Below are 230,686 nucleotides of genomic sequence, written 5' to 3' on the forward strand. Positions count from 1 at the left end.
TTGCTAGAGGTTTTATGCCTGCATTTGTAAAAAACATTTTTCAAAAAAGAATGGATAAATATGAATACAAAAATCACGATTATAATAAAATCATATATGATATTCCTTATTTATCCGGTTGTTTTATGTTTCTAAGAACAGAAACTTTTAAAAAAGTTGGACTTTTTGATGATAGAATTTTTATGTATTTAGAAGATGCTGATTTGACAAGGCGTTTCTTGAAAGTTTCGAGGACTGTTTATTTTCCTGATGCTCATGTATTTCATCACTTTGCAAAGTTGACACATAAAAAGATTAAATTTAAATGGATAACAGTGCAAAGTGCTTTTATTTATTTTAACAAGTGGGGTTGGTTAAAAAGTATTTACTAAATTATGAAGATATTACTGACCGGTTCAAATGGTTTTTTTGGGCAAATAATTATTAAAGCCTTACAAAGAGAAAATATTTTTTTTACTTTATCAACTAACTCTGGAGATTATCCAATTTTTTTAGATAAAAATATCCCAAGTTTTCGTGAAGAATATGATTTGATAATTCATGCAGCTGGAAAAGCACATTCTGAGCCAAAAACAGAAGCTGAAAAAAAACATTTCTTTGATGTTAATAATAAAGGAACACTTAATCTTCTTCAAGGATTAAAGAAATCAGGAATCCCAAAAAAATTTGTTTTTATTAGCTCAGTTGCCGTTTATGGTCAAGATTTTGGTTCAATTATTTCAGAAGAGCATATCTTAAAAGCGAAAGATCCTTATGGGGTGAGTAAAATTAAGGCAGAAGAAAATATTATTGAGTGGTGTAAGGAAAACAATGTAATTTGTACAATTTTACGTCTGCCATTATTGATAGGAGAAAATCCGCTGGGTAATTTACGAGCAATGATAAAAGCAATTGAAAAAGGATATTATTTTAATATTGCAGGAGGAGGAGCTCGTAAGAGTATGGTGTTAGCAAAAGATGTGGCAGATTTTATTCCTAAAGTGTCTGAAATTGGCGGGATATACAATCTTACAGATGGAACGCATCCAAGCTTCTATGAGTTGAGTAAGGTTATCTCTAAGCAAAAAGGAAAAAAAATGCCATTTAATTTACCAATGAGCTTAGCAAGAACTATTGGTAAAATAGGTGATTTATTAGGAAATAAGTTTCCAATTAATACATCAAGGTTAAAAAAAATAACATCGGATTTAACTTTTGATGATTCTAAAGCAAGAAAAAAAATAGGGTGGAATCCAATGAATGTTCTTAAATATTTGGAGAATAATAATTTATGATTCTCGATTATAATAAAAAATTAAATAAAAATAAAAACAAACATGAAAGTTGCACTTATAACAGGAATTACAGGACAAGACGGATCATATTTAGCAGAATTATTATTAGATAAAGGCTACAAGGTTCATGGTGTAAAAAGAAGAGCATCTTCTTTTAATACTCAACGTATCGATCACATTTATCAGGACCAACATGAAGCACATGTCAATTTCAAATTGCATTATGGTGATTTAACAGATTCAACAAACGTTATTAGAATTATTCAAGAAGTCCAACCTGACGAAATATATAACTTAGGTGCAATGAGTCACGTAAAAGTGTCTTTCGATTCTCCAGAATACGTTGCAAATGTTGATGGTATCGGTACTTTAAGAATTTTAGAAGCAGTTCGTATTTTGGGCTTAGAAAAGAAAACTCGTATTTATCAAGCATCAACTTCTGAATTATATGGCGGTTTAGCTGAGAACAAAAATGAAAAAGGGTTTTACGATGAAAATTCACCTTTTTACCCTCGTTCACCGTATGGAGTAGCAAAAATTTATGGTTTTTGGATCACTAAAAATTATCGTGAAGCATATAATATGTATGCATGCAACGGAATCTTGTTTAACCATGAATCACCGCGACGAGGAGAAACTTTTGTAACTCGTAAAATAACGATGGCCACAGCTGCTATAGCTTTAGGAGAACAGGATTGTTTATATTTAGGAAATTTAGATGCTCAACGTGACTGGGGACATGCAAAAGATTATGTAGAAGCAATGTGGAGAATTCTTCAACAAGATGTTGCTGAAGATTATGTTATTGCAATGGGAGAAACTACTTATGTACGTGATTTTGTTAAAATGTCATTTGCAGAAGTAGGAATAGATGTCGAATTTAGAGGAGAAGGGGTTAATGAAAAAGGATATGTTGCTTCTTGTAATAATCCTGCTTATCAAATCGAAATAGGTAAACAGGTAATTTCTGTTGATCCACAATATTTTCGCCCAACTGAAGTAGATTTATTAATAGGAGATCCTACAAAATCTAAAACAAAATTAGGATGGGTGCCTCAATATGATTTAGCTGGATTAGTAAAAGAAATGATGGCTTCAGATCTTGAATATGTTCTTAGAGAGAAAATGTTAAAAGAAGTTAGATCAAGCATTAGATATTAATATATAGATTAATCAAGATCATTTTTTGTCTCTTGATTTAAAAAATCATTTATGAATTTACAAGATAAAATATACATAGCTGGTCATCGTGGAATGGTAGGTTCAGCTATTTTACGTCAATTAAAAGCCAAAGGATATACAAATTTTGTATTAAAAACTTCCTGGGAGCTTGATTTGCGAAATCAACAAGCTGTAACTGAATTTTTTGAAAAAGAAAAACCAGATTATGTTTTTTTAGCCGCAGCAAAAGTTGGTGGTATTATTGCTAATAATACTTATAAAGGAGATTTTATTTATGAAAATCTAATGATACAAAATAATATCATTCATCAATCTTATTTGAACAATGTGAAGAAATTGATGTTTTTAGGATCTTCTTGCATTTATCCTAAAATGGCTCCTCAGCCATTAAAGGAAGAATACATGCTTACAGGAGAATTGGAACCAACAAATGAACCTTATGCAATTGCAAAAATTGCTGGAATTAAAATGTGTGATGCTTATAGAGATCAGTTTGGTTGTAATTTTATTTCTGTTATGCCAACAAATCTATATGGACCTAATGATAATTATGATTTAAAAAATTCTCACGTTCTTCCAGCAATGTTAAGAAAATTTATTACCGCAAAACGTAATAACGACGATTGTGTAACTATATGGGGAACAGGTAGTCCTAAAAGAGAATTTTTACATGCAGATGATCTTGCAGAAGCTTGTTTATATTTAATGGAAAACTATAATGAACAAGGATTAGTAAATATTGGGGTAGGAGAAGACATCTCGATTTTAGATTTGGCTATTTTAGTAAAAAAAATAGTTGGTTTTGAAGGAGAAATTTTAACTGATACTTCTAAGCCTGATGGAACTCCTCGTAAACTTATGGACGTTTCAAAATTAAATAGTTTTGGTTGGAAAGCTAAAACCACTCTTGAAGAAGGTATTCAAAAAGTTTACGATGAAATAAAAGATACTAACTGGAAATAATTTCATAAAAATGGAATATACAATTCTAGGAATTATTTTAATGATTATTATGTTACTTTATTTTAAAGTGGCTGATCATTTCAATATAATTGACAAACCTAATCAAAGAAGTTCTCATACAGAAGTAACTTTACGTGGTGGCGGAATTATCTTTTGGTTTTCGGCTTTACTTTATTTTGTGCAGCATATACAAAATAATTATTTCTTCTTTACAGGTATAACATTAGTTAGTCTTATAAGTTTTTGGGATGATATACAAAGTTTATCAAATAAAATCCGAATTTCGATTCATTTTCTATCAATTACTTTGATTTTTTTTGATTTGAATTTATTTCAATTGATGCCAGTTTGGGGAGTTGTAATTGCGTATATTTTAGCTATTGGGCTTATAAATGCTTATAATTTTATGGATGGCATTAATGGCATTACAGGGCTTTATACATTAGCTGTAATGGGATCATTATTGTATGTTAATACAAAAATCCAGCTTTTTACTGACGGTGTGTTTATAAAATATGCAATGATTGCCAGTTTAGTTTTTTTATTTTTTAATTATAGAAAAAAAGCAAAATGTTTTGCAGGCGATGTAGGAAGTATAGCAATAGCTTTTTGGATAATTTATTTGATTGTAAAACTAATTCTAGTTACAGAATCAGTTATTTGGTTATTATTTTTAGCAGTTTATGGGGTAGATGCGGTTTGTACAATTTTACACAGACTCTATCTTAAACAAAATATTTTTGAAGCACATAGATTACATTTATATCAAGTATTAAGCAATGAATATAAAATTCAGCATAGATTAGTATCCTTTTTTTATGCTTTATTACAAACAGGAATCTCTTTAGTAGTAATTTTTCTTTATCAAAAAGTTCAAGATGCAATTGTGTTTTTAATTGTCATCATACCTTTGCTGTTTATTTATTCATCAAAATTTTATTTATTAAATAGACATAATTTACAATTGAAGCATGAAGCCTAAAATAATTCAGGGTGGAAGTTTTTCAGATCATCGAGGCAATATATCGTATGTAAATGATTTTAGTTTCACAGATATTGAAAGGTTTTATATTATAAGTAATTCTAAGGAAAATCCAATTCGAGCTTGGCAGGGGCATAAATTAGATACTAAAAATTTTTATTGTATTTCGGGGTCTTTCAATATTCATTTTGTAAAAATTGATAATTGGGAAAATCCTTCAAAGGATTTGACTATTGAATCTGTATTTGTGTCTGAATCTGACAGTAAAATTATTCATATACCTGCAGGTTATGCTAATGCAGTAGAATCTCTTGAAGAAAATTCAAGATTAATCTCATTTTCTACATTGCCTTTAGGAAATGTAAAAGAAGATGATGTTCGTTATCCTTTAGATTATTGGCTTTTTGGGGATGGAAAATAAAAGAATTTATTTATCATTATCACAAGAAAGTGGTTACGAACAAGAATATATCGATCGGGCTTTAAAATCAAATTGGATTACTTCCGGAGGGCCAAATGTTGATGAGTTTGAAAATGAACTTCAGAATTATTTTGGGAATGAAAATTTTGTAGCAGCATTAAATTCAGGAACTGCAGCGATACATTTAGCATTAATTTTATTGGGAGTAAAAGCTGACGATGAAGTAATTTGCCAGAGTATGACTTTTTCAGCTTCAGCAAATCCAATTTTATATCAAAATGCTCATCCAGTATTTGTAGATAGTGAAATTGAAACTTGGAATATTTGTCCAAAAAATCTTGGAATCGCTATAAAAGATCGAATAAGTAAAGGGAAAAAGCCAAAAGCAATTATAGCAGTTCATTTGTATGGAATGCCTTATCAGGTAGATCAAGTACACACAATTGCTGATAAGTATGGAATACCAATTATTGAAGATAGTGCAGAAGCTTTAGGAAGTAACTTTAAAGGGAAACAATGTGGTAGTTTCGGTGCTTATGGTGTTTTATCTTTTAATGGAAATAAAATTATTACAACTTCAAGTGGAGGAGCATTAATTTCAAAATCAAAAGAAACAAAAGATAAAGCTGTTTTTTTTGCAACTCAATCAAAAGATAAAGCTGCACATTATCAGCACAGTGAAATTGGGTACAATTATAGAATGAGTAATATTTGTGCAGGGATCGGTCTTGGGCAGATGAAAGTGCTAAATGACAATATTTATTCAAGAAGAAACAATCATTTGTTTTATAAAGATATTTTTAAAGAAATTAAAAATGTAGAATTTTTTGATAATCAAAATAAAGATTTCGTTTCTAATTATTGGTTAAATACTATATTATTAAAAACAAAAAACCAAAGGGAAAGCTTAAGACTTGCTTTTGAGGAAGCTAATATAGAGAGCCGGCCATTATGGAAACCAATGCATTTACAGCCAGTTTTTGAAAAATATCCCTATTATGGAAACAAAGTTGCCGAAGAGTTATTTGAAAAAGGATTGTGCTTACCTTCAGGATCCAATTTAACTGCTGATGATAAAAGTAGAATAAAAGAAGTTATTGTTAATTTCTTTAAAAGAATATAAAATTAAAATATGAAAATCGAAGAAACGTTTATAAAAGACTTAGTAATTGTAGAACCAACAGTATTTGGAGACGAAAGAGGGTATTTTTTTGAATCTTATAGTAAAACTAAATTCGAAGATTTAGGAATTAATATCGATTTTGTTCAGGACAATCAATCATTTTCAAAAAAAGGAACTTTAAGAGGGTTGCATTATCAAAATCCTCCTTTTGCGCAAACTAAATTAGTACGTGTTTTAGAAGGCGAAATTATTGATGTTGCAGTAGATTTAAGAAAAGATTCTCCTACATATGGAAAATCATTCAGTGTTTTATTGTCAGCAGAAAATAAAAAACAATTATTAGTGCCACAGGGATTTGCACACGGATTTTCCGTTATCAGTGAAACTGCATCCGTAATGTATAAATGTGACCAGTTTTACAATAAGACTTCTGAAGGAGGAATCAAATATGATGATCCTTCGTTAGGAATTGATTGGGGAATGGATTTAAAAGATGCTATTGTTTCTGAAAAAGATCAAATTCTTCCTTTTATTAACGAATGCAACAGTTTATTTTAATGAAAAAAATTCTTGTTACGGGTGCTAATGGTCAGTTAGGATCTGAATTAAAAGTTTTGTCAACAAATTATCTGGAATATGAATGGGTATTTGCTGATAGAACACAAATAACATTAGATAATTTAGAACAGCTTCAATCTCAATTAAAAGCAATCAATCCTGCCATTATATTCAATTGCGGAGCTTATACAGCAGTAGATAAAGCTGAATCAGAAAAAGAGCTCGCTTTTAAAGTGAATCACTTGGCAGTAGAATTTATTGCAAAGTATTCAGCAGAAAATGATGTAAAATTAATTCATGTTTCAACAGATTATGTGTTTGATGGATCTTCGTCAATTGCTTTAAATGAAGATGCAAAAACAAGTCCTATCAATGTTTATGGAGAAAGTAAATTGGCAGGAGAAGTTTCATGTTTAAAAGAAAACCCTGAAGCAATTATTATTAGAACATCTTGGGTTTATAGTAAGTTTGGAAATAATTTTGTAAAAACAATGCAGCGTTTAATGTCTGAGAGGGATACTATTAGTGTTGTTAATGATCAGATTGGGTCACCAACTTATGCTGCTGATTTAGCACAAGCAATGATCGATATTTTGCAATCGTCAAATTGGACTTCTGGAGTATATAATTACTCAAACGAAGGAGAAATAAGCTGGTACGATTTTGCCTTAGCAATTCAGGAATTTGGGGGTTATAAATGTGATGTGAATGGCATACCATCATCATCTTATCCTACTCCAGCTAAACGACCAGAATTTTCATTGCTTGACAAAACAAAGATCAAGAAAACATATAAGGTAAATGTGCCAGATTATAAAGAGAGTTTAAAAAAAATATTTGCATAATATATTTAGAGTTTTGAATTTTTATGCAAATCATTAAAATAAACTCTAAAATTCAATATCGAAAATATGAAAGGAATTATTCTTGCTGGAGGTTCTGGCACAAGACTTCATCCATTAACATTAGCTGTTAGCAAACAATTAATGCCGGTTTACGATAAACCAATGATTTATTACCCATTGTCAACTTTAATGATGGCAGGAATAAATGAAATTTTGATAATTTCAACTCCTCATGATCTTCCACATTTTAAAAAACTTTTAGGAGACGGAAGTACAATTGGATGTAAATTCAGTTATGCAGAACAGCCAAATCCAAATGGCTTGGCACAAGCTTTTGTTATTGGAGAAGAGTTTATAGGAAATGATAAAGTAGCTTTAGTTTTAGGAGATAATATTTTCTTTGGTACTAATATGCAACAATTATTAAAAGACAATGCAGATCCAGAGGGAGGTGTAGTTTTTGCTTATCATGTTTCTGATCCTGAAAGATATGGTGTTGTTGAATTTGACGAAAATAAAAAAGCTATTTCTATTGAAGAAAAACCACTCGAGCCAAAATCGAATTATGCAGTTCCAGGATTATATTTTTATGATAATTCTGTTGTTGAAATTGCAAAAAATATCAAACCAAGTGCGCGTGGCGAATATGAAATTACTGATGTAAATAAAGTTTACCTTGAAAAGGGAAAATTAAAAGTAGGTATATTAAGCAGAGGTACTGCCTGGCTGGATACAGGAACTTTTAATAGCTTGATGCAGGCCGGCCAGTTTGTACAAGTTTTAGAAGAACGACAAGGGTTAAAAGTGGGTTGTATTGAAGAAATAGCTTGGAGACAAGGTTTTATTAATGACGCCGCACTTGAAGAATTGGCTCAACCATTGCTTAAATCAGGATATGGTACTTATTTATTAGATTTTTTAAAACAAAAGAAAAAAGGAGTTAAAGTTTAATTTCATTAAGAAATAAATTTCTAAACCTTTAATTTGTATTTTTGTAAGACATACAGAGTTTACAAAACTAAATTGAACCAAATTGGATACAGATAATCAGACCAAAATATCATCTTTGTTATATAATTCCTTGTCACCAAGGAATTTGAGAGCAAACATTAATAACCTTAGTTATTTGCCTAGATGGATTATCGTGGCTATTGACGTTATGGTTTTAATTTTCTCGTTTACTTTTACTTATATGCTTTTCGAAGGAACAGCATTGGGATATATAATTACGTCTCACCAATTTGCATTTGTGGGAGGATTAATTTTTATAAATATATTTTTCTTTTGGTTATTTAGGACTTATTCAGGAATTATTAGACATTCATCTTACATAGATGCTATAAAACTGTTGTTTTCACAAATGTCAGTTTTGGTGTTCTTTTTATTCTTCAATCTTGTTTTTGAACTATATACAGGACATAAAGCTTTTTTAAATACAGCACTTTTCATCAACTTAGTTTTGTCTTTTTGTGGTTTGTTTTTATATAGAGTAATTGTAAAGCAGACTTTTGAGATGTATTTTTCAGAAAAGACAAACTCAAAACTTATTAGAACTGTAATTTATGGAACTGATGCTAATGCTATTTCTGTTGCAAATGCATTAAAATTTGAAACGCCATCCCGATTTAAAATTGTTGGTTTTGTAGATAAAAATAATCAAAATGCATCTAAGCGTATGCTGGATTTGCCAATTTTGATTTTACGTAAAAAATTACCTGCCTTAATGCGTTCAGTTGCTGCTGAAGGAGTAATTATAGCTGATAAAAGTTTAACAAAAGATGAACAATTGATTATTGTTGATCAATGTCTTGAATTTAATTACAGAGTTTATACTGTTCCTTTAATTTCAGATTGGGAAAATCAAAAAGAGATTTCTCAAAAAGTTAAAAATATTCAGATTGAAGATTTACTTGAAAGAAAACCAATTGTTCTTGATAGTAAATCTATTTCAAAACAGTTAAAAGATAAGACAATTTTAATTACTGGAGCAGCAGGATCTATTGGTAGTGAAATAGTAAGACAAGTACTCACTTTTAACCCTAAAACTGTTATTTTTTTAGATCATGCAGAAACGCCTTTACATAATTTATGTTTAGAAACATTGAGTTTAAATCCTACAGCAAAAATAGTTGCTGTAATTGCCGATGTAAAAAGTAAAAAAGCTTTGGAGAAAGTTTTTAAAAACTATAATCCGCACGTTGTTTTTCATGCTGCGGCTTATAAGCACGTTCCTTTGATGGAAGAAAATCCATCTCAAGCTATTTTAACTAATATTAAAGGAACAAAAAATCTGGCTGATTTATCTTGTAAATATCATGTCAAAAAATTTGTAATGGTATCAACAGATAAAGCTGTAAATCCTAGTAATGTTATGGGGGCCAGCAAGCGTATTGCCGAAAAATACGTTCAGTCTTTATCTTTAAAAAATCAGAAAGAAAATATAGCTGGTGTTACCAAATTTATTACAACACGTTTTGGAAACGTTTTAGGTTCAAATGGATCTGTCGTTCCTCTTTTTACAAAACAAATAGCCGAAGGTGGACCAGTTACTATAACTCACCAAGATATTATTAGATACTTCATGACTATTCCAGAGGCATGTCAATTAGTGCTAGAAGCAGGCGCTATGGGTAATGGAGGAGAAATTTATATTTTTGATATGGGTAAGCCAGTTAAAATAATTGATCTGGCTAAAAAAATGATCAAACTAGCTGGTTTTATACCTGATAAAGAAATAAAAATTAAGATAGTTGGATTACGACCTGGTGAAAAGTTATATGAAGAATTACTAAATGATACTTCTAAGACCCTCCCGACATATCATAATAAAATTATGATTGCTCAGGAAATTCAAGATGAATATGAAGATTTGCATGCTGACATCGATGAATTAATAGGGATAGCGGATTTTTATGAAAATGATGATATTGTGTCAAAAATGAAAAAAATTGTTCCAGAATTTAAAAGTATGAATTCTACTTTTGAAGTCTTAGATAAATAATCTACATTTGGCTCAAAATTATAGAGACTATGAGAATGAAAAAGGTGTTTTATTAAAACACCTTTTTCCTTTTTTAGATTTTTTTAAAACGGCAAAAAATCTTGTTAATTTCTTGTAGCTAATCGTTTTTAACTAGAAATATTTATACAATATTATTATCATATAATTAATTAAAAAGTAATGAACCATAATCAGGATACTAATGATTGGTTATTTGAAATAACACCTAAAAACAAGTTCTTCTCTTTAAATCTGAAAGAAATATGGCAATATAAGGACTTGTTGTTTCTTTTTGTTAAGCGAGATTTAATTACAGTTTATAAGCAAACTGTCTTAGGACCTTTATGGTACCTCATCCAACCATTATTTACCTCAATAACATTTACTATTATATTTAATAACGTTGCAGGAATTAATACTGGAAAGGTCCCTCCCTTTCTGTTCAATTTGGCAGGTATAACGGTTTGGAATTATTTTACGGCCTGTCTGAACGGTACTTCAGATACTTTTAAAGCCAATGCTGCAATATTTGGAAAAGTTTATTTTCCAAGAATTATTACTCCTCTCTCTGTTGTTATTTCTAACTTATTAAAGTTCGGAATACAGTTTATGATCTTTATTGTATTCTATATTTTCTTTTATTTTAAGGGAGCAGATTTAAGTTTAAATGTTTCTATATTACTATTTCCTTTTTTAATTGTTGTTATGGGAATTTTAGGATTAGGATTAGGAATGTTAATTTCATCTATGGTTACTAAATATCGTGATTTTAGTAATTTAGTTAGTTTTGGTATACAACTGTTAATGTATTTGTCAGCAGTGATGTATCCAATGGAATTAATTAAAGAGAAATTGCCAAAGTTTGGATGGCTTGTAGCGTATAACCCGCTTGCTTATACAATAGAAAGTTCCAGATATATGCTTTTGAATATAGGAGAAATTTCATTATTAGGATTAGGTTATACAATAATTGTTACAATTACAGTATTTTTTAGTGGACTTTTAATTTTTAATAAAACTGAAAAAAGTTTTATTGATACAGTTTAATATAGCTTAAGAATAAATTTATCGTTCACAATTATAATTTCCAATTGAAAAAAGATATAATATTAAAGGCAGAAAATATTTCTAAACAATATCGTTTAGGACAAGTGGGAACAGGTACTCTTAGTCATGATTTAAATCGATGGTGGCATTCAATAAGAGGAAAGGAAGATCCTTACTTAAAAATTGGAGAGACTAATGATAGATCAAGAGTTGGTACTTCAGATTATGTCTGGGCATTACAGAATATTAATTTTGAAGTAGAACGTGGAGAGGTTTTGGGTATCATTGGAAAAAATGGAGCAGGAAAATCTACACTGTTAAAAATATTATCTAAGGTAACCGCACCAACGACAGGAACTATTAAATCTCGAGGTCGTATTGCTTCTTTACTGGAAGTTGGTACCGGTTTTAACGGAGAAATGACAGGAAGAGAAAATATATTTCTTAATGGTGCTATTCTTGGAATGACTAAAAAAGAAATTACATCTAAACTTTCAGAAATTATTGAATTTTCTGGGTGCGAACGTTATATAGATACTCCAGTTAAAAGATATAGTTCTGGAATGACGGTCCGCTTGGCTTTTGCCGTAGCTGCTTTTTTAGAACCTGAAATTTTGGTAATAGATGAGGTATTAGCAGTAGGGGATGCTGAGTTTCAGAAGAAAGCAATCGGAAAAATGCAGGATATTTCAAGAGGTGAAGGAAGAACGGTCTTGTTTGTAAGTCATAATATGGCGGCTGTAAAAAGTTTATGTACTAAAGGAATATTAATGGAACATGGAAAGCTGTCTTTTGCAGGAACTATTGATGAGACACTAAATAGATATCTTTCAGATAATCAAGAAGAGGATGTAAATCCTAAAATTTTTGATCAGAATTCTACAGTTTTTGGTAATTCATTTGTGAGATTAAATTCAGTAGAAGTAATTTCTGCATTTAAAGAAAGTTTTTATACTATAAAAGAGGAATTGAAAATCGTATTAAATTTTAATGTTTTTAAAGATATTAATAATTTTAATCTTGCAATAAATTTCAAATCCCTTACAGATGATGTTGTTATTTTTAGTCAAATGACACCAGTCCGATTTTCAAAAGAAGGTAAATATATTTCAGAATTAATTCTGCCAGCTAATTTTTTAAATAGTAAAATGTATTTTATAGATCTTCACTTTGTAAGTAATAATACTTCTCTTTTGACAATTAATAATATTATAAATTTGGAATTGGTTGATTTTAGAGAAGGAATAAATTACTATGATGAATGGGCTGGATATGTGCGTCCTTCTTTAGCATTTGACTTTAAAATAGAATAGTTTAATTTAACTTATTTGCAGATGAAAAATATTCTGAAAAAAGCGTACATAAAATTAGGCATTATGCTTGGTTTTATTGAATCTAGATCTAAATCAGATGAAAAAAAAGTTAAATATAAAATTGGTAATGTAAATATGCATAATTCACTTGTAGATGATCTTATACCACAAGCTGTTACAATTGGAGAAAATTTTATATCTTCTGCAAACTCAATGATTATTGCACATGATGCGTCATTGTATAATCACATAAAAAAACACCGAGTTGAAAAAATAGTTATTGGCGATAATGTTTTCTTAGGAGCAGGTGCAATCATACTTCCTGGTGTTAATGTTGGAGATGGAGCTATAATAGGAGCAGGATCTATCGTAACAAAAAATATTGAGGCAAATACTGTTGTTGCAGGAAATCCCGCAAAATATATATGCACTGTTGATGAGTATATAAAGAAATGTGAAAAAAGAGATGTTTTATTTGATACACCTGATTCTTTTCAAAAGTATTATTTAAACACATTGTCACAAGCTGAAGTTGATGAATTTCAAGAAAAATATTTAGCACAAATAAAAAATAGCTTGTAATTTCAGATGTTAAGATATTTAGCCAATGAAGCTTGTTTTTTTTTATACACTTTCTTTAAAAAAAACAAAGAATTTAAGTTTTATAAAGGATTTAAAAAAGTCGATTTATTAATTTATGATGATGTTTTTCCTCATCCTGTTTCAGGCTTTCGTTTAGAGGAAATATCAATGTTATTGTCAGAATTTAAGCAAGTTAAATTAGTAGTAAGTTTCGAGTCATATCAATATTTAAAAACACCTGTTTCAGAAGGCAGCAAGCATCTTTTGGCTTTTAACAACGAAAATAAAAGTTTTAAGAGTAGAATTTTATTACGTAAAGGTTTTATTAATATAAATGCAAAATTATTTTATTGTATTTTCCTTAATAACATTGCTGATAATTTAAAATGGTTGGAGAAATTTAAAATTCCCTTTGTTTTTACATTGTATCCAGGTGGTGGCTTTGAATTTTATAATCAATTAAGTGATCAAAAATTGAAAAATGTTCTAAGTTCTAAAATGCTTAGATCTGTTATAGTTACACAGAAAATTACTCAAGAATATTTGGTTACAAAAGAACTCTGCGCAAAAGATAAAATCAAATTAATCTTTGGATGCGTAGTGCCTCAATTATCATTAAAAAAAGAGGTATTAAATAAAAAGACATATTTGTTAAATAAAAAAACATTTGACATTTGTTTTTGTGCAGCAAAATATATGCCCAAAGGAGAAGATAAAGGATATGATGTTTTTATTGCCTTAGCGCATAATATTGCATTAAAATTTGATTTCGTTCGTTTTCATGTTATTGGAGGATTTACCAAAGATGATATCGATATAGCTGAAATAGAATCAAAAATCAAATTTTATGGGTATCAAAATTTCGAAAATTTGGAAGCAATTTTTAAAAATAATGATATCATAATTTCTCCCAATAAACCTTTTTTATTAAATAAAGGATCATTTGACGGTTTTCCATTAGGAACTGTTGTTGAAGCAATGCTTAATGAAAATGTTGCATTAGTTACAGATCAATTAAAACAGAATTATGTATTTAATTCGAAAGAAGAATTAATTATAATTGAGGAATCTGTAGGATGTATAGAAAAAGAAGTAATATATTTAATCGAAAACCCAAAAATATTGTATAGTATAGCTGAAAAAGGCAGAAAAAAAGTTGTTGAAATTTACTCAAATGAGTATCAAATGAGACCAAGAATTGAAATTCTAAAAAATGTTCTAGAAAATGATTAATGTAACCCAAACATTCTTACCATCTATAGAGGATTATACAAAACATCTTCAAAAAGCCTGGAATAATAAATGGCTGACTAATAGAGGTGAATTAGTTTTAGAACTAGAAGATAAATTAAAAAAATATTTGTGTGTTCCAAACTTAATTATAACTAATAATGGAACTATTCCTCTACAAATTGCTTTAAAATTGCTAGGAAAAAAAGGAGATATAATTACTACTCCGTTTAGTTATGTAGCAACAACCGCATCTATAATTTGGGAAAATTGTAAACCTGTGTTTGTAGATATACATCCGGAATATTTAACAATTGATGAATCAAAAATTGAAGCTTCAATTACAAGTAAAACTACAGCAATATTAGCAACTCATGTTTTTGGAAATCCTTGTAATATTGAGGTAATAGAGCTAATTGCTAAAAAAAATAATTTAGCAGTAATATACGATGCAGCACACTGTTTTGGAGTAAAATATAAAAACAAATCTATTTTTAACTATGGAGATGTAAGTACTTGTAGTTTTCATGCTACAAAATTATTTCATACTGGTGAAGGCGGTGCAATGTTTACAAACGATCCAGAATTACATCATAAACTATATTATAGTCATAATTTTGGGCATAATGGACCATTAGATTTTTACGGTCTTGGAATAAATGGGAAAATATCTGAATTACAGGCTGCTATGGGATTATCTGTGTTTCCATATATAGATGATATTGTTCGTGAAAGAAAAGCAATAATTAATTTTTATAATGAAACTTTAGATTTTAGAAATCTAAGAAGTATAAAAATTAGAGATAATACAGAATGGAATTATAGTTATTATCCTGTTATTTTTGAAAGCGAGGAAAAATTATTAATTGTTCAAAATGCATTAATAGAGAATCAGATTGTTCCTCGACGTTATTTTTATCCATCATTAAATCAAATCGAATATGTTTTTGGTGTATCAATGCCTATTTCTGAAAGTATTTCATCCAGAGTATTATGCCTTCCAATATATGTAGGATTATTAAAAAATGAATTAAAAGAAATTGTACATATAATAAATCAGAATATATGTTAATCGTTGGAGCAAAAGGTTTTGCCAAGGAAGTTTTAGAGATACTTCATAAACTAGAGCAGATTGATAATCTTGTTTTCTTTGATGATGTTAATATTGATGGACCTGATAAACTCTATGATAAATTTAAGATTTTAAAATCAATTGAAGAAGTTTTAAAATATTTTCAAAATGTAGATAACAAATTTTGCGTGGGTATAGGAAATCCATTTCTTAGAAAAAAAATGGCAGATAAGTTCCTCAGCCTTGGGGGTATATTTACTTCAACAATTAGCCCATCAGCTGTAATAGGTTCTTATGATATACAAATTGGTGATGGTTGTAATATTCTTTCTGAAGCTATTCTTTCAAATAGTGTAAAAATTGGAAAAGGTTGTATTGTTTATTATAATTCGATAATTACACATGATTGCACTATTGGAGATTTTGTAGAAATATCACCAAATGTAACCATATTAGGAAGATCTTCTGTCGGAGCATTTTCTCAAATAGGGGCTAACGCAACAATACTGCCAAATATTACAATCGGAAAAAGTGTAATTCTGGGAGCAGGAGCAGTTGTAACAAAAGATTTGCCAGATAATTGTATGGCAGTTGGTGTTCCGGCTAGAATTGTTAAGGACATCAAACCACTAGTATTTTAAGATGGACCAATTTCCAAAAGTAAGCATCTGCATGATTACATATAATCATGAAAATTTTATAGAAGAAGCAATTAATAGTGTTCTGATGCAAGAATGCAATTTTGAAATTGAATTAATTATTGTAAACGATTGTTCTCCAGATAAAACCGATGATGTCATTAAAATAATTTTGGAAAATAATACAAAAGCTTCTAAAATTAAGTACTTCAAACAGCAAAAAAATGTAGGCGTAATGTCAAATTTTGCTTTTGCGTTAAAAAAATGCAGCGGGAAATATATCGCTATATGTGAAGGGGATGACTATTGGACAGATCCCTTAAAATTGACAAAACAATTTAATTTTCTGGAGAATAATCCAAAATATATTATACACAGTAGTAATGCTATTCAGTTATCTGATAATTTTGATTTGAATTATAAACCTGTGCTAAAAGATATTACAGATAAAACATTTATTTTAGATGATTTTTTAATTGCAAATAATATAATTACATGTACCGTAATGTTTAGAAACGATAAAATCGAATTTCCTTCAGATTTTTATAAAGTAACTTTTGGAGATTGGATGTTATATGTTATTTTATTGTTTACTTCAAATAAAAAAGCTTACAGAACAACAGAATGTCTTTCTGTTTACAGAATTCATAACGGTGGAGTCATGAGCAATTTGAATGATTTAAAATATTTTAAAAGCCATATAAACCAAATTTTAATAATAAAAAAATACTTGAATATAAAACGGTTTAGCAATAGTGCAATTGAAATTTTAAACCAATATAGTCTAGAAAGTTTTAGAATTGAAATAAACAAAAGAATGTACAAAGAAGCCCTTAGAACATTATTTGGAAATTTATATTGCAGTAAATTTAAAATACCTTTTAAGAAATATGCACAATCAGTAAAGAACTATTATTTATAATTTAATGTTAACAATAATATATCCATATAGAAATAGAGAATTAGAAAGAATAAAAAACTCTTTAAATTCTTTATTGTCTCAATCAAATATGGATTTTGAAGTAATTTTTGTAGATTATGGATCTCAATTGGAAATTTCCAAAGAAGTAAAAGAGTTACTTTCAGAATATAAGTTTGTTGAATATGTTTATTCATATAATATATACCAGCCATGGTCTCGTTCTAAAGCCATAAATATTGGATTACAATTTACCAAAACTGAATATGTTTTTATAGCTGATATAGATATTTTTTTTCATCCCAATTTTATCGATAAACTTTATAGTTTAAAACAAGAGAATACTAATTACTATTTTCAAGTAGGTTATTTAAATAAGCAGGAAAGTCTGTTAAAAAAGGAATTTAACGATTATAAAATCGAATCAAAAAGTATCGCAGAAGGTAAAGGGTTGTCTTTTTTTAAATTAAACTCTCTTTTATCAATAAATGGATTTGATGAGTTTTTTCATTTTTGGGGAGCAGAAGATCAAGACATACATCAAAGATTGCAAAACAATGGTAATAAAGAAATTTTTTATAATAAAGAAATTTTATTATTACACCAGTGGCACCCAACTTTTGAATCCTTACAAAAGAATAAGTTAACAGTAGAACCGCTAATAGAAGATGCATTTAATTTAAATAAGCAAAAGTTAAGATTTAATCGAGAAAATAATTTGATTATAGCAAATATAGATTGCTGGGGACTTTTATTTACAAGAGAAGCATTTGATATGTTGGAATCTGAAGATGGCTTTGTAGAAATTATTAATAAAAAAAACAATGTAGATTATTTTTTAAATGTAGTTTTGTCGAATTTTACAGATAAAATTAAAGTACGTTTTATTACAGATGCATACCAAAAATCATTAAAGTATAAAATAAAAAAAAGGCTGAAAATAGAGAAGAATGAATATTATTCTTTAAAATATATTAACGATACTATTTTATTAAATATCATCTTGCATCATAAGAGTCTGCCTTATATTTTTAAAGTTAATTCAGATTTTGAAAGCCTTGATTTTATAATGTCAAAATAAATTATAAATGAATCCCTTAATTTCTATAATTATACCTACTTATAATCGTGCGTATATAATTGAAGAAACGTTAAGTAGTATTGGTAGGCAAACATATACTAATTGGGAATGTATAATTGTAGATGATGGATCTACAGATAATACAGAAGAATTATTATTAAATCACATTCAAAAAGATAATCGTTTCAAGTATTTCAAGCGTTCGGAAAATTATATTAAAGGACCAAATAGTTGTAGAAATTTAGGTTATAAATTCTCTCAAGGAGAATATATAAAATGGTTTGACAGTGATGATATAATGTCAGATTTCTGTTTACAGCAAGAACTTAATCATTTTAAAAATGATACTCAAGTAGTGATTTCACCTTTATTGCTTTATGATTTTACAAATAATAAAGTGATAAAAGAAAGTAATGTTTTCTCAGAAAATCTAATTTACGATTATTTTATTGGTAAGATTTCTTTGTATGTTTCTGGTCCAATATGGAAAAATAGTTTTTTGAAAAATCAGCAATATCTTTTTGATGAAAAAGTTTCAAATGTTGACGACTGGGATTTTAACATGAGAATGTTATATGAAAAACCAGTAATAGTTTTTAATGAGAAGCCTGGTGTTTTGTATAGAGTACATGAAAATTCATTATCACAAGAAATAGTTAAAGGTAATCTTCAGGAGATTCTATCTATTTTTAATGCTTTACAAAAACATTTAAGCCTAATTAAATCTAATAAAATAACAACATATAAACCATTACTTAATTATACTTTAAATTACTACAAAGAGAGAATTTATTTTTCTTTAGTTCAAAAACAAAAATATTCATTTTTGTTATACAAAAAAGCAGTTAAACTGCACTTTTTTGAATTGTATGATTTTACGGGATTTCTAAAACTGACTTTAGGATATTTAATGTATACGTTTTTTTCTAAAGGATATAAATTCTTTAGAACAAAAAATATCTAAGAAAAATATTCTATAGTTGTAAAAAGTTAAGTTTATAATCATAAAATAAAAATCATTTATGCTTACATTCAATAGTTTAGGGCGAAAAGGGAATTTAGGAAATCAGTTGTTTCAAATTTCCTCTACGATTGGACTAGCAAAAAAACATAATAAAGAGGTTACTTTCCCTAAATGGCAATACAAAGATTACTTCGAAGGTGAATTTGAAGTATTAGACTCAAATATTAAGTTAATTCAAATAGTTGAAAAAAGCTACGAATATCATGAATGGATTATTGGGAATGAAAACTATGATATTAATGGAGCGCTACAGTCGGAAAAATATTTTAATATAGAAGAAACTAAAAAAGCATTTACTTTTAAAACATCATTTTTAAAACCTATTATTTCGAAATATAACTATTTATTTTCCAAACCACATGTTATAATAAGTGTAAGAAGAGGTGATTTTGTACATCATCCTGATTATTATCAATTACCATATCAATATTATATTTTAGCATTAAGAGAATATTTTCCTGATTGGAAAGATCGAAATTTAATATTTATGAGTGATAATATAGAGTATTGTAAAAATCATTTTGGATTTCTTAAAAATGCTTTTTTTTTAGAGAATCTTTCTGCAATAGAACAGTTAGCAATTGGTTCTCTGGGACAAGATTTTATTATCAGCAATTCCACATTTTCTTGGTGGGCAGCATGGTTGGCTGAAAAACAAAATAGTAAAATTATCCGGCCATTAAAAAATTTTAGAGGCTCATTTGCAAAAGAAAATAATGATAAAGATTATTTTCCTGATAGATGGATAAAATTTGATTATAAAAAGAAAAATCTCCGAATACAAGATACAACACTAATATTAAAAGGTGAAGTAGGAAAATTTTACGATCTTCTACAATATGGTAAGGCCTATCTTAATTTAAATTTTAAAAAAGCATTAAAAAAAGTATTTAAGTAAAACTTATGAAAATTCTTTTTGTTTCAATGTCCTCTATTCATGTACTTCGTTGGATTGAAAATCTCAAAAATACAGATCATGAATTGTATTGGTTTGATGTTCTAGGCCGTGGGTCTTTAGATACAGAAATTGATGTAAAACAATTTATTTCATGGAAAAAAAGAAAATTGCCACAAATAAAAGGGGAGTTTTTTTTATACAAAAAAATGCCGAAGGTGTATAATTTTTTATTGCCATATATAGAAAAGACAGCAAACGAAGTACTAGAAGAAATAGTAAAAGAAATAAAACCTGATATAATTCATAGTTTTGAAATGCAGTCATGCACATATCCTATTATAAAAGCAATGAATAAATACTCCAAAATTCCTTGGATTTATTCATGCTGGGGTAATGATTTATTTTATTATCAAAAATATTCTTCTCATGTAAATCAAATAAAAAAAGCATTAAGGCGAATCGATTTTATACATACAGATTGTCAAAGAGATTATTTCCTGGCTAAAACTCTTGGCTTTAATGGGAAAAATTTAGGGGTAATTCCAGGTGGTACAGGTTATAATATAAAGGAATTAAAAGACTTTAGAATACCGATCGAAAAAAGAAAAATTATATTAGTAAAAGGGTATCAAAATATTTTTGGAAGAGGATTAAATGTTGTAAAAGCACTAGAAAAAATCCAAGAACAATTAAAAGATTTCGAAGTAGTTGTTTTTGGGTCACATAAACCTGTAATAGATTACATTGCAGAAAAAAAACTCCCTTTCAAGATTTATCATAGGCATGATTTAAAGCATGATGAATTATTGCATTTAATGGGTAAATCATTAATTTATATAGGTAATAATATTTCTGATGGAATGGCAAATACGCTTTTAGAAGCAATTGTAATGGGGGCTTTTCCAATCCAATCTGATCCCGGAGGTGTAAGCGCAGAAATAATTGAGCATAACAAAAATGGTTTTTTAATTGAAAACCCAGAAGACATAGAATTAATTAAAAATGTAGCTCTTAATGCGGTAAATAATTTCAAATTATTAAAAACAGCGCAAGAATTGAATTTTAAAATCGCTTCTTCAAGGCTTGATTATGATTTTAATAAAAAGAAAGTTCTTCAGCTATACAAGGAAATTTTTCAATAAAAATGAGAGTAGGCTTTAATCCACAAAAAGATCAAAAACAAATAAACTCTGAATATTTTCATCAGATAATAATTCCTGTTTATATCCCTAATCAAGAAGGATATTTTAAGGATGCTTTTATCATTTTAAAATATTCTTTGGAGTCACTTTTCAAGACTTGTCATAATAAAACATATATAACAATTGTTAATAATGGAAGCTGCGCAGAGGTTGCATGTTATTTGCAAGAGCTTTTCGTTGGAAATAAAATCCATGAACTTATACATTCTACGAATATAGGATATATTAACGCAATGCTGAAGGGAGTATGCGGTCAAAACTTTCCATTGATAACTACAGCAGATGCCGATGTTTTATTTTTAGAGGGATGGCAAAAAAATACTTATAATGTATTTGAAGCCTTTCCTAAAGCAGGTGCAGTATGTCCAACTCCGTCTTCCCGTTCGTATAAAACTCATACATCCAATATATTTTGGGATATGATATTTTCAAAAAAAATGCAATTTTCCACTGTAAAAAACCCAGCCGCTTTAAAAGCTTTTGGACATAGTGTAGGCAATCCAAATTTTTATAATAAGTACCAGCTTTCAAAATATTTGACTTTAACTAATAATGACCTTAAAGCAGTCGTAGGTGCTGGTCATTTTGTAGTTACTTACAGAGCGATAATCTTTAATGAATTGTCTAAACATACACCTTATGTTTTAGGTGGCGGGAGTGATGATATGTTTGATTTGCCTGTTATAAAAAAAGACTTTTGGCGATTATCTACAGAAGATAATTATACTTATCATATGGGAAATGTTTATGAAGATTGGATTGATAAAATATTTCAAGAAATAAAAAAAAATAATCCAGAAAAAATACACATACCTACGTTTACATTTTATGGTAATAAAAAATGGCTTTATATATTAAAAAGTAAAATATTTACTAAGTTTATTTTTCAAAAGTTCATCTTAAAACTATTTTTAAAGTCCAGAGGATTAAGTAAAGAAGCAATAACACAGTACTAACATCATGCATAAGGAATGAATTAAATGATTACAATAATTTTTCCATACAGAGACAGGGAACCTTGGCGTGTAAAAAAGTCATTAGATTCTTTAGTAACTCAGAGTAATAAAGATTTTAAAGTATTGTTTGTCGATTATGGATCGAGTATACAAACGTATACGATCATACAAAAACTAATTTCAGAATATTCTTTTGTATCATATTTCTACAATTTTTCACAACTGCAACCATGGTCTAGAGCAAAGGCAATAAATATAGGTTTAAAAAATGTAACCAGCGAGTACGTTTTTACAGCTGATATTGACATGATTTTCAGAACAGATTTCATAGAAAAATTAAATGAAATAAAAAGTCCTTCTAAAATATATTATTTTAAGGTGGGATTTTTAACAAAATCTGAAACACAAAAAGATATAAAGTTTGAAGATTATATAATTAATTCCAGTAGTAAAGAAGGCGCACAAGGATTATCTTTGTTTGCACTTAAAGAAGTAGAAGCAATAAATGGGTACGATGAGTTTTTACACTTTTGGGGATCAGAAGATATAGATATTCACAATAGACTGGAAAGAAATCAACTAAAAAGTATATTTTATAATAAAGAAATTCTTTTGCTTCATCAATGGCATAAAAGCTATAGGAAAGAAGAAAGAAAAAAACTTACAACAGATTTACAGCTTTCAAATGTTGTAAAACTAAATCAACAGCATTTGATACAAAATGATCGAAATGCAATAAAAAAAACGAATCATAAAAGTTGGGGTAAAAGTATTTCTTTTGCGGAGTTTGAAGAATTAAAAAACTACAATGTCGAAACTGTATTAATTAATAAACAGGAGATAATAACTCATTTTTTATTTTGTGAATTACCAAATGTTATAGATCAGATAATCGTGGTGAAAATTATAGAAGATTCTTTTCAAGACAGTTTAAAATATAAGGTAAAGAAATTAGTAGGTAAAAAAGTACCTAAATATTATTCTCTTAAAGAAGTTAATGATATGTTTTTATTACATATTATAACTTTTTATCATACTGAGCCTTATTGTTATTCAGTAAGTCAGGATTTAAAAAGTATTACATTTAGAATTAAAAAATAATTCGGTTATTATTTTACAGAAACAATAGCAAAATGACAAAAGTAATTTTGATTTCCCAACTCTCATTACCATATCCAAAAATAGGAAGCTGGACCACATTATATCATAATTATTTAAACAGCAGTCATGCTGTAAATTATATTATTTGTCCCCAACCTGAAACATTATATCCTAATGTTGAATATAAAACTATTTCTAATAGTCTATATTTTAAAATCCAGAGGAGATATTTTAAGAAGAGATATTTAAATTATTTTCAATCACTGGAAAAGATTATCAATACTGATGAAAAATTTATTATCCAAATCGTCGATAATTTTGGGATTGTAAAACCATTATTAGAGTTTTTAGAAAAGAAAGGAAAAAGAAACAAATGTTATGTTCAGTTTTTTTATCACGGATTTCCACCTTTTCACGAGAATTTTCATGGAAGATGGTTCTACGAATCAATAGATGAAATGATTTTATTAACAAATGATTCGTATTTAGCTCATAAAAACTACTATACTGTTTTACCAACACGCTTTTCAGTTCTGCATAACGGAATTGATACCAACAAATTTTATGCAATTTCTAATATTGAAAAAGAATCTTTAAAAGCCGAAAAAAAACTTTTAAACAAAAAAATCTTTATTTGGTGTTCTCAAGACCGTCCCAAAAAAGGACTTAATATTTTACTAAATGCGTGGAAAAGAGTTTATGAAACTCATCAAGATATAGTATTGTGGGTTATTGGTTGTGAACCAAAAAACGAGATAAAAGGTGTAGAATATTTAGGTATAATACCAAACGATGAACTGCCCAAATATTATCAAATGTCAGATTGTTATTTATTTACTACTTTATGTCATGAAGGATTTGGCTTAAGTTTAATTGAAGCTTTACATTGCGGTAATCATTGTATTGCATCTTCAATAGGTGGTGTTTCTGAAGTTTTACAATATGGGAAATTAGGGAAATTAATAGATAAACCACATTTTGAAGAGGAATGGACAAATGCAATGTTAGAGTTTTTAGATAATAGTTATACTTTTGCTAATGTACCAAGCGATTTATACAGCTCTCAAAGTTGGAATTACGGAATGAATAAAATTATATCTGACGCAAAAAGACGATTATAGTAATGAAAACTATTGCCATAATTCCAGCTAGAGGAGGTTCAAAAAGACTGCCTAAAAAAAACATAAAACTACTTAACGGAATACCATTAATCGCACATTCTATATTATATGCGAAGGCTAATTCTTCTATAATAGATGAAGTATATGTTTCTACAGATGATCAAGAGATAAAAGATACAGCTTTAAAATATGGAGCAAAAGTTATAAATAGACCAGCCAGAATTTCAGGAGATTTAGAACCTACAGTTTCGGCATTAAGAAATGTTCTAGAACAAATAAACAATGAGATCGAAAATGTAATTTTATTACAGCCTACAAACCCTTTACGACCGGTTGATTTATTAAAAGAAGCTTTTGAAATTTATACAACTAAAAATCTTGATAGTTTGTTTACTGTATCAAAAAATCATTCTAAGCTGGGTAAAATAGAAAATAATAAATTTATTCCTTCAAATTATAAAATTGGTCAGAGAAGTCAAGATTTAGAACCATTATATTATGAAAATGGGCTTCTTTATATAAGTAAAACAAAATTAATTTTTGAAGATAAAATTTTATCTGAAAATGCTTTTCCTCTAAAAATGAATCATATTTTTGCCACAGTTGATATAGATGATCAAAATGATTTTGATTACGCTGATTATCTTTTTTCTAAAAAACAAAATACATTTTAAGATATCATAATATGAATCCATATATCGAGATTGCCGGTCGAAAAATTGGTCAAGATTTTCCCCCTTTAGTCATTGCAGAAATCGGAATCAATCATGAAGGTTCTTTATTAGTTGCTAAAGAAATGGTAGATGCTGCCCATCGTGCGGGAGTTGAGGTTGTAAAACATCAAACTCATATTGTTGAAGATGAAATGAGCGGTGCAGCAAAAAAAGTAATTCCTGGTAATGCAGATGTTTCTATTTATGAAATCATGCAACGCTGTTCTTTAAACGAAGCCGATGAACTAGAGCTTAAAGAATATGTCGAAAGTAAAGGCATGATTTTTATATCGACCCCATTTTCACGTGCAGCAGCTAATAGATTAAAGAAGTTTGATATTCCTGCTTACAAAATTGGGTCTGGGGAATGTAATAATTATCCTCTTTTAGAACATATTGCTTCTTTTAGAAAGCCTGTAATTCTCAGTACAGGAATGAATACTATAGAAAGTGTTAAAAAAGCTGTTGATGTTTTTGACAAATATAATATACCTGTTGCCCTTTTGCATACCACAAACTTATACCCAACACCTATTCATTTGGTACGTTATGGAGCAATGCTGGAATTGAATGAGGCTTTTCCAGATAAAGTTTTTGGTTTAAGTGATCATACTTTAAATAATAATGCCTGTTTAGGAGCTGTTGCTTTGGGAGGCAGTATTTTAGAAAGACATTTTACAGATCACATGCAGCGTACCGGTCCAGATATCGTTTGCAGTATGGATGAAAAAGCTTGTCAGGAATTAATTATCTCTTCTTTAGAAATTGCACAAATGCGCGGCGGAACAAAAAAGCCAGCTCAAGAAGAACAGGTTACAATAGATTTTGCTTTTGCTACTGTATGTTCAATTAAGAATATAAAAAAAGGAGAAATACTTACAAAAGAAAATATATGGGTAAAACGACCTGGAACAGGAAAAATCCTTGCCGAAAATTTTAATAATATTTTAGGAAAAACAGCATTGAGAAATATTGATAATGACGAACAATTAGATTTTTCAGATTTTGGATAAATCGAAAAAAAAGATTCTCTTTTTAACAGGAACCCGAGCAGATTTTGGAAAAATAAAATCTTTAATTCAAACTCTTGAAGCACAAAATGATTTTGAAGCTTTTGTTTTTGTTACAGGAATGCATTTGCAGGAATTGTACGGTTATACTCTAATAGAAATTCAACGTTGTAAATTTAGGAACGTTTTTACTTTTGAGAACCATACTCACGAAACGACCATGGATCTTACACTTGCTAAAACAATTGAAGGATTGTCTAATTATTGTAAAGTTATTAATCCTGATATGATTGTTGTGCATGGTGATCGTGTAGAAACACTTGCAGGTGCAATTGTAGGTTCTTTAAATAATATATTGGTTGCTCATATTGAAGGAGGAGAAATTTCGGGAACTGTAGATGAATTAATCCGTCATAGTGTTAGTAAATTAAGTCATATTCATTTTGTTTCTAATCATGAAGCAAAAGGAAGACTTATACAAATGGGGGAAATTGAAGAGTCAATTTTTACAATAGGTTCTCCAGATATTGATATTATGTTTTCGGATCGATTGCCAGATTTAATAAAAGTTAAAGAATATTACAAAATAGATTTTCAAGAGTTTGCAATTGTAATGTTTCATCCGGTAACTACAGAAATAAAAGAAATGAACCAATATGCATTAAATTTTGTAAATGCTTTGTTGGAAGATCACAATAATTATATCGTTATTTTTCCCAATAACGATTTGGGTAGTCAGTTTATAATTGATGCTTATGAAAAACTAAAATCGAATTCGAGATTTAGAATTTTTCCATCGCTTCGGTTTGAATATTTTTTGACCTTATTAAAAAACAGCAAATTTATTATTGGTAACAGCAGTGCTGGTATTCGAGAAGCTCCTTATTATGGAATTCCAATTGTAAATATTGGTACAAGGCAAAAAAATAGAGCAATACATGCCGATATTATAAATTCTGATTATTCTGAAAAAGAAATAAAAAAGGCACTTGAACTAGTATTATCTCATAAAGTAACAATGTCTAAAGAAGATTTTGGACAAGGAAATAGTAACACCTTATTTTTCGAATGCCTTCAGAAACAAGATGTATGGGAGCTGAATCATCAAAAACAGTTTAAAGATATTTAATATGATAGTAAAAATAGAACGTTATTTTAATTATCCAGATATTAAAAGGCAAACTCCAAATTTTACTTTCCAATGGGGAGATTTTATATTTACAGAAGAAGATGTAGATGAATGTGATTACCTTATAATTTTAGATCATCCTAAAAAAGATTTTTGTATAAAAGTCAATAAAAATAATATTATTCATATTTGTCTTGAACCACCAAATGAAGTTTCTAAATATAGACAATATGCTAATAAAAATGTAAAATTGATTTTTAATCAGTTAGATATTAACAAGAACAATATACTGTCTCATGGTGCATTACCGTGGCATATTGGTAAGGATTATGATTTTCTTAATCAATTAAAACCTGAAAATCTTCAAAAGGAAAATAATATTGTATGGATAACTAGTGACCAGAGATCTTCTAAAGGACATGAAAAAAGAATGAATTTCTTAAACAATATTAAAGAAATGCCTTTTATCAATTTGTATGGAAGAGGAATTAATCCAATTGATGATAAATGGGATGTACTAAGTAGATCTAAGTATGCAATTGCTTACGAAAATTTTCAGAGTGATTATTATTGGACTGAAAAAATTACAGATTGTTTTTTAAGCTACACAATGCCTTTGTATTTTGGTTGTGACAGAATCGATAATTTTTTTCCAAAAAAATCTTTCATTCAAATTGACCCCAGTGATAAACACATAAAATTATTTCTAAAAGAAATTACAGAGTCAAATAAATGGGAAGAAAATCTTGAAGAAATATCAAAAGCGAGAGAACTGATTCTAAATAAATATCAACTTTTTCCATTTATTAGTAATTATGTTAAGGCAATTGAATCAGTAAATGGTCTATCAGATTTTCAATCAAAGGAATTAATTAGTTTTAAAGGCGGGAATGCTTATTTTGATAACTTTCCATTTAAAATAAAAGTAGAAAAACTTACAAGAAAAATAACACATAAGTTAATTGCAAAGAAAATAATAAGTGGAAAATAATAAGAAAGCTTTTATTTTACTGCCGGATGGAGTTGGTTTGCGCAATTTTGCATTTACTAATTTTCATAAAATTGGTATTGAAAATAATTTTGATATTACATTTTGGAATAATACTCCTTTTCAACTGAGTGAATTAGGTTTTAAAGAAATCAAAATTAAAAGAGCAAAAACTCATATTTTGGCTGATGTTTATAAAAATACTAGAAAACATATTGAACTTGATTTAAACATTATAAAAAGTAAAGATCAGGTTTACAATACATATAGATTTCCATTTAGTTATGAAGGTTTAAAAAATAAATTAAAAAGTTATTCTACTCAGATTTTAATTTCTTTTTACAAGTCAGAAAAAGGTTTAAAGCGTATTCGTAAAAAAATTAGAAGCAATGAAAGGAAAACACTTTATTTCAAAGAATGCTTAGAAACACTTCAAAAAGAGAAACCTGAAATTGTATTTTGTACAAACCAGCGGCCAATTCTTGCAGTTGCTCCTATTGAAGCAGCTAAGGAATTAAAAATTCCTACTGCGACATTTATTTTCTCATGGGATAATCTTCCAAAAGCAACAATGGTTATCGAGACTGATTATTATTTTGTGTGGAGCAATCACATGAAGCAAGAATTACTTAATTATTATTCATATATTCAAGAATATCAAATACTTGTTTGTGGTACACCTCAGTTTGAAGGGCATTTTAATACACAAAGCTTAGTTTCTCGTGAATCATTTTTTAGAAAATATGAGTTAGATATAAACAAAAAATATATATGTTACTCAGGTGATGATACAGTTACTTGCCCGGATGATCAGGAGTATTTAAGTGATGTTGCTAAGGCAGTAAAACTACTTAATAATGATGGTTATAATCTAGGGATTTTGTTTAGACGTTGTCCAGTTGATTTTTCGAATCGATATGATAAAGTTTTGGAAGACTATAAAGAAATAATTACTCCAATTGAACCTATATGGAAAAATGTAAATAGAGATTGGGGATCAATACTACCTACTAAGGAAGATATAATTTTGCATGCAAATACTATACAACATACTGAACTGGTAATTAATCTTGGTTCTTCAATGGTTTTTGATTATGCTTGTTTTAAAAAACCATGTGCCTTTATTAATTATGATGTCTTTAATAAAATAAACAAAAAGTGGTCAGTTAAAAAAATCTATAATTATGTTCATTTTAGATCAATGTCAAATAAAGAATCAGTTGTCTGGCTAAACTCTTCTGAAGAAATAAGTCAAAAAATTAGAATCATTTTGTCTAACTCTAAAATCAATGTAGAGAATGCTCAAAAATGGTTTGAAAAAATAAATCAGCATCCGCCTGAATTAGCCTCTCAAAGAATATGGAATGGCATTAAAAAAATAGCAGGATGAAAAAAATTTTACGAAAGATAGCTTGGAAAATATTAGGAAAGCATCATGAGCGATTTCTGTTGGGACAGCGAAAAATTTATCTCGATGATGCAAAAAATGTTTCTATTGGATGTAAAACTTATCATAATGGTGCATTTGTTTGGCAGTGGCACAGTAATTCAGAACTAGAGATCGGTAAATATTGTTCAATTGCAAATGATGTAAATTTTATTCTAGATTCAGGACATCATATGGTTAGCGAAGTGACGACTTTTCCTCTTTTTAATCATTTGGTAAATAAGGATTTTCTAATCAATAATAAGACACAATCCGATTTTAAAAAATCGATTAAAACAGAACCAAGTAAAACGCAAATTGGAAATGATGTTTGGATTGGTATGAATGTGACTATTCTGCCAAATGTAAAAATTGGTGATGGCGTGACGATTTTAGCAGGTGCGGTAATAACAAAAGACGTTCCAGATTATGCAATAGTTGGCGGTGTACCAGGGACAATAATTAAAATGAAATATGATCCAGAAACTATTACTAAGATGAAAAAAATTGCATGGTGGAACTGGAGTGGAGATAAAGTAGAAGAAAATGTTTCAGATTTTTATCTTCCAATAGAAAATTTTATTGCAAAATGGCAGTAATAGCCGTAGTATTCTAATTAATTGCATTTGTAAATTCATATTTCAATTTATGTTTTTTAACTCTTTGGCTTTTGCCATTTTTCTGCCAATCGTTTTCTTTCTTTATTGGTTTGTTTTTAATAAAACAAAAAGCTCTCAAAATGCTTTATTAATAGCTGCGAGTTATTATTTCTATTCTTGTTGGGATTGGCGTTTCCTTTTTTTACTGGTGTTTTCAACTTTTTTAGATTACTATACCGGAATACAGATTGAGAAAGGAAAGTCTGAAAAAAGTAAAAATTTTTGGTTTTGGTTAAGTATTTTAGTCAATTTAGGTTTCTTGGGAATTTTTAAATATTATAACTTTTTTGCAGCTTCTTTTTCAGATTTATTAAATACAGCAGGAATAAAAGCAAGTCCAATTTTGCTTAATGTAATTCTTCCTGTTGGAATTTCATTTTATACTTTTCACGGATTGTCATATGTAATTGATATTTATTATAAAAGAATCAAGGCAGAATACAATTTTATAGACTATTCACTATTTGTAAGTTATTTTCCGTTGCTTGTAGCGGGACCAATTGAGAGAGCTACACATTTACTGCCACAGGTAAAAGTAAAACGAGAGTTTGATTTTCAAAAGGCTAAAGAAGGCGTGTTCCAGATTATTTGGGGATTGGTAAAAAAAGTAGTAATTGCAGATACTTGTGCAACATATGCCAATGCAATTTTTGATCATTACACTACGATGAATTCTCTATCACTTATTTTGGGGGCTGTATATTTTGCATTTCAAATCTATGGTGATTTTTCTGGTTATTCAGATATTGCATTAGGTGTTTCCAAACTATTTGGCTTAGATCTTTTACGGAATTTTAATTACCCATATTTTTCTAGAGATATCGCTGAGTTTTGGAGACGCTGGCATATTTCGCTTTCTTCGTGGTTTCGTGATTATTTATATATTCCGTTAGGAGGAAGCAAGGGAGGAATCTGGATGAAAATTAGAAATACATTTATAATTTTCATTGTCAGTGGATTTTGGCATGGAGCAAACTGGACATATATTGTATGGGGTTTTATTAATGCAGTTTATTTTCTGCCATTACTTTTATCCAACAGTAATCGTAATAATATGGATACAATTCAATTACAGTTTAATTTCAACTCTGTAAAAGTACTTTCGAGTATTTTTTCTACATTTTTACTAACATGCATGGCCTGGGTATTTTTTAGGGCAAAAACCATTACAGATGCAATTTTATATTTAAAACGCATAATTACCAGTAAAGATTTTGGATTTCAATACTTAGACAATGAGCGTTATAGTTATGAACTGTTATTAATGATTGCAGTATTTGTTTTAGTAGAATGGAATAATCGAGATAAAATTGAACCCATTTCAGGAAAAAAAAGCATGTTGAAATTAGCTTTAGCAATTGCAGCAATATTAGCTTTTGGTACTTATTCTGATTATAAAGAATTTATATACTTTCAGTTTTAATGAAAAAGTTTTTACTATACATAACAAAGATATTTATCATTGTAGTCTTAACAGCAGTACTTTTAGACGGACTTTTTACTTTCTCTTTTTTGCATTCTAGAAATAGAGGTAAAATTGAAAATGTTTTTAACTCTGATTCTCAAAAATTTGACGTGGTTATTTTGGGGTCCTCTCGTGCAAATAATCATTTTGTGACACAAATGTTTGAAGATAAAGGTATAAAAGCATTTAACTATGGTATGAGTGGTGGTCATTTGTTTGAAGCAGCTCTTATGTTAAAATTAATGATAGAAAGAAAATATGAAATAAAAAATGTAATTCTTGAAGCCGATTTAAATTTATCTAGTGAAACAGATTCTCACAGTGTTTCTGCCTTGTTTTTACCTTATATACATAACTCAGATATTATAAAAGAACAATTTAAAGAAAAAGAAGGGTTTTCTGAACTTTATTACATACCGTTTTATAGATTTATAAAATACGATAGTAAAATAGGATTTCGAGAAACATTTTTGACAGCAGTAGGAAAAAAAACAAATGCATTAGATAATTTAGGTTATTATCCGTTAGAAAAACACAAAAACGGAAATATGAAAAATAACATTGTTAATTTAAATCCGCTGCCACACAACAAATATTATGAAGAGATAAAAACCCTCTGTAAAGAGAATAATATAAAATTTATTGCAGTAATGACTCCAATGTGTGAAAATGTTATTGGGATGAATTATTTTGATAAAGTAAAAAAAGCATACCCTGAAATTTATAATTATGAAAATGTAGTAGTTGAGAATAAATATTTCTCTTCTTGTGGACACATGACAAATTCTGGAGCAAAGTTGTTTACTGCAAGAATTATACAAGATTTTTTTACTGAAAATAGCAGATCACTAAATAAGTATAAAAAATAATTTTAAATAGACGATCATTTAATGAACAAATTTCTATTACATACTATAAAAATTTTAATCGTATTAGTTGTAGTAATGTTTCTTCTTGATGCCTTGTATACGAGCATGTACATGCAATGTAAAAACAGAGGTAAAATAGATCAGATATATAATGTTAGAGAAAGAAAATACGACGTTGTTATTTTAGGTTCATCAAGAGCGAATAATCATTTTGTAGCTCAAATGTTTATTGATAAGGGATTAATGACATTTAACTACGGAATGAGCGGTTCTAGTTTATTTGAAACATCTCTAGTTTTAAAGCTTATGATTGAAAGAAAATGTATTATAAAAAATGTAATTCTTGATGCTGATTTAAATTTGGCAGGCGACAATCAATCAGAAGGAATTTCCTCTAGATTTTTACCTTATATACATAATTCAAAAATTACTAAAGAGCATTTTATTTCGACAAACAATTTCAATAACCTTTATTATATCCCGTTTTACAGATACATAAAATATGAGAACAGAATAGGATTTAGAGAAATGTTTTTTAATGCGATACACAAGAAAACAATTCATATAAGTAATCATGGGTATATGGCACTAGAACATGTTGGAGATCAAAAGATGACGTTTAATATGTCCAAAATTAGCCCTTTGCCACACAATAAATATTACGAAGAAATAAGAAAGCTTTGTAAAGAGAATAATATTAATTTTATTCCGGTTATGTCACCAATGTGTAAGTATGCTGTGGGAATGGATTATTTTAAAAAAGTAAAAAAAATGTATCCGGAAATTTATAATTATGAAAATGTTGTTGCAGAAGATAAATATTTTGCTACTTGCGGCCACATGAATGATAACGGGGCAAAAAAGTTTACAAGCATAATTTTAAAAAACTTTTTTCACAAATGATAACCTATAGTAAATTAGGTAAAAAAGGCAATTTGGGAAATCAGCTTTTTCAAATTGCGTCTACTATTGGTATTGGGCGGGCTAATAATCAAGAATTTTCGTTTATAAAATGGAAATATCAGGATTATTTTAAAAATAAATTACCACTGTTTTCATCAGATTTAGAAGGGTTTGTAAATATCGCAGAAAAAGAATACAACTATCATGAATGGAATTTAACAAATGAAAATTATGATCTTTCCGGCTGGCTTCAAACAGAAAAGTATTTTGATGTAGAGCTTACTAAAAATTATTTTGAATTTTCAGATTCTTTGATAGACTCTGTAAAGAAAATATATGCCAAAGCTTTTGAAAAACGTACTATTTTAATATCCATAAGAAGAGGAGATTTTGTAAATCATCCAGACTATCTCCAACTGCCAATACATTATTATCTCAATAGTCTTGCACATTTTTTTCCAGAGTGGGATTCTTGCAGTTTAATTATTTTAAGTGATGATATAAAATATTGTAAATATCATTTTTCATTTTTAGAAAATGCGTTTTTTGGAGATGGACTTAATGAAATACAACAGCTTTGCTTAGGAACTTTGTGTGATGATTTTATAATAAGTAATTCCACTTTTTCATGGTGGACAGCATGGCTGGGTGAAAAAAAAGATTCTAAAATAATAAGGCCTTTTAAAAATTTCGATGGAATAAAAAGCCTCGAACTTAATGATAAAGACTATTATCCTCAAAGATGGATTCAGTATAATCATACAGAAGAAAAAATAACATTAGAAAATTTGAGTTTTTGTATCAAATCAAATAGCTGCAGAGAAGAAATTAAAATTTATTTATCTGATTATTTTGATTTAGAATTTATTTCAGACGAAGAAGAAGTTCAAAATAACAATGATATTTATTTTCTGAAAAGAGATTATTTTTTACCGCCTCTTTTAATTTATTATTCCTTCTTAAAGTTAAAAAAAGAAAACATTAATTTAGTTGCTAATAATGTAATCAGGGTTTTTAAAGTCTCAAAACCTTTAAATTATAAAGAATATTTGCTACAAAAAGATTTTGGACTTTTTTCTAATATTTTTTCATTTTCAAGTAATAAGAAAACAAGAAAAAATAATTCTGAGGTATATTTAAAAAGAAAGATATGTAATCAATCGAATTTAGAACAAAAAATAGAAACATCTGTTTATTTTTCTGCAGGAAAATTTTCTAAAATAGGAGGTTATAGTTACAGTTTTAAAGGTTTTATAAAAAGAAAAAAAACACAAATAAAGAAGAATATTAAACAATTGCTTTTAAAGAAATAATTATGATACCAAATCTTCATTTGGGCTATCTAGTCTCACATTATCCCCATAAAGCATTTGGACATGATGGAGGTATTGGTACAAGTGTTTATACGTTAGTAGAAAAACTTAGACAATCTAATATCACAGTTTCTGTTTTCGTTTATGGACAAAAACAAGATTTTTTAATTGAAGAAAAAAATCTAACCATATACAGTATACAAGATAGTAACGTTAAATTTTTTAAATTCTATTTTAACAGAAAAAAAATTGAAAAATTTGTCACTTCAATTATTTTACAAAAAAAAATTCAATGTTTAGAAGTGCCAGACTGGACAGGAATAACCGCTTTTATGAATTTTAAAATTCCGGTAATTATTCGTTTGCACGGCAGTGATGCTTACTTTTGTTATTTAGAAAACAGAAAACAAAAGTTTAAAAATTTCTGGTTCGAAAAACTGGCACTTAAAAATGCAAAAGCTTATATCGCTCCAACCAATTTTGCAGGAGAAGTTTCAAAAAAGATTTTTAAGATACGCGAAAAAAAAATTACAACAATTTATTCTGGATTAGATTTACAGAATTTTAAAAATGATTCACCTCTGATTTTCGAAAAAGGTTTGATTTTATATGTTGGTACTTTAATTAGAAAAAAGGGAGTTTTAGAACTGCCTATAATTTTTAATAAAGTTAGAAAAGAATATCCAGACGCAAAGTTAGTATTGATTGGCAGTGATGCACATGATATAAAAACAAATTCCGTTTCTACCTGGAAATTAATGCAGGATAAGTTTATTGATAATGATTTAAAGCAGGTATCATATTTAGGTAAACTTCCCTATGTAGAAGTACAGGAATATATTAAGAAAGCAAATGTTTGTGTTTTTCCAACTTTTGCAGAAACTTTAGGAATGGTAACAATTGAATCTATGGCAATGCAAAAAGCGGTTGTTAATAGTAATATTGGCTGGTCGCAAGAACTTATTATAGATGGGAAAAGTGGTTTTTTAGTACATCCTGAAAATCATGACTTATATGCAGAAAGAATAATTCAATTATTAAGAGATAATTTACTTTGCTCAAAAATTGGAGAACAAGCATTATTAAGAACAAAAGAAAAATTTGATATTAATAAATTAGTAAATGATAATATTGCGTTATATAAACATATTATAAGTCAAGAGCAAAAATGATAGTTGTATATCATAAAAATAATAAAGTTGTTCATATAGAATGTCAAGGAAATAATATTTCTTTTGAAAATACATCTATTTCAAAAATATTATTTCAATTAGCTGAAAAACATCAGGAGAAATGGATTATTTGGTGCCATGTAAATGAAAAGGAGAATTTGAATTTTGATAGGTTTGACATTATTTTTTATCATCAAAAAATAATGACATCTTATAATGTTTTACAAAATACATTTTTACCAGAAGCCATAGGTTATGTTGAAGAAACACCATTTATAAAAATTAATAAAGAAGTAAAATATCCTACATGGCAGATGAGCAGTATCGCTGGAGGTATTCATGCCTCTGTTTTATTTGCCTTAAAGGATGAAGTTTTTCCAGATAATAATTTTGATTATTTCTTAAATTCATTCGCAAAATTAGCAATGCCTAAAGGATTGTTTTGTTATTCAGATCCAGAACTTTTAAAAAAAAATTCTCAAACTGAACAAAAGATTAAAAAAAACGATTACACCTTATTTCGTTTTGTTAAACAGCATTATAAATCAAGCTGGGTATTTTTACTTTTTTTGGATTTGTTTCTTTATGAAAAAAAGGTACTTGTACTTCCTATGCTGTTTAGTTTGTTTTTTTCTAAAAGAGAACTAAAAAATGACTCTTTAGTTAAAATTCAGGCTCAATCAGTTAAAAAAGTCATTCATACAAAAACGATCGATGTATTAATTCCAACTATTGGCAGGAAACAATTTTTATACGATACATTAAAAGATTTATCAAAACAGACTTTAATTCCTGAAAATGTTATTATAGTAGAACAGAATCCTGAAATTGCAAGTGTTTCAGAGTTAAATTATATTCAAAATGAATACTGGCCTTTTAAAATAAAACACATTTTTACACACCAGCCGGGTGCTTGTAATGCTCGAAATTTAGCATTGGCAGAAGTAAAAAGTGAATGGATATTTATGGCAGATGATGATATTAGACTAGATGCAGACTTTTTAGAACGAAGCTTTTCTTTTATTGAAAAGCAAGGCGCAGAACAGGTTACCTTTGGATGTTATGCGCCTGACTATGCTGAAAAAAGTAAAATTAAAGAAATATTGCAATGGTCTGGTTTTGGTTCAGGTTGCAGTATTGTAAAATCAGTAAATGTGAAATCTATTATATATAACACTGGCTTTGAATTTGGATATGGTGAAGACAGTGATTTTGGCATGCAGTTAAGAAACTCAGGTTTTGATATTCTTTTTAGTCCAGTTCCTGAAATTATACATCTTAAAGCTCCGATGGGAGGGTTTAGAACAAAACCGGTTTTAGCGTGGCATAAAGACATTATACAGCCAAAACCATCACCAACAATAATGTTATATAAAATGCTAAACCTAAGCAAAGAACAGGTCAATGGTTATAAAACTGTTTTATTTTTTAAATACTATAAATTTCAAGGTATCAAAAATCCAATAAATTATTATAAGAATTTTAGAAAACAATGGGGGAAAAGTGTTTTTTGGGCTAATCAATTAAACAAAAAATAATGAATTTTTCCTTGATTATTTGCACATACATGCGCCCCCAGCCACTGCTTGAATTGATGCTTTCAGTGCAAAAACAAACGTTATACCCTAATGAGATTTTAATTATCGATGGATCTGATAATAAAGAAACGGAATCACTTTTATTAAACAATAAATTTGATAATTTAAGTTATTATCTGGTTTCACAAGAACTCAGAGGGCTTACAAAACAAAGAAATTTTGGAATTTCGCAATTAAATTCAAATTGTGAAATTGTTTGTTATCTTGATGATGATACTGTTTTAGAATCCAATTATTTTCAGGAAATTATAAAATCATTTCAAGAAAATGCAAATGTTGCGGGTGTTGGTGGAGTTGCTATTAATGATTTTAGATGGAAGAAACAAAAGGAAAATGTATCGTATGATCCTAAAAAATATTATTTGTTCGAAGGCTATTATTATAAAGAAGGAATAAGAAATGTTGTGCGAAATTATCTAGGACTTGCTTCTCATTTAGGTTCTGGTAAGATGCCCGATTATTCACATGGAAGAACTTCAGGATTTCCTTTAACAGGAAAAACATATGAAGTAGATTTGCTCATTGGAATGTCGATGGCATTTAGAAAAACAGTTCTTGATACAATAAAATTTTCTAGATTTTTTGAAGGTTACGGATTATATGAAGATGCCGATTTTAGTTTAAGAGCATTAAAATTTGGTAAAATGGTTATTAATACAAATGCAAGATTATCTCATTTTCATGCAGAATCTGGACGCCCAAATCAGTATAAATATGGTAAAATGGTAGTTCGTAATGGCTGGTATGTATGGCGTATAAAAAATCCAAGTCCTACATTAAAGGATCAATTTAAATGGAATGCGATAACACTTCTGTTAACTGTAATTAGATTTACCAATGTGTTAACCGAGAAAAATAAAAAAGCAGCTTTTACTGAGGCAGTTGGAAGAACTATAGGCTGGTGGAGTTTATTATTATTAAAAAAACCACATTTAAATGAACAATATTAAAAAGGTTTACATTTTTGGTTTATTTAATGCTTTTTATGATTCATTTTATATAAAAGGAATTCAGGATTTATTTGGTAAGAATAAAATAGAATATAATGTATCTCTATTTCCTCGTTTTAAACAAAATACATTTGCTGTAATTTTTAAATATAATGATAATACAGAGTATAAAGTTATCATAGATTCGAGAGATGCTGCAGATATTTGGAAAGATGAATTGTTGTGGTGTGATGTTTATGGAAAAATTAATTACAATATAGCTGAAATTCCTGCTGATTTGGGTTCTAAAATAATACCTATAGGACCGAGTTTTGGAATAAAGTTTTTTAATCTGTACGAATCATTGTTTTTAGGACTAAAGAATACCCTTAGTTTTAGAAGTGTGTTATTAAATCCTAAAGATTATTTAGCCAATTACTGGAGACAATACAAAAGATTGCCATTAGAAGATTATTATATCAAAGAAAAAGTTTTAGAAAAGTATGTTTTTTTTATTAGCTCAATTTGGAAAAAAGAATTTCAGACTAATACGAATAGAGCAAACTTTATAAAAGCTTGTAAAGATAGCTCATCTGTATTATTTGAGGGAGGCCTTGCTCCTAGGAAAGATGGTGATAATTTGGGTTTTGATGCGCTTTTAACTACTGGCAGATTTAGCTTACAATCGTATTTTTCTAAAACCAAAAAATCGGAATTTGTTTTTAATACACCAGCTGTATTATCATGTCATGGCTGGAAATTAGGAGAATTTCTTGCAATGGGAAAAGCAATTATTTCAACATATCATACAAATGTTCTGCCTTCTCCATTAGAAAATGGAATTCATATTTTATATGTTGATAAAAATCTACTTCAGGATTATTCAGAAAAAATAGCACATTTAATTAATAACACACAAAAAAGACAAGAATTGGAGGATAATGCTTTTGCTTATTTTAAAAAGCATTTAGAACCTAAAGTAGTGATTAATAAACTTGTAAACTTTCAAGATTGAAATTTTTAATAATTACACATGTAGATCATTTCGTGTCCAATAATCAATATTTTGGATATGCACCATATGTTCGTGAAATGAATATTTGGCTTAAATATGTTGATGAGGTAACAATCGTTGCTCCGCTTGTAAAAGGGAATGAAACTAAGATTGATTTAGCGTATGAGCATTCAAATATTAAATTTAAAAAAGTACCCGGTTTTAGTTTTACCAGTTTTACAAATAATTTAATTTCATTGTTTAAATTACCAATAATTTTTTGGGAGGTATTTTGGGCAATAAAAAATACAAATCACATACATTTACGCTGTCCTGGTAATATTGGTTTAGTTGGCTGCGTTGTTCAAATTTTTTTTCCATCTAAGATTAAAACGGCTAAATATGCAGGAAATTGGGATCCTGCCAGTAAACAGCCTTGGACATATCGATTGCAAAAATATATATTAAATAATTCTTTTTTAACTAAGAACATGCAGGTTCTGGTTTATGGAGAGTGGCCCCAATATTCAAAAAATATCAAGTCTTTTTTTACAGCAACTTATTCTAATTCAGAAAAAGAGATTATTAATAAAGCATATTTAGAACCTTTGCATTTTATTTTCACAGGGAGCCTTGTAAAAGGAAAAAATCCTATGTATGCCGTTGAATTGCTTGAAAAAATAATAATGAAAGGTAATAATGTGATCTTTAATATATATGGTGAGGGAAATGAAAGAAAAAATCTAGAAGATTATATTCAAGCAAATAATTTACAAAACAACATTTTTTTGCATGGAAATCAAGATAAAGAAAGTCTTAAAGCTTCATATCGAAAAAGCCATTTTGTAATATTGCCGTCAAAAAGTGAAGGCTGGCCAAAAACATTGGCGGAAGGTATGTTTTGGGGTTGTGTGCCTATTGCGACAAAAGTTTCTTGTGTGCCTTTTATGTTAGATCAAGGAAATAGAGGTATTTTATTAGAGATGGATTTAGAAAAAGATTTAAAACAAATTCAGGAAATTATTGAAAATAGAAAAACTTTTCTAAACAAGAGTAAATTAGCTGAAACCTGGTCGCAGAAATTCACAACTGATAGTTTTGAAAAGGAAATTAAAAAGTTAATATTGAAATAAATGAGAGTTGTTCAAATCATTGATTCTTTAGAAACAGGAGGAGCCGAAAGAATGGCAGTAAATTATGCAAATGCTTTATCAAATCGAATTACGTTCTCAGGGCTTATTGCCACCAGAAGTGAAGGAATGCTTTTGTATAATGTTCATGAAAAGGTTTCATATCAATTTTTAAATAAAAAGAAAAGGATTGATATTAAAGCTATTTTTCGATTACGAAGGTATTTAAAAGAGAATAAAATAGATTTTATACATGCACACAGTTCTTCTTTTTTTATTTCTGTATTAGTAAAAATGACTCTGCCAAAAATTAAAATTATTTGGCATGATCACTATGGTATTTCTCAAGACTTAACTTTAAGAAAAGATATAAGCTTAAAACTTGGTTCTCTTTTTTTTAACGGAATTATTTCTGTAAATACAGCTTTAAAGAAATGGGCTGAATCTTATTTGTTTTGCCCTTATGTTGTCTATCTTCCAAATTTTATTGACCAATCTTTAAATTCGAATAAAAAACTATCATTATTTGGATCACAAGGAAAAAGAATTGTTTGTGTTGCCAATTTACGTCCTCAAAAAAATCATGAGTTATTGCTTAGAGCAGCAGGTTTAATTAAAAATAAATATCCTGATTGGACATTTCATTTATTTGGTAAAGATTTTAATGATTCGCATTCTGAAAAACTGAAAAAAATACTTGAGACTTCAAAACTTCAAAGTAATGTTTTTTTTTATGGAGCGGTAAATAATGTAGTTTCTGCATTAGAGCAATCAGATATCGCTGTTTTAACTTCACTTTCAGAAGGGCTTCCCCTTGCAGTTCTAGAATATGGATTGCAAAAATTACCAGTTGTTGCAACTAATGTAGGAGATATATCAAAAGTAATAACAAATGAAAAAGAAGGAATAATTATTGAGCCGAACAATATTGAAGAATTGGTAAAATCAATTTCTGGTTTGATTGATAATGAAAACAGAAGAAAAGAAATGGGAGAAGAATTATATAAAGCGATAATGTCTAATTATGGTGAAGAAGTAATTATAAGAGAATATATTTCGCAGTTAAAATCTTTAATTAATTTTGCTGCTCTAAGAGAGATCTAAAAATTGATGAAAAACAGCAAACGATTATATATTTATTTTCTTATTATTCATGCTTTAATAGCATTAGCCGTTTTTATTTTGCCATTTTTGTCAAAAATTTATGCTGTTTTAATCCCTATAGCTGGATTATATTTAATTTCGAAAAATAAAAACAAAAATAATGAAGTTCTTTTAGTATCAGCCTATTTAGTTGGAGTTGAAGTTTTTCTTAGAATGACAGGAGGTAATCTTAATAATGAATATGTAAAATATAACATTATTTTTTTTATGCTTTGCGGCATAGTTTACAGCAGTTTTTCTATAAATGCTATAATTTATTTGTTTTTTATTATATTACTAATACCATCCGTTTTAATAACATTTAATGAAGCTGGTGCTAATTTAGATATACGTAAAATATTGCTTTTTAATCTTTCTGGGCCGATATGTTTAGGCATTAGTGCTTTATATACTTTTAAACGAAAAATTTTACTTAATGATTTACAGAACATTTTGATTACAATGGGGTTGCCCATTTTAACAACAACTGTATACTTGTTTTTGTATACGCCAAGTATAAAAGATGTAGTTACAGGAACCCAGTCTAATTTTGAAACATCAGGTGGATTTGGCCCTAATCAGGTCTCTACAATTTTAGGATTAGGAATGTTTATATTTTTTACTAAAATAATTTTATTCTCAAAATCAAAAATTGAAATAATTATTAATTGCGCCTTGCTGGCTTTTATTAGCTATCGCGGAATTGTAACTTTCTCTCGTGGAGGTATTATGACAGCAATCGCGATGATTGTACTTCTTTTAGGGATATTATTTTATCATTCCAATGCAGCAGGTAAGAAGAAATTTACTGTTGTTTTTGTTTTAACTGCTTTATTAGGTGTAGGTGTATGGACATATAGCTCACTGCAGACAAGTGGATTGATAGAAAAGCGTTATGCTAATCAAGATGCGAGAGGAAGGGTTAAAAAAGATCGTTTAGGAGGACGTGAAGAAATTATGAATACAGAAATTAGTTTCTTTTTGGATAATCCTGTTTTGGGAATAGGTGCAGGAATGGGTAAATCAAAAAGAAACGAAGAATTTAATATTCAGGCAGCTTCACATAATGAAATAACCAGAATGTTTAGCGAACATGGTTTGTTTGGAATTCTTGGATTATTAATCCTAGCGATTACTCCGTTTATACTATATATTAATAATCGCCAGCATTTGTACTTTTTATCCTTCTTTATATTCTGGCTTCTCACAATAAACCATGCTGCAATGCGAATTGCAGCACCAGCATTTGTTTATGCATTATGCCTGCTTTCTGTTCAGGTAAAAATTCCTGAAAAAACAGAATCGACTATTAGGTAAATTGTTTTTTTATAATACATTTGCCTCGAATTAAAGCCCTTAAATCTACATAAATATATGCGTTCAAATAGGAAAATGCATTTCGAAATTTCAGAACGAAAAGTTTTGCTTTTTGCATTTGATGCCTTGTTTGTTATTGGAATTCTTTATCTTTTAAACTTATTTTTTGAGTTTCATTATTTCGCATTCGAAAGCAGTACTATTTATAGACCCTTTATATTTGTTGGCTATTTGTTAGTTTTTGGGACTATCTTTGAAATGTACAATCTCCAGATTGCCAGCAATCAGTTTCAAATAGTAAAAAGTGTTGTGCTTGCAGTTTCTGCTGCAGTTTTGGTATATCTTCTTACTCCGGTTTTATCTCCAGAGCTTCCAAAACAGCGTTTAGTCATTGTTATTTTTTATTTTGCAATACTTCTTGTAATTCTCATGTGGCGTTTTTTCTATGCTATTTTTCTTGCATCACATAGATTTTCTCAAAATGTTATTTTAATATGCGGCAAAGATCAGGTTGAAGAATTGGTTTCCGGACTTGAAAATGTTGATCCGCATTACAGAATAATTGGTTTTGTAAATTCAGATTCAAATTCAGAAAAAAATGCCAATTTTCATTATTTAAAAGAAATCAAGAAAAGTTATCTGGAACGGTTTGTTGTTAAGCATAATGTTTCGGAAATAGTAATTGCGTCTCAAAAAACAGATGGTATTACTGCTGATTTGTATCAACAGTTACTTCATCTTCTTGAGTCAGGAAATGTTATTAGAGAATATACTCAGGTTTACGAAAGTAAAACACAACGTATTCCTGTGCATTATATAGAAAGAGATTTTTACCGCTTTTTCCCTTTTAGCCGAAGTAATAATAATAAGTTATACTTGTTTTTAATTCGATTCTTAGAATTGGTTTTTTCTTTTACAGGCTTGTTAATCTGCTTTGTTTTTATTCCTTTTATTTTTATTGGAAATCTTTTAGCCAATGAAGGAAGTCTTTTTTACACTCAGGAAAGAGTTGGTAAAAACGGTGCTGTTTTTAAAATTTATAAATTCAGAACCATGATTGAAGCTTCGGAAACAAATGGTGCTGTTTTTGCCGTTTTAAATGATAAACGTATAACTCCGTTTGGTAAATTCATGCGTAAATCCAGAATCGACGAATTACCGCAGTTTTTTAATGTTTTAAGAGGCGATATGGCAGTAATTGGGCCAAGACCCGAAAGACCATTTTTTGTAGACGAAATAGCTAAAATAATGCCTTTTTACGAAACACGTCATGTAATTAAACCGGGACTCACCGGCTGGGCACAGGTAAACTATTCGTATGGAGAATCTATAGACGAAAGTTTAATAAAACTGCAATACGACTTATATTACATCAAACACAGAAGCATATTTCTCGATTTGAGTATTACTTTTAAAACAATAACAACCGTATTGTTTTACAGAGGACAGTAATTAAATAATTATTGGAATAGGTTTTTTATTTCTAATACCAATTCTTACCAAAGCAAACCCGCTTGTAATTATCATGGGCAGTACAATTAAAAAATGAGCTTTGTTTATCATAAATATGCTGTAAACGATTAGAAAAAGAAAATGTAAAACAGCAAATCTATAAGTCCATTTTTTATTTTTAATAATTGAAAATAAAAGTAAAATCAATAACAGCGGACTAAATAACAATACGTTGTAATTCATTGCCAGTTCTTGGTGTAAAGAATAAAATCCCATCGTTACAAAAAATACTCCCATTAAACCCAAAATCAAAAGATAGATTTTGTCTACAATCTTGTTGTGAACCACAACGACAAATCCCAAAATAAATAAATAAGTGTAAATGTTATTCCACCATGAAGCTGGAGTTTCTTTTTCAAAACTTAAAAGAGTTTTACTTTTTCCTGCTAAAAGACGACTTTGAAAAGTAGTTTCGTCTAAACTGTTTTTTAAATCAAAAGGAAGAAAAATTCTGGTCGCCAACTGATCTACTTTGGTTCCAAAAATAATACTCGTTCCTAGTTGATCGTAAAAATGACCCTTGAAATAAGGAAACAAAACAGATCGATAGGTTTTATCAGTATCTTCTTTTTTTACAATCACATTGCCTCCTAAAGTCGAATTAATGACTTCTACAACCATCGAAGTACAGTTTCTGTCAATAAATTTATAGGTGTAATAACGCTCATCTGACAATAAAACTGAGTTTAATTTGTCAAAAAGTTTTTGTTTTAAATCCTGAGAAATCAATAATTCCTGCTCAAAAACACTTCTTTTTTCATAAGTGTAATCATTTATGAAATCAGCAAAAGAATGTGCAACTACAAAATACTGCAGATCGCCTTTTGCAAACTTGGCAACAAAATTTGGAGTTCTAAAGTCAAAAGCGCCATAGTTGTAAACGAGATCAAGATTGTTTACAGGATCTGCAACACGAATGGCAGTATGTCCAAAATAAGAATAGGTTTCATTTCCTAATCCGCAAGTAATGACGCTTACTTTGGCATAGTTTGATAAAGGTACATTTTGGCCAAAGCCAATCGTAAAACTTAATAATAATAGTAAACTAAAAAGTGTTTTTTGTAAAATGACTTTTTTCATGATTTAAAATTTTAAAAAGTTTTGAAATTATAATTATCTAAAAATACCAAGATCTACTTTTATCGAAAATATGTTCGAATAAAGTGCTGCACTCTGGTTTCCTAAATCAGTTAAAGCATAGTCAACCTGAATGCCTTTGTATTTAAAACCAAGACCAATATTAGGCTGAAAACTTAATTTCTCAGTATTATCTAACTGCATTACATTTTGAAAATTTCCTGCTCCGGCTCTTAAAAAAACAAGATCAGTATAGCCAAATTCAAAACCAACGGCAGGATCTATACTTACAGCTTTAGTAGAAATTATATCCTTAGTTTGTTCAAAACGCATATTTAAATTTACAGCGGTCAAAAGACTGTAATCGTTGTGAAACTCAAATTTTCTCGAAACTCCCAGTTGTGCTTTTGGCAGCGTAATTTCTGTACTTTCTGGTAATTCGTTATTTTCTCCCGGAATAGCGTCGGCAATTTTTTTGTATTCTTCCTCGTCAATATTCCAAATATTATAGGTTGTGGTAATATCGCGCAGCATTAGACCAAATTTCCAGTCGTTGTGTGCAAACTGAAGTCCCACATCAAAACCAAAACCCCATGAATTAGCAAATTTTCCAATAACTCTTCTTATAACTTTAGCATTTACACCATACTGAAAACCTTCAACAGGAAGTTTTCTGGCATAAGAAAAAGTAAAACCGTAATCAGCCGTAGAAAATAATTTAATTCTGTTGTAATCAATATTTCCTTGGCTGTCAATTAGCTGAGTTGTATCCATGATGTCATCAACTCCAAAACGAATCATCGAAATTCCCCAGGCGCTTCGATCGTCGATTGGACTTGCATAACCAATAAAGTCATATTGAGCAATATTAGCAAAATAACTGGCATGCATTAAAGAAAGCTGATGATCTTCAAGATTTGTTAAACCAGCGGGATTCCAGTAAACTGCATTTACATCATTTGTAGAAGCCGTAACTGCGCTGGACATTCCTAATGCTGCAGCATCGACACCAATATTCATAAACTCATTCGAATATTTTCGAACGGTTTGTGCATATTGCGAAGTAAAACTCCAAAATAATAAAAACGCAAAAAGTTTTTTCAAAAGTTAGTTTTTTGCAGACTGAGGCCTGTTTTTAAATTTTCATCAAAAATAGAATATTTTACGTTTCTAATTTGTTCCTTTTGAGAAATATTGCGAAAGAATCGTTTTGCCAGATAATTGGTGATATTCTATTTAGACTTTAGTAACATTTTTTATTACTAATGGTAATATTCTTGTTTTTTATGCGAAATTTGCTGTTCAATATTTATCAAAATCAAAAACATGAATATCAAAAAACACATCCCGAATTTAATCACTTTAATAAATCTTTTTTGTGGCTGCGTTGCAATAGTTTTTATTTCCAAAGCTAATTATGAAATGGCTTTTTACATGGTTTGTCTTGGTATCTTTTTTGATTTTTTTGATGGATTTTTTGCCAGATTATTTAAAGTTTCCAGTCCGCTTGGGCTTCAGCTGGATTCATTGGCAGATATGGTAACCAGTGGTGTTGCTCCGGGTTATGTAATGTACACTTTATTCTTAAAAAGCGCTCATCCTCATGATGTAATTGCATCATCATTTATACCATTTATAGGATTTATAGTAACATTAGGTTCTTGCTATAGATTAGCAAATTTTAATATCGACACACGTCAGACAGATTCATTTATTGGGTTGCCAACACCGGCAAATTCACTTTTTATTATGAGTCTTCCTTTGGTTATTCAATTTTCAGACTCATTAATGATTTTTGAAATGCTGACGAATCATTGGGTTCTGTTAGGAATTACTTTATGTAGTGCTTATATCTTAAATGCCGAAATTCCGTTGTTTTCATTAAAAGTTAAGAAATTCAATATTAAAGATAATGCGCTTCAGATTGTCTTTTTGGTAATTTCTTTAATTTTAGCCTTATTGCTTCATTTTACAGCGGTGCCGTTAATTATTATTTTCTACGTATTGCTTTCAATTGTAAATAATATCTTTTTGAAAAAGTAGTTTTATTCGAATGGCAAGAAGAACGATCAGAAAAAAACAAGGAAGATCTTTTTTCAGCAAAGTAATTCGCTTTATCGTATTTTCTTTGCTGATGGTGCTTTTCATCGGAACAATTTATCATTATCGTGCCGGACTGGCTTACTATCTCGGTTTTAAAACGAATAAGGTTTTAGAAGAAGATGAGGTTGATAAGCATCTTTCGGATGTGCGTAATATTCGTGTTCTTGAAAACCACAAAGGAAAAGTGGTTGGAATTGACGTGTCTGAATTTCAGGGAAAAGTAGATTGGAAAGAAGTTGAAATTCTGGACGAAAAATATCCTGTACAATTTGTCTTTATTCGTGCTACAGCCGGAAATGATCGTGTAGACCGACAATTTAAAAGAAATTGGGAAGGGGCAAAGGAAAATAAAATTATTCGCGGAGCTTACCATTATTATCGTCCAAACGAAAACTCAATAGAACAAGCAGATCTTTTTATTAAAACTGTCAAATTACGAACGGGAGATCTTCCGCCGGTTTTAGATATTGAAAAATTGCCTAAAAATCAGCCTTTAGACAGTTTGAAGAAAGGTTTAAAGCGCTGGCTGGCTAAAGTAGAAAAACATTATCAGGTTAGACCGATAATTTATTCTGGGGAAAGATATTATTCTGATTTCTTAAAAGAAGAATTTGGAGAATATTTATTCTGGATTGCCAATTATAATTTTTACAGAGAAAAAATTGAAGATGACTGGCTGTTTTGGCAGTTTACAGAAAAAGCTTCTCTGCCGGGAATTAAACATCGTGTTGATGTAAATATTTATAATGGAGATATTGAACAGCTGCAGTTTATTACTGTTGAGTAGAAGTATTCAGTGTTCAGTTTTTTAGTGTTCAGTTTATCACTGATTACTAAAAAAACTGAACACTGAACACTAAAAAATTAAAACTCCAATTTCTTCTTACGAAGCTCGAAGTTTTGTCCAAGATAAACACGGCGAACCATTTCATCTTCTACTAATTCTTCCGGAACTCCTGCTTTTAGAATTCCACCTTCGAACATTAAATATGTTTTGTCAGTAATCGCTAATGTTTCCTGAACGTTGTGGTCAGTAATTAAGATTCCGATATTTTTGTTTTTTAACTGCGCCACAATTCGTTGAATATCCTCAACCGCAACTGGGTCAACTCCGGCGAAAGGTTCATCTAAAAGGATAAACTTTGGGTCAGTTGCCAATGCACGTGCAATCTCTGTACGACGACGCTCACCTCCCGAAAGCAAATCACCTCGGTTGGTGCGAATATGTTCTAAACTGAATTCTTCAATTAAACTTTCCATTTTGGCAATCTGCTCTTCTTTAGAAAGTTTGGTTAATTGCAGTACACTTAGAATGTTATCTTCAATACTTAGTTTTCTAAATACAGAAGCTTCCTGTGCCAGATATCCAATTCCCTGTTGTGCACGTTTGTACATAGGATAATCGGTAATGTTTAAATTATCAAGGTAAATATTTCCCTGATTTGGTTTTACCAATCCCACAATCATGTAAAAAGAAGTTGTTTTTCCGGCACCGTTTGGGCCTAAAAGTCCAACAATTTCTCCTTGGTTTACTTCAACAGAAATTCCTTTTACAACACTTCGTCCTTTATAGGTTTTTATTAAATTATCGGCTCTTAGCTTCATTTGTTCAATTAGATAATTAGGTAATTTTATAATGAGATAATTGTATCTCGATTGGGCAAAATAAGGTAAAATAAATTAATTCATTAAATCAATTAACATAACGTGTAGAATTATCTAATTGATTAATTGTCAAATTATCTCATTATTTTCCGGCTTCTTCAAGAGCTTCCCAGAATTCGTATGCTCTTCTTAAATGCGGAATTACGATTGTTCCTCCAACAAGAGTTGCGATTCCCATTGCTTCCATCATTTCTTCTTTAGAAATTCCTTCTTTGTAGCTTGTTTCTAAATGGTATTTTACACAGTCATCACATCGTAAAACTGCAGAAGCCACTAAGCCTAAAAGTTCTTTTGTTTTTACATCAAGAGCTCCCGGTGCATAAGCATTGGTATCAAGATTAAAAATTCGCTTTACAATTTTGTTATTGTCAGCTAATAATTTTTCGTTCATTTTAGAACGATAGTCGTTAAATTCTTGAACTAAATCAGACATTTTCTTTTAATTTATTTTTATAAACAACCTTCGAAATCCAAATACTGAGTTCGTAGATAATTAACATTGGAATGGCAACAATCGTCTGGCTCACAACATCTGGCGGTGTTACAATTGCTGCAATAATCAGGATGATCACGACAGCGTATTTCCAATATTTTCTTAAGAATTGAGGGGTTACTAATCCTAATTTGGTTAAGAAATAAATAGCAATTGGAAGTTCAAAAAAGATGGCGCTTCCTAAAATACTTGTTTTTACCATTCCCATATAAGATTCAAGTGTAAACTGGTTTTTTACCACATCACTCACAGAGAAAGTGGCAACGAAGTTTACAGACATTGGGATTACTACAAAATACCCAAACAATACTCCTAAGAAGAAAAGGAGAGAAGAAACAAAGATGAATGTTTTTGCATTTTTTCTTTCTTTCTCATAAAGAGCAGGGCTGATAAATTTCCAGATTTCCCATAAAATATATGGAAAACTCAGGATGAAACCTGCCAGAAGACACATCCACACAAAAATGTTAACCTGACCTTCCATTTCGGTATTCTGAATAATAAAATTCAGTTCGGTAATACAAATACTGTCTGCAAAACCTAATGAATGTGATAAGTCGCAAAACCAGACATACGTAAAGAATGTTGGTCTGATTGGACCTAAAATAATCTGATCAAATAAATAATCACTAATAAAATAAGTAACAAATGCCATGATGCATGTTGCAAGTGTACTTCTAACCAATAACCATCTTAATTCTTCAAGATGATCTAAAAATGACATCTCGCCAAGGTTTTTCTTTGCCATTATACGATTCCTTCTTTTAAAATGTCATGTAAATGTAATACTCCTTTGTACTCGCCGTTGTCAGCTACGATAAGCTGTGTAATAGAAAAATCTTCTAAAATATTTAAAGCCTCAACTGCCATAGTCTCTGATGAAACTATTTTAGGATTTTTAGACATAATATCTCTTGCAGTTAAGTCCGCAATAGTATCTACGTCGTTTAGCATTCTTCGGATGTCTCCATCTGTAATGATTCCAATAATTTTGTTGTCTTCAATTACCGCAGTAACACCCAGTCTTTTTTCAGAAATTTCAAAAATTGCCTTTTTGATAGAAGTTTCCGGCGTTACCATTGGTTTTAATGAATGCTCTATCATGTCTTTTACACGAAGCAATAATTTTTTTCCTAACGCACCTCCAGGATGATAAACTGCAAAATCTTCGGGTTTAAAATCACGCATTTCCATTAAACATACAGCCAGCGCATCGCCCATTACAAGTTGTGCTGTTGTGCTGTTAGTTGGTGCTAAATTAATTGGGCAGGCTTCAGTATCTACTGTAGTGTTTAAAACAAAATCAGAACCTTTTGCTAAAAAAGAAGTAGTATTTCCTGTTATTGCGATTAATGTATTTCCAAAGCGTTTTAATAACGGAACCAAAACTTTAATTTCAGGACTGTTCCCGCTTTTTGAAATGCAGATAATAATATCGTCATTCTGAATCATTCCTAAATCGCCATGAATAGCTTCGGCAGCATGAAGAAACATTGATGGTGTTCCGGTAGAGTTAAAAGTAGCCACCATTTTTTGTGCAATTATGGCGCTTTTTCCTATTCCCGTAACGATTAAACGGCCTTTGGTTTCATAAATACGCTGCACCGCTTCGAAGAAATTTTCGTCAAGAAAATCAATCAGCTTTGTAATTGCTTCGCTTTCAGAAAGTATGGTTTTTTTGGCGATTGCCAGTATATTTTCTTTTGTAATCAAAACAGAATATTTAAAATTTGTAGGTATAAAAGAAAGTTGTATCTTTATGTGTTGCAAATTTATACAAAAATATCCATTTAAATAAAGAATGAATTCAAACGAAATTGAAATACACAAGGAATTAAAGAAGTATTTCGGCTTTAGCCAATTTAAAGGCTTGCAAGAGCAAGTCATTACGAGTATTTTAGGTAAAACGAATACTTTCGTAATTATGCCTACGGGCGGCGGTAAGTCTCTTTGTTATCAATTGCCCGCTTTAATTCAGGACGGAACAGCCATTGTTGTTTCTCCTTTGATTGCTTTGATGAAAAACCAGGTCGACGCAATTCGAAGCCTTTCCTCAGAAAACGGAATTGCGCATGTGTTGAATTCCTCTCTTACCAAAACAGAAATTGCACAAGTAAAAAAGGATATTTCCTCAGGTTTAACTAAATTATTATATGTAGCTCCGGAATCTTTAACAAAAGAAGAATATGTAGCGTTTTTACAAAGCGTGCCCATTTCTTTTGTTGCAATCGACGAAGCGCACTGTATTTCAGAATGGGGACATGATTTTAGGCCGGAATACAGAAATCTTAGAAGTATTATTAAACAATTAGGAAAGGTACCTATTATAGGTCTTACCGCAACTGCAACTCCAAAAGTGCAGGAAGATATTCTTAAAAATCTGGATATGTCTGATGCTAATACTTTTAAAGCATCATTTAACAGACCTAATTTATATTACGAAGTACGTACAAAAACAAAAAGTATCGAATCTGATATTATTCGGTTTATAAAACAACATAAAGGCAAATCAGGAATTATTTACTGTTTAAGTCGTAAAAAAGTAGAATCTATTGCCGAAGTTTTACAGGTAAACGGAATCAGCGCCGTTCCGTATCACGCAGGTTTAGACGCTAAAACCCGCGCCAAACATCAGGATATGTTTTTGATGGAAGATGTAGATGTTGTAGTTGCAACAATTGCATTCGGGATGGGAATCGACAAACCAGACGTTCGTTTTGTAATTCACCACGATATTCCAAAATCACTAGAAAGTTATTATCAGGAAACCGGACGCGCCGGACGTGATGGAGGAGAAGGACACTGTCTTGCTTATTACTCTTATAAAGATGTAGAAAAGCTGGAAAAATTCATGTCAGGGAAACCAGTTGCCGAACAGGAAATTGGTTTTGCACTTTTACAGGAAGTTGTGGCTTACGCCGAAACTTCAATGTCGCGTAGAAAGTTTCTTCTGCATTATTTCGGAGAAGAATTTGACAGCGAAACCGGAGAAGGTGCTGACATGGACGATAACGTTCGTAACCCAAAAAATAAAATCGAGGCAAAAGATCAAGTTGTTAAACTTCTTGAAATTGTGCGCGACACCAAACATATTTACAAATCAAAAGAAATTGTGTTTACTTTAATAGGTCGTATTAACGCCGTTATTAAAGCACACAAAACAGATACTCAGCCGTATTTTGGTTCTGGATCAGACCACGACGAAAAATACTGGATGGCATTGCTGCGACAAGTTTTAGTAACAGGATTATTGTCTAAAGACATCGAAACATACGGAGTAATAAAAATTACTCAGGAAGGTTTGGATTTTATCAAAAAACCAGCTTCGTTTATGATGTCTGAAGATCATGAATACACAGAAGCCGATGACGAAACTGTAGTAACCGGAGGAAAATCTTCTGGTACATCAGATGAAGTTTTAACCGGAATGCTTCGTGAACTTCGTAAAAAAGTAGCCAAAAAACTGGGAGTGCCGCCGTTTGTAGTTTTTCAGGATCCTTCACTGGAAGATATGGCATTAAAATATCCTATCACGTTACAGGAATTATACAATATTCATGGCGTTGGTGAAGGAAAAGCTAAAAAGTACGGAAGCGAATTCGTGGCTTTAATCAGCCGTTATGTTGAAGATAATGATATTATTCGCCCAGACGATTTAGTTGTAAAATCTACCGGAGTTAATTCTGCCAACAAACTATACATTATTCAAAATATCGATAGAAAACTTCCGTTAAGCGATATTGCTTCGGCAAAAGGCTTAACAATGGATGCTTTAATTAAGGAGATGGAACAAATCGTTTATTCCGGAACCAAATTAAATATCAAATACTGGCTTGATGATATTTTAGATGATGACCAGCAGGAAGAAATCCACGATTATTTCATGGAATCAGAATCTGATAAAATAGAAGATGCCTTAAAAGAATTCGACGGCGACTATGATATCGATGAATTGCGTTTGATGCGTATTAAATTTATAAGCGAAGTAGCGAACTAAAAGTTAAATTCCAACCCTTTAGGAATTCCAAATAAAAAATTCCAAATTCCAAACTTTCGAAGTAATTGGAATTTGGAATTTTATTTTTAAGTATTTCAATTTTGGAATTTGGAATTTAAAAATTGGAATTTAACCTTCATATAATTCCCCTCGATGCGGTTTCAAAGCATCTCTTACCTGAATCATATTTTCATCGGTTACAACCATAAATGCTGTGGCATGCATATCGTTTACGATTTTGAATCCTGTAATATTTAAAGGCAGTTTTTCAATCGTAATATATTCTTTTAGGTGAATTTCGTGATGTTCGGCTGTTTTTGCAGAAGCCGGTCCGCGAAAATCCCAAATCAATTTTATTTTTCTAGACATTTTTTAAAGGTGCAAAGGTTCAGAGTGACAAAGGTACAAAGTCTTTTTTAAAGGTTCTAAAGTTCTGAGATGCTAAGTTTCTGAGTTTTTTCTGTAGAGACGCACAGCTGTGCGTCTACGCAACGAATATCCACAATATGTTAGACGCACTGCAGTGCGTCTCTACGATATGACTTGTCTCGAAAATTCTAAAATCCGTTTGGTTCTATGGTGATCTGCATGCAAATTTTATAGGAAATATAAAATCTCATTTCAAAATAGTACTTTTGCATCTTCTTTTCATAGAAAGAAAAGCTAATAGAATAAACATAAAAAAATGCCTAAAGAACTTTTACTTCAAGTATCACCGGAAATTGCTGCAAACGAATCATTGCTAAAAGATCATTTGTCTAAGCAGATTAAAGTTTCTCCAAAAGAAATTCAGCATGTTTCGATTTTAAAACGCTCTATTGACGCACGTCAAAAAGCGATTAAAATCAATTTGAAAGTACTTATTTATTTAAAAGGCGAACCTTTTCAGGAAAACAAATTAGAACTTCCTAAATATAAAGATGTTTCTTCTGCACAAGAAGTTATTGTGGTTGGAGCAGGTCCAGCCGGACTTTTTGCCGCTTTGCAGTTAATCGAATTAGGTTTAAAACCAATTGTACTTGAACGAGGAAAAGACGTTCGCGGACGCCGACGTGATCTTAAAGCTATTAACCGTGAACATATTGTAAACGAAGATTCGAATTATTGTTTTGGAGAAGGTGGAGCAGGAACTTATTCTGACGGAAAATTATATACACGTTCTAAAAAACGCGGTGATGTAACCCGAATTTTAGAACTTCTGGTTGCTTTTGGTGCTTCTGAAGATATTTTGGTTGAAGCGCATCCGCACATCGGAACCAATAAACTGCCAAAAATAATTGAAGATATCCGAAATAAAATTATCGAATTTGGAGGTCAGGTTTTATTTGATACCCGTGTAACCGATATTTTGGTGAAAAATAATGAAGTCGAAGGAATCGTAACACAAAACGGAGATAAAATTCACGCCAATAAATTAATCTTAGCGACAGGACATTCTGCTCGTGATATTTTTGAATTATTAGATAAAAAGAAAATTTTAATAGAAGCAAAACCTTTTGCGCTTGGAGTTCGTGCAGAACATCCGCAGGAATTAATCGATAGCATTCAATACAGCTGTGATTTCCGCGGAGAACATTTACCACCGGCACCATACTCAATTGTAAAACAAGTGAATGGACGTGGTATGTATTCGTTTTGTATGTGTCCGGGAGGTGTAATTGCGCCATGCGCTACAAGTCCGGGAGAAGTAGTTACAAACGGTTGGTCGCCATCTAAACGAGATCAGTCAACAGCAAATTCAGGAATTGTAGTAGAATTAAAACTGGAAGATTTTAAACCTTTTGCAAAATTCGGCGCTTTGGCCGGAATGGAATTTCAAAAAAGTATCGAACAAAAAGCATGGCATTTAGCTGGACAGACTCAAAAAGTTCCGGCACAGCGAATGATCGATTTTACTCAAAATAAAGTTTCGGCAGATATTCCAAAAACATCGTATGTTCCCGGAACCACTTCGGTTGAACTGGGACAGGTTTTTCCAGGATTTTTGTCACAGATTATGCGTCAGGGATTTCAGGAATTTGGAAAATCAATGCGTGGTTATTTAACTAACGAAGCAATTTTGCACGCGCCGGAAAGCCGAACTTCGTCTCCCGTTAGAATTCCTCGAGATCCTATGACTTTAGAACATTTGCAGATAAAAGGATTGTATCCTTGCGGAGAAGGTGCGGGTTATGCCGGTGGTATTATTTCGGCTGCAATCGACGGCGAAAAATGTGCCTTAATGATTGCTGAATCTTTGAAATAATTGCTGGCGGGTTGTTTTTTGTAGTAAAAATAACATTATATTTGAAGTTTTACTTTTATTACTTCAAGAATTTTTAGAGATGACACTGCAAGACATCGAAATAAAACACAATTTTGAATTCCCTCTTTTATATAAACAATTAGATAATGACGGAATGCTCAATATTGGCGAATATGGACCAAATTGGTATGCTGAAGTTTATCCTTTACTTAAGCAAAACCCTTCTTTACTTCTACATTCTTATGATTTTGAACTGTTAAATTCGAAATCAGTAAATGAGGCAATTGAAGAGTTGCAAGATCCGGAAGATTATCGTCAAGTTAAAAAAGAATTTAAATTTATTCCTTTTGCACAAAGCGGGGCAGGAGATCATTATTGTTTTTTTGTTAACGAAGAAAAAGATGGTAATATTCCCATTGTGTACCTTTGGCATGACTCAAACGAAATAAATTATCTGGCAAAAAACCTTCAGGATTTTATTTTTAAAATGATTTTGACAGATATGGCTAATCAGGATCTTTATAATAAAGTTAGCGATGAAGAGTTTAGAAATAATATTGAATCAGTATTTAGGACTCATAAAAAATACTTAAGTACTGAGCAGAATAATGTTTTAGCAGATATATTAAATCGTGAAATTATTGATTACGAAATCCAGCTTCCAAGAATGAAAGAGCCAGCCAGAGGATTGCTTACAGATTTAGAATTAAAAACTCTTTTGGATCAAATTATTCCTTTTGAAAAAATGGATCAAAGTTTTGAATATTCAAACGAATAATTATCAGCATTAATAAATATATTTTCTATGAAAAGCTTTTTCACTAATTTATTTAATAGAAACAACGATCCAAAGTCAATTATTTCTTTTGATGTTATTGATCCCATTTATTCGCATTTATATAATGTGCAATCAAACCTTGAATTTAAGGTAAAAGGAATTAAAGATAATGTCTCTGTCAATTTATATTATTTCCCCGGATCGTTAGATCATGAAGAAGGCCGGGCAGAAATTAAAAAAGCGGGTTTCAATAATCCATACGAAGTTTTAAACGAACTTTATAAAAAGATGAACATCAGCGTTCTTTCTCAGGAAACTATCGAGGAAGGATTGGAATACGATTTTATACATATTCAGTTTTATTCTGAACCGACTTCAGAAGAAAAAAAGTTCTTTAAACAATCCATAAAAAATTTCACATTCTTTTTTTGTTGTACCAACAGCTTAGAAATAAACGATTTTAAAATTCTGTATTCCGGACAGCATTTCTTTGATTATGCAAAAGGACTTTTAGACAGTGAATTATTAGATTTTGAAAATCCAAAGAATGAAAGTCAGGCAAAAGGAATAAATGATCTAAAGTTGGTTTTGCAGGGAATCTGCCAGTATTTAAATATTGAAATTCCGGAAACGGTTGAACTTCCTTCGTCTGAAAATTTAGTTGAAGTTTCAAAAGTTGATCTGGAAACTTTTGAAGAGTTTATTACGCTGATTTCGAGAGGAAATATTGAAGAAGGAGAACGTAAAGAGCAAGCAGAAGAACTTTTTATAAACTACAAAAGACCTGATGACGATTATTACGAAATAATGGAAGGTCATTTTGCCCTTTTCGAAAATATAGATGCCTGGAACAGCGACTGGAAATTTGATCCGGAAGATGCAGAGTATTTTATATCTGAAATGATTGGCGAGGATTTAAATTTTGAATATCCCGAAGAAACCTACAGTCACGATTTGTTTCCGTATATACAAACGGCTCTAGAAAAACGAGGGCTTGAATTAATGAGTTATGATACAAAAGGAGATAATTATTTGTTTTTCTTAGCAAATAAAGAAGATGTCGGCAGAATTTTAGAATTGTCTGAATTGACAAAAATTGAAATTGATAAATTATAATGAAAACCGCTTTTAAGCGGTTTTTTATTTTAGTATGAAAAAAGAACTTTAACAATCATATAATTTTTTGTAATTAAAATATTACATAATTTTGCTTCCTGAAAAAAATATAGACAAAAATATGGGATATTATTCTATAATTTCACTTTCTATTTTGCAGTTGGTTTATGATAAACTGGCAGACGAAAAATCTGCAATCGAAATTACCGAAGAAAATGCGCCTGATGGAATTTCTCTAAATTTATACAAATTTTCGGATTCGTTTTTAGATTCTCAAAATGACAGCAGCCAAAAGGCAGATAATATTCGAAATGAAATTTATAAAAAACTGAATATTGATGAAAAGACAGATCGACTTGAATATCCTTTTATTCATATTCAATATTATCAAAAACCTGATGGATATCTAAAAGAATATTATTCAAAAATGAATAGTAATAAATCCAGCGTCTACAATTTTTTCATATTCTTTTGCAAAGCCAAGAATAATATTGAAATCAATGATTTTAGAATATTACAGGATTTTAGATATGATTTTGTTTATATGCAAGATCTTCTGGATTCAACATATTTAGATTTAAATGAGCCTGAAAACTCAAAATTAGAAATCCTGTCATTTGTTTTAGAAAAGATATGCAGCTTTTTGCAAATTACAATTCCAGAAAATATACAGCGCCCAACTGATCTTTTTCAACAAAAAAGTGAAGATGAATTGTTGCAGAATTTTGAAGAATTATTAAAATTAACTACCAGAGGAAATATTGAGATTAACGAACTAAAAAGACAATCTAAAATACTTTTTGATTATAAAACTGAACAATCATTGTATGTGTACGATGATAATTTCGATTTTTTGCTTGAGAATGAAAATTATTGGCACAGTGACTGGAAATTTGATCCCGAAGATGCAGAGTATTTTATATCTGAAATGATTGGTGAGGATTTAAATTTTGAATATCCCGAAGAAACCTACAGCCAAGATTTGTTTCCGTATATACAAACGGCTTTAGAAAAACGCGGTTTAGAATTAATGAGTTATGTTACAAAAGGAGATGATTATTTGTTTTTTCTGGCCAATAAAGAAGATGTTGGCAGAATTTTAGAATTATCAAAATTGACAAAAATTGAAATTGATAAATTGTAGTTTATATTATAAATCGCTGCGAATTCACGAATTTAATTAAAGACTTTACATATAGATTTTAAAAATAAAACCTGAGAATTCGCATCGAAAAACATTTACGGAATCAAAATAATTTTTCCGGTGCTTTTCCTGCTTTCCAAGAAATCATGCGCTAGTTTTCCTTCTGATAATTTGAATGATGTTGGTTCAGAAAGCTTGATTTTTCCTTCTGTAATCCAGCTGAATAATTGAGTTGCTCTTTTAATTCTTTCTTCTTTAGAATTTAAATAACTCCATAAATCGCCTCCAGTTAAGGTTTTAGAACCGTCCATTAACATTCTTGGATCTACAGGTTCAGGATCTCCGCCAGCCATTCCGAAGAAAACAACTTGGCCGCATTCTTTAGTTACTTCAAAACTTTCTTTTAAAGTGCTTCCAATACTGTCGTAAACGGCGTCAACGCCATTTGAAACGACTTCAAAAACTTGCGATTTCCAATCGTCATTATAAAGAAAAACATGATCTGCACCCTGTTCAAATCCAATTTTTGCTTTTTCAGGCGATGAGGTTAAACCAATAACTTTCGCGCCCAAAAGTTTACTGATTTGAATTAATATCTGCCCAACTCCGCCAGCAACAGCGTGTACTAAAACAGTTTCTCCTTTGGCTGTTTTATGGCTGTCTGTTGCAAGGTAATGGGCTGTTAAACCTTGTAGCAAAACAGAAGCTGCAGTTTCAAAAGAAATACTTTCAGATAATGGAATAATGTGGTTTACATTTACGGCAACCAGTTCTGCATTGGCAAACGGTGCATCGGCAAAAGCCACACGATCACCAATTTTATATTCAGAATGATTATTGGCATCTACAACAATTCCTGCACCTTCGTAACCGGCAATAAATGGCGGATTTCCTTTTAAGTGATAATTTCCTTTTCTTCTGTAAACATCGGCAAAATTCAATCCAATGGCTTTCATTTCGACTAAAATCTCGTCGTTTTTTAATTCTGGATTAGGGATATCTATATATTCTAAAACATCGGAATTTCCAAAAGTGGAAAATGTAAGTGCTTTCATTTTTAATTTGTATTAAGAATACAAAGTACGTGAAATTAGAATTAATCAAGTTGTCTCTATTATGAGTTTAATTGTAAAAATTGGTTTGAGTTCTGCACTTCGTAAATTTTGTTGATTTAAAATCTTACTAATTTTGTGTTTTTATATTTTCTAAAGCAATTTCTGCCATTTTACAAATTGGGAATTGAGTTTTACAAGATAGGCTGCTTTCAAGCCAGTCTGTTATTGGACCTCTTGCTGGCTGTGAGTTATCATTTAGCAATTGCTCTAAGTATGGAATAGATTTTATGTTTTTTATATTGCCTAAAAGTCTGGCTGCCTCATAACGGAAGAAAGCATCAGGATGTTCTATGTTTTTATGTAAAAAATCTAATGCTGAGTTTTCGTCTATTTTGTAAAGATGTTCTGCAAATTGAATAAAGATATTTTCTTGTTCTGCTGTATGTAATTGAAATGAGTTTTCTAATAAATATTTTGTATTGAATTCATAATCAGTTTTGTCTTTAACTGACATAAGCCATACATTATTCTGATCCCAATATTTTTCTGATTCAAATTGATAATAATTGTCAGTTGAATAGAGTATTTTTTCAGAACTCAATACACCATTTTCGTACCATTCTTTAAATGTTTTGTTACTTTTAGTGTATTCAAACAAAAGTATTTCGTCTCTATTTTTAACTGTTGCTGATTCAATTTCGCCTTTACTAAATGTCTTGGTAACTTTTTTAGATAAACGCTCTATCCAGCTAAAATGTGTTCCGGAAGGTTTTCCATTTTCATAAAAGCTTTCCCTAAGGATTTTATTTTCGATTTTACTAAAATAGAAGGCTCTTCCGTGACGTATTCCTTCTAAAAAAGTTTCTTCATCATAGAAAAGTTCCTCATCTTCAAAAACTATTCCCGTAAATTTTTTTCCTTGATACAAGCATCCTGAGAAACTATATTCATCTTCCCAATCTATGTCGTCAATATTTACTTTACTATCTTCCATAGTAAGATTATGTAGTTTGATTATTTAAAAAGTAGTAAAATTACTATATTTTTTTAAATTGAACGATTCGTTAGATGTTAATTCATCTAAAAGAATATCCAAATAAAAGAAACAAAAAACCTCGTCAAATTTCTTAGACGAGGTTTTGAAAGTTTTTTTGACTGGTATAAATCCTTCTGTTTATTATTGAGAAAAAAAAATTATATTTTAGGGAATTTCATCTCATTAAAAGTGCTTTTTTGCTTCGCTAAAGCTTCAATATCCTGCCATTTTCTGGGAGAATCTATAGATAAGTTTTCGTATGAATCTTTAAGCATTAAAATATCATCTTCGATACGAACGCCAATATTCCACCATTTTTTGTCGCATTTGCTGTTTGGCGGAATATAAATTCCAGGTTCAACCGTAAGAATCATGTTTTCTTTTATAAGAGTCTGAGGTCCGTTAAAAATTCCTTTGTCGTGAACATCTAAACCAAGAAAGTGTGAACATCCGTGGGGATAGTACAATTTTACATCTTTAGGATCTGTAATAATACCTAATTTAATTAAGCCTTTTGCGATGACATCTTTAGCGGTTTCGTTTAGCGCAACAAGAGGAGTTCCTTCTTTACATATTTTAAAAACAGCTTCCTGCGCATCATAAACGATTTGGTAAATTGCTTTTTGTTCCTCGCTAAATTTTCCGTTTGCCGGAATTGTTCTGGTTACGTCTGCAGAATAACCGTGATACTCTGAGCCAACATCCATTAACAATAATTGATTGTCAATTTTTGTAGCATTGTTTTCCCAATAATGCAGAATACATCCGTTTGCTCCTGCACCCACAATTGGAGCGTAGCCTTCGCCTTCCGCGCCATAATGTTTGTGAATGTAGGCATGAATTCCGTCAGCCTCGTTTTCGCTCATGTCTGGCCCCACTGCTTTCATAACTTCATTGTGTGCAATGCAGGAAAGTTTTACTGTTTTGCGCATCAAAACAAGTTCTTCGGGAGTTTTTATTTCGCGAAGAGAACTAGTAATTTTGTCAAATAAACCAGTCGAAGTTTCATCGGCTTGAGTAATTCCGGCTTTAGATTTAAATGATTTAAACAATGAATATAAGTTGTCAGGACTGTTGTTTTCTGCAACGTCTGTTGGGATTCTGTCATAAATAACTTTATCAAATTTTGAAAAATCAATGGCAAATGCATTAAAATCTTTGCCGTTGTAAACGTTTGAAAAACCAAGTTTCGATTTTGCGCCTTCAATTCCTAAACGTCTTCCTGTCCACATTTCACGAGTTGCATTTTTTTCTCTAACAAAAAGAACCTCATTGTATTTTTCGGGTCCTTGTGCTTCTTTAAAAATTAATAATACAGCATCTGGTTCTTTGTATCCAGATAAGTAATACATGTCCGGATTTGCATGATAGGTATAATCTATGTCTCTGGAAAAAACTCTTTCCGGATAAGAAAAAACAACCGCTACGGAGTTGGCAGGCATTAAAGCTCTAAAAGCTTCACGGCGTCCTTGGTGAAATTCTTTTGTGAGGTAATCTGTTGGAAGGTTTTCCTGCGAATGAATTTGGAAAATACTTGCTAAAAAGGCAAATACTAATAAAAGCTGCTTCATTTTTTTTGGTTTTTTTGTTGATGATTTTGATTTTTGATTTGATGCAAATTACGAAAAAAACAGAATCATTTTTTTAAATTTAATCTTTTGGTTAATAATGTTTTAGATTAAATAGCGTAAATTAGTTATCAAAAAAGCGCAGTATTTCTTTATGAAAACTTACAACTGGGCATGAATATTGAGAAAAGGATTTTTAAAACAAATTATATTAATCTTTAAAAAGTACGATTTATGAAAAAATATACAATAGCAGTCGTTTCAGTTTTGGTCTTATTAATTACTTCTTGTAAAACAGCAAAGGATACAAGCAGTGCTGGAAATTTATTTGATACAACTTGGGAACTAGAATATATTTCGGGACCTAGAATTGCTTTTGAAGGATTATACCCGAATAAAAAACCGCAGATTACTTTTGATCAAAAGGAAAAGAAAGTGTACGGCAACAACGGATGCAACGGTTACAGCGCACCTTATACTTTAAACGGAAAAACGTTAACATTTGGTGAGCCGGGACCATCAACAATGATGTTTTGTGAAGGCGGGGGAGAACAGCAGTTTTTAAAACAAATGGAAAAAATTACAAGCTATTCTATTGATAAAGACGGAAAACTTAATTTGATTCAGGGCGATGTGCCAATGATGAGATTTAAAAAAATCGCTAAATAATAGTTTTTAAAATAAGATAATAAAAAGGCAGTTGATTATTTCATCTGCCTTTTTTTATTGAAGTTGTTTGATATTTCTATTGATTATATTTTTGTCTGAAACTGTCTTGGCCAGATTTAGTGCAGTTTCAAAATGCTGTAACGCTTTTTTAGCATCAATTTTAGAATACAGATTTCCCAGTAAAGAATAATAAAAATGGTTATCAGTAAGATTTAATTTTTCGGCTTCGCGAATCGCTTCATGACTGCCTTTTACTTTCGATAAGGCATATGTTCTGTTTAAAGCCACAATTGGCGAATATTCCAGAATAATAAGATTGTTATATAATTCGAGAATGTTTTGCCATTTTTCTGACGTGTCATTTTTGTAGGTGTGCCAGTAAGCAATTCCAGCTTCAAGATGGTATTTTGAAAGTGTATTTCCGGTTGATGATTTGCTTAAAAAATAAGTTCCTTTGTCTATTAATTCCTGATTCCAAAGTGCTTCGTTTTGGTCTTCGTACAAAATGATTTCTCCGTTTGATCCTGTTCGTGCTTCAAAACGTGAAGAGTGAAAACACATTAATGCCATTAAAGCATTTGTTTCGGGCAGGTTTGTGTTTTTGTTTTGAATTAATAAATAGGTAAGCCTCATAGCTTCGGTACAAAGGTCTTTTCGTAAAGTCGTGTTTTGCGAAATAGAGTAGTAGCCTTCGGAATAAAGCAGATAAATGGTTTTTAGAACAGTTTGGATTCTCTCTTTTATTTCAGAAGAATTTGGGTTCTGAATTTTTATGTTTTCTTCCTTAAGCTTTTCTTTGGCTCGGTTAATTCTTTTATAGATGACTTCTTTGTTAGATAAAAAAGCATCTGCAATTTCATTTATTCCAAAACCGCACAATAAATTCAGCGCGAGTGCAATTTGAGCTTCTTCAGAATTACTTGGATTGCAAACCGTAAAAATCATCGCCAGCTGACTGTCGGCAATATTTTGATCCGATAAATCAATGTCGATTTCCGGATTATTTAATGGTGTGTTGTGTTTAATTTCGCCTGCTATTTTGGTTTCAAAAACGGTATTTCTTTTCAGGTAGTTTTTAGTTTTATTTTTGGCAACTGCGTAGAGCCAGGCGGTTGGATTTTCGGGAGTTCCTTTTATTGCCCAGGTTTCAGATGCCGATAGAAAAGTATCACTTACAATATCCTCGGCAATTTCGATATACTGAATGCCAAATAAGCGGCAGAGTACCGAAACTATTTTTTGGTATTCTGTTCTGAATAAATTGGGTAAAAGTTCTTTGTGCTCCATATTTAAGAGAAAAATGCCTTAGTAAAGATACGAAGGCATTTTTGTATAAGTTAGTTTGAAATCTAAACAGCCATTCTAATTTCGACATTGCCGCCAAAATTTAAAACCGGACATCCCTGCGCGATTTCGGCAGCTTCGTCATAATCTTTGGCTTTAATAATGATTAAACCGCCGATAGATTCTTTAATCTCAACAAAAGGTCCGTTTGTGACTCCTTTAGAGTTCACCAGTTTTCCCTGACCGTCCCAGCGTTGTAAAGGTCTTGCCAGCTTATCCTGCGCAGCAAGACTTCCAAACCAGTTTTGCCATTGCTGCAAGTGCTGCTGCAATTCTTCTGGAGAAGGCTGTTCTTCTTTTGTTATAAAATCTCTTCTGAAAATCAATAAAAACTCATTCATCTTTTTATGTTTTTATAATTGAATAATTTGCTTTGAGTTGTATAAAGTTAATTGTTTTTATAAAATAAAATCAATTACGATTTATCCAAATTGTCCCACTCTGTAAGTTCCCGGCGTATTGGCAAAAGCAATATTAAGACGATTCCATGCATTGATTGCGGCAACAGCAAGTGTAAGATCTATTAATTCCTGCTCTGTAAATTCAGCTTTTGCAATTTCATAAATTTCGTCTGGAACATCGCATGCATTTACTGCTTCTGTATAAGCAAGAGCAACTCTTTCTCTTTGCGTAAAATATGGAGTTTCTCTCCATGCGCTTAATCCAAATAAACGCTGTGTGGTTTCGCCGTTGGCAATTGCTTCTTTAGAATGCATGTCTAAACAATAGGCGCAGTTGTTAATTTGTGAGATTCTAAAATCTACCAATTCCATTAAAGATTTTTCGATTGTTGCTTTTTTCAAATAACCGCTGATTCCAAATAATGTGCTGACTGCTTTTTGACCTTGTTCGAATAAATTAATTCTAGCTTCCATGATGTATAATTTTAAATGTTTATACCCTAATAACAATCGAACTTTTAGAATTGGACAAAAAATGGAAAAAAAAGTGAATTATTTTTTCAATAAAAGTAAAAACCCTGTGTTTATAAAGGTTTGTAGAATAAAAAAACCGTCCATTTTTGATGGACGGTTTAAAATTATGCTTTATAATCTTTATTTCTTTTTTAGTTTGTCTTTAAAAACCTTCTCGAATTTTTCAAGTTTCGGCTGAATTACCATTTTACAATACGGCTGATTTTTATTGTTGGCGTAATAATTTTGATGATAATCTTCGGCCTTATAAAAAACTTTAAACGGTTCTACCTTTGTCACAATTGGGTTATTGTAAACTTTAGCTTTATTTAGTTCGGCAATAATGTTTTGAGCCGCTTTTTTCTGTTCTTCATTTTTATAAAAAATTACAGAACGATATTGTGTTCCAACATCTGCACCTTGTCGGTTTAAAGTTGTTGGATCGTGAACGGTAAAAAAGACTTTGAAAATCTCGTTAATATCAGTTACAGTTTTGTCGTAGGTGATTTGAACGACTTCAGCATGACCGGTAGTTCCTGTGCAAACTTCTTCATAAGTAGGATTAGCAACATTTCCTCCGGAAAATCCCGAAACTACAGATTTTACTCCGTCCAGATTTTCGTACACGGCTTCAACGCACCAATAACAGCCTCCGCCAAGTGTAATGGTTTCAAGATTTGCTTTTTTATTTTGAGAAATGCCATTTAGCGAAAGCGCAAAAAGACATATTAAAAGTATATTTTTCATAATGAGTTTTTTGTTTTAAACACATAGAAACATAGTTTTTCTAATCTTATATAATGGCATTTCACTTAAATAAATTCACATAGTTTACTATGTGTGAGAAACTAGTTTCTTTTCCTAATTTCTTTTGTGAAGCGTAAAAATCTATGTTTCTATGTGTTTTTAAATATTTTACTTAGAATCAGGAATAAAATCAAGAGCAATCGAGTTCATACAGTAACGTTTTCCGGTTGGTTCAGGACCATCGTCAAATATGTGGCCTAAATGTCCGCCGCAACGACCGCAAAGGGTTTCTATACGTTCCATTCCAATCGAATTATCTTCCTTAAAAACAATACTTTTTTTGTTTTCCTGTTCAAAGAAACTCGGCCATCCGCAGCTGCTCGAAAATTTAGCTGTAGATCTAAAAAGCAAATTACCACAAGAAGCACAGTAATACGTTCCTTTTTCATCAGTGTTCCAGTATTTTCCGGTAAAAGGTCTTTCAGTGTCGGCTTCACGCATTACTGCGTAAACATCTGCGGGTAAAACCTTTTTCCATTCGGCATTACTTACATTTAATTTTGTGGTATCGGTATTAGAATAATAAGGATTTCCGGGTTTTGTTATTTTATTTTCCATAGTTATCGTTTTTGAAGGCTGCTTTTTTGTGTTTTGTCCGCATGCCTGCAGAATAAAAAGCGGAATTATAAAACAAAGGCTGAAAATTAGATTTTTAGATTTCATAAATTCTTGGGTGCTATAAGTCTGGATTTCAAAGATACGTCGAGATTTAGCTTCAAATTACAGACGATGTTATTATTGAGATTTTTTTAAGTGTGTTTTAACTTTTTATTAGTTACGTAAAATAGGGCTATATAGTTTTTATGTCTTAATTTTAACAGCTTTTAATTTTTAGTGTAAATTATAGCTTTGTAAATCAGTAAAATAGAAATTTAGTTTTGAGCTTAGTTTTTGACAAACTTAATTAGCATTTTTAAGCCATTTCTTTTTTCGTATTTTTGTTTCCTTATGACAGAAGAAAACGTAATACTAGTTAATCAAAACGATGAACAAATTGGCTTAATGCCAAAATTAGAAGCACATGAAAAAGCGCTTTTGCACCGTGCCTTTTCGGTTTTTATTTTAAATAGTAAAAACGAAATTATGTTGCAGCAGCGTGCTCATCATAAATACCATTCTCCTTTGCTTTGGACAAACACTTGCTGCAGTCATCAGCGTGAAGGCGAAAGTAACATCGAGGCAGGAAGCCGCCGATTGTTTGAGGAAATGGGGTTTAAAGCCGAATTGAAAGAGTTGTTTCATTTTATTTATAAAGCACCTTTTGATAATGGTTTAACAGAACATGAACTGGACCATGTTATGATTGGTTATTATAATGAAGAACCAAACATAAATCCAGACGAAGTAGAAGACTGGAAATGGATGAGTATTGAAGATGTAAAAGCAGATATTGAAAAACAGCCCGAAATTTATACCGTATGGTTTAAGATAATTTTTGATGAATTTGATCATTATCTCGAAGACCATAAATTATAACCAAACCAGCCAAGACCTAAATGAGAGTAACCATATCTAGAAAAGCACACTTTAATGCTGCGCATCGACTGCATAGGAAAGATTGGTCATTAGAAAAAAACAATGCCGTTTTTGGAAAATGCAACAATCCCAATTTTCATGGTCATAATTATGGTTTAACAGTAAGTGTTACAGGAAAAATTGACCCGGAAACTGGTTTTGTTTTAGATGTGAAAGTATTAGCGGATATTATACTCGAAGAAGTAGAAATTCCGTTTGATCACAAAAACCTGAATCTGGATGTTCCGGAATTTCAGGATTTGAATCCAACTGCAGAAAATATTGCCGTTGTGATATGGAATAAAATTAGAAAAAGAATTGAGCCCGATTTTGATTTAGAAGTCGTGCTTTATGAAACAGACCGCAATTTTGTAACTTATAAAGGAGAATAATAAATGTCATTGAAAATAGGAGATATAGTTCCGAATTTTACTGCCAAAGATAGTCACGGAGAAGTTTTTGAAAGCCAAAGCGTTTTAGGACGAAAGCCTTTAGTGATTTATTTTTACCCTAAAGATAATACGCCCGGCTGTACTACAGAAGCCTGCAGTTTTAGGGATCAATATGAAGATTTTAAAGATTTAGGAGCTGAGGTTATTGGTATAAGTGCCGATAGTGTAAAATCGCACCATAAATTTGCCAATAAACACCAGCTGCCTTTTATTTTACTTTCTGATGAAGACAAACGATTAAGACACCTGTTTGGTGTAAAAAATAATTTGTTTGGCCTTATACCGGGAAGAGTAACTTTTATTATTGACAGAAACGGAGTGGTTATTTATATTTTTGACAGCATGAATGCTGCAAAGCACATTCCGAAGGCTCTCGATATAATAAAAGAATTAGTATTGTAGATTTAAAAAATAGTATTAGATCGTTGTTTAATTAATATAGATATTAGCCCTTAAAATTAGAACATGAAACCAAATTTGTACCCTTTGCAATTTGAACCAATCCTGAAAGAAAGAATCTGGGGAGGTGAGAAATTAAAAACATTATTAAACAAGCCGATCACTTCAAAGATTACCGGTGAAAGCTGGGAATTGTCTACAGTGCCAGGTGATATAAGCACTGTTGTCAATGGAGATTTAAAAGGAAAATCATTAATGGATCTTATTAATGATATCCCAAATGAAATTCTTGGAACCAGAGTTTACGAGCGTTTTGGAAAACAATTTCCGTTGCTTTTTAAGTATTTAGACGCACGTGAAGATCTTTCTATCCAAGTACATCCAAACGATAAACTGGCAAAAGAACGTCATAACTCATTTGGAAAGACCGAAATGTGGTACGTTATGCAGGCCGATACAGATTCTAGAATTATTGTTGGTTTTAAAGAAGATTCAAGCAAAGAAGAATACTTAAAACATTTAAATGATAATACTTTAGTTTCTATTTTAGATGATGTAAAAGCTAAAGCAGGAGATGTTTTCTTTTTAGAAACCGGAACAGTTCACGCGATTGGAGCAGGATTAGTGGTTGCCGAAATTCAGCAGACTTCTGATATTACTTATCGTTTGTACGATTTTGATCGTGTAGATGCGCAGGGAAATAAAAGAGAATTACACGTAGATTTAGCATTGGATGCTATTAACTACAATAAAGTTGATACGCAGAAAAAATATACATCAGAAGTTAATACATCTAATACTGTTGTAGATTGTCCTTATTTTACAACCAATTTTGTGCCGCTAGACGGAAAAGCTTCAATCTCTAAATCTGGAGAAACTTTTACAGTGTATATGTGTATTGAAGGAAGTTTTGAAATCGAATATGACGGATTTAAGCACACTTACATAAAAGGTGATACTGTTTTAGTTCCGGCTGCTATAAATGCATTTAATTTGAACGGAAAAGCTTCAATTTTAGAAATTTACATTTCTTAACACTTATTCGAAAGATAATACGTATTTTTGCACACGCAAATTAAAATTATAATAAAAATGGCAAACGTTAAAAATTTAAAGAAAGACATCAATTTCGTATTAGGAGATATTATTGAGGCAGTTTACTTGTTTGAGATGTCTACAACAGGAAATCCTACTCCAGAAACGAATGCTTTAATCGATGAAGCTATCGCTGCATTTGATTCTTTGATTACAAAAGTGAACGCTAAGAACGTTGAAAATAAAAAAGCACATTTTAAACAAATCAATGTAGAATTAGAACAAACTGCTAATCAATTGATTGAAAAAATCAACGCACTATAATCAAAAAAAAGTGTAAAAAAGTGCAAATTTATTTTGGAGAATTCAAAATCCGCTTTATATTTGCACCCGTAATGAGGCCGATGTAGCTCAGCTGGCTAGAGCAGCTGATTTGTAATCAGCAGGTCGTGGGTTCGAGTCCCTCTATCGGCTCAACAAAAACCACTCACATCTGTGAGTGGTTTTTCACTTAAAAATGAAGACAGGTTTGTTTTGAAAATGAAAAAAAACATCACAAATCTCAAAAGAAAATATAACGCCGATGTAGCTCAGCTGGCTAGAGCAGCTGATTTGTAATCAGCAGGTCGTGGGTTCGAGTCCCTCTATCGGCTCAAAAAACCATCACATTTTGTGGTGGTTTTTTTATGCCCAAAAATCACGAATTTTTAAAATTCTAAATCTCTGCATTTCGTATTGTTTGTCATTTCGACTGAAAGGAGAAATCACACTAGTTTGTCGACACAGATTGGCGATATTCTTTGTAGAATTCTTGGTGTGATTTCTCCTTTCAGTCGAAATGACAAAAATATGTCAACTGTCAAGTTATCGGCTTGCGTATTTAATTGGCTAAATAACGCGTTTGTAAAGCCAAAACTAACTTTGTGCACTTGGTGTTTTTTATAACGTTATCTGTGTTTAAAACGGCTTTAAATATTTTTGTAAAGACATAAAAAAAAACGCCCTGAACTTTCAGGGCGTTTTTGTTTTATTCTGCAGCTGCGGGAGCTTTTTGTTCTTCTTTTTTAATATCGGCTACATATTTTGTAAGCTTCTTTCCGTAAAGTGATTGTGCAACTTTTGGAGTCATTGATTTTTGAATAGTATCAAGAAACTTAAGGTTAATGTCGTAGATCTCTGCTAAAGCAATATAAGGCGCTACTTCGTGATCTTTATTGTTTATAGCAAAGTTTGTAGCGTATAAATATTTTCTTTTAATATTTGACTGCTGTTTTGCATCAAGGCTGTCAAGTGCTTTTTGATCTTGTCTTTTTAAAGCTTTAAATTTTAACTCAACCATAGAAAGGTTTTCATCTCTAAAACGGTTGTTGATTTTTTGATATTCTTCATATAATTCCTGATTTTTAGATCCGGTGATTTTTGCTCCGGCAATAAAATTATCAAGGTTAGTTTCGATAGTCATATTTCCAGGCTCTGCAAAGAATAAAATATTATTGTCTAAAGAGTTTGTTACACCTCGGTCTAAGAATAAATAAAGCATTTCCGGAGATTCTACTTTAATATCTCTTTCAACAGCTGCATTTCCATCGATTTTAACGCTGTCAACAGCGACAAGTGATGTGTCTTTAATTCTTTGAATGTATAAAGTTCCGGTTTTTAAACCTTTTACATTTATTGTAAGGTGTAAATTATCTGGAGATTCATTTTTGTTGCTGCAAGATGCAAGTAATGCTAGAGTAACAAAGGCAATAATTGATTTTTTCATTAGTTTATTGGATTTTGGTGCAAAATAAAGAAAATAGTTTGAATGTAAATATGCTGCTGTTTAATTTTTGTAAAAAATAAAAATCCCAATCTATTTCTAAATTGGGATTTGTATATTTTTTTTAAAATGAATGAGTTACAGTTGTGAATTGTAAATTGCACCACTTTCGTGAGTATAAGTGTATTTGTTGTCACAATCGTTGTTTCCGTAATCGACAACGCCATTTAAAGCTCCGCCTTCAATTTTTAATTTTCCTTTTGAAATGTATTCGCAAGAATATTTTTTTATCAATGTTTCCTGTACCGTAATTGTTAATGATCCTCCTTTTTCTGAAGTAACTGTATGATTTCCTTCCGGCGTTTCATAAATGTTGTCTTCTAATACATAAGGAGTATCTACTCCGGCAGTTTGTCTAACAGTAATTGTGCCTGAATTTGAAAAGACACGGTTCAATACGTCTGTTAGCTTTCCATTTGTTACTTTTCTTGTCCATTGCGGTACGGTTGCTACTGTTGTTGTGTTTGTGTATTCTATAGTTCCTTCCAGTTTATGTGTATTTAAATAATAGTCTATTCTTTCAATTGTCATTTTGCTTCCGGTTGCGATAATGGAGCCTGTAAGAGTAATTTTAAGCTTTCCTTTTCTTGTAATTTTATTTACAGTACAGCCAGTTCCGTAATCAACAGTATATACTTTTGGATAATCGGTTCCGTTTGGAGTTGTAACAGTAATAGAAGCGCAGTTTTCAACAGGAGTTTCAGATGTTTTTCCTGTAGGGTTACTGTTTGTTATTGTTAATGCATTTTTGACATCCGTTTCATTGAGTGCATCAATTACTACAGAGGCGCTGATGTTAGTAGTGTCAACTTTATTTACCACATCATCATTGTTTGAGCATGAAGTGTACAGAAGTGCAGAAGCACAAAGTGCTGAAATTAAAATAAAGGTTTTTTTCATGTTGGTTTTTGTTTAAGATTAGATTAAAGGCATTCAAATGTAATGAAAAACTAATCTGGAAACAAGAATTTCGCAATTTTGAATTTAAGATTGCAGGTCTTAAATATTTAATAATCAATGCGAAATATTAGGTGGTTTTTATAAGTTTATTCGAAATATGGAGAATTCCTTCTTCAAAAAACAAGACAAAAAAAATCCTGCAAAAACTAATTTGCAGGATTTAAGAAATTATTCTATTTGAAAAAATTACTTAATCATTTCAAAACTTCTTTTTACAAAAGCAGTCAAAGCTTCACCTTTTAATAGGTTTTGAGACAATTTAGCTAAATCTAAAGCTTGTTTTACCAAGTGCTCTTGGTGAGTTTTGTCTTCTGTATTTAAAATGCTCGATGCTAAATCAGAGTTTGTGTTTACAACCAAGTTGTACATTTCCGGCATATTACCCATTCCGAACATTCCGCCTCCGCCAGTCTGGCTCATTTCTTTCATTCTACGCATAAATTCTGGCTGCGTAATAATAAATGGAGCTGCCTGAGAATCCATAGCTTCTAGCTGAACGCTGTAAGCTTTTGGAATGTAAGCTTCTAATGAAGTTTTAAGAGTTGCTTTTTCTTCATCAGATAATTTAGAAATAGTATTTTCTTCTTTTTTGATTAAATTATCAATGTGATCAGAATCTACACGAACAAAAGTTACATCTTTATTATCGTTTTCAATTTTTTGAATTAAGTGCGAAATAATCGGAGAATCTAAAAGTAATACTTCGTAGCCTTTTGCTTTTGCAGTTTCAATATAAGAATGCTGTTCTTCTTTGTTTCCTGCATAAAGAACCACAAGTTTACCGTCTTTGTCAGTTTGGTTTTCTTTTAGTTTCTCTTTTAGTTCTTCTAAAGTAAAATAAGTATTGTCTACAGTTGGATATAAAACAAACGCACCAGCTTTTTCGTAGAATTTATCTTCAGAAAGCATTCCGTACTCTAAAACGATTTTAATATCGTTCCATTTCGCTTCAAAATCAGCACGGTTTTCGTTAAATAAAGCTTTTAATTTATCAGCTACTTTACGAGTAATGTAGTTTGAAATTTTCTTAACAGCTCCGTCTGCCTGTAAACCAGAACGAGAAACGTTTAACGGAATATCCGGAGAATCAATTACACCTTTTAACATTGTCAAAAATTCAGGTACAATTCCTTCTACGTTATCTGTAACGTAAACCTGGTTTTGGTACAATTGAATTTTATCTTTCTGGATCTGCATATCTGTACCTAATTTAGGGAAATACAAAATACCAGTTAAGTTAAACGGATAATCTACATTTAGGTGAATGTTGAATAAAGGCTCTTCAAACTGCATTGGATACAATTCTCTGTAGAAGTTTTTGTAATCTTCATCAGAAAGCTCAGAAGGCTGTTTTGTCCAGGCCGGATTTGGATTATTGATAATGTTGTCAACTTCGATAGTTTCGTTGATGTAATCTTCCGGAGCATCTTCTGGTTTAGGAAGTGTTTCAGTTCTGGTTCCAAATTTAATTGGAATAGGCATGAACTTATTATACTTGTTTAATAAACCGCTGATTTTAGAATCTTCTAAAAATTCTAAAGAATCTTCGGCAACATGCAGAATGATTTCTGTACCACGTGAAGTTTTGTCAGCCGGCTCTATAGTAAATTCAGGGCTTCCGTCGCAAGTCCAGTGTGCAGCTGGCTCATCTTTGTATGATTTTGTAATGATTTCTACTTTTTCTGCAACCATAAATGCAGAATAAAAACCAAGACCAAAATGTCCGATAATTCCAGAATCTTTAGCAGAATCTTTGTATTTATCTAAGAATTCTTCTGCTCCTGAAAAAGCTACCTGATTAATGTATTTTTCTACTTCATCAGCTGTCATACCTAAACCTTGGTCGATAATGTGGATTTTTTTACCTTCTTTATCAACTTTAATCTCAATAATAGGATTTCCGTATTCAACTTTAGCTTCGCCAATGCTGATAAGGTGTTTTAGCTTTAAAGTAGCGTCCGTTCCGTTTGAAACCAGCTCACGCAAAAAGATTTCGTGGTCGCTGTATAAGAACTTTTTGATTAAGGGAAAGATGTTTTCTACCGAAACATTAATTTTACCTGTTGTCATATTTTTTATTTTTTGATTTAACTTGATGATTTTCATTTAGTCAAATAAAATACCAATTTTATTGAGGTGACAAATTGTCGCAAATGTTAATTTTGAAAGAAAATAAATAGATTCTAAAACGCAAAATCTCTCAATGAATCGTATATTTGTGGTACAATAATTGTTAAAAAGGCAAAATAATAATCTAAAAAAATTGTATAAAATGAAGAAGAGTATTTTAATCTGCATGATTGCCGCAATGTTCTTTGCGTGTAAATCTGCTTCGTCAACAGCTTCAACAGACACAACGCTTTCTAAAAAATTAGACAGACCTACTCAGGTGGCGTTAAAAGGAAATTGGGTACTTACAAACGTAACTTATCCTGGTTCTGACTATATCAAAGTAAATTCTTTTGATTTAGCTGATTCTAAATGTTTTATTGGAAGTACATGGAGTTTTATTTCTAATAACAATAAAGGAACAATGGCTTTAACATCGCCAAGTTGTACAGGATTTTCTTCGCCAATTGTATGGAGTATCAATAATCAGGGTATGTTTATCTTGAAAATTCTTGATGCCGGAGAAAAAGCTAAAAAAGTAAGAGATGGTTATTTGCTTAAAGTTGCTGGTGTAACAGAAAGTTCATTCCAGTTAATTGATAACATTAATGTTGGCGGACAAGTAAAAGACGTTGTTTACCAATTTCAAAGAGCTAATTAATATTATAAAATAAAAGAAAGATGAAAAAGATAACAGTTTTAGGTTTAAGCAGTTTACTAGTATTAGTTAGTTTTTTTGCGAGCTGTGATTCAGTAAAAAATGCAAATAACACACAAAAAGGTGCCGGAATTGGTGCGGTTGCTGGTGGTGTTATTGGTGCCGTTTTAGGAAATAATTTAGGAAAAGGCGGAAACGCTGCTTTAGGAGCTGCAATTGGTGCTGCAGTTGGTGGTGGAACTGGTGCACTTATTGGAAACAAAATGGATAAACAAGCCCGTGAAATCGATCAGGCTTTACCAGGTGCTTCTGTAGAAAGAGTAGGTGAGGGAATTCACTTAACGTTAAATGAAAACGCTGTTCGTTTTGATACTAATAAATCAACTCTTACTCCTCAGGCAAAAGCAAACTTAGATAAATTAGTTCCTGTATTTAATGAATACGGAGATACTGATATTCAGATATTTGGTTACACAGATAATACAGGTAAACCAGAATACAATTTAACTCTTTCTGGACAAAGAGCAGCTTCTGTACAATCTTATTTGGTTTCTAAAGGATTAAAATCAAGCCGTTTTAAAACTTCTGGTTTAGGTATTGTTGATCCAATTGCAACAAATGATACTCCGGAAGGAAGAGCTCAAAACCGTCGTGTAGAATTTTCTATTACAGCAAATGACAAGATGGTTAATGATGCAAAAGCTGAAGCAGGAAAATAATTTCTGAATAAAATATAATATTAAAAAAGCTGTTTCATAATTGAAGCAGCTTTTTTTTGACTTTCGAAATTAAACATCGTAAATTTGACCTCTCTAATTACAAGACATGCTTGATATTCAAAATATATCTTTTTCGTATACTGATAAACCAGTTATAAATAATGTTTCTTTTACGATCAATAAAGGCGAAAATATTGCCATTATTGGGGAAAGCGGCTGTGGAAAAAGTACGCTTTTAAAGCTTATGTACGGTTTGTTCGATTTAGATGAAGGAAAAATATTTTATAACGAAAAACCTATTCTGGGGCCAAAATACAATTTGATTCCCGGAATGCCTTATATGAAATATCTGGCACAGGATTTCGATTTGTCTCCATATGAGACTGTTGCTGAAAATGTTGGAAAGTTTCTTTCGAACGGTTTTGCCAATATGAAAAAACTTCGTGTTCAGGAATTACTGGAAATGGTCGAAATGGATCAGTTCTCGAATGTTAAAGCTAAATTTTTGAGCGGCGGACAGCAGCAGAGAGTTGCATTAGTAAGAGTTTTAGCTCTGGAGCCGGAAGTAATTTTGCTTGATGAACCTTTCAGCCAGATCGATGCTTTTCGTAAAAATGCATTGCGCAGGAATTTATTCAAATACTTAAAGCAAAAAGGGATTACGTGTATCATTGCGACACACGACAGTACTGATGCTTTGTCTTTTGCAGATGAAACGATTGTAATGCGTCATGGTGAAATTGTTGTAAAAGGAGATCCTTCTAAAATTTACGAAGATCCGCAAACTAAATATGTAGCCTCTTTGTTTGGAGAAGTCAACGAAGTAGCAACACATTTACTGCTTCCTTATGAAGACGAAACACATAAAACGTTAGTATATCCGCATCAGTTTAAAATGGTAACAGAATCTAATCTTCCGGTAAAAATTAGAAGAACCTATTTTAGAGGAAGTCATTATTTAATTGAAACGGTTTATAAAAGACAGTTAATATTTTTTGAAAGTGAAATTGATTTACCGCTGGAACAGGAAATATTTTTAGGTTTAACTTATTTGTAGATAAATCTTAGAATTTTTGGTCAGCTAAAAAATATATTTAGTATTAAAATTCAAACCCGACAAGTTTTAAAACCTGTCGGGTTTATTTTTGCTTAGTTTCTTGTTTTTCATTTTTTTTCAGAGATTTACATCGAAAATTGTTTTTTCGGAAAGTAAATGTTTTTAAACACTCTGATAATTAAAGTATATTAAATTGCTAATAACGAAAAAAATAGTAATTTGTACTCTAATGTTTTAAACTATACTTAAATTTGCATTCTAAATTTTTAACAAATAACAATACGATATGTATCATTCAAAAATAGCAGGCTTAGGATATTATGTTCCTTCAAATGTTGTAACAAACGATGATTTGTCTAAGATAATGGATACCAATGACGAATGGATTCAGGAAAGAACCGGAATTCAGGAAAGAAGACACATCATTCGCGGAGAAGACACTACGACTTCAATGGGAGTAAAAGCTGCTAAAATTGCAATAGAGCGTTCTGGCGTTGCCAAAGAAGATATTGATTTTGTAGTTTTTGCTACATTAAGCCCAGATTATTATTTTCCAGGACCTGGCGTTTTAGTACAGCGTGATTTAGGTTTAAAAACAGTTGGAGCATTAGATGTTAGAAACCAATGTTCTGGTTTTGTTTATGCTATTTCTGTTGCCGATCAATATATTAAAACCGGAATGTATAAAAACATTTTGGTAATTGGTTCTGAGGTTCATTCAACTGGTTTGGATATGACGACTCGTGGACGCGGTGTTTCGGTAATTTTTGGAGATGGAGCGGGAGCGGCAGTTTTAAGCCGTGAAGAAGATTTAACAAAAGGAATTCTTTCTACACATTTACATTCTGAAGGGCAACATGCAGAAGAGTTAGCTTTGCAGGCACCGGGAATGGGAGCACGCTGGGTAACTGATATTATTGCAGATAATGATCCTAACGACGAAAGTTATTATCCTTACATGAACGGGCAGTTTGTATTTAAAAATGCTGTAGTTCGTTTTGCAGAAGTAATTAATGAAGGTTTAGAAGCAAACGGACTTCAGGTTTCTGATATCGATATGTTGATTCCGCATCAGGCAAACTTGAGAATTTCTCAGTTCATTCAAAATAAATTTAAATTGACAGACGATCAGGTTCACAATAATATCCAGAAATACGGAAACACAACGGCAGCTTCTATTCCAATTGCTTTAACAGAAGCTTGGGAAGAAGGTAAAATCAAATCTGGAGATACAGTTGTTTTAGCTGCTTTTGGAAGTGGATTCACTTGGGCAAGCGCAATCATTAAATGGTAAATTAATTCATCTTGCATTATATATAAACCTGCTTCGTTTTGGAGCAGGTTTTTTTATACTTTTGCTTGTATTATTGCGGGTCACGAAGTAATCGCAATTTGAATAAATGCAATATGCAATGAAAAAAAATCAATTAGAAATAGCCTGTTTTAATTATGAATCAGCTCTGATCGCTCAGGAAAATGGTGCAGACAGAATTGAATTATGCGAAAATATGAAGCTGGGAGGAACTACGCCCAATTCTATTTTGGTGGTAAAAGTCCGCGAAAGTATCAATATTAAAATGCATGTAATCATTAGGCCTCGAGGTGGTGATTTTGTTTATTCTGATGAAGAGCTTACCGAAATGAAACAAGATATTAAGCAATACAAAAAACTGGGTGTTGACGGTTTTGTTTTTGGTGTTTTAAAAGAAAACGGAAAGGTAAATAAAAAGCAAAATAAAGAATTAGTGCATTTGGCACATCCGCTTTCCTGTACTTTTCATCGTGCTTTTGATGTTGTAAAAGATGTAGAAAAATCACTTGAAGATGTAATTGAATGCGGTTTTAAAACAATCTTAACTTCCGGGCAGGGAATAAACGTAGAAGAAGGAATTACGGTTTTGGAGAAAATTCAGAAATTGGCAGGTGATAGAATTGAAATAATGCCCGGCGGTGGATTACGTTCTTCCAATATAAAATTATTGCAGGAAAAATTAGACTTGACTTTTTATCATTCGTCAGCCATTACAAACGGATCAGAAATTGCAAATCCCGAAGAAATAAAAGAACTGCGAAATTTTCTTTAGAAAATGATATAAAAAATAGAAAGCCTGGAGTTGGCATACTCCAGGCTTTTTTTCTACAAGAAACTTATTCAAAAATATTAAAATAGATCTAATAAAAGCGGTGATTAGAACATACCGCCTCCGCCTTTATTAGTGTTATCATCTCTTTGTTTACGCTGTAAATTTTTGATTTTTGCACCTCCAAAGTTGTACGTTAATCCTAAATAAACAGTCTGGCTTTCCCATTTAAATTGTCCTGCCTGCGGATAAGGGTATAAACTGTCAAAAGCATATTTCATAGTGTTGAAAACGTCATTAAAACGCACACTGATATTCATTTTGTTGTCTAACAAAGTATATCTTGAACCAATATCCATTTTGTACATTTCGTGGCTGTTATTCTGAAGTCCGTCAACTGCACCTCTGTAAAATCCGAAAGCTAAAAAGCTTAAACGTTTGTTTACTTTAAAGTTAGAATTCATACGTCCGTTAAATGCTGCAACCGTAATTTTTCTTTGTAAAGGATCACTTGTTTTAGTATCTGGATTGTATACAAATACAATTCCTTCCTGATTTATGCTCGAGAAATCAATAGATGGCGAAATGTCCCACCATTTTGTAATTTTATAATTAAAAGAAGCTTCAAAACCATAAGCCGTGTTATGATCGTAGTTTGTAAAAGACATAATTTGTTTTTTACCAGTTGGATCTGCATCATCCGGATATAAAATTCGGCTGATTTGATCGTTAATGCTTCTTACGAAAACACCTGCAGTAAAACTTCCTTTTTCAAGAGTTTTAGTGTAATTTACTTCAACAGAATTTGTAAACTGAGGTCTTAACTCAGGATTTCCTAATGAAGTTACTAACGGCGTAGCAAATTCACGAATAGGTTTTGTCTGCTCTAAACTTGGTCGGTCAACACGACGGCTATAGCTTAACTGCAACGTGTTTTTCTCATTTAAGTTATATGTTAAATAAGCAGATGGATATAAAGTAATATAGTCATCATCAAATTTAGTTTGACCATGATTTAAGTTTGCTGCCACTTTGTAACTTTCAAAACGAGCACCTAACTGATAACTGAATTTTTTAAACTTTTGTCCGAAAGTTACATAAGCAGAATAAATATCAGTATCGTAAGTATAATTAGAAGAACGATCTTCAATAGGTAATAATGTGTTTCCTGTAGTATAATCGTTATTTGTTCTTGTAATTCTTGCTTCAGCTCCGGCTTCAAGCGTTGTTTTTTCGTTTAGAGGATTAACATAATCTACGTTTACGGTACTTAATTTTCTAGTACCTTTTATGTAATCTTCATAAACAGAATCCGAAAATGTGTTATCAAGATTTGTCGTTTTAGTATCGAAGGCCGCATTTTGAATTTCTTTGTTATCGCTGTAATTAGCTTCAAAGTCTAAAGTGTGTCCTTCTTTTTTAAAGATATGTTTGTAGGCTAAATTATAAGTCCCAACCTGATCTGGTCCCCAATATCTTGATTTCTGAAATATGTTCGAAATATCAGAATCTGTTACATTATTATAATCAATATCAGTATCTACAAAACCTTTTCCGGTAGACTTATTCTGATTGGTATAAAAAGATAACGTATTATGATCGTTGATTAAATAATCCATTCCAATTTTATAGATGTATGAATCATTATCATTTAATACATCAATATTTTGAACGATATCTTCATCAAATCTTTGGATAAAACCATCATTTTGGTACTTTCCAAAGTTTTGCCCCACATTTCCAAAGAAATTTACTTTTCCGGTTTTGTAGTTTAAATCTAAAGACTGGTTGTATTTAGCCGTTTTTCCAAAAGTAATTCCGCCGCTGTAACTTCCGTTAAAGCCAGTATTGGCATTTTTATGCAAAATAATGTTGATAATTCCAGACATTCCCTCTGGATTGTATTTTGCACTTGGATTGGTAATAAGCTCGATCTTTTTGATAGAAGTCGATGGAATTTGTTTCAATAACTGAGCAGGGTCAATGTTCGATGGACGCCCGTCAATTAATACACGAACATTATCGTTTCCGCGAAGCGAAAGTTTTCCGTCCTGGTCAACATTCACAGAAGGAATATTGTTCATGATATCTGATGCCGAAGCTCCCGCGGTTGTTAAGTCTTTTCCAACGTTAACCACTTTTCGGTCAATTTTTTGTTCAATTGTCGAACGTTCTGCAACAATGTTCACACCTTTTAACTGCGTTGCTTCTTCTTCTAGAGAAACATTTATTATTGCTGATTTTTTGTTTTCACCTAAAACTACAGATCCAACATATTTTCTAAATCCAATATATTGAACTTCGATGGTATAACTTTTTAAGGCAATATTTTTAAATGAAAAATCGCCATTGTCGTCTGTATTTACTCCGGCAACCACTTTTCCGTTTTCTTTAAGAGAAACTGTGGCATACGAAATAGGCATGCTGTTAGATTTTTCAATAATTTTTCCAGTGACTGATCCTGAATTCTGACTCTGGACTGTTGCGATTATCCCCAATAATGCAAACAGGAAGAACTTTAATTTCATAGCTTGTTATTTTGATTTTTTGATTGATTGATGATGAGGTTGTTTTTATTTTTTTTCTTTTTTGATTTTGGCTCCAAATAAAATTTGAAGTCCCTATTAAGACTCCTATGTTATAGTTATGTTACAATAAAAAGTAAAAAAAGTTTTCGTTTTTTTGTGATGCCTTGTTTTATAAGGAATTACCATTTTGATTTTTTAATAATTTTAACAATTGAAATAATGTCTTTTTTAAGAAATTATAATCGTTTTGTATGATTTTATATGTTTTTCATTTTCTGTAATTGATGAATAAGCAGTATCTTTGCTCACTTTAAAATAAGTTTACATGTCATTATCACAAATTCTTACACCTTCTATACAAAAAGCAATACAGGCATTATTTGACGTTTCTGTCGATAAAATTGAGTTTCAGACTACCAGAAAGGAGTTTGAAGGCGATATTACAATGGTTATTTTTCCTTTACTGAAAGTGATTAAAAGCAATCCGGCAGAACTGGGAAATAAAATTGGAAATTATCTGGTAGAGAATGTTTCTGAGGTTGCCCGCTTTAATGTGGTTTCTGGTTTCTTGAATATTGTTATTTCAGACAGTTATTATGTGAATTTCTTTAACGGAATAAAAGATCAAAAACAATTTGGATTTGTTTCTGCAAATCCAGATGAAAAAGCGGTAATGGTAGAATATTCTTCTCCAAACACCAACAAACCTTTGCACTTAGGCCATGTTCGTAACAACTTGTTAGGATATTCTGTTGCCGAAATTCTTAAAGCATCAGGTAAAAAAGTGTATAAAACCCAAATCATCAACGATCGTGGAATTCATATCTGTAAATCGATGCTGGCATGGGAAAAATTTGGAAACGGAGAAACTCCGGAAAGTTCAAATTTAAAAGGAGATAAATTAGTTGGTAAATATTATGTTGAGTTTGATAAAGCTTACAAAACAGAAATTAATCAATTAATTGAAACTGGTAAAACCGAAGAAGAAGCTAAAAAACAAGCTCCAATTATTATTGAAGCGCAGGAAATGCTTAAAAAATGGGAAGCTGGAGATGAAGCTGTAATTGCACTTTGGAAAAAAATGAACCAATGGGTTTATGATGGTTTTGCCACAACTTATACCAATCTTGGAGTTAACTTTGATAAATATTATTACGAAAGCAACACCTATTTATTAGGTAAAGATGTTGTTCAGGTTGGTCTTGATAGAGGTGTTTTTGAAAAAGATCCTGATGGTTCAGTTTGGATTGATTTAACCGATGAAGGTTTAGATCGTAAAATTGTTCTTCGTTCAGACGGTACTGCGGTTTATATGACTCAGGATATTGGAACTGCAATTCAGCGTGTAAAAGATATGCCGGATGTTGGAGGAATGGTTTATACAGTAGGTAACGAACAAGATTATCACTTTAAAGTTTTATTCTTAATCTTAAAAAAACTTGGTTTTGACTGGGCTTCAAGTTTGTATCATTTATCATACGGAATGGTCGATCTTCCTTCTGGAAAAATGAAAAGCCGTGAAGGAACTGTTGTAGATGCCGATGATTTAATGCAGGACATGACAGACACAGCAAAACAAATTTCTGAAGATTTAGGAAAATTAGACAGCTATTCTGCAGATGAAAAAGCAAAATTGTATAAAACAATAGGGCTTGGGGCTTTAAAATACTATATATTAAAAGTAGATCCTAAAAAACGTATCTTGTTTAATCCGGAAGAATCTGTAGATTTTGCAGGAAATACAGGGCCGTTTATTCAGTATACTTACGCCAGAATTCAATCAATTATTAGAAAAGCAGATTTTGATTTTTCTGCAAAAGTTCAAATAGAAGAATTACACGAGAAAGAAAAAGAATTGGTAAAACAAATCGAACTTTTTCCTGAAGTAATTCAAAATGCTGCACAAAATCATAGTCCGGCATTAATTTCAAATTACACCTATGATTTGGTTAAAGAATATAATTCATTCTATCAGTCTGTTCATATTTTAGGTGAAGTTGATTTAACAAAAAAAATATTCAGAGTACAGCTTTCACAGAAAGTTGCAGAAGTTATAAAATCAGCATTTAGTCTATTAGGAATTGAAGTTCCTGAAAGAATGTAAGAATCTTTATAATAATGAAAAATTAAAAGCCGATAGTTTTTTAAAACTATCGGCTTTTTTTGTTTGAATTTTTTATTGATGATTCAGCCTCAATTAGTTTATGAAAAACTTCAGAAGTTAATTTTTAAGTTAAAAAGTATTTTTTTGTAGGAATAAACTATTAATTGTATTAATTTTCGCACTTTATTTAAGCATGACATTATTTTAGTTTTTTTTAAATGATTTTCGACATTTTGTGAAATGCATTTACAGAAAACACTTTTTAGTTAAATTGCTGTTACTGAGAAAAAGATATATGTAATTGAGTTAGTAAATGGCTGAATTTAAAGATACCTCCTTATATTCATTTTTAACTATTTTGAATTAGTACACCTTTTAGTAAAAATAATAAGGAACAAACCGTCTAAGATTTAGACGGTTTTTTTGTAAATAAAAAAGGCCGATAATTTTAAAATTATCGGCCTTTTATAACTAACACAAATATTTTATTTTACGAACTTGTTGATGATAGCATCAGATTCTGCTTTTGTTGCGTTTGGTTTTAAATCAAACAATAAAGAGTAAAGTGCTTTTCTTTCAACTTTAGCCTCTAAATTCAAATCCTGATGTCTGTCAAAAAGAGTCTGCCATTTGTCACGAACGTTTTTCCAAAGAGCATTGTTTTCTTTCCACCATTTTTGAGCAGCGATACATTTAACATCAGGAACTTTCGTGTAAACATCAAATCCTTTTTCCTGAGCTAAAAGAACATCTTTTCCGGCATCATCACGAACAAGTTTGTCGTTATCCTGCTCATGATTCCATCCTGTGGCTGTGATTTCGTGAATGTTTCTTCTTTTTAATACATTATAATCATTACGTTTAGTCTGCTCTCTTCTAGGAAGCGGAGCATCGGCAACGTTTGCCCAGTAATCCTGTCCGTCAACATGTACCCAAGTCGAAGAACCTTCATATCTTGGACTATCGTCTACCTGGAATACTTTCTGAGTCCATTGCCCTTTAACAGCTTTTTTATCTAATTTTTTGTATTTCCAGGAATTTCCTTTATCAAAAGTATATAAGTCTGTGTTTTCATATAACCAGTCTTGTCTCCAGTGTTTGATAATCATATCGTCACTTACTATTAATAAGTGCTGCATAACAATTTTGTTTGGATTATCTTCTAAAAGCTCTACCCATTCTAATGCCGATTCATGTTTTGTTTGAGAAGGTTTATAAGTTGCCGAATCTTTAGCATACTGAAAAGTTTCTGCAAAATTAAATTTCACTTCATAACAGCCGCACATTGATTTGATTGACTTAATATCTTGTTGTTTTTTTGCGTCCTGACTGAAACCTAGGCTGCATGTTAAAGCCATAATGGCTGAAAAATAGAGGCTTTTTGTAATCATAACTTATTGATTTATTTTAATTTTTTGCAAATATATAAATTTAATTTAGAACAATTAAAAATAGTTATATATTTGCATCGATTATTAAGACTGAATAAAAATAATGAAAATAAAACTAACTTTTTTTGCTGTAATACTTTTATGTCAAATTTCTTTTTCGCAGCAAAAAGATACCATTACATCGCGAGAAAAACTTTCTGAAGTTGTTGTTACAGGGCAGTTTGAACCGCAATCAATCAAAAAATCTGTATTTAATGTTCGGGTGATTTCTAGTAAGGATATTCAAAACCTTGCCGCTACAAATCTTGCAGATGTTTTGAATCAATATCTCAACATTACAGTAAGGCCTAGCAGCACAAGTGGCAGATCGACAGTTTCTTTATTTGGATTAGATGCGCAATATTTTAAAATTTTGGTTGACAATGTTCCTTTAGTAAATGAAGCTGGTCTGGGCAATAATACAGACTTATCTCAAATCAATCTTAATGATGTTGAGCGAATTGAAATTGTTGAAGGATCAATGGGGGTTGTTTATGGTGCTAATGCTGTTAGTGGAGTTTTAAACATAATCACAAAAAAATCTTCAAACTACAAATGGGGAATCAATGCCTATGTTCAGGAAGAAACAGTAAGTGATGAATATTCTCTATTTAAAGAAGGACGTCATATTCAATCGTTAAAGGTTTCTCATTCATTTAACAAAAATTGGTTTGCATCACTTGGGGCAAACCGTAATGATTTTCAAGGTTATTTGAATGATAAAGAAGGGATGGATTACTTTGAAAATGACCAAAAGCGCGGTTATAGATGGCTGCCAAAAGATCAATTAAACACTACGGCACTAATAGCATACAACAAAGATAATTTTCGTTTTTTCTATCGATTTGAGTTTTTTGATGAAAATGTAGACTACTATAATAGTACGGTACAATCTGGCTTTAATCCTGTTACAGGTTCTTATCGTTATTCTGATGACAAAAGATATTTTACAAACAGATATTACCATAATTTAAATGCTGTAGGGAAATTGTTTTCTCAGCTAAATTACAATGTGTCTCTTTCACATCAAAAACAACAAAGAGATGTGGAAGATTTTAGATATCTTTTTGCTGCTAAGACTGAAGATAATAATGTAAAAGTAAAAGATCAGTCTATGGAAGTTCTTTATTCAACAGGAACATTAAATAATTTTTTTGCAGATAAAAAAGTCGATTTGCAAATAGGATATGAATTTGTAAATAATCAAGGATTCTCATTAGTGCAAGAAGCTAATGCAATCTTTGTACCGGTTAGAAAGACTATTGAGAATTATGATTTTTTTGTTTCTTCAGAGATTATGGCAACTGAAAGACTTTCAATCAGACCAGGATTAAGATTTTCGGCTCAGTCAAAGTTTGATAATCAATATGCTTCTTCAATTGGACTAAGGTATTTATTTGATAAAGGGGTTGAAGTACGTGCTTCTTATGGTGATAGTTTTAGAACACCAACTTTCGAAGAATTATATTCTAAACTTATTTTTGATGGACATTTCTTCATTGGTAATGAAAATCTGGTTCCTGAAACAAGTACCTCATATGAAACCAGTCTCAAAAAGATGACGACATTTTCTTCAGGATTACAAATGTCAAATACTTTCGCGGGCAGCTATTTAGATGTAAATGATAGAATTGATATGGCATTAGTTGGATTTAATTCTGATACAGGTAATCCAGAATATCAGTATATCAATATTAGTAAGTACAAAGTTTGGAACTTTTCTGCTGTTAACCAATTTAGGAAAGATAATTTGACTTTTAATTTTGGAGCTGCTATAATTGGAATCTCACAGAAAATAGAAAACAAAGTTTTTACTTCGGATGATAAGTTTTTGTACTCTTTTAACCTAAATGCGAGTTTTTCTTATCTAGTTCCAAAATGGAAAACTACATTTTCAGGATATTATAAATATAATGGAAAAACACAACGATTTATAGAAGGTTCTACCTCATTTATATTATCTGATATTGATCCAAGTAACTGGCTGGATGTTTCTATTAGAAAAAACTTTTTTAAGGATCAATTTGAAGTTACACTTGGAGCAAGAAATGTTTTTAATATCACAAATGTAAATCAAAGCAATACAAATCAAACTGCAGGACATGCAGCGCCAGGAGAAGTAATGCTTGCTTATGGACGCTCATATTTTTTAAAATTAGCATATAATCTTAATCTTTAATATAAATCAATAAATCAATGAAAAAACTTTTATTTTTATCAATTGCCTTATTGTCTCTTGTTTCTTGTTCAAGCGATGACAATAATCCGGTAGAAGCTAATGCAGTCTCGTTTGCTCAGGCTTCATTAAACTTAACTCAGGCAGCAACTCCTATAGAGTTAAAATTTGCGACTGCTACAACTGAGGCAGGGACACTTACGATTTCTTTTACAGAAACGGGTGTAGTTAGCGGTACAGATTTTACTACTTTACCAGCTGCAACAGCAAAAACAGTTGTTGTTCCTTTTGAAAAAGGGGTTTCTTCTGTAAGTTTCACTTTTAATAAACTAAAAGATGCTATTGAGGGAGAAGTGAAAAATGTTGTTTTCACGATTACAACTTCTTCTATTAATATTGTAACTGGATTGAATAAATCAGTTCAGGTTAATTTTAATCAAACAGCTTCATTAGGAAGTGTTTTAGCTGCTACTGTAGGTGGGCCAAATCAGCCAAATCAGCTTTATCTTGATTTAAGCTCAGGTACATCTAAATCAGTAAACAGAGCTGCTTGGGATTTTGGGTTTTATTCAGGAAGTGATTTTAGAGTTATTATAAACGGCTCAGTAAAAATGGCTGTGAAAAAACTAGAAACTTCTGATATTACTTTGCCGCAGGAAATTGATGCAAATGTAACTGTTGGTGCAGGATCAACTTTAGCATCTAACGGATTTGTTGATAACCCAACTGGAGTTTTAGCTGGGGCAGGAGCGGGAATTGGAACTGCTATTGCTGAAGTTTCAGCTACAGATGCAGATAATAAAGTTTACTTAGTTAATATGGGAGCTTTAGTAGGAACAGCTGTGCCGGAAAAAGGAAATGTTATTGTTGATGGAGAGTCTAGAGGATGGAAAAAGGTTAGGATTTTAAGAAACGGTAATGGATATAAAATTCAATACGCAGATTTAGCTTCTACTACTTTTACAGAAAAAACAATTTCTAAAGATGCAGCTTTCAACTTTAACTATTTTAGTATAGCTTCAGGAAATACTGTTTCAGTAGAGCCTGAAAAAGATAAATGGGATCTGAACTTTACAGTATTTACAAATTATTTAAATATGGGTACTGGTGAAGTTACTTATGGCTATTCTGATTTTATTACAACAAATTCTAAAGGAGGAGCAAAAGTTTATCAAGTCTTAGTTTCTACCGGAGGATCATATGCTGACTTTACAAAAGCAAAAGTTGTTGAAGACAGTTTTAAAGTTTCTGAGACCGATCAAAGAATAATTGGAGCAAACTGGAGAAATGGTGGAAGTCAAACTACTTTGCCAAGTATCAGAACAGATCGTTTTTACGTAGTTAAAGATGCAGCTGGTAACTATTATAAAGTAAAATTCTTAACTATGCTGAATGAGGCAAGCGAAAGAGGTAATGTTACTTTAGAATACGCTATCTTGAAATAATATAAAAATGAAAATCTAAAAAAATATAAAGATTATTCATTCTAAAAATATAATGCACAGCATTCAAAATTTAGTTAATCTTTAGCTTTGTTTTTTTTATTTTTTTTTGATTTAAGAGGTTAGAATTTTCTAGCCTCTTTTTTTTATTTTCTTTCTTGTTAAAATGAATTAAAACTGAATGATTTAATTCTATCTTTGCGCAGCAATTTTTTAAAACAGAATTAACCGTAATAATGATAATTATTTACCGTTTTTATTCTTCAAAATATAATTAGTTAAGTGAATACAAAATCATATTTCTTTCAGTCTTTTGCAATCGTTGCATTAGCCGTTATTGCTTTCGCGGGTTTTAAACAAATTCTGCCGGATAAAATTTTTTCGGATGCTAAATTAGATTCAAAAAATGTTCTTATCGATAGTCTGCTTCTTGAATCTGTCGCTAAAGATTCTCTTTTAGTCGATAGTACGGCTGATAAATCGGGTAAGGAAAAAATAGTTTATGATGCTTCTGAGGGAATTGAATTTCCTTCTGAAACTTTCGATAAGTATAAAGGATTTCAATATCTGATTTCTTTTTATGAAAAATTATATCAGTTAGAGCAAAATCCAAGCGGACATGTTCGAATTGCGTATTATGGAGATTCTATGACCGATGGTGACTTGATCGTACAGGACGTTCGTATGAATTATCAGGAACATTTTGGAGGAAATGGAGTTGGTTTTGTTTCCATAATTTCAGAATCATCGGCTTCAAGAGGTTCTGTAAAAACACTGTATTCTAAAAACTGGAAAATACAATCCTATTTAAATGTAAAAAAACCAATCAGCCCGTTTGGTGTAAACGGACATGTGTTTTTTGCAAATGATAAAAACAATACAACCTGGGTTCAGTATGAAGCCGGATTGAATAAATATTCAACTTCTTTAGATAATCCAACATTATTTTATGGAAGATCTTCTAAAAAAGGAAATGTAAACTTTATTATTGGAAAAGATACATTAAGAAAAAGTCTTTCGCCAAACAATTTAGTAAACAGCTTAAAAGTAACTTCGGGAAGTGTAAAATCTTTCAAAGCTAACTTTATCCATGCTGATTCAATTCCAATTTTCGGTTTTAATTTTGATAACGGAACTGGTGTTCACGTTGATAACTTCTCGCAAAGAGGAAATTCAGGACTGCCGATTTCTATGTTTGACGCCAATGTAATGCAGGCATTTAATAACAGTCTGAAATATGATTTGATTATTCTTCATTACGGAACGAACGTATTGAACTACGGAACCAAAAATTATTCTTGGTACGAAAAAGGAATGACTAAAACAGTAAATAAAATTAAAGAATCATTCCCGGGCGTTTCTATTTTGATTGTTTCTACTGCCGATAAATCGACTAAATACAATTTAGAAATGAAAACAGACTCTGCAGTTGTGCCATTAATGAATGCCCAAAAGAAATATGCTTTGGATACTGAATCAGGTTTCGTAAATTTATATACTTTAATGGGCGGAGACGGATCTATGGTAAAATGGGTTGATGAATCTCCAGCCAGAGCAAATAAAGATTATACCCACTTTAACCAAAGGGGAGCAAAAGCCATTGGGAATTTATTGTACAGTCAGTTAAATGAAGGTTACGAAGAATATAAAAAGTTGCGTGAAAAACGTGATGGAGGCGTTAAGCGAGCGATTAAGAAACCAAAAGCAGATTCCGTATCTGTCAAAAAAGATAGCGTAAATGAATAAACTACTTATTTTCTTTTGTTGTCTTTTTTTCTCAACAAACGATAAAACAGAAACATCAGTCCCACTTCCAACAACTAAAAATATGGTTAACAAAATCGATTCAACATCGGTAGAAACTTATACAGGAAATCACATCTATAATGCAAAAGCATTAGAAAGTGTTTTTCAGAAATTGAAAGAGAATGAGAGTGCTGGCAATCAAAAGATAAATATAGTTCATATTGGTGATTCGCACATTCAGGGCGATTTAATGACCAATAAAATAAGAAAGCTGTTGCAGCAAAAATTTGGAAATGCCGGACGAGGTTTAGTATTTCCGTATCAGCTGGCAAAAACTAATGGTTCTTATAATGAGCGTTTTCGATGCAACAGAATTTGGGAAAGTTATCGAAATATTTATCCGGTTAGGGATTATCCGGTTGGGTTAAGCGGTATTGGACTTTGGAGAGACACAGGCGGGTTTGTGGTTGAAATGAGTATAAAAGATCCGGTTTATAAGTTTAATACGATTCAGATTATAACGCCGAAAAATGAAAATATGTTTGAATTGGCATCAGGATCTCAAACCAAATTTGTTGAAACAACTGAGCGAAAAGTAATAACGCATAAAATTAAAAAAGGAGAAGCGATCTCTGTAATTGCAGATAAATACAATGTTTCTGTTACGGAGATTAAAAAGGCCAATCAGCTGAAGTCAAATAATATTCGTGCGGGAAGGATTTTAAAAATTCCAACTAATCAAACACAGCCAAAGAATATTAAAACATCAGAGTTTGTGCCTTTAAACCTGGAATCAGATGCGTTTTGTCATTATTACAAATCAGAAAAAGCATTAGACAGAATTTTTCTAATTCCGAATAAAGAAGCAAAAGAATATGAGCTTAACGGATTGGTTTTAGAAAAAAATGCTCCCGGAATAACGTACAGCGGCATTGGTGTAAACGGAGCGAAGTTTTCAGACTACAATAAATATCCTTTGTTTTTTGAACAATTAAAAGCTTTACATCCTGATCTTTTAATTTTCTCTTTAGGAACCAATGAAAGTTTTGATAAACTCGAAGCTTCAGAATATATAAGAAGACTGCGACAGTTTATTAAAAACATAAAAGATCAAAATATCGACGTTCCTATTATAGTCATGACGCCTCCGCCTTCTTTATTTAGAGGAAGAAAACCAAATCATTTTGTTGGAGAATATGCACAGCGAATAAATGATATTGCCGAAAAAGACGGATTTGCCGTTTGGGATTTATATGATGAATTAGGAGGTTTAAACGGAATAGGACAGTTGAATGCTCAAGGATTAATAGGGAAAGACTGGGTGCATTATTCTAAAAAAGGATACGAAAAACAAGGAAGTTTGTTTTCAGAGGCATTTTTAAAAGCATACGATAATTTTAAATCTAAAAAGTAAGTTGACAACAATAGAAAGCATTAATAATTGGTTCATTCAAAATTTTGGTGCAATTACAATAGAACAAGTTGAAAGCTGGTTTACTTATAACCCAGACGAAAAACTATTATTTAATACCGGTTTATTCTTAGGATTATTTCTGGTGTTTTATTTTGTGTATGGATTTTTACGCAAAACATTTTATTTAAGATTAACGTATGTTATTCTCTTTTCGCTTTTCTTTTATTACAAGTCAAGCGGTATTTACTTTTTACTTTTATTGCTTTCGTCTATTGTAGATTATGGTTTAAGCCAGATTATTTACAAAGAAACTAAAGACAGCACCAAGAAATTATATTTGGTTATAAGTGTAATATTAAATTTAGGATTACTTGGCTATTTCAAGTATATGAATTTCATGATTGGTACTTATAACGATATGTTCAATGGTAATTTAAAATTTCATGATATCTTTCTTCCGGTTGGAATTTCATTCTATACTTTCCAGTCAATGAGTTATATTATCGAAATTTACCGTGAAGAAATTAAGCCGACAAAAAACTATATCGAATATTTATTTTTCGTTTCGTTTTTCCCGCAGTTAGTTGCCGGGCCAATTGTGCGTGCAAAAGATTTTCTTCCGCAGATTTATCAAAAATTAAACTTAACGAGACAAGACGTAAACAACGGTTTGTTTCTGATTATTGGAGGTTTAATTAAGAAAACGGTTATTTCAAATTATATCTCGGTAAACTTTGTCGATCGTGTTTTTGATACGCCGATGAACTATACCGCATTTGAAAATTTAATGGCATCTTACGGTTATGCCATTCAGATTTATTGTGATTTCTCAGGATATTCAGATATGGCAATTGGAATCGCATTGCTTTTAGGATTTAAGTTACCGGCCAACTTTAGAACGCCTTATAAATCAACTTCGATTACAGATTTTTGGAGAAGATGGCATATTTCGCTTTCAACATGGTTAAAAGACTTTTTATATATTTCCATAGGTGGAAACAGATCAGGTTCTTTTGCCGGATATTTATTCCCAAGTTTATTTTTCTTCGGATTATTGCTTTGGGGAATGGCAAATTACACAACAAGTATAATTCCATTAATTGTTGCGCTTAGCAGTATTTTAATTTTCTGTTTGTCATTTTTGCTTTCAAGTAAAAGGAAGCAGACATTGGTAACCAATTTCAATTTGTTTACCACAATGCTTTTAGGAGGATTATGGCATGGAGCAGGAGCACAGTTTATTGTTTGGGGAGCTTTACACGGATTAGCATTAGCGATTCATAAAATATTTATGGAATTTTTTCCATCTAGAAAAGACGGGAAAAGCAACTTTCTTTGGACATTCTTTTCAATTCTGATTACGTTTCATTTCGTGGTGTTCTGCTGGATCTTTTTCCGCGCCAGAGATTTCGAAACGGCTTTACAGGTAATTAACAATATTGGTCAGTTAACTTTTGAACCAGACCATTGGCAGGCTATAATTTTAGGTTATAAAAATGTATTTTTATTAATGCTGTTTGGTTACGTTTGGCATTTCCTGCCAGAAGTTTTCACAACAAAAATGAAGCTTGTTTTCGACAAAACACCATTATTAATAAAAGCCATAATCTTAGGATTTGTTTATTGGATTGTATATGCAACAGCTGTTGCCGGTTCGCAGCCATTTATTTACTTCCAATTTTAATTTTAAAGTTTTAAAGTGACATAGTTACAAAGGCGCAGAGGTTTTTCTTCTTGCGCCTTTTTTTTGGATTTCTGCGAAGGCGCTAAGACATAAAGTTTTTTTCTCTTGCAGATTTAGCAGATTTGTTTTTGAGTTTTTGTTTCACGCAAGATTCGGCAGATTTTAGCAGATTTAAATTTTTGATTATTTAAAAAATAGAAATCAGCATGATCTGCTTTATCTCAATAAATCTGCGTGAAATAACTTTGCGACTTTGCGTCTTCGTGGCTAGTAAATCTTTGCAAAAAAACTTTGTGTCTTATCGTCTTGGCGGCGAAACAAAAAAACTTTGAGACTCTGTTCCTTTGCAGCTTTGAACCTTAAAAAATAAATTGCCTGAAATATCTAATTAGATTATCTTTGCACTTCAAATAAAGAAAAAGATATGTTTGATAATTTAAGTGATAAGTTAGATAAAGCGTTCCATATATTAAAAGGACACGGTAAAATTACAGAAGTAAACGTTGCCGATACTTTAAAAGAAGTTCGTCGTGCTTTACTTGATGCCGATGTTAACTTTAAAATTGCTAAAGATTTTACAACCAAAGTAAAAGAAAAAGCAATTGGTCAAGATGTATTAACAACATTACAGCCAGGACAATTATTGGTTAAGTTAGTAAAAGACGAGCTTACCGAATTAATGGGAGGCGATGTTGCCGGAGTTAACCTTTCTGGAAATCCAACTGTGATCTTGATGTCAGGTTTGCAAGGTTCTGGTAAAACGACTTTCTCTGGGAAATTAGCAAACTTCTTAAAAACAAAGAAAAACAAGAAACCACTTCTTGTAGCGTGTGATATCTACCGTCCGGCGGCGATCAATCAGCTGCATGTTGTGGGAGATCAAATAGGTGTTGAGGTTTACTCAGAACCAGAAAATAAAAATCCTGTTGAAATTGCTCAAAACGCAATTAAACACGCTAAAGCAAACGGATTAAATGTTGTTATCGTCGATACGGCAGGACGTTTAGCAGTAGATCAGGAAATGATGGATGAAATTGCACGTGTACACAAAGCAATTCAGCCGCAAGAAACATTGTTCGTTGTAGACTCCATGACAGGACAAGATGCTGTAAACACAGCGAAAGCTTTCAACGATATCTTAAACTTTGACGGGGTTATCTTAACCAAATTAGATGGTGATACTCGTGGTGGAGCAGCAATCTCAATTAAATCGGTTGTAAACAAACCAATCAAATTTGTAGGTACAGGAGAGAAAATGGAAGCAATTGACATTTTCTACCCGGATCGTATGGCTGAGCGTATTTTAGGAATGGGAGACGTTGTGTCTCTTGTTGAAAGAGCTCAGGAACAATTTGACGAAGAAGAAGCAAGAAAACTTCAAAAGAAAATCGCTAAAAACGAATTTGGTTTTGACGATTTCTTAACGCAGATTCAGCAGGTTAAAAAAATGGGTAACATGAAAGACTTGGTAGGAATGATACCAGGTGCTTCAAAAGCCATGAAAGATGTTGAAATCGAAGACGACGCTTTCAAACACATCGAAGCCATTATTCATTCGATGACTCCGGGAGAAAGAAGCAAACCAGCCATTATCGATGTAAAAAGAAAAGCCAGAATCGCAAAAGGTTCCGGAACAAAAGTCGAGCAGGTAAATCAGTTAATGAAGCAGTTTGACCAAATGAGCAAGATGATGAAAATGATGCAGGGTCCAGGCGGAAAAAATCTGATGAAAATGATGGGTGGCATGAAAGGAATGCCAGGAGGAATGCCGAGATAAAAAATAATAAAAGTTTCAAGTTTAAGGTTTCAAGTTAAGAGACCAAAACTTGAAACTTTTTTAATTACTTAAATATTTGAGTTTCGCAAGTAACGTGAAACATGAAACTTTAAACCTGAAATAAAACAACACAATGCAGCTACTAGACGGTAAAAAAACATCTAACGACATTAAAAACGAAATCGCAGCCGAAGTTCAATCTATAAAAGCAGCCGGAGGAAAAGTACCTCATTTAGCAGCCGTTTTAGTGGGAAATAACGGAGCAAGTTTAACTTACGTAGGAAGTAAAGTAAAATCATGCCAGGAAATCGGATTTGATTCAACTTTAGTTTCTTTACCAGAAACCATTACAGAAGACGAGCTTTTAGCAAAAATTAAAGAATTAAACGAAGATGATAATCTTGACGGATACATCGTTCAATTGCCTTTGCCAAAACATATCGAGGAACAAAAAATTTTATTAGCAATTGATCCTGACAAAGATGTTGATGGTTTTCACCCAACTAACTTTGGAAGAATGGCACTTGAATTGGAAAGTTTTATTCCTGCAACACCATTTGGAATTATGGAATTGCTAGAGCGTTACAAAGTAGAAACTGCGGGAAAACATACAGTAGTAATTGGGAGAAGCCACATTGTAGGCCGTCCAATGAGTATTTTAATGAGCCGTAAAGGAAATCCTGGAGACTCAACAGTTACATTAACACACAGCCGAACTAAAGATTTAGCAGAATTTACTAAAAATGCCGATATCATTATTACAGCTTTAGGAGTTCCGGAATTCTTAAAAGCTGATATGGTAAAAGACGGAGTAACTGTTATTGACGTGGGAATTACACGTGTAGAAGATGCATCAAACCCAAAAGGATATGTTATAAAAGGAGATGTTGATTTTGACGGAGTAAGCAAAAAAGCATCATTTATTACACCAGTTCCGGGTGGAGTAGGGCCAATGACAATTGCAATGCTTTTAAAGAATACTCTTTTAGCACGAAAAATGAGAAGCGCAAAAAACAAATAATAATTTGTATCAAAATATAATCTTGTAAAGTCTTATTAACCGCAAGGATCGCAAAGATTTTTACACTTAAGTTTTATAAAATATAAAGTTCGCAAAGCCAATTCAATATAAAGCTTTGCGAACTTCTTGTTTTATAAAGAATCCCTAAAAAAATCTTTACGCACTTTGCGTTTAAATTATCTGTATTTTCAAGACTGAATACTAAAAACTGAATACTTTCTAAGTGTTTAAAACTCAAAGTGCCGTTTTTAATATATAATTAATAGTTTAAACTTTTGGTTCTTAAAAATAAAGGATACTTTTGCAGCACTTAAAAAAAACACACTTCTCCAAATGGACGATTATTATTATTCGTTAGTATTTAATTAAAGCAGCTTTTGAATTTCAAAATGCTGCAATAAAACCCTGTATTTTGAAATGAAAGCCTTTTACACAAACAACAACGGATTGGTAGAAATCCAAAAATGGACTTCAAATTGCTGGATTCACATCGAATCTCCAACAGAAACAGAAAAAAAATATTTATTAAACGAACTTCAGGTTCCTGAAGCTTTTTACAATGATATCGAAGATATCGACGAAAGACCTCGTATCGAAATTGAAGATGGCTGGACGCTGATTATCATGCGTATTCCCATAAAAAGCGGCGATGTCAAAATACCTTTTCATACCGTTCCTCTCGGAATTATTTTTAAAGAAGATATCTGCGTAACCATCAGTTTTTACAAAACAGAAATCATCGCCGATTTTGTATCATATTCACAACGCAAAAACATCGAAATCGAAGACAATTTCAATTTAGTATTAAGACTGCTTTTATCATCAAGCGTCTGGTATTTGAAATATCTAAAACAAATCAATCAAAAAATAAAACTGGCCGAAGATAATTTAGAGAAGTCTATCAAAAATGAAGAACTGCAGGCGTTACTTCAAATCGAAAAATGCTTTGTATTCTTTATAACATCTTTAAAAGCAAATGATGTTTTGTTTCAAAGAATTAAAAATCTAAAAGCCCACAAAGCCAGTTATGATCCTGAATTATTAGAAGATGTAGAAATCGAATTAAATCAGGCGCAGGATACCGCGAATATTTATAACAACATCTTAACCGGAATGATGGACGCATACGCATCTGTAATCTCAAATAATATGAACAATATTATGAAACAGATGACCTCAATTTCCATCATTTTAATGATTCCGACATTAATTGCCAGCTTGTACGGAATGAATGTCCCAAACGGCTTAGAAGAAAGTAAATACGGAATCTGGATTTTACTTTTAATATCTATAATATTATCAACCTTTGGAGTCTTTCTCTTCAAAAGAAGAAGATGGTTTTAAATATAAAACAGCCTGTTCATTTTTGAATGGGCTTTTTTATGCATTGGGCGTGACCTCATTAAGATAAGCGGGCAAACCTGCTTTGCGAGTATTCGCCCGCTTATCTTAATGAGGTCGGGCTATCCGCACTGCTTCGGCAGTCAGCTCCTATCCCTCACGCGAATTACAGTCATTAATAAAAATGATTATTATAATCAACCAAAAATTAACGGATTGTTTGAATTTAATTTCTAATTCTTAACAATTAGTTCTGGTTTATTTCAATTTATAAAGTAAGTTTGCTCCTATAAAAATGAAATAATTAAAAGCCTTTAAAACAAGTACATCCGTTATTTATGATTAAAACTTTACAATTCACTGCATTCTTTTTTCATGATTTAGTTCTTTCAAATACATTTTTTACAAAACCAAATAAGATAAAAACACTTATTTTTCTTGTTTTTCTCTTACATACTATTTCTTCTTTTGCACAGAAAAATGTCACTCTCAGCGGTAAGATTGTTGCCGAAAATAATTTACCTGTCGAAGCATCAACAATTTACCTTATTCATCCTAAAGATTCTTCTTTAACAGCTTATACACTTTCAGATAAAAACGGCCTTTTTAAATTAGAAACCAAATCAGGATCTCAAAACAACATTTTAAAAATCTCGGCAGAAGGTTACCAGGAGTTTTCTGAAACGATAGAAAAACTTCATCAGAGTGTAGATTTAGGCGTTGTAAGGCTGATAAAATATGATATTGAACTGAATGAAGTTATTATAAAAAACGAAGCTCCTATCCGAATAAAAAAAGATACCATAGAATTTAATGCCTCTTCATTTAAATTACGTCCAGATGCCAACGTAGAAGCTTTGTTGAAAGAATTGCCCGGCGTAACTATTGATGCTGATAAAAAAATAACAGTCAATGGAAAAAAGGTGAGTCAAATATTAGTTAACGGAAAACCCTTTTTTGATACAGATGGAAAAATAGCACTTCAAAATCTTCCGGCTGAGCTCATAAAAAAAGTACAGGTTTCAGATACCAAAACGAAAGAACAAGAATTTACCAAACAAGCTTCGACATCAGAAAATGTATCAATCAATCTAACAATAGACAAAAAGAAAAATAAAGGCTTTTTTGGTAAATTGTTGGGCGGTTACGGAAGCTCTGAAAGATATGAAAGAAGTGCTTTACTTAGTTATTTTAAAGATAAAAGGCGTATTAGTTTTTTGGCTTCTTCAAATAATATTAATGCATCTGGTTTTTCAATGAACGAGGTTTTTGATAATATGGGAGGCGGAAGAAACGATGGTTCTGGAGGTGCTTCTGGCGGCAGGGGAGGAATAACAAAATCGAATATGATTGGATTAAGTTATTCTGATGAATGGTTTAAAGAACAAAGTTCTGATTTGAATTATTATTTTAATAATTCTAACACAGACAATACAAATAGAACATCAGAGCTTACTTTACTTCCAACAGGTTCTTTATTGTCAAAATCTGCTTCAAAAAACGATCAGGATTCTAACAGGTATAGTGTAAATTTGAATTTTGAGTATAAAGTTTCTCCTTCAATAAAAGTTTTTTTTGGACCGGTCATTGAAACAGGAAAAACTACATCGGTAAATACTTTTGAAAGAAAAACATGGAATGAGAATAATGAGTTAATAAATTCCAGTAATTCTTTTAATACAAGCGAAAATAATAATACCAATTTTAGAAATAATCTTAGATTTTTTTCAAATTCTAAGAAAGAAGGACGATACTTTACAGCCTCTTTTGAAAACGAAAATTCACGAAATGATTTAGATACAAGAGTAAATTCATTGACCGTTTTTGCACAAGGAACAAGTCCTGACGATTTGCGTAATCAAAATGTTATTCAGAAAAATAACAGAGATAAATATACAGGCACCCTTCAGTATTTTGAACCAGTAACAGATTCGCTAAGGCTGAATTTTTCAGTAATCACTGATTATGAAAAAACAAGCGATGATAAAAAAACATTCGACCGTAATGGTCAGGATATGGAATATGATGTTTTTAATCAAGTACTTAGTAATTATAACTCTTTTAATAGTTTTAGAGTAAACCCTAATGTGGGATTTAGTGCGAGTATAAATAAATTTGATTTATCAGCATCTACAGGAACTTCTGTTATCAAGACTCAAAATCATGCATTTTATTTAAAGGAAACAACAGACTTGAATAAGAACTATTTTATCCCAAACGGAACGATTAGTGCAAATTACAGAATATCACAATCTCAGAGTATATTGATGATGTATGAGCGCAAATTTACAATTCCAAAAGGAAATCAGGTTTTGGCAGTTGCTAATTTAGATAATCCCTTAGTTGTTGTAACAGGAAATTCTAATTTAAAACCTTCAACCTTTCATTTTCTGCAAACAGGTTTTTCAAGTTTTAATTTTCAATCAGGTTCAGGTTATTTTGTCCATTTTAGTACTACCTATTTTGACAGTCAGGTTGTGGGAGCTTCAGCATATAACAGTTCAGGGAAACAGATTTCAACTTTTGATAATGTAGAAGGCACATACGATATGTTATTAGCAGGAGAATGGAACAAAAGCATAAAGAAAGATGTGAATACTTTTGGACTGCGGTTTTCTATGTATGCTAATTATAGTTTAAATAAAGGTTTTACAAATAATCAGCTGTATGAAGCAAAAACATTAAGGCTAAATCCCGGCTTTGGATTTGCGTATGACTATGGCGAATTATTAAACATCCATCCATATTATAATTTTACATACAACGACATTCGATATAATAATACTTCTTTAAGTTCAACTTCAAATACAACTCATAATTTTAATATCGAAATGACAAGCTTTTGGCCTAAGAATTGGGTTTTTGGCAACGACTTTGGCTACAACTATAATTCGAACATTTCCGGACCTTATAAAAGAGATTTTTATTTGTGGAATACCAGCTTATCCTACAAATTTGCGAAACAATTTACATTTAAAGCGAAAGTTTACGATTTGCTGAATCAAAATCAGAGTGCTTTCAGGAATATCTTGCCAACGGCTGTTATTGATTCAGAAACCAATGTTTTAAAGCGCTACGTAATGTTTTCGTTACTGTATAAATTTAAAAATTTTGAAACAAATCAGAGCTAATCTTAAGTACAAATTGATGATAAGGCCGCTTTAAAAAAAAGCGGCCTTTTTTTATTGTCATTTCAAAATAAATAATAACTTTGTACTGCAAAGTACTTTAATTATGAATCAAAAGCATCAAGAAGATTTAGCACATATTCGTTCCATGATGGAGCGCTCTTCCAGATTTATATCTTTAAGCGGACTTTCAGGAGTTTTCGCGGGACTTTCTGCTTTAATTGGCGGTATCTTTGTATACCAGTTGTTTAAAGCAAATGGTGTGGATTATCTAAACGATGAGCATAGATTATATTCTGCTAATCTGGTTTCAGAATTATTCTGGATAGGAATTACAATTTTAGTATTTGCATTTGTATTCGGAATCTTTTTTACCATTAGAAAAAGCCGAAAATACAACCTGCCAATCTGGACTTCGGCAACCAAAAAAATGCTGTTTAATTTGGCAGTACCGCTTTTAACAGGAGGAATATTCTGTCTGGCATTAATGCATCATGGTTATTTTGGTCTGGTAGCACCGTCAACTTTAATATTTTACGGATTAGCCGTTATAAACGCTGAAAAATATACATTTTCTGATATAAAATATCTAGGTTTTTCGGAACTGATTTTAGGATGTATTGCACTTTTTAATATAGGATATGGATTGATTTTCTGGATTTTAGGATTTGGAATCCTGCATATCGTATACGGATTAGTGATGTTCAAAAAATACAAATAACCCAATGGGAATTATTGATAAACTAAATAAAGATTTTGAAAGCCGTGTCAGACTGGGTATTATGTCCGTTCTGATGGTTAACGACTGGGTAGATTTTACCGAGATGAAAACGCTTTTAAATATCACCGATGGTAATTTAGCGAGTCATTCCTCAGCATTAGAAAAGTCAGAATATATTGAGATTAAAAAGGAATTTGTGGGTAAAAAACCAAAAACATCTTATCAGGTAACACCGCTTGGCCGCGCGGCGTTTAAAGAGCACCTTTCTTATCTCGAAAAATTAATGAAATCCTAATTACTCTATTTTTTTGTCTAATAACTTTGAAATGCAAAGTACTTTTAAATTAAAAATCATGAAAAAACATCAAATTATTTTAGCCTGTACAGTGGTATTTACCCTGCTTTTTTACAATCAGTCTCCGGGAGTTAATCTTTCTATTTTTGGCGTAATACTAACGCTTTTTATTAGTTATTTTTTTCAGGAGAAGTTTGTTGACAGATCCCATTTAGTTTTGGTTGTAACCTCTATTTTATCTTGTTTTGCTTTTGCCTGGTACGGAGACGCTGCTTCATTTTTTGCTTTAGCATTATCAATTTTGTTTCTACAGTTTAAAACACAGGATGGAGAACTTAAAATCATTCAGATTTTCCCGCTCATTTTTCTAAATGGCTTTACCTCTTTTGGTCGTATTTTTATGTTTAATCAATGGCTGCCTGAACGAAAAATACACAATGACTTGGCTAAAAAAATCGTAGCATTTGTTGTTATTCCGGTTATCTTTTTAGGATTGTTCTTTATTGTTTACTCTTTTGGAAGCAATCATTTTTCTTCATTGTTTACGGATTACACTTTAGATATTGATCTTTTTGAGCTTATCTTAATCAGCGCGATTGGATTTTATGTTTCGTTCAGTTTTTGGAATTACTGGGTTCCGGACGCCTGTTATGATTTTAATCCAAAACTTAAAAATGAATTCACCAATATTTTTGAAATAAAAAACCAAAGTACATTTTCATTTCTTGATCTGGATTTTGAAAGAAAGAGCGGCGAAATCACATTGTTTTTGCTAAACATTATGCTTTTGGTTTTTATAGGAACATATAATTACGAACAGTTTTTTGAAGTGGTTGAAAAAACAAACTTAAGCGCCGACACGCACGAACGTGTAAATGCTGTGATTTTTTCAATTCTAATGGCAGTTGGTGTAATCTTATTTTACTTTAAAGGAGGATTTAATTTTGATGAAAAAGCAACAACATTGAAAAAACTGGCAAAAGTGTGGATTACATTAAATGTAGTTTTGATTGTAAGCGCTATGATAAAAAACTCAGAATATGTTTCATTTTATGGTTTGACTTACAAACGTTTAGGCGTTTATGCGTTTTTGACTTTGGCAATTATTGGTTTAGTATATTCTTTTTTAAAAATTGTAAAACAAAAAACAAATGCATATTTGGTTAATCAAATGGTTTGGTATTTCTATGCGACCATTTTAGTATGCAGTTTTTTTAATTGGGGGAGTTTAATTACCAATTACAATATTTCAGTAAACAAAGGTGTTGAGCCCAAATTTTTGAGCAGTTTAAACTTTAATGACGAAGTTAGAAGAGAATATTTTGCAAAGAATAATTTAGACGGACAGTATCCAGAAATCACCAGAGAAGAAATGATAAGAAATTACCAACAAAATGGATTTTTATCGAAAGCATTATATTATGATTTCGTGGAAGTTAAACCGTAAATATGTTAAAAAATCTTTTTGAAAATTTAATTTAATTTTAGAAAGATTTTTTTTACTTCCAGCCTTGCTAATTAATTTCTATTATAAGATATTTGCTGTCAAATTGTTAAAAATAATATAAAATCTTAACCTGCAGAAAACTATGAAAAAAATTACGCTGGTTCTCTTTTTAACATTCGCCTGCTTAACTGGTTTTGCCCAAAGAAAAGCTGACGAAGTCTTAAAAATGAATTCAAAAATTGAAGATTTAATGCAAAATCCTATTACAGGAATTATTGTTATTAAAGAAGGAAATGTTGTAAAGGGTATTAATCCGGAAACAAAAGCTGAGGCTTGGAGTTTTGATGCTGATAAAACAGTTGGAGAAAGTACTACGCTTGAAACATTAAGCAAATTAGACACAGACAACTTATTTGCAAGCAAAAGAATCTTAAAGAACATCGATGGTACTCCATACGTTGAAGCTTTAGTGAACTACAAAACAGTTCTAATCAATACACTTGATGGAAAAGTGGTTTACAACTCAGCTAATTATAAATACACTGTTTTTAACAGCCAGTTTTTATATGGAGAAAATCAGTATTTAGTAAAAGGTGCAGAAAACGGAAAAGTAATCGCATCTTTAATCGATCTTAATACTGGAGATGTATTATGGAAAACAGAACAGGGAGATGCAAAAAGCGCATTTGCTTCAATGTTTACTTTTAAAGCAAATGCTTCTAACGAAGCAGAAGTAAGCGATACTACGATTTACTCACTTTATTTAGGTAAATTATCTGCAATTGATAGAAATACCGGAGCTTTAAAATGGACTGGAGAATTAGAATATACTAAAGTATTTCCAACTCAAAACAGTAAAAACCTTGTTGTAATTAATAGTAAAGGATTGCTTTCGTCTAAACAATATTTAAATGTATTAGACGCTGAAACAGGAAAACCAATCTGGGAAGATGCTATTAAAACAAAATACATTGTTTACTTAGAAGACTGGGGAGATAAAATTTTAGTAGCTCACAACAGCGGATTTAACTTTTATAACTTAAAAGACGGTTCTAAAATTTGGAAAAAAGACGCTCGCGGCGACGGATTGAAAAAAGTAATTTCTCTTGATGGCGACTACTTATATGTTGCTGAAAATGAAATGATGCTGATTGACAAAGACGGTCAGAAAAAATGGAAAAGCTTCATCGAAATTTCTGATGATAAAGAAGATGCAATTAACTACTTAGGTAAAGTTGATGATAAAGTTTTATACCTAACAGCTACTTATGGTAACATGGTAGATTATAAAACAGGTAAAAAATTATGGAGAGGAAACTTAAAATTCAACGCAAAACGTCCTTTATTAAACGTTTTTGACGAAGAAAACAATCAATTCTTAGTTTACAATGATGAAGAACTTTTCAAATTCAATACTACTGTAAAAGATAAACCAGACCCATTTGCAAAAGTAAACATCAAGAAAGAAAAAGAATTAAACTCTATCGAATTATTTCCATGGGGTGTAGCTCTTTCTGGACCTACAGAAGTTATGGGAGTAAGCAAAGAAGGTAAAGTTTTATACCACAAAATCTATACTCAGCCTGGTGACGGAGGAAGAGCTTGGGGGCAAGCTTTAGCAACTGCAGGATCTATTGGTTTAGGAGTTTCTGCAGGATATAATGCTGCTATGGGATCTGAGTGGAGAATGGTTTACATTGATCCGGCTACAGGAAAAGAAACAGGTTCTTCTGTTATCAAAAAACAAAATGACAAACAATTAAACAGAGCAGCAAAACAAGCGGCAGGATCTGCTGCATTAGCTGACGTTTCTAAAAGATTTTCTCAGCGTTTTGATGCTATGAGACAAAGCCGTGATTTCTCTTATATTTTTGCTAAAGACGAAGCTACACAGCAAAAAGTTTTAGTTAAAGTAAAGAAAGATGACGGAACAGAATTAGATAAAATCTTATTCGAAAACATGCGTCCAATCTACGAAGTAGATTTTGCTACGCAGTCTGTATATTACATTTTTGAAAATGAATTAAGAATTTTTAACAACAAAATCTAATTCAGATAACAATAAAGAAAAAGGCGTATTGAAATTTCAATACGCCTTTTTTATTTATTATAAAAATTATTGATTTCCTCGTTTTTTAAAACGCGGATCATTTTTAGAAATAAACGGTGTTCTTCTGCTTGTGTTTTTATTTGGAGTTTCAACTTTAGGCAGACTGGCTTCTTCTGTTTTACTCGAAGGCTCAATTAATTGATTTAATTCTTTAATTTCGGCATCGGTTAAATCTCTGTAACGGCCAACCGGAACATCAAGTGAAATATTAATAATCCTGATACGTTTAAGCGCAGTAACTTCGTAACCCAAATATTCAGACATTCTTCTAATCTGGCGGTTTAATCCCTGCGTTAAAATGATCTTGAAAGTATATTTACTGATTTGTTCTACTTTACATTTTTTGGTAACAGTATCCAGAATCGGTACACCATTTCCCATTCTCTGGATAAAACGTTCTGTAATAGGTTTGTTTACTGTAACCGTATATTCTTTTTCGTGATTGTTTCTGGCGCGGAGAATTTTATTTACAATATCGCCGTCATTCGTCATAAAAATTAATCCTTCACTGGCTTTATCCAATCTTCCAATTGGGAAAATACGTTTTGGATAATTAATATAATCTACAATGTTATTTCTGACTTCTAGATTAGTTGTGCATTCAATTCCAACTGGTTTATTGAATGCCAGATAAATCATTTTTTCGTGTTTTTCTACGATTAATTTTCCGTCTACACGTACTTCATCATCTGGTGAAACTTTAGTTCCCATTTCCGGCACTACACCATTTATTGTCACACGTCCTTCCTCAATTAATTTATCGGCTTCACGACGCGAACAAAAGCCTGTTTCCGCTATAAATTTATTAAGACGTTTTAAATTTTCTTCCATGATGCAAAAATAGGCAAAAAAATGATTTTAGATTTTAGATTTCAGAGTTTAGATTTTTTATTATAAAACTTAGAGTCTTAGCAACTCAGTACCTTAGGATCTTTAAAAAAATTACTTTGAACTTTCAGAAAAAAGAAACTCAATCACTTTATCGTACAATTCATCATCATGCATTCCGTGGCCTAAACCGCTTGTTTCTACAAACTGGCTGTTTTTCCAATTGCTGGCTATTTTTTTTCCTTCGGCGAAAGCCACAATTTTGTCTGAAGTATCATGTGCAATAAAACCAGCGACATTAAATTCTGAAGCAAATTTCTGTCCGGAAAAATCCTCCAATTTAAAATTAAAACGATTAATAAATTTGTTTTCTAAAAGAGGAAGCATTCTTCTGTTTAAACTCAGCATTGAAACATAATTGTCAATCAAAGTTTTTAAATCTGATGGAGCACCCAAAATCACCATTTTATTGATGCTCGTATTTGGAAATAAATATTGATGATACACACACGCAGCACCGCCAATAGAATGACCAATAATAATTTCAGGCTGATATTTTTCTACTGCTTTATTGATGAATTCTGCGTAAAGCGGAACATTAAATTCTTTTCCACTGCTTTGTCCGTGTGCAGGTGCATCAAGAGCAATAATGGTGCTTCCGGATTTTTGAAGATGTGGTAAAGTTTTCTTCCAACGCGACGAATTACTTTCCCAGCCGTGAACCAAAAGAATTTTGGTTTCATTTCCTTTCCAGATATAAGTTTGAAAATGATGTTCGTTATGATGAAAAATTTCTGTTTCAGTATTTCTTAAAACTTTTGGGAGTTTTTCTTTTTGTAATCGGCCAATTCGAGGCTGGCTGAAAAGCGCATACGAAAGTTCCATTGCCTTTTGCGGACGCACATAACTCAAAAAATTGATATAAGATCCAACCGATTTTAATGTGATGAAACGAATTCCTTTTTTAATTCCCAAAACTTAATTTTTTTCTAAAGGTAAAAAAAAGTTTTGCCACAGTTTAAAAGATTACAAAGGATTTCTTCTTCAAACTTTAGAATTTTAATCCGTGTTAATCATTTTAATCTGTGGCAAAATATAAATGCAAAAAAAATCCCGATATTTAATCGGGATTTAATATTTAGAATTTTGAGAACAATTGTTCCATTTTTTCTTTTTCTTCGTCTGCTAAAGCAGTGTCAACTAAGATTCTTCCAGAATGCTCATCAGTGATGATTTTCTTTCTTGAAGCAATTTCAACCTGAGTTTGTGGTGGAATCGTAAAGAAAGATCCTGCAGAAGCTCCTCTTTCGATAGAAACTACAGCTAATCCGTTACGAACACTGCTTCTGATTCTGTTGTAAGCTGCTAATAATCTGTCTTCGATTTGCGCAGCATATTCAGCAGATTTCTCAGTTAAGAAAGTTTCTTCTTTCTGAGTTTCAGCCATAATAGCGTCTAATTCAGATTTTTTATGTTTTAAATGAGAGCTTTTAGCATCAAGTTTTTCTTTTAAGTTAGAAATAACTTCTTTTTTGTGCTCGATAGAAGCTTTCATTTCTTTGATTTGCTTTTCAGCCAATTGAATTTCTAATTCCTGAAATTCAACTTCTTTTGTCAAAGAATTAAATTCTCTGTTGTTACGTACTGATTCTTGTTGTTTTGTGTACTTTTTGATAACCTCTTTATGCTCCTCAATAGCAATTTTCTTTGCTTTGATTTGCTCCTCAATCACTTCAAGTTCACCTTTCAGTTTTTCTGAACGAGTGCTCAAACCTGCAACTTCATCTTCTAAATCTTCAACCTCTAAAGGAAGTTCTCCTCTAACGTTTCTGATTTCGTCAATTCTAGAGTCAATAAGCTGTAAATCGTATATTGCTCTTAACTTGTCCTCAACACTTAATTCTTTCGTATTCGTCATATTCTATAAGTACTTAACTGGATTTGTATTTTCTTCCGATAAAATGATCGCAAAATTAAGAATTTTTTTTCGAAGATAATCAACAATATAGTTTTTTGTATAGCGTTCGCTCTCAAAATGACCAATATCGGCCAAAAGTAACTTATTTTCTGCTTCATAGAACTGATGATACTTTAAATCAGCGGTTAAAAAAGCATCGGCTCCGGCCTGAATTGCATTTTTAATGGCAAAGCTTCCTGACCCGCCCAAAACGGCTACTTTCTTGATTTTTTTTCCTGTAAAAACCGAATGGCGAATACCGCGCGCAATCATCATTTCTTTTACATACAAAAGAAATTCTTTTTCTTCCATTTCATTTTCGAGTTCGCCAATCATTCCTAAACCAATATTTTGCTGTGCGTTCTCTAAATTGTAAACTTCATAAGCCACTTCTTCGTAAATATGATTTGTGAGCAGGGCTTTTACAACTTTTGACTGAAGATGTTTTTCAAAAATAACTTCAATTTTTATTTCAGTTCCGGTATGTAGTTTTCCTTTTTCGCCAATAACGGGGTTGCTTTTTTCGTTTCCTTTAAAAGTGAAAAAACCTTCAGAATTAAAACTGCAGTTGTCATAATTTCCAATTGTTCCGGCTCCGGCTTCAAACATTGCATTTCGCACTTTTTCTGAATTGTCAGGAACTGTATAGGTTACTAATTTTTGAAGGAATTGCTGTTTCGGAATCAGGATTTTGGTATTAATTAAACCCAAGGCATTGCTGAAAATTTTATTTACACCCTGCGCGTGGTTGTCAAGAGCAGTATGAACGGCATAAATGGCGATATCATTTTTTATGGCTTTTAATATAGCGCGCTCAACATAATTTTTGCCCGTAATTTTTTTTATGCCCGAAAATAAAATGGGGTGAAAACACACAATTAAATTGCAGTTTTTATTTTTTGCTTCTTCAACTACATTTTCAAGAGCATCATGACAGACTAAAATTCCGGTACTGTTAGTTTCCGGATCTCCCACTAAAAGTCCCACATTGTCAAAATCTTCTGCATAGGCCAGCGGAGCCATTTCTTCGAGTACGGTTATGATGTCTTTAATTTTCATTTTGGTTTTTATTTCAAGTTTTGTGCTAGATTTCATGATTTTTTAATGAATACGAAACCTAAAAACAAATTAACGAAAAAAATTATACTTTCGTAAAATGAAGTTGAAATGGATTTAATGTTGAAATTATTGCATGGCGAAGAATAAAAAAATAACTGTTCAGGGAATTGATGTTGTTGTATATGAAAATGATAAAGATGATTTTATGTCACTTACCGATATTGCCAGACATCGTGATAATGAACGCAGTGATTATATCCTGCAAAACTGGATGAGAAATCGCAGTACAATTGAGTTTATTGGATTGTGGGAAAAATTTAATAATCCCAATTTTAATTCCATCGAATTCGATGGAATTAAAAATATGGCAGGTTCCAATAGTTTTTCTTTAACTCCTAAAAGATGGATTGAAGCTACAAATGCTATTGGAATTGTTTCGAAAACGGGAAGATACGGCGGAACATTCGCTCATAAAGATATTGCTTTTGAATTTGCAACTTGGTTAAGCGCTGAATTTAAATTTTATCTGATAAAAGAGTTTCAGCGATTAAAAGAAGAGGAAAGTAGTATTAAAAAATTGGAATGGAATTTACAAAGAACTATTTCAAAAATTAATTATAAAATTCATACAGATGCTATTAAGGAAAAATTAATTCCCCTAACCATTAGTAACAAACAAAAGAATTTTATTTATGCAGATGAAGCAGATATTTTAAATGTTGCAATGTTTGGTAAAACAGCAAAAGAGTGGAGAGATGAAAATCCAGATGAAAAAGGAAATATTAGAGATATAGCATCAATAGAGCAATTGGTAGTGTTGTCGAATCTTGAAAGTATAAAATGCGATGCTTATACAACAAGGAATAAGTCAAAATGAAAGATTGATGCAATTAAATGAAATTGGAATTAATCAAATGAAATCTCTAATACAGTCTAACGTTTTGAATAAATTAAAATAATGAACTTACTTCGAAAAATACTTTTCCCCTTTGCCGTTTTATACGGATTTATAACCAGTATTCGTAATATTCTTTTCGATAAAGGAATTCTTAAATCGACTTCATTTAACGTTCCTGTAATTGCAGTTGGAAATCTAAGTGTAGGCGGAACGGGAAAAACACCTCAAATAGAATATTTAATTCGTTTATTATCTGATAAATATAAAATAGCGACATTAAGCCGCGGTTATAAAAGAAAATCAGAAGGTTTTGTTTTGGCCGATGAAAATGCCAATGCCGAAATTTTAGGAGATGAACCTTTTCAGTTTTTTCAAAAATTTCCAAATGTACAGGTTGCAGTTGATGCCAATCGTACAAACGGAATTACACAGTTGCTTTCGCAAAAAAATAAACCGCAGGTTATTTTATTAGATGATGCTTTTCAGCATCGAAAAGTAAGAGCCGGTTTTTATATTTTGCTGACTTCTTACGGTGATTTATATGCTGATGATTTTATGCTGCCAACCGGAAATTTGCGTGAGAGTAGAAGCGGAGCCGAAAGAGCCAATATTGTTGTCGTTACAAAATGTCCAAAACATTTACCAGAACAAGAACAAGCAGAGATTCGGTTAAAATTAAAACTAAGCTGTTCACAACAGATTTTTTTCTCGTTTATAGATTATGATACTGTGATTTTGGGTAAAGATGAAAGAATTTCTGTAGATGAAATAAAATCAGAATCGAAACTGCTTTTAGCCGGAATTGCAAAACCACAGCCGTTTTTTGATTATTTAAAAAATGAAACCGACGAATGTTTAACCTTTCCGGATCATCATCATTTTTCTGAAACAGATTTAGAGTTAATTCAAAATAAAGCCAATGGCAGAAAAATAATAACAACCGAAAAAGATTATGTTCGTTTAAAAGATTCCAAATTGGTTTCGCAGCTATATTATCTGCCTATAAAAAGTACTTTTATAAATCATCATCAAAATTTTGACGTCTCGATTTTAGAATATGTAAAAACTAATTTAGAATCTTAGTATCTCATTTTTCAGAACTTTTGTTAATCAAAAAACTTAGCAATTGTGCTGTAAAATTCATCCGGAACAAAAGGTTTTGTAATTACATCATTCATTCCAAAAGATAAAAGCATATCGCGGTTTTCGTCTAAAGAAATAGCTGTTAAAGCAATAATTGGAGTTGTTTTGTCAAACTCTCTAATTTGTTGTGTTGCGGTGGTTCCGTTAATTCCCGGTAAGTGTACATCCATTAAAATCATATCAAAGCGTTTAACTTTTAAAAGTTCAACCGCTTCTTCGCCATTGTCGAGAATTTCACAGGTAATAGCTTTATTCTCGAGCATTTTTCTGGTAATCATTTGGTTGATTTTATTGTCTTCAATCAACAAAATAGATTTATGTTTTAATTGTTTGTCGTTATATGGTTTTTCTTCTGTAACTGCTTCCAAAGGTTCGTTATTAATTTTAAAATTTAATTTGAAAGTAAAAGTTGATCCTTTTCCAACTTCACTTTTTAGTTTGATTTCGCCTCCCAAAAGTTCAATTAACTTTTTAACAATCGTAAGCCCTAAGCCAGTTCCGCCGTATTTTCTGTTTACTTCAATAGATCCTTGCGAAAAACTTTCAAATACGGTTTGTAATTTATCTTCCGGAATACCAATTCCTGTATCGACTATTTCAAAATAAACGGTTGCATTTTCATCTTCTTCTGCAAATAATTTAGCAATAACATTTACATGTCCGTTTTGGGTAAACTTAAGGGCGTTGTTAATTAGGTTTAATATGATCTGGGATAATTTTGTGGGATCGCCAATTAAATTGTCGGGAATTTGTTTGTCGACTTCAAGGTTGAAATAATTTTTATTCGCAGCTGCTAATTCTTTAAGCGAGCTTTGAATATTGACAAGTAATTCTTTTAAATTGAAACTGATGTTTTCGACCTCGACTTTTGTAGAGTCTATTTTATTAATCTCCAGAATTTCGTTGATAAAAGTAGTTAAGTAATTTCCGGAGAATTTGAGCGATTCTAAGTATTTTAGCTGCGCTTTTTTAGGATTGTCTTCGAGAAGTAAGTGTGTGATTCCGTTAATTGCATTTAGCGGAGTCCGGAGCTCATGGCTCACAGTAGATAAAAATTCGGATCTTGCTTTTGATGCTTTTTCGGCTTTGTTTTTAGCCAAAATAAGCTCTTTGTTTTTTTCTCTTAAAAGAAGATTGTTCTGATTACGAATAATATTGTTTTTGTACAAAGCCAGACTCAACAGCGATAAAATAGAAATTAAAGCAATGGCCAGAATACTTACTAATTTAGAATAACGATAGGTTTTAAGCTGGATTTTTTCTTCGCTTTCTCTTTTTATAGTATTATTTAAAGTTTGATTTTTTTTGAATTTCTGAAATTCATTAAAATCGATTTTGGCATTTTTTAGTTTTAAAATATAATTTTCTAACTGATAATGCTCATCTAAATAAGAGTAGGCAAGGTCATAATTTTTGTTTTGTTTGTAGTATTTGCTTATTGCTAAAACAATTTTTGATTTTTGAGCCAGATCGTTTGTTTTTTCATTGTAATCCAGGGCTTTGTCGAAATAAATTATAGCAGAATCGTTCCTTTTTAAATGAGCTTCAATTAATCCAAGCTGATAATACGATTTGATTTTTGTTTTTACAACAGATGGGTTATCGGCTGTTTTTATGATTTTTTGAAAAGTCTTGGCAGCAAGCGGGTAGTTTTGGTTTGATTTAAAAGCCATTGCTTTTTGGAAATTTAAAACTTCTGAGCTGTCGACTACGCCAAGTTGTTTTAAAAGTTTTTGTGCTTTTGCATAATAAACATCGGCCGTTTTGTAATCGCCTTTTGCAGTATTTGCTACGCCAATATAATGTAAAGCTAAAATTTTGGTACAAGTAGGTTTTACACTATCAAAGGAAGCCACGCTTTTATGGAAGTTTTTTAATGCTTCGTCGTATTTCCGCTGATTGTAATAAATTTTACCAAGCTTAAAAGTCTGGTTTGCCAAATCCTCTGGAATGTGATTGGTCTCGCAAAAATCGATAGATTTTTTAGTTAAAAGAACAGCTTCATTGTATTCTTGACTATTCAGTTTTTTGTTTGCCAGTTTGTTATAATAGGAAATGCTGTCTGTATTCTGTTTGGTTTGAGAATACAAAAATGGATTTAAAAAACAAACAACAATTAAAAGATAGTACTTCATGTATGCCTGCGCTTTTACAATGAATCTTATGTTTTTCTTATCAGTAAAATCAAATCGATTAAGCGCGATGAATAGCCAATTTCGTTATCGTACCAACCCACAACTTTTACCATTTTGTCTATAACAGAGGTTAGCTGTGCGTCAAACAAACACGAATGTGTATTGCCAATTACATCAACAGAGACGATAGGATCTTCTGTGTAATCTAATATTCCTTTTAAATTTGTTTTTGAGGCTTTTTGAAATGCAATGTTAATTTCTTCAATAGTAACAGCACGTTTAACATTGAACGTGATGTCTGTCAATGAACCATCGGGAACTGGTACACGAATGCCGCATCCTCCGATTTTTTCGTGCAATTTAGGAAAAATTTTTGTTAATGCCTTAGCTGCACCTGTTGTTGTTGGAACAATCGACTGACTGGCACCTCTGGCACGGCGCAAATCCTTATGTGGCTGGTCGTGAAGACTTTGGTCTGTCGTAAAAGAATGTATTGTGGTAATGTACGCCTGTTCGATTCCGCATAATTCTTCAATGATTTTTATCATCGGTGCGGCGTTGTTTGTAGTACAGCTAGCATTAGAAACAATATTTTCTGTTCCATCTAATATGTTTTCGTTTACACCCAGAACAACCGTTTTAATCGTGTCAACTTCTGATGGGGCAGAAAGTATTACTTTTTTTGCTCCGGCTTCTATGTGGGCGTTTAGTTCTTCGTGTGTTTTGTATTTTCCGGTCGATTCGATTACAAAATCTATCGAATGGTTTTTCCAGTCCAGATTTGAAATACTTTTTTCATGAAAAAACAAATAATGTTTTTCGTTTACTATAATTCCCTTTTCGTCAAAACTTACATTAAAAGGAAGCACTCCGTGAATACTGTCGTATTTTATTAAATGCGACATTGTTTTATTATCTGCAATATCATTAATTGCAACAACTTCAATTTCAGGATGATTTATAAGGAGACGGAATAAATTTCTTCCAATTCTTCCAAAACCATTAATAGCAATTCTTGTTTTCAATTCTTGTTTATTTGTTTAACCGTTTAATCGTTTAACCGGTTGTACAATTAAACGATAAACTTTTTATAAAATATGCTTTTGTGCTTTATATGAAGAACGTACAAGCGGGCCGCTTTCGACGTGACGGAAACCTAACTCAATACCGTATTTTTCATATTTGGCAAATAATTCAGGAGTTATAAATTCTTTTACAGGCAAATGTTTTTTCGTTGGCTGTAAATATTGTCCAATAGTAACTACATCTACATTTGCATCGCGCAAATCTCTCATTGTCTGGTAAACTTCTTCTTCAGTTTCTCCAAGTCCCAGCATAATTCCAGATTTAGTTCTGTTTATTCCTTTTTCTTTCAAATAGCGTAAAACTTCTAAACTACGGTCATATTTTGCCTGAATACGTACTTCACGCGTTAAACGACGTACTGTTTCCATATTATGAGAAACTACCTCAGGATTTGCTTCCACAATTCGGTCAATGTTTCTTTCAATTCCCTGAAAATCCGGAATTAAAGTTTCAAGAGTAGTATTTGGGTTCATTCTGCGGATGGCTTTTACAGTTTCCATCCAAATAATAGAACCCCCGTCTTTTAAGTCATCTCTGTCAACACTTGTAATAACTGCGTGTTTAATGTTCATGATTTTAATAGAACGGGCCACTTTTTCAGGTTCGTCCCAATCTACCGTTTCAGGTCTTCCGGTTTTAACACCGCAAAAACCGCATGAACGAGTACAAACGTTTCCTAAAATCATAAAAGTTGCTGTTCCTTCGCCCCAGCATTCTCCCATATTTGGGCAGCTTCCAGAAGTGCAGATTGTATTTAAACTATATTTATCGACTAAACCTCGCAGTTCAGTATATTTTTGTCCAATAGGTAATTTTACCTTCAGCCATTTTGGCTTTGCAGGTGGTATGTTTTCAATGACTGTTTCCATATATCATAAATCTGAATACAAAGATAATGAATGTAGTTTATTTGGAGACGTTAATTTGCTTTTCCTTTACGTTTCGTGCATACAGATGCAGCTTCTGTTTGAATTAAACTACAATTTTACCTTATTCTATTATAAATTTGACTTCTTGGGGTAATACAAAAATCTAGTAATTCTAATTTTTGTTGCTAATTTAATAGTATACAAAATGAAAAAAAGATTTATTGTATTAGGAATTTTACTTGCTGTTTTTGGTTTTAATAAAATGAATGCGCAAATTCTTTCTGATAAAGCGATGGGAGCTGTAGGAAAGGGAGTTTCGGGATTTACTTTTAGTGATGCCGATGCTGTGGCTCTTGCCAAACAATCAATCGCAGAATTAGATGCAAATAATCCTGTTGCCGGACCGGCTGATGGTTATGCCATTCGTTTAGAACGTGTATTTGGAAAACATGCTTCTACAGACGGAGTTACTCTAAACTATAAAGTTTATCTGGTAAAAGATATTAATGCATTTGCCTGTGCCGATGGAAGTGTTCGCGTATTTGCAGGTTTAATGGATATTATGGATGATAATCAATTACTTGCTGTTATAGGACATGAAATTGGTCACGTTGTTAATCATGATACAAGAGATGCAATAAAAGCGGCTTATAAAAAAGAAGCGCTGTTAGATGCGGCATCATCACAGTCAGGAAAAATGGAAACTCTTACTCAGTCGCAGTTAGGACAATTAGGAAGCGCTATGATTGACAGTAAACACAGCCGTAAACAAGAATCTGAAGCAGATGCATTTTCTTATGACTTTATGAAAAAAAATGGTTACGATGTCAATGCAGTAGAATCAGCTTTTAGAATCCTTCAAAATTTAAGTGAAGGAGCAGATGCTTCTTTCATGACCAAAATGATGAGCTCGCATCCGGATTCTGGAAAAAGAGCCGATGCAGCGAAGAAAAAGGCAACAAAAGATGGTTTGTATAATGCTTACGTACAGCAGAAAATTGACAATACTGCACCTGTAAAAGCTAAAACACCTGCAAAAGCAGCGCCTGCTAAAAAGACAGCAACAAAAAAGAAATAATTTTTTTATATATAAACGCAAACCGGCAAATTCAACAGAACTTGCCGGTTTTTTTGTTTAAAATATTCTGTGGATACCAATAAATAATGATGAAATAACTTGTTTAAATTTTATATCTTTATTTGTTGAAAAAACAAGCTTTCTGTGAAATGAAATAGCATTTTGTTATGCTACATTTGTTGTCAAATTGTAATTATAAAAAATATGAAAAAGAAAATTATAATAGCAGGGCTCTTATTTGCAGCGTTTGGTTTTACGAAAATGAATGCGCAGATTAATTTAGGAGACAAAGCGATAGGAGCACTTCAAAAAGGTGTTGCCAGTTTTACCTTAAGCAACGCCGATGCAGCAGCACTATCTAAAGAAGCTGTACGCAAATTAGATTCGACTAATGAAGTGGCAGGGCCAAATGATGGTTATGCTTTACGATTAAACCGTGTTTTTGGAAAACACACAGCCGGCGAAGGTTTTACATTAAACTATAAAGTCTATAAGCTGAAAGAAGTAAATGCTTTTGCAACAGCAGATGGAAGCGTACGTGTTTATTCTGGTTTAATGGATATTATGGATGATAATGAATTGCTGGCAGTAATTGGTCATGAAATTGGTCACGTTGCTAACAATGATTCCAGAGATGCTATGCGAGCTGCTTATCAAAAAGAAGCTTTAATTGATGGCGCGTCTTCACAATCAGCAAAAATTTCAGCTGTTACTGATAGTCAGTTAGGAAAAATAGGCAGTGCTTTAATAGATAGTAAACACAGTCGTAAACAAGAAACAGAAGCAGATTTATACTCTTATAATTTCTTAAAGAAAAATGGTTATAATGTAAATGCTGAAGAATCTGCATTTAGAATTTTAGCTAAAATGAGTGAAGGATCTGAAGCTTCATTCATCGATCAAATGATGAGTTCTCACCCGGATTCTAAAAAAAGAGCTGATGATGCGAAAGCAAGAGCAGAAAAAGACGGAGTTTATAAACCGTATGTACAGCAAAAAATAGACAACTCAGTTCCTAAAGCTGCAACTACGAAAAAAACAACGACTACTACAAAGAAAACTACGACAAAGAAAAAGTAGTTTTGAGGACATAAAAAAAACGGCAAACTTAAATTTGCCGTTTTTTTTATGTTTAAAATTAACCTAAAACATGATGTGCCAAAACTTTTTGCACGTCATACACGTTAACTGATTTATTAAATTGTTTTACAATGCTTGGATTTAATTCGCTCGAAACCCAGATTTTTAATTCGGCATCAAGATCAAAAGTTCCAGCTGTTTCTACACTAAAACGAGTAATGCTTTTGTAGCCAATGGATTTATATTCTGTTTTGCTTCCTGTTAATCCTTGAACATCGACTAGAATTAATCTTTTGTTTGTAAAAATGAAAGTATCACGAATTAGTTTAAAACCCATTTCAATTTGTTCGTTGCTCGTTAAAAGCTGACCGTATTTTTGAAGTAAATCTTCCTGACTTACCGTTCCTGCATTCCCCATAAGGGCTGAAAATATTCCCATTTTATTTGTTTTTATCGTTTGATTTTCTTTTTGTGGTAATGTAAAAGTAAATAAAATCGCTGATAAAAATTATATGCTAATATGAAGAGATTAGAATTGTTTAAAGCTCAGCTAGAATATTTTTACTTGCTTTAAAGGGGGATTTTTTGCATAAAAAAAGCAGAACCTAAGTTCTGCTTTTTTATTTTTATTCTGCTTGTGTTTGTATTGTTATTGGAAGGTTGTAGGCGGTTCTAACTGCTTTTCCACCGATCATTCCAGGTTCCCATTTTGTTTTTAATGATTTTAAAACTCTAACAGCTTCTTTTCCTAATCCATATCCTGGATCGTTTTTAACTACGATATCTGTCATTGAACCGTCTTTTTCAATTACGAATGAAACATATACGCGTAAAGTTCTGTCAGCATCCAATTCTGGTTTAGTGAAATTATTCCCCACAAAAGTGTAGAATTTTTTAATACCACCCGGAAACTCAGGCATTTTATCTAATGCAGCAGGGGTATAAGGTCCAGTAACTGCAGGAGCTTCAACTTCTCCAGGACCTGATTCTCCAGAAGAAGGTATTGTATTAACACTTGTTCCTGGTCCTGTGTTGGTATTATCTACAACAGGAGCGTTTTCTTTATTAGTTGCAATTTCTGTAACCGCTTCATCTGGATGAGTAATAACAGGATTTGTTAACTGAGATGAAGTTACAGGAGCTTGTGATGCAGGCTCTTGCTTTTGCGGAGGTGCAACGTGCTCTTGTATTTTAGGTTTTACAATGTCGTCGATTTTTACGACCACTAATGGTTGTTCGTAAATTTGAGGTTCTGCTTCTACAGGGCGATCATTACTAAGTTTATTAATCAGCATCGATACACTTCCCAAGGCTGTTAATAACAACAAGGCCATAAACAACGCATTTACAGTTGTTTTAGAATTTTCCTGACGTAATTGATACGCTCCGTATTCTTTGTTTTTGTTTTCGAAAACAAGATCAGTCCACTTGCTTTCATAGATGCTTAATTTAGTCATGATTTTTGGATTTTAAGGTTAAGTAACTTTAAATCATACGCGATAAGGATTGGGTTTTAGCAAACAACGCAGAAGTTGTTGTTTTAGTGTGTGAATAAATAAGTTTTTTAAGAAAAAATGTGATTATATTTTATTCTTTTCTTAAAGATAATAAATTATCTATTACGATTGATGATCTCTGCTAATAATTTTTTAGCGCGTAGTATTTTTACTTTAACATTACTTAAAGGTTCATCAATCTTGTCAGCAATTTCTTGATAAGATAACTCTTGAAAGTAGCGAAGCTGAATTACTTCCTGATAATGGGGCTTTAATTCTTTGATGCATAAAAGCAAACGCGAGAGGTTTTGCTCTTTAATTAAAGCATCTTCTGCAGATGGGGTAGTGTCGGCAATGTTGTATGCCTGCTGGTCTTCGGTATCAGTTATTTCAATAAAAAGACTGGTTTTCTTTTTTCGCAGTAAATCAATATAAACATTTTTTGCAATAGCGATAAGCCAGGTATTGAACTGGAATTCTGGATTGTAGGAGGCTATTTTGTCAAAAGCCTTAGAGAAGGTTTCTATGGTAATATCTTCGGCAGTGGTTTCGTTTTCAGTACGTTTAAGCATGAAACTGTAGACTTCATTCCAAAAATAATCTAATAAAAAAGTAAAGGCGACCTGGTCACCTTTTTTTGCTTTTTCTATTTTAGAATTTATTTCCAATATACCGGTTTTGAAAAAATATTAGTTATAAAGATATTAATTTGCGTTAATATAAGCGCTATCTCTACAATAGGAAACCAAATTTTAATATCATTTTCCTTTAATTTTCCGGCAGAAAATCCAATTACTGTCCAAACCACTGTATATCTTGTTGCCAAAATAGCTACTACAGCAATCCATTGAAATTGAAACGCCAGTAAAATAATAACTGATAAAAAGAAAAATAATTGCGAACAAAAGAAAAGTCCTAATTGAAATTTATCAAAAAACTTATAATATTCTGCTGTAGAAATATGTCTTCTTTTTTGAGTAAACCAATCTCTAAAAGATTCTTTTGGGTTTGAATATGTAAAACTTTCAGGATTATAAGCAATTGTAGTGTTTGCTTTATTTGCCGCTTGATTAATGAACAAATCATCATCGCCAGAGCGAACCTGTATATGATCAATAAAACCATTTACATTAAAAAACTCTTCTTTTTTATAAGCCAGATTTCGGCCCACGCCCATATAAGGAAGTCCGGATTTTGCCCACGAAAAATATTGAACTGCCGTTAAAACGGTTTCAAAACGAATTATTTTATTTAAGAAAGAACGTTCTCTTTTTTCGTAACCTCCGTATCCCAGAACAATTGTTTTTTCTGTGCTGAATTGAGATGTCATGGCGGTAATCCAGTCTTTAGAAGTTGGATAACAATCAGCATCTGTAAATAAAAGGTAATCTTTTTTAGCAGCTTTAATTCCTAAGGTTAAAGCGTATTTTTTATTTCCCCAAAAAGCTTCGTTATTTTCAACTTTAACTAAACGGATATTTGGATATTGTTTTTCAAATTCTTCAAAAACTTCAAGAGTTTCATCGCTGGATGCGTCGTCAATTAAAACAACTTCAAAGTCAGGATAATTTTGTTCTGCTAATAACGGGACAAATTTCTTTACATTTTCTTCTTCATTTTTTGCACACACGATTACAGATACCGGAATGCTTTTTTGTGTAATCTCTTGAGGTTTAGCAAAGGCAAACTTTCCAAAAATTCCTAAATAGTAGAAAAGTTGAATGAAAACAACAGCAATAAAGAAGTAAAATAAAGTTATAAGCATATAGTTTAATGTCTGTTAGTACTTGAATTTTTGAGAGAACAAATGTAGTTATGAATTACTAATTTTCAATGTTTAATACCAATTTACTTTCGGCATTTTGACATTTCTTTTGCAACAGCAATAGACAGAGGGTTTTCTGTTTTTTCTAATTCCGAAATTATGTTTTTATAATTGTGATCGTCACGGTTTTGTGAAAGCTTTTTTGTTGCCTGAATTTCATCAATTTCGATTTCAAGACCAAAAATTCCTCTGGCTTCACGCATTGTTTTTGAAGATAAATTTTCTACACGCACCGGATTCTCAGAATTTGCTTCGTATTTATCAACGAGTTTTTTTAATTGCTCTACAGAAGTTTCATAATCAACAATCTTAATGCGTCCGTAAACATGTACGGCTATATAATTCCATGTAGGCACATTTTCGTGATCGTACCAAGAAGAAGAAATATAACTGTGAGCGCCAGAAAAAACAGCTAAAACCTGATCATTTTCTCTAAAACCTTCGGCTTGAGGATTTAATTTTGAAATATGACCTTCCAGTATTTCTTTTCCATCGGCATTTATTGCTAGTTCCATAGGAATATGTGTTGCACATAATTTTCCGTTGGTTTGGTTGATTAGAATTCCAAAACTGTTTTCTTTTAGAAATGCTTTGATTTCTTCCTGATTTTCGTTTTTGTATAAATCTGGTGTATACATGGGTTTGTTTTTATTTCAAAGATTTTCCAAAACAAATCGCTTCGGGGCGGTTTATATATTTTCCGTAATTTGGAATTACCTGATATTTATGTTTTGTGTAAAATTGAACAGCTTCATGATTTTTTACACGTGTTTCCAAAACTAAATTAGTAAAGCCAATGTTTTTTGCTTTTTCTTCCAGAAAAGTTAAAATAGAGGTTCCAATTTTCTTTTGCGGAAGCTTCGAATACATTCGTTTTACTTCTGCGGTATTTTCGTCGACGGGTCTAAATGCTCCGCAGCCTACAATTTCATTGTTTAATTCGGCAATGACAAAAACAAATTTAGAGTTATCAGGCTGCCAATCTGTAAAAGAATTTTTTCCACTGCTGCCAAAACGCATCAATAAATTGGCTGATAATTCTTCTGTAATTTCAAAAGCCTTTTTGTCGTCTGGATTAATAGTTACTATTGTTATTGAATCCTTCATAATAGAATTAATGAAATGGAGTTTGAAACAAAAAAATTAAATCACATTTACTTCTGCTTCAATCTTGATTCCGAATTTTTCAAACACAGCTTTTTGAACTTCTTTTGAAACTGCTAAAATTTCCTGTCCCGTTGCATTCCCATAATTTACCAAAACCAAAGCTTGATTTTTATGAACTCCGGCATCGCCAAAACGTTTTCCTTTAAAACCAGCTTGTTCAATAAGCCAGCCGGCAGGAACTTTTACTTCGGTTTCAGAAACTTCATAAAACTTCATTTCAGGGAATTTCTGATGAATTTTTTCAAAATCAGATTTTAGTACAATCGGATTTTTGAAGAAACTACCGCTGTTTCCTAATTCTTTCGGATCTGGTAATTTGCTTTGTCTGATAGCGATTACAGCATTGCTGACATCTTTTAATGTTGGTTCTGTAATGTTGTTTTTTGCCAGTTCTGCCAGAATATCTCCGTAAGAAGTATTGATTTTATGATTACGCTTGCTCAGTTTAAAAATTACCGAAGTAATAATATATTGATCTTTTACTTCGTTTTTAAAAATACTTTCGCGATAACCAAAATTGCATTCTTCATTCGAGAAAGTTTTCATTTCCTGAGTGGCAATATTTATGGCTTCGCAGGAAACAAAAGTGTCTTTAATTTCGGTTCCGTAAGCGCCAATGTTCTGAACAGGAGTTGTACCAACGTTTCCGGGAATAAGAGACATGTTTTCTAATCCGCCAAAGTTGTTTTCGATTGTCCAAAGTACGAAATCATGCCATACTTCGCCTGCCTGACTTTCTACCCAGACAAAATCGTCGTCTTCTTTAATTATTTTTTTGCCTTTTAAATCAATATGAATAACCAGTGCGTCAATGTCTTTGGTTAAAAGCATATTACTGCCGCCTCCTAAAATGAACTTTTTTTCGTTTTTATTTTCTTCTAAAATTGTTTTTAATTCAGCAGTTGAGCGAACTGCGACAAATTGTTTAGCGCTGGCTTCAATGCCAAAAGTATTGTGTTTTTTTAAAGAAAAATTGGATTGGATTTCCATAAATAAAAGGCTTTTTAATCTGTGTCAAAAGTATGAATTATAAGTTTTGGTTTAACGGCGAAGACGTGCAAAGTTTTTTGAAGGCTTTAGAATAAATGTAGGCTTTAAATATTTTGTTCTTAATTAGGTTCTGTTTTTTTGTAAGTTTGAATTAAGTAATAGTGTAATTATGTTAAAATCAATTAGTAAAAACGGATTCGTGTTTTTTCTTATTCTAAATGCATTTTGGTCAATATCTTCTTTTTCCCAAACAGATTTAGTAGGAGAATGGAAAACAAAAGATATAATTGGATATACAGATCTTACAGAATTTTCTTTGACAAAAGAGAAAGAAGCTAATTATGCTTGTCGTTTGACATTTAAGTCAGATGGTACATTTTTTTGTGATGTACCAGTAAAATGTCTTAATGATTGTTTTGTTTTTACTTCTGGAACATATGTGCAAGTTGATAATAATCATATACATTTAATTGTAAAAGATGCTCATTTTGTTGGATTAACTTGCAAGATGAAAAACTTAAGTAAAGAAGATATTGTTAAAGATTTAGGTGTTTTTTACATTCATAAAGATGGAGAAACAATTCGATTGATTCCGAGTAGCGGAATTTTGGAAGATAATAAAAAAGTTTCTTTGGTTGATCCAGAATAATAAAGCTAAATATTTTTAATTGTTTCGCGAGTTCAACAGCCCATGATATTTCTCCGAAATAACCTTCATGTTAATATCATAATTAGCATTTTCTTCTACGAATTTTCTATTTCGAATAATGGCTTCATTTCGTAATTCCGGATTTTCAAAAGACCAGATTAATTCTTCTGCAAGCATTTTAATATTGTCAATTTCTATTAATTGTCCGTTTTCGCGATGCGTAATCCAGCTTTGATTTCCGGGGATATCAGAAACTACAGGAAAACAATTAGATGCCATGGCTTCAAATAAAGAAGCAGAAACACCTTCCGTAATGGGCATGCTAATGTAAATGTTAGATTGCTGCAGTAATTTTGGAAGTTCGGTATTTGGAATTCTTCCGGTAAAAATCACTTTATTTTCAATTTGCAATTCTTTGGTTAAATCTTTTAAAAACTGTAAACGAGTTCCGTCGCCCACAATTGTTAATGAGAAGTCAATTCCTTTTTGGTGTAAAATGCCAAAAGCTTTTAAAATAGAATCATGTCGATATTCTGGTTGAAGTGAACGCGTTACAATCGCTTCAATTTTATTGGAATTATTTACAACTGGAGTAAAAAGCGACAAGTCAATTCCTTTTGGAAGAACCAATACTTTATTCATATCCACACCAATTTCTTTCATGTGAATTGTCATAACCGGACCCCAGGCATGAATTAAATGTGCTTTTTTGAAAGCATATTTCTGAATGAATTTTTTAAAAGGATATAAAGCAGAATCTTCCGGCCATAAGTCTGTTCGGCCCTGCTGAGCAATTGCAATTGTTTTTGATCCGGATAAAGCGGCTAGAAATCCGTAACTGGTCGTTCTTTCGGCAATAACCATATCCGGTTTTTCTTTCTTGATTATTTTTCGAATAGAAAGAGGAGAAAGAAGATATTCTAAAATACGTTTGAATCTGTAATTGTTGGAAGTTTGAAGTTCCCAGGTGATGATTTCAAAATCGCCAAATTCTTTCAGGCCTTTCATCCAGGTTATGGCATCGGCACGATAAGATTCTCCCAGAAAAAGTATTTTTCTTTTCATTCAGTTATTGTTTTTGCCACAGATTAAAAAGATTAAAAGGATTTTTGTTCCCGCGAAAAATTAATCTGTGTAATCTGTGGCAAATAAAACTAAAATTCTTCAGTTTCTAAAGCACGATTTATGAATTCGTTCAGAGGTTTTAAAGTAATAAGTTTTTTGGTCATTTTAGAAACGAAGTCTTTTTGAGTTACTTCGGCAATATCATAGGGTTGAGTTGCAGTAAAGCTTTTCAATTTTAAAAACTCAATTGCCGGATGGTCTTTTTCGTAACCACGAGGCATGCTTTTAAGTGAATTATTTTCGTTTATGTCTAAGTTTTTAAATTCTTTTTTGAAGTTTTTGTCATTTAAAATTTCCTGTAAATCATCATAGAAAAAAGCAATTTCTTTGCGGACTTTTTTCAAATCATCCGCATCAGGCGAATAAAATCCGCCGGCAATAAAACTCGCCCCTTTTTCAATATGTACATAATAACCGGAACGATTTGCGCCTTTTGCTCCTGCAGAAAGCCAAACGCCCAAATGTGCTTTGTATGGAGATTTGTCTTTTGAGAATCGAATATCACGATTAATTCTAAAGGTACAATCTTTAATTTCAAGTGATTCCAATGAAGGATCAAGTGGTTTCATCGCATCCAGAAAATCACTTACCAGTTGGTGATAATCTTTTTTAAAGATTTCGTAACGTTTTTTATTCTCCTGAAACCATTCGCGGTTATTGTTCTTTTTTAAATCGTCTAAAAATTGCAATGATTCTTTCGTTAGCATATTCCTTTATATATTAATTGCAGTTGTTTTTAATTTTTGTTCAGGCTAATTTAAGGATTTCCATTTTGGGATTAATAATAAAACCTGATACAAATTGTATCAACTTTGTCAAAGTTTCAATTTGCCACAGATTAAAAAGATTAAAAGGATTTTTATTTGCTAATGTTAATCTGTGAGAATCTGTGAAATCTGTGGCTTACAAAAATCACAAATTAAATATCTTGTAAGTTTGATGCGTTGATTTTACAATCGCTTCGGTTCTTTCAGGATGTGTATCAGAAATAAAAAGCTGTCCAAAAGTTTCACCGTTTACCATTTCGACAATTTTAGCAACGCGGGTTTCGTCGAGTTTGTCAAAAATATCATCAAACAATAAAATAGGAGTTACACCGCTTTGTTTCTTTAAAAATTCAAATTGAGCCAGCTTTAAAGCAATCAAAAATGATTTTTGCTGTCCCTGAGAACCGAATTTCTTTATAGGATGCGAATCAATTTCAAAAGACAAATCATCTTTATGAATTCCCGAAGTTGTATAATGTAACGCTCGGTCTTTATTTATGTTTTCCTGTAAAAGTGTTAAAAGGTCTTTTTCGAACAAATGACTTTCGTAAACCAACTGTACTGATTCTTCAGAACCAGTTATAGCCTGATGATGTGTATTAAATATAGGTATAAACTGTTCCAGAAAATCTTTTCGTTTTTCAAAAATCGATTTTCCAAATTCGTTTAACTGTTCATTATATATAGATAAGGTATCATTATCAAAAGTGTGATTGAGGGCAAAATACTTTAAAAGAGCATTTCGCTGTACAATTACTTTTTGATATTGTATAAGCTGGTGCAGATAAGAGGAGTCTAACTGCGAAATCACGCTGTCCATAAATTTACGGCGTGTTTCACTTCCTTCAACAATTAAATCGCGGTCAGCAGGCGAAATAATTACGAGCGGAATAAACCCAATATGATCTGAAAATTTATCATAGGCTTTTCCGTTTCTTTTTAAAACCTTTTTCTGTCCTTTTTTTAAACTGCAGACAATTTGCTCTGTTCTCTCATTTTTTTCCAGTTCGGCATCAATAACAAAAAACTCTTCTCCGTGTTTGATATTTTGAACAGCAAGCGGATTAAAATAACTTTTTCCATAAGCCAAATGGTAAATTGCATCAAGTACATTGGTTTTTCCAATGCCGTTTTTGCCTACGAAACAATTGATTTTGATGTCGAAATCAAAACTGGCTTCGGAGAAATTTTTATAATTAAATAATGAGATTTTGTTTAAATGCATTTTTTAAGGAACTCTAAAAAGAAATTACGGTTTTGAAGAGTAAATTTTGAAGATGTAAAATTATCTAATTTTATCGATATAAAGGGCTTTTGGTACATTTCAAGTTCATTTATTTTAATGCTGATGCGAAAGCAGTTAGGCTTACTAAAAATATTTCTTTTAAAATAGTGATAATTTTGATTTTTTTTGCCTCAGTTTCAAGAAAAATTTTATTTTTGCCGTTCACTAAATTAATTTTAAATGGCTACTTACAATAAAAGAGGATATAAAGCACCAAAAGAGAAGGAAGTTAAAGAAGTAACTGAAGAACAACAGGTAGTAATTGATGAAAAAGACAGCACAACAGCTGGTGTTTTTTCTAAATTAGATGAAACTGCTTCAAGAACTGAGGATTGGGTTGCTAAAAATCAAAAAATCATTATTGGTTTAGTTGCTGGTATTGCAGTTGCTACTATTGGATATTTAGCTTACCAAAAATTTATTGAAGCTCCTAAACAGGATGAAGCTGCAAATGAAATGTTTGTTGCGCAGCAAAACTTTCAAAAAGCGGTTGACGGTGTAGCAAGTGATTCATTATACAAATTAGCATTAAACGGTTCTGAAGGTAAATTTGGATTTGTAAAAATTGCTGACGAATATTCTGGAACTGATGCCGGAAATTTAGCAAACTATTATGCTGGTATGGCATATTTAAATACAGGTAAATTTGATGATGCTATTAAATATTTAGGCGAATTCAAATCTGATGATTTAATCTTAAGCGCTTTAGCAAAAGGTGCTATTGGAGATGCTTATTCTCAAAAAAATAATCAAAAAGAAGCTTTAAGCTATTATGTAAAAGCTGCAGAATCTAATAAAAACGATTTTACTACACCTCGTTTCTTATTAAAAGCGGCTAAAACTGCTATTGCTTTAGGTCAGAAAGAAGATGCTTTAAAATATCTTAATGATATTAAAGACAATTTCGATGCAACTCCAGAAGCTGGTTCTGTTGATGCTTTGATTGGATTAGCACAATAAAAATTTTAGACTTTAGATTTAAGATTGTAGATTTGTAGTATAAGAATCGAAACTCTTAAATCAAAAAACTAAAATACTACAGATGGCTACTGAAAATAAAAATCTATCAGAATACGATAAAAACACGATCCCAAATGCGAAAGACTTTCGATTTGGGATTGTTGTTTCTGAGTGGAATGATGTTATAACAGAAGGACTTTATAATGGTGCTTTTGAAGCACTAATTGATTGTGATGTTCCTGCACAACAAATCATCCGCTGGAATGTTCCGGGAAGTTTTGAACTCATTTACGGAGCAAAAAAAATGCTGCAAACACAAAATGTAGATGCAGTTATTGTTATTGGATGTGTAATTCAGGGAGAAACAAAACATTTTGATTTTGTCTGCGAAGGTGTTACACAGGGAATAAAAGATTTGAATGTTCAAACTGATATTCCTGTTATCTTCTGTGTGCTGACAGACAATAACATGCAGCAGTCTATTGACCGAAGCGGCGGTGTTCATGGAAACAAAGGTACCGAAGCGGCAATTGCAGCTATTAAAATGGCATATATTCGTCAGCAGGCGTCGATTTCGCATGCTTTCAATCAGCCTTTACTATCTTCGGGCGCGCTTCAAATTGAAGAAACGCCTATAAAAATCGAAAAAGAATAAAACACGTTTGTTTTAAAATATTAAAACCTATACTGTGTAATAATAGTATAGGTTTTTTGTTTTTTTTATGATTGCTGTTGTTCTAAAAGCAAATCAAAATTCACTAAATTTGTAATTCTTGGTTTGTAAAATTTAACCTAAACTTTTAAAATATTTTTGCTTAATGTCGAGTATTATTCAATTGCTTCCTGATCACGTTGCTAACCAGATTGCTGCTGGAGAGGTGGTTCAAAGACCCGCTTCAGTCGTAAAAGAATTGTTAGAAAATGCTGTTGATGCCAAAGCAACTGATATTAAATTGATTATAAAAGATGCCGGTAAATCATTAGTTCAGGTTATCGATAATGGCGTTGGAATGACGGTTACAGATGCGCGTTTATGTTTTGCACGTCACGCAACTTCAAAAATTCGTCAGGCAGAAGATTTGTTTTCACTTGGAACAAAAGGTTTTCGCGGAGAAGCTTTAGCATCTATTGCTGCGATCGCGCACATGGAAATGAAAACCAAACAAGATCAGGATGAACTAGGTACGCATATTATAATTGAAGGAAGTAAATTTGTTTCTCAGGAAGTGGCCGTTTTGCCAAAAGGAACTTCATTTGCGGTTAAAAATTTGTTTTTTAATATTCCTGCCCGCCGAAACTTCTTAAAGTCAGATACAGTTGAATTTCGCCATGTAATGGATGAGTTTCAGCGTGTCGCTCTGGCACATCCTAACATTCATTTTAGTTTTTATCATAACGGAAGCGAATTATATAATCTTCCTGCAGCAGGTTACCGCCAGCGAATTGTAGGGATTATGTCGGGTAAAACGAATGAAAAGTTAGTTCCTGTTAATGAAGATACTGAAATTATCAATATTCAGGGATTTGTTTGTAAGCCTGAATTTGCAAAGAAAAACAGGGGAGAGCAGTTCTTTTTTGTAAATGATCGTTTTATAAAAAGCGGTTATCTGCATCATGCGGTAATGGCAGCTTACGACGGACTTTTAAAAGATGGTTCTCAGCCAAGTTATTTCTTATACCTTCAAGTACCGCCAAATACAATTGATATTAATATTCATCCCACAAAAACTGAAATTAAGTTTGATGATGAACAGGCTTTGTACGCAATCCTTAGAGCTTCTATTAAACATAGTTTAGGACAATTTAATGTAGCCCCGGTTTTAGATTTCGACAGAGACTCAAACTTAGATACACCCTACCATTACAAAGATGTAGAAGCAGAAATACCGACAATTCAGGTTGACGGAACTTTTAATCCTTTTACAGATGATAAAACAAATCAGCATTATACAAAATCGAGCGGTGGATCGGGAAGTTATAGTTCTGGAGCTTCTTCATCTTCTTTTTCTGGTTCCGGATCAGGTTCGTCGTATTCAGGTTATTCAAAACGAGTTGAACCTACTGCAAGCTGGGAAAGTTTGTATGTAGGCTTAGATACTGAAAATCCGGAAACTATTGAAAGTTCACCTTTTACATTCGAAAATGAAGAGGTAACATCTTCTTTGTTTAATGACGATGAGGTTGAACAGGCAAGTCAAAAAACATATCAAATTCATAAAAAATATATTGTTTCGCCTATAAAATCCGGAATGGTGATTGTAGATCAGCAGCGTGCACATCAACGTATTTTATACGAACAATTTTTGCTGAATATGACCGTAAATCAAGCGGCGAGCCAGCAATTGCTTTTTCCTTTAGATTTGTTTTATTCTGCGGGAGAAATGAAATTAATAGAAGAGCTAAAGCCTTCATTAGAAACAACAGGATTTGTGTTTGATGAGTCAAAATCAGATCATGTTGTAATTTCTGGTATTCCGGTAAATATTACCGAAAGTGAAGTTTCTCTTGTAATTGAGCAATTATTAAGCGATCTTCAGGATGGAATTCCTGCAAACAGTTACAGTCAGAATGATACTATTGCCAAATCAATGGCGAAAAGTTTAGCGGTTAAAACAGGATCGTATTTAACCGAAAAAGAGCAGGATAATTTAGTAAATGGATTATTTGCCTGCAAAGATCCAAATATTTCACCTTTTCAGAAACCAACTTTCATCACCATGCGTGTTGAAGATATAGATAAAAAGTTTGCCTTATGATGAATATGACTCCAGTTGTAAAACAACTGCTTATAATTAATATTATTTTTTTTATTGGTTCTCAGTTAGTGCCGGTTTCTTATGAATATCTGGCTATGTTTTTTCCTGAAAATCCAAATTTCCGAGGCTGGCAGCCAATTACGCATATGTTTATGCATGGCGGTATTATGCATATTGCTTTTAATATGTTTGCGTTGGTTTCGTTTGGATCTGCGCTAGAGCATTTTTGGGGAGGAAAGAAATTTTTATTCTTTTACATTTCCTGCGGATTAGGATCTGCTTTGCTTCATACGGCAGTAAATTATTATTTCTTTGAAGATACGATAAGCACTTTAACAGCAAACGGATTTAATAAGGCGGATATAATGAATCTTTTAAGTCAGGGGAAAATAGATACCAGATGGCAGGATTTAGTTGGAGAAGTTAAATTTCAAGGATTTACTAGTGCATATATTGGTACTGTTGTAGGGGCATCTGGAGCAATTTATGGTTTGCTGACTGCTTTTGCATTTATGTTTCCTAATGCTGAATTAGCACTTTTATTTATTCCTGTGCCAATTAAAGCAAAATATTTTGTTCCCGGACTTTTGTTAATCGACTTATTTCTTGGTGTTAAAGGTACTTCTTTGTTTGGAGGCGGAGGAACAGGTATTGCGCACTTTGCACACGTAGGTGGTGCTATTGCAGGTTTTTTAATGATGTTGTACTGGAAAAAAAATCAGTTTAACAACAATCGTTGGAATTAATTTTTAACTTTAAATTGATTAACTTTAAGAACCAAAAGAAGACTTTATGAATATCCTTGACGATTTAAAACTTCAATATAAATTAGGCGGTATCGCTTTGCGTGTTATTTATTGGAATATCGCTTGTTTTCTCATTTCTTTAGTTTTTTTCTATCAATTTTCTAACGGAGGTTTTATTTTTCCAAACTGGCTGGCATTGTCTTCAGATCCTCAGGTTTTTATGTTTAAGCCGTGGACATTTTTAACCTATGCATTTTTTCATTTTGGATTTATGCATTTGTTATTTAATATGCTGGTTTTAAATTTTGCCAGTAATTTATTCCTGACATTTTTCTCTCAAAAACAATATTTGGGATTATATATTTTAGGAGCCATTTTTTCGGGAATTGTTTTCGCCCTAAGTTTTTATGTTTTAGGAACTTCGGCATCTATAGTAGGAGCTTCGGCAGCTATAATGGCAATTTTGGTAGCGGCAACAACCTATCAGCCTTTAATGAATGTGCGATTGTTTTTGTTTGGAAATGTTAAACTTTGGCATATTACAGGTGTTATTTTGGTTTTGGATTTAATGCAGTTTCGTTTAGAAAATATGGGAGGTCATATTTCGCATTTAGCGGGCGCATTTTTTGGATTCGTCTTTATTAAACTGCTTCAAAACGGAACAGACTTAAGTATAATAATTACCAGAATATTGGACTTTTTTGCTAATCTTTTTAGAAAATCTCCAACGACCCCATTTAAAACTGTTCATAAGAATTATAAAAAACCTACCGAAAAAACAACATCAAAAATTGTCACAAAAGACAAAACGCAGCAACAAATCGATGAGATTTTAGACAAGATCAGTCAGTCTGGTTACGACTGCCTGACAAAAGAAGAAAAAGAGTTTTTGTTTAAAGCTGGAAAATAATCCTTAGCAGAATACTATGAAAAACCTTTCGTGGTTTAATAAAATAATGTTCTTTTTGAATATAGTGCTGACTGTGCTTACATTTAGCGTCTATGTTTTACCCTTTTTAGCACCTAAGAGTTTTCCGCTTTTATCGGTGCTTACGCTGTTTATGCCCGCTTTTTTTGTGGCAAATGCATTGTTCTTCGTGTATTGGGCAATTCAGTTTAAAAAACGCCTTATTTTGTCTGGTTTGGTATTGCTAACCGGTATTACTTTTATCAGCAAGTTTTATAAATTCTCGGCCAAAGATTATATCAAAGATGAAAAAGATTTCTCTGTAATGAGTTATAATGTTCGCTTGTTTAATGTTTTTAAATGGCTGGACCGAGATGATATTCCGGAAAATATTAAATTGTTTATAGACGAAAAAGATCCTGATATTTTATGTATTCAGGAATATTCAAACTCTGCTCATTTAGATTTAAAAGTATATCCGCACCGTTACATTTTTATTGATGGCAAACAGGTAAAAACCGGTCAGGCTATTTTTTCTAAATTTCCAATTATTGACGAAGGAAACATCGTTTTTCCTAAATCAGATAATAATGTGGTTTATGCCGATATCAAAAGAGGAAAAGACATTATTCGCGTTTATAATATGCACTTGCAGTCTATTAAAATATCTCCGGATGTAAGTGAGATTTCAGATGATATAGACAATGTAAATCAGAAAAAATCACAGCGTATTTATGCCAGAATCAGTAAAGGATTTACGCAGCAACAAGAACAGGCTGAAATTTTTAAAGAGCATATAAAGAAATGTAAATACCCAATTATTATTTGCGGTGACATGAATAATAGTCCGTTTTCTTATGTATACAGGAGTATTAAAGGAAAGCTAAAAGATGCTTTTGAAGAAGCTGGTGAAGGCTTTGGGGCTACTTACAAATTTAAATATTATCCAGCCAGAATTGATTATATTTTTACTGACACGAAAATGAAAGTAAAACAATTTGAAAGTTTTTCTGATTTTGAAAATTCAGATCATTACCCAATAATGACGAGGCTTTCAATAGATCAGTTTTAGATGATCTTTTGTGTTTTTAAATAATCAACTGCAAATTTCCCTTCGTTAAAAAGCAAATCCAAAACACTTAGATTGTTTATAAAGCCATGTTTGTCGTCGAAAACCTGCGTGTATTTTTCGAATGAATTCTGGTCTTTTTTTCCATTCGCCAAATGTCGGAAGTCAGAAATATTTTCAACTTCATGAAAATATTCAGTTGTTTTTCCAAACTCAAATTTCATTCTCATACACTTTGTTAGAAGAACTAAAACTTCAAAGTTAAGATCCATTAAAAAAGTGTGTTTTTTTTCGAAAATAGGAACGATATCATCTTCAAAGTACTCAAAGAAAGGAGAGCTTCTGTAAGCAGCTTCCAGCGATTTAAAATGCTGTTTCTGCCAATCAAATTCATTCTCAATCAAAATGTCTTTTGTTTTTTGATGTGCTGCTTTAGAATGTTTAACTGGAATATTTAATAATTGAATTCCATTTGGACTATAGATATACGTTCTGTTTCTATTGGTCTGTTTTTGAAAATTATCTTCCATCTCAAAAGTTATATTTTCAGATTGAGCCATAACTGCGAAATGACTAATCGATGGGAAATAGGTTGGAAGTATTAAGGAATTCATTTTGTTTGTTTTGAGTTTAAAAGTTTCAGGTTTCAAGTTGACGTTAAAAACGAGAACTTGAAACCTGAAACAAAAATAACTTATTTTTTATTATGCTTTATTTTCTCTTCTTTTTTTCCAAATAAAATCTCCTATAAAGTAAATCGCAAGAAGAATTAAGAAATATTTGAAATAAGACTGTGGTTGTCCTTCACCGTCAACAGTTGTGAATACTCTGCTCCAGCGAATTTTGTTAATACCTTTTCCATTTGTATCCCAGCTCATCCAAATGAAAACTGGTTTTCCTACGATATGATTTTCTGGTACATAACCCCAGTAACGGCTGTCTTCAGAATTGTGACGATTGTCACCCATCATCCAGTAATAGTTTTGCTTAAAAGTATAGCTATTAGTTTCTTTACCGTTTATGATAAATTTAGAGCCTTTTAATTCTAAAGTATTCCCTTCGTAATTAGTAATAATTTCTTTGTAAAATGGAAGAGATTCATTTGTTAGAGCAACAGTTTTTCCTGCTTCCGGAATATAAATTGGACCTAAATTATCCTGACTCCATTTGTTAATGTGCGGGAAAATGGCATTGTCATTTCCGTAATCAATTTCTCTTTTTACAGCGGTAACACCCGGAGTGTTTTTTAAACGTTCTGCTCCGGCTTCTGTTAAAGCTCTAAAATAAAGTGTATCTCTTTTCTCAGTTCTAAAACCTGCAGGATCTGTAATGTCTAATTCCTTAAATAAAGATTCAAAATCAATAGATGTTTTTCCGTCTAATGCTACAGAATAAGAGTATTGAGGTTTTGCTCTTTCTGGTAAAATTAATTTTTTACCGTTAATAAATACGAAACCATCTTTGATTGATAAACTATCTCCAGGAACACCAACGCATCTTTTTACATAATTTGATTTCTTGTCGATTGGTTTTATAACGCCAGGTCTTCCTTTTGGTTCGTAAAAATAATGTACTGTATCTACAGGCCAGTTAAAAACGACAATGTCATTTCGTTTTATTTTTTCGAAAGCCGGAAGTCTGAAATACGGCAATTGAGGCCAGCTTAAGTATGATTTTCTTTTTGTTAACGGAATAGAGTCATGTACCATTGGTAATGCAACCGTTGTCATTGGTACTCTTGGGCCGTAATTTACTTTACTTACGAATAAAAAGTCACCAATTAAAAGTGATTTTTCTAATGAAGAAGTTGGAATTGTATAAGGCTGAATAACATAAGTGTGCACTAAAGTTGCTACAATAATAGCAAAAAGCAAAGAGCTTACAGTATCTGCAGTTTTATTTTCAGGAGTTAATTTTCTATTAGCATTATATTCTAATTTTTGTGTGTAGTTTACATAATAGATGTAAAAACCAAGAGTAAAAATTCCAAGAATAGTATCTAAAGTCGATTTTTTGCCAAAAGTTCTAAGTGTTTCCACCCAGACAACCGGAAACATAATCAAGTTAATAATAGGAATGAAAAGCAGTAAAGTCCACCAGGTTGGACGGCTGATGATTTTCATTAAAACAATTGAATTGTATACCGGAATTGCAGCTTCCCAGCTTTTTCTTCCCGCTGCCTGATACAATTTCCAAGTACCAAGAAAATGGATAATTTGAACGGCTAAGAAAAATACGAACCAAGAGTAAAGTGTCATAATATTGTATTTTTAAGTTTCAAATTCAGGATTGAATAGATATTTAATCCAAAACTTTATTCGATTATTGTAAGTTTAATACATCTTTCATGGTGAAAATTCCTTGTTTTCCTGCCAGCCATTCTGCAGCAATAACAGCACCAAGAGCAAATCCTTCGCGATTATGGGCAGTGTGTTTAATTTCAATGCTGTCAATCGCTGAATCGTAATTTACGGTATGTGTACCCGGAACTTCGCCAATTCTTTTAGCTTCAATGTGAATTTGGTTGTTTTGAGCTTCTTCTAAAGTCCACTCGGCATAATTACTGTTTTGAATAACGCCTTGTGCAAGAGAAATTGCAGTACCGCTTGGAGCGTCAAGTTTGTGAATATGATGAATTTCTTCCATAGAAACTTTATAAGAATCAAATTGATTCATGATTTTAGCAAGATATTCATTTAAGCCAAAGAAAATATTTACTCCTAAACTAAAGTTTGAACTAGAAATAAATCCTCCTTTTTTTTCATTACAAAGCGCAATCATTTCGTCATAATGTTCTAACCAGCCGGTTGTTCCTGAAACTACAGGGACATTTGAGTTAAAACATGCCGAAATATTGCTTACAGCTGCTGTCGGGACACTAAAGTCTATGGCAACATCGGCAGTTGAAAGTCCGTCGTAGGTATTGTTCTCGTCTTTCTTTAAAACTATTTCATGACCTCTTTCTAAAGCAATTCTTTCGATTACTTTGCCCATTTTTCCGTATCCTAAAAGCGCAATTTTCATTTTGTATGTATTTGTGATTTTTTTAAATAGAGTTCTATTTAAAAGCGATAATTAAAAGTTAGTCCAACATTTGGTTTAAATGTTACATCGTTTGGATAAATTTCCGGACGCATCGATAATCTTTCGTTTACGTTGAACTGAATCAAAGCAGCGTCAACATTAGCATCGATGATGTTTAAAGCATAAAAACCAACAACAAAAAGAGCAGAAAGGTCTCTGTTTCTTTGGTAAAATTTCTGGCCGGCCACAAGACGGCTTTCGTCCAGATATTGATATTTATCGTCATTAAAGCCTTCTAATCTGCGTTTGTAGGCATTTCGATAATCACGATATTTATTGTTGTTGTCTATGTAAAAGTATAAACTGGTACCAATAGCTCCGTAAACTAATGGAATTTTCCAGTATTTTTTATTATATGCCTGACCTAAACCAGGTAGAATAGCAGAGTAAAAAGCTGCTTTAGCAGGTGTCAGCGGATCTATTTCTTCTAATGCAATACTGTCTTTAGCGACCAAAACCGTTTCTTCTTTTACCTGAGCAAAAAGAGAGACGGTTCCTAAGAGAAAGAACAATAAACTTATGGGGACAATTTTATTCACTATCCGTTTATTAATTTTATAATTCGATTAAAGTCGGCTTCAGAATTAAATGGAATTGTGATTTTTCCTTTTCCGTTACCTGCCACTTTTATATCAACTTTCGAACCAAAATAATCGTTAAAAGTATTTTTTTGAGTTTCTCTAACCACAAATGCCGAATCTGCTTTTGGTTTTCCTTCTGTTTTTGCAGGAACTCCTTCGTGGTAATTTTTTACCAGTGCTTCGGTTTCACGAACAGATAAATTCTGGCTTACGATTTTTTGGTATATATCAGTCTGAACATCTAAATCTTCAATATTGATAATCGCACGACCATGTCCCATACTAATAAAACCGTCACGAATACCTGTTTGGATAATTGGATCTAGTTTTAAAAGACGCAAATAGTTGGAAATAGTAGAACGTTTTTTTCCAACGCGTTCGCTCATTTGTTCTTGTGTTAATTGAATTTCGTCAATTAAACGCTGATAAGAAAGAGCGATCTCGATTGGATCTAAGTCATGACGCTGAATATTTTCAACCAATGCCATTACCAGTGACTCATTGTCGTTAGCAATACGAATGTAAGCCGGAACATGAGTTAAGCCAATTAAAGTTGAAGCACGCAAACGACGTTCTCCAGAAATTAACTGATATTTATTAAAATCTAATTTTCGAACAGTAATAGGTTGAATTACACCAAGTTCTTTAATAGAAGTGGCTAACTCGCGTAATGATTCTTCATTAAAATTGCTTCTAGGCTGAAACGGATTTATTTCGATAGCACTTATTTCAAGCTCTATAATGTTTCCAACAACCTTATCAGCATTTTTGTCTTCTACTGATTTAATGTCGTTTTCCGGATCCTTTAATAATGCTGATAATCCTCTTCCTAAGGCTTGTTTTTTAATTGCTTTTGTCATAAAAACTATTTGCTGTTTTTCTTTATAATTTCCTGTGCTAAATTAATGTAGTTTACGGCACCTTTGCTTGTAGCATCATAATTAATGATACTTTCTCCAAAACTTGGAGCCTCACTTAATTTTACATTTCGCTGAATTACGGTGTCAAAAACCATATCGTTAAAGTGTTTTTGAACTTCTTCTACAACCTGATTAGATAAACGTAATCTTGAATCATACATTGTTAATAATAAACCTTCAATGTCAAGATCTGGGTTGTGTATTTTTTGAATACTCTTAATAGTGTTCAGTAATTTTCCTAATCCTTCAAGTGCAAAATATTCACATTGAATAGGAATAACTACAGAATCAGCAGCTGTTAAAGCATTCAGGGTTAACAAACCAAGAGATGGAGCACAGTCAATAATGATATAATCATATTCTTGTTTTGCTTCTTCTAATGCTTTTTTAAGCATGTATTCACGGTTTTCTTTGTCAACCAATTCAATTTCGATAGCAACAAGGTCAATGTGAGCAGGGATCACATCAACGTTTGGTGATGTACATTTTAAAATGGCTTCTTTTGGTGTTACAGTATGCTCAAGGATTTGGTAAGTTCCTGTTTCTACTGTTTCTACGTCGATACCAAGACCAGATGTTGCATTGGCCTGCGGATCAGCGTCGATCAATAATACTTTTTTCTCTAAAACACCTAATGAGGCAGCAAGATTTACTGATGTAGTAGTCTTTCCAACGCCTCCTTTTTGATTAGCAATAGCAATGATTTTGCCCATTTATTTTCTGAATTTTGAACCGTAAAAATACAATTATTTATGGTTTTTGAAAATCTATTTTGTTAACATTTATGAAACTTCGCTTAATCGGGGTTTCATGGGTGTTCGGCAGAAAATAATTTTAGTTATAAATAAAATTATAAACCACATTTTGATAAAATTTACCGTAGTTGCTGCCACAAAAAGACCAGATTCTATTTTTATCTTGAAGAAATGATCTTATTTTAAGATTTCAATTGTTACATAAACCAAACCGCTTTTTTTGTTTGAAGCAATTTGCATAAATGCCCTTTTACTTAGGTCAATTTCTCTTCCTTTAATAAAAGGTCCTCTGTCTGTAATTTCTACGATCACTGATTTATTATTTATTTCGTTAGTGATTTTTAGTTTTGTTCCGAAGTTGAATTTCTTGTGTGCAGCAGTTAAATCATTGTTATTGAATTTTTTTCCGCTGGCTGTTTTTCTGCCGTTAAACTTGTCATGATAATAAGATGCGTGAGCATTTTTCTTGTATAATACGTAGTAAGGTTCATTTACTGTGCAAGCCGGGTCTTCTTGTGCAAAAACCAACGCTGAAACACTTAAAGCAAAAAGCAAGATTATCTTTTTCATTTTCTGATTTTTTGTAAACCGGCAAAAAAAATCTATTAAAAAAGAATGAACGTATACAATACGGTTTATTTATGTTGTAAAAAGACAAAAAATGAGGCTTTGTATAGTTTTTGATAAGAAAATTGAAACCATAACCGGACTTTTGGATTAAAGATAATTGCTATTTTGGGCTTTCAAAAAAACTATTATTATTACAAACTATCAAACCACAAAAATGAAGATTCTTATTAGTAAAAAATTAATTTCAATATTTACTGCATTTGTGTTTATGTTGATTTTATCCGGCTTTGTTTCTCCTTATTCTCATAACAAAAAATTAGAGGCGAATAAAATAGAACGCAAAATTGTTTACAACAAAAAGAAACACAATATTACATTGTCATGGTCGGCTTTTGGTTCTTCCGGGAACTATGTAATTACAAGAGGAGGCAGTCGTCTGGCATCAGATTTTGTGTCTGTGGGATCTACTTCTAAACTGACTTTTACAGATAGTAAGCCCAGTGCAGATAAATATGAGAACTATTATAAAGTCACTCGTAATGATATCACTATTATAATTTCACTCGAAAATCAGATTTTTGGTGATAATATGTATTTCTACGATAGGAAATATGAAAAAGCAGAAACGGCACGAAACGAAATTAATTCGCATTTTGGTTCGATTGGTTTAGGCGGAGCAAATGGTGAATGGACTACAAAACGTCAGGCTTATTATTTTAAGTCTAATGTAAATGGACAGACTTACGATGCGGGTGGATCTGGTTCTGCATCTTCGGCGGAAGCCAATTCTATAGAATTAGGATTTTATTCGCATATAGGAGGTTTGGGAAAAGTGCCTTCTGATGTAAAATTGGGATCAATATTTACAAGACCTCACCTTTCTGGCGGCGCAAACGCAACTTGTACATTTTGGCGTTCTGTAGAAAATGTAGAAGTAATGCGTGATTTTTCATGGACCGTTTCGCAGTCTACAAGTGCAAGAAGATTACTTATTGACAGCACTTCAAAATATATTTCGGATATTGGAAATACTAATTTTTGGGGAAGCGGCGGTTTTATTGCCGACACGCATTATACAACATTGCGACCAAACTGGGCCGGACAACAGCAATGGTATACCAGAAATACCGTTTTTCCATCGGGTTCGGGAGCAATGGGCGGTTCTTATAATATGGTTTGGCAGGGCTGTGTAAATCCCCCTCATGCAGATCAAACTAATTCGCCTGTTGAAACAACTCCTGTTATTAGAGAAAAACCTTTTTTGTTTATTGATAAAGATGGCGAATACAAAGTATTTGTTCCAGATTGGCAAAAAGATAGAGTAGGAACTTCATGGACGCTAACAGATATGGGAAAAGGAAAAGTTCAGGATTTGATTACTGCTTGGTATGTTGCCAAAGAAGGAGATACTGATGTAAAAATTAACGCAGCTCTTAAAGCGGGCAAAAATATATTTTTCACACCGGGACATTATTCATTAAACGCACCTATTCAGGTAAATAGAAAAGATGCGATTCTCTTAGGAGCCGGAATTGCTTCGGTAACGCTCGAGCCAACTGAGAAAAATACTTGGGGATGTATTTATGCTGATGATAAAGACGGAATTATTATTGCAGGGCTTTTAATGGATTCGTTTAACAGCACAACGTATCAGGTAAGAATTGGTAATGAAGGCGCAAATGCAGATCACAGTGTTGATCCTATTTTGTTAACGGATATCACTTGCAGAGTAGGAGGCGTTCAGTCAAAAAATATTCAGATTCAGGCTTCGATGCAGATCAATAGTAATAATGTAGTGGGCGATTATTTCTGGTTGTGGCGTGCCGACCATGGTTCGCAGAAAGGAGGAGATGCGCGCTGGGTAAGAGACAGGTGCAAAAATGGACTTATCGTTAAAGGAAATGATGTTACGCTTTATGCTTTGTTTGTTGAGCATTTTCAGGAATATGAAGTTTTATGGCTGGGAGAACGAGGCAGAACTTATTTCTTTCAAAATGAACCACCGTATGATGCGCCAAATCAAGCAAGCTGGAGCAGTCAGGGCGGAAGAGTTGATGGTTATGCCGCTTTTAAAGTAGCCAATACTGTAAAAGAACATCACACAATCGGAATGGGATCTTATGCTGTTTTTACAGGAACTGACGGAAAAGTAAATAAGAAAAATGGTTTTGAAGTGCCAAACACTCCAAATGTAAAACTCGAAAAAATGTGTATTACCCGTTTTGCAGGTTCAGGAAATATTATAAATGTTATAAATGGAACAGGTGGAAGTACAGCAACTGGTGCAAGACGTGTAGCCGTTTATAATAATGGAGAAGGGACACAGCCTTATGATGAAGAATTTACTTTGCCAAATAAGGAATCTTATCCTTTATATATAAATATGGAAAAATAGAAACTTATTAAATATTGTTTTTAAAAAACTCTGGGAACCTATCGGTTTTCAGAGTTTTTTATTTATGGAGTTTTTTTGCTCACAAAGCGACAAAATTTAAAGTTATAACAAATAAAAAAGCCGAACATTTCTGTTCGGCTTTTGTCGGGGTGGCAGGATTCGAACCTGCGGCCTCCTGCTCCCAAAGCAGGCGCGATAACCGGGCTACGCTACACCCCGAAGAGGTAATTTGTTGTAGTGCCCGAAAGCGGATGCAAAGATAGAAATAAATTTCATTTACAAAAGGAAAAAATGAAAATAAATAAAACTTATTTTGAGATAGCTATTTCAGATTTATTTTCGGCGTTATTTTTTATAATAAAGTTTACATTTGCATCACAAAAAAACAATACACATTATGTCAGATACAATCGAAAAAATTAAATGCCTTATTATAGGTTCTGGCCCTGCAGGATATACTGCAGCAATTTATGCTGCCAGAGCAAACATGAATCCGGTTTTATATCAGGGAATGCAGCCTGGAGGTCAGTTGACAACAACTAATGAAGTAGAAAATTTTCCAGGTTATGTTGATGGTGTTACAGGACCAGAAATGATGATTCAGTTACAAGACCAGGCAAAACGCTTTGGTGCTGATATTCGCGACGGCTGGGCTACAAAAGTTGATTTCTCAGGAGGAATTCATAAAGTTTGGATTAACGATTCAATCGAATTGCACTGTGAAACTGTAATTATTTCTACAGGTGCTTCTGCTAAATATTTAGGATTACCATCAGAGCAGCATTATTTAAATATGGGTGGAGGAGTTTCTGCGTGCGCTGTGTGCGACGGATTTTTCTACCGTAATCAAGAAGTTGTAATAGTTGGAGCAGGAGATTCTGCTTGCGAAGAAGCACATTACTTATCTAAACTTTGTAAAAAAGTAACGATGTTAGTAAGAAGCGAAAAATTCAGAGCTTCTAAAATTATGGAAGAACGTGTTCGTAAAACAGAAAACATCGAGATTTTAATGAATCACGATACGCTTGAAGTTGTTGGAGATAATCAGGTGGTACACGCTATTAAAGCATTAAATAAAACTACAGGAGAAGTTATCGAAATTCCTGCAACAGGTTTCTTCGTAGCAATTGGACACAAACCAAATACTGATATCTTTAAAGATTATATTACTCTTGATGAAACTGGTTATATTGTAAATACGCCGGGAACATCTAAAACAAACGTAGACGGTGTTTTCGTTGCCGGAGATGCTGCAGATCATGTATACCGTCAGGCAATTACTGCTGCTGGTACAGGATGTATGGCTGCGCTTGATGCTGAAAGATATTTAGCTTCTAAAGAATAATTTAAGTTTCACGTGTCAGGTTTTCTTGTTTCAAGTTATCAGAACGTGGTAGTTAACAATAAAAAAATTCCAATCTAAAATTTAGATTGGAATTTTTTTATTTCAGTGCTGTTTTTATTTTTAAAAGAGAGAAAAACTTAGTTTCTTAGAACCTTAGAGTCTTAGCAGCTTTACTTAATTTTCTTAAACAATTTTGCTTCTTCAGAAAAACGGGTAAGCTGGATTGTTGGATTTCCAAAAAGAGATAATTCGGCTTTGTCTCCCACAGCAATTGAAACTGTTGTTTCAGCCAGAATTGTTCCTACAGCAGAGTTTTCGGCGGTAACATTCGCATCTTTTAAAGTAAATTTTGTTCCTGTAAAAACAGAGTTGTTGTCTAAACGAATAGTCGCTTTTTCTGCAATTCCTTCTATAGCAGCTGTTGCTCTTTGGTATAAATCACATTTAAATTTTATGGCAGAAACTAATGTTTTAATCGATGAGTTTTTGCTTAACTGCAATGTTCCGTCTTCTGCTTTTAGATTTAATTCAGTTTTTGATTTATCATCTGCATATAAACTAAATTTTTTTGAATTTACATTTAAGTACAATTTTGAGTAATCAAAACTGTTAAAAGAAATATCGTCTAATTGTAATTCCTGAATAGCATATACTTTAGAATCGTTTTTTGTAATTACTTTATTTAATGTACTGGTGTAAGTAATTTTTACCGCAAGTTTTTTAAAGATTGTACTTTCTTTAGAAGTATATAAACGAAGTGTTTTATCTCTTAAATCTGTGGCAACAATATCGTGAAGATTATCATCGGCCTCGATTTTAATTTCGTTTTTTTCTCCTTTTTCAAGATAAACTTCTAAATTATCGTCAACTTCAATGGCATCAAAGCTTCCTGTTTCTTTAATAGATGTTGTTACAATTTTTGATCCTTTTACTTTTTCTCTTTTCTGAGCAAAGGTTAATGTTGTAACTAAAAGTAACAGGAATAGTGCTGTATTTTTTTTCATTATTCTAGATTTGATTTTAGCAAATATAAAAAAATCATCCACTTTAGATGAATGATTTCTTTTATATTTAACACTTAAAGGGTATTAGCTTTGGCTTATACTTCCGCCTGAACTAGCTCTTTTGTTGATGGTTTTTGGAATATTGTTATAGTTGATATTACCGCCGCTGCTTGCTTCAGCTTTTAGGCTCAAAATGGGATGCACAGTTGTAACAGCTCCGCTTGAAACGTCAGCGTCAACATCGTTTGCTAATAAATTTCCCGCTTCAATAGAAGAACCGCTCGACGCAGAAGTTGTAATTTTTAGTGCTTTTCCTGATATACCAATTGAACTTCCGCTGCTAGAATTGCATGATATCGTATCAAATTCGGTATTTAGATTTATTGATGCAGCACTAGAACTTTCTAATTCTATACTTTCTCCATGAAGTAAATTCTTGCTGGAAACAGTTGAAGCGCTCGAAGCATCGATTTGTTCAATTGCCGGCATTTTTACGGTTACCTTTTTAACAGTAATATTTCGGAATGAATTGAACTTGCATTTAATTACTAAAGTTCCGTTTTCAACTTCTGTCACAATATCTTTTTGAAGATTATCATCGGCTTCAACAACAACTTCATAATTGGCAGCCTGCTCTATAACAAGATCTATGGCATTGCTTACTTTTATATTTTTAAAATCTCCCTGAACATTTCTTTTTTCAGTAGTTACATTGCCGCTTCCTTCAACTGTATTCATGTTTAAATTACATGAAGCAAATAGTAAAGCTGTAATAGTTGCAATTAGAAATTTTGTAATATGAATGATTATTTTTATCATGGCTTTTGGTGTTAGTTAATTTTAATTATAACTCCATTTTTATCTGTAGTTAATCTGCCTTTGGTTTTTTTACCGTTTATAACTTCTTTACCGTTTATTTTTACCGAAACTTCTTTTATAGTGTCGTTATCAGTATCGTTTTCGTAATCATTGTCATTTTCATACTCATTATCATTTTCGTAATCGTTGTTACTGTCATGATCTGCCGGACAATTTAAACATTTAACTTTTGAGCCTTCAACTCTGTAATTGTAATTACCATCGTAATTTAAGTTAAAGAAATCATCATCAGAGTTGTAATAATCTCTAACAGAAGGGTCTGGTTTAAGTAATTGTCCTTCTGGTAAATATAGATAGATATCAACTTCCTGACCTCTGAATTTGTTTTTTACATCTGTAAGAAAATAATTATCCAAAATTAAATGATTTCCGTTAATTTCAAACTTATATAGAATTTTTTCTGCTCTTTTTTTAGCATTTGTAAAAGAGTTTCCTCTTGCACTTTTTTCTATTTGAATAAATGGAGTTTTTTGATCTGTATGTAAAACATGTAAACGAACATCATTTGAATAAATTAACTCATTGTTTGCAGAATCCTGTACAAATTCAAACTCTCTGTAATGGTTTAAACTTTTTGCGTAATAATCACTGTATTTAAACTTTACGAATAATGTGTCTGTTGGGGTAATGTTTAAAACTTTCTTTTCGATGATTTTGTTATCGTGTGAAATTTCGGTTGCTTGTTTAATTCCAATGCTTACCAGAATTGCAATTGCAATAATCCAGATAGCTAATAGAGTATATTTTGTAATGTTTCCAATTGATTTTAAGTTTGGAGACAACAATTTAAATCCTAAAAGTGTCAGGAAGAAAAAAGGAATTCCAACAGCAAAGAACATTAAGAGACCAAATGACCAAAGCGGATATTCTGTAAAGTTTCCTGCTTCAACAAAATTCTGCCAAGGGAAATCAACAAATATGTTAGTTCCTAAAGTAAAAACGCCAATTAACAACATAATTAAAGTTGAAATACCTGCTATAATTAAAATAACACCTAAAAATTTAGCAAAAACTTTAAAAAGTGTCATAATAAAGTCACTAAATGAACTGCCAATTTTCTCAGCTCCTGACTTTACCTGGTTTCCCATTTTATCATAATCTGCATTTTTAAATTTTTCAGATAATGAGTCTATTTCTTCACGAACTTTTTTTTCGATGTTTGAAATGGTTACCGGCTCTCCTGTCATCTCCAGTTTTTCAGAAGTTGTAACAGCTTCGGGTGTTACCACCCAAAGCACGAAGTAAGCTAAAATACCAGTTCCAAAACCAGCAAAAACAAAGATTAAGAAAACGATTTTAACCCATACTGCATCGATTCCAAAATAATGTCCTAAACCAGTTGCAACACCTCCGATCATACCATTTTCTTTATCTCGGTATAATTTTTTGTGACCTCTTTTACTATAATTATTATAGGATTGATTTGTATTTTCTTCGTCTTCAATTCTGTAATCTTCCGGTTGTCCCATAACCGCAATCACTTCGTCAACGTCTTTCAGTCCTACAACATGTTTCTCGCTTTTTTGTTTTTCTGTTAATAATTCAGAAACACGCATTTCGATATCTTTAATGATTTCATCTTGTCCAGATGAGTTGTTAAGTGATCGTTTTATAGCGTCAAAATAGCGTGACAATTTTAAATATGCATCTTCATCGATGTGAAAAAACATACCGCCTAAGTTAATATTTACTGTTTTGTTCATGACTTATTGATTTTGATTGGTGATTAGATTTACAGCGTCAGACAATTCTGTCCAAGTACCGCTAAGTTCGTTTAAAAATGTTTGTCCTATTTCGGTTAATCCATAATATTTTCTTGGAGGCCCGGATGTCGATTCTTCCCATCGATAATTTAGTAAACCGTCATTTTTAAGCCTAGTTAAAAGCGGGTAAACAGTTCCCTCAACTACTAGTAATTTTGCGTTTTTTAAAGTGTCTAATATTTCAGATGTATATGCGTCTTTTTCTTTTAGAACAGATAAGATGCAAAACTCAAGAACACCTTTGCGCATCTGTGCTTTTGTGTTTTCAATGTTCATAATTTCATTTTGTTTTTTTTTGATTGAACAATTCGTTTTTTGATTGATGATAATTTGATTGATGATTGATTTCGAAACTATATATTGATTGATTGTATGCTGGTTTCTGCTTACTTTATAAAAGGAATCGTAAGCGGATATTTATATAATTCACCGTTTGATGCTTTTATCGAAGCGTAAATCACTAAAAAGAATTCCACAAATTTTAAAAGTCCAAATAGTAAAACTGCTGTAACACCAACACTTAAAAGGCCGATATTTCCTTCAAAGTTGAAATTTCTAATGTAGAAATCATTGTCATTAAAAACAGCTTCGAGCGGCAGGTTTTGCAAAAACACAGTAATAAAAATTGGAATTGCAATTAAAGCCAGTATTAAAGTGTAAAGCAGTAAACTTAACTGAAAATTCAAAGCTTGTTTTCCGTGGTGATCTACCATTTCTGATTTGTCTTTATAACTTGACCATATTATAATTGGAAAAATATAATTTCCAAATGGTATAATATATTGCGTTAATGTACTTAAATGTGTGAATGCCGAAGTATTCTTTTCTGATGATTTTTCCATGATTAGTGGTTTTGATGATTGATGATTAAAAGCATATAGTAATTTCTTATGCAAATATATGTCTAAAAAACAGTATCTTGTTTTGCATAGTACTAAATATTAACAAAAAATTAACAAAAATAATGCAATTAGATTTTGGATAAATGATTGAAAATCATCGCGAGATATTGGTTTTGTTGATCTCTACAGAAAGTAAATACGAATTATTGTGCGTGCATAGTTTTTTTGTATTTTTACATAAAAAAATAAGAAAATGGCAATTTCAGTATCGAAACTCAACAAATTTGTGTTGTTCAAATTACCATCTGCATACTTTTGCGGTGTGCGTGTAAAAGCAATCGACAAAGACAGATGTATTGTAAGTGTTAAACACAGATGGATAAATCAAAATCCGTTTAATTCGATGTATTTTGCTGTTCAGGCAATGGCGGCTGAGTTAACAACCGGAGCTTTGGTTATTTCGCAAATTCAGCAAAGCGGCAAAAAGATCTCGATGCTGGTTGCTAATAATAAAGGGAATTTTACCAAAAAAGCAACAGGCAGAATTACTTTTGTATGTAACGACGGTCATTTAATTGCCGATGCTATTAAAAAAACAATCGAAACAGGCGAAGGACAAACTTTCTGGATGAAATCTATTGGTACCAACGAAGAAGGGATTCAGGTTTCTGAAATGGATTTTGAATGGAGTATTCGAGTTAAATAATTTTTTGCCGTGAAATTCGTAGCAAAAACAACATAAAAAAGCCTCAAATATTTGAGGCCTTTTTGTTTACTAAATGCTGTTATTATTTTTTAGAACAGCATTTTTTATCTTTTTTATCAGCTGATTTTTTGCAGCAAGATTCTTTTTTTGCTTTTTCTTTTTTAGCCGGAGCAGTATCCTGAGCTTGTAAACCAATTGTAAATAAAGCGATTGCTAAAACGGTAAATACTTTTTTCATTTTTTGTAAAGTTTAATTGTTAATTGTTTTTTTAATTGAGATGTTCGTCAAATATAATATGATTTAATTTTGAAAATTGTCAACGATAAGTTAATATAGAAATACGATGCTGTTTATGTAGCTCCTACGGGACAATTTAAATGCGGGTTATTAGAAATCTACGCCCATTTAATAATTCAAATTCAAACCAAACCCAATTCCCATATCGCTGTCATAATGTGTTGTGATTCCAAAATTACGTCCCACAATATATTTTAATCCGGCCATATATTCTTTATCCGTATTCCACATTAAATTCATGCGAAGTCTTTGAGAAAGCGGAATGTCTTTTCGCTCAAACTGAATTCTCACATTTCCATCTGTATACATTTCGACCTGAGCTTTTACAAGCATTGGAAGCGTATACTCCATACCAACACTAAAAACAGAACGATTATCTTTGGTATTAGTCTGTCCAAACAGGTTTTTTTCCTGTTCATCCATTCCCATTTTTCTATATCTCCAGTCAAAACCAACAAAAGGCATAAACCATTGCATTTTACCAATATAACGTCCAATATGCGTTTCGGTTTCATAACCGTGTTTGTCGTTGTAACCCAAACGCCATTCTGTACCAATGCTCCAGCGTGTGTTGCTGTACATAGCTTCACCGTCATTTCCGTTTGAGGCGAAATCATTTTCGGCCATAAAATGAAACATGCGGTCATCCATTTTAAGCATTTTGTAAGCCATTTCGGGATGATGTATTAACGGATTTGGCGCTGAATTTTCGTAACTGAAAATACGTCCCATTCCGGCCATCATGTGATATAAAATATGACAGTGAAAAAACCAGTCGCCATCGGCATTAGCGGCAAACTCAATTGTATCGGTTTCCATTGGCATAATATCCAGAACATTTTTTAACGGAGAATATTCGCCATGTTCGTTTAAAACCCTGAAATCATGTCCATGCAAATGCATCGGGTGACGCATCATAGAACCATTGTACAAAGTAATGCGGACAATTTCTCCTTTTTTAATTAAAATTTTATCCGTTTCAGAAATCACTTTATTATTGAGACTCCAAACATATCGGTTCATATTTCCAGATAATTCAAAGCGAAGTTCTTTTACAGGCGCATCTTTTGGAAGAGTGGTTTTAAAAGGCGATTTCAGCATTCCGTAATTCAAAGTAACAATTTCCGGAGTTTCGGTGCTGTCATTTTCCATTTTCATTTCTTCCATATTATGATTCGAATGATCCATTGCAGGTTTTGAGTTTTCATCTTCTCCCGAAATTTCCGGATACATAACCGCATTCATGTCCATTTTGTTTAGAGACATATTCATGCCCATATCATTCATTTCACCGTTCATTTTCATCATGTCATTCATCATTTTCATACCTTCAAAATATTTTAATTTTGGAAGATGATGAACAGGTTGTTTTTCGCCTTTTCCTAAAAATAAAGATGCAGATCCGGTTCTGTCTTCGGCTGTAGCCAAAAATGCAAACGACTTTTTATCTTCGGGAATCGTTACAACAATATCATAAGTTTCAGAAACGGCAATAATTAATCGGTCAACTTCAACAGGTTCAACGTCGTTTCCGTCGCTGGCCACAACCGTTATTTTTCCTCCGCCGTAAGTAAGCCAGAAATAACTTGAAGCACCGCCGTTTGCAATTCGAAGTCTGACTTTGTCTCCGGCTTTAAACTGTGAAAGCTGATCTTCGTTTTTTCCGTTAATTAGAAACTTTTCATAATAAACATCACTCACATCCATAGCGTTCATGCGTTTCCACTCGTTAGTGACTTTTGTAGAAAACTGGCCTTGTTTAAGCGCTTCAAAATAACTTTGAGTAGTTCCTTTTTTTATTGCAAACCAATCACTCGCATTGTGAAGCATACGCTGAATGTTTTCTGGTTTCAAATCAGACCATTCACTTAAAATAACAGGAACTGTGGGCAGATCATCGATACCTTTTCTAAAAGTTGAATCATCTTTCTTTTTATTGATGATAAAAAGTCCGTATAAACCAATTTGTTCCTGTAAACCCGAATGGCTGTGATACCAATACGTCCCGTTTTGAATAATTGGAAAAGTATATTTATGTGTCGTTCCGGGTTTAATAGGCATTTGGGTCAAATATGGAACGCCGTCTTCTTTATTCGGCAGAAATAATCCGTGCCAGTGCATGGCTGTATCTTCATTTTTTAGTTCGTTATGCACATAAATTTCTACAGTGTCGCCTTCTGTAAAAGTCAGCGTTGGCATTGGGATTTGTCCGTTTACAGTAAGAGCGCGTTTTTCTTTTCCTGAAAAATTAACAATCGTGTCCCGAACATATAAATCGTAACGAACTACTTTTTGTGCTTTTGCACTAAAAGCAATCAGAAAAAGAATTAGAATAGCACGTAGTTTCATATTGATTTTTTAAAGGTTTAAATTTCGCAATCGCAGAGCATTTGCAATTACAGAAACTGAGCTTAAACTCATAGCCAGCGCGGCCAACATTGGCGAAAGCAAGATCCCGAATACAGGATATAAAATTCCTGCAGCAACAGGCACGCCTAAAACATTATAAATAAAGGCAAAAAATAAATTCTGCTTAATGTTTTTCATAACCGAAAAACTGAGTTTATGCGCTTTTACAATTCCGTTTAAATCTCCTTTTACAAGCGTAATTTTAGCACTTTCAATAGCAACATCAGTTCCGGTTCCCATTGCTATTCCAATATCGGCTTTTGCCAGAGCAGGAGCATCGTTGATTCCGTCGCCGGCCATAGCCACAACTTTTCCTTCTGCCTGCAGGCGTTCAATTTCTTTCAGCTTATCTTCAGGAAGACAATCGGCTTTAAAAGAACTTAAATGAAGCTGGTCTGCCACTGCTTTGGCTGTGTTTTTGTTATCTCCGGTAAGCATGATAACTTCAATACCCTGATCCATTAAATTTTTAATAGCTTTTGCGCTGGTTGTTTTTATGGCATCGGTAATGGTTACATAACCTACAGCTTTATTGTTTACAGCAATATAGGAAACGGTTTTACCCAGATTTTGCTCGGCAGTGATTTTGGTTTCTAAATCATCAGAAACCGAAACACCAATTTGATCCATGAGTTTTTTATTTCCTAAAGCAGTTTTAGCATTATTTACGGTTCCTAAAACACCTTTTCCTGCCACGGTTTCAAAATCAGGAACTTCACTTAAAGTTTGATTTTTATCTTTTGCATAATTTACAACGGCTTGTGCCAAAGGATGTTCGCTGTGCTGATTTAGCGATGCAATATTCTGAAGCAGAAAATCTTCGTTATGATCAAGAGCATAGATTTTTTCTACAGTTGGTTTTCCTTCTGTAATCGTTCCGGTTTTATCAGTAATTAAAACATCAATTTTGTTCATGTTTTCGAGCGCTTCGGCATTTTTTATTAAAATTCCGTGCTGTGCACCTTTTCCAACTCCTACCATAACTGACATAGGTGTCGCCAATCCTAAAGCACAGGGACATGCAATAATTAATACAGCAATGGCATTAATTAATCCGTAGATATAAGATGGTTCAGGACCAAATTTTGCCCAGATAATAAAGGTCAAAATTGAGATTCCAACAACAGTCGGCACAAAATATTTAGCTACACGATCTGCCAGTTTTTGAATTGGCGCTCTGGAACGGCTAGCATCGTTTACCATTTGAATAATCTGCGAAAGCAAGGTTTCTGAACCTACTTTTTCGGCGGTCATTACAAACGATTTTGTTCCGTTTATAGTTCCTGAAATGACATTGTCTCCTGTTTTTTTATCTGCCGGAATTGGTTCTCCGGTAATCATAGATTCATCAATACTGCTTTCTCCGGAAGTTATTTTTCCGTCAACCGGAATTTTTTCTCCGGGTTTTACCCGCAGTAAATCGCCTTTTTTAATGTTGTGAATTGAGATTACTTTATCTGTTCCATTTTCTACCAAAGTAGCTTCTGTTGGAGCCAGTTTTAATAATTCTTTAATGGCCCCGTTGGTTTGACCGTGTGCTCTGGCTTCGAGTAACTGACCTAATAAAACTAAAGTGGTAATTACGGTTGCGGCTTCAAAATATAAATGAATCGTTCCGTGATGTGATTTAAATTCTGCGGGGAATAAATCCGGAAAAAACATTCCGGCAATGCTGAAAAGAAATGCAACGCTGGTTCCTATTCCTATTAAGGTAAACATATTCAAATTCCACGTTGTAATAGATTTCCAGGCGCGTACAAAAAAGATCCATCCGGCATAAAACAAAACCGGAATTGAAAACAGAAACTGAACCCAGTTCCATTTTTCTATTGACATAATTCTAAAAAGCGGATTATCCGGAATCATTTCTGACATTGAAATAATGAAAATAGGAAGTGTAAATAAAACCGCAATTTTCATTTTTTTGACTAAATCCTGATACGTTTTATTTTCTTCTGTTTCTGAAGCCTGCATTGGAACCAGATCCATGCCGCAGATTGGACAGTCGCCGGGTTCGTTTGAAATTACTTCGGGATGCATTGGACACGTAAATTGTGTTCCCGTTGCAAGCTGAGGTACTAAGTCCATTCCGCAGACTGGGCAGTCTCCGGGTTTATTGTATGTTTTATCGCCTTCACAATGCATTGGGCAGTAATAAACTCCTGTTGCATTATGTGGTATTGCGGCTTTTTTTGCGTGATCGTGATGAGAATGTTCTTTTTTTGATGAACAGCATGATTTTACAGCGTTTTCTGCTGTTTTCATTTCAATAGTATAGTTTCCAGCGGCCGATAATGCTTCCTGAAGTTTTTCGGTTGCGACATGTTTGTCCATTGTAATTGTCGCTTCTCCCGGATTTAGATTTACTTCGGCGTGAATGCCTTCGATTTCATTCAAAGTTTTTTCGACTTTGGTTCGGCATCCGTTGCATGACATTCCTGAAATTATATATTGATGAGTCATTGTATTGGTTTTTAAGTATTACAATGCAAATTTCCGAAGTAAGTTTAACAACGGTTTGTATAATTTTAGGAATGATTTGTAATATTTACGAAGATGGTTTTTTAACCGCAAAGACGCTAGGTTTTTTTATATTCAAGTCTTTGTAAAAACGCAAGGTCCGCAAAGCTTTATACAAAAACTTTGCGAACCTTGCGTAAACCTTAGCGCTCTTTGCGGTTAAATCAAACTACAAATTCTCGATCTGAATTCGGGTTTTATCTTTTGACTGCTTGAATGAAGTAGGAGTAAAGCCGGTAATTTTTTTAAACTGATTGCTTAAATGCGCTACATTGCTGTAGTTTAAAAGATCAGCAATTTCACTTAATGAAAGTTCATTATAAATCAAAAGTTCTTTTACCTTTTCTATTTTCTGACTAATGAAGTATTTCTCGATCGTAGTGTTTTCAATTTCAGAAAAAAGATTACTCAGTGTGTTATAATCCTGATTTAGATTAGAAGCCAGATAATCAGATAAATTGATTTTGAGTTCGCTGTTTTTATGATGAACCAAGTCGACAATCAGATTTTTAATCTTTTCGATTGTTTTGCTTTTTTTATCATCCAGTAAATCAAAACCTAAATCCTGAAGGTTTTTAAGCAGTGTTTCTTTTTGATTTTCTGTTATTTCTTTTTCTAGCTCTACTTCGCCCAGTTCAACAGAAATAGTAGGAAGTCCGAGTTTTTCAAACTCAGACTTCACTACCATTTTGCAGCGGGCGCACACCATATTTTTGATGTAAAGCGTCATATTATTTAATGGTTTCAACCACGTTTCCGCAAGTAAGCATCGAAGAACCATAATACGGGTTCTTAACCGCTTTTTCTTTGCTTAACCAGTCAGCATCGGCCATTGGACAGTATTGTTTGTAAATTGGCTGATCCGGATTTGAAACCTTTATTAAATCGTAAGTGTTTTTAGATAATGATTTAAAAGTTTCACGTTGTTTTTTAATATCTGTATTTGATGAAATTGCTTTTGCATCTGCAGTTAATTTTTTAACGACTTTCATCCAAACGGTATGTTCTGTACTTTTTAATTTGTCCATTTTTACGGCACTAATTGCAGTTAATAAACTTGCTGCTTTTACCGAAGTGGTCTTAGCATCACTTTTAATTAAGGCATCTTTTACGGCAAAATAATTGTCAAAAACAGATTGTAATTCACCAGAAGCTAAAATGTCTTCTGCAGTAGTCTGTGATTTAATTGTGTTTGCTGTAATACTATTTACAGAAAATAATATTGCGATTGCTGCTAAAACAGCTGTTATTGAATTTTTCATTTTTATGTGTTTTTGTAAAAGAAAGAGCTTTCTTTTAAGTTGTTTTATAAATCCTGATGTGTAATAAATGTCAACAAAGCCCATTTATGGCTGTTAAGAAGCAGTTTTATATTTTAGGCGGACACCAAATAGTAGTAAAACCATCAGAAATATTGGTTTCGTTATAATAGGTAATAGGTTTTTCTACAGAGAAATTAAAGTTGTTTTGAAAACTAAAATCATTTGAAGCCGGAATACTTAATTGAAAAGATGAGGTCGTGCAATTGGTATGATCGCATTTTCCGCCGCAGTTGTGTTTTTTCTTTTTTGATGTTTTCTGGCAGCAGCTTTTTGTACAGCAGTCTTTTTCCTTTTTTTCTGCAGCCATTTCTTTTGCATGAGAACTTTTTTCAGAATGAGTGCTGCATGCATAGCCGGAAACCGGAATCAAAAGGAAACCAATCATTAGGAATAAAAATGCTATGTAGACTTTCTTTGTCAAAGGAAAAAATTGTTTGTTGTACAAATTTAGATAAAAATATTTAGGCGAAATGCTCTTTTAATATTTCCATAACTAAAGCTTTTTAAAATCAGTCGGCTTCATGTTTCTCTTCTTTTTAAAATAATTGGTCAAATGACTTTCATCTGTAAAACCAAATTCATAAGCAATTTGTTTAATCGGTAATTGATTGTTTTGAAATCTTTTTTCGATTAAAGTTGTTCTTAAATTATGAATATAATCCCGATAACTTATAGCAAAAGTTCTTTTAAAATAAGCGCTGAAATACGTTTGTGCAATATTAAAATGTTCTGCAATAACTTTTATCTGCACCAATTTAGGCTGATAAATATTTTGATGAATATAATTGGCAATCTGCTCATTGTCGATATGTGTAGAAGTCATTTGCAGATTCATACATCGAATGGTTTCTTTTATTAAACCAAAAATGGAAAGAATTTGATAGAAAACAATTGGCGAATTTGTTACATCTATATATTGGTCATATTTTGTAATGTTTTCAACTGTATTTTTAAGAATCGTTTTGCAGGGTTCTCCAAATTTTAAAACGGTTTCTTTCAGGATTTTATCGCGCATGAAGTTTTCGGGCGTATGAACCAGAAATTCGTCGCAGGTAAGGTTTTGTTTGGAGTTGAAATAATTATCAGTGAATTTGATAAAAATAAAACGCGTACTTTTTTTAATATCAAAATAATGTTCGTCATCAGGAGAAATCACAAACAAATCACCCGCTTTATAAGATAAAAGGTTGTTGTTAATGTGATGTACACCACTTCCTTTTTTAATATAGATGATTTCATAATACGTATGAGAATGTGGCGGAAGATGAAATTTTTCCTCTTCAAACTCATCTATAATAAGCGTTTTGAATTGATTTAATTTCGGCATAACATATATTTACAAATTTATGTCGCAAATATACAATTTATTTCTGCGGCATCGGTTATAAATTTGCATCGTAGAAAGTTAATTCCCTTTCTCTATTAATCTTATGAAAAAAAGTCTTATTGCATTGTCATTTGGAGGTTTAACAATCGGTATTACCGAATTTGTTATGATGGGCCTTCTTCCTGATATTGCCTCAGATATGAAAGTTAGTATTCCCGTTGCCGGATATTTAATTTCTGCTTATGCTTTAGGAGTTGTTATTGGTGCTCCTTTATTAGTAATACTTGGAAGAAATTTTCCGCCTAAAAAAATGCTTTTAATTTTAGCAGCAATGTTAACCGTTTTTAATGCACTTTCGATTATTGCTCCTACGTATAACTTTTTGTTTGCTTCAAGATTTCTATCCGGACTGCCTCACGGAGCCTTTTTTGGAGTTGGAGCTGTAGTGGCAAGTAGACTTGCTGATAAAGGAAAAGAAGCGCAGGCCATTGCGATTATGTTTTCAGGTCTTACATTGGCTAATTTAATTGGAGTTCCTATTGGTACTTATATTGGTCATAATTTTATATGGCGTCATACTTTTGTTTTAATTGCGATTGTTGGACTGCTTACCTTTTTGTTTATTTCATTATGGATGCCAAATTTGGAAAAAGGCGAGACAGTAAACATGAAAAAACAACTGGAGTTTTTTAAAAGAACTGAAGCCTGGCTGATTATAGGAATTACTGCAATTGGTTTTGGCGGATTGTTTGCCTGGATAAGCTACATTGCACCTTTATTAACTAATGTGTCAAAATTTGCAGAAGGCGATGTGTCGTATATTTTAATATTGGCTGGTCTTGGAATGGTAGTTGGAAATTTTGCCGGAGGTAAACTGGCCGATAAATATTCGCCGGCTCCAACAACGCTGACTTTGTTGTTTGTAATGTCGGTTGATTTGATTTTGGTTTATTTCTTTTCATCAAATCAATATGTTTCTTTGTTTTTGACATTTTTAACGGGAGCTATTTCTTTCTCGGTTATTGCGCCAATTCAAATGCTTATGATTCGTACCGCAAAAGGTGCAGAAATGATTGCTTCAGCATCGCTTCAGGGAAGTTTTAATATTGGAAATGCTTTAGGAGCTTTCCTTGGAGGTTTACCCTTAACAGCTGGATACAGCTATGCTTCTCCAAATCTTATTGGAGTGGGAATGTCGGTTATAGGAATGATTATTACCTTAACTTTAATTAAAATGCATAAAAGTAATCTGAAGCTTCAGAGCGCATAAAGAAGCTTACTAATTCATTTTAAAGAGCCCTTAGATAATTTCTAAGGGCTTTTTTGTGCTTATAAGTTACTTTTTGTAATTGTTTAGTCTTTAAACAGCTTTAAAAATACGTTCCATTTGCTGCTGCATAAATCAGTTGAAGATTATTTCGAAATAAAAACTTGTTAAAAAATAAGATAATCCTGCAAAGAAAACGTTTTCACAAGACTTTTTAAATGTTAAAAATACACTTAAAAGATTCTTAAAATGTAATCATGTAATCGATTGTTTTTTTTGAAAAATCGCAGCGAAATCTATTTTTATAATAATATAATTAATATTTATATATCGATAAAATTACATTTGTCGTATAAAAAAGCGGATTTATTTTTGATATATAATTTTATTTATGAATTTTTTATGAATTTAAATTTTTTATATAAAAAAAATATCTATGTTTGTGTAATCGATTACAACTTTAAAAAAAAGTTAAAAACAAGAATTGCTAACTAAGATTTTTGCTTTCATAAAATCTTGGAATATTCAGGAAGCAATACTTATAACTGAATTGATAAAATTGTAATTGAGACATACAAACTAAACCACAAAAAACCACTTTAAACAATTAGTAACTTAAACAATCAACCATGAATTTTAAAGATTTATTAAACAAAGGAGCAAATCGTTGCTTTGCAGTTGTTTTCTTATTGTGCTTACTGATGGGCAATCGAGCGCATGCTCAGACTGTAACATTGGAGGGAACTGTTAAAGATGCTGCAGGACTTTCTTTACCAGGGGTTAACGTACTGGAAAAAGGAACGAAAAACGGTACTTCTACAGATTTTGACGGGCGCTATAAGCTTAAACTCACAAATCCGAAGGCAGTTATCAGCTTTTCTTTTATAGGATTTACTACGAAAGAAGTTCCTGCTTCGGGAAAGACTAAACTTGATGTTTCCTTAAATGAAGATGCCAATAACTTAAATGAAGTAGTTGTAATTGGTTATGGTACTGCAAAAAAAGGAGATTTAACAGGAGCAGTTTCGACTATTTCTGGTAATGATCTTAAAAAAGTACCAGTAGCAAATGTTGCTGAAGCTTTAACTGGTAGAATAGCAGGTGTACAGGTGATGTCTGCAGAAGGTTCTCCGGATGCTGATATTAGAATTAGAGTTCGTGGAGGAGGATCTCTTACTCAGGATGCTTCACCTTTAATTATTGTGGATGGATTTCCGATTAACAGCATGAATGATATTTCTTCATCTGATATAGAAACAATGACAGTTTTAAAAGATGCTGCTTCGACTGCAATCTACGGATCTCGTGGTGCAAACGGTGTAATTTTGATTACAACTAAAAGTGGAAAAGACGGGAAAATAGCAGTAAATTTCAATATGTTCTACGGTATGAAAACTATGGCTAATGAAATTGATGTTTTGTCTCCTGAAGATTATACGAAATGGCAGTATGAATATGCGATGCTTTCTCAAACAGGAACAAAAGTACCATCAGATCCAAATTCATACACAAAATATTTTGGAAACTGGCAGGATCATGATATGTACAATGGTTTAAAAGGTAATGACTGGCAAAAACAGATTTTTGGACGCAGAGGAGAAGTACAAAGCCGTGATTTAGGAATTAGAGGAGGAACAGATAAGCTTAATTATAACTTTAATTATGCTCATTATGATGAAAAGGCTATTATGCTTGGATCAAACTACAAAAGAAACAACCTTGCATTGGCTTTAAAAAGTAAATTAAGCGATAAAATTGATGTTGGGTTTACAGTGCGTTATTCTGATACTGAAATTGATGGTGGAGGTGTAAATGAACAAAATGAAAAATCTTCATCAGATTCGCGTATGCGTACGATTGTTGGTTATGCGCCGATTCCGGTATCTGGTTTGACTTCTGATGATGTTTCCGGAGATGGAACAGATGTGTTAATAAATCCTTTAAAATCTATTTCAGATAATAATCGCCAGCAGTTTCGTAAAAACTTCAATATGTTGGGAAGTTTTGGTTGGGAACTGGTAGATAACTTAAAATTAAAAGTAGATTTTGGTTTAGATAACTACAACAGTTTAGATTATCGTTATTATGGACGTACTACTTACTATGTAGCGAATACTCCAGCCAGTACATTACAAGGTAAACCGGCTATGATTATTACTGATGGTAAAGAAAGACGTTTTAGAAATGCGAATACTTTGAATTATGATTTCAAAAAAATAATGGGTGAAAATCACCATTTGACGGCTCTTATAGGAGAAGAAAGTATTAATTACAAAGTAAATACTGTAACTTCTACTATTCATGGATATCCTTCTTTTTTCGATTTTAATCAGGCAAAATCATTAACATCACAAGGAACACCTCAGGCAGTTGATAATTATTATAACCCTGATGATAGATTATTGTCGTTTTTTGGACGTGCTAATTATGACTACAAAAATCGTTACATCTTGTCGGCTACATTTAGAGCAGACGGATCAAGCAAATTTTTATCACAAAATCGTTGGGGATACTTTCCAGCTTTTGCAGTAGGGTGGAAAATCTCTGAAGAAAGTTTCTTAAAAGGAAAATCATGGTTAGATCTTCTAAAATTAAGAGCTAGTTATGGTGAGGCAGGAAATAATAATATACCTGTAGGACAGCAGACTCAAATTTTCCAATCTATTCCAACTGCATGGATTAATGGGGTAACTAGTGTTTGGGCAATTCCAAAAACAATGCCTAACCCTGATTTGAAATGGGAAACAACAGTAACTCAAAACGTTGGTTTGGATTTTGGATTTTTCAAAAACCGTTTGAGTGGTAATTTTGATGTTTACAAAAACATTACAAGCGACTTATTAATTAATTTTCCTGTTCCGGGGTCTGGATATGAATATCAATACCGTAACATGGGAGAAACTCAAAATACAGGTTTTGAGGCTACAATTAATGTTGTGGCTATTGAAAAAGCTAAATACGGATTGAATTTCTCATTTAATATGGGAATGAACAAAAACCGCATTAACTCATTGGGAGTTATGAATAATTTTGGAGCAGCTACTGGCTGGGCGTCTTCTCAAATAGGTGATGATTATTTAATAGCAGTTGGTTCTTCTCTTGGAACAATGTACGGATACAAAAATGATGGAAGATACGAAGTCTCAGACTTTGATTATGTTGGAGGAAAATATGTTTTAAAAACAGGTGTAACTCCTACAGCTACTACTTTGGTTGGAGACGGAAGTTCTATTAAACCGGGAGATATGAAATTGAAAGATGTTAATGGAGATGGTAAAGTGGATCTTAGCGACAAAACAATTATTGGAAACTATAACCCTAAAAGCACAGGTGGTTTTGTTATCAATGGAAATGCGTATGGTTTCGACTTAATGGCTGCTTTTAACTGGAGTATTGGCAACGATGTATATAATGCTGATAAAATTGAATTTTCGACAGCTACAGCTTCAGGACAGTATAAAAACTTGAATTCGACTATGGCAGATGGAAAAAGATGGACAAATTTAGATCCTGTTTCTGGTCAGCTAGTAACAGATCCTGATGCTTTGGCAGCTCTTAATGCTAATACCACAATGTGGTCTCCATACATGAGAAATGCAATATTTACTGATTGGGCAGTAGAAGATGGATCGTTTTTAAGATTGAATACGCTGACATTAGGGTATACAACTCCAGAGATGTTTACATCTAAACTTGGAATTTCTAAATTGAGATTCTACATGACGGCAAGCAATGTTTTTGTTTGGACTAACTATTCGGGTTCTGATCCGGAAGTTTCAACAAAAAGAAAAAACCCGCTTACTCCAGGGGTTGATTCAAGTCCGTATCCAAGAAGCAGACAAATGGTTTTTGGTATGAATCTTAATTTCTAATTTTAAATTATCACAAAATGAAACATAAAATAATAATAGCTGGATTGATAATTTCAAGTCTATTTAGTTCTTGCCAGCAATTTGAAGACGACTATTTAGAAACAGAAGCACCATCGACATTAAAGCCTGAGCTGATTTTTTCTGATGCTGAACTTGCAAAAGGGGCTATTGATGGGATAAAAGTACCTTTTGCTGAGACGAACTCTTACAGAGGAAGATTTTTACCTTATTACGGATTAAATACAGACGTAGAATGGTATAACACTTCGCAGACTGCGGGTGATAAAGCTGATTTATGTGTTTATGATGCCAAAATAAATAATACCGAAATGAATACTGTTACTAATGCTTATGCTATGATGTATGCGGGTATTGAGCGTGCGAATGTTTGTATTCAAGGTATACGTCAATATGGTAATCCTTCACCAGGAACAGCAATGGGACAGTTATTAGGAGAGGCCTTAACATTAAGAGCTATTTACTATGCTGATTTGGTTAAAGCATGGGGAGATGTTCCAGCTCGTTTTGAGCCTATTACAACAGCAACTTTATATTTGCCTAAATCAAGCAGAGATATTATTTACAAACAATTAATTGCAGATTTAGGAGAAGCATCAACATTGGTTGCGTGGCCTAATGGAAGTTCTTATACCAGTACAGTAGAGCATGTAAACAGAGCTTTTGTAAAAGGATTTAGAGCACGTTTGGCTTTAGCTGCAAGCGGTTATCAGCAATATCCTGATGGAGTGAGAAGAAGTACCGATCCGGAACTTTCAGTTGCTGCGATGTATGCATTGGCATTAAAAGAATCTCGTGAAGTTATAGAAAGCGGTTCTGCACATTTAGAATCTACTTTTGAAGGATTATGGAGAAAATACAATCAGGAAAATACTACTGCCGGCGGTGAATCTCTTTGGGAACTTCCTTTTGCAGACGGTCGTGGACGTATGTTATTTACGTTTGCTGTGAAACATACTGCAGCAAGTGATCAATTTCAGGCAAATGGAGCTAACCGTGGTGGAACTGCAGGACCTTTACCATTTGTTTTTTACGATTATGATCAAAGTGATTCACGTAGAGATGTTACTTGTGTGCCTTACAAATGGGGTGCAGCTGTAGCAGGTAATCCTTATCCTGTTGCTAAACAAGAGTTAGGAACATTAGATACTTGGTATTTTGGGAAATACCGTTACGAATGGATGACACGAAGAGTTACTTCAGATAATGATGACGGAGTTAATAAAATGTACATGCGTTATGCTGAGGTTCTTCTTATTGCCGCTGAAACAGCAAACGAACTAGAAGGTCCGGGAGCAGCGATGCCTTACTTAAAAGAAGTTCGCAGAAGATCATTTGCTGCAGCAGATCAGGCTGTTAAAGTTGAAGCTTATGTTGATGGATTAACAAGCAAAGAAGCTATGTTTAATGCTTTGGTTAATGAAAATAAATATGAGTTTACTGGAGAAATGGAACGTAAACAAAATTTAATTCGCTGGAATCTTTTAAAAACAAAACTAGACGAAGCAAAACAAAAAATGGCAGATTTAGCTGCACGTTCAGGGGCTTATGCAGATGTGCCGGCAAATTTATACTATAAATATAAAGCAGATAATGTAAGCCTGGATGTTTATGGACTTAATCGTGGAGAAACTACAAATCCGGGAGCAGGATATACATTACTAGCCTGGACATGGACAGGAACAGCTGCAGATACTAAAATAAACTCACTGTACAAACCTGGAGTTAATCCTGATAACAGACAATTCTGGCCAATATGGCAGGTGTTTATTGATGGAAGTAATGGACAGTTAAAAAATGATTACGGTTATTAAAATCTTTAGAAATTAATAATAAATTATAAGTTATTATGATAAAAGCAAAATATATATTTAGAGGATTAATAGCCGTATTATTTCTTGCACTTGGAGTTTCAAGCTGCGAAAGTTATAACGAAGGCTTATTAGACGGTGTTGGAAATTCTAGAGAGTTTTCGCCAATTGGACTTACAGCAAGAGTTAGAAATTCAACGACAGTTGAATTAAACTGGACTGTGAAGGCAGATGAAAATGCAGATCATTATGTCGTAGAATTTAGTCCTGATGATCCTGAATTCAAAACTATTTTCAAAGCAATTAATGTTACTGGAAAAGAATTGCCAATACAAGTACCTTTAGAAGGAGAAACGACTTATTATATTAGAGTAAAAGCAGTAAGTGCTGCCGGTCTGGAAGATTCTAAATGGTCGATTGCTTCAGCTACTACTGCATCTGAACAAATTTTTGTTCCAATTAAGGCAGAAGAGATACAAGCGACATCAGTAACTGTAAGATGGGCTCCAAATAGTAATGTAACCCAAATTATATCGCAGCCGGGCGATGTGGTTCACACCATAACGGCAGAAGAAAAAGCGGCGGGAGTTGCAATTGTTAACGGTCTAACTCCAGAAACAAATTATACGACTACGTTAAAGAATGGAACTAAAACAAGAGGAATCCTGACTTTTACAAGCGGTGTTGATTTAACAAAAGGTATCGTAGTAAATCCGGGAGATGATTTAAACGCTAAAGTAGCTCAGGTAACAGGAGATTCCAGATTGCTGCTTATGCCGGGTGTTTATCAGACAACGGGTGAGATTTTGGTAAACAAAAAACTTATCATTAGAGGAGTAAGACCAGAGAATAAACCAAAACTGAATGTAAAATTCACAGTTGTTAATAACCCTGCTAATGCAAGTGAAGCAGTAAATCTGTCTCTTATTGATCTGGATTTAAGTGGATCTGGTTTAACGGGCGGCGCCATTTCAATTTTAACAGCACAAGCGTCACCTTTAGGAGATATCCTGATAAGCGGTTCTTATGTTCATGATTACCCTTCTCAGCTTATGTACGGAAATGCAGCAGCCAGATTGAAATCATTCACTGTAGATAATAGTATTGTTAAAAATGTAAATACTGCTTCAGGAGCTGATTTTATTGATTTTAGAACTACATATGTTGAAAATGTTACTTTAACAAGAAGTACATTTAATAATTGTGGATCACGTGATTTCATCCGTTTAGATGCAGCTGCTGGTTCAGGAGGAAGTTTGGTAAGTAATGTGGTAATTGATGGATGTACGATATATACTCCGACATTAATAGCTTCAAGCAGAATTTTATATGTACGTTTTGCGACAAATATTTTAGCGGTACGTAACACATTGCTTGTTGTTGGTCAGGCAATTTATACTAACAATGCCGCAACAAGTGCTCCGGGATTTGGTAATAATAATAATTTTAATTCACCAAATTTAAAAGCGACTACAAATAATAACAGACCTGATACTGGTGCAACAACATTAGATCCGCAGTTTGCAAATGCATCAACAGGAGATTTTACATTAGGAAATCAAACTTTGATGGATAATAAAGTAGGAGATCCGCGCTGGATTAAACAGTAATTCATTTTTTCATATATTTTAGTTTTTTAAAAGGGATGCAGACTGCATCCCTTTTTTTATATGAAAATTATCCACATTCAGAATAACTGAGACTGAAAACTATAACTGCGGCTAAAAACTAATAAACTATTCAATATCCAGATCAAATTTCTCTAATAAACCAGCCAGAGCTGCGTGCGAAACTTTAGTTCGTTTAATCTTATTTTCTGAAGGATCAAAACCATAATTTCTTGATGATCTGAAATCAGTTTTTTCCAAAATGCATTCTACGAAAGTGGCATTAGATAAATCACAGTTTTTAAAAACAGCCAGCGATAAATCAGTATTCGAAAAATCAACATCTTTTAAAGAGCAGTCAATAAAGTTGGTTTTCTTTAATTTCTTGTATATAAAAGTCGAATAATCTAAAAGACAATCCTGAAAATTTACTGTAAACAAAAAACTGTTTCCTGCGCTAAAATCCAATCCCATTAATTTACAGCCAATAAATTTAATGTTCTTTAATCCCGTGTTTTTAAGAACTGCTAATGAAAGATTACAGTTTTTAAAAGTAGAATCCAGAAAATCATTGTGGCTTAAGTCACTCTTAGAGAAGTTGCAGTTAATGAACTCACAGTTTACAAATTCAGTATTCGATAAACTCTGTTCTGAGTAATCTACAGTATCAAACGTTCTGTTTTGATATAATTTAGTTTCCATTTTATATAAAGATGTTGTAAAGGATTTAATTTATTCTAATTCAATGCATTCAAAAATAGCATTGTTAAGAATCAAATTTGGAATATCGAGTTCACTGTCGATTCTTAAAATATTATCGCAGTCCTCCAAATCAAAATTCCATAAAGTATCTGGAAGTAATTCGTGAAGCAGTGCTGAAGCCGACTCAAATTTTGATTGGCTGTCTACAGAAGTTTTAAAAACATAAATCATAATTTGCATTTTTTAAAGAGGCAAATTTCTGAAAATGCAAGACTGTTTACTAGGATTCAATAATCAATGATTAGGACTTATCAATCATTTTTCTGTATTGAATTGGTGTAATTCCTTCATGTTTTTTAAAGAAACGGCTAAAGTAAGATTGGTCTTCATGACCTACTTGCGCTGCGATTTCACTTACAGAAAGTGTAGTTTGGTAAAGTAAATATTTGGCTTCAAGCAATATGGTTTCATCAATCCATTTGGCTGCCGGTTTTCCGGTTACTGTTCGAACCGATTTATTTAAATGATTTGGCGTAACATTCAATAACGACGCATAATAATGAACCAAATGATGCGTCTTGATATTTTGATGAATCAGCTCTTTAAACTTGTTTGTAATTACCTCAGCAGCCGAAATACTTTTAGAACTCTGAACCGAGTTTTTATTCATTTCATAAAACAATGTAATTAAATACGATTGTACAATATTTAAATTTGCTGTCGAAGTTTCAGAGTATTCCTTTTCAAGTCTGCTTAAAATCGCAGTAATATCGGGAATATCGTTATTGTCTAAAGTAATTTTTGGATTGCCCGAAATTTTCATGAAATCAAATTCATTAATTAATTCACGGCTTCCGTATTTTCGAATTAAAATATCAGGATGAAACTGGCAGATATAGCCTTTGTGTATATTGTTGATATTGTCGAGAGAGAAAATCTGCCCGGCGGGTACTACAATTATTTCGTTGTCTATTGTGGTATATTCCTGATAGCCTACTTTCATAACATGCTGGCCGGAAGAAATAAATATCAGTGTATGGCAGGAATGTTTACAAGGCGGAACCGGATATTGCATCTGCATTACTTCTTCAATTTCAAGGCAGAAAAAATGATCCGAATTTGGTTTAAAAAGTAAATGAATAGGATTGTCTTCTCCCAGAAACTTCTCTCGAAATCCCGACGGGCCATAGGTCTTTATTTTTTCCACAGTCTTTGTCTTCATAACTTAATAATACAATCTAAAATCAAGTAATTTACAAAGCGCATAATGCTTTTGAAATAAATCTTCTACAACCTCGGTCAAGTCATCGTTTTCCTGATATAAACTAAAAAACGCTTTGTCGATTGTACTGCAGCTGGCAATTTTATTATATGTAGAACCATAGCCGGAAATTGCTCTGGCTCCGGTAATATCAAGAAAATATTGCGCTTCTTCGTCGTTTAGGTCGAGTCTTTTTTTATTGGCAAAATGAATAATTTTTCCCTTCATTTTTCCTTCAAAAAGCTCTGCTATTTCTTCAATACTGTAATAATAATCATGAAGACAAATGTTGTTTTCCTGTCCAGGCATTACTAAATAAATGATTTCATAATCCTTAAAATTATGATCGTCGTAAAGTAATGTGTTTAAGCTTTCTTCTAAACCTTCAATTGTATCGCAGGTTTTGTAGATGCTTGCGATACCTTGGTTAAAAGCAATTTCTTCCAGATTTTTAACCACATCAGTAGTTGTAACGGTATCTACATCCTGAACACCTTCAAGGCAGAAAATAAATTTTTCATTATCCATACTACTGTCTTTTTTCGTTTTTGGTAAACTGGGTTTAGACAAATATATTTTTTTATATGGAAAAAGCCTTATAAGATCTGGATTTTAACGTGTTTTTGACAAATGAAAAAGAAAAAGGCATTTTTAAAATTTAAAAATGCCTTTTTTATCAAGAATAATTACTTGTTTAATTTTTTGAATTACGAATTTTATGCAAATACAGGTTTCTGCTAAAAATGAAACCGCTAAAGATAAAAGTAAAAATATGAGAAGCCTGCAAAAAAAATCTCCGCTTGTTTCAAACTCTGTTTCTGAGATTTCAACTATTCCCAGACCAATGCAAAAAAGACAAATTGCCAGAAGAGTAATTTGAATTTTTATAATTATCCTTTTAAGCTGCTTTTTTTGCCCGTTGTTTTTTCTCCAAAACCTTAATTTGATTTTCAGTGCAAAGAATATGCTCCTTAATACCAACTTTATGGACTTCTATTAAGTAATGATAAGTCATTTCCTTAATAGCAGATTTTTTAATGAGTCCTTTTTTAAAATCTATCTTTCTCTCTATTACTGTAGCCCTATAAGATCTTCCACTCAATGTTGTGTAGAATACATCTTGTCCTTTTACAAAATTCATCTCTTTAGATTTTTGTTTTTAATATTCACTAAATCGGTACATCTCCTTCACTAAAAAAAAATGAAAAATAATTATAGGGGGGACAAAAAATTTTTCTTCTTAAATAGTGTTGCAATGTAAAAAGAATCGGTATTCTGGCACTGCGTATTTTTACCTGATTTTTATCCATAAGTTATTTATTAAGAGTGATGTATTTATTAAGAAAAGCTTTGTTATTGCTGAGATTAATGAGAAAAAATGATACAATTTAGAACAGTAAAATGAAGCTCTTTTTAAGGCCAAATATTTAGTTTTGAGGAAGTGAATTTTTATTCTAAAATTAAATTTAAAGTCAAAATGGTACAGGAAAGAGTGATGGAGAAATTGGCAATTTTAGCCGATGCTGCAAAATATGATGTTTCATGTTCGTCAAGCAACAGCAGCAGAAAAAATAAAAATAAAGGTTTAGGAGATGCTTCGGGAAACGGAATTTGTCATGCTTATACAGAAGACGGACGCTGTGTTTCGCTGCTTAAAATATTATTGACAAATCACTGCATTTTTGACTGTGCTTATTGTGTGAGCCGAAAAAGCAATGATATTAAGCGGGCTGCATTTACAGTTCAGGAAGTTGTTGATTTAACGATTGGTTTTTACAGAAGAAATTACATTGAAGGTTTATTCCTGAGTTCGGGGATTTTTGATAATCCTGATTACACGATGGAACGTTTGGTACGAATTGTAAAAAAACTTCGATTAGAAGAAAATTTCAACGGTTATATACACTTAAAAGCTATTCCGGGCGCAAGTGCCGAATTGCTTACAGAAGCAGGATTATATGCTGATCGTTTAAGTGTAAATGTTGAAATGCCAACTGAACAGAGCTTAAAATTACTGGCTCCGGATAAAAATCATATTGATGTTATCAAACCAATGGAGTTTCTTAAAAATGAAATAATTGGATATAAAGAAGAGAAAAAACAAAATTACAAAGCACCTCTTTTTGCTCCCGCAGGTCAAAGCACACAAATGGTGATTGGCGCCACCAAAGAAAATGATATGGAGATATTAGGAATGGCTAATTATTTCTATGAAAAAATGAATATGAAACGGGTTTATTATTCTGGATATGTGCCCATAAGTTACGATAACAGACTTCCGGCAATTGGAACTCCGGTTCCTATGATTCGTGAAAACAGATTGTATCAGGCCGACTGGTTAATTCGGTTTTATGGATTTAATGTAAACGAAATGGTCGGTTTCGATCAGCCGAATCTGGATTTGGATATTGATCCAAAACTGGGCTGGGCATTACGAAATCTCGATAAATTTCCTGTCGATATTAATACCGCCGATTTGGAATTAATTCTCCGAATTCCGGGAATTGGCGTTTTAGGGGCTAAAAAAATTGTTGCTGCCCGAAAATTTAAAAGACTCCAGCCAGACGATTTACATAAACTTGGAATTGCATACAGCAGATCAAAATACTTTTTGGCTTTTGCAGCGCCGTTTCAATTGCAGAAAGATTTAACTTCCATACAGATAAAAGATCATATTTTAAATGCTCAGAAAAGTAAATACAAAAACGATTTTTCTAACCAGCTGGCTTTATTTTAAAATCGATGACACAAGTAATTTACGATAGTACTTTTGAAGGCTGGCTCACGGCTGTATTTGAAATTTACGAGTTAAAACTTGCAGACGTTGTTTTTGCAAAAAATGAAGCTTCTAATGCATTGCTTTTTTCAGAAAACCATTTTGTTGTAACAGATGAAAATAAAGCAAACCGTGTTTTGACAGGATTAAAAACGAATCTTTCTAATGAAGGTTTTGCTAATATTTACCGTGCCTTTTTATCTGACTTAGATAAAATTGACGAAACCTTATTTCAATATGTAAAATATGTATTTGCCTCTTCGGTTAATATTGAAGAAGATCTGGCAAATACTTTTGTTCTCGAAGTTAGAAAAGCGGCACATTTAACCGGCAAAGAAACACACCGAATGAAAGCCTTTGTAAGGTTTAAGTTAACTAAAGATAATTTGTATTATGCCATTGTCGAACCGGACTGCGATGTTCTGCCTTTAATAGAAAAGCATTTTAAAAATCGTTATGCTGATCAGCGCTGGTTAATTTACGATTCGAAACGTAAATACGGGATATATTACGATCTTGAAACTACCTCAACAGTACAGCTTCAATTTAATGCTCAGTCATCTTCTTCAAATTATCTGGCAGAAATATGCGATGACAATGAAGAGTTTTTTCAAAATCTCTGGCGTCAGTATTTTAGCAGTACCAATATTGAATCCAGAAAAAATACCAAACTTCATTTACTGCATATGCCAAAACGATATTGGAAATATTTAACTGAGAAAATACCAGTCTTAAAATAAGAAACGCAGATTATGACTAAATAATCTGCGTTTGTCTTGTTTTAAAATGTTTTAGATTCCCAAACGGAAATCTTTTACACTTTTTTCTTCTAAGCTGATTTCTTCAAAATAACTTGTAGTTCCTTTTTCAACCGGACATTGCGAGCTGATACCGCCCCAAAGTTCTGCCGGGTAATTGTTTTTATACAAACGAACCATTTGCCAGGTTTTGTTATCAAGCGAATAATAGCTGGCAACAGTCTGCGTGTCTGATGAAATTTTCATATACACTGTTTTCCCTTTTACGACATCATGATTATTATCGTCTGAAGTTCCAATAGTTCGAACCGTTACAATTCTGTGGTTACCTCTTTCGTCTTGTTCAAAACAAAATTTCTGATAAAAGTTATCATGAACATATAAATACAAAACGCCCGCATTGTATAATCCGCCTGCTGTAAATTCAGGACTTACTTTTGCAGTCAGCGTAAAAGGTTTTGTATTATCAATTTTAGATAAAAGGATAGGAGCAGAAGTGTTCGAAAGTTTGTTATCCGGATCTGAGAAATAATCTTTTTTCTCGCCCACATGAAACTGAATATTCTTTTTCTCATCGACTTTTGCCAATGTATCAGCGCCATTTATAGATTTTGTAAAATGAATTTTGTCAAGTTTTACATCACACTCACTGCCTCGAACAAAAGCCGAATCTGAAGCTTTTTCAGAATTTTTTTCTGCGGTCATATTTTCGATCTTATTTTCTTTAGAATTGTTGTTGCAGCTAGAAATTATAATAATCCCAAATAAAGCGAGACAGGTAATAAATTTAGTTTTCATAAAATGTTTTGTTAGAAGTATAAAAATGATAATTTAGGTTTTTCAAATTTAATCCTGCTTTCCAAAAACAGCAATACGTAAAATTAACCAATTTATAAGCCGCTATGCCTAAAGTTTCCATCGAAGATCAGTTAACCTCAACATTGTTACAGCAGACTTTTCTGGAAGGCGAAATTTTAAATATAGAAGAATATAAAAAATCGGTTGCTTCTTATGTGGAAATTGAGCAGTGTGTTGCTGTTCTTTCTGATTTTCAGGCTGACTGCAGTTATATTTATGCAGGAGATTTTGGAGAGCTTTTCGGATTATCATCTAAAGATTTAGTAATCGATTCTGCTTTTGAAGACTGCATTTTTAATAAATTAAATTCCGATGATGTTACTGAGCGTCATGCTTTAGAGCTTCAGTATTTACAATTTCTTAAAAACCTGAATGGAGAAGAATATAGAAAATACAGTACTTTTAGTCGTTTAAGAACTTCAGATTCTCAAAATCCCAATTACATTAATCACCGGACAATGTATCTTAAAAAGTCATCTACCGGAAGTATCTGGCTTGCGTTGTGTTTGTATTCGCCTTCGGGCAATTTGCAAACCAGTACAGGGATCGATGGCAGAATTGTAAATATGCAGACAGGTGAAACTATTGCTTCTGAAAAATACAAACCTTTTGCAGAAACATTACTTTCAAAAAGAGAATTGGAAATATTAAAACTGGTGGCAAAAGGAAATAACAGTGATCAAATTGCCGGATTTTTAAATATCTCAGTTTATACCGTTCGACGCCACAGACAGAATATTATTCAGAAAATGCAGGTTTCTAATACTACTGAAGCTTTGCGAACGGCTTTTGTAATGGGATTGATTAGAATTTAAAAAGCGGTTAATACCGTTTTACAAAAGTTTCATCATTTTTATAAATTCCAATTTCAAGAGTACTATTTTCTTTTATCAACGCAGCTGCCATATCTTCTGCTTCTTCAATTGTATTAAAAGTCATTGAAGGAAGAGGGCTGTTAGTATCATTATTAGAAAATCTTGTTTTTCCATCAAGTTCAAGTACAATGCCTGTCGCTTTTTCGCATAAAATAATTCTATACATTATTCAAACGGTTTACTTACTCTTTTTTAAAGTCGCTAATAATTCTGCTAAATCGACAACGCCATACGTAGATGAATAATCAGAAACGGCATAAGGCAAAATAAGGCTTTTGTTATGAATAATAGCGCCGCAGGAATACACCACATTGGGTACGTAACCTTCGCGCTCGTCTTCTAACGGAGAAAGCAGCGGTTCTTTTAATCTTCCAATTTCTTTTGAAGGATCATCAAGATCAAATAAAGAAGCGCCTATGCAATAACGACGCATGGTGCCGACTCCGTGTGTAATTACAAGCCAGCCTTCTTCTGTCCAAAGCGGCGAACCGCAATTTCCAATTTGTGTAAATTCCCAAGTATAACGCGGTTCCTGCAATAAAACAGGAGTATTCCATTGTGTTACACGATCAGAATACATAATGTAATTGTTTACACCGTCTATACGAGCCAGCATGGCATATTTTCCTTTTATCTTTCTTGGAAACAAAGCCAGATTTTTATTTTGCGCACCTTCTCCATGCAAAGGCATTACTCTAAAAGAATAAAAATCTTCGGTAGAAATTAATTTAGGCAGAATAGCATGGCCATTGTATGCTGTATAAGTTGCCATAACACGAACAGAATCATCGTCGTCTATAAAACGAACAAAACGGGCATCCTCTATTCCTCGGCTTTCAGAATCGGATATTGGAAATATAACACGTTCTGTAATATCTGAATCGTGTTTGAATTGTAAATCGTAAAATGAATTGGCAAGCCAGAGTATTTCTTCAAGTGCAGTTCTTCTTTCCTGACGAATAGACGGGTCGCCCAAAGCAGTGTTTAAAATGTTTTTTAAAATCGCAAATTCAAATTCTTCCGGCAGATCCTGCATAATCTGGGCAATGTATTTGTCCTGAGTATGCATTTCGATAAGCTTTGTTAAAAAACGTTCTTTATTGAATAAGGTTTTATGTTCGATTTCGGCCTTGTCAATATGGTGGCCAATTTTCATTATCTGAAGATTATTGTCTTTATCGAGAATTCCTCTTCTAAAAACTATAGAAGAGATGTGACCTTCACCGGTGGCTCGGAATGAGATAATAACGCGTTTTTCGCCGGCTTCTAAACCACACTGATCGAAATCTTCTACAATTGAAGGATTAAAAATTGCCGCAGATTCTATCGCATATTCCATTGTGCAGTAAGAACCAATAAGCATTTTTCGATTAAGAGACATGGCTTCATAATCTATTTTCATGGATTCTATTAAAGGCTTTATTCTTTCGCAGTGTCTAAAAAAAATAGCCGAAATATTTCGATGGCGTCTGGCAAATTCGCGAAGTGTTTGTTCTAAAGTTTCAGAAACCTGTTTCTCGTCGAGTATCATGATTCGTAAAACCATTTGCTGCGTCCGTTCATCTCCATTCATAAAATATCGCGCAACAACTCTTCTGGAATCGGGGGTAAATTTGATGTTCTTTCGTGTGACAGATACTCGCATAGTGTTTTCTTTAGTTACATAGTAGCTATGTGTTATTCTTTATTTCACAACAAGTTAATAATTTTGTTAAAGAAAAAAAACTTAATTTTTTATTAAATTCTTTCGTAATGCTTATTTTTCAAGCTCATCAAATAATTATTTCAAGAAATAAGAGAGAAACCTACTAAAGAAAATAGTCTAAAGATATCGGAGTTTTTCTTCTTCAATATCCAGATAATACATTTGTCTGCGTATAATGACTTCGTCTAAAGTCTGGTCTTCCTTATTTCTGTTAATAAGCCATTGTCGCTGCTGTGTTAGTAAATCGCGATAAATGTGTTTTAGTTCATGACTTATTGCTTCATCATCGATTCCTTTAATATGTTGTTCCCATTTTTGAATAAGATGCTGTAAGGGCGAATTGTTTTCTGCGTGGTCTTTATAATTTGTTTTTAAATAATTTAAGGCAAATTCAGCTAATTCCTGTCGAATTTGATGATGCGCTTCTTCACGGGGAACCGGATCATAAATATTAGGAAGTTTAATTTTTTTGATAAAATACGGAAGTGTTAATCCCTGAATTAATAAAGTTAAAAGAATAACAACAAAAGTGATAAACAAAATAAGATTACGCTGTGGAAATCCGTTGCCGTTGTCTAAATAAACCGGTATAGATAATGCGGCTGCTAATGATACAACACCGCGCATTCCGGTCCATCCTAATATAAAAGGTGTTTTGTAGCCGGGATGCCTGTCATCTGCTACAGTAATAAAATTTCGGGCAATAAGAGTTACAATTACGGCACCGTAAGAAGATAAAATTCGGCTTACGATTAAAACTACAGTAATAAGTACGCCATATCCAATTGCTGCTAACAAACTGGTTTCTTCAAGTCCTTTTGTAATTTGAGGTAAATCAAGTCCAATCAGCATAAAGACTAATCCGTTTAATATAAAGCAAAGACTTTCCCAAACATTTACGCCTTGCAAACGGGATCTGCTGTTTAAAAAGCGGTGTCTGTTATTAGACAAAAGCAATCCGCAGCTTACCACGGCCAATACTCCGGAGCTATGAGCTTCTTCTGCCGCCAGATAAATTATATAAGGCGTTAATAATGATAAAACAATATCTGAATTCGCATCGGTTGGCAGGTATTTATGCGCTTTCATAAAAAGCCATCCAATTAATAAACCAATCGCAACACCGCCAAAAACCATCCAGCTGAAACTTAATGCGGCTTTATAAAATATAAACTGTTCTGTTGCCACGGCAATCATGGCAAATCTAAAAATAATTAAAGAAGATGCATCGTTCAGCAGACTTTCACCTTCTAAGATAGATGACATGGTTTTGGGTACTTTAACAAATTTTAAAATCGCTCCGGCACTTACAGCATCTGGAGGCGAAACAATACCGCCCAACACAAAACCTAATGCTAATGAAAAGCCCGGAATAAAATAATTGGCAACCAGCGCTACAGAAAGTGCAGAAACAAAAACGACAATAAAAGCAAAACTGGTAATAATTCGACGCCAGCGCCACATTTCTTTCCACGAAACGGTCCACGAAGCTTCATACAATAATGGAGGCAGAAAAATAAAAAAGATAAGTTCCGGCTCAATTTTTATTGCGGGAACGCCCGGAATAAAACTAATAAACAATCCTGCCAATACTAATAATACAGGATAAGCGACTTTAATTTTATTGCCCAGCATAATAAGCAGTAAAATAACAATTAACAAACCGAGGTAGAAAGGGAAATTATCCAGCATTTTTTTAGTTTAGATTTCTGTATTCAATAGGAGTGTAGCCTGTATTCTTTTTAAACATGCGATTAAAATGCTGCGGATACTTAAATCCTAATTCAAAAGCAATCTGACTCATAGATTTCTCTGTATCGAAAATTCGTTCTTTTGCCAGATTTATTAATTTTAACTGAATATGTTCCTGAGCTGTTTTTCCGGTTTCTTTTTTAATTAAATCTCCAAAATAATTAGGCGAAAGATGCAATAGATCGGCAAAATATCCAACAGAAGGAAGTCCTGAATCCTGTGCAGTCTGAGATTGAAAATAATCATTTAAACAATTTTCAAATTTTGATAAAATATCAGAATTGATGTTTTCGCGGGTTATAAACTGTCGGTCGTAAAATCGTACACAATGATTTAAAAGCAGTTCAATCGTATTGCTTATAATGTTTTTACTGTGTTTGTCTATAGACTGGCTTAATTCATATTCTAATTTGCTGAACAAATCTTTTATGATTTCCTGTTCTTTTAAAGATAAATGAAGCGCTTCATGCGAATCGTAAGAAAAGAACGAATACTGATTTATATTTTTAAATAGCGAAGTTCCTTTTATAAAATCAGGATGAAAAAGCAGTGTTAAGCCTGTAGATTTATAATTTTCTGTATTGCTTACTTCAAGTACTTGTCCGGGTGCTACAAAAACCATTGTGCCATCGTCATAATCATAATTGTTGCGTCCGTATTTTAATTCGCCGCAATTTCCGGCTTTTAAAAAGATAGCATAAAAACCAAAATGCAGACGGGTATTATTGGGTAATGGACCGCTGTTAGAATTATCAAAAACACTTATTAAAGGATGCTGTGTTTCAACACCCTTTAACTGATTATACTGCGTAACTTTTTCTAATTGTATGTGTTCCATGATCAATTTGTAATAGTGCTGTACAAATATACTGTTCAGATTATTAATAACTTAGCGTAATTATCTCAATCAGTAAAAATGGTAATAAGAGCAGTAATTTGTATTATATGCAGCTGCTTTTATTAAAGGAAATTTGTACTGTTAAAAATAACAATAAACTTTTATATAAATAAAATTATGGAAAAGAGAAAATTAGGAACGCAAGGATTAGAGGTTTCTGCATTGGGACTTGGCTGTATGGGATTGAGTTTCGCTTATGGTACAGCAGTAGATAAAGAGCATGGTATAAAAATAATCAGAGAAGCATACGAACAAGGAATTAACTTTTTTGATACTGCCGAAGCTTATGGTATTGCCAATGAAGAATTGGTTGGAGAAGCTGTAAAACCATTTAGAAAAGATGCCATAATTGCCACTAAATTTGGTTTTAAAGGCGGGCAGGCATTTAACGGACAAGACAGCCGTCCGGAAAATATAAGAGCCGTTGCCGAAGAATCTTTAAGACGCATGAAAACAGATGTTATTGATTTATTTTATCAGCATAGAGTAGACCAAAATGTACCAATAGAAGATGTTGCCGGAACGGTTAAAGATCTTATACAGGAAGGAAAAGTAAAATATTTTGGAATGTCTGAAGCGGGTGCAGAAACTATTAGAAAAGCAAATGAAGTTTTACCTGTATCTGCTTTACAAAGCGAATATTCGATTTGGTGGAGAGAACCTGAACTGGAAGTTTTACCGGTGCTTGAAGAATTAGGAATTGGTTTTGTGCCGTTCAGTCCGTTAGGAAGAGGATTTTTAACAGGTGCTATTACAGAAAACACCAGTTTTGAAGCTGCAGATTTTAGAAACAGCCTGCCACGTTTTAGTGAAGAAAATAGAAAAGCAAATCAAAAATTAGTTGATTTATTGTCTGCCATTGCATCACAGAAACAGGCAACCCCTGCACAAATTGCATTGGGCTGGCTTTTGGCACAAAAACCTTGGATTGCACCAATTCCGGGAACGACAAAATCAAATAGATTGACAGAAAATATTGGCGGTGCTTCTATTAATTTATCTGCGGAAGATGTTAAAAATATCGACGATTCTTTTGCCCAAACTACAATTCAGGGCGATCGATACCCTGCTCAAATACAGCAGACAGTTGGAAAATAAATGCTGAAATATTTTTTATGTTTTTAGCATTTGTCTTGAAATAAAAAACTCCATTAGCAATAATGGAGTTTTTTGTTCTTTATGTATCAGGTTTTAATTCCAGATTTCATTCATTTCTGTCAAAATAATTGGTTTTCCTTCGGTAACCACAATCGTATGTTCGTGCTGTGCCATAAAACCTCCTTTATTTCCAACCATTGTCCAGCCGTCTTGTAAAGTTTCGGCAATTGTAGACGTAGTAGAAATAAAAGTTTCTATAGCTACGACAGAATTTTTCTTAAATCTTGTCAAATTAAAACGGTCTCTGTAATTAGCAATTTCGTGCGGTTCTTCATGAAGACCTCTTCCAATACCATGGCCGGTTAAATTTTTGATGACTTTGTAACCTCTTTTCTTAGCTTCAGTTTCCATTATAAAACCAATGTCAGAAATACGAACGCCTCCTTTTATACTGTAAATAGCTTTATGCAGAATTTCTTTAGATGCATTAATTAATTTTTGATGCTGATTTACATCTTCACCAATAACAAACGAACCGCCGTTATCTGAAAAGAAACCATCTAATTCTGCCGAAACATCAATATTGATTAAATCGCCTTCTTTTAAAATTCTTTTTTCAGAAGGGATTCCATGACAGAATTCATTATTTACGCTGATGCACGTCCATCCCGGAAAACCATACGTTACATAAGGTGCTGATTTTGCTCCTAAATCATTTAGTATTTTTCCGCCGTATTCGTCAAGTTCTTTTGTAGAGATGCCGGGTTTTGCAAAATTCCTCATTTCTTTTAAAGCATAAGCCACGGCTTCGCTTGCTTTTTTCATTCCGGTTAATTCTGCTTCTGTTGTTATTGACATGGTATTTTTATTAAGTTCTGCAAGATAAGACTATTTTAGCAGGTTTACCTTTATTCCGGCTGATAAGTTAATTCGACAACACCAGATTTAAAAACTCTGGTATCTGTTAGTTTTAATGCAATTCGTTGTGATAAATTTTCAAATAAAGGTTTTCCGGAACCTAAAGCAACCGGATGAACGGAGATTTTATAAACATCAATAAGGTTTAAGTTTATAAATGTTTTAATAAGATTGGCTCCGCCATAAAGCCAGATATCTCTGCCCGGCTGATTTTTTACTTCGTTTACTTTATCAATGATGTCAGAAGAAATAAAAACAGCATTTTTATCTTCTCGGTTTTGACTTGAAAAAACAAATTTGTTTTTGGAGTGAATTTCATTCCACATTTCTTTTTCGGCTGCATCAGCATTTTCATCAGCCTGATAATTTCCCCATTCATCATAACTTATTCTTCCATAAAAAATCGTATCAACGCTTTTAAGAAAATCCGGAAAGTTCATGTCGTCATCCATAATGCACCAATCGACTTCTCCTTTTGGACCTTCGATAAATCCGTCTAAAGTTACGGCAAGATTTAAAATTATTTTTTTCATTTATTTAGGTTTGTTTTTAATTGATGTAAAACTAAATTAATGTTTTAATCATTAAAACAGAGAATTCAGAAATTATTTCTAAAAGACAAATCCCTTAAATGTAATTATTTAAGGGATTTGTCTTTTTATTAAAATGGTAATCTTATTTTACAACATAATCGATGCCGTCTGCTTCGCAAAGTCTAAAATAGCCTAATGCAAAATTATTGTTGTCGGTTGTATTTAAAATATTACCTCTAATATTTCCAGGAGGAACTTGAAAAGGATTTGAATTTGAAGCTTCTAAAATTAATTTCATATAATTGAAGAAGTTTTTTGAAACACCTCTGTGCGTGATTTTTAATATATTTCCGGGTTTCATATCTTCATGAGAATACCGTGTACTTATTTGGTTTCCGTTATAAAACTCATCATTTGTGATTTCATATTCCGGATATATCAAAAACTCACTTTGGTAATCGGTTAAATAAAAATTAACCTGATCTGCAGGATCTGTATAATAAAAAGTTACTTCAATAACATCATCTCCTCCAAAATCAGGAACCATTTTTTGTTCTATTTTATCGATTGGAGCTGCAGAAGTTAGTTTTTCAACAGCAGTAAAGCTTTTTCCTTCTGCATCAACAAATAATTTATAATCCATATCGATTACAGGAACAAAATTGGTGCATTTGTAAACACCTGCTTCGGTTTCATTAAAAGTAAAAACATCGCCATTGCTGTTTTCAACACGTACTTGTGCTCCGGAAACTTTGGGTGTTGAACCGCTGTAATAAGAAGCCGTTTTGCTGATTTTTATTACTTGTTCATTGCCGCTGGTTCCTTTTTTCCAAATAATTTCGGCATCGATTACCAATCGTGTTTCTCCGGTTTCCAGATCAAGATTTACAACATCTTCGCAAGAAGTAAAAAATACAACAAAAAGAAGACTCATAAATGCCAGTACTTTATTCATTGCATTATATTTTTTTAATTTATTCATTACATTAAAATTTAAAATTATAAGAAACTCCAGGTACAATTCCGAAGATTGAAAGCCTTCTGGTTTCGTTTGCTCCAGTATCTTCATTTGTAGTAAAACTCATAGAAGCAGCATTTTTTCGGTTGTAAATATTATAAATACTAAAAACCCAGTAGCTTTGCCATCCTTTCTTTTTATCTGGTTTTGGAGTATATGTCGCCGCTACGTCAAGGTGATGAAAAAGTGGCAGCCTGTTTTCGTTTCTTAATGAATAATTTGGTACATGAATTCCCCCAAATTCATAATACCCATTTGCATACGTTACAGGCTGGCCGGATTGCAGAGTGAAGTTACCATTGAAAGACCATTTTGGGCTAAATTCATAACTTCCAACAATGCTTAAATTATGCATTTTATCATATCCTGATAAATACCAGTCGCCATTTGCAATTCCTGGTTCTTCTGGTGTTCTTCCCGGTGTTTTTTGTTCAGCTCTTGATAAGGTGTACGAAATCCATCCTGTAAAAATTCCGGTATTTTTTCTAAATAATAATTCCATACCATACGATCTGGCTTTACCATTTAAAATAACCTGTTCGATGTTATTGTTTGCTAATATATCGGCACCATCAATATAATCGATACGGTTTTGAACGTTTTTGTAAAACAGCTCTCCTTCAAAAGAATAATCGTTATCTCTAAAATTTTTGAAATATCCCATTGCATACTGATCCAAAAGCTGAGGTTTGGTAAAAGGTCCGCTTGGTGTCCAGATACTCATAGGTAACGGAGATTGGGTATTCGATAAAATATGAATATACTGCGCCATTCTGTTGTAACTGGCTTTTACAGATGTATTATCGTTAAATGCGTACGATAATGCGGCACGTGGTTCAAAATTATCAAAACTGCTTATTTTTTTTCCTTTTCCATAATATACGGATCCTGTTGGAGTTCCTTCTTCGTAAATTTTGTATAAAGGATTGTATACAACTGACTGACCGTTTTCGTAAGTGCTGATTGCTTCTGAACCTAAACGGTAAAACATACTGTAACGAAGTCCGTAACGAAAGTTAAGCTTCTCTGTAATTTGATTTTCAAAATCAAGATAAGCAGAAGTTTCTAAAGCATATTTTTTGTCCAGTTGTTTGTAATTAAACTGAGAATCTATACTTGTAGGTTGTACAGTTCCGGGATTGAAATTATAATATAAACCTTCAATTCCGTAGTTGATTTTAAACTTTTCAGATTTTTGATAATTCCATCCATATTTCAAACCATAATTTTGGATGTTGCTGTCCCATTCAAAATTTTCTGTTGAAAGTCCTAAATTGAATTTATAATCACTGTAAAAAGTAGAAAGATTAGAATTTAAGCGATCAGAAAATTTATGTTTCCAGCTTAAAATTCCCATAGTATTTCCGTATTTGCTCGAAAAACGATCGTTAATGTCAAAAACGTCATTTCCTAAATAACCGGAAAACGTCAACGTATTATTGGCATTAAAACGGTAATTGAATTTAGCATTAAAATCATAAAACATAGCCGAATTTTTATTGTCGGCAAGTTTTAAAAACAAATGCGCATACGAAGTACGGCCGGACACAATAAAAGATCCTTTATCTTTTTGTAAAGGCCCCTGAACCAAAAGACGGCTGGAAATTACACCAATTCCTCCATTTACTTTAAAGTTTTCAAAATCTCCGGTTTGCTGTGTAACATCAAGAACAGAAGAAACACGGCCTCCAAATTTAGAAGGAATTCCACCTTTGTATAAATCTAAACCATTTACGATATCGGCATTAAAAACAGAGAAAAAACCAAACATGTGCGAATCATTGTAAACAGGAGCACCGTCTAAAAGAATCAAATTCTGATCGGCAGCACCACCGCGGACATTAAATCCCGAAGAAGCTTCTCCGGCATTAGTAACGCCAGGCAGCGTTAATATCGATTTTAAAGGATCTGGTTCGCCCATTGCTACAGGAATTCTTTTTATTTCCTGCATCGAAAGTCGGTTCACACTCATTTGAGTTGTTTTGATATCAACAGCCTTATTGCCCGTTACAATAACCTGCTCTAATTCCTGACTGTCAGAATCTATGTTGAAATTGATTCTTGTATCTTCAGAAACTGTTACCTTTTTTTCGTGATTTTTAAATCCAATATAACTCACAGAAACTGTATAATCTCCATTTGGAATTTCAATGCTGTATTTTCCGTTTATATCCGTTATAGCGCCAACTTCAAGTTCTTTAATATAAACGTTGGCGCCAATAACGGGTTGTCTTGTATCATCAAGAATTTGACCTGTCAGTTTACTTTTTTTTTTGGCTGGTCTGGCAGACTGTGATTTTTGTTTCACAAAAATATTCTGGCCAACAATAGAAAATTGTACAGAGGCATTTTTGTTTAGTTCAGAGATAAGTTTCTCGATTTCGATTTGCTTATATGTGCTTTTTTTCGTGAAATACTTTTGATTGGTATCAACCTTATCTGTAAAGGCAAATTTAAAATCAGTCTGACTTTCAATTTGCTTAAAGAATTCTTTTAACGTTACATTTTGATCTACAGTTACCGTAACGTTTTGAGCTGACATACATAAACTGAATAAAAAAAAGCATGCTGAAATTATATGCTTCATGAAATTTTGTATTTTTGAATTATTAAATGGAATAACTTCGTGTTATCCCTGACTATAAGGAGGATGTGTAGTTTCGCGGCTTGCATCCTTTTTGTTTTTTTATTGAAAAGTAATCTGTTTTAAATCGTCATTTATTTCAAAGTTTAGGTTATACATTTCTGATATTAATTGTACAATTATTTTTAAATCTTCTTTTTTATTTATTCGAATTGTGATTTTCTGATCTTTATAATCCTGAGGAATTATGACTTTATAACCGTAATTTTCTTCAATGTATGAGCTTATAACGGTTAGTTTTTCATTATCAAAATCTACAAATCGGCTAAATTCTTCTACAGAAGCAGTTTGGTTTCCGTAAGTAAATTTTTGTCCCGGTTTTAAAATCCATTTTTGATCCTGTCCTTTTACATTCATCTGAACGCTTCCTTCAAAAAGTTCAACAGTAACTTCTTTTTGATTAAAACCTTTTACGGTAAAACAAGTTCCTAAAACGGTTGTGGTTGTTTCATTGCAAAAAACCTGAAACGGATGCTGTTTGTCTTTTTTAACTTGGAAATAAGCTTCTCCTGTAATTTCAATTTTTCGGTTTAAGGCAAAATTATTTCCATAAGATATTTTCGAATTCGGTTTTAAAATCACCTTTGAGCTATCTGGCAATACAACTGATTTTATTTTTGAAGTAGTATTTTCAATTACATTTTCAGAAATGGCCACAAGCTCATTTTGTGTTTCAGCAGTAAAATAGATTCCTGTTCCAACCAGAACAAAAAGTAAAACCGATGCGGCTGCATAATAACGCCACGGGCTTACTTTCTTTTTCTTTGGAGGAAAAGCTGCTGTACGGAATTTTTCCCAAGAAGCCTCTTTTATTTCATTAGAATGCGAAGCCGGAGTTTCATTCCATATTTTTTTAAACTCTTCGTCTAGTTTTTCTTTATCCATGACTTTTTGGTTTTAGAGTTTTTTACAATAAAATCCTTGTTTGGTAAAAACACCATAAACCACATCTTTAATATCTCTGTTGGTTTCGATTCTAAGTATTCTTTCTCGATTTTTGAAATCAAAATTTATAATACAATCAGAAATAACAAACTGTAAAAGAACAACAAGCAGGCTTGCGTCTTTCTTTGTTCTTACGTTGGTTTTATAAGCCTCAATATGCATTTTTTGTTCTTGTTTTTATATATAACAAACGAGAACAAAAAAGTTCCTAATGGTTTTCGATTTTTTTTCGAATAAATTTACTGGCGAGATAAATATGATTGGCAATGGTCTTTTCAGAAAGATCCGTAATTTCTGCAATCTCCTTATAGCTAAGGTTTTCCAGTTTGTGTAAAGTAAATATTTTTTGCTGCTGTTCAGGAAGCTGATTAATAAAATTATGCAGCTTTTCTTTTCTTTCTTCAAAAATGCCCCAATCAGTTTCTTCGTCGATAATAGTATCCTGAAATGAATCAAGATGAATTATTTTGTTTTCGCGATTAACGTGATTGATAATGATGTTTTTGCAAATTGTAAACAATTGTTTGTCAAGCAAAACATCTTCATTAAGAAGGTCCCTTTTATTATAAAGTCTTAAAAGGCTTTCCTGAACAAAGTCTTCAGGAGTAAGTACCGTGAGATTAAATCGTTTGGCAATATTTACCAGTTTATCGTAGTAGTTGAAATACACTTCCTTAAAAGCGGTTTCATTTCCTTTTTTTAAACTTAGTATTAATTTTTTATTGTCCATAACGAAAATATCGCGACTAGCTTTAGTCAAAACTCATTGAGTTCAATATTATTGTACTTAGAAAATGCCGGATCTAAAATTGTAATAAGTTACAAAGAACCGTAATTTAATTTTAAAGTTTGTCGCATTTGCTAAAAAAAGTTACACAAAAAGTGATGTTTTCTGTTTTGATATTTATTAAAAATCTTAAGATTTTTTCTATTTCAAAAGTAATTTAGAATTTAACATCTACATTCAAAAAACTATCCTATTTTAGAAATTAATTTATAAATGTTAAAACATGTATAGTTTTCTTACATTTGCAGATTCAAAATTTAAACTATGGAGAACTTTATTCTTATTGGATTAATAGGATGCATTATTGTTTTGTTTAATAATTTATCCAAAATAAAAAAAGACAATGAGTCGTTAGAATCCCTTTACAAGAAAATCAAAGGCGATCATATTGCTTTAAAAAAAGAAATTGAAGATATTAAAAACCAAATGCAGCAATCTAATTTTGCCGGCGCAGAATTAATATCTAACATTGAAGAAAAAGAAACCATTTTAGACCCAGTAACAGAAGTCGCTCCGCCTGTTATTCCTGATCCTGTTGTTACTTTTGATGAATCTGTTTTAGATAAAGAAACTCAAATTACTGAAGAATTACAGGAAATTCATATTTACGATTCTGTTAATGAAATAGTTGAGGTAAAAGAAATTTCTAATACTGAAGCGAATATTGAAACACAGTCAATTCCTGAGTATGAAGAACAAATAACACCTCAATATCAGGAGAAAGAAATATATAAGGAAAGTGCTTTTTCAATTTTTATAAAAAAAATCGAACAGCAGTTTGTCGAAAACTGGACCGGAATTTTAGGAACCGCCATAATGGTTCTGGGAGTTGGTTATTTAAGTATTTACACCGCATTAAAAGTTTCGCCAATGTTTAGGGTTTTAATCCTTTGGCTTTATGCCGGAGCTTTAGCAGGATCTTATTTCTTTTTGAAGAATAAAGAAAAATGGCTTAAAACCGGATTGTGGCTTCGAAGCGCCGGAGCAAGTTTGTTTTTGTTTGGATGTTTCGGTGCGTCGCAAATTGAAGCGCTTGCCTTTATAGAAAACATTCCGCTTGCCTATTCACTTATTGGAATTGGAATTGCGATTAACTTATATGTGGGTTATATTATAAAACAGCAGACTTTTTTATCGCTCCATGTCATTTTAAGTGTTTTAATTTTATGTGTAATTCCTGAGAAGGTTCTAATTACATTTTTGCTGGCTTCTTTAACCGCCACAGCAGGAATTGTTTTATCATATAAAGAAAAATGGGAATATCATTTATTGATTGTTATTTCGGCCTTTATTATTTTTGATATTTGGTTTACACAAGGTCATAATATTCTAAGCCCATCTCAAAATATTTTTGCCATATTAGGTATAATTTTGGTTTCTGTAAGCTGTATGTATATGCAGTACAGAAATATTTACACAAATACCCATTTTGACCGAATTGCTTTTATAACACATCTTACCAACTGGATTTTATTTGCTTTAGGATTGATTTTACATTCAACAGGAAGCAAAATCAAAATATTCGTTTTGTTAGCAGCAGGAATTTTGTGTCTTTTTGCGGCTCTTTTTGCAAGAAAGAAAAAGATTTTCTGGCTTTATCATTTAGACGGAATGGTTTCGTTCTTGCTTTTTTCACTAAGTATTATAATGCTGAATGACTGGAAAGTTGGTTATGATGTTATCGCCTGCGGATTGTACTTTTTAGCAACAGCTTGTTTATTTATTGTTTACAAAAGCAAGGAAGTTTTATTGCATAAAATATTTTTAGGCATCAATCATGTTTTAGCTTTGTTTGTATTTGGGTTCTTTATTTTACATGTAAATCCATTCTGGATCAGGGCTATGTTACAAATACTTTTGCGACATCGATCGCTGTGACTCTGTTCACATTAATGGTTCCTGTTTTTTGCTCAGTTAAAAAAGAGTTTTTAGAAATTGATTCTTTTATTATTAAAAAAGACTTGAGTTTAAATGGAATCTTCTCGATTTTATTTTCAATCATCTTTTTTATAAGCTGGTATCATACTATCGAAGTTTCGTTTTATTGGCCTCTCATATTTTTGGCTTTGTTATGGAGTTTTTTACAATCCAAATTCAAGAATAATACATTTGATTTAGGAAGATTCGTTTTTTTAATCATCGCTGTTATTTCAGGATTAGTATTGATTCTCAATGAAACTAAATCTTATTTAGATATTCTTTTTGCTTTAGGAATGATTTCTGTAATAACGCTGAACTGGTTTGTGAAAATATTCTACAAAGATGAAAGTCTTATAAAAACTATTGGGATTATTGGTGTAAATGCTTTGTTAGTTTCGATTACCTATAAATATTTTAATACTATAAATATTGTTGGGATTTTTGCCTGTCTGGGTATTGCATTACTAAATCATGAATTTTTATGGATTCAATTTAAACGAAAATCACTTGCTAAAGACAACCAGGTTTTATTATATGTTTTTTGTCTTATTTTTTCAATTATTGGAAGTTTATGCTTTTTGATCGAAACCGATTTATTAAACAATACAGAAATTGCATTAATTGCTGTTGGACTTTCTGTTATTGAAATTTATATTTTGTTTGCCGATAAAATTAGAAATAAATCAAATGATGTTATTTCAGGCTGGACAAATTTCAGTACAGTCAATTCAGAATTAATCCTTTTTAATGCATTAGTTTTTGGATTTTCTTGTATCCAAATAGATTATGTTCCTGTTTATTTATCGGCTTTGGCGGTAATTACTTTTTGGATTTTTCAAAAAACAGAAAAAACAAAACGTTACAACATCTATTCATTTGTTCTGTTAATTAGTGCAGTGCTTTTAAGTGTTTATTTAGCTGTATACGAAACGAATAAGGTGGGTAAAATTATAATTTACGCGGTACAAGCAGTAAGTGTTATCATATCTGCTGCTTATAGTTTTCTTCAAATTAAAAGCACAAAAGAAGAAGGAAAAATGTTTAGCGCCATTTTACCTATAATTCAAAATTTATGGATAATTGCTTTATTATTTATTCAGGTAGAAACTGCATATCTGCCTTTAGTTTTTATGCTTTTGGCAATGCTTAATTTTGGTTTGATTTTATACAAAAAACTGGATTTAGTTCCAGAATCAGTTTTGATTATTGGGCTTTTATCTATTCTTACTTCTGTTGTTTATAGTATTCAGACGCTGAATAATTTTGTTTTACTGGACTGGATTCTCCAGCTTTCGACTATTCTTTTATTTATTGTTTTAATTCTTTTTATCACTAAAAAAGAATTCATTAAATCATTGCAGATCGATTATCAGATTGCTGTAAACGTCTGGCTTTCGGTTATTATGTTTACCCAATTAGAGCATAAATGGCTTCCGGTATTTTGGGCAGCAACGGCCATTGTAAACGTATTGCTTTATTATAAAAAGATTGGCAGTAAAAAAGAAATCAGCATTGTTTATTATTTGCTGGCTAATTTTCATTTAGCCTTTGTTAGTTTTAATTATTACCAGTCTAAATTCGAATTCGTTTATCTTATCATATTTGCCTTGTTGGCATTGTATATTTTTATAATGTATAAATACATTGAAGACTTTAAGTTTAGAAACAGTATTATTATTTATCCGGCGACTTTTAGTATTGGATTGTTCTTGTTTCTTTCGTTTGATAAAGGAATCTTAACATTCTTCTGGATTTTAGAATCATTGGGATTATTAATACTCGGTATTATTTTAAAAGAAAAATACTTCCGATACGTTTCAATTTCCTTGGTAGGAGTCTGTGTTATTCGATTAATGTTCTTCGATTTGTCAAATGCCGATTTCCTAATACGAGCATTAGTTTTATTAGGCGTTGGAGTAGTGCTTTTAGTAATGAATACTTTATTTAAAAAATACAAAGACAGATTTGATTAAAAAAGAGCTTTTAATAAAACCTTAGACATCTTGTTTAAGGTTTTATTGTTTTATAGAAATCCATTATTTCTTTTTTCCGCTGTTAAGATCAGGATGTCTGCATCCTTTATTGGTGTACATTGTCCACCAGTTTTCTAAAGTATCTACAACGGGATGAAGTGAAAGGCCTAATTCTGTCAATTGATACTCAACTCTGGGAGGAGTTTCTGCAAAAACTTCTCTCACAATTATGCCATCTCTTTCTAATTCTCTCAATTGAGTGGTAAGTGTAGCTTGCGCGAGATTTTCCATTTCTTTACGAAGTTCTCCAAAACGACGTGGGCAAACAGAACCAATAGCTTTTATCAGCGGAATTTTCCATTTCCCTCCAATTATTTTAAAGATTCCAGTTAAATCGAAATTATAATCGATATTATTTTCCATTTTTTTTGTGTTTCTAAGTGCTTAGTAATGAGTAATAGTATGGTTTTGTATACTAAGTATTGTAAGTGCAACTACTTGATTATAAATATGTTTGATCGTATTTTTGCACGCAAATATATAAAAATTCATTTATGAAGAAAAAACAAAATAATAGAAAAGAACAATTGTTGTTTCAAAGATATGGAGCAGATTCAGTTCCTAAAAATATAATATACAATGAACAAATTGATTTACTGCTTAGCCATCGTTCAGTAAGAAAATATCTCCCAGATGCATTGCCGGATGGAACAATAGAAACAATTATTGCGGCGGCCCAGTCAGCTTCTAATTCATCAAATCTCAATCAGTGGAGTGTTATAGCCATAACAGATCCTGAATTAAAATCAGAAATAGCTAAAACATCAAGATTAGGTTCAAAATTCGGAATGGGTAATCCTTATATCGAACAAGCTCCGGTTTTTTTATTGTGGATTGCTGATATGTCTCGTAATAATAAAATTTCATTAGTTGAAAATGAAACAGCCCAAGTATTGCAATATACAGATGCTTTTTTAATGGCTTCAATTGATACTGCAATCGCTTCTCAAAATGCAGTTGTTGCTGCAGAATCTTTAGGTTTGGGAATCGTTTACATTGGGGCTATGCGAAACAATGCTAAAGAAATTTCTGTGTTATTGAATTTGCCTGATTATAGTTATGTGGTTTTTGGAATGGCAGTAGGGAAACCGGATCCAACAGAAGTCAGCAGAATTCGACCTCGTTTGAGTCAAAATGCGGTACTCCACTACAATGGGTATAATAAAGATCGATGGCTTGATGAAGTTACTGTATATGAAAAAGCATTTCTTGAATTTAGAGAAGAAATTGGTTTAAAAAACAAAAGCTGGCAGGAAACCGTGCGTTTCTCATCTAATGACTTGACTTATATGGAAGGAAGAGAAAATTTAAGGACTACATTACAAGAACGTGGATTTAAACTTCTCTAAAATTATTCCTCCTTTTGACCGTCGATTGCAGAGATTTGATCCAGAATATTAGTTTGGTTGGGTGAAATGTAGTTTTTGGTTTCACTTACGGCTTCTTTCTTGAAAAGAAGATCTAATGCATTGTATAGTTTTAATAAAACATCTTTGTCTTCTTTTGCAATATCTAAAGCGGTATTAAAATTAAAGACATAATTATTCGAATTGCGTACTTCTACTTTTATCGTTTTTGATGTGATTTTAAATTTAACTATATCCATTATAGGGAAGAAATTACAGTTAGTAAAATGTTATTTTAAAAGTAGTTATATAAAATGTAAACAACAAATTTAGTATAATAACAAACGTATTATAAATAAAAAAACATCACTTTTTAAAGTGATGTTTTTTTTACCTGGTAGCGAGGACGGGAGTTGAACCCGTGACCTCAGGGTTATGAATCCTGCGCTCTAACCAACTGAGCTACCTCGCCTGGACTGCTATCATGAATTCCTGATTGCGGGTGCAAAGATATAAATAATATTAAAGCTCGCAAGCAAATTTTGAAGAAAAAAAAATATTTTTAAAAACGTATTGTTTTTGAACATATATTCTTATATTTCGAAAAAATTAAAAGTAGCACATGGATTCAAAAATACGTTACGAAATCGAGTTTCCGATCAATTCTTCGCCGCAATTATTGTATCAATATATATCAACTCCGTCAGGTTTATCAGAATGGTTTGCTGACAATGTTAATTCAAGAGGAGAGTTTTTCACCTTTATTTGGAATGATTCGCAGGAAAAAGCGCGTCTTGCTTCTAAAAAAAGTGGTGAAAAAGTAAAGTTTAAATGGGTTGATGAAAGCAGTAAGGATACTGAATACTTTTTTGAACTGCACATTTTGGTAGACGAATTAACCAAAGACGTATCTTTGATGGTAGTAGATTTTGCTGAAAAAGAAGAAATAGGAGAGGCTAAACAATTGTGGGAGAATCAAATCTCAGACCTAAAACATCTTATAGGATCTGTTTAGTAAAAGTCTATTTTATGCCTTATATTTGCCCTGAACAAAATTCAGGGTTTTTTTATGATTAATTTTAACGGAAACATTACAGCAGAAGAAAATATATTAACTCAAAACCGAGCATTTCTATACGGAGACGGTGTTTTTGAAACAGTTAAAATTATCAATAATAAAATTTTGTTTCTGGAGGATCATTATTTCAGATTAATGGCTTCAATGCGTGTTGTAAGAATGGAAATTCCAATGAATTTTACAATGGAGTTTTTTGAAGAACAGATTTTAAATCTGGTGCAGGAAAAAGGAATTTCAGCATCGGCAAGAGCCCGAATCACAGTTTTTAGAAATGATGGAGGCCTGTATCTGCCAAAAACAAATGAAGTTTCATATTTGATTAATGCATCGTCTTTGGAAAACACGTTGTACGTGTTAAATACGGCTCAGTATGAAGTTGATTTGTATAAAGATTTCTACGTGTCAAAACAATTATTATCGTCTATTAAAACGACTAATAAGATGATTAACGTGACTGGAAATATTTTTGCTCATGAAAACGGACTTGCAAATTGTCTTTTAATAAACGATACAAAAAATGTAATTGAAGGTTTACAGGGTAATTTATTTATGCTGACTGGTAAAAAACTAATTACGCCGCCGGTTTCAGAAGGCTGTTTAAACGGAATTATGCGTAAGCAAATTTTGGCCTTGGCTAAAAAAGTAGAAGGCATAGAGGTTGTAGAAGAAATAATTTCACCATTTGATCTTCAAAAAGCAGATGAATTATTCCTGACAAATGTAATCATGGGAATACAACCGATAACTAAATATCGAAAAAAAGAGTTTACGAGTAATCTGGCTCATTTATTAATGCAAAAACTAAATGAAACCATATCTGGAAATTAATTCAGATATGGATTTTCAGGTGCATTTGACCAAATAAGATAATCTCCGCCAAGTTCGATAATCTGCTCTTTCCAAAAATGAGTGGTTGATTTTCCAATAATTTTATTTTTGTAATTATTATCGGCAATAATCCAGGAGTTTCCCTGCATCTCATTTTCAAGCTGATTCTCCTCCCAGCCGGTATATCCTAAGAAAAAACGAATGTTGTTTTTGCTGATCGATCCGTCGTTTATTAAATCTTTAGTCGATTCAAAATCCCCTCCCCAGTAAATCCCGTTAGAAATCTCAACACTGTTTGGGATTAAATCCGGAATATTATGAATGAAGTACAGATTATCTTGCTCAACTGGTCCTCCGTTATATATCTTGAAGTTGGCATCAATCTCCGGTATTAAGTCATTAATAGTATATTTTAAAGGTTTATTAATGATAAAACCTATTGATCCTTCCTTGTTATGGTCTGCTAATAAAATTACCGATCTGTTAAAAGATAAATCTCCAATTATTGAAGGCTCGGCAATAAGCAGGTGTCCTTTTTTTAATTTTTCTGAAATCATACGGCTACAATTTTTATTAAATTTAATCATAAAATTTTTAAAATCACAAAAAAAATCGTTAAACCGCATAAAAAAACCCTCCACAAGGAGGGTTTTAATTATATTATTTAGTTTAGAGAACTTTCTTACTTAGTTCACTGCACCTTCTAATTCAGCTCCAGCTTTGAATTTTACTACATTTTTTGCAGCAATTTTGATAGTTTTTCCTGTTTGAGGATTTCTACCGTCTCTAGCAGCTCTCGCAGATACTGACCAAGATCCGAAACCTACTAATGAAATTCTTCCGCCTTTTTTCAAAGTAGTTCCTACATTTCCTAAAAATGACTCTAAAGCTAATTTTGCCGCAGCTTTTGTAATTCCTGCATCAGCAGCGATAGCATCGATTAATTCTGATTTGTTCATAATAATTAGTTATTAATTGTTGGTTAAAAAAAATTGTTAATACACAAATTTAGTAGGAAATCCGTTGCGTGCAAGTGTTTTCTTTAATTTTAGCAATAATTGTTGATAACTTACTTTTTTTGTTCATAAAGCATGTTGTTTGTCGATTAAAAACAGGTACAAACCCCTGTTTTACTGACGTTAATAGACCTTTGCCTCATCAGAAAAAGTTATACCGTTTAACAATTCTGCCACTTGCATTCTCTTTTTTCCTGGTAATTGTAGACTTAATAACTGTAGATAGCCGTTTTTTATTGCAATTTTAATTTCTTTTTTAGTGCTTATTAATTTTCCCGTCTCATAAGAATGGGGCTCTTCAACAAGTTTGGCTTCGTAGATTTTTATATTTAATTCTTCGTTTTTGTCTTTTAAAAAACACCATGCTGCAGGATAAGGACTTAGACCGCGAATAAGGTTGTTTATCTCGTTTCCGGATTTTGTCCAGTCAATTTTACAATTGTCCTTATTTAGTTTGTAAGCCGTTTTAATATCATCGTTATCTTCCTGAATAGTTGTAGTAACATTTCCGTTTTCAATTACTTTTAAAGTGTCGATTACCGTTGTGCTTCCTAAATGCATTAATCGGTCGTGTAATTGTCCTGCATTTTCCTGCGGTTCAATTGCAATCTCCGAATTTAAAATCATCGCTCCGGTATCAATTTTATCATCTATAAAAAATGTTGTAACTCCGGTTTTTGTTTCTCCGTTTATAATAGCCCAGTTTATTGGTGCTGCGCCGCGATAATTTGGCAGTAACGAAGCGTGAAGATTAAAAGTTCCCAGACTTGGCATTTCCCAGACTGCTTTTGGCAGCATTCTAAATGCAACCACAATTTGTAAGTTGGCATTTAGAGCTTTTAATTCGGCTAAAAAATTTTCGTCTTTTAAATTGGTCGGCTGTAATAAAGTAAGATTGTTTGCTAATGCATATTCTTTAACTGCCGAATATTTTATTTTTTGTCCGCGTCCTGCTGGTTTATCTGCAGCGGTAATAACGCCCACAACATCGTAATTGTTTTTAATGATGGTGTCCAAAATGCCAACTGCAAACTCTGGAGTTCCCATAAAAATAATTCGTAATTTTTCCATTATGATTTTAAAGTGTATTTATTGTTCGCTAAAATAACGATATGATTATTTTCTAATAATTCCTGAAGAACCGAAAGAACATCTTTTGCATCTAATTTTATCTGGCTCTGAATTTCACGCGAAGTTAAGGCAGTAGCTTTTAATAAATAAAGAATTTTATCAGCAATAGAATCAGCTTCGGTTATTTTTCCTTTTTGAGTAATGCAATAGGAGCAGACACCGCAGTTTGTAGTGGTTTCTTCTCCAAAATAATCCAAAACCAATCTGTTTTTGCAGGTTTTGTCTTCTTTTATATAATACAGTACAGACGAAAGCTGATCGCGTTTCAGTTTATTTTGTTTTTCCAGATATTTTGAAACCCTGTTTATGGTTAAATCATCTTCACGGACTTCATTAAATAAAATGGTAGCATCGTTGTTTTTGGATTTGTATTCGATGATATCTTTTTCTTTTAATTTTTCTAAAAGTGCTGTAACCTGTTCTTCGGTATGATTTGATTTTTTAGCAATCAGCGAAAGGTTAAGAGGTGTTTTCATTTCGTGAATTCCCGGATACGTTCTTAAAATGGCCAGAATAATTTCTTCGTCATTAGGATTCAGACTCATGTATCGAATTACTTCTTTCGATTCAATTAAAAACTGCATCGTTACTTTTTCTGAAAATTCCTGAGACATCGTTATAATTCCCTGCTGGTTTAAAAACTGCAAAGCATTATAGGTTTTTAAAGTAGGAAAGTCATATTTGTTGCAAAAATGATTCATTTTAAAAGAATACGAATCGTCTATACCTTCTCCGTAAGCAATCTGAAAATAGTTGCAGAGCTTAACATACATAGTTTTTAAAAACTTTTTGTCAGGCAGAACATTTATAAACTGCTGTTCGGTTTGGTTGGCATCTGAATTATTAAATAATAAAACCGAAAAAGCTTTTTCGCCGTTTCTTCCCGCGCGTCCGGATTCCTGATAATAATTTTCTAAGTTTTCTGGTAACTGTGTATGAATTACTGTTTTTACATTGTCTTTGTCAATTCCCATTCCAAACGCATTCGTAGCTACAATAACCTGCGCCTGCTCAGACATCCACAATTGCATATTTTTATCTTTTTCCTGAGCCGAAAGTCCGCCATGGTAATACGTTGCTCTAAACCCAAGCGACTGCAATTGAGTAGACATATTTAAACACGATTTTCTGTTTCGGACATATATAATAGAAGGCTGCGGATTTTTCTTTAAAATCTGCTCGACGCGGTATAATTTGTCTTCAACTTCAAAAACCATATAAGCAATATTCTTTCTTTCAAAAGACTGCTGAAAAAGTTTAGGATCTTTTAATCCCAGTTCGGTTTTAATATCTTCTACAACTCTTGGCGTTGCAGTAGCTGTTAAAGCCAAAAACGGAACTTTAGGGAAATATTTTTTAAGTTCTGAAATTTTTAAATAAGCCGGTCTAAAATCGTGTCCCCATTGCGAAACGCAATGCGCCTCATCAATAGCAATTAAATTGATAGGAAGATTTTTGATGCGTTCTAAAATCCAATCCGATTGTAAACGCTCCGGAGAAAGATAAAGAAACTTATAATTCCCAAATTGGCAGTTGTCCAGAAGATTAATAATTTCTTCTGTATGAATTCCTCCGGTAAGAGCAATGGCTTTAATATCTCTTTTTTGAAGATTCGCCACCTGATCTTTCATTAAAGCAATTAAAGGCGAGACAACCAGGCAAATTCCTTCGCGCATCATGGCCGGAACCTGAAAACAAATCGATTTTCCGCCTCCGGTTGGCAGCAGCGCAAAAGTGTCCTGACCTTCTAAAACTGAATCGATGATTTCTTTTTGCAGAGGTCGAAAACTGGAGTGTTTCCAGTATTTAAAAAGAATTTCCTGTGCGTCCTGCATGGCCTGTGTTTTAAAGTTAAAAGTTTAGAAATCAGTTTCTAGTTTTGCAACTTTAAAACCGGCTGCTAAATTTTGTCTAAGATATAAAGAATTCTGTTTTCAACCGTATCTTTCGGAACCTCAATTAGATCGTAACCGTACTTCTTATAGGTTTCAATAAGATGTTTTTGAATTTCTAATGCCTGTTCAAAATCTTCATAACGTTGTGTGTCGCTCTGATATATTTCTTCCCATGGCGGTAAAATAAAAGTTTTAGAATATTTGTAATCCTCACAAGCCTTACTAAAATGTGATGGATACTCGTCTCCAATATAATCCATGTAGGCTACTACATCTGGAATTCCTCTGTCTATAAAAACCACATTGTCTGGTTCTTCTTTAGCATTGTTAAACTGCTGTATACGACCTTCAAGAAGCATTTCGCTAAACAATAAAGGCTGTTCAAGAAATAATTGCTCGATGCCTCTTTTTTGAGCTTCAAGTGTAACTTCTCTCGAAATTTCGGGGTAGCAGCAATAACCGCGAGCGACTAATTCGTTTATAAGTGTAGATTTTCCTGTACCAGGACCGCCAAGTAGGACTATGATTTCTTTTTGCACTATTCTAAAAATAAAGCGCAAATTTACCTAAACTTATTAATATATGAAAAATAAAATTTGCTTTGAGCGAATGATTTCGCATTTTTAGTAAAAATGGGTTCCTGCTGTTCGCTTCAATCTTTTGCTTTTTAAAGAAAAAAGCAAAAGGATTTTCGCTTCCATCAGGGCTAAAAGAGAAGCATGGTTTTGTTTTTGTAAAAAATAAAAAGTCCCGGCAGGGATGACACATTTATAGAAAATGTTCGCAATAAATTTAAAAGCTCCAGCGGAGCGAAATAATTTGTGAATATTTTATATGTCGCTCCGCTGGAGCTTTTTTCTGTGCGGGATTTATATTTGCTATAAATATTTTGCTCCGTCCGGAGCAATTATCATTTTATTATCTTCAATAATAAATGAGTTTTCGTGTATTCCTGTTGCGCCTTGAGTTTCGCATATTATTACACTTGAAATCTCGATTCCATTTTCTTTAACAATAACGGCATGCTTACTGCTGGGATGATATTCATTTTCTTCAAAATAAATTTTTCTATATTGATGTAAGTTATTGGTTGATTTCAATTTGTAATTTTTATCATCGATAACTTCAATCTCGAAACTTTTATAATCAATTTTCATAGTGCTAAATTGCAGAATTACTCACAAAACAAATACTTTCCGGAATCCTTTCCTTTTTTATTAGAAGGCATAATCAAATGCGATTGGAATTTTTTTCCGGCTAAAACATTATTTACAAAATCCAAAACATATTGCTTTCCGTCATGAAAAAGATAACCCGAAAATTCATGTCCGCCTCCGCAGAAAGTAATCAGTTCAATATCTTTGTGTAAATCATTCATTTGATTGTAAACGGCATACGAACCAAAAAGAATCAGCCAGCCCGAAGCATTTGTAGGGCACGAACGATGCGAACCTGCGCTATATGGAACCGTATCATCATTATTTCCATGTGCTAATAACATTGGAATTGCTCTTTCTTTGGTAATTAAATTAATATCCTGAATTGCGCCAGAACCTCCAATAAAACCTTTGTATTTAAAGTTTTCAGGAATATTGCCTTTGTATAAATTCATTAATTTATAATCCCAAAAAGAAGCGTGAAAACCAATTTCAGCACCAGCGCTAATTCCTGAAATGAATATTTTAGAAGTGTCTAAATTGTATTTGTTGGCATTTTCAATTAAAAATCCTGTTGCCTGCCACATATCGCTCACGCCAATTTGAATCGCTTTTATTTTTTCGGTCAAAGTTCCTTTACAGCCAAAATCTTTTCCTTTCATATACAAACTGTACGAAATGCTGGCAATGGCATATCCATTTTGCGCCATAAATTTCCCGAAATCTTTTTCACTTGTACGTTCTCCACCAGAAAATCCGCCTCCAAAAGCAAACATAATCAACGGGATTTTTTCGCCTGCTTTTACTTTTGGTAAATATAAATCCAAGTCGAGTTTTAAAGTGTCGTTTTGGAAATACGTTAATGTTTTAACTTCTTGTGCTTGGATTGAATTTAGAGTAAGAGCAATAAAAAGTAAAAAGATTTTTTTCATTCTGTAAGGTTTTAATCTCGCAAAGTCGCAAAGTTTTTCGCTACGAATTCACGAATTTTCGCTAATTTTTATTTTTTTGATTTGCCAAGTTAATTAAAATTCGTGAAATTGAAATTTCAGAAAAATGAATAGATGAAAATTCGTGAATTCGCGGCAGAAAAAATACTAGTTTTTTAGAGTCAAAAAATCTAAAATCTAAAATCATAAATCTGAAATCAAAACCGTATATTTGCGTTTATTTTTAATTACGAATGGAGAACGATAAAGAAAAAAATACAGCCGAATTTTATGAAAGATTAAAAGTTGAGCTTGACAATGCAAATGTCTGGCCGGCAGAATACTTATATAAATTCATTGTGCCTTCTGTTGCTGATAATGTAGAGCGTGTTGAAAAAGCTTTTGACAGAATGGGTGCGGTTATTAAAACAACAAAATCTAAAACGGGTAAATTTACCAGCGTTTCTGTAGATGTTACGATGCACAGTTCAGATGATGTGATCAGTAAATACAAAGAAGTTTCTACAATAGAAGGTATAGTTTCATTATAACTTATGATCGAAAAATATAAAAGAGAAGCCGCAAGCGATGTTGTTTATAATTTAGAATACAATTCTGAAAGACAGCGTTTAATTATCCCAGAATATGGTCGTCATTTACAAAAACTGATTGATCAGGCAACTGCTATTGAAGACGATGAAACGCGCAACAAAGCAGCAAAATATATTATTCAGGTAATGGGAAGTCTGAATCCGCATTTGCGTGATGTGCCCGATTTTCAGCATAAACTTTGGGATCAGCTTTTTATTATGTCTGATTTTAAACTGAATGTTGAATCGCCATATCCAATTCCGTCCAGAGAGGTTTTGGAGTTAAAGCCGGATGTTTTGCAATATCCTCAGAACTTTCCAAAATACAGATTTTATGGTAACAACATCAAATATATGATTGATGTTGCCAATAAATGGGAAGATGGCGAAATGAAAACAGCTTTGATTATGGTCATTGCAAATCATATGAAAAAGTCATTTTTAAGCTGGAACAAAGACACGGTAAAAGATGATGTGATTTTCGAGCATTTGTATGAATTGTCAGGCGGAAGAATCAATTTATTAGAAAGTACAGAAGAGTTGTTAAATACAACAGATTTAATGCGTACTAATAAACGTATGTCAAATAAAACAGCTTCAACTGGACAGGCAAAAACGCAGAATAACAAAAACAATAACAAAGGCGGTCAAAAAAAGAATTTTCAAAAAAACAATAATCAAAAATAAAAAAGCTTCTAAGATACTAAGGAACTAAGACGCTAAGATTTAGCTCAGAACCTTAGAATCTCAGAATCTTAAAACCTAAAAAATAAAAAAAGCTGCTAAGTGTCTAAGATACTAAGAAGCTAAGCTTTTCTGTAAAGAGAGAAAACTTAGAACCTTAGAACCTCAGTAACTCAGAACCTTAAAAACAATCTATGGGAATTTTTAAAATCGAAGGAGGAACACCTCTAAAAGGAGAAATCACTCCGCAAGGAGCAAAAAATGAGGCATTACAAATTTTATGTGCCGTGCTGCTAACAGGAGAGAAAGTAAAAATTAATAACATTCCTGATATTATAGACATCAATAAATTGATCACTTTACTGGGCAATTTAGGGGTGAAAATTCAACGTAACGAACCGGGATCAATCACTTTTCAGGCTGATGAAGTTAATGTTGGATATTTAGAAACTGAAGCTTTCAAAAAAGAAGGAGGAGCGCTTCGTGGTTCTATTATGATTGTTGGGCCGCTTTTAGCTCGTTTTGGAAAAGGATACATTCCAAAACCAGGAGGAGATAAAATCGGACGCCGTAGATTAGATACTCACTTTGAAGGTTTTATTAACCTTGGAGCAAAATTCAGATATAACAGAGAAGATCACTTTTACGGAGTAGAATCTCCGGAAGAAGGACTTCAGGGAACAGATATGCTTCTTGATGAAGCTTCTGTAACCGGAACTGCAAACATTGTAATGGCTGCAGTTTTAGCAAAAGGAACAACTACAGTTTATAATGCTGCATGCGAGCCTTACTTACAACAACTTTGTAAAATGTTAAACTCTATGGGAGCAAAAATCACTGGAGTTGGTTCGAACTTATTAACGATCGAAGGTGTTGAAAGTCTTGGTGGATGCGAACACAGAATTCTTCCGGATATGATCGAAATTGGTTCTTGGATTGGTCTTGCGGCTATGACAAAAAGTGAAATCACAATCAAAAATGTGAGCTGGGAAAATTTAGGCTTGATCCCGAATACTTTTAGAAAACTAGGTATTACAATCGAAAAACGTAACGACGATATTTATATTCCTGCTCATAAAGACGGATATGAAGTAAAAACAGATATCGATGGTTCTATATTAACAATTGCCGATGCGCCATGGCCAGGTTTTACCCCTGACTTATTAAGTATCGTTTTAGTTGTGGCAACACAGGCAAAAGGTGATGTTTTAATTCATCAAAAAATGTTCGAAAGCCGTTTATTCTTCGTGGATAAATTGATCGATATGGGAGCAAAAATCATGTTATGTGATCCGCATAGAGCTGTGGTTATGGGACATAATTTTGAATCTCAATTAAAAGCAACAACAATGTCATCTCCTGATATTCGTGCGGGAATTTCATTATTGATTGCGGCGCTTTCTGCAAAAGGAACAAGTACAATCCAAAATATCGAGCAAATCGACCGTGGATACGAGCGTATCGATGAGCGTTTAAGAGCGATTGGAGCAAAAATTGTTAGAGCGTAAATTGTTAGCCTCGAATTCACGAATTTAAATTTAGAGATGATCAAAATAATTCGTGATCCCGATAGCTATCGGGAGTGGCGAAAAAAATAGTCATAAATGACAAATGAACAAAAAGCTGTAAAAGCTACTATTTTTAGTATAGCCGGAAACACCTGCTTAGCCTTGATAAAAGGTTTAGCGGGTTTTTTTGGCAATTCTTATGCCTTGATTGCCGATGCGATTGAATCAACAACGGATATATTTTCGTCTTGTTTGGTTTTATTCGGAATCAAATATTCTAATAAGCCTGCCGATGAAAATCACCCGTACGGACACGGCCGTGCAGAGCCTTTAATTACCTTTTTAGTTGTTGGTTTTTTAATTACTTCGGCAACAATTATTGGTTACGAAAGTATTGCTAATATTCAAACTTCACACGATTTGCCAAAATCATGGACATTATATGTTTTAGGCGCGATTATAATCTGGAAAGAATACTCTTTTCGTGTGGTAATGAAACGAAGTAAACAGACAAACAGTTCATCTTTAGCAGCCGATGCCTGGCACCATAGAAGCGATGCGATAACTTCGGTTGCAGCATTTATCGGAATTTCGATTGCATTAATTATGGGGAAAGGATATGAATCTGCAGATGACTGGGCAGCGCTTTTTGCAGCATTTTTTATTCTTTATAACAGTTATAAAATTTTCAGACCGGCACTTGGCGAAATCATGGATGAAAATCTGAATGATGATTTAGTAGAAGAAATCCGCGTGGTTTCTTTAACTGTTCCGGGAATTTTAGGCACAGAAAAATGTTATATCCGAAAAGCCGGAATGCGCTACCACGTTGATCTTCACGCCATAGTTTCGGCTAAAATTTCAGTAAAAGAAGGTCATGATTTGTCGCACAAACTGCAGGATACTTTAAAAGAAAAAATTCCACAACTGGGAAATGTCCTGATTCATATTGAACCGGATGATTATCATTGTTAGATTTGAGATTCAAAGCAGCAAAGGTTCAAAGTGACAAAGAAGAAAATAATTACTGAAAAACCTTTGTCACTTTGAATCTTTGTTCCTATGTACCTTAATTCAACACATTCAATATCTTCAACCCAAACACAACACCATTTTGCTGAATACCGCCTTGGTAAGAATGCACATAATCAACACGGAATAATTTAAATTTCCCGAAACCTAAGTTATCTAAGCCAACTGTAAATTCGGTATAAGGTTTTCGGTCTGGAATTGCCAATGAATGAAATCCAAGATTCATAGTCGACTTTAAAAGATTTATAAGCGGAATTTTATTCGTTATAAATCCCATATCATTGTGTTCTAAATGCATTTCAAAATAACGATCGTTTGTGCTGTTAGCGTAATAAGGCATTAAATTGAAAACATTTAAATATCGATCACTGGTGCCAATATGAGTTTGGTTTCCGTTAAAATGTCTGTAATCGATAAAAGAGATATTTTCTGCATTAAAGAATTTTCCAGCTTTAAAATTCATTCCTAAAACACCTTTATTGTCTAGTTTTAAATCATATTGTACAGCGGTTCCAATTCGTTCAAATTCATAGTTTTTATTGCTTGCTGCAAAAGCTTTTTCAAAGGCTAAATAAATCGTTGGATATCTTTCATCTTTAAAATTATATCTTCCGTCGGGTCTTGAAATATATTTGTTGCCAAAGTTAATTCGCGCATTTAAACCCGCTTTTATTAAATGATGCTGACTGAATGCAGGCGTTACAAAATCATCTGGTGCCAGCGGATTATTTGATGAATAAATATCGTCTCTTTTAAAGAAAGAATAATCAGTTGTATTAAATAATGGTTTGCGTTGTTCGTAAGCAATTTTTGCATTTAAATTCACGCCGTTTGCAATATCCTGAGCATAATTAATTTGAGCAAATTCTAAGTTATACAACTTCATATAATTGTCTTTAAAAAATAAAGAACTTATAGAATTGACAAATTTAGAAATAGGTTCTGCGTTATTAAACTGAGCCGTTTTTGTTCCTCCCGAAACATAAATAGATGCGTAATTGATATTATTAAATCGGTGGCTGAACTCGCCCGTAACACGGAGGCGTTCATCTGAAAAACCATAATTAAAAGTGGTGCTTACAGATGTCGTTTTTCCGTTTTCGTCATTCCATTTTTTAAAAGAAAAACCAGAATCAAGATTAAACCCCTGAACAGTATTAAAACTTAATGACGTAATATTTAATAATCCGTCGTATTTAAATGAATGTTTTTTGAAAGTGTTTTTATAATCATAACCTCGCAGAATATCCCAGATTTTGAATTTATTATTTTTAGCATCAATCGAATCCGTATATTTTTTTGATTTTCGAATAATTTGCAGACTGTCCTTTTTAGTATAATCTGTACTTTCTTCGATTGTTAAAGGTATCGGACGAATTTCGTTCCAGAAAGCATCGTCTTTTTTATTGGCATTTAAGTCAAAAGCTACGATTTCATTTCCGAAAGTCTTCTTCGAAAAAGCTTCAGGAAATTCATAATTCGAATACACATAATTAAACTGACCTGAAAATTTTACTCCAAAAGCGCCTGCATTAAACGAAAGTGTCTGCGCATTTTTTGACCAGATTTTATTGGCAGCATTATAAATAAAGCTTTGTTTTAAGGTCATGTTTTCGGTAAATTCATTTTTCGCACGATAACCTTTTATGTCTAAATCGACCGCATAAATGGCAAAACTATCATCGACGATATATATATAACCTTCAAAAACAGGTTCTTTATCTCGTTTAGGAATTACTTTTATTTTATAAATCTGATGTTTGCTATCATCATAAAAGCTTCCTTCGAGTTTGTATTTATAATAGCTAAAAGCATTGCCGGCAATTGGAGAAATCAGGTTTACATCAAATTCCAGCGTATTATCGTAAAAATCGTAATTTGATAAAGCGGCCGTATTATAGCTGAAACCTTTATTATTTCCTGAGATTTTTGATGCTATAATAGTTTCCTTTAGTTTATCTGGTTTTTGATAAGAAACTTTAGAAATCGTTTCAGATAGATACAAAATGCCGGTTCCGGTAGAATCTAAATTTGAAGATAAATCAGGACCAAGATCAACTTTCTGACCTAAGATTTTTTTAGGCAGATCTTTTACTTTTAAAATTCCTTTAGAATAGAAATCGGCAGTATATCGGGCTGTTTTTTCAGAGTTTTGTTTTCTGTTGGCAATGGCGTTTTTAATAATTGCATTTGCGGGGTTATTTTTTGGATCAATAACGACTTCGTTTAATGCGAAACTTTCTTCCTGCATTTTTACATCCAAAGTCAGGTTTTTAGAATCTGCAGAAACTGTTATTTTTTGAGTTTTAAAACCAAGATATTGAAAAACGATTTTATTTCTGCCAATTTCCTTAACCTGCAATTGATATTGACCTTGCTCGTTAGAAGTGGTTCCTCTGTAAGTGCCTTCTTCAAAAATAGAAACAAACGGCAGAGGATTTCCTTTTTCGTCAGTTACAGTTCCTTTAATCTGGGCTGAACTTAAAATTGAAAAAAATAAAAGGGCAGATAAAATAATGTTTTTCATGTAAGTGGTTTCTCTTACAAAAATAAAATAACTCGAAAATGAGCTTATTAATAATTTGTTAAATAACGCTTTACAAAAAAGACTGAATTGCCAGTTCGTAGCTTTTTAATCCAAAGCCTAAAATAACACCTTTTGCATTTCCAGATAAATATGACTGATGTCTGAAGCTTTCGCGTGCATAGGTATTAGAAATATGAACTTCAATTACTGGTGTTGTTACAGCTTTCATAGCGTCGCCCAAACCTATCGAAGTGTGAGTATAGGCACCGGCGTTAAGAATAATACCGTCGAAAGTAAAACCGCATTCTTGAATTTTTCCAATTAATTCGCCTTCAATATTACTTTGGTAATAAGAAAGTTCGATGTTTGGAAATTTTTGTTGCAGCGTTTCAAAATAGTCTTCAAAGGTCTGGCTTCCGTAAACTTCTGGTTCGCGTTTTCCTAAAAGATTCAAATTTGGTCCGTTGATAATGCAGATTTTCATGTTTAAGATATTTGTATTGAAATATTGGCGTTTATTTGGCCATTGTCATTGTGCTCTGTAAAAATAAAAAAACCGCTCTAAATAAATAGAACGGTTTTTATAAAAGTATGTGATATATTTTTAGAACATGTATCCAGCAGAAAGTTGGAATACAGAGTTTTTAAAGTCAGCTTCTTTTGAAATTTCTGTCAAACCTAAACCATAACGAGCCTGAACAAAAAGACCTCCAACAACTTTTAATCCTAAACCGGCATTAAGCGAAAAGTCGAATGTTTTTGGATCTGCAGCATCAAATTCTTTTTTATTGCTAACAAGAAACGAAGCCTGCGGACCAAGTTCTAAACTAAGAGATTTAGTCATGTAGATTTTTGCCATTACAGGAATAGCAATATATCCCATTTCGTTTTTAAAATCCTGTACAGCACTTTTGTATTCTGCTCCTTGTGTAGTATACAAAAGCTCAGGCTGAATAGAGAATTTCTCTAATAATTTAAGTTCAGCGACTAAACCACCGTGGTAACTGGTGATACCTTCTTTATCAACAGAGATTCCGTTAAAACCAGAACCGCCTGTTTGGTTAGCAAAGTTAACTCCGGCTTTAACCCCGATTTGTATAAACTGTGCCTGGATCGTAGCTGTTGTTGCAATGAACAATACAGCTGCTAGAAGTATTTTCTTCATAAAAAGTGTTTTTAGTGTTTGGTATTTAAATGTTATTCTACAGTTCAAAACTACATTATTTTCATTTTATTGTTTTATATATGGCTTTATATAATTATTAAAATTTACACTTTTTTACTTTTATTTAACTGCTTTTGCTTGTGTTTTTGGCTTAATTACTTGAAAATCAATTTTTTTTTTGTAGTACAATTCTGGCTTATTTTAATACTTTAAAAACGTTTACAGGACTTTTTTTAATAGGTATAATCCTAGTTTTGATTTTTGTAATTAAAATTTATATCATGAAAAAAGTTATTTTAACTGCTGTTGCAGTATTAGGTTTTGCATTTGCTAATGCACAAACTGGAGGTTTCTCAAAAGGTGATGCATTTATTTCTGGAGCTTTAAATGTAAATTCAACTAAAGAAGGAGATGCAAAAGCTAACAATTTTACAGTTGAACCTAGAGTAGGTTATTTTGTATCTGAAAACATTGCAATTGGGGCAAAATTAGGTTTTGGAACAACAAAAAAAGGAGATGACAAAACAAACAATTTTACTGCTGGAGCATTTGGAAGATACTATTTTACTCCTGCTTCTCAGTTTTCTGTGTATGGTCAGGCTGGTCTTGATTTTACAAACCGTAAGGAAAAACCAAGGGATTACAAAGAAAATGAAATCGGAGCAAACGTTGGTTTAGGTTTAAGCTATTTCTTATCAAACCATTTCGCAATCGAAGCTACATGGTTAGGTTTAGGGTATAGCGTAAATAATAATGGTGGTCATGGTGTAGATAAAACTAATACATTTGATTTTGGCACTGACTTAAGAGCTGTAAGTTTTGGAGTAGTTTACAAATTCTAAGTAAAATATTTAGTTAGTTTTTTAAAGGGCCTTCCTCATTTGAGGAGGGCTTTTTTATGTCTTGAAAACCAGGATTTAAAATTCAATTAATTTTTATTTAACAATCTACCTTCATATTACCACTTTATTTGTTAAATTCCTAATATAGAATTATGAAGAATATTTTTATATTTGGCAAATTAATAACCCAAAACAAATTGTAATGAAGAAAATTATTTTAGCTGCTATAGCAGTAATGGCATTTAGTTTTGCTAACGCTCAAGAAACAAGATTTGGAGTAAAAGGAGGTCTTAACTTGACAAACTGGGCAGGTGGAGATGTTAGAGACACTAAATCTTTAGTAGGTTTCCACGTTGGAGGTTTTGCCGAAATTAAAATTATTGAAAAATTGGCTATTCAGCCAGAGCTTTTATTCTCTACTCAAGGAACTAAAGTTGACTTTGGTGGATTTGGAGGAGATTTTGATATTAAAACAAACTATTTAAATATTCCTGTACTAGCTAAATATTACATCGTAGAGAAATTTAGTGTTGAAGCGGGTCCGCAGATTGGTTTTTTGCTTTCAGCAAAAGCTGATGGAGAAGATGCTAAAGATGGTTTTAAATCAGTTGATTTAGGATTCAATTTAGGAGCTGGATACCATTTTACAGACAATGTTTCTGTTAATCTTCGCTACACAATTGGTTTATCTCCTCTTGCTGATAATGCTGATATTGATACAGAAGGTGATTATTATGACAGTGCAAAAAACAGCGTTTTAGCTTTATCATTTGCTTACAAATTCTAATAGAATCTTCTCTAAGAAATATTCAAAACCTTCCTGATTCAGGAAGGTTTTTTTATGCACAAAAATGTTTTACTTTGTAAATATGAAATGGAATAATTATATAAAAGATTATCAGTCGTATTTAAGGATAGAAAGAGGTTTGTCTAAAAATACAATTGAAAATTACAGCTTTGATATCGAGAGATTATGTCTTTTTTTAGAAACGAATCAAATTGATGTTTCGCCTTTAAAAATTACTGATGAAACCATTCAGCAGTTTATATATGCCGTTTCTAAAGAAGTAAATCCAAGATCGCAGGCACGTATAATTTCCGGACTAAAAAGTTTTTTTAGTTATTTAGTTTTTGAAGATTATCGAAATGATAGTCCTTTGGAGTTAATAGAAAGTCCAAAAACCGGACGAAAGCTTCCTGATACTTTAAGCGTAAAAGAAATCGATGCTCTGATTGATGCCATAGATTTGAGCAGTAACGAAGGCGAAAGAAACCGTGCTATACTTGAAAGTCTTTACGGATGCGGACTTAGGGTTTCTGAACTGGTTTCGCTTAAAATTTCGGATTTGTATTTTGATGAAGGTTTTATAAAAATTACCGGAAAAGGAAACAAAGAGCGTTTTGTTCCTATTGGAAAACTGACTCAAAAATATATCCAAATCTATCAAAATGAAATACGAGTTCATTTAAATATCAAAAAAGGCTGTGAAGATACTTTGTTTTTAAACCGAAGAGGCGGTCAGCTTACTCGTGCTATGATTTTTACTATTATAAAAGATCTCGCTGTAAAAATCAATTTAAACAAAAGTATAAGTCCGCACACATTACGTCATTCGTTTGCAACACATTTATTAGAAAACGGTGCCGATTTAAGATCGATTCAACTCATGTTAGGGCACGAATCGATTACAACAACCGAAATCTATGTGCATTTAGACAGAAGTTTCCTGAAAGAAGTGATGCATTCATATCATCCACGCAGATAAATTTTTTGGCACGTTGTTAATTTTTAAATCAAAAATTAATACCTTGTATTAAAATTTTACATTATAGCGAATAAAATAAGCTGATTTTTGAGTATTCATTGGCTCGGTTTTAGTATAGTATTATTTACTTAAATAGCGGTATATGGTTTTTGATTTATACAGTAATGAGGATTGCTTAGAGATAAATAATTTTTACAGAAAGTTGTTTGCTGAAATGCCAGACTTGATTTTTCAGTTTATTATAGACAGCGATAATAATTACACTTTTCCTTTGGTCAGCAAATCTGCTGATGAAATTTTTGAACTTCCTGTGCAGGATTTTACAGACGATATAAAACTTACTATTTACGAGAGAATTCTGGATCAGGACAGGGATTTCTTTTTTCAGTCTTTGGTAAAAGCCAGAAAAGAAATTGAACCATGGCAGATTGAATTTAGAGCAGTTTTACCGAAAAAAGGACTTCGCTGGTTTAAGGTTTCGGCTAAATCAGAATTATCGACAGATGGGAGAGTAAGTTTTTTTGGTCATATTTCTGATATTACCGAATTAAAAGACAAAGAAGAAAAACTTCGTATTTCTGAAGAACGTTTTCAGTTTGCTCTTGAGGCTTCTACAGCAGGAATCTGGGATTGGGATATGGTAACTAACAATGTTTTTTATTCATCTCTTTCGCTTAAAATTTTAGAATTAGAATCGACAGATATTTTTGATGATCCGGAACGCTGGGATAAAATTGTGCATCCGGATGATCTTCCAAAATATTACTCAGACATTAGAGAACACTTTGATAATAAAATTCCGTATTATGAAAATTACCATCGTGTAATGACTTCAAGTGGTAATTATAAATGGATTCTAGATAGGGGAAAAGTAATTAAACGTGATGAAAATGGAAAACCGCTGCGCGTAATTGGAACGCATACCGATGTTTCTGCTCAAAAAGAAAAAGAGTTGGAGTTGTTAAAAACGATGAAACTCTACAGCGATCAAAACAGCCGACTTTTGAATTTTTCGCATATTGTTTCTCATAATTTAAATACACAGGCCGGGAATATTAAATCTATTCTTGATTTTATTGATGCAGACGGAGATAAGGAAACGGTAACAGAAATGCTGGAACATTTGCGTACTGTTTCAAATGATTTAAATGAAACGATTTCTAATTTAACACAGATTGTAAAAACACAAAGTAATATTAATATTGCTGTTGAACCTTTAAAACTTCATGAGTATATTGAAAAAACAATTTCCACGATAAAAGGTTACGATAATCAAAAGAAGGTTACAATTATAAATAACGTGCCTCAGTATCTAACGATTAATTTTAATCCGGCTTATCTCGAAAGTGTTTTACTCAATTTTACGACTAATGCTATCAAATATGCGCATCCGGATCGTGAACCTGTAATTTCTTTTGATTTTGGTATAGAACCCGAAGGTTATAAATCATTAAAAATTACAGATAACGGTTTAGGAATTGATTTAAAAGTATATGGAGAGTTGTTATTTGGAATGTATAAAACATTTCATAAACATAACGAGGCTCGAGGAATTGGTCTGTATATCACAAGAAACCAAATTGAAGCCATGAAAGGGAGTGTTTCTGTAGAAAGTGAGGTTGGAGTAGGAACGACCTTTAAAATTGTTTTTAATGATCTTTAAAAGTAGATCAAAAAAAGGCTGTCATTGACAGCCTTTTTTTGATATATAGTGAGAAAAATTATTTAGCAATATTAACTGCTCTTGTTTCTCTGATTACTGTAACTTTTACCTGACCTGGGTAAGTCATTTCTGTTTGGATTTTTTGTGAAATTTCAAAAGATAAGTTTGCTGCGTTATCATCAGAAACTTTTTCGCTTTCTACAATTACACGTAATTCTCTACCAGCCTGAATTGCATAAGCATTTTTAACACCGCTGAATCCGTAAGCAACATCTTCAAGATCTTTTAAACGCTGGATATATGAATCTAGTACCTGACGTCTCGCTCCCGGTCTTGCTCCTGAAATAGCATCACAAACCTGAACAATTGGCGATAATAATGATTTCATTTCGATCTCGTCGTGGTGAGCTCCAATAGCGTTGCAAACTTCGTCTTTCTCGCCGTATTTCTCAGCCCACTGCATACCTAATAAGGCGTGTGGTAAATCACTTTCTGTGTCTGGCACTTTACCAATATCGTGAAGTAAACCTGCTCTTTTTGCTAGTTTTACATTCAATCCTAATTCTGCAGCCATGATACCACAAAGTTTAGAAACTTCTCTTGAGTGCTGTAATAAGTTTTGTCCGTAAGAAGAACGGTATTTCATTCTACCTACAACTTTAATTAATTCTGGGTGTAAACCGTGAATTCCTAAGTCAATTACGGTACGTTTTCCAACTTCGATAATTTCGTCATCGATTTGTTTTGCTGTTTTAGCAACAACTTCTTCAATACGTGCCGGGTGAATACGTCCGTCAGTTACTAATTTGTGTAAAGACAAACGAGCAATTTCTCTACGAACCGGGTCAAAGCAAGAAAGGATAATTGCTTCGGGTGTATCATCAACAATGATTTCAACTCCTGTAGCGGCTTCAAGTGCTCTAATGTTACGACCTTCACGACCAATGATTCTTCCTTTTACATCATCAGATTCTATGTTGAAAACAGAAACACAGTTTTCAACCGCTTCTTCTGTACCAACTCTTTGAATTGTATTGATTATGATTTTTTTAGCTTCCTGTTGTGCAGTAAGTTTTGCCTCTTCAATAGTTTCCTGAATGTGAGACATCGCTTTTGTTTTAGCTTCAGCTTTTAAACCTTCAACTAATTGTTCTTTTGCTTCATCTGCAGAAAGTCCTGAAATTACTTCAAGCTGTTGTAATTGGCTTTTGTGTAATTTATCAACTTCAGCTTGTTTTTTGTCTAAAAGCTCGATTTTGTTATTGTATTCAGCTGTTTTAGCTTCAAAATCGTCATTTACTTTTTTGGCTTTAGAAAGCTCGTTAGAAACTTGAGATTCTTTGTCACGCACGCGTTTTTCAACTTCAGCAACTTTTTTATCTCTTGCTAAAATAACTTGTTCGTGTTCAGATTTTAATTCGATAAAACGCTCTTTTGCCTGAAGAATTTTATCTTTTTTTATGTTTTCGGCTTCTAAATTAGCATCTTTTAAAATGGAAGCTGCTTCTTTTTTAGCGTTTTTGATTAGGTTTGAAATATTACTTTTCTCGATAATTTTAGCTATTGCAAAACCTGCCGCAATACCTACAATACCAATAATGATCGTTATGATGTCCATGTTTGTTAGGGTTTATATATAAAAAAAGCCTACATTAATTGCTTGTATAAACTCGTAAAGACAAGTTTTGAGCTAACTCACTGTTCAAGTTTCCCAGCCAGAAGGAGGGCATACTATAGTAGCGACGATTTGCTCATTCTAAATTGTTAGTGTTGAGTTTACCAATTGTGAACTAATGTAGGCAGTATCTTAGTTTCTGTAAAGAACGTTTAATTTTCGAGATATTGATCTAAAAGCGAATTTAATCTTTTAATCCTTTCGATAGTTTCCTCTCCATCGATTGCGTTATCGATTTGTTTTTGTTCCACCTGCGATGCAAATTGCAGTGCACACATGGCTAATACATCTTGTTTGTCACGAACCGCGTAACTTTCTTCGAATTGCTTAATCATAGCATCAATTTTTTTTGAGGCGCTTCTAAGGCCTTCTTCCTGAGCAGGTTCAACCGTTAACGGGTAAACGCGGTCGGCAATTGATATTTTAATTCTAAGCTTTCCGTCCATGTTATTAATCTGATAGTTGCGCTATACAGTAATCAATTTCGCGAATTAATGAATTTATTTTAAGCTTTGTCTCTCTCTTGTTATTGTCGCTGCCAAGCAACGAATTGGCTATTTTAAGTGTTTCATATTGCTTTTTCAAAGCTTCCATTTCTTCAGATTGTTTCTGGATAATTTGCACGGCTTTGGCTAATTCTAATCGTAATTCCTGATTGTTTTTCTCCAGGCCTTTTGATTTTTCAAAAAGCTTTTCGACTTTATATTCAAGAGCATCAATTATTTCGGCAATTACACTCATTATAAATCCTATTCATTACTTAATCATACAAAGTTAGTATTCCTTTTTATTAATGCAATTTTTTCTCGATTTTTTTGCGTTAAAAATAATCAAATTAATGAATTTCAGTTAATTGTATTTTTTGTATGTTTTTTCTTGCTTTTATTGCTTTATTTTTGCTTATCTTAGCAAAAATGTAGTTTATGAGATTATATGTACTTGCCCTTTTAATTTGTAATTCTGTGTTTGCTCAAACACAATATCCTAAAGATTATTTCCGCCCTCCATTAGATATTCCCATGCAGCTTTCAGGAAATTTTGGCGAATTAAGACCCAATCATTTCCATGCTGGTTTTGATCTGAAAACTAATCAGCGAGAAGGATTAACTGTGCATGCCATTGCGGATGGATATGTTTCGAGAATTAAAATTTCGACTTTTGGAAACGGAAAATGTATTTATATTACACATCCAAATGGATATACTTCTGTTTACGGACATTTGCAAACTCCCACTGGGGCAATATTAGATTATGTGAAAAAAACGCATTACAAAGAAAAGGCGTATGAAATCGAAATGTTTCCAAAACCAGATGAGTTACCTGTAGCAAAAGGTGATATAATTGGACTTTCCGGAAATACAGGTTCATCTGAAGGACCGCACCTTCATTTTGAAATCCGAGATTCAAAAACAGAATTTGTGATCAATCCAATTTTCTTTGGCTTTGACCAAAATATAAAAGATACCAAAAAGCCTACATTATCCAGTTTGTATGTTTATCCGTTAGATAATGCAACAGTTAACCAGTCAAAACAGCCTTTACTGGTTAATATGACGCTTCAAAAAGACGGAACGTATCTAGCAGGAAAAATAAAAACAAACGGAAAAATTGGTTTTGGAATTAATGCTGTCGACACAGATGATGTTTCGTATAATAAAAATGGGGTTTTTAATGTTTCGACTTTTTTAAACGGAAACCAAAATTACAACTATCAGTTTAATACGTATTCGTTTGACGAAATGCGTTATATTAATGCTTTTATCGATTATCCTCGATACAAAAAAACGAGTCAGCGCGTGCAGAAGCTTTTTATGAAAACGCCTTTTGCATTAAGTATTATTAAAACAGATTCGCTTAGAGGAATAATTACAGCTGTGCCTAATCTGGCTTCAAATTACAGAATTGAAGTTTCTGATTATTTCGGAAATCAAAATTCGATTACCGTTCCTGTTGAGTACGATTCTGCAACACCGCTTGTAGAAGCCGAGCCGGTTACATCAAAATATTTTGTGAAATACAATAGAGATACTAATTTTGAAAAAGACAATATGTCGGTTTTCTTTCCTGCGGGGACTTTCTATGAAGATTTTAATATGAATTTTGATGTTAGAAACAAGAAAGTTTACATTCACGACGATACAGTTCCGGTACATTCTAATTTTACAATTACGATAAAAGATTCACTTTATCCGGAATCTTTAAGAGATAAACTTTACATAGGAAGAGGAAACAGTTTTAACGGAACGATTAGAAAAGGCGATGTTTTTACTGCCAAAGCAAAAATATTGGGTGCTTATGGTTTGGTCTTAGATACAATTCCGCCGGTTATAAAAATTACAAAACCAGTTGAAGGAAAATGGATCAGTTCTGATAAGAAAATTGAATTTATAATTGGGGATTCTGGTTCTGGAATCAAATCATATAACGGTTATTTAAACGGAAGCTGGGTATTATTTGAATACGAAAATAAAAACAGAAAAATTACACATACTTTTGATGATCAGTATTTGACTGAAGGAGAAAACTTTTTAAAAATTGAAGTGGTTGATAATGTAGGAAATTCTACTATCTTTGAAACTCATTTTTTTAGAAGTCAACAAAAATAAAACCCAAATCTTTGAATAAAAACAAGTTAATATTCGCTTTACTTTTCTTGTGCTTTACTTATATTTCATTTGCTCAAAACGCTCATGTTAAAGGTATTATTTTAGATAATGAAAATCATCCGGTTTCAAATGTCAATATTACATCTGGCAAAAACAATACGCAGTCAGATGCAAATGGTTTTTTTGAAATTGATGTAGTTTCGAATAGAAAAACTTCGATCATTTTTACCCATATTTCTTTAAAAATGATAAGCCTGACGGTGAATTTAAAACCAGACGAAATTTTTGTTTTTAATCCTGTAATGAATAATTCGCAGGAGCAGATGGGTGAAGTTTTTGTGTCATCTAAAAACAGAAAACGAGTTCAGGGAATTACTACTGTCGAAACAGCCACAATAAAAAAGATTCCGGGAGCAAATGCCGGTATAGAAAATATTCTAAAAACACTTCCGGGTGTAAATTCAAATAATGAATTAAGTACACAATATGCGGTTAGAGGCGGTAATTATGATGAAAATCTGGTTTATGTAAACGAAGTCGAAGTTTATCGTCCGTTTTTAATTCGTTCAGGACAGCAGGAAGGATTAAGTTTTACCAATACAGATTTGGTTCAAAACGTAGATTTTTCAGCTGGAGGATTTCAGGCAAAATTTGGAGATAAATTATCCTCAGTTTTAGATATTACTTATCGAAAACCAACTCAGTTTGGTGCTTCTCTCGAAGCTAGTTTTTTGGGCGGAAGCGCTTCTGTAGATTTGGTTTCTAAAAATAAAAAATGGTCTGCCGTTACCGGAGTGCGTTACCGAAACAATAGTCTGCTGGTAAACAGTCAGGATACGCAAACGAATTATACACCCACTTTTGCCGATATTCAAACGAATATTAATTATGATATTTCTGAAAAATGGCAGATGAGTTTTCTGGGGAATATTTCGCAGAATAAATATTTGTATCAGCCTTTAACACGCGAAACAAAATTTGGAACCATCGATCAGCCAATGGCTTTGGCGGTTTATTATGAAGGACAGGAAAAAGATCAATATGATACTTATTTTGGAGCTTTCAAAACAACTTATAAAGCTTCGCCTTCGCTGACTTTAAAATTTATTGGTTCTTTGTTTCATACCACAGAAGCAGAGCATTTTGATATTTTGGCACAATATCGCTTAGGAAATGTTGATCCCGAAAATCCGGGAAATCCATCATCAATTGATTTTACCCGCGGGATTGGTTCTCAATTAAATCACGCTAGAAATGATTTAGATGCCTTAATTGCCAATGCCGAAATAAAAGGATTTAAAGACTGGAAAGAAAGCCAGCTTGAGTTTGGATTAAAATATACCCGCGAATCTATTCGGGACAGAATTGTAGAGTGGGAGATGATCGATTCGGCAGGATTTTCGATTAATCCGCCATTAGTAATTCTGCCAAAAAACAATCAGCCGTATTCGTCATATACAGGTCCGCTTTTACCATACCAGGATATTCGAGCGACAAACTTCAATACTATAAATAGATTTTCGGGTTATGCTCAATGGAATAAACAATCTGAAATTGGTTCAAGCCAAATTTGGTATCATATTGGAGCGCGTTTTCAAAGCTGGAAAGTTTCTGGTGCTTTAGAAGAAGGAAAAAATCAATTTGTGGTGAGTCCGCGTGCACAGTTTGCCATAAAACCGGATTGGGATACTGATATGGTTTTTAGGCTTTCGGGAGGATTATACCATCAGCCGCCTTTTTACAGAGAACTTCGTGATCTGGAAGGCGTTGTAAATCCAAATGTAAAAGCGCAGGAAGCAATTCATGTGGTTTTGAGCAACGATTATAATTTCAAAATGTGGAATCGTCCGTTTAAATGGGTAACAGAATTGTATTATAAATCGATTTCAGATGTTAATGTGTATTCGATTGATAATGTTAGAATTCGATATGCAGCGAATAACAATGCAAAAGCATACGCACAAGGTCTTGATTTTAGATTAAACGGTGAATTTGTACCGGGAACTGAATCATGGGTAAGTTTTGGTTATTTAAAAACAGAAGAAAATTATGAAAACAAAGGTTATATAGCACGTCCAACAGATCAGCGTTTGAAATTTGCAATGTTGTTTCAGGATTATATGCCTAATATTCCGAGTGTGAAATTGTATTTGAATTTGGTTTACAATACCGGACTGCCGGGCGGCGCGCCTGCATATTCTGATCCGTATTTGTATCAAAACAGACTAAACGATTATAGAAGAGCTGATATTGGTTTTGCTAAGGTTTTTGTTGATTCCAGTACGCAGAGTTCTAAAACAAGCTGGCTGAAGAATTTTAAAGAACTATCTCTTGGGTTAGAGATTTTCAATCTTTTTAATAATCAAAATGCCATAACAAATACCTGGGTTCGCGATGTGTATTCTAAAAATCAATATGCGATTCCAAATTATATGACTTCGAGGGTTTTTAACGTTAAGTTAAATGCTAGATTGTAGGTTTTGAATTTCTCGAGTAAAATTCAATAAAAACCAAAATTACAATCAAAAATAGTATATTTGATAATTGAATATAATTTGTCGATGAGAAAGTACTCTAAATATATAGCCTTTGCAGTTATTGGAATGTTGATTAGCTGCCGTGAAGAAGTTCAAAAGCCAAAAGTAAGTTACGATGTTTCGAACAAAGTAAGTATTGCTAAAACGGATACCACTCAAATTGAAATCGCAGATCTTCCTATTCAAATGGAAGGAACGAATTATTTAATTCATCCGGTTGGCGATTTAAGAGTTTTTGAAAGAGGTTCGAAAGCACGTTACGGATCATCGAGTGTAAACGATGTGAGTTTTACGATTTCGAATTTAGGTGAATATGAAATTACGGGTTATCTTCAAAACTTGAAATTTCAGCAGGTAGATTCAGATTCTATTCGTCCTTTGTCAGATAAACCTATTTTGATTTTAACAGCAACTTATCTAAAAACCGTTGCAGACAAAACTCAAAATAAAGTAATGGTTTATACTTTAACGGATTCTGATACGAATAAAGACGGTAAAATTGATACGAGCGATATTAAAACTTTGTATTTAAGCGATGTCAGCGGAGAGAATTTTACAAAAGTTTCTGCTGATTTAGAAGAATTGGTAGACTGGAATTTAATTGAATCTAAAAACCGCTTGTATTTTAGAACTATCGAAGACACAAACCAAAATGGTCAGTTTGATAAAAATGATGTTTTGCACTACAACTACATAGATTTATCGGCTAAAAAATGGGAAGTTAAAGCTTATAAGCCGATATAGTTTTTTTATGAATCCAGAGGAAGAGGTTGAAGGCTATGATAAAGGAATTAAAATAGCAAAACGAATCTTTATGCCCATTTTTTTTCTTACTGTTGTTGGAGCATATTTCGTTGGTAATTCAATGGGATACATAGAAAAGGAATATAAAGAAGCTAATGAATATGGTTTTTCTGGAGTTATTTATGAAAAGAAAATAGAAGGAGGAGAGGGAGATCGTCTCCCACATTGTCTGTTTTTGAATTCTGGGGTTAGATGGCAAGTGAGTACTGAATTATATGGTAAAATGGAGATTGGCGATTCTGTGGTGAAAAAGTCTAAATCTGATTCTGTTTATTATTATAAAAAAGGTGGACAAATAATCATTGAAGATCAAAATTTGGATCTTAGAAATAGGTATTTAGAAAAACTCAAAGAAAAATAGACATAGACTTTTTAAAAGCTTTTGTTTAATAAGAGAAAAAAACTTAGAACCTTAGTCTCTCAGTACCTTAGAACCTCTAAATCAAAATATCACTTTCCAAATCAGATTTCTCAATTTCGAAACCAAAATCGAGACGCTCCACTAATTCGATTACCAGTTTTTTATACCAATTTTCAGATTTTGGGTGAATGTAGATTTTTTCAATTAACTGATTAATGTCGACGTTTATTTTTAGACCGTCATTTAATTTGATGTCACTTTTTGAAGTGTCGGTAAGAATGCGGACTTCGCGTTCGTATTGAAAACTTTTTCTTTTGAATAAAAAGGGAAAGAACAAATCATCAAACGGGATATATTCTTTTTTATAGTCAATGTAATTTACTTCGCCAATATACTGGTCAAAAGTATTTTCGGGTTTTACGGCTTTCTGCAGTCTGCCAATTGTAGACTGAATGGCTAAACCTTCGTTGTTTTTGGTGAAAATCTGCCACATGGCAAAAGATTCATATTCGTTAATATGCCAGCTGCTTATCGCTACTTTTTCGCGATGTATTTTATAATAATTTAAAAACTCAGGATTGTCGGCTGCAAGTTTTTTTATCTCTTCGTATGTTGGTTCGCTGAAAGTGCCTTCGTATTGATCTTCGAATTTGTCAGAACGAGACATGAATAACTTTTTTGAAAGCAGTAAATCAAGAAATTTAGATAAGTCAAGGTATTTCCAAACAATGGTATCAGGGTCTTCCGGAAGTTTTATGTTGGGGTTGTTAAGATACATTTTCGAGTGGTTAAATGATTTATTCTTTAACTAACCTAAAGTTATAAAAATAAACACAGATTAAAGAAATTAAACTGAGTTTTAATATATTTCCTTAATCTGTGTAGATATATGTTCGAATGTTGGTCTTTTTACGATTCGAAAGACTGCATCGTTACCAGTTTGTTGTAAGTTCCATTGTGTGCAATGAGTTCTTCGTGAGTTCCCTGTTCTACAATTTTTCCTTTTTGCATAACCACAATAACATCTGCTTTTTGAATAGTCGAAAGTCGGTGCGCAATTACAATTGAAGTTCTGTTCTGCATCATGTTCTCAAGAGCAACCTGAACAAATTTTTCACTTTCAGTATCTAATGCCGAAGTTGCTTCATCCAGAATCATAATCGGCGGGTTTTTCAATACCGCACGGGCAATAGATAAACGTTGTTTTTGTCCGCCCGAAAGTTTATTTCCGCTGTCTCCAATATTTGTGTAAATGCCTTTTGGAAGATCTTTTACGAACTCATAAGCATTAGCAATTTTTAAAGCTTCGATAATTTCATCATCTGTTGCGTCTAGTTTTCCTAATGCAATATTGGCTTTAATAGTATCATTAAATAAAATGCTGTCCTGAGTAACAAGTCCCATTAAACTGCGAAGAGACTGCAGATTCATGTCTTTAATATTGATTCCGTCAATAGAAATCGTTCCTTCGTTTACATCGTAAAAACGAGTCAGTAAATTAGCAATTGTACTTTTTCCACTTCCGGATTGTCCAACAAGCGCCACAGTCTGACCTTTTTTAATTTGAAGAGAAAAATCTTTAAGAACATTTTCTTCTTCATATTTAAAGTTAATGTGCTGAATATCGATATTGTCTTCGAAAGTAGTTTTTTCGATTGCGTTAGCTTTGCTTGTAATTGGGTTTTCCTGATTTAAAATTTCTAAAACACGCTCTGCAGCAGCATTTCCTCTTTTTACACCATAAGAAGCTTTAGAAATAGCTTTTGCCGGTGTCAGAATGTTATAAGCCAATCCCATATAAGCAATAAACGACGGGCCGCTCAAAGTTTTATCAATTAAAACCATTTGTCCTCCGTACCACAATAAAATCGCGATTACAGTAATTCCCATAAATTCACTGGCAGGAGAAGCTAAGTTTTGGCGGTTTCCAATACTGTTTGAAAGTTTGAAAAAACGATCGGTAGAATTTTGAAAAAGGGTAGTAAAATAATTTTCAGAATTATATCCTTTTACCACTTTTAGTCCGCCAATAGTTTCTTCAATTGTAGATAAAAACAAACCTTGTTCTTCCTGAGCCTTTGTTGACTGTTTTTTAAGTTGTTTTCCTATCAATGAAATAATATAGCCTGAAACAGGAATAAAAATAAAAACAAACAAAGTTAATTTCGTGCTTATAATTACCATAGTTGTTATGGTAAAAACAATGGTTAAAGGTTCTTTTACAATAAGCTCCAGAATAGCTAAAAATGAAGTTTGAACCTCGTTTACGTCGGCTGAAATTCTCGAAATAACATCACCTTTTCTTTTTTCAGAATAAAAAGCCAAAGGCAGTTCGAGTGTTTTTTTGTACATCGCATTTCGCATGTCTTTTAAAACACCATTTCTTAGGAAAGTGATAAAAAACATAGCTAAATAATCGGCAAGGTTTTTAAGTAAAAATATCGAAATAATAATCGTTACCATTATGGCTAAAATATAGCCGGGATCGTGACTGCCTTTTGTCGTGGTAATATAATAACTTAAATAATCTTCTCCGTATTGCTGTAGTTTTAAAATTCCTTCATAAACCGGTTTTTCGTGTCTGGCTTTTGTCTGGTCAAATAAAACCTGAAGCATTGGGATTAAAGCAACAAACGAAAGAGTGCTAAAAAGTGCATACAAAATATTAAAGAAGATATTTAAGAATGCGTATTTTTTATACGGGTATATAAAAGGAACTATTTTTTTGAAATTACTCATTTATTTTTTTGATATTATTTTCTTTTGGTAATGACTCTCTCACGTATCTCTGCGCAATTTGTCATGTAAATTTTCACCGCACAAAATTAATCCAATTGGGGTGTTTTCAATTTCTTTTTGCTTTTTTTTATAAAAAAAAGTTTCTTTAAAAAAGTAAAAATAAGAAAAACACTTTATTAAGTTAATATTAGCTGAATAAAACAGACTTAAGAATCAGGCTGGGTTTTGAAAACGAAAAAATCGGATAACTTTCGTATATCCGATTTTTTAAAATCATGTTTTATAGAAAAATGAAGTTTTAAATAGATTCTACAACTTCTTTCAGTTCAAATCTTGATTTTGGTAAAATTGTGGGATGTGCCCAGTCGTTTGGTGCATCGGCATAACCTACAGTTACGGCAAATAAAGGAGAATATCCGTCTTGATTTAAAATTTGTTTGTAAGCCTGACGCTCGATTCCTTCCATTGGGGTGGCGTCCAGCCCCATATTCATACAGGCGCTTAAAAAGAAACCAAGTGAAAGATAAACCTGATTTTCTAACCATGTTTTTACAGCTTCATTTCCATTTGATTTTACTAATGGTTCGTAAAAACCTTTTACCCATGCTTCTGGAAGTACAGAAAGATTTCGGTTTTCAAAATGTTCGATGTTTTCCATTACGCTGAATACCACTAAAAGATTAACATCATTAATTGACTGTTCGTTTACATACGATTTTGAAGCCAATTCTTTTTTTAAAGTCGGATCTGTAATAAATGTAAATTTCCACGGCTGGCTGTTAATTGAAGACGGACTTAAACGAAGAATTTGTTTTAATTCTTCGATTTGTTCATTTGAAACCTGTTTTGTATTGTCGTACTTTTTGGTTGAATATCTAACTTTTGCAAGATCTAAAAAACTCATATTTTTAAATTTAAATTAAACTATACTTTTTATTGTTGCAAAACTAAGTATAGTGAATTACCTTTGCAATAACGGTTAAAAATGATAGTAACAGATGTATAGTATAGACGATAAACAATATCCCTGCAGTACCAGCCTGACAATGAAGTATATTGGCGGAAAATGGAAGGCGGTTATTTTAATTCATTTAATTGAAAAAAAACGTTACAGCGAATTAAGAAAAGAATGTAAGGTTATTACAGAACGCACATTGAGCCTGCAATTGAAAGAAATGGAAGAAGACGGCTTGGTAACCCGAACAGTTTATACCAGTAAACCGCCATTAAGAGTAGAATATGAATTAACGGAATTTGGTAAAACGCTTATTCCTTTACTGCATTCTATTGCGGCGTGGGGAATGGAAACGGCTAAGAATAATAAACGCATACAAGCGGTTTAGTCATAAAAAAAACGGATTTACATTTATGTAAATCCGTTTTTTTAAAATATGATATAGTGAAATACAGTTTTTAATTTAATTTCATATCAGCAATGATATTCTGTATTTTTCCGTCTAAGAATTTTTCGGCTTCATCGAAATCTGAAACTGATTCAATTTCTGCATTTACGCTGATGTAGAATTTAATTTTTGGTTCAGTTCCACTTGGTCTAGCACAAATTTTAGAGCCATCTTCTGTGTAATATATTAATACATTCGATTTTGGAATATCCATAGAAGATTCTTCATTTGTCAATAAATTCAAGGCAGTAGATGATTGATAATCTTCAACCATAATTACTCTTTGTCCGTTGATTTCTTTTAAAGGGTTTTGACGTAAATTAATCATCATCTGATTAATTTCTTGTAAACCTTCCATTCCTTTTTTAGTTAGTGAAACTAAATATTCTTTGTAGAAACCATTTTCAACATAAAGTTGTAAAAGTTCTTTGTAAACAGAACTTCCCGCTGCTTTTGCCTGAGCTGCAACTTCGCAGATTAATAATGTTGCTGCAACAGCATCTTTATCTCTAACAGCATCGCCTACCATAAAACCAAAGCTTTCTTCGCCGCCGCCAATAAATTGAAGTTCAGGGAAATCTTTGATCATTTTAGCGATCCATTTAAATCCTGTTAAACCCACTTTGCATTCTACGCCGTAGCTTGTAGCTAATTCCATCATCATTGGTGTAGAAACGATTGTAGAACCTACGAATTGTTTTCCGTTGATTTTGCCTGCTTTTTTCCATTGTTTTAAAAGGAAAGAAGTCATTAAAACCATAGTTTGGTTTCCGTTAAGCAAAATCATTTTACCGTCGTTATTGCGAACAGCAACACCTAAACGGTCACAGTCAGGATCTGTACCTACAACAATGTCAGAATTTGTTTTGTCTGCTAATGCCAAAGCCATTGTTAAAGCCTCTGGTTCTTCCGGATTTGGTGATTTTACAGTTGGGAAATCTCCGTCTGGAACAGCCTGTTCAGGAACAATGTGTACATTTTTATAACCAGCCTGCGATAAAACATCTGGAATTGATTTTATCGAAGTTCCGTGTAAAGAAGTAAAAACAATATGAAGATTATCTTTTGCTTCTGCCGGAGTATTAAAACTTGCGTTTTCGATAGATGATTTTATAAATGCTTTGTCAATTTCGGTATCGATATACTGAATTAGACTTTCGTTTGCATTAAATTTGATTTTGTCGTAATCTAAACTTTCGATTACTTTAATAATTTCGCCGTCCTGCGGAGGAACGATTTGTCCGCCGTCCTGCCAGTATACTTTATATCCGTTATATTCAGGCGGGTTGTGAGAAGCTGTTAGAACGATTCCGCATTGGCATCCTAAATATTTTAAAGCAAAAGATAATTCCGGAGTGGGGCGTAAGTCTGAAAATAAATAAACCTGAATTCCGTTTGCAGAGAAAACATCTGCAACTACTTTTGCTAAAGTATTACTGTTATGACGGCAGTCGTAAGCAATAACTACTTTTAAAGGTTCGTTAGGAAAAACTTTGTGTAAATAATCAGATAAGCCCTGAGTGTTTTTTCCTAGCGTATATTTGTTAATTCTGTTGTTTCCAACTCCCATAACACCACGCATACCGCCGGTTCCAAATTCCAGATTTTTGTAGAAACTTTCTTCAAGATCTTTTGGTGAAGTGGTCATTAATTCTTTTACGGCAGCCTGTGTATCCTGATCAAATGTAGGAGTAAGCCATTCGTTTACAGCATTTAATATATTAGGTGCAATATTCATTTAAATTTCGTTTTATGTTTATTTAAAAATAGTTTTTTATTAAGGAGTGAATGTGCTGTATGCAATAATTTTGTGCCTTAATTAAAAAAATATAGTTCTTAAGATGATAAATTAATGTGCTTTAAAAATTAACTTCTTGTGCAACTTTATAACGAGCCTCATTGTTTTTTGTACGAAGGATTATTTCACCTAAGAAACCAGCAAGAAATAACTGAGTACCAATTATCATTGAGGTAATAGATAAATAAAAATGAGGTCTTTCTGTAATAAGTCGGCTGGTTTTATGAATAAACAATTTGTCAATTCCTAAATACAGCGCCAGAAGGAAACCAATCATGAACATAATAGATCCTAAAAGTCCAAATAAGTGCATTGGTCTTTTGCCAAATCTTGATAAAAACCAAATGGTAATTAAATCCAGAAAACCGTTTACAAAACGATCCATTCCAAATTTGGTTTCGCCATATTTACGTGCCTGGTGAATAACTACTTTTTCGCCAATTTTCCCAAATCCGGCATTTTTAGCCAAAACAGGAATGTAGCGGTGCATTTCGCCGGAAACTTCTACATTTTTCACGACTACGTTTTTGTAAGCTTTTAATCCGCAGTTAAAATCATTTAATTCAACGCCCGAAGTTTTTCTGGCGGCCCAGTTAAATAATTTAGAAGGAAGATTTTTTGCCACAACAGAGTCGTAACGTTTCTTTTTCCATCCTGAAACCAAATCAAATTTTTCTTTGGTAATCATGTCATACAATTCAGGAATTTCATCCGGGCTGTCCTGCAGGTCGGCATCCATAGTAATGATGACATCACCTTTTGCTTTTGCAAAACCAGCGTGTAGGGCCTGAGATTTTCCAAAGTTTTTCATAAAACGAATTCCTTTTACATTAGGATTTTCGTTAGAAAAACTTTCAATAATATTCCAAGAATCATCTGTACTTCCATCATCTACAAAAATGATTTCATAAGAGTAATTGTTAGACTGCATCACTTTAATAATCCAAGCATAGAGTTCTTTAAGTGATTCCTCCTCGTTTAGAAGCGGTATAAGTATAGATAGATTCATTTATAATTTTTATTCTTGAGTAGTTCTGCTTTTAAAAAATGCTGCGAAAATTAATCCGAAAATTGCGCTGATTACCATAGCAAAAACACATCCCTTTAATAATTCAAAAGTCGAATAAGGATTTGTTTCTTTCATTTTAGCAATCGCTTCGTTGATTGATGAAGCCGGAGCACCAAATTTCTGCATCATATTTGCGGTATATTTTACCATTATATCACTTAAAGTGTCTTTTGCACCCGGATCAATAACGTTAAATAATAGGATGTTAAATGATGTAGAAATTAAAATACCAATAACAGCGGCTATAAAATAAGTGGTAAAAGCTTCTTTAAAAGGAAAAACACCATTTAACTCTTTCTTAGTTTTAGAAAGTAAAATAATGCTGATCGTAACACTGATTGCTATTCCTAATAAACCCATCCACCATGCAGTAAATAAGTTTAAATCAACGGCATAGATAGTTGCAGTTACCAGTGAAGATGCAATTCCAATCATTACGCCGTAAGCAATACCATTCTTTTTTATAACTTCATTAATCATATTTATATATGTTTTAAAATTAATCCACAAATATAGTAATTCCCAATATACATCGAAGAGAAAAAAAGCTTTTCGGGATTAACTAAAAAAAAGTAAGCTAACTGTTTGTTTATTAAAAAAGAATTGTAAATTTGCACACTCAAAATTAATTAAAATTTTAAACAAAAAAGGGCGTTGTTTGTTTATACCTTTTTCTAACCATGAAAAAGCCTCAAAATAGAAATGCTCCAAACAATAAATAAAAAGAAAGATGAAAAAAGGAATTCACCCAGAAAATTACAGATTAGTTGCATTTAAAGACATGTCAAATGATGACGTTTTTATCACTAAATCTACTGCAGATACAAAAGAAACAATTGAAGTTGACGGAGTTGAGTATCCAGTTGTAAAAATGGAGATTTCTAGAACATCTCACCCTTTTTATACTGGTAAATCTAAACTTATCGATACTGCAGGACGTATTGATAAATTCAAAACTAAATATGCTAAACACGCTAAAAAATAATAGCTGTTTTAAATTATACAAAAGCCTTCCAGATTTGGAAGGCTTTTTTTTATTGTCGAATTTAACGGCAAAGTCCGCAAAGATTTGCGCAAAGCTTAAATAACTTTGCGGACCTGGCGTAAATCTTTGCGGACTTTGCGGTTAAAAATAACTCTTGAGATTTATATAATAGAAAACACACAAATAAAATATTTGTAACTTTGGTCTCGGTAACCAAATCAAATTTTAACACATTAAATTAATTTTATGAATTACATTCTTTTCGACGGTCCCGTCCGGAATGCATTATTACCCTTCACATTTACAAGACCTGTTGCTGATATTTTAGTCGGCATAATGACCATCAGACAAAAATGGGAAGCCCGTTTAGGTTCAACAATAACAACAATTACTGAGGAATATCTTTCTGCCAAATTCCCAATGGTAGAAATGGAAGAAAATGTAATGATAAACGCAGCGTATTTGCCAAATGATACGCTTGTGGATATGATTTCTGATTTAAAAGCTAATCAGGCTATTTTTAAAGGAGATGATGTAATTGCTTTTTTTGCCGCAGAAAATCAGGAAGAAGTTGATTTTGATTCGTACGAAATTATTCAGTATACAGGTGATTGTTTGACAATTGAGCATACCTGGGATATTTTTTCTAAAAATGATGCTGCTATTCGTGCCGATTTTAATTTCCTGACAGAAGACAGAAAATCACAGCCAATTCCAAAAAGTGTAAATGTTATCGCTCCGGAAAATATTTTTATTGAAGAAGGAGCAAAATTAGAGTTTGTGACTTTAAATGCTTCAACCGGACCTGTATATATAGGTAAGAATGCAGAAATTATGGAAGGAACTGTAATTCGCGGACCATTTGCTTTATGCGAAAATGCTATGGTGAAAATGTCGGCTAAAGTTTACGGAGCAACCACTGTTGGACCTGGATCCAGAATTGGCGGAGAGGTTAAAAACTCAGTTCTTTTTGCGAATTCAAATAAAGGTCACGAAGGCTTTTTAGGCGATTCGGTTTTAGGAGAATGGTGTAACATTGGTGCGGATTCTAACAATTCGAACCTGAAAAATAACTATGAAGAAGTAAAATTATGGAGTTATGAAACAGAAGGTTTTGCTAAAACAGGGCTTCAGTTTTGTGGTTTAATGATGGGAGATCATAGTAAATGCGGTATCAATACGATGTTCAACACCGGAACTGTTGTTGGAGTAAGCGCGAACATTTTTGGTTCAGGTTTTCCTCGCAATTTTGTTCCGAGTTTTTCTTGGGGAGGCGCAGCTGGATTTACAACTTATGTAACCAAAAAAGCTTTTGAAACTGCCCGCCTGGTTTTATCAAGAAGAAATATAGATTTTGATGAAACAGAACAAGCGATCTTAGAGCACGTTTTTGAAGAAACCAAAAAATGGAGAAAAGACTAATTTTTTTAACGAGATAGTTGGAAAATTAGTCAGTTAGATAATTTTTTAAACCCCGAAAGACTTGTGCCTTTCGGGGTTTGTTTTTTTGTCACAGATTATAAGATTTAAAAAAGAATTTTTTCTAGTAAAGAGCTAAAAATAATCAGTGGAAATCTTTTAATCTGTGGCAAAACATTTTATAGTGTCTGAAATTTTCTAATTCACTTATTTATCAATTTTAACAAAATCTTCTTTTAAGTTGAATTTTAATTCTAAGCCGTTTGTGAGTTTTGTTTCGTAGCCGGAACTTTCAATTTCTATTTTGGTTACTTTTTCTTTTGGGAAATTTGTTTTTATGTACGAAGCAATTTTTTTAGGAACAATAGATTTTGGAATTTTAGCATTTTTGCCGTCAACTTCTTTCCAGTTTCCTTTCTTGTCAAATTCAATTTCAATTTCATTTCCAAATTTAACTTTGTATTCTGTAGAAAGGATTTCTTTATCTTTTAATATATAGCTTGGTTTTTTTGATCCAAAATGCGTCTTTAAAAAAGTTTGTGCATTTGCGGGCAAGTCTTCTTTTTTAATTACAGTTTTTTGTGCATTTGCAGAAAAACTAAATAGTAACCCTGCAATTAAGTAAACAGCCAGTTTTAATTTCGTTTTCATATTTTGCTGATTTTTAAAATTATACTACAAGATAAGATTAAAATTTTTAAATATTAAAAAATCAATTGAGTTTCGTTTACACAGTGGAGGCATTATTTTATTAGTAAATTGTCTAATTAACACATTTTCAAAATTATCTAATTTTCAAATTGCCTAATTATCTAATTAATCTATCTTTGCAGCACAAAAAAAATGGGTAGTCAGATAAACGATTAACCGATTAAACAAATTAACAAAAACAAATGATTACAGTTAACGATATTTCGGTTCAGTTTGGCGGAACTACACTTTTTAGCGATGTTTCTTTTGCTATTAATGAAAATGATAAAATTGCCCTTATGGGTAAAAATGGTGCGGGAAAATCGACACTTTTAAAAATTATTGCAGGAGTAAACAAACCTTCTACAGGAAGTATTTCGGCTCCAAAAGAAGCTGTAATTGCTTATCTGCCACAACATTTACTTACAGAAGATGGAGCAACTGTGATGGAAGAAGCTTCAAAAGCTTTTGGTGAGATCTTTAGCATGAAGGCAGAAATTGATGAAATCAACGAGCAGTTAACAGTTCGTACAGATTATGAAAGTGATGCTTATATGAAATTGATCGAAAGAGTTTCTGATTTAAGTGAAAAATTCTACGCCATTGAAGAAGTAAATTACGAAGCTGAAGTAGAGAAGATTTTAGTTGGTTTAGGTTTTGAAAGAGAAGATTTTACACGTCAAACTTCTGAATTTTCGGGAGGATGGAGAATGCGTATCGAATTGGCTAAAATTCTTTTAAGAAAACCAGATTTAATTTTGCTGGATGAGCCAACCAACCACATGGATATTGAAAGTATTCAATGGTTAGAGGATTTCTTATTGAATCAGGCAAAAGCAGTTGTGGTTATTTCGCACGATAGAGCTTTCGTGGATAATATTACAAATCGTACAATCGAAGTTACAATGGGAAGGATTTACGATTATAAAGCGAAATATTCTCATTATTTAGAATTAAGAAAAGATCGTCGTATTCACCAGCAGAAAGCGTATGACGAGCAGCAAAAAATGATTGCAGATAACAGAGCTTTTATCGAGCGTTTCAAAGGAACTTTTTCTAAAACAGATGCAGTTCAATCTCGTGTTAAAATGTTAGAGAAATTAGAAATTGTTCAGGTAGATGAAGTTGATACTTCTGCTTTACGATTAAAATTCCCGCCTGCAGCGCGTTCTGGACAATATCCGGTTATTGTAAAAGAAATGTCTAAATCGTACGGAGATCATGTGGTTTTTAAAGATGCAAATATTGTAATCGAAAGAGGTCAGAAAGTTGCTTTTGTTGGAAAAAATGGTGAAGGAAAATCAACCATGATCAAAGCGATTATGAAAGAAATCGGTGTTGATTCTGGAAGTGTTGAAATTGGACATAATTCTCAAATTGGATATTTTGCACAAAATCAGGCGGCTTTATTAGATGAAAATGCTACGATTTTTGAAACAATCGACGGAATTGCGGTTGGAGATATTAGAACACAAATCAAAAATATTTTGGGTGCTTTTATGTTCCAAGGTGATGATATCACTAAAAAGGTAAAAGTGCTTTCCGGAGGTGAAAAAACTCGTTTGGCAATGATTAAATTATTGCTGGAGCCAGTTAACTTATTAATTCTGGATGAGCCTTCGAATCACTTAGATATGAAAACTAAAGATATTATTAAAGACGCACTTCGTGATTTTGACGGAACTTTGATCTTAGTTTCTCACGACCGTGATTTCCTTGACGGATTAGCGACTAAAGTTTTTGAATTCGGAAACAAAAGAGTAAAAGAACATTTTGAAGATGTGGCAGGTTTCTTAGCACACAAAAAAATGGATTCTATGAGAGAGATCGAAAAATAAATCTCAAAATAAATAATAAAAAGCACAAGTTAATTCTTGTGCTTTTTTTGTTTCTATCATTTTGTAACATAATTTTAATGCGGTTTTTTTTACATTGTAACTATATTTTTCCTACTTTAGAGCGTGCTTTTTGATTGAATGCAAGGGAGTTGTCTTTTTTCGAGAACCAAAAACTGATTTAATCAGGTAATAAAAATTTAATTTTTTATTTATGGCGTTTGTAAACAAACCACTAATAAGAATTGTTTTTATCCTTCTGTTTCTTCCTTTTTTTATGAAAGCCCAAGGCGACGTAAATCAAGGAGAAGAAGCTCCAGATACCACGGCAAAATATCCGCAGTACCAATTAAAAGGGCTATTACAGGCGCGCTATCTGGAAAGTTTCGGCGAGAATGTCGATGTTTTAGGGATGCATCATTCTGCCGGAGATGTTACGCAGAGTTCTTTTGATATAAAAAGAATGCGTGTGGGTTTAAATACCAAACTCAGCGAAGCTACAGAAGTTGTAATTCTGGTTAATCTGGCCGATTTTAAATCAGATACCAAAGGCAAGGTTCTTGAAAATGCCTACGGAAAATATACTTTCAATAAATATATCGCCTTAACGGGAGGACAGTTTCGTCCCGCGTTTGGTATTGAGGAACTTGTTCCGGTAGATATCATAAAATCTTTTGACTTTTCTAATCAATACTATGAATTCGGAAAAAACGGCTGGACAAGTTTTCAAATTGGTGCTTCGGCAACCGGATCTTTTGATGTTGGAAAAATTCCAATTAGTTATGCTATTTCGGTTTTAAACGGAAACGGGAAAAATGTCGAAATGGATAAAGATAACGGAAAACAATATTCTACACGCTGGGTTTTTGGCCTTTCAAAAGAACATAAAATTAATTTGGGTTTAAATGGTGGTTTTGGAAAAGTTTTTAAAGAAGATGTTTTTGCAATAGGTGCCGATATTACAAGCGATTT

General features: G+C 32.4%; 213 protein-coding genes, 4 tRNA genes and 1 pseudogene (1 of these 218 cut by a window edge). 121 read left to right on the plus strand and 97 right to left on the minus strand.

The window, feature by feature from the left end; all coding sequences use genetic code 11:
- From ABD859_RS19945 to ABD859_RS20155, 43 genes and pseudogenes are all read left to right on the plus strand, one after another.
- A pseudogene (locus tag ABD859_RS19945) lies at window positions 1–371 on the plus strand (glycosyltransferase family 2 protein); the annotation flags it as partial.
- Window positions 372–374: 3 nt separating this feature from the next.
- Window positions 375–1,274 carry an NAD-dependent epimerase/dehydratase family protein gene (locus ABD859_RS19950; protein ID WP_345146400.1) on the plus strand — a complete coding sequence of 300 codons (900 nt, stop codon included), beginning with the start codon at window positions 375–377 and terminating at the stop codon, window positions 1,272–1,274.
- A gap of 42 nt (window positions 1,275–1,316) precedes the next feature.
- Window positions 1,317–2,435, plus strand: coding sequence for a GDP-mannose 4,6-dehydratase (gene gmd / locus ABD859_RS19955; protein WP_345146401.1), 1,119 nt, complete (start codon window positions 1,317–1,319; stop codon window positions 2,433–2,435).
- Window positions 2,436–2,486: 51 nt separating this feature from the next.
- Window positions 2,487–3,419 carry a GDP-L-fucose synthase family protein gene (locus ABD859_RS19960; protein ID WP_345146403.1) on the plus strand — a complete coding sequence of 311 codons (933 nt, stop codon included), beginning with the start codon at window positions 2,487–2,489 and terminating at the stop codon, window positions 3,417–3,419.
- 10 nt (window positions 3,420–3,429) lie between these two features.
- Window positions 3,430–4,401 carry an MraY family glycosyltransferase gene (locus ABD859_RS19965; protein ID WP_345146404.1) on the plus strand — a complete coding sequence of 324 codons (972 nt, stop codon included), beginning with the start codon at window positions 3,430–3,432 and terminating at the stop codon, window positions 4,399–4,401.
- Complete coding sequence (locus ABD859_RS19970; protein WP_345146405.1) at window positions 4,391–4,822, plus strand: WxcM-like domain-containing protein; 432 nt, start codon at window positions 4,391–4,393, stop codon at window positions 4,820–4,822. Before ABD859_RS19965 ends, ABD859_RS19970 begins: the two co-directional genes overlap by 11 nt.
- Entirely contained in the window at window positions 4,812–5,945 is a 1,134-nt protein-coding gene (locus ABD859_RS19975; protein WP_345146407.1) for a DegT/DnrJ/EryC1/StrS family aminotransferase, read from the plus strand. The genes ABD859_RS19970 and ABD859_RS19975 overlap by 11 nt, the downstream gene beginning before the upstream one ends.
- Before the next feature lie 9 nt (window positions 5,946–5,954).
- On the plus strand, window positions 5,955–6,503 hold the full coding sequence (rfbC, locus tag ABD859_RS19980; protein WP_345146409.1) for a dTDP-4-dehydrorhamnose 3,5-epimerase: 549 nt from the start codon (window positions 5,955–5,957) through the stop codon (window positions 6,501–6,503).
- Window positions 6,503–7,348, plus strand: a complete 846-nt coding sequence (gene rfbD, locus ABD859_RS19985) for a dTDP-4-dehydrorhamnose reductase (RefSeq protein ID WP_345146410.1) — start codon at window positions 6,503–6,505, stop codon at window positions 7,346–7,348. Before rfbC ends, rfbD begins: the two co-directional genes overlap by 1 nt.
- Before the next feature lie 66 nt (window positions 7,349–7,414).
- A complete protein-coding gene (rfbA, locus tag ABD859_RS19990) occupies window positions 7,415–8,299 on the plus strand; it encodes a glucose-1-phosphate thymidylyltransferase RfbA (RefSeq protein WP_345146411.1) in 885 nt (294 codons plus the stop codon).
- 82 nt (window positions 8,300–8,381) lie between these two features.
- Window positions 8,382–10,349: a polysaccharide biosynthesis protein gene (locus ABD859_RS19995; RefSeq protein WP_345146413.1), complete on the plus strand. Its 1,968-nt coding sequence runs from the start codon at window positions 8,382–8,384 to the stop codon at window positions 10,347–10,349.
- Window positions 10,350–10,529: 180 nt separating this feature from the next.
- The gene (locus ABD859_RS20000) at window positions 10,530–11,396 is read left to right on the plus strand and encodes an ABC transporter permease (protein WP_345146414.1); all 867 of its coding nucleotides are present in this window, start codon (window positions 10,530–10,532) and stop codon (window positions 11,394–11,396) included.
- A gap of 44 nt (window positions 11,397–11,440) precedes the next feature.
- The gene (locus ABD859_RS20005; RefSeq protein WP_345146415.1) at window positions 11,441–12,709 is read left to right on the plus strand and encodes an ABC transporter ATP-binding protein; all 1,269 of its coding nucleotides are present in this window, start codon (window positions 11,441–11,443) and stop codon (window positions 12,707–12,709) included.
- A 21-nt stretch (window positions 12,710–12,730) separates the two neighbouring features.
- Window positions 12,731–13,291: an acyltransferase gene (locus ABD859_RS20010; protein ID WP_345146416.1), complete on the plus strand. Its 561-nt coding sequence runs from the start codon at window positions 12,731–12,733 to the stop codon at window positions 13,289–13,291.
- Window positions 13,292–13,297: 6 nt separating this feature from the next.
- Window positions 13,298–14,524, plus strand: coding sequence for a glycosyltransferase (locus ABD859_RS20015; RefSeq protein ID WP_345146417.1), 1,227 nt, complete (start codon window positions 13,298–13,300; stop codon window positions 14,522–14,524).
- A complete protein-coding gene (locus ABD859_RS20020; RefSeq protein WP_345146418.1) occupies window positions 14,517–15,593 on the plus strand; it encodes a DegT/DnrJ/EryC1/StrS family aminotransferase in 1,077 nt (358 codons plus the stop codon). The genes ABD859_RS20015 and ABD859_RS20020 overlap by 8 nt, the downstream gene beginning before the upstream one ends.
- Complete coding sequence (locus ABD859_RS20025) at window positions 15,587–16,234, plus strand: acetyltransferase (protein ID WP_345146419.1); 648 nt, start codon at window positions 15,587–15,589, stop codon at window positions 16,232–16,234. The genes ABD859_RS20020 and ABD859_RS20025 overlap by 7 nt, the downstream gene beginning before the upstream one ends.
- Before the next feature lie 31 nt (window positions 16,235–16,265).
- The gene (locus ABD859_RS20030) at window positions 16,266–17,153 is read left to right on the plus strand and encodes a glycosyltransferase family 2 protein (RefSeq protein ID WP_345146420.1); all 888 of its coding nucleotides are present in this window, start codon (window positions 16,266–16,268) and stop codon (window positions 17,151–17,153) included.
- Window positions 17,154–17,157: 4 nt separating this feature from the next.
- Window positions 17,158–18,231, plus strand: coding sequence for a glycosyltransferase (locus ABD859_RS20035; protein WP_345146421.1), 1,074 nt, complete (start codon window positions 17,158–17,160; stop codon window positions 18,229–18,231).
- Between the two features lie 7 nt (window positions 18,232–18,238).
- A complete protein-coding gene (locus ABD859_RS20040; protein WP_345146423.1) occupies window positions 18,239–19,195 on the plus strand; it encodes a glycosyltransferase family 2 protein in 957 nt (318 codons plus the stop codon).
- A gap of 58 nt (window positions 19,196–19,253) precedes the next feature.
- Complete coding sequence (locus ABD859_RS20045) at window positions 19,254–20,153, plus strand: alpha-1,2-fucosyltransferase (protein ID WP_345146424.1); 900 nt, start codon at window positions 19,254–19,256, stop codon at window positions 20,151–20,153.
- A 5-nt stretch (window positions 20,154–20,158) separates the two neighbouring features.
- The gene (locus ABD859_RS20050) at window positions 20,159–21,295 is read left to right on the plus strand and encodes a glycosyltransferase (RefSeq protein ID WP_345146425.1); all 1,137 of its coding nucleotides are present in this window, start codon (window positions 20,159–20,161) and stop codon (window positions 21,293–21,295) included.
- Between the two features lie 2 nt (window positions 21,296–21,297).
- On the plus strand, window positions 21,298–22,311 hold the full coding sequence (locus tag ABD859_RS20055; RefSeq protein WP_345146426.1) for a glycosyltransferase: 1,014 nt from the start codon (window positions 21,298–21,300) through the stop codon (window positions 22,309–22,311).
- A gap of 24 nt (window positions 22,312–22,335) precedes the next feature.
- Window positions 22,336–23,412: a glycosyltransferase family 2 protein gene (locus ABD859_RS20060; RefSeq protein ID WP_345146427.1), complete on the plus strand. Its 1,077-nt coding sequence runs from the start codon at window positions 22,336–22,338 to the stop codon at window positions 23,410–23,412.
- A gap of 32 nt (window positions 23,413–23,444) precedes the next feature.
- Entirely contained in the window at window positions 23,445–24,533 is a 1,089-nt protein-coding gene (locus ABD859_RS20065; protein ID WP_345146428.1) for a glycosyltransferase family 4 protein, read from the plus strand.
- 2 nt (window positions 24,534–24,535) lie between these two features.
- On the plus strand, window positions 24,536–25,207 hold the full coding sequence (locus ABD859_RS20070; RefSeq protein ID WP_345146429.1) for an acylneuraminate cytidylyltransferase family protein: 672 nt from the start codon (window positions 24,536–24,538) through the stop codon (window positions 25,205–25,207).
- A gap of 11 nt (window positions 25,208–25,218) precedes the next feature.
- Window positions 25,219–26,259 carry an N-acetylneuraminate synthase family protein gene (locus tag ABD859_RS20075; RefSeq protein ID WP_345146431.1) on the plus strand — a complete coding sequence of 347 codons (1,041 nt, stop codon included), beginning with the start codon at window positions 25,219–25,221 and terminating at the stop codon, window positions 26,257–26,259.
- Window positions 26,252–27,385, plus strand: a complete 1,134-nt coding sequence (gene neuC, locus ABD859_RS20080) for a UDP-N-acetylglucosamine 2-epimerase (protein ID WP_345146433.1) — start codon at window positions 26,252–26,254, stop codon at window positions 27,383–27,385. Before ABD859_RS20075 ends, neuC begins: the two co-directional genes overlap by 8 nt.
- Before the next feature lies 1 nt (window position 27,386).
- Window positions 27,387–28,376 carry a glycosyltransferase family 10 domain-containing protein gene (locus tag ABD859_RS20085; protein ID WP_345146434.1) on the plus strand — a complete coding sequence of 330 codons (990 nt, stop codon included), beginning with the start codon at window positions 27,387–27,389 and terminating at the stop codon, window positions 28,374–28,376.
- Window positions 28,366–29,763 carry a glycosyltransferase family protein gene (locus ABD859_RS20090; protein ID WP_345146436.1) on the plus strand — a complete coding sequence of 466 codons (1,398 nt, stop codon included), beginning with the start codon at window positions 28,366–28,368 and terminating at the stop codon, window positions 29,761–29,763. The genes ABD859_RS20085 and ABD859_RS20090 overlap by 11 nt, the downstream gene beginning before the upstream one ends.
- A complete protein-coding gene (locus ABD859_RS20095) occupies window positions 29,760–30,398 on the plus strand; it encodes a CatB-related O-acetyltransferase (RefSeq protein WP_345146438.1) in 639 nt (212 codons plus the stop codon). Before ABD859_RS20090 ends, ABD859_RS20095 begins: the two co-directional genes overlap by 4 nt.
- Before the next feature lie 49 nt (window positions 30,399–30,447).
- Window positions 30,448–31,881, plus strand: a complete 1,434-nt coding sequence (locus tag ABD859_RS20100) for an MBOAT family O-acyltransferase (protein ID WP_345146440.1) — start codon at window positions 30,448–30,450, stop codon at window positions 31,879–31,881.
- The gene (locus ABD859_RS20105) at window positions 31,881–32,792 is read left to right on the plus strand and encodes a hypothetical protein (protein ID WP_345146441.1); all 912 of its coding nucleotides are present in this window, start codon (window positions 31,881–31,883) and stop codon (window positions 32,790–32,792) included. Before ABD859_RS20100 ends, ABD859_RS20105 begins: the two co-directional genes overlap by 1 nt.
- A gap of 21 nt (window positions 32,793–32,813) precedes the next feature.
- Window positions 32,814–33,695, plus strand: a complete 882-nt coding sequence (locus ABD859_RS20110) for a hypothetical protein (protein ID WP_345146442.1) — start codon at window positions 32,814–32,816, stop codon at window positions 33,693–33,695.
- Complete coding sequence (locus ABD859_RS20115) at window positions 33,692–35,008, plus strand: alpha-1,2-fucosyltransferase (RefSeq protein ID WP_345146443.1); 1,317 nt, start codon at window positions 33,692–33,694, stop codon at window positions 35,006–35,008. Before ABD859_RS20110 ends, ABD859_RS20115 begins: the two co-directional genes overlap by 4 nt.
- 2 nt (window positions 35,009–35,010) lie before the next feature.
- A complete protein-coding gene (locus tag ABD859_RS20120) occupies window positions 35,011–36,180 on the plus strand; it encodes a glycosyltransferase family 4 protein (RefSeq protein WP_345146444.1) in 1,170 nt (389 codons plus the stop codon).
- Window positions 36,177–37,718 carry a glycosyltransferase family 2 protein gene (locus tag ABD859_RS20125; protein WP_345146445.1) on the plus strand — a complete coding sequence of 514 codons (1,542 nt, stop codon included), beginning with the start codon at window positions 36,177–36,179 and terminating at the stop codon, window positions 37,716–37,718. Before ABD859_RS20120 ends, ABD859_RS20125 begins: the two co-directional genes overlap by 4 nt.
- Entirely contained in the window at window positions 37,718–38,728 is a 1,011-nt protein-coding gene (locus tag ABD859_RS20130; RefSeq protein WP_345146446.1) for a glycosyltransferase family 2 protein, read from the plus strand. The genes ABD859_RS20125 and ABD859_RS20130 overlap by 1 nt, the downstream gene beginning before the upstream one ends.
- Window positions 38,715–39,722: a glycosyltransferase gene (locus ABD859_RS20135; RefSeq protein ID WP_345146448.1), complete on the plus strand. Its 1,008-nt coding sequence runs from the start codon at window positions 38,715–38,717 to the stop codon at window positions 39,720–39,722. Before ABD859_RS20130 ends, ABD859_RS20135 begins: the two co-directional genes overlap by 14 nt.
- Window positions 39,723–39,799: 77 nt before the next feature.
- The gene (locus ABD859_RS20140; RefSeq protein ID WP_345146450.1) at window positions 39,800–40,834 is read left to right on the plus strand and encodes a glycosyltransferase; all 1,035 of its coding nucleotides are present in this window, start codon (window positions 39,800–39,802) and stop codon (window positions 40,832–40,834) included.
- The gene (locus tag ABD859_RS20145) at window positions 40,835–41,935 is read left to right on the plus strand and encodes a glycosyltransferase (RefSeq protein WP_345146452.1); all 1,101 of its coding nucleotides are present in this window, start codon (window positions 40,835–40,837) and stop codon (window positions 41,933–41,935) included.
- Between the two features lie 6 nt (window positions 41,936–41,941).
- Window positions 41,942–43,291: an O-antigen ligase family protein gene (locus ABD859_RS20150; protein ID WP_345146454.1), complete on the plus strand. Its 1,350-nt coding sequence runs from the start codon at window positions 41,942–41,944 to the stop codon at window positions 43,289–43,291.
- Between the two features lie 57 nt (window positions 43,292–43,348).
- Complete coding sequence (locus ABD859_RS20155; RefSeq protein ID WP_345146456.1) at window positions 43,349–44,743, plus strand: sugar transferase; 1,395 nt, start codon at window positions 43,349–43,351, stop codon at window positions 44,741–44,743.
- Here ABD859_RS20155 and ABD859_RS20160 read toward each other — a convergent pair whose 3' ends face one another.
- Both ABD859_RS20160 and ABD859_RS20165 read right to left on the minus strand, forming a co-directional pair.
- A complete protein-coding gene (locus ABD859_RS20160) occupies window positions 44,744–45,883 on the minus strand; it encodes a lipoprotein N-acyltransferase Lnb domain-containing protein (RefSeq protein WP_345146457.1) in 1,140 nt (379 codons plus the stop codon).
- Window positions 45,884–45,916: 33 nt separating this feature from the next.
- Window positions 45,917–46,984: a putative type IX sorting system protein PorV2 gene (locus tag ABD859_RS20165; RefSeq protein ID WP_486320595.1), complete on the minus strand. Its 1,068-nt coding sequence runs from the start codon at window positions 46,982–46,984 to the stop codon at window positions 45,917–45,919.
- A 222-nt stretch (window positions 46,985–47,206) separates the two neighbouring features.
- Between ABD859_RS20165 and ABD859_RS20170 the strand changes: the two genes are divergently transcribed.
- Together ABD859_RS20170 and ABD859_RS20175 are read left to right on the plus strand one after the other, a co-directional pair.
- Window positions 47,207–47,923, plus strand: coding sequence for a CDP-alcohol phosphatidyltransferase family protein (locus ABD859_RS20170; RefSeq protein ID WP_345146459.1), 717 nt, complete (start codon window positions 47,207–47,209; stop codon window positions 47,921–47,923).
- 10 nt (window positions 47,924–47,933) lie between these two features.
- Window positions 47,934–48,770 (plus strand): glycoside hydrolase family 25 protein, encoded by an 837-nt coding sequence (locus ABD859_RS20175; RefSeq protein ID WP_345146460.1) that lies wholly within the window; start codon window positions 47,934–47,936, stop codon window positions 48,768–48,770.
- A 77-nt stretch (window positions 48,771–48,847) separates the two neighbouring features.
- On the opposite strand, the gene lptB is transcribed toward ABD859_RS20175, so the two are convergent.
- The 4 genes from lptB to ABD859_RS20195 all read right to left on the minus strand — a co-directional run bounded on the left by lptB (window position 48,848) and on the right by ABD859_RS20195 (window position 51,854).
- Entirely contained in the window at window positions 48,848–49,588 is a 741-nt protein-coding gene (lptB, locus tag ABD859_RS20180) for an LPS export ABC transporter ATP-binding protein (protein ID WP_345146463.1), read from the minus strand.
- A gap of 142 nt (window positions 49,589–49,730) precedes the next feature.
- Entirely contained in the window at window positions 49,731–50,081 is a 351-nt protein-coding gene (locus tag ABD859_RS20185) for a carboxymuconolactone decarboxylase family protein (RefSeq protein WP_012022390.1), read from the minus strand.
- On the minus strand, window positions 50,074–50,889 hold the full coding sequence (tatC, locus tag ABD859_RS20190) for a twin-arginine translocase subunit TatC (RefSeq protein ID WP_345146466.1): 816 nt from the start codon (window positions 50,887–50,889) through the stop codon (window positions 50,074–50,076). Before tatC ends, ABD859_RS20185 begins: the two co-directional genes overlap by 8 nt.
- Window positions 50,889–51,854 (minus strand): KpsF/GutQ family sugar-phosphate isomerase, encoded by a 966-nt coding sequence (locus ABD859_RS20195; RefSeq protein WP_345146467.1) that lies wholly within the window; start codon window positions 51,852–51,854, stop codon window positions 50,889–50,891. The genes tatC and ABD859_RS20195 overlap by 1 nt, the downstream gene beginning before the upstream one ends.
- A gap of 88 nt (window positions 51,855–51,942) precedes the next feature.
- Between ABD859_RS20195 and recQ the strand changes: the two genes are divergently transcribed.
- Entirely contained in the window at window positions 51,943–54,138 is a 2,196-nt protein-coding gene (recQ, locus tag ABD859_RS20200) for a DNA helicase RecQ (RefSeq protein ID WP_345146468.1), read from the plus strand.
- Between the two features lie 129 nt (window positions 54,139–54,267).
- Here the strand turns inward: recQ and ABD859_RS20205 are convergent, their stop codons facing one another.
- A complete protein-coding gene (locus ABD859_RS20205) occupies window positions 54,268–54,507 on the minus strand; it encodes a hypothetical protein (RefSeq protein ID WP_345146469.1) in 240 nt (79 codons plus the stop codon).
- A 316-nt stretch (window positions 54,508–54,823) separates the two neighbouring features.
- On the opposite strand from ABD859_RS20205, the gene ABD859_RS20210 reads away from it, so the two are divergent.
- The 4 genes from ABD859_RS20210 to ABD859_RS20225 all read left to right on the plus strand — a co-directional run bounded on the left by ABD859_RS20210 (window position 54,824) and on the right by ABD859_RS20225 (window position 59,421).
- Window positions 54,824–56,383 (plus strand): NAD(P)/FAD-dependent oxidoreductase, encoded by a 1,560-nt coding sequence (locus tag ABD859_RS20210; RefSeq protein WP_345146470.1) that lies wholly within the window; start codon window positions 54,824–54,826, stop codon window positions 56,381–56,383.
- A gap of 79 nt (window positions 56,384–56,462) precedes the next feature.
- A complete protein-coding gene (locus tag ABD859_RS20215) occupies window positions 56,463–57,161 on the plus strand; it encodes an SMI1/KNR4 family protein (RefSeq protein ID WP_345146471.1) in 699 nt (232 codons plus the stop codon).
- Between the two features lie 27 nt (window positions 57,162–57,188).
- Window positions 57,189–58,277 carry a DUF6630 family protein gene (locus ABD859_RS20220; protein ID WP_345146472.1) on the plus strand — a complete coding sequence of 363 codons (1,089 nt, stop codon included), beginning with the start codon at window positions 57,189–57,191 and terminating at the stop codon, window positions 58,275–58,277.
- A 121-nt stretch (window positions 58,278–58,398) separates the two neighbouring features.
- Window positions 58,399–59,421 (plus strand): DUF6630 family protein, encoded by a 1,023-nt coding sequence (locus ABD859_RS20225; RefSeq protein WP_345146473.1) that lies wholly within the window; start codon window positions 58,399–58,401, stop codon window positions 59,419–59,421.
- Window positions 59,422–59,516: 95 nt separating this feature from the next.
- Here the strand turns inward: ABD859_RS20225 and ABD859_RS20230 are convergent, their stop codons facing one another.
- From ABD859_RS20230 to ABD859_RS20240, 3 genes are all read right to left on the minus strand, one after another.
- On the minus strand, window positions 59,517–60,476 hold the full coding sequence (locus ABD859_RS20230; RefSeq protein WP_345146474.1) for a quinone oxidoreductase family protein: 960 nt from the start codon (window positions 60,474–60,476) through the stop codon (window positions 59,517–59,519).
- Window positions 60,477–60,603: 127 nt separating this feature from the next.
- Window positions 60,604–61,470, minus strand: coding sequence for a HEAT repeat domain-containing protein (locus ABD859_RS20235; RefSeq protein WP_345146475.1), 867 nt, complete (start codon window positions 61,468–61,470; stop codon window positions 60,604–60,606).
- Between the two features lie 200 nt (window positions 61,471–61,670).
- Window positions 61,671–63,083 carry an aminopeptidase P N-terminal domain-containing protein gene (locus ABD859_RS20240; RefSeq protein ID WP_345146476.1) on the minus strand — a complete coding sequence of 471 codons (1,413 nt, stop codon included), beginning with the start codon at window positions 63,081–63,083 and terminating at the stop codon, window positions 61,671–61,673.
- A 231-nt stretch (window positions 63,084–63,314) separates the two neighbouring features.
- On the opposite strand from ABD859_RS20240, the gene ABD859_RS20245 reads away from it, so the two are divergent.
- Window positions 63,315–63,749 (plus strand): META domain-containing protein, encoded by a 435-nt coding sequence (locus tag ABD859_RS20245; RefSeq protein ID WP_345146477.1) that lies wholly within the window; start codon window positions 63,315–63,317, stop codon window positions 63,747–63,749.
- A gap of 54 nt (window positions 63,750–63,803) precedes the next feature.
- On the opposite strand, the gene ABD859_RS20250 is transcribed toward ABD859_RS20245, so the two are convergent.
- The 5 genes from ABD859_RS20250 to msrB all read right to left on the minus strand — a co-directional run bounded on the left by ABD859_RS20250 (window position 63,804) and on the right by msrB (window position 67,477).
- Window positions 63,804–65,036, minus strand: coding sequence for an RNA polymerase sigma factor (locus ABD859_RS20250; RefSeq protein ID WP_345146478.1), 1,233 nt, complete (start codon window positions 65,034–65,036; stop codon window positions 63,804–63,806).
- Between the two features lie 62 nt (window positions 65,037–65,098).
- The gene (locus ABD859_RS20255; RefSeq protein ID WP_125722392.1) at window positions 65,099–65,434 is read right to left on the minus strand and encodes a YciI family protein; all 336 of its coding nucleotides are present in this window, start codon (window positions 65,432–65,434) and stop codon (window positions 65,099–65,101) included.
- A gap of 81 nt (window positions 65,435–65,515) precedes the next feature.
- Window positions 65,516–65,968 carry a carboxymuconolactone decarboxylase family protein gene (locus ABD859_RS20260; protein ID WP_345146480.1) on the minus strand — a complete coding sequence of 151 codons (453 nt, stop codon included), beginning with the start codon at window positions 65,966–65,968 and terminating at the stop codon, window positions 65,516–65,518.
- 180 nt (window positions 65,969–66,148) lie between these two features.
- On the minus strand, window positions 66,149–66,754 hold the full coding sequence (gene msrA / locus ABD859_RS20265; protein WP_345146482.1) for a peptide-methionine (S)-S-oxide reductase MsrA: 606 nt from the start codon (window positions 66,752–66,754) through the stop codon (window positions 66,149–66,151).
- A gap of 168 nt (window positions 66,755–66,922) precedes the next feature.
- Window positions 66,923–67,477: a peptide-methionine (R)-S-oxide reductase MsrB gene (gene msrB, locus ABD859_RS20270; RefSeq protein WP_345146484.1), complete on the minus strand. Its 555-nt coding sequence runs from the start codon at window positions 67,475–67,477 to the stop codon at window positions 66,923–66,925.
- Window positions 67,478–67,762: 285 nt separating this feature from the next.
- Here msrB and idi point away from each other — a divergent pair, with 285 nt between their 5' ends.
- From idi to ABD859_RS20305, 7 genes are all read left to right on the plus strand, one after another.
- Complete coding sequence (idi, locus tag ABD859_RS20275; protein WP_129749010.1) at window positions 67,763–68,290, plus strand: isopentenyl-diphosphate Delta-isomerase; 528 nt, start codon at window positions 67,763–67,765, stop codon at window positions 68,288–68,290.
- Between the two features lie 20 nt (window positions 68,291–68,310).
- Window positions 68,311–68,721: a 6-carboxytetrahydropterin synthase gene (locus tag ABD859_RS20280; RefSeq protein WP_345146485.1), complete on the plus strand. Its 411-nt coding sequence runs from the start codon at window positions 68,311–68,313 to the stop codon at window positions 68,719–68,721.
- 3 nt (window positions 68,722–68,724) lie between these two features.
- Window positions 68,725–69,183, plus strand: a complete 459-nt coding sequence (locus ABD859_RS20285; protein WP_345146486.1) for a peroxiredoxin — start codon at window positions 68,725–68,727, stop codon at window positions 69,181–69,183.
- 63 nt (window positions 69,184–69,246) lie between these two features.
- Window positions 69,247–70,215, plus strand: coding sequence for a type I phosphomannose isomerase catalytic subunit (locus tag ABD859_RS20290; protein ID WP_345146487.1), 969 nt, complete (start codon window positions 69,247–69,249; stop codon window positions 70,213–70,215).
- A gap of 57 nt (window positions 70,216–70,272) precedes the next feature.
- Window positions 70,273–70,539, plus strand: a complete 267-nt coding sequence (locus ABD859_RS20295) for a hypothetical protein (protein WP_345146488.1) — start codon at window positions 70,273–70,275, stop codon at window positions 70,537–70,539.
- A 76-nt stretch (window positions 70,540–70,615) separates the two neighbouring features.
- Window positions 70,616–70,689: transfer RNA gene (locus tag ABD859_RS20300), tRNA-Thr, on the plus strand.
- 105 nt (window positions 70,690–70,794) lie between these two features.
- Window positions 70,795–70,868, plus strand: a tRNA-Thr gene (locus ABD859_RS20305).
- Window positions 70,869–71,242: 374 nt separating this feature from the next.
- Here ABD859_RS20305 and ABD859_RS20310 read toward each other — a convergent pair.
- The 3 genes from ABD859_RS20310 to htpG form a co-directional block, all read right to left on the minus strand.
- On the minus strand, window positions 71,243–71,980 hold the full coding sequence (locus ABD859_RS20310; RefSeq protein ID WP_345146489.1) for a DUF4369 domain-containing protein: 738 nt from the start codon (window positions 71,978–71,980) through the stop codon (window positions 71,243–71,245).
- Between the two features lie 135 nt (window positions 71,981–72,115).
- Window positions 72,116–72,937 (minus strand): hypothetical protein, encoded by an 822-nt coding sequence (locus ABD859_RS20315; RefSeq protein WP_345146490.1) that lies wholly within the window; start codon window positions 72,935–72,937, stop codon window positions 72,116–72,118.
- Between the two features lie 246 nt (window positions 72,938–73,183).
- Window positions 73,184–75,067, minus strand: coding sequence for a molecular chaperone HtpG (htpG, locus tag ABD859_RS20320; protein WP_345146491.1), 1,884 nt, complete (start codon window positions 75,065–75,067; stop codon window positions 73,184–73,186).
- 202 nt (window positions 75,068–75,269) lie between these two features.
- Here htpG and ABD859_RS20325 point away from each other — a divergent pair, with 202 nt between their 5' ends.
- The 5 genes from ABD859_RS20325 (at window position 75,270) to ABD859_RS20345 (ending at window position 79,624) form a co-directional block, all read left to right on the plus strand.
- Complete coding sequence (locus tag ABD859_RS20325) at window positions 75,270–75,767, plus strand: lipocalin family protein (protein WP_345146492.1); 498 nt, start codon at window positions 75,270–75,272, stop codon at window positions 75,765–75,767.
- A gap of 20 nt (window positions 75,768–75,787) precedes the next feature.
- Complete coding sequence (locus tag ABD859_RS20330; RefSeq protein WP_345146493.1) at window positions 75,788–76,483, plus strand: YiaD family glycine zipper/OmpA-like lipoprotein; 696 nt, start codon at window positions 75,788–75,790, stop codon at window positions 76,481–76,483.
- Between the two features lie 106 nt (window positions 76,484–76,589).
- Window positions 76,590–77,540, plus strand: a complete 951-nt coding sequence (locus ABD859_RS20335; RefSeq protein ID WP_345146494.1) for an ABC transporter ATP-binding protein — start codon at window positions 76,590–76,592, stop codon at window positions 77,538–77,540.
- A 286-nt stretch (window positions 77,541–77,826) separates the two neighbouring features.
- Window positions 77,827–78,834 (plus strand): 3-oxoacyl-ACP synthase III family protein, encoded by a 1,008-nt coding sequence (locus ABD859_RS20340; RefSeq protein WP_343695529.1) that lies wholly within the window; start codon window positions 77,827–77,829, stop codon window positions 78,832–78,834.
- Between the two features lie 118 nt (window positions 78,835–78,952).
- On the plus strand, window positions 78,953–79,624 hold the full coding sequence (locus ABD859_RS20345; protein WP_345146495.1) for a copper homeostasis protein CutC: 672 nt from the start codon (window positions 78,953–78,955) through the stop codon (window positions 79,622–79,624).
- A gap of 104 nt (window positions 79,625–79,728) precedes the next feature.
- Here the strand turns inward: ABD859_RS20345 and ABD859_RS20350 are convergent, their stop codons facing one another.
- A complete protein-coding gene (locus ABD859_RS20350) occupies window positions 79,729–82,149 on the minus strand; it encodes a TonB-dependent receptor (protein ID WP_345146496.1) in 2,421 nt (806 codons plus the stop codon).
- A 325-nt stretch (window positions 82,150–82,474) separates the two neighbouring features.
- Between ABD859_RS20350 and argS the strand changes: the two genes are divergently transcribed.
- Entirely contained in the window at window positions 82,475–84,253 is a 1,779-nt protein-coding gene (gene argS, locus ABD859_RS20355; protein ID WP_345146498.1) for an arginine--tRNA ligase, read from the plus strand.
- Window positions 84,254–84,738: 485 nt separating this feature from the next.
- On the opposite strand, the gene ABD859_RS20360 is transcribed toward argS, so the two are convergent.
- A complete protein-coding gene (locus ABD859_RS20360) occupies window positions 84,739–85,644 on the minus strand; it encodes a DUF6607 family protein (RefSeq protein ID WP_345146500.1) in 906 nt (301 codons plus the stop codon).
- A gap of 103 nt (window positions 85,645–85,747) precedes the next feature.
- Here ABD859_RS20360 and ABD859_RS20365 point away from each other — a divergent pair, with 103 nt between their 5' ends.
- The 13 genes from ABD859_RS20365 to ABD859_RS20425 all read left to right on the plus strand — a co-directional run bounded on the left by ABD859_RS20365 (window position 85,748) and on the right by ABD859_RS20425 (window position 105,925).
- A complete protein-coding gene (locus tag ABD859_RS20365) occupies window positions 85,748–87,862 on the plus strand; it encodes a TonB-dependent receptor plug domain-containing protein (protein WP_345146502.1) in 2,115 nt (704 codons plus the stop codon).
- A 17-nt stretch (window positions 87,863–87,879) separates the two neighbouring features.
- Window positions 87,880–89,304, plus strand: a complete 1,425-nt coding sequence (locus ABD859_RS20370; protein WP_345146504.1) for an HmuY family protein — start codon at window positions 87,880–87,882, stop codon at window positions 89,302–89,304.
- Window positions 89,305–89,583: 279 nt separating this feature from the next.
- Window positions 89,584–91,047: an SGNH/GDSL hydrolase family protein gene (locus ABD859_RS20375; protein WP_345146505.1), complete on the plus strand. Its 1,464-nt coding sequence runs from the start codon at window positions 89,584–89,586 to the stop codon at window positions 91,045–91,047.
- Window positions 91,040–92,461: a GDSL-type esterase/lipase family protein gene (locus ABD859_RS20380; protein WP_345146507.1), complete on the plus strand. Its 1,422-nt coding sequence runs from the start codon at window positions 91,040–91,042 to the stop codon at window positions 92,459–92,461. Before ABD859_RS20375 ends, ABD859_RS20380 begins: the two co-directional genes overlap by 8 nt.
- Window position 92,462: 1 nt before the next feature.
- Window positions 92,463–94,145, plus strand: a complete 1,683-nt coding sequence (locus ABD859_RS20385) for an MBOAT family O-acyltransferase (RefSeq protein WP_345146509.1) — start codon at window positions 92,463–92,465, stop codon at window positions 94,143–94,145.
- A 424-nt stretch (window positions 94,146–94,569) separates the two neighbouring features.
- On the plus strand, window positions 94,570–95,922 hold the full coding sequence (ffh, locus tag ABD859_RS20390; RefSeq protein WP_345146511.1) for a signal recognition particle protein: 1,353 nt from the start codon (window positions 94,570–94,572) through the stop codon (window positions 95,920–95,922).
- 133 nt (window positions 95,923–96,055) lie between these two features.
- Complete coding sequence (locus tag ABD859_RS20395; protein WP_345146512.1) at window positions 96,056–96,943, plus strand: bifunctional 5,10-methylenetetrahydrofolate dehydrogenase/5,10-methenyltetrahydrofolate cyclohydrolase; 888 nt, start codon at window positions 96,056–96,058, stop codon at window positions 96,941–96,943.
- A 417-nt stretch (window positions 96,944–97,360) separates the two neighbouring features.
- The gene (locus ABD859_RS20400; RefSeq protein WP_345146513.1) at window positions 97,361–98,287 is read left to right on the plus strand and encodes a magnesium transporter CorA family protein; all 927 of its coding nucleotides are present in this window, start codon (window positions 97,361–97,363) and stop codon (window positions 98,285–98,287) included.
- 335 nt (window positions 98,288–98,622) lie between these two features.
- Window positions 98,623–101,415: an outer membrane beta-barrel protein gene (locus tag ABD859_RS20405; RefSeq protein WP_345146514.1), complete on the plus strand. Its 2,793-nt coding sequence runs from the start codon at window positions 98,623–98,625 to the stop codon at window positions 101,413–101,415.
- A gap of 103 nt (window positions 101,416–101,518) precedes the next feature.
- Window positions 101,519–102,133 carry a hypothetical protein gene (locus ABD859_RS20410; RefSeq protein WP_345146515.1) on the plus strand — a complete coding sequence of 205 codons (615 nt, stop codon included), beginning with the start codon at window positions 101,519–101,521 and terminating at the stop codon, window positions 102,131–102,133.
- Between the two features lie 4 nt (window positions 102,134–102,137).
- A complete protein-coding gene (locus ABD859_RS20415) occupies window positions 102,138–102,428 on the plus strand; it encodes a winged helix-turn-helix domain-containing protein (protein ID WP_008464519.1) in 291 nt (96 codons plus the stop codon).
- A 58-nt stretch (window positions 102,429–102,486) separates the two neighbouring features.
- Window positions 102,487–103,875, plus strand: a complete 1,389-nt coding sequence (locus ABD859_RS20420) for a DUF4153 domain-containing protein (protein ID WP_345146516.1) — start codon at window positions 102,487–102,489, stop codon at window positions 103,873–103,875.
- Between the two features lie 142 nt (window positions 103,876–104,017).
- Entirely contained in the window at window positions 104,018–105,925 is a 1,908-nt protein-coding gene (locus ABD859_RS20425) for an outer membrane protein assembly factor BamB family protein (protein ID WP_345146517.1), read from the plus strand.
- A gap of 66 nt (window positions 105,926–105,991) precedes the next feature.
- Here the strand turns inward: ABD859_RS20425 and rluF are convergent, their stop codons facing one another.
- The 4 genes from rluF to ABD859_RS20445 all read right to left on the minus strand — a co-directional run bounded on the left by rluF (window position 105,992) and on the right by ABD859_RS20445 (window position 109,829).
- Entirely contained in the window at window positions 105,992–106,816 is an 825-nt protein-coding gene (rluF, locus tag ABD859_RS20430) for a 23S rRNA pseudouridine(2604) synthase RluF (protein ID WP_345146518.1), read from the minus strand.
- 111 nt (window positions 106,817–106,927) lie between these two features.
- Window positions 106,928–107,788, minus strand: a complete 861-nt coding sequence (locus tag ABD859_RS20435; RefSeq protein ID WP_345146519.1) for an alpha/beta fold hydrolase — start codon at window positions 107,786–107,788, stop codon at window positions 106,928–106,930.
- A gap of 163 nt (window positions 107,789–107,951) precedes the next feature.
- Window positions 107,952–108,731 (minus strand): zinc ribbon domain-containing protein, encoded by a 780-nt coding sequence (locus ABD859_RS20440; RefSeq protein WP_345146520.1) that lies wholly within the window; start codon window positions 108,729–108,731, stop codon window positions 107,952–107,954.
- Between the two features lie 3 nt (window positions 108,732–108,734).
- Window positions 108,735–109,829 (minus strand): Nif3-like dinuclear metal center hexameric protein, encoded by a 1,095-nt coding sequence (locus tag ABD859_RS20445; RefSeq protein WP_345146780.1) that lies wholly within the window; start codon window positions 109,827–109,829, stop codon window positions 108,735–108,737.
- A 133-nt stretch (window positions 109,830–109,962) separates the two neighbouring features.
- Here ABD859_RS20445 and ABD859_RS20450 point away from each other — a divergent pair, with 133 nt between their 5' ends.
- Together ABD859_RS20450 and lpxK are read left to right on the plus strand one after the other, a co-directional pair.
- Window positions 109,963–110,706, plus strand: coding sequence for a KilA-N domain-containing protein (locus ABD859_RS20450; protein ID WP_425554261.1), 744 nt, complete (start codon window positions 109,963–109,965; stop codon window positions 110,704–110,706).
- Window positions 110,707–110,787: 81 nt separating this feature from the next.
- Window positions 110,788–111,810 carry a tetraacyldisaccharide 4'-kinase gene (gene lpxK, locus ABD859_RS20455; RefSeq protein WP_345146523.1) on the plus strand — a complete coding sequence of 341 codons (1,023 nt, stop codon included), beginning with the start codon at window positions 110,788–110,790 and terminating at the stop codon, window positions 111,808–111,810.
- Between the two features lie 23 nt (window positions 111,811–111,833).
- On the opposite strand, the gene ABD859_RS20460 is transcribed toward lpxK, so the two are convergent.
- The 3 genes from ABD859_RS20460 to lipA form a co-directional block, all read right to left on the minus strand.
- Window positions 111,834–114,005, minus strand: coding sequence for a tetratricopeptide repeat-containing hybrid sensor histidine kinase/response regulator (locus ABD859_RS20460; protein ID WP_345146525.1), 2,172 nt, complete (start codon window positions 114,003–114,005; stop codon window positions 111,834–111,836).
- Window positions 114,006–114,031: 26 nt separating this feature from the next.
- The gene (gene gap / locus ABD859_RS20465) at window positions 114,032–115,030 is read right to left on the minus strand and encodes a type I glyceraldehyde-3-phosphate dehydrogenase (RefSeq protein ID WP_345146527.1); all 999 of its coding nucleotides are present in this window, start codon (window positions 115,028–115,030) and stop codon (window positions 114,032–114,034) included.
- Window positions 115,031–115,093: 63 nt separating this feature from the next.
- Entirely contained in the window at window positions 115,094–115,960 is an 867-nt protein-coding gene (gene lipA, locus ABD859_RS20470; RefSeq protein ID WP_345146528.1) for a lipoyl synthase, read from the minus strand.
- 205 nt (window positions 115,961–116,165) lie between these two features.
- Between lipA and ABD859_RS20475 the strand changes: the two genes are divergently transcribed.
- Both ABD859_RS20475 and ABD859_RS20480 read left to right on the plus strand, forming a co-directional pair.
- A complete protein-coding gene (locus ABD859_RS20475; RefSeq protein ID WP_345146530.1) occupies window positions 116,166–117,038 on the plus strand; it encodes a M48 family metalloprotease in 873 nt (290 codons plus the stop codon).
- A 204-nt stretch (window positions 117,039–117,242) separates the two neighbouring features.
- The gene (locus ABD859_RS20480) at window positions 117,243–118,118 is read left to right on the plus strand and encodes a M48 family metalloprotease (RefSeq protein ID WP_345146532.1); all 876 of its coding nucleotides are present in this window, start codon (window positions 117,243–117,245) and stop codon (window positions 118,116–118,118) included.
- A 58-nt stretch (window positions 118,119–118,176) separates the two neighbouring features.
- Here ABD859_RS20480 and ABD859_RS20485 read toward each other — a convergent pair whose 3' ends face one another.
- The 7 genes from ABD859_RS20485 to murB form a co-directional block, all read right to left on the minus strand.
- Window positions 118,177–118,557, minus strand: a complete 381-nt coding sequence (locus tag ABD859_RS20485; protein ID WP_345146534.1) for a PH domain-containing protein — start codon at window positions 118,555–118,557, stop codon at window positions 118,177–118,179.
- Window positions 118,558–118,744: 187 nt separating this feature from the next.
- The gene (locus tag ABD859_RS20490; protein ID WP_345146535.1) at window positions 118,745–119,575 is read right to left on the minus strand and encodes an energy transducer TonB; all 831 of its coding nucleotides are present in this window, start codon (window positions 119,573–119,575) and stop codon (window positions 118,745–118,747) included.
- A 155-nt stretch (window positions 119,576–119,730) separates the two neighbouring features.
- Window positions 119,731–120,282, minus strand: coding sequence for an RNA polymerase sigma factor (locus ABD859_RS20495; RefSeq protein ID WP_345146537.1), 552 nt, complete (start codon window positions 120,280–120,282; stop codon window positions 119,731–119,733).
- Entirely contained in the window at window positions 120,273–121,379 is a 1,107-nt protein-coding gene (locus ABD859_RS20500) for a glycosyltransferase (RefSeq protein ID WP_345146539.1), read from the minus strand. The genes ABD859_RS20495 and ABD859_RS20500 overlap by 10 nt, the downstream gene beginning before the upstream one ends.
- Window positions 121,380–121,462: 83 nt before the next feature.
- Window positions 121,463–122,077, minus strand: a complete 615-nt coding sequence (locus ABD859_RS20505) for an FMN-binding negative transcriptional regulator (protein ID WP_345146540.1) — start codon at window positions 122,075–122,077, stop codon at window positions 121,463–121,465.
- Window positions 122,078–122,087: 10 nt separating this feature from the next.
- Complete coding sequence (locus ABD859_RS20510; RefSeq protein WP_345146541.1) at window positions 122,088–122,546, minus strand: GNAT family N-acetyltransferase; 459 nt, start codon at window positions 122,544–122,546, stop codon at window positions 122,088–122,090.
- Between the two features lie 36 nt (window positions 122,547–122,582).
- On the minus strand, window positions 122,583–123,596 hold the full coding sequence (gene murB, locus ABD859_RS20515; protein ID WP_345146542.1) for a UDP-N-acetylmuramate dehydrogenase: 1,014 nt from the start codon (window positions 123,594–123,596) through the stop codon (window positions 122,583–122,585).
- 169 nt (window positions 123,597–123,765) lie between these two features.
- Here murB and ABD859_RS20520 point away from each other — a divergent pair, with 169 nt between their 5' ends.
- Window positions 123,766–124,245: a hypothetical protein gene (locus ABD859_RS20520; RefSeq protein WP_345146543.1), complete on the plus strand. Its 480-nt coding sequence runs from the start codon at window positions 123,766–123,768 to the stop codon at window positions 124,243–124,245.
- 15 nt (window positions 124,246–124,260) lie between these two features.
- On the opposite strand, the gene ABD859_RS20525 is transcribed toward ABD859_RS20520, so the two are convergent.
- From ABD859_RS20525 to recF, 3 genes are all read right to left on the minus strand, one after another.
- Window positions 124,261–125,310 (minus strand): glycosyltransferase, encoded by a 1,050-nt coding sequence (locus ABD859_RS20525; RefSeq protein ID WP_345146544.1) that lies wholly within the window; start codon window positions 125,308–125,310, stop codon window positions 124,261–124,263.
- A gap of 89 nt (window positions 125,311–125,399) precedes the next feature.
- Window positions 125,400–126,077, minus strand: coding sequence for a DUF2461 domain-containing protein (locus ABD859_RS20530; protein WP_345146545.1), 678 nt, complete (start codon window positions 126,075–126,077; stop codon window positions 125,400–125,402).
- A 205-nt stretch (window positions 126,078–126,282) separates the two neighbouring features.
- Window positions 126,283–127,362 (minus strand): DNA replication/repair protein RecF, encoded by a 1,080-nt coding sequence (gene recF / locus ABD859_RS20535; protein WP_345146546.1) that lies wholly within the window; start codon window positions 127,360–127,362, stop codon window positions 126,283–126,285.
- A gap of 240 nt (window positions 127,363–127,602) precedes the next feature.
- Here recF and ABD859_RS20540 point away from each other — a divergent pair, with 240 nt between their 5' ends.
- The 6 genes from ABD859_RS20540 to ABD859_RS20565 all read left to right on the plus strand — a co-directional run bounded on the left by ABD859_RS20540 (window position 127,603) and on the right by ABD859_RS20565 (window position 133,863).
- Window positions 127,603–128,382 (plus strand): tetratricopeptide repeat protein, encoded by a 780-nt coding sequence (locus tag ABD859_RS20540; RefSeq protein ID WP_345146547.1) that lies wholly within the window; start codon window positions 127,603–127,605, stop codon window positions 128,380–128,382.
- A gap of 82 nt (window positions 128,383–128,464) precedes the next feature.
- A complete protein-coding gene (ribH, locus tag ABD859_RS20545) occupies window positions 128,465–129,037 on the plus strand; it encodes a 6,7-dimethyl-8-ribityllumazine synthase (protein ID WP_345146548.1) in 573 nt (190 codons plus the stop codon).
- Between the two features lie 163 nt (window positions 129,038–129,200).
- On the plus strand, window positions 129,201–131,138 hold the full coding sequence (gene mutL / locus ABD859_RS20550) for a DNA mismatch repair endonuclease MutL (protein WP_345146549.1): 1,938 nt from the start codon (window positions 129,201–129,203) through the stop codon (window positions 131,136–131,138).
- The gene (locus ABD859_RS20555) at window positions 131,135–131,884 is read left to right on the plus strand and encodes a rhomboid family intramembrane serine protease (RefSeq protein ID WP_345146550.1); all 750 of its coding nucleotides are present in this window, start codon (window positions 131,135–131,137) and stop codon (window positions 131,882–131,884) included. Before mutL ends, ABD859_RS20555 begins: the two co-directional genes overlap by 4 nt.
- Window positions 131,885–131,930: 46 nt before the next feature.
- Window positions 131,931–132,794 (plus strand): rhomboid family intramembrane serine protease, encoded by an 864-nt coding sequence (locus ABD859_RS20560; protein ID WP_345146551.1) that lies wholly within the window; start codon window positions 131,931–131,933, stop codon window positions 132,792–132,794.
- A 16-nt stretch (window positions 132,795–132,810) separates the two neighbouring features.
- Entirely contained in the window at window positions 132,811–133,863 is a 1,053-nt protein-coding gene (locus tag ABD859_RS20565) for an endonuclease/exonuclease/phosphatase family protein (RefSeq protein WP_345146552.1), read from the plus strand.
- Here ABD859_RS20565 and ABD859_RS20570 read toward each other — a convergent pair.
- From ABD859_RS20570 to ABD859_RS20600, 7 genes are all read right to left on the minus strand, one after another.
- Complete coding sequence (locus tag ABD859_RS20570; protein WP_345146554.1) at window positions 133,860–134,474, minus strand: WbqC family protein; 615 nt, start codon at window positions 134,472–134,474, stop codon at window positions 133,860–133,862. The genes ABD859_RS20565 and ABD859_RS20570 overlap by 4 nt on opposite strands.
- 90 nt (window positions 134,475–134,564) lie before the next feature.
- Window positions 134,565–136,118 (minus strand): signal peptidase I, encoded by a 1,554-nt coding sequence (lepB, locus tag ABD859_RS20575; protein ID WP_345146555.1) that lies wholly within the window; start codon window positions 136,116–136,118, stop codon window positions 134,565–134,567.
- A gap of 64 nt (window positions 136,119–136,182) precedes the next feature.
- On the minus strand, window positions 136,183–136,884 hold the full coding sequence (gene dapB, locus ABD859_RS20580) for a 4-hydroxy-tetrahydrodipicolinate reductase (protein WP_345146556.1): 702 nt from the start codon (window positions 136,882–136,884) through the stop codon (window positions 136,183–136,185).
- A gap of 38 nt (window positions 136,885–136,922) precedes the next feature.
- Window positions 136,923–137,483 (minus strand): DUF5683 domain-containing protein, encoded by a 561-nt coding sequence (locus ABD859_RS20585; protein WP_345146558.1) that lies wholly within the window; start codon window positions 137,481–137,483, stop codon window positions 136,923–136,925.
- Window positions 137,483–138,385 (minus strand): ParB/RepB/Spo0J family partition protein, encoded by a 903-nt coding sequence (locus tag ABD859_RS20590; RefSeq protein ID WP_345146559.1) that lies wholly within the window; start codon window positions 138,383–138,385, stop codon window positions 137,483–137,485. The genes ABD859_RS20585 and ABD859_RS20590 overlap by 1 nt, the downstream gene beginning before the upstream one ends.
- Before the next feature lie 5 nt (window positions 138,386–138,390).
- Window positions 138,391–139,158 (minus strand): ParA family protein, encoded by a 768-nt coding sequence (locus ABD859_RS20595; protein ID WP_207294822.1) that lies wholly within the window; start codon window positions 139,156–139,158, stop codon window positions 138,391–138,393.
- Between the two features lie 219 nt (window positions 139,159–139,377).
- Window positions 139,378–139,770, minus strand: coding sequence for a septal ring lytic transglycosylase RlpA family protein (locus tag ABD859_RS20600; RefSeq protein WP_345146561.1), 393 nt, complete (start codon window positions 139,768–139,770; stop codon window positions 139,378–139,380).
- A 214-nt stretch (window positions 139,771–139,984) separates the two neighbouring features.
- Here ABD859_RS20600 and ABD859_RS20605 point away from each other — a divergent pair, with 214 nt between their 5' ends.
- On the plus strand, window positions 139,985–142,165 hold the full coding sequence (locus ABD859_RS20605; RefSeq protein ID WP_345146562.1) for a hypothetical protein: 2,181 nt from the start codon (window positions 139,985–139,987) through the stop codon (window positions 142,163–142,165).
- A 144-nt stretch (window positions 142,166–142,309) separates the two neighbouring features.
- Here ABD859_RS20605 and ABD859_RS20610 read toward each other — a convergent pair.
- Window positions 142,310–142,384: transfer RNA gene (locus ABD859_RS20610), tRNA-Pro, on the minus strand.
- A 178-nt stretch (window positions 142,385–142,562) separates the two neighbouring features.
- Here ABD859_RS20610 and trxB point away from each other — a divergent pair.
- Window positions 142,563–143,510, plus strand: coding sequence for a thioredoxin-disulfide reductase (trxB, locus tag ABD859_RS20615; RefSeq protein WP_345146564.1), 948 nt, complete (start codon window positions 142,563–142,565; stop codon window positions 143,508–143,510).
- Window positions 143,511–143,680: 170 nt separating this feature from the next.
- Here trxB and ABD859_RS20620 read toward each other — a convergent pair whose 3' ends face one another.
- The 5 genes from ABD859_RS20620 to ABD859_RS20640 all read right to left on the minus strand — a co-directional run bounded on the left by ABD859_RS20620 (window position 143,681) and on the right by ABD859_RS20640 (window position 147,998).
- Window positions 143,681–144,514, minus strand: a complete 834-nt coding sequence (locus ABD859_RS20620; RefSeq protein ID WP_345146565.1) for a GIN domain-containing protein — start codon at window positions 144,512–144,514, stop codon at window positions 143,681–143,683.
- 84 nt (window positions 144,515–144,598) lie between these two features.
- On the minus strand, window positions 144,599–145,333 hold the full coding sequence (locus ABD859_RS20625) for a head GIN domain-containing protein (protein WP_345146566.1): 735 nt from the start codon (window positions 145,331–145,333) through the stop codon (window positions 144,599–144,601).
- Window positions 145,334–145,344: 11 nt separating this feature from the next.
- Window positions 145,345–147,096, minus strand: coding sequence for a PspC domain-containing protein (locus tag ABD859_RS20630; protein WP_345146567.1), 1,752 nt, complete (start codon window positions 147,094–147,096; stop codon window positions 145,345–145,347).
- Window positions 147,097–147,099: 3 nt separating this feature from the next.
- Entirely contained in the window at window positions 147,100–147,432 is a 333-nt protein-coding gene (locus tag ABD859_RS20635) for a PadR family transcriptional regulator (RefSeq protein WP_008464689.1), read from the minus strand.
- 110 nt (window positions 147,433–147,542) lie between these two features.
- On the minus strand, window positions 147,543–147,998 hold the full coding sequence (locus tag ABD859_RS20640) for a DUF4870 domain-containing protein (RefSeq protein WP_345146568.1): 456 nt from the start codon (window positions 147,996–147,998) through the stop codon (window positions 147,543–147,545).
- 253 nt (window positions 147,999–148,251) lie between these two features.
- On the opposite strand from ABD859_RS20640, the gene ABD859_RS20645 reads away from it, so the two are divergent.
- The gene (locus tag ABD859_RS20645) at window positions 148,252–148,704 is read left to right on the plus strand and encodes a DUF4442 domain-containing protein (protein WP_345146570.1); all 453 of its coding nucleotides are present in this window, start codon (window positions 148,252–148,254) and stop codon (window positions 148,702–148,704) included.
- Between the two features lie 82 nt (window positions 148,705–148,786).
- On the opposite strand, the gene ABD859_RS20650 is transcribed toward ABD859_RS20645, so the two are convergent.
- From ABD859_RS20650 to ABD859_RS20680, 7 genes are all read right to left on the minus strand, one after another.
- On the minus strand, window positions 148,787–148,942 hold the full coding sequence (locus tag ABD859_RS20650; RefSeq protein ID WP_345146571.1) for a hypothetical protein: 156 nt from the start codon (window positions 148,940–148,942) through the stop codon (window positions 148,787–148,789).
- Between the two features lie 168 nt (window positions 148,943–149,110).
- Window positions 149,111–151,351 carry a multicopper oxidase family protein gene (locus ABD859_RS20655; RefSeq protein ID WP_345146572.1) on the minus strand — a complete coding sequence of 747 codons (2,241 nt, stop codon included), beginning with the start codon at window positions 151,349–151,351 and terminating at the stop codon, window positions 149,111–149,113.
- Between the two features lie 9 nt (window positions 151,352–151,360).
- Entirely contained in the window at window positions 151,361–153,874 is a 2,514-nt protein-coding gene (locus ABD859_RS20660; protein WP_345146573.1) for a heavy metal translocating P-type ATPase, read from the minus strand.
- A 226-nt stretch (window positions 153,875–154,100) separates the two neighbouring features.
- Entirely contained in the window at window positions 154,101–154,619 is a 519-nt protein-coding gene (locus ABD859_RS20665; protein WP_345146575.1) for a helix-turn-helix domain-containing protein, read from the minus strand.
- Window positions 154,620–154,662: 43 nt separating this feature from the next.
- Window positions 154,663–155,193 carry a DUF3347 domain-containing protein gene (locus ABD859_RS20670; RefSeq protein ID WP_345146576.1) on the minus strand — a complete coding sequence of 177 codons (531 nt, stop codon included), beginning with the start codon at window positions 155,191–155,193 and terminating at the stop codon, window positions 154,663–154,665.
- A gap of 106 nt (window positions 155,194–155,299) precedes the next feature.
- Window positions 155,300–155,674: a hypothetical protein gene (locus ABD859_RS20675; protein WP_345146578.1), complete on the minus strand. Its 375-nt coding sequence runs from the start codon at window positions 155,672–155,674 to the stop codon at window positions 155,300–155,302.
- A 72-nt stretch (window positions 155,675–155,746) separates the two neighbouring features.
- Window positions 155,747–156,580 carry an AraC family transcriptional regulator gene (locus tag ABD859_RS20680; protein WP_345146579.1) on the minus strand — a complete coding sequence of 278 codons (834 nt, stop codon included), beginning with the start codon at window positions 156,578–156,580 and terminating at the stop codon, window positions 155,747–155,749.
- A 103-nt stretch (window positions 156,581–156,683) separates the two neighbouring features.
- On the opposite strand from ABD859_RS20680, the gene ABD859_RS20685 reads away from it, so the two are divergent.
- The 4 genes from ABD859_RS20685 (at window position 156,684) to ABD859_RS20700 (ending at window position 165,158) form a co-directional block, all read left to right on the plus strand.
- Window positions 156,684–157,850 carry an MFS transporter gene (locus ABD859_RS20685; RefSeq protein ID WP_345146582.1) on the plus strand — a complete coding sequence of 389 codons (1,167 nt, stop codon included), beginning with the start codon at window positions 156,684–156,686 and terminating at the stop codon, window positions 157,848–157,850.
- Window positions 157,851–158,476: 626 nt separating this feature from the next.
- Entirely contained in the window at window positions 158,477–161,719 is a 3,243-nt protein-coding gene (locus ABD859_RS20690; RefSeq protein ID WP_345146584.1) for a SusC/RagA family TonB-linked outer membrane protein, read from the plus strand.
- Window positions 161,720–161,736: 17 nt separating this feature from the next.
- On the plus strand, window positions 161,737–163,551 hold the full coding sequence (locus ABD859_RS20695; protein WP_345146585.1) for a RagB/SusD family nutrient uptake outer membrane protein: 1,815 nt from the start codon (window positions 161,737–161,739) through the stop codon (window positions 163,549–163,551).
- 35 nt (window positions 163,552–163,586) lie between these two features.
- Entirely contained in the window at window positions 163,587–165,158 is a 1,572-nt protein-coding gene (locus ABD859_RS20700) for a DUF4957 domain-containing protein (protein ID WP_345146586.1), read from the plus strand.
- 126 nt (window positions 165,159–165,284) lie between these two features.
- Here the strand turns inward: ABD859_RS20700 and ABD859_RS20705 are convergent, their stop codons facing one another.
- From ABD859_RS20705 to ABD859_RS20725, 5 genes are all read right to left on the minus strand, one after another.
- Window positions 165,285–165,857, minus strand: a complete 573-nt coding sequence (locus tag ABD859_RS20705; RefSeq protein WP_345146587.1) for a pentapeptide repeat-containing protein — start codon at window positions 165,855–165,857, stop codon at window positions 165,285–165,287.
- A gap of 30 nt (window positions 165,858–165,887) precedes the next feature.
- A complete protein-coding gene (locus ABD859_RS20710; RefSeq protein WP_345146588.1) occupies window positions 165,888–166,088 on the minus strand; it encodes a hypothetical protein in 201 nt (66 codons plus the stop codon).
- Between the two features lie 70 nt (window positions 166,089–166,158).
- The gene (locus ABD859_RS20715; RefSeq protein ID WP_345146589.1) at window positions 166,159–167,064 is read right to left on the minus strand and encodes an AraC family transcriptional regulator; all 906 of its coding nucleotides are present in this window, start codon (window positions 167,062–167,064) and stop codon (window positions 166,159–166,161) included.
- An 18-nt stretch (window positions 167,065–167,082) separates the two neighbouring features.
- Window positions 167,083–167,646, minus strand: coding sequence for a DUF6642 family protein (locus ABD859_RS20720; protein WP_345146591.1), 564 nt, complete (start codon window positions 167,644–167,646; stop codon window positions 167,083–167,085).
- A gap of 370 nt (window positions 167,647–168,016) precedes the next feature.
- Window positions 168,017–168,259, minus strand: a complete 243-nt coding sequence (locus ABD859_RS20725) for a hypothetical protein (RefSeq protein WP_345146592.1) — start codon at window positions 168,257–168,259, stop codon at window positions 168,017–168,019.
- A 336-nt stretch (window positions 168,260–168,595) separates the two neighbouring features.
- On the opposite strand from ABD859_RS20725, the gene ABD859_RS20730 reads away from it, so the two are divergent.
- Window positions 168,596–169,855: a putative DNA modification/repair radical SAM protein gene (locus ABD859_RS20730; protein ID WP_345146593.1), complete on the plus strand. Its 1,260-nt coding sequence runs from the start codon at window positions 168,596–168,598 to the stop codon at window positions 169,853–169,855.
- A 5-nt stretch (window positions 169,856–169,860) separates the two neighbouring features.
- Window positions 169,861–170,634, plus strand: coding sequence for a TIGR03915 family putative DNA repair protein (locus tag ABD859_RS20735; RefSeq protein WP_345146594.1), 774 nt, complete (start codon window positions 169,861–169,863; stop codon window positions 170,632–170,634).
- A 51-nt stretch (window positions 170,635–170,685) separates the two neighbouring features.
- Here ABD859_RS20735 and ABD859_RS20740 read toward each other — a convergent pair whose 3' ends face one another.
- Window positions 170,686–171,450 carry a DUF1349 domain-containing protein gene (locus ABD859_RS20740; RefSeq protein WP_345146595.1) on the minus strand — a complete coding sequence of 255 codons (765 nt, stop codon included), beginning with the start codon at window positions 171,448–171,450 and terminating at the stop codon, window positions 170,686–170,688.
- Window positions 171,451–171,554: 104 nt separating this feature from the next.
- On the opposite strand from ABD859_RS20740, the gene ABD859_RS20745 reads away from it, so the two are divergent.
- Complete coding sequence (locus ABD859_RS20745; RefSeq protein ID WP_345146596.1) at window positions 171,555–172,325, plus strand: response regulator transcription factor; 771 nt, start codon at window positions 171,555–171,557, stop codon at window positions 172,323–172,325.
- A gap of 7 nt (window positions 172,326–172,332) precedes the next feature.
- On the opposite strand, the gene ABD859_RS20750 is transcribed toward ABD859_RS20745, so the two are convergent.
- From ABD859_RS20750 to ABD859_RS20765, 4 genes are all read right to left on the minus strand, one after another.
- On the minus strand, window positions 172,333–172,551 hold the full coding sequence (locus ABD859_RS20750) for a hypothetical protein (protein ID WP_345146597.1): 219 nt from the start codon (window positions 172,549–172,551) through the stop codon (window positions 172,333–172,335).
- 12 nt (window positions 172,552–172,563) lie between these two features.
- Window positions 172,564–174,030 (minus strand): glycoside hydrolase family 130 protein, encoded by a 1,467-nt coding sequence (locus ABD859_RS20755; protein ID WP_345146598.1) that lies wholly within the window; start codon window positions 174,028–174,030, stop codon window positions 172,564–172,566.
- 177 nt (window positions 174,031–174,207) lie between these two features.
- Window positions 174,208–175,782: a Na+/H+ antiporter gene (locus ABD859_RS20760; RefSeq protein WP_345146599.1), complete on the minus strand. Its 1,575-nt coding sequence runs from the start codon at window positions 175,780–175,782 to the stop codon at window positions 174,208–174,210.
- Window positions 175,783–175,786: 4 nt separating this feature from the next.
- Window positions 175,787–176,680, minus strand: coding sequence for a helix-turn-helix domain-containing protein (locus tag ABD859_RS20765; protein ID WP_345146600.1), 894 nt, complete (start codon window positions 176,678–176,680; stop codon window positions 175,787–175,789).
- Window positions 176,681–176,857: 177 nt separating this feature from the next.
- Between ABD859_RS20765 and ABD859_RS20770 the strand changes: the two genes are divergently transcribed.
- Window positions 176,858–177,838, plus strand: coding sequence for an aldo/keto reductase (locus ABD859_RS20770; RefSeq protein WP_345146601.1), 981 nt, complete (start codon window positions 176,858–176,860; stop codon window positions 177,836–177,838).
- Window positions 177,839–177,931: 93 nt separating this feature from the next.
- Here the strand turns inward: ABD859_RS20770 and map are convergent, their stop codons facing one another.
- The 7 genes from map to ABD859_RS20805 all read right to left on the minus strand — a co-directional run bounded on the left by map (window position 177,932) and on the right by ABD859_RS20805 (window position 184,626).
- Window positions 177,932–178,696 (minus strand): type I methionyl aminopeptidase, encoded by a 765-nt coding sequence (gene map / locus ABD859_RS20775; RefSeq protein WP_345146602.1) that lies wholly within the window; start codon window positions 178,694–178,696, stop codon window positions 177,932–177,934.
- Window positions 178,697–178,746: 50 nt separating this feature from the next.
- Complete coding sequence (locus tag ABD859_RS20780) at window positions 178,747–179,289, minus strand: dihydrofolate reductase family protein (protein ID WP_345146603.1); 543 nt, start codon at window positions 179,287–179,289, stop codon at window positions 178,747–178,749.
- Between the two features lie 142 nt (window positions 179,290–179,431).
- Window positions 179,432–180,271 (minus strand): DUF4249 domain-containing protein, encoded by an 840-nt coding sequence (locus tag ABD859_RS20785; RefSeq protein ID WP_345146605.1) that lies wholly within the window; start codon window positions 180,269–180,271, stop codon window positions 179,432–179,434.
- Window positions 180,272–180,275: 4 nt separating this feature from the next.
- Entirely contained in the window at window positions 180,276–182,894 is a 2,619-nt protein-coding gene (locus tag ABD859_RS20790) for a TonB-dependent receptor (protein ID WP_345146606.1), read from the minus strand.
- A 99-nt stretch (window positions 182,895–182,993) separates the two neighbouring features.
- Window positions 182,994–183,836 carry a FecR family protein gene (locus tag ABD859_RS20795; RefSeq protein WP_345146607.1) on the minus strand — a complete coding sequence of 281 codons (843 nt, stop codon included), beginning with the start codon at window positions 183,834–183,836 and terminating at the stop codon, window positions 182,994–182,996.
- Window positions 183,837–183,848: 12 nt separating this feature from the next.
- Window positions 183,849–184,058, minus strand: a complete 210-nt coding sequence (locus tag ABD859_RS20800) for a hypothetical protein (RefSeq protein WP_345146608.1) — start codon at window positions 184,056–184,058, stop codon at window positions 183,849–183,851.
- Between the two features lie 46 nt (window positions 184,059–184,104).
- A complete protein-coding gene (locus tag ABD859_RS20805; protein WP_345146609.1) occupies window positions 184,105–184,626 on the minus strand; it encodes an RNA polymerase sigma factor in 522 nt (173 codons plus the stop codon).
- Between the two features lie 321 nt (window positions 184,627–184,947).
- On the opposite strand from ABD859_RS20805, the gene ABD859_RS20810 reads away from it, so the two are divergent.
- The gene (locus ABD859_RS20810) at window positions 184,948–186,561 is read left to right on the plus strand and encodes a hypothetical protein (RefSeq protein ID WP_345146610.1); all 1,614 of its coding nucleotides are present in this window, start codon (window positions 184,948–184,950) and stop codon (window positions 186,559–186,561) included.
- Between the two features lie 83 nt (window positions 186,562–186,644).
- Window positions 186,645–188,576, plus strand: coding sequence for a DUF2339 domain-containing protein (locus ABD859_RS20815; RefSeq protein ID WP_345146612.1), 1,932 nt, complete (start codon window positions 186,645–186,647; stop codon window positions 188,574–188,576).
- A 63-nt stretch (window positions 188,577–188,639) separates the two neighbouring features.
- On the opposite strand, the gene ABD859_RS20820 is transcribed toward ABD859_RS20815, so the two are convergent.
- Window positions 188,640–188,999, minus strand: a complete 360-nt coding sequence (locus ABD859_RS20820) for a winged helix-turn-helix transcriptional regulator (protein ID WP_345146613.1) — start codon at window positions 188,997–188,999, stop codon at window positions 188,640–188,642.
- Between the two features lie 131 nt (window positions 189,000–189,130).
- Between ABD859_RS20820 and ABD859_RS20825 the strand changes: the two genes are divergently transcribed.
- Window positions 189,131–189,985 (plus strand): NADPH-dependent oxidoreductase, encoded by an 855-nt coding sequence (locus ABD859_RS20825; protein WP_345146614.1) that lies wholly within the window; start codon window positions 189,131–189,133, stop codon window positions 189,983–189,985.
- Window positions 189,986–189,987: 2 nt separating this feature from the next.
- Here the strand turns inward: ABD859_RS20825 and ABD859_RS20830 are convergent, their stop codons facing one another.
- Window positions 189,988–190,242, minus strand: coding sequence for a hypothetical protein (locus ABD859_RS20830; protein ID WP_345146615.1), 255 nt, complete (start codon window positions 190,240–190,242; stop codon window positions 189,988–189,990).
- 135 nt (window positions 190,243–190,377) lie between these two features.
- A tRNA-Met gene (locus tag ABD859_RS20835) sits at window positions 190,378–190,454 on the minus strand.
- 150 nt (window positions 190,455–190,604) lie between these two features.
- Here ABD859_RS20835 and ABD859_RS20840 point away from each other — a divergent pair.
- Both ABD859_RS20840 and ABD859_RS20845 read left to right on the plus strand, forming a co-directional pair.
- Window positions 190,605–190,997 (plus strand): START-like domain-containing protein, encoded by a 393-nt coding sequence (locus ABD859_RS20840; protein ID WP_345146616.1) that lies wholly within the window; start codon window positions 190,605–190,607, stop codon window positions 190,995–190,997.
- 54 nt (window positions 190,998–191,051) lie between these two features.
- Window positions 191,052–191,888 (plus strand): aminotransferase class IV, encoded by an 837-nt coding sequence (locus tag ABD859_RS20845; protein ID WP_345146618.1) that lies wholly within the window; start codon window positions 191,052–191,054, stop codon window positions 191,886–191,888.
- On the opposite strand, the gene ABD859_RS20850 is transcribed toward ABD859_RS20845, so the two are convergent.
- The 7 genes from ABD859_RS20850 to ABD859_RS20880 form a co-directional block, all read right to left on the minus strand.
- Window positions 191,885–192,445 (minus strand): YqgE/AlgH family protein, encoded by a 561-nt coding sequence (locus ABD859_RS20850; protein WP_345146620.1) that lies wholly within the window; start codon window positions 192,443–192,445, stop codon window positions 191,885–191,887. The genes ABD859_RS20845 and ABD859_RS20850 overlap by 4 nt on opposite strands.
- 129 nt (window positions 192,446–192,574) lie before the next feature.
- Window positions 192,575–192,847, minus strand: a complete 273-nt coding sequence (locus ABD859_RS20855) for an HU family DNA-binding protein (RefSeq protein WP_012022249.1) — start codon at window positions 192,845–192,847, stop codon at window positions 192,575–192,577.
- 180 nt (window positions 192,848–193,027) lie between these two features.
- Window positions 193,028–193,975: a methionyl-tRNA formyltransferase gene (gene fmt / locus ABD859_RS20860; protein WP_345146623.1), complete on the minus strand. Its 948-nt coding sequence runs from the start codon at window positions 193,973–193,975 to the stop codon at window positions 193,028–193,030.
- Window positions 193,975–195,870 carry a RecQ family ATP-dependent DNA helicase gene (locus ABD859_RS20865; RefSeq protein ID WP_345146625.1) on the minus strand — a complete coding sequence of 632 codons (1,896 nt, stop codon included), beginning with the start codon at window positions 195,868–195,870 and terminating at the stop codon, window positions 193,975–193,977. Before ABD859_RS20865 ends, fmt begins: the two co-directional genes overlap by 1 nt.
- A gap of 65 nt (window positions 195,871–195,935) precedes the next feature.
- Window positions 195,936–196,469: an AAA family ATPase gene (locus tag ABD859_RS20870; RefSeq protein ID WP_345146627.1), complete on the minus strand. Its 534-nt coding sequence runs from the start codon at window positions 196,467–196,469 to the stop codon at window positions 195,936–195,938.
- A gap of 339 nt (window positions 196,470–196,808) precedes the next feature.
- Window positions 196,809–197,087, minus strand: a complete 279-nt coding sequence (locus ABD859_RS20875) for a hypothetical protein (protein ID WP_345146628.1) — start codon at window positions 197,085–197,087, stop codon at window positions 196,809–196,811.
- 17 nt (window positions 197,088–197,104) lie between these two features.
- Window positions 197,105–198,019 carry an alpha/beta hydrolase family protein gene (locus ABD859_RS20880; protein ID WP_345146629.1) on the minus strand — a complete coding sequence of 305 codons (915 nt, stop codon included), beginning with the start codon at window positions 198,017–198,019 and terminating at the stop codon, window positions 197,105–197,107.
- Between the two features lie 251 nt (window positions 198,020–198,270).
- Between ABD859_RS20880 and ABD859_RS20885 the strand changes: the two genes are divergently transcribed.
- The 4 genes from ABD859_RS20885 to ABD859_RS20900 all read left to right on the plus strand — a co-directional run bounded on the left by ABD859_RS20885 (window position 198,271) and on the right by ABD859_RS20900 (window position 201,773).
- Window positions 198,271–198,567 carry a DUF493 family protein gene (locus ABD859_RS20885; RefSeq protein ID WP_345146630.1) on the plus strand — a complete coding sequence of 99 codons (297 nt, stop codon included), beginning with the start codon at window positions 198,271–198,273 and terminating at the stop codon, window positions 198,565–198,567.
- 3 nt (window positions 198,568–198,570) lie between these two features.
- Window positions 198,571–199,293 (plus strand): DUF4290 domain-containing protein, encoded by a 723-nt coding sequence (locus tag ABD859_RS20890; RefSeq protein ID WP_345146631.1) that lies wholly within the window; start codon window positions 198,571–198,573, stop codon window positions 199,291–199,293.
- A gap of 191 nt (window positions 199,294–199,484) precedes the next feature.
- A complete protein-coding gene (gene murA / locus ABD859_RS20895; RefSeq protein WP_345146633.1) occupies window positions 199,485–200,798 on the plus strand; it encodes a UDP-N-acetylglucosamine 1-carboxyvinyltransferase in 1,314 nt (437 codons plus the stop codon).
- Between the two features lie 96 nt (window positions 200,799–200,894).
- Window positions 200,895–201,773 (plus strand): cation diffusion facilitator family transporter, encoded by an 879-nt coding sequence (locus ABD859_RS20900; RefSeq protein ID WP_345146634.1) that lies wholly within the window; start codon window positions 200,895–200,897, stop codon window positions 201,771–201,773.
- Window positions 201,774–201,867: 94 nt separating this feature from the next.
- On the opposite strand, the gene ABD859_RS20905 is transcribed toward ABD859_RS20900, so the two are convergent.
- From ABD859_RS20905 to ABD859_RS20915, 3 genes are all read right to left on the minus strand, one after another.
- The gene (locus ABD859_RS20905) at window positions 201,868–204,357 is read right to left on the minus strand and encodes a DUF5686 and carboxypeptidase regulatory-like domain-containing protein (RefSeq protein ID WP_345146635.1); all 2,490 of its coding nucleotides are present in this window, start codon (window positions 204,355–204,357) and stop codon (window positions 201,868–201,870) included.
- A 70-nt stretch (window positions 204,358–204,427) separates the two neighbouring features.
- The gene (gene aroQ / locus ABD859_RS20910; protein WP_213259054.1) at window positions 204,428–204,841 is read right to left on the minus strand and encodes a type II 3-dehydroquinate dehydratase; all 414 of its coding nucleotides are present in this window, start codon (window positions 204,839–204,841) and stop codon (window positions 204,428–204,430) included.
- A 120-nt stretch (window positions 204,842–204,961) separates the two neighbouring features.
- Entirely contained in the window at window positions 204,962–205,522 is a 561-nt protein-coding gene (locus ABD859_RS20915; protein WP_345146637.1) for a porin family protein, read from the minus strand.
- A 281-nt stretch (window positions 205,523–205,803) separates the two neighbouring features.
- Between ABD859_RS20915 and ABD859_RS20920 the strand changes: the two genes are divergently transcribed.
- The 4 genes from ABD859_RS20920 to ABD859_RS20935 all read left to right on the plus strand — a co-directional run bounded on the left by ABD859_RS20920 (window position 205,804) and on the right by ABD859_RS20935 (window position 209,793).
- Complete coding sequence (locus tag ABD859_RS20920; RefSeq protein WP_345146638.1) at window positions 205,804–206,364, plus strand: outer membrane beta-barrel protein; 561 nt, start codon at window positions 205,804–205,806, stop codon at window positions 206,362–206,364.
- Between the two features lie 202 nt (window positions 206,365–206,566).
- Window positions 206,567–207,151 carry a porin family protein gene (locus ABD859_RS20925; RefSeq protein WP_345146639.1) on the plus strand — a complete coding sequence of 195 codons (585 nt, stop codon included), beginning with the start codon at window positions 206,567–206,569 and terminating at the stop codon, window positions 207,149–207,151.
- Window positions 207,152–207,233: 82 nt separating this feature from the next.
- Entirely contained in the window at window positions 207,234–208,130 is an 897-nt protein-coding gene (xerD, locus tag ABD859_RS20930) for a site-specific tyrosine recombinase XerD (protein ID WP_345146640.1), read from the plus strand.
- Between the two features lie 142 nt (window positions 208,131–208,272).
- A complete protein-coding gene (locus tag ABD859_RS20935; protein WP_345146642.1) occupies window positions 208,273–209,793 on the plus strand; it encodes a sensor histidine kinase in 1,521 nt (506 codons plus the stop codon).
- A gap of 58 nt (window positions 209,794–209,851) precedes the next feature.
- On the opposite strand, the gene rny is transcribed toward ABD859_RS20935, so the two are convergent.
- From rny to ABD859_RS20950, 3 genes are all read right to left on the minus strand, one after another.
- Window positions 209,852–211,411 carry a ribonuclease Y gene (gene rny, locus ABD859_RS20940; RefSeq protein WP_345146644.1) on the minus strand — a complete coding sequence of 520 codons (1,560 nt, stop codon included), beginning with the start codon at window positions 211,409–211,411 and terminating at the stop codon, window positions 209,852–209,854.
- 209 nt (window positions 211,412–211,620) lie between these two features.
- Window positions 211,621–211,914 carry a cell division protein ZapA gene (locus ABD859_RS20945; RefSeq protein ID WP_012022231.1) on the minus strand — a complete coding sequence of 98 codons (294 nt, stop codon included), beginning with the start codon at window positions 211,912–211,914 and terminating at the stop codon, window positions 211,621–211,623.
- A 4-nt stretch (window positions 211,915–211,918) separates the two neighbouring features.
- Complete coding sequence (locus ABD859_RS20950; protein ID WP_345146645.1) at window positions 211,919–212,209, minus strand: hypothetical protein; 291 nt, start codon at window positions 212,207–212,209, stop codon at window positions 211,919–211,921.
- 182 nt (window positions 212,210–212,391) lie between these two features.
- On the opposite strand from ABD859_RS20950, the gene ABD859_RS20955 reads away from it, so the two are divergent.
- From ABD859_RS20955 to ABD859_RS20970, 4 genes are all read left to right on the plus strand, one after another.
- Window positions 212,392–214,074, plus strand: coding sequence for a M23 family metallopeptidase (locus tag ABD859_RS20955; RefSeq protein ID WP_345146646.1), 1,683 nt, complete (start codon window positions 212,392–212,394; stop codon window positions 214,072–214,074).
- A gap of 11 nt (window positions 214,075–214,085) precedes the next feature.
- Window positions 214,086–216,551 (plus strand): carboxypeptidase-like regulatory domain-containing protein, encoded by a 2,466-nt coding sequence (locus ABD859_RS20960; protein ID WP_345146648.1) that lies wholly within the window; start codon window positions 214,086–214,088, stop codon window positions 216,549–216,551.
- Window positions 216,552–216,635: 84 nt separating this feature from the next.
- Entirely contained in the window at window positions 216,636–217,355 is a 720-nt protein-coding gene (locus ABD859_RS20965) for a CREC-EF hand family protein (RefSeq protein ID WP_345146649.1), read from the plus strand.
- A gap of 7 nt (window positions 217,356–217,362) precedes the next feature.
- On the plus strand, window positions 217,363–217,776 hold the full coding sequence (locus tag ABD859_RS20970) for a hypothetical protein (protein WP_345146650.1): 414 nt from the start codon (window positions 217,363–217,365) through the stop codon (window positions 217,774–217,776).
- A 76-nt stretch (window positions 217,777–217,852) separates the two neighbouring features.
- On the opposite strand, the gene ABD859_RS20975 is transcribed toward ABD859_RS20970, so the two are convergent.
- From ABD859_RS20975 to ABD859_RS20985, 3 genes are all read right to left on the minus strand, one after another.
- Entirely contained in the window at window positions 217,853–218,554 is a 702-nt protein-coding gene (locus ABD859_RS20975) for a hypothetical protein (RefSeq protein ID WP_345146651.1), read from the minus strand.
- Between the two features lie 131 nt (window positions 218,555–218,685).
- The gene (locus tag ABD859_RS20980; RefSeq protein WP_345146653.1) at window positions 218,686–220,515 is read right to left on the minus strand and encodes an ABC transporter ATP-binding protein; all 1,830 of its coding nucleotides are present in this window, start codon (window positions 220,513–220,515) and stop codon (window positions 218,686–218,688) included.
- 298 nt (window positions 220,516–220,813) lie between these two features.
- Window positions 220,814–221,419 (minus strand): NAD(P)H-dependent oxidoreductase, encoded by a 606-nt coding sequence (locus tag ABD859_RS20985; RefSeq protein ID WP_345146655.1) that lies wholly within the window; start codon window positions 221,417–221,419, stop codon window positions 220,814–220,816.
- 94 nt (window positions 221,420–221,513) lie between these two features.
- Here ABD859_RS20985 and ABD859_RS20990 point away from each other — a divergent pair, with 94 nt between their 5' ends.
- Window positions 221,514–221,858: a winged helix-turn-helix transcriptional regulator gene (locus tag ABD859_RS20990; RefSeq protein WP_345146656.1), complete on the plus strand. Its 345-nt coding sequence runs from the start codon at window positions 221,514–221,516 to the stop codon at window positions 221,856–221,858.
- A gap of 70 nt (window positions 221,859–221,928) precedes the next feature.
- Here the strand turns inward: ABD859_RS20990 and ABD859_RS20995 are convergent, their stop codons facing one another.
- The 3 genes from ABD859_RS20995 to ABD859_RS21005 all read right to left on the minus strand — a co-directional run bounded on the left by ABD859_RS20995 (window position 221,929) and on the right by ABD859_RS21005 (window position 225,265).
- Window positions 221,929–223,656, minus strand: a complete 1,728-nt coding sequence (locus tag ABD859_RS20995; protein ID WP_345146657.1) for a phospho-sugar mutase — start codon at window positions 223,654–223,656, stop codon at window positions 221,929–221,931.
- Between the two features lie 121 nt (window positions 223,657–223,777).
- On the minus strand, window positions 223,778–224,725 hold the full coding sequence (locus tag ABD859_RS21000) for a glycosyltransferase family 2 protein (protein ID WP_345146658.1): 948 nt from the start codon (window positions 224,723–224,725) through the stop codon (window positions 223,778–223,780).
- A gap of 9 nt (window positions 224,726–224,734) precedes the next feature.
- Window positions 224,735–225,265: a DUF4199 domain-containing protein gene (locus tag ABD859_RS21005; RefSeq protein WP_345146660.1), complete on the minus strand. Its 531-nt coding sequence runs from the start codon at window positions 225,263–225,265 to the stop codon at window positions 224,735–224,737.
- Between the two features lie 250 nt (window positions 225,266–225,515).
- Here ABD859_RS21005 and ABD859_RS21010 point away from each other — a divergent pair, with 250 nt between their 5' ends.
- On the plus strand, window positions 225,516–225,770 hold the full coding sequence (locus ABD859_RS21010; RefSeq protein WP_011921626.1) for a type B 50S ribosomal protein L31: 255 nt from the start codon (window positions 225,516–225,518) through the stop codon (window positions 225,768–225,770).
- 246 nt (window positions 225,771–226,016) lie between these two features.
- Window positions 226,017–227,192, plus strand: a complete 1,176-nt coding sequence (locus tag ABD859_RS21015; RefSeq protein WP_345146661.1) for a GlmU family protein — start codon at window positions 226,017–226,019, stop codon at window positions 227,190–227,192.
- Window positions 227,193–227,396: 204 nt separating this feature from the next.
- On the opposite strand, the gene ABD859_RS21020 is transcribed toward ABD859_RS21015, so the two are convergent.
- Entirely contained in the window at window positions 227,397–227,840 is a 444-nt protein-coding gene (locus tag ABD859_RS21020) for a PepSY-like domain-containing protein (RefSeq protein WP_345146662.1), read from the minus strand.
- Between the two features lie 242 nt (window positions 227,841–228,082).
- On the opposite strand from ABD859_RS21020, the gene abc-f reads away from it, so the two are divergent.
- Window positions 228,083–229,717, plus strand: coding sequence for a ribosomal protection-like ABC-F family protein (gene abc-f, locus ABD859_RS21025; RefSeq protein ID WP_345146663.1), 1,635 nt, complete (start codon window positions 228,083–228,085; stop codon window positions 229,715–229,717).
- A gap of 211 nt (window positions 229,718–229,928) precedes the next feature.
- Window positions 229,929–230,686, plus strand: the 5' portion of a protein-coding gene (locus tag ABD859_RS21030) for a porin (protein ID WP_345146664.1). It continues 400 nt past the right edge of the window; 758 of the gene's 1,158 nt are visible here — the first part of the coding sequence; its start codon is at window positions 229,929–229,931; its stop codon lies beyond the right edge, outside the window.

The sequence above is a fragment of the Flavobacterium ginsengiterrae genome (assembly GCF_039539785.1).
Classification (GTDB): domain Bacteria; phylum Bacteroidota; class Bacteroidia; order Flavobacteriales; family Flavobacteriaceae; genus Flavobacterium; species Flavobacterium ginsengiterrae.

Coding starts and splice junctions, on each gene's coding strand:
- ABD859_RS19950 (WP_345146400.1), top strand. CDS start 375: ATGAAGATATTACTGACCGGTTCAAATGGTTTTTTTGGGCAAATAATT.
- gmd (WP_345146401.1), top strand. CDS start 1,317: ATGAAAGTTGCACTTATAACAGGAATTACAGGACAAGACGGATCATAT.
- ABD859_RS19960 (WP_345146403.1), top strand. CDS start 2,487: ATGAATTTACAAGATAAAATATACATAGCTGGTCATCGTGGAATGGTA.
- ABD859_RS19965 (WP_345146404.1), top strand. CDS start 3,430: ATGGAATATACAATTCTAGGAATTATTTTAATGATTATTATGTTACTT.
- ABD859_RS19970 (WP_345146405.1), top strand. CDS start 4,391: ATGAAGCCTAAAATAATTCAGGGTGGAAGTTTTTCAGATCATCGAGGC.
- ABD859_RS19975 (WP_345146407.1), top strand. CDS start 4,812: ATGGAAAATAAAAGAATTTATTTATCATTATCACAAGAAAGTGGTTAC.
- rfbC (WP_345146409.1), top strand. CDS start 5,955: ATGAAAATCGAAGAAACGTTTATAAAAGACTTAGTAATTGTAGAACCA.
- rfbD (WP_345146410.1), top strand. CDS start 6,503: ATGAAAAAAATTCTTGTTACGGGTGCTAATGGTCAGTTAGGATCTGAA.
- rfbA (WP_345146411.1), top strand. CDS start 7,415: ATGAAAGGAATTATTCTTGCTGGAGGTTCTGGCACAAGACTTCATCCA.
- ABD859_RS20000 (WP_345146414.1), top strand. CDS start 10,530: ATGAACCATAATCAGGATACTAATGATTGGTTATTTGAAATAACACCT.
- ABD859_RS20010 (WP_345146416.1), top strand. CDS start 12,731: ATGAAAAATATTCTGAAAAAAGCGTACATAAAATTAGGCATTATGCTT.
- ABD859_RS20015 (WP_345146417.1), top strand. CDS start 13,298: ATGTTAAGATATTTAGCCAATGAAGCTTGTTTTTTTTTATACACTTTC.
- ABD859_RS20020 (WP_345146418.1), top strand. CDS start 14,517: ATGATTAATGTAACCCAAACATTCTTACCATCTATAGAGGATTATACA.
- ABD859_RS20025 (WP_345146419.1), top strand. CDS start 15,587: ATGTTAATCGTTGGAGCAAAAGGTTTTGCCAAGGAAGTTTTAGAGATA.
- ABD859_RS20030 (WP_345146420.1), top strand. CDS start 16,266: ATGATTACATATAATCATGAAAATTTTATAGAAGAAGCAATTAATAGT.
- ABD859_RS20035 (WP_345146421.1), top strand. CDS start 17,158: ATGTTAACAATAATATATCCATATAGAAATAGAGAATTAGAAAGAATA.
- ABD859_RS20040 (WP_345146423.1), top strand. CDS start 18,239: ATGAATCCCTTAATTTCTATAATTATACCTACTTATAATCGTGCGTAT.
- ABD859_RS20045 (WP_345146424.1), top strand. CDS start 19,254: ATGCTTACATTCAATAGTTTAGGGCGAAAAGGGAATTTAGGAAATCAG.
- ABD859_RS20050 (WP_345146425.1), top strand. CDS start 20,159: ATGAAAATTCTTTTTGTTTCAATGTCCTCTATTCATGTACTTCGTTGG.
- ABD859_RS20055 (WP_345146426.1), top strand. CDS start 21,298: ATGAGAGTAGGCTTTAATCCACAAAAAGATCAAAAACAAATAAACTCT.
- ABD859_RS20060 (WP_345146427.1), top strand. CDS start 22,336: ATGATTACAATAATTTTTCCATACAGAGACAGGGAACCTTGGCGTGTA.
- ABD859_RS20065 (WP_345146428.1), top strand. CDS start 23,445: ATGACAAAAGTAATTTTGATTTCCCAACTCTCATTACCATATCCAAAA.
- ABD859_RS20070 (WP_345146429.1), top strand. CDS start 24,536: ATGAAAACTATTGCCATAATTCCAGCTAGAGGAGGTTCAAAAAGACTG.
- ABD859_RS20075 (WP_345146431.1), top strand. CDS start 25,219: ATGAATCCATATATCGAGATTGCCGGTCGAAAAATTGGTCAAGATTTT.
- ABD859_RS20085 (WP_345146434.1), top strand. CDS start 27,387: ATGATAGTAAAAATAGAACGTTATTTTAATTATCCAGATATTAAAAGG.
- ABD859_RS20095 (WP_345146438.1), top strand. CDS start 29,760: ATGAAAAAAATTTTACGAAAGATAGCTTGGAAAATATTAGGAAAGCAT.
- ABD859_RS20100 (WP_345146440.1), top strand. CDS start 30,448: ATGTTTTTTAACTCTTTGGCTTTTGCCATTTTTCTGCCAATCGTTTTC.
- ABD859_RS20105 (WP_345146441.1), top strand. CDS start 31,881: ATGAAAAAGTTTTTACTATACATAACAAAGATATTTATCATTGTAGTC.
- ABD859_RS20110 (WP_345146442.1), top strand. CDS start 32,814: ATGAACAAATTTCTATTACATACTATAAAAATTTTAATCGTATTAGTT.
- ABD859_RS20115 (WP_345146443.1), top strand. CDS start 33,692: ATGATAACCTATAGTAAATTAGGTAAAAAAGGCAATTTGGGAAATCAG.
- ABD859_RS20120 (WP_345146444.1), top strand. CDS start 35,011: ATGATACCAAATCTTCATTTGGGCTATCTAGTCTCACATTATCCCCAT.
- ABD859_RS20125 (WP_345146445.1), top strand. CDS start 36,177: ATGATAGTTGTATATCATAAAAATAATAAAGTTGTTCATATAGAATGT.
- ABD859_RS20130 (WP_345146446.1), top strand. CDS start 37,718: ATGAATTTTTCCTTGATTATTTGCACATACATGCGCCCCCAGCCACTG.
- ABD859_RS20135 (WP_345146448.1), top strand. CDS start 38,715: ATGAACAATATTAAAAAGGTTTACATTTTTGGTTTATTTAATGCTTTT.
- ABD859_RS20140 (WP_345146450.1), top strand. CDS start 39,800: ATGAATATTTGGCTTAAATATGTTGATGAGGTAACAATCGTTGCTCCG.
- ABD859_RS20145 (WP_345146452.1), top strand. CDS start 40,835: ATGAGAGTTGTTCAAATCATTGATTCTTTAGAAACAGGAGGAGCCGAA.
- ABD859_RS20150 (WP_345146454.1), top strand. CDS start 41,942: ATGAAAAACAGCAAACGATTATATATTTATTTTCTTATTATTCATGCT.
- ABD859_RS20155 (WP_345146456.1), top strand. CDS start 43,349: ATGCGTTCAAATAGGAAAATGCATTTCGAAATTTCAGAACGAAAAGTT.
- ABD859_RS20160 (WP_345146457.1), bottom strand. CDS start 45,883: ATGAAAAAAGTCATTTTACAAAAAACACTTTTTAGTTTACTATTATTA.
- ABD859_RS20170 (WP_345146459.1), top strand. CDS start 47,207: ATGAATATCAAAAAACACATCCCGAATTTAATCACTTTAATAAATCTT.
- ABD859_RS20175 (WP_345146460.1), top strand. CDS start 47,934: ATGGCAAGAAGAACGATCAGAAAAAAACAAGGAAGATCTTTTTTCAGC.
- lptB (WP_345146463.1), bottom strand. CDS start 49,588: ATGAAGCTAAGAGCCGATAATTTAATAAAAACCTATAAAGGACGAAGT.
- ABD859_RS20185 (WP_012022390.1), bottom strand. CDS start 50,081: ATGTCTGATTTAGTTCAAGAATTTAACGACTATCGTTCTAAAATGAAC.
- tatC (WP_345146466.1), bottom strand. CDS start 50,889: ATGGCAAAGAAAAACCTTGGCGAGATGTCATTTTTAGATCATCTTGAA.
- recQ (WP_345146468.1), top strand. CDS start 51,943: ATGAATTCAAACGAAATTGAAATACACAAGGAATTAAAGAAGTATTTC.
- ABD859_RS20205 (WP_345146469.1), bottom strand. CDS start 54,507: ATGTCTAGAAAAATAAAATTGATTTGGGATTTTCGCGGACCGGCTTCT.
- ABD859_RS20210 (WP_345146470.1), top strand. CDS start 54,824: ATGCCTAAAGAACTTTTACTTCAAGTATCACCGGAAATTGCTGCAAAC.
- ABD859_RS20215 (WP_345146471.1), top strand. CDS start 56,463: ATGACACTGCAAGACATCGAAATAAAACACAATTTTGAATTCCCTCTT.
- ABD859_RS20220 (WP_345146472.1), top strand. CDS start 57,189: ATGAAAAGCTTTTTCACTAATTTATTTAATAGAAACAACGATCCAAAG.
- ABD859_RS20225 (WP_345146473.1), top strand. CDS start 58,399: ATGGGATATTATTCTATAATTTCACTTTCTATTTTGCAGTTGGTTTAT.
- ABD859_RS20230 (WP_345146474.1), bottom strand. CDS start 60,476: ATGAAAGCACTTACATTTTCCACTTTTGGAAATTCCGATGTTTTAGAA.
- ABD859_RS20235 (WP_345146475.1), bottom strand. CDS start 61,470: ATGGAAGATAGTAAAGTAAATATTGACGACATAGATTGGGAAGATGAA.
- ABD859_RS20240 (WP_345146476.1), bottom strand. CDS start 63,083: ATGAAGCAGCTTTTATTAGTATTTGCCTTTTTAGCAAGTATTTTCCAA.
- ABD859_RS20245 (WP_345146477.1), top strand. CDS start 63,315: ATGAAAAAATATACAATAGCAGTCGTTTCAGTTTTGGTCTTATTAATT.
- ABD859_RS20250 (WP_345146478.1), bottom strand. CDS start 65,036: ATGGAGCACAAAGAACTTTTACCCAATTTATTCAGAACAGAATACCAA.
- ABD859_RS20255 (WP_125722392.1), bottom strand. CDS start 65,434: ATGAATGAGTTTTTATTGATTTTCAGAAGAGATTTTATAACAAAAGAA.
- ABD859_RS20260 (WP_345146480.1), bottom strand. CDS start 65,968: ATGGAAGCTAGAATTAATTTATTCGAACAAGGTCAAAAAGCAGTCAGC.
- msrA (WP_345146482.1), bottom strand. CDS start 66,754: ATGAAAAATATACTTTTAATATGTCTTTTTGCGCTTTCGCTAAATGGC.
- msrB (WP_345146484.1), bottom strand. CDS start 67,477: ATGAAATCTAAAAATCTAATTTTCAGCCTTTGTTTTATAATTCCGCTT.
- idi (WP_129749010.1), top strand. CDS start 67,763: ATGACAGAAGAAAACGTAATACTAGTTAATCAAAACGATGAACAAATT.
- ABD859_RS20280 (WP_345146485.1), top strand. CDS start 68,311: ATGAGAGTAACCATATCTAGAAAAGCACACTTTAATGCTGCGCATCGA.
- ABD859_RS20285 (WP_345146486.1), top strand. CDS start 68,725: ATGTCATTGAAAATAGGAGATATAGTTCCGAATTTTACTGCCAAAGAT.
- ABD859_RS20290 (WP_345146487.1), top strand. CDS start 69,247: ATGAAACCAAATTTGTACCCTTTGCAATTTGAACCAATCCTGAAAGAA.
- ABD859_RS20295 (WP_345146488.1), top strand. CDS start 70,273: ATGGCAAACGTTAAAAATTTAAAGAAAGACATCAATTTCGTATTAGGA.
- ABD859_RS20310 (WP_345146489.1), bottom strand. CDS start 71,980: ATGAAAAAATCAATTATTGCCTTTGTTACTCTAGCATTACTTGCATCT.
- ABD859_RS20315 (WP_345146490.1), bottom strand. CDS start 72,937: ATGAAAAAAACCTTTATTTTAATTTCAGCACTTTGTGCTTCTGCACTT.
- htpG (WP_345146491.1), bottom strand. CDS start 75,067: ATGACAACAGGTAAAATTAATGTTTCGGTAGAAAACATCTTTCCCTTA.
- ABD859_RS20325 (WP_345146492.1), top strand. CDS start 75,270: ATGAAGAAGAGTATTTTAATCTGCATGATTGCCGCAATGTTCTTTGCG.
- ABD859_RS20330 (WP_345146493.1), top strand. CDS start 75,788: ATGAAAAAGATAACAGTTTTAGGTTTAAGCAGTTTACTAGTATTAGTT.
- ABD859_RS20335 (WP_345146494.1), top strand. CDS start 76,590: ATGCTTGATATTCAAAATATATCTTTTTCGTATACTGATAAACCAGTT.
- ABD859_RS20340 (WP_343695529.1), top strand. CDS start 77,827: ATGTATCATTCAAAAATAGCAGGCTTAGGATATTATGTTCCTTCAAAT.
- ABD859_RS20345 (WP_345146495.1), top strand. CDS start 78,953: ATGAAAAAAAATCAATTAGAAATAGCCTGTTTTAATTATGAATCAGCT.
- ABD859_RS20350 (WP_345146496.1), bottom strand. CDS start 82,149: ATGAAATTAAAGTTCTTCCTGTTTGCATTATTGGGGATAATCGCAACA.
- argS (WP_345146498.1), top strand. CDS start 82,475: ATGTCATTATCACAAATTCTTACACCTTCTATACAAAAAGCAATACAG.
- ABD859_RS20360 (WP_345146500.1), bottom strand. CDS start 85,644: ATGATTACAAAAAGCCTCTATTTTTCAGCCATTATGGCTTTAACATGC.
- ABD859_RS20365 (WP_345146502.1), top strand. CDS start 85,748: ATGAAAATAAAACTAACTTTTTTTGCTGTAATACTTTTATGTCAAATT.
- ABD859_RS20370 (WP_345146504.1), top strand. CDS start 87,880: ATGAAAAAACTTTTATTTTTATCAATTGCCTTATTGTCTCTTGTTTCT.
- ABD859_RS20380 (WP_345146507.1), top strand. CDS start 91,040: ATGAATAAACTACTTATTTTCTTTTGTTGTCTTTTTTTCTCAACAAAC.
- ffh (WP_345146511.1), top strand. CDS start 94,570: ATGTTTGATAATTTAAGTGATAAGTTAGATAAAGCGTTCCATATATTA.
- ABD859_RS20395 (WP_345146512.1), top strand. CDS start 96,056: ATGCAGCTACTAGACGGTAAAAAAACATCTAACGACATTAAAAACGAA.
- ABD859_RS20400 (WP_345146513.1), top strand. CDS start 97,361: ATGAAAGCCTTTTACACAAACAACAACGGATTGGTAGAAATCCAAAAA.
- ABD859_RS20405 (WP_345146514.1), top strand. CDS start 98,623: ATGATTAAAACTTTACAATTCACTGCATTCTTTTTTCATGATTTAGTT.
- ABD859_RS20410 (WP_345146515.1), top strand. CDS start 101,519: ATGAATCAAAAGCATCAAGAAGATTTAGCACATATTCGTTCCATGATG.
- ABD859_RS20415 (WP_008464519.1), top strand. CDS start 102,138: ATGGGAATTATTGATAAACTAAATAAAGATTTTGAAAGCCGTGTCAGA.
- ABD859_RS20420 (WP_345146516.1), top strand. CDS start 102,487: ATGAAAAAACATCAAATTATTTTAGCCTGTACAGTGGTATTTACCCTG.
- ABD859_RS20425 (WP_345146517.1), top strand. CDS start 104,018: ATGAAAAAAATTACGCTGGTTCTCTTTTTAACATTCGCCTGCTTAACT.
- rluF (WP_345146518.1), bottom strand. CDS start 106,816: ATGGAAGAAAATTTAAAACGTCTTAATAAATTTATAGCGGAAACAGGC.
- ABD859_RS20440 (WP_345146520.1), bottom strand. CDS start 108,731: ATGACGAATACGAAAGAATTAAGTGTTGAGGACAAGTTAAGAGCAATA.
- ABD859_RS20445 (WP_345146780.1), bottom strand. CDS start 109,829: ATGAAAATTAAAGACATCATAACCGTACTCGAAGAAATGGCTCCGCTG.
- ABD859_RS20450 (WP_425554261.1), top strand. CDS start 109,963: ATGGCGAAGAATAAAAAAATAACTGTTCAGGGAATTGATGTTGTTGTA.
- lpxK (WP_345146523.1), top strand. CDS start 110,788: ATGAACTTACTTCGAAAAATACTTTTCCCCTTTGCCGTTTTATACGGA.
- ABD859_RS20460 (WP_345146525.1), bottom strand. CDS start 114,005: ATGAAGTACTATCTTTTAATTGTTGTTTGTTTTTTAAATCCATTTTTG.
- lipA (WP_345146528.1), bottom strand. CDS start 115,960: ATGGAAACAGTCATTGAAAACATACCACCTGCAAAGCCAAAATGGCTG.
- ABD859_RS20475 (WP_345146530.1), top strand. CDS start 116,166: ATGAAAAAAAGATTTATTGTATTAGGAATTTTACTTGCTGTTTTTGGT.
- ABD859_RS20480 (WP_345146532.1), top strand. CDS start 117,243: ATGAAAAAGAAAATTATAATAGCAGGGCTCTTATTTGCAGCGTTTGGT.
- ABD859_RS20485 (WP_345146534.1), bottom strand. CDS start 118,557: ATGGGAATATTTTCAGCCCTTATGGGGAATGCAGGAACGGTAAGTCAG.
- ABD859_RS20490 (WP_345146535.1), bottom strand. CDS start 119,575: ATGACTAAATTAAGCATCTATGAAAGCAAGTGGACTGATCTTGTTTTC.
- ABD859_RS20500 (WP_345146539.1), bottom strand. CDS start 121,379: ATGCTTATAACTTTATTTTACTTCTTTATTGCTGTTGTTTTCATTCAA.
- ABD859_RS20505 (WP_345146540.1), bottom strand. CDS start 122,077: ATGTATACACCAGATTTATACAAAAACGAAAATCAGGAAGAAATCAAA.
- ABD859_RS20510 (WP_345146541.1), bottom strand. CDS start 122,546: ATGAAGGATTCAATAACAATAGTAACTATTAATCCAGACGACAAAAAG.
- murB (WP_345146542.1), bottom strand. CDS start 123,596: ATGGAAATCCAATCCAATTTTTCTTTAAAAAAACACAATACTTTTGGC.
- ABD859_RS20520 (WP_345146543.1), top strand. CDS start 123,766: ATGTTAAAATCAATTAGTAAAAACGGATTCGTGTTTTTTCTTATTCTA.
- ABD859_RS20525 (WP_345146544.1), bottom strand. CDS start 125,310: ATGAAAAGAAAAATACTTTTTCTGGGAGAATCTTATCGTGCCGATGCC.
- ABD859_RS20530 (WP_345146545.1), bottom strand. CDS start 126,077: ATGCTAACGAAAGAATCATTGCAATTTTTAGACGATTTAAAAAAGAAC.
- recF (WP_345146546.1), bottom strand. CDS start 127,362: ATGCATTTAAACAAAATCTCATTATTTAATTATAAAAATTTCTCCGAA.
- ABD859_RS20540 (WP_345146547.1), top strand. CDS start 127,603: ATGGCTACTTACAATAAAAGAGGATATAAAGCACCAAAAGAGAAGGAA.
- ribH (WP_345146548.1), top strand. CDS start 128,465: ATGGCTACTGAAAATAAAAATCTATCAGAATACGATAAAAACACGATC.
- mutL (WP_345146549.1), top strand. CDS start 129,201: ATGTCGAGTATTATTCAATTGCTTCCTGATCACGTTGCTAACCAGATT.
- ABD859_RS20555 (WP_345146550.1), top strand. CDS start 131,135: ATGATGAATATGACTCCAGTTGTAAAACAACTGCTTATAATTAATATT.
- ABD859_RS20560 (WP_345146551.1), top strand. CDS start 131,931: ATGAATATCCTTGACGATTTAAAACTTCAATATAAATTAGGCGGTATC.
- ABD859_RS20565 (WP_345146552.1), top strand. CDS start 132,811: ATGAAAAACCTTTCGTGGTTTAATAAAATAATGTTCTTTTTGAATATA.
- ABD859_RS20570 (WP_345146554.1), bottom strand. CDS start 134,474: ATGAATTCCTTAATACTTCCAACCTATTTCCCATCGATTAGTCATTTC.
- lepB (WP_345146555.1), bottom strand. CDS start 136,118: ATGACACTTTACTCTTGGTTCGTATTTTTCTTAGCCGTTCAAATTATC.
- dapB (WP_345146556.1), bottom strand. CDS start 136,884: ATGAAAATTGCGCTTTTAGGATACGGAAAAATGGGCAAAGTAATCGAA.
- ABD859_RS20590 (WP_345146559.1), bottom strand. CDS start 138,385: ATGACAAAAGCAATTAAAAAACAAGCCTTAGGAAGAGGATTATCAGCA.
- ABD859_RS20595 (WP_207294822.1), bottom strand. CDS start 139,158: ATGGGCAAAATCATTGCTATTGCTAATCAAAAAGGAGGCGTTGGAAAG.
- ABD859_RS20600 (WP_345146561.1), bottom strand. CDS start 139,770: ATGAAAAAGATAATCTTGCTTTTTGCTTTAAGTGTTTCAGCGTTGGTT.
- ABD859_RS20605 (WP_345146562.1), top strand. CDS start 139,985: ATGAAGATTCTTATTAGTAAAAAATTAATTTCAATATTTACTGCATTT.
- trxB (WP_345146564.1), top strand. CDS start 142,563: ATGTCAGATACAATCGAAAAAATTAAATGCCTTATTATAGGTTCTGGC.
- ABD859_RS20620 (WP_345146565.1), bottom strand. CDS start 144,514: ATGAAAAAAAATACAGCACTATTCCTGTTACTTTTAGTTACAACATTA.
- ABD859_RS20625 (WP_345146566.1), bottom strand. CDS start 145,333: ATGATAAAAATAATCATTCATATTACAAAATTTCTAATTGCAACTATT.
- ABD859_RS20630 (WP_345146567.1), bottom strand. CDS start 147,096: ATGAACAAAACAGTAAATATTAACTTAGGCGGTATGTTTTTTCACATC.
- ABD859_RS20635 (WP_008464689.1), bottom strand. CDS start 147,432: ATGAACATTGAAAACACAAAAGCACAGATGCGCAAAGGTGTTCTTGAG.
- ABD859_RS20640 (WP_345146568.1), bottom strand. CDS start 147,998: ATGGAAAAATCATCAGAAAAGAATACTTCGGCATTCACACATTTAAGT.
- ABD859_RS20645 (WP_345146570.1), top strand. CDS start 148,252: ATGGCAATTTCAGTATCGAAACTCAACAAATTTGTGTTGTTCAAATTA.
- ABD859_RS20650 (WP_345146571.1), bottom strand. CDS start 148,942: ATGAAAAAAGTATTTACCGTTTTAGCAATCGCTTTATTTACAATTGGT.
- ABD859_RS20655 (WP_345146572.1), bottom strand. CDS start 151,351: ATGAAACTACGTGCTATTCTAATTCTTTTTCTGATTGCTTTTAGTGCA.
- ABD859_RS20660 (WP_345146573.1), bottom strand. CDS start 153,874: ATGACTCATCAATATATAATTTCAGGAATGTCATGCAACGGATGCCGA.
- ABD859_RS20665 (WP_345146575.1), bottom strand. CDS start 154,619: ATGGTAGTGAAGTCTGAGTTTGAAAAACTCGGACTTCCTACTATTTCT.
- ABD859_RS20670 (WP_345146576.1), bottom strand. CDS start 155,193: ATGAAAAATTCAATAACAGCTGTTTTAGCAGCAATCGCAATATTATTT.
- ABD859_RS20680 (WP_345146579.1), bottom strand. CDS start 156,580: ATGCCGAAATTAAATCAATTCAAAACGCTTATTATAGATGAGTTTGAA.
- ABD859_RS20685 (WP_345146582.1), top strand. CDS start 156,684: ATGAAAAAAAGTCTTATTGCATTGTCATTTGGAGGTTTAACAATCGGT.
- ABD859_RS20690 (WP_345146584.1), top strand. CDS start 158,477: ATGAATTTTAAAGATTTATTAAACAAAGGAGCAAATCGTTGCTTTGCA.
- ABD859_RS20695 (WP_345146585.1), top strand. CDS start 161,737: ATGAAACATAAAATAATAATAGCTGGATTGATAATTTCAAGTCTATTT.
- ABD859_RS20700 (WP_345146586.1), top strand. CDS start 163,587: ATGATAAAAGCAAAATATATATTTAGAGGATTAATAGCCGTATTATTT.
- ABD859_RS20705 (WP_345146587.1), bottom strand. CDS start 165,857: ATGGAAACTAAATTATATCAAAACAGAACGTTTGATACTGTAGATTAC.
- ABD859_RS20710 (WP_345146588.1), bottom strand. CDS start 166,088: ATGATTTATGTTTTTAAAACTTCTGTAGACAGCCAATCAAAATTTGAG.
- ABD859_RS20720 (WP_345146591.1), bottom strand. CDS start 167,646: ATGGATAATGAAAAATTTATTTTCTGCCTTGAAGGTGTTCAGGATGTA.
- ABD859_RS20725 (WP_345146592.1), bottom strand. CDS start 168,259: ATGAATTTTGTAAAAGGACAAGATGTATTCTACACAACATTGAGTGGA.
- ABD859_RS20730 (WP_345146593.1), top strand. CDS start 168,596: ATGGTACAGGAAAGAGTGATGGAGAAATTGGCAATTTTAGCCGATGCT.
- ABD859_RS20735 (WP_345146594.1), top strand. CDS start 169,861: ATGACACAAGTAATTTACGATAGTACTTTTGAAGGCTGGCTCACGGCT.
- ABD859_RS20740 (WP_345146595.1), bottom strand. CDS start 171,450: ATGAAAACTAAATTTATTACCTGTCTCGCTTTATTTGGGATTATTATA.
- ABD859_RS20745 (WP_345146596.1), top strand. CDS start 171,555: ATGCCTAAAGTTTCCATCGAAGATCAGTTAACCTCAACATTGTTACAG.
- ABD859_RS20750 (WP_345146597.1), bottom strand. CDS start 172,551: ATGTATAGAATTATTTTATGCGAAAAAGCGACAGGCATTGTACTTGAA.
- ABD859_RS20755 (WP_345146598.1), bottom strand. CDS start 174,030: ATGCGAGTATCTGTCACACGAAAGAACATCAAATTTACCCCCGATTCC.
- ABD859_RS20760 (WP_345146599.1), bottom strand. CDS start 175,782: ATGCTGGATAATTTCCCTTTCTACCTCGGTTTGTTAATTGTTATTTTA.
- ABD859_RS20765 (WP_345146600.1), bottom strand. CDS start 176,680: ATGGAACACATACAATTAGAAAAAGTTACGCAGTATAATCAGTTAAAG.
- ABD859_RS20770 (WP_345146601.1), top strand. CDS start 176,858: ATGGAAAAGAGAAAATTAGGAACGCAAGGATTAGAGGTTTCTGCATTG.
- map (WP_345146602.1), bottom strand. CDS start 178,696: ATGTCAATAACAACAGAAGCAGAATTAACCGGAATGAAAAAAGCAAGC.
- ABD859_RS20780 (WP_345146603.1), bottom strand. CDS start 179,289: ATGAAAAAAATAATTTTAAATCTTGCCGTAACTTTAGACGGATTTATC.
- ABD859_RS20785 (WP_345146605.1), bottom strand. CDS start 180,271: ATGAATAAATTAAAAAAATATAATGCAATGAATAAAGTACTGGCATTT.
- ABD859_RS20790 (WP_345146606.1), bottom strand. CDS start 182,894: ATGAAGCATATAATTTCAGCATGCTTTTTTTTATTCAGTTTATGTATG.
- ABD859_RS20795 (WP_345146607.1), bottom strand. CDS start 183,836: ATGGATAAAGAAAAACTAGACGAAGAGTTTAAAAAAATATGGAATGAA.
- ABD859_RS20800 (WP_345146608.1), bottom strand. CDS start 184,058: ATGCATATTGAGGCTTATAAAACCAACGTAAGAACAAAGAAAGACGCA.
- ABD859_RS20805 (WP_345146609.1), bottom strand. CDS start 184,626: ATGGACAATAAAAAATTAATACTAAGTTTAAAAAAAGGAAATGAAACC.
- ABD859_RS20810 (WP_345146610.1), top strand. CDS start 184,948: ATGGAGAACTTTATTCTTATTGGATTAATAGGATGCATTATTGTTTTG.
- ABD859_RS20820 (WP_345146613.1), bottom strand. CDS start 188,999: ATGGAAAATAATATCGATTATAATTTCGATTTAACTGGAATCTTTAAA.
- ABD859_RS20825 (WP_345146614.1), top strand. CDS start 189,131: ATGAAGAAAAAACAAAATAATAGAAAAGAACAATTGTTGTTTCAAAGA.
- ABD859_RS20830 (WP_345146615.1), bottom strand. CDS start 190,242: ATGGATATAGTTAAATTTAAAATCACATCAAAAACGATAAAAGTAGAA.
- ABD859_RS20840 (WP_345146616.1), top strand. CDS start 190,605: ATGGATTCAAAAATACGTTACGAAATCGAGTTTCCGATCAATTCTTCG.
- ABD859_RS20845 (WP_345146618.1), top strand. CDS start 191,052: ATGATTAATTTTAACGGAAACATTACAGCAGAAGAAAATATATTAACT.
- ABD859_RS20850 (WP_345146620.1), bottom strand. CDS start 192,445: ATGATTTCAGAAAAATTAAAAAAAGGACACCTGCTTATTGCCGAGCCT.
- ABD859_RS20855 (WP_012022249.1), bottom strand. CDS start 192,847: ATGAACAAATCAGAATTAATCGATGCTATCGCTGCTGATGCAGGAATT.
- fmt (WP_345146623.1), bottom strand. CDS start 193,975: ATGGAAAAATTACGAATTATTTTTATGGGAACTCCAGAGTTTGCAGTT.
- ABD859_RS20865 (WP_345146625.1), bottom strand. CDS start 195,870: ATGCAGGACGCACAGGAAATTCTTTTTAAATACTGGAAACACTCCAGT.
- ABD859_RS20875 (WP_345146628.1), bottom strand. CDS start 197,087: ATGAAAATTGATTATAAAAGTTTCGAGATTGAAGTTATCGATGATAAA.
- ABD859_RS20880 (WP_345146629.1), bottom strand. CDS start 198,019: ATGAAAAAAATCTTTTTACTTTTTATTGCTCTTACTCTAAATTCAATC.
- ABD859_RS20885 (WP_345146630.1), top strand. CDS start 198,271: ATGGAGAACGATAAAGAAAAAAATACAGCCGAATTTTATGAAAGATTA.
- ABD859_RS20890 (WP_345146631.1), top strand. CDS start 198,571: ATGATCGAAAAATATAAAAGAGAAGCCGCAAGCGATGTTGTTTATAAT.
- murA (WP_345146633.1), top strand. CDS start 199,485: ATGGGAATTTTTAAAATCGAAGGAGGAACACCTCTAAAAGGAGAAATC.
- ABD859_RS20900 (WP_345146634.1), top strand. CDS start 200,895: ATGACAAATGAACAAAAAGCTGTAAAAGCTACTATTTTTAGTATAGCC.
- ABD859_RS20905 (WP_345146635.1), bottom strand. CDS start 204,357: ATGAAAAACATTATTTTATCTGCCCTTTTATTTTTTTCAATTTTAAGT.
- aroQ (WP_213259054.1), bottom strand. CDS start 204,841: ATGAAAATCTGCATTATCAACGGACCAAATTTGAATCTTTTAGGAAAA.
- ABD859_RS20915 (WP_345146637.1), bottom strand. CDS start 205,522: ATGAAGAAAATACTTCTAGCAGCTGTATTGTTCATTGCAACAACAGCT.
- ABD859_RS20920 (WP_345146638.1), top strand. CDS start 205,804: ATGAAAAAAGTTATTTTAACTGCTGTTGCAGTATTAGGTTTTGCATTT.
- ABD859_RS20925 (WP_345146639.1), top strand. CDS start 206,567: ATGAAGAAAATTATTTTAGCTGCTATAGCAGTAATGGCATTTAGTTTT.
- xerD (WP_345146640.1), top strand. CDS start 207,234: ATGAAATGGAATAATTATATAAAAGATTATCAGTCGTATTTAAGGATA.
- ABD859_RS20935 (WP_345146642.1), top strand. CDS start 208,273: ATGGTTTTTGATTTATACAGTAATGAGGATTGCTTAGAGATAAATAAT.
- rny (WP_345146644.1), bottom strand. CDS start 211,411: ATGGACATCATAACGATCATTATTGGTATTGTAGGTATTGCGGCAGGT.
- ABD859_RS20945 (WP_012022231.1), bottom strand. CDS start 211,914: ATGGACGGAAAGCTTAGAATTAAAATATCAATTGCCGACCGCGTTTAC.
- ABD859_RS20950 (WP_345146645.1), bottom strand. CDS start 212,209: ATGAGTGTAATTGCCGAAATAATTGATGCTCTTGAATATAAAGTCGAA.
- ABD859_RS20955 (WP_345146646.1), top strand. CDS start 212,392: ATGAGATTATATGTACTTGCCCTTTTAATTTGTAATTCTGTGTTTGCT.
- ABD859_RS20965 (WP_345146649.1), top strand. CDS start 216,636: ATGAGAAAGTACTCTAAATATATAGCCTTTGCAGTTATTGGAATGTTG.
- ABD859_RS20970 (WP_345146650.1), top strand. CDS start 217,363: ATGAATCCAGAGGAAGAGGTTGAAGGCTATGATAAAGGAATTAAAATA.
- ABD859_RS20975 (WP_345146651.1), bottom strand. CDS start 218,554: ATGTATCTTAACAACCCCAACATAAAACTTCCGGAAGACCCTGATACC.
- ABD859_RS20980 (WP_345146653.1), bottom strand. CDS start 220,515: ATGAGTAATTTCAAAAAAATAGTTCCTTTTATATACCCGTATAAAAAA.
- ABD859_RS20985 (WP_345146655.1), bottom strand. CDS start 221,419: ATGAGTTTTTTAGATCTTGCAAAAGTTAGATATTCAACCAAAAAGTAC.
- ABD859_RS20990 (WP_345146656.1), top strand. CDS start 221,514: ATGTATAGTATAGACGATAAACAATATCCCTGCAGTACCAGCCTGACA.
- ABD859_RS20995 (WP_345146657.1), bottom strand. CDS start 223,656: ATGAATATTGCACCTAATATATTAAATGCTGTAAACGAATGGCTTACT.
- ABD859_RS21000 (WP_345146658.1), bottom strand. CDS start 224,725: ATGAATCTATCTATACTTATACCGCTTCTAAACGAGGAGGAATCACTT.
- ABD859_RS21005 (WP_345146660.1), bottom strand. CDS start 225,265: ATGATTAATGAAGTTATAAAAAAGAATGGTATTGCTTACGGCGTAATG.
- ABD859_RS21010 (WP_011921626.1), top strand. CDS start 225,516: ATGAAAAAAGGAATTCACCCAGAAAATTACAGATTAGTTGCATTTAAA.
- ABD859_RS21015 (WP_345146661.1), top strand. CDS start 226,017: ATGAATTACATTCTTTTCGACGGTCCCGTCCGGAATGCATTATTACCC.
- ABD859_RS21020 (WP_345146662.1), bottom strand. CDS start 227,840: ATGAAAACGAAATTAAAACTGGCTGTTTACTTAATTGCAGGGTTACTA.
- abc-f (WP_345146663.1), top strand. CDS start 228,083: ATGATTACAGTTAACGATATTTCGGTTCAGTTTGGCGGAACTACACTT.